Origin of the sequence: Chengkuizengella sediminis (genome assembly GCF_010078385.1) — a bacterium.
GTDB lineage: Bacteria > Bacillota > Bacilli > Paenibacillales > KCTC-33759 > Chengkuizengella > Chengkuizengella sediminis.
Genome location: NZ_SIJC01000001.1, coordinates 634,386 through 865,071, shown reverse-complemented (window position 1 = coordinate 865,071; position 230,686 = coordinate 634,386). Strand labels below are relative to the sequence as shown.

At 33.2% G+C, this 230,686-nt stretch carries 229 protein-coding genes, 5 pseudogenes and 1 other annotated feature (2 of these 235 only partly in view); of the genes and pseudogenes, 182 read left to right on the top strand and 52 right to left on the bottom strand.

Going from position 1 to position 230,686, the window contains the following annotated elements:
- Positions 1-20, top strand: the 3' end of a protein-coding gene (locus EPK97_RS04295; protein WP_162035338.1) for a tRNA threonylcarbamoyladenosine dehydratase. 748 nt of this gene lie to the left of the window's left edge; only the last 20 of its 768 coding nucleotides appear in the window; its start codon lies beyond the left edge, outside the window; it ends in the stop codon at positions 18-20.
- A gap of 58 nt (positions 21-78) precedes the next feature.
- On the opposite strand, the gene EPK97_RS04290 is transcribed toward EPK97_RS04295, so the two are convergent.
- From EPK97_RS04290 to EPK97_RS04280, 3 genes are all read right to left on the bottom strand, one after another.
- Positions 79-978 (bottom strand): SDR family oxidoreductase, encoded by a 900-nt coding sequence (locus tag EPK97_RS04290; protein WP_162035337.1) that lies wholly within the window; start codon positions 976-978, stop codon positions 79-81.
- A 69-nt stretch (positions 979-1,047) separates the two neighbouring features.
- Positions 1,048-1,947: an SDR family oxidoreductase gene (locus EPK97_RS04285; protein WP_162035336.1), complete on the bottom strand. Its 900-nt coding sequence runs from the start codon at positions 1,945-1,947 to the stop codon at positions 1,048-1,050.
- A gap of 117 nt (positions 1,948-2,064) precedes the next feature.
- Entirely contained in the window at positions 2,065-2,964 is a 900-nt protein-coding gene (locus tag EPK97_RS04280; protein ID WP_162035335.1) for an SDR family oxidoreductase, read from the bottom strand.
- Positions 2,965-3,586: 622 nt separating this feature from the next.
- Between EPK97_RS04280 and EPK97_RS04275 the strand changes: the two genes are divergently transcribed.
- The 6 genes from EPK97_RS04275 to EPK97_RS04250 all read left to right on the top strand — a co-directional run bounded on the left by EPK97_RS04275 (position 3,587) and on the right by EPK97_RS04250 (position 9,430).
- Positions 3,587-4,897, top strand: coding sequence for a replication-associated recombination protein A (locus EPK97_RS04275; protein WP_162035334.1), 1,311 nt, complete (start codon positions 3,587-3,589; stop codon positions 4,895-4,897).
- Positions 4,898-5,028: 131 nt separating this feature from the next.
- Positions 5,029-5,652 (top strand): bifunctional 4-hydroxy-2-oxoglutarate aldolase/2-dehydro-3-deoxy-phosphogluconate aldolase, encoded by a 624-nt coding sequence (locus EPK97_RS04270; protein WP_162035333.1) that lies wholly within the window; start codon positions 5,029-5,031, stop codon positions 5,650-5,652.
- A gap of 41 nt (positions 5,653-5,693) precedes the next feature.
- The gene (locus tag EPK97_RS04265; protein WP_162035332.1) at positions 5,694-6,254 is read left to right on the top strand and encodes a GNAT family N-acetyltransferase; all 561 of its coding nucleotides are present in this window, start codon (positions 5,694-5,696) and stop codon (positions 6,252-6,254) included.
- A 569-nt stretch (positions 6,255-6,823) separates the two neighbouring features.
- Complete coding sequence (locus EPK97_RS04260; protein ID WP_162035331.1) at positions 6,824-7,354, top strand: DUF6143 family protein; 531 nt, start codon at positions 6,824-6,826, stop codon at positions 7,352-7,354.
- 441 nt (positions 7,355-7,795) lie between these two features.
- Complete coding sequence (locus EPK97_RS04255; RefSeq protein ID WP_162035330.1) at positions 7,796-8,740, top strand: hypothetical protein; 945 nt, start codon at positions 7,796-7,798, stop codon at positions 8,738-8,740.
- A gap of 225 nt (positions 8,741-8,965) precedes the next feature.
- Positions 8,966-9,430 carry an NUDIX domain-containing protein gene (locus EPK97_RS04250; RefSeq protein WP_162035329.1) on the top strand — a complete coding sequence of 155 codons (465 nt, stop codon included), beginning with the start codon at positions 8,966-8,968 and terminating at the stop codon, positions 9,428-9,430.
- A gap of 203 nt (positions 9,431-9,633) precedes the next feature.
- Here EPK97_RS04250 and EPK97_RS04245 read toward each other — a convergent pair whose 3' ends face one another.
- The 5 genes and pseudogenes from EPK97_RS04245 to mnmA form a co-directional block, all read right to left on the bottom strand.
- Positions 9,634-10,596 carry an NAD(P)-dependent alcohol dehydrogenase gene (locus tag EPK97_RS04245; protein WP_162035328.1) on the bottom strand — a complete coding sequence of 321 codons (963 nt, stop codon included), beginning with the start codon at positions 10,594-10,596 and terminating at the stop codon, positions 9,634-9,636.
- A gap of 40 nt (positions 10,597-10,636) precedes the next feature.
- A complete protein-coding gene (locus EPK97_RS04240) occupies positions 10,637-10,879 on the bottom strand; it encodes a helix-turn-helix transcriptional regulator (protein WP_162035327.1) in 243 nt (80 codons plus the stop codon).
- 3 nt (positions 10,880-10,882) lie between these two features.
- Positions 10,883-11,329 carry a hypothetical protein gene (locus tag EPK97_RS04235; RefSeq protein WP_205690219.1) on the bottom strand — a complete coding sequence of 149 codons (447 nt, stop codon included), beginning with the start codon at positions 11,327-11,329 and terminating at the stop codon, positions 10,883-10,885.
- A 489-nt stretch (positions 11,330-11,818) separates the two neighbouring features.
- A pseudogene (locus tag EPK97_RS04230) lies at positions 11,819-13,015 on the bottom strand (IS110 family RNA-guided transposase).
- Positions 13,016-13,415: 400 nt separating this feature from the next.
- Positions 13,416-14,504, bottom strand: coding sequence for a tRNA 2-thiouridine(34) synthase MnmA (mnmA, locus tag EPK97_RS04225; RefSeq protein ID WP_162035326.1), 1,089 nt, complete (start codon positions 14,502-14,504; stop codon positions 13,416-13,418).
- Positions 14,505-14,849: 345 nt separating this feature from the next.
- Between mnmA and cymR the strand changes: the two genes are divergently transcribed.
- The 14 genes from cymR to EPK97_RS04155 all read left to right on the top strand — a co-directional run bounded on the left by cymR (position 14,850) and on the right by EPK97_RS04155 (position 27,203).
- Positions 14,850-15,272, top strand: a complete 423-nt coding sequence (cymR, locus tag EPK97_RS04220) for a cysteine metabolism transcriptional regulator CymR (RefSeq protein WP_162035325.1) — start codon at positions 14,850-14,852, stop codon at positions 15,270-15,272.
- 13 nt (positions 15,273-15,285) lie between these two features.
- Positions 15,286-16,434, top strand: coding sequence for a cysteine desulfurase family protein (locus EPK97_RS04215; RefSeq protein ID WP_162035324.1), 1,149 nt, complete (start codon positions 15,286-15,288; stop codon positions 16,432-16,434).
- A gap of 16 nt (positions 16,435-16,450) precedes the next feature.
- Positions 16,451-16,975: a PRC-barrel domain-containing protein gene (locus EPK97_RS04210; RefSeq protein WP_162035323.1), complete on the top strand. Its 525-nt coding sequence runs from the start codon at positions 16,451-16,453 to the stop codon at positions 16,973-16,975.
- A 10-nt stretch (positions 16,976-16,985) separates the two neighbouring features.
- Entirely contained in the window at positions 16,986-17,195 is a 210-nt protein-coding gene (locus EPK97_RS04205; RefSeq protein ID WP_162035454.1) for a hypothetical protein, read from the top strand.
- A 168-nt stretch (positions 17,196-17,363) separates the two neighbouring features.
- Positions 17,364-18,434, top strand: coding sequence for an AI-2E family transporter (locus EPK97_RS04200; RefSeq protein ID WP_162035322.1), 1,071 nt, complete (start codon positions 17,364-17,366; stop codon positions 18,432-18,434).
- Between the two features lie 101 nt (positions 18,435-18,535).
- Entirely contained in the window at positions 18,536-18,883 is a 348-nt protein-coding gene (locus EPK97_RS04195; protein WP_162035321.1) for a helix-turn-helix domain-containing protein, read from the top strand.
- A 221-nt stretch (positions 18,884-19,104) separates the two neighbouring features.
- Positions 19,105-21,738 carry an alanine--tRNA ligase gene (gene alaS, locus EPK97_RS04190; protein WP_162035320.1) on the top strand — a complete coding sequence of 878 codons (2,634 nt, stop codon included), beginning with the start codon at positions 19,105-19,107 and terminating at the stop codon, positions 21,736-21,738.
- A gap of 134 nt (positions 21,739-21,872) precedes the next feature.
- Positions 21,873-22,133, top strand: coding sequence for an IreB family regulatory phosphoprotein (locus EPK97_RS04185; protein WP_162035319.1), 261 nt, complete (start codon positions 21,873-21,875; stop codon positions 22,131-22,133).
- A 74-nt stretch (positions 22,134-22,207) separates the two neighbouring features.
- Positions 22,208-22,618, top strand: coding sequence for a Holliday junction resolvase RuvX (ruvX, locus tag EPK97_RS04180; RefSeq protein ID WP_162035318.1), 411 nt, complete (start codon positions 22,208-22,210; stop codon positions 22,616-22,618).
- A 22-nt stretch (positions 22,619-22,640) separates the two neighbouring features.
- Positions 22,641-22,958, top strand: coding sequence for a DUF1292 domain-containing protein (locus tag EPK97_RS04175; protein WP_162035317.1), 318 nt, complete (start codon positions 22,641-22,643; stop codon positions 22,956-22,958).
- 127 nt (positions 22,959-23,085) lie between these two features.
- Positions 23,086-24,198 carry an endolytic transglycosylase MltG gene (gene mltG / locus EPK97_RS04170; RefSeq protein WP_240903674.1) on the top strand — a complete coding sequence of 371 codons (1,113 nt, stop codon included), beginning with the start codon at positions 23,086-23,088 and terminating at the stop codon, positions 24,196-24,198.
- A gap of 20 nt (positions 24,199-24,218) precedes the next feature.
- Complete coding sequence (locus EPK97_RS04165; protein WP_162035315.1) at positions 24,219-24,884, top strand: O-methyltransferase; 666 nt, start codon at positions 24,219-24,221, stop codon at positions 24,882-24,884.
- Positions 24,885-24,996: 112 nt separating this feature from the next.
- Positions 24,997-25,926 carry a peptidase U32 family protein gene (locus EPK97_RS04160; protein ID WP_162035314.1) on the top strand — a complete coding sequence of 310 codons (930 nt, stop codon included), beginning with the start codon at positions 24,997-24,999 and terminating at the stop codon, positions 25,924-25,926.
- A 17-nt stretch (positions 25,927-25,943) separates the two neighbouring features.
- Positions 25,944-27,203, top strand: coding sequence for a peptidase U32 family protein (locus EPK97_RS04155; RefSeq protein ID WP_162035313.1), 1,260 nt, complete (start codon positions 25,944-25,946; stop codon positions 27,201-27,203).
- Between the two features lie 78 nt (positions 27,204-27,281).
- Here EPK97_RS04155 and EPK97_RS04150 read toward each other — a convergent pair whose 3' ends face one another.
- The gene (locus tag EPK97_RS04150) at positions 27,282-27,731 is read right to left on the bottom strand and encodes a MarR family winged helix-turn-helix transcriptional regulator (protein WP_162035312.1); all 450 of its coding nucleotides are present in this window, start codon (positions 27,729-27,731) and stop codon (positions 27,282-27,284) included.
- A 181-nt stretch (positions 27,732-27,912) separates the two neighbouring features.
- Entirely contained in the window at positions 27,913-28,674 is a 762-nt protein-coding gene (locus EPK97_RS04145) for a pirin family protein (protein ID WP_162035311.1), read from the bottom strand.
- A gap of 380 nt (positions 28,675-29,054) precedes the next feature.
- Between EPK97_RS04145 and EPK97_RS04140 the strand changes: the two genes are divergently transcribed.
- From EPK97_RS04140 to EPK97_RS04115, 6 genes are all read left to right on the top strand, one after another.
- On the top strand, positions 29,055-30,536 hold the full coding sequence (locus tag EPK97_RS04140; RefSeq protein ID WP_240903673.1) for a phospholipase D family protein: 1,482 nt from the start codon (positions 29,055-29,057) through the stop codon (positions 30,534-30,536).
- Between the two features lie 89 nt (positions 30,537-30,625).
- Positions 30,626-31,972 carry an ATP-binding protein gene (locus EPK97_RS04135; RefSeq protein WP_162035310.1) on the top strand — a complete coding sequence of 449 codons (1,347 nt, stop codon included), beginning with the start codon at positions 30,626-30,628 and terminating at the stop codon, positions 31,970-31,972.
- Between the two features lie 9 nt (positions 31,973-31,981).
- Positions 31,982-32,635: a response regulator transcription factor gene (locus EPK97_RS04130; protein ID WP_162035309.1), complete on the top strand. Its 654-nt coding sequence runs from the start codon at positions 31,982-31,984 to the stop codon at positions 32,633-32,635.
- Positions 32,636-32,784: 149 nt separating this feature from the next.
- Complete coding sequence (locus tag EPK97_RS04125) at positions 32,785-33,213, top strand: hypothetical protein (RefSeq protein WP_162035308.1); 429 nt, start codon at positions 32,785-32,787, stop codon at positions 33,211-33,213.
- Positions 33,214-33,235: 22 nt separating this feature from the next.
- Positions 33,236-34,426, top strand: a complete 1,191-nt coding sequence (locus EPK97_RS04120; RefSeq protein WP_162035307.1) for a DUF2157 domain-containing protein — start codon at positions 33,236-33,238, stop codon at positions 34,424-34,426.
- Position 34,427: 1 nt separating this feature from the next.
- The gene (locus tag EPK97_RS04115; RefSeq protein WP_162035306.1) at positions 34,428-34,946 is read left to right on the top strand and encodes a GDYXXLXY domain-containing protein; all 519 of its coding nucleotides are present in this window, start codon (positions 34,428-34,430) and stop codon (positions 34,944-34,946) included.
- Positions 34,947-35,373: 427 nt separating this feature from the next.
- Here EPK97_RS04115 and EPK97_RS04110 read toward each other — a convergent pair whose 3' ends face one another.
- Positions 35,374-35,688 (bottom strand): hypothetical protein, encoded by a 315-nt coding sequence (locus tag EPK97_RS04110; protein WP_162035305.1) that lies wholly within the window; start codon positions 35,686-35,688, stop codon positions 35,374-35,376.
- A 215-nt stretch (positions 35,689-35,903) separates the two neighbouring features.
- Between EPK97_RS04110 and EPK97_RS04105 the strand changes: the two genes are divergently transcribed.
- The 16 genes from EPK97_RS04105 (at position 35,904) to EPK97_RS04030 (ending at position 47,557) form a co-directional block, all read left to right on the top strand.
- A complete protein-coding gene (locus EPK97_RS04105) occupies positions 35,904-36,551 on the top strand; it encodes an HAD family hydrolase (protein WP_162035304.1) in 648 nt (215 codons plus the stop codon).
- A gap of 113 nt (positions 36,552-36,664) precedes the next feature.
- Positions 36,665-37,138: a DinB family protein gene (locus EPK97_RS04100; RefSeq protein ID WP_162035303.1), complete on the top strand. Its 474-nt coding sequence runs from the start codon at positions 36,665-36,667 to the stop codon at positions 37,136-37,138.
- The gene (locus EPK97_RS04095; RefSeq protein ID WP_162035302.1) at positions 37,128-37,652 is read left to right on the top strand and encodes a cysteine hydrolase family protein; all 525 of its coding nucleotides are present in this window, start codon (positions 37,128-37,130) and stop codon (positions 37,650-37,652) included. Before EPK97_RS04100 ends, EPK97_RS04095 begins: the two co-directional genes overlap by 11 nt.
- Positions 37,653-37,827: 175 nt before the next feature.
- On the top strand, positions 37,828-38,547 hold the full coding sequence (locus EPK97_RS04090; RefSeq protein ID WP_162035301.1) for a YebC/PmpR family DNA-binding transcriptional regulator: 720 nt from the start codon (positions 37,828-37,830) through the stop codon (positions 38,545-38,547).
- 168 nt (positions 38,548-38,715) lie between these two features.
- On the top strand, positions 38,716-39,387 hold the full coding sequence (rpiA, locus tag EPK97_RS04085; protein WP_162035300.1) for a ribose-5-phosphate isomerase RpiA: 672 nt from the start codon (positions 38,716-38,718) through the stop codon (positions 39,385-39,387).
- Between the two features lie 66 nt (positions 39,388-39,453).
- On the top strand, positions 39,454-39,876 hold the full coding sequence (locus tag EPK97_RS04080) for a VOC family protein (RefSeq protein ID WP_162035299.1): 423 nt from the start codon (positions 39,454-39,456) through the stop codon (positions 39,874-39,876).
- Positions 39,877-40,812: 936 nt separating this feature from the next.
- Positions 40,813-41,082, top strand: coding sequence for a LysM peptidoglycan-binding domain-containing protein (locus tag EPK97_RS04075; RefSeq protein WP_162035298.1), 270 nt, complete (start codon positions 40,813-40,815; stop codon positions 41,080-41,082).
- A 232-nt stretch (positions 41,083-41,314) separates the two neighbouring features.
- The gene (locus tag EPK97_RS04070; protein ID WP_162035297.1) at positions 41,315-41,545 is read left to right on the top strand and encodes a hypothetical protein; all 231 of its coding nucleotides are present in this window, start codon (positions 41,315-41,317) and stop codon (positions 41,543-41,545) included.
- 316 nt (positions 41,546-41,861) lie between these two features.
- Positions 41,862-42,548 (top strand): hypothetical protein, encoded by a 687-nt coding sequence (locus EPK97_RS04065; protein WP_162035296.1) that lies wholly within the window; start codon positions 41,862-41,864, stop codon positions 42,546-42,548.
- Positions 42,549-42,622: 74 nt separating this feature from the next.
- Positions 42,623-43,198, top strand: coding sequence for a hypothetical protein (locus EPK97_RS04060; protein ID WP_162035295.1), 576 nt, complete (start codon positions 42,623-42,625; stop codon positions 43,196-43,198).
- A gap of 90 nt (positions 43,199-43,288) precedes the next feature.
- Positions 43,289-43,720, top strand: a complete 432-nt coding sequence (locus tag EPK97_RS04055; RefSeq protein WP_338075647.1) for a VanZ family protein — start codon at positions 43,289-43,291, stop codon at positions 43,718-43,720.
- A gap of 18 nt (positions 43,721-43,738) precedes the next feature.
- Entirely contained in the window at positions 43,739-44,185 is a 447-nt protein-coding gene (locus EPK97_RS04050; RefSeq protein ID WP_162035294.1) for an NUDIX hydrolase, read from the top strand.
- Between the two features lie 89 nt (positions 44,186-44,274).
- The gene (locus EPK97_RS04045; protein WP_162035293.1) at positions 44,275-45,090 is read left to right on the top strand and encodes a DNA alkylation repair protein; all 816 of its coding nucleotides are present in this window, start codon (positions 44,275-44,277) and stop codon (positions 45,088-45,090) included.
- Between the two features lie 259 nt (positions 45,091-45,349).
- Positions 45,350-46,162: a ZIP family metal transporter gene (locus EPK97_RS04040; RefSeq protein WP_162035292.1), complete on the top strand. Its 813-nt coding sequence runs from the start codon at positions 45,350-45,352 to the stop codon at positions 46,160-46,162.
- Between the two features lie 35 nt (positions 46,163-46,197).
- On the top strand, positions 46,198-46,887 hold the full coding sequence (locus EPK97_RS04035) for an HAD family hydrolase (protein WP_162035291.1): 690 nt from the start codon (positions 46,198-46,200) through the stop codon (positions 46,885-46,887).
- A gap of 109 nt (positions 46,888-46,996) precedes the next feature.
- Positions 46,997-47,557, top strand: a complete 561-nt coding sequence (locus EPK97_RS04030; RefSeq protein ID WP_162035290.1) for an AAA family ATPase — start codon at positions 46,997-46,999, stop codon at positions 47,555-47,557.
- Positions 47,558-47,640: 83 nt separating this feature from the next.
- On the opposite strand, the gene EPK97_RS04025 is transcribed toward EPK97_RS04030, so the two are convergent.
- The gene (locus EPK97_RS04025) at positions 47,641-48,252 is read right to left on the bottom strand and encodes a TetR/AcrR family transcriptional regulator (RefSeq protein ID WP_162035289.1); all 612 of its coding nucleotides are present in this window, start codon (positions 48,250-48,252) and stop codon (positions 47,641-47,643) included.
- A gap of 170 nt (positions 48,253-48,422) precedes the next feature.
- Positions 48,423-49,856 carry a tryptophanase gene (locus tag EPK97_RS04020; RefSeq protein ID WP_162035288.1) on the bottom strand — a complete coding sequence of 478 codons (1,434 nt, stop codon included), beginning with the start codon at positions 49,854-49,856 and terminating at the stop codon, positions 48,423-48,425.
- Between the two features lie 228 nt (positions 49,857-50,084).
- Here EPK97_RS04020 and namA point away from each other — a divergent pair, with 228 nt between their 5' ends.
- The 14 genes and pseudogenes from namA (at position 50,085) to EPK97_RS03955 (ending at position 65,120) form a co-directional block, all read left to right on the top strand.
- A complete protein-coding gene (namA, locus tag EPK97_RS04015; protein ID WP_162035287.1) occupies positions 50,085-51,101 on the top strand; it encodes an NADPH dehydrogenase NamA in 1,017 nt (338 codons plus the stop codon).
- Between the two features lie 55 nt (positions 51,102-51,156).
- The gene (locus tag EPK97_RS04010) at positions 51,157-51,669 is read left to right on the top strand and encodes a GNAT family N-acetyltransferase (protein ID WP_162035286.1); all 513 of its coding nucleotides are present in this window, start codon (positions 51,157-51,159) and stop codon (positions 51,667-51,669) included.
- A gap of 168 nt (positions 51,670-51,837) precedes the next feature.
- On the top strand, positions 51,838-53,403 hold the full coding sequence (locus tag EPK97_RS04005; RefSeq protein WP_162035285.1) for a M1 family metallopeptidase: 1,566 nt from the start codon (positions 51,838-51,840) through the stop codon (positions 53,401-53,403).
- A gap of 80 nt (positions 53,404-53,483) precedes the next feature.
- Positions 53,484-53,960 carry a GNAT family N-acetyltransferase gene (locus tag EPK97_RS04000; RefSeq protein ID WP_162035284.1) on the top strand — a complete coding sequence of 159 codons (477 nt, stop codon included), beginning with the start codon at positions 53,484-53,486 and terminating at the stop codon, positions 53,958-53,960.
- Positions 53,961-54,030: 70 nt separating this feature from the next.
- On the top strand, positions 54,031-54,915 hold the full coding sequence (locus tag EPK97_RS03995; protein WP_162035283.1) for an alpha/beta fold hydrolase: 885 nt from the start codon (positions 54,031-54,033) through the stop codon (positions 54,913-54,915).
- A gap of 27 nt (positions 54,916-54,942) precedes the next feature.
- A pseudogene (locus EPK97_RS22515) lies at positions 54,943-55,367 on the top strand (NUDIX hydrolase); the annotation flags it as partial.
- Complete coding sequence (locus EPK97_RS22330) at positions 55,365-55,778, top strand: NUDIX hydrolase (RefSeq protein ID WP_420826773.1); 414 nt, start codon at positions 55,365-55,367, stop codon at positions 55,776-55,778. The pseudogene EPK97_RS22515 and the gene EPK97_RS22330, both read left to right, overlap by 3 nt.
- A gap of 33 nt (positions 55,779-55,811) precedes the next feature.
- Positions 55,812-56,627 carry a class I SAM-dependent methyltransferase gene (locus EPK97_RS03985; protein WP_162035282.1) on the top strand — a complete coding sequence of 272 codons (816 nt, stop codon included), beginning with the start codon at positions 55,812-55,814 and terminating at the stop codon, positions 56,625-56,627.
- Positions 56,628-56,694: 67 nt separating this feature from the next.
- Positions 56,695-57,459 carry a nucleotidyltransferase domain-containing protein gene (locus EPK97_RS03980; protein ID WP_162035281.1) on the top strand — a complete coding sequence of 255 codons (765 nt, stop codon included), beginning with the start codon at positions 56,695-56,697 and terminating at the stop codon, positions 57,457-57,459.
- Positions 57,460-58,263: 804 nt separating this feature from the next.
- The gene (locus EPK97_RS03975) at positions 58,264-59,445 is read left to right on the top strand and encodes an HBL/NHE enterotoxin family protein (protein ID WP_162035280.1); all 1,182 of its coding nucleotides are present in this window, start codon (positions 58,264-58,266) and stop codon (positions 59,443-59,445) included.
- A gap of 56 nt (positions 59,446-59,501) precedes the next feature.
- Positions 59,502-60,659, top strand: coding sequence for an HBL/NHE enterotoxin family protein (locus tag EPK97_RS03970; RefSeq protein ID WP_162035279.1), 1,158 nt, complete (start codon positions 59,502-59,504; stop codon positions 60,657-60,659).
- Positions 60,660-60,852: 193 nt separating this feature from the next.
- Positions 60,853-61,233: a hypothetical protein gene (locus tag EPK97_RS03965; protein ID WP_162035278.1), complete on the top strand. Its 381-nt coding sequence runs from the start codon at positions 60,853-60,855 to the stop codon at positions 61,231-61,233.
- Positions 61,234-61,318: 85 nt separating this feature from the next.
- Entirely contained in the window at positions 61,319-62,185 is an 867-nt protein-coding gene (locus EPK97_RS03960) for a peptidylprolyl isomerase (RefSeq protein ID WP_162035277.1), read from the top strand.
- 40 nt (positions 62,186-62,225) lie between these two features.
- Positions 62,226-65,120 carry an HBL/NHE enterotoxin family protein gene (locus tag EPK97_RS03955; protein ID WP_162035276.1) on the top strand — a complete coding sequence of 965 codons (2,895 nt, stop codon included), beginning with the start codon at positions 62,226-62,228 and terminating at the stop codon, positions 65,118-65,120.
- A gap of 263 nt (positions 65,121-65,383) precedes the next feature.
- On the opposite strand, the gene EPK97_RS03950 is transcribed toward EPK97_RS03955, so the two are convergent.
- Positions 65,384-66,979, bottom strand: coding sequence for a hypothetical protein (locus EPK97_RS03950; protein ID WP_162035275.1), 1,596 nt, complete (start codon positions 66,977-66,979; stop codon positions 65,384-65,386).
- A gap of 338 nt (positions 66,980-67,317) precedes the next feature.
- Here EPK97_RS03950 and EPK97_RS21655 point away from each other — a divergent pair, with 338 nt between their 5' ends.
- Both EPK97_RS21655 and EPK97_RS03945 read left to right on the top strand, forming a co-directional pair.
- A complete protein-coding gene (locus EPK97_RS21655) occupies positions 67,318-67,431 on the top strand; it encodes a DIP1984 family protein (RefSeq protein ID WP_240903672.1) in 114 nt (37 codons plus the stop codon).
- 12 nt (positions 67,432-67,443) lie between these two features.
- Positions 67,444-67,776: pseudogene (locus EPK97_RS03945) on the top strand (DIP1984 family protein); the annotation flags it as partial.
- A gap of 133 nt (positions 67,777-67,909) precedes the next feature.
- Here EPK97_RS03945 and EPK97_RS03940 read toward each other — a convergent pair.
- The 5 genes and pseudogenes from EPK97_RS03940 to EPK97_RS21650 all read right to left on the bottom strand — a co-directional run.
- Positions 67,910-68,146: pseudogene (locus EPK97_RS03940) on the bottom strand (DDE-type integrase/transposase/recombinase); the annotation flags it as partial.
- A 37-nt stretch (positions 68,147-68,183) separates the two neighbouring features.
- Positions 68,184-70,181: an NAD-dependent epimerase/dehydratase family protein gene (locus tag EPK97_RS03935; protein WP_162035274.1), complete on the bottom strand. Its 1,998-nt coding sequence runs from the start codon at positions 70,179-70,181 to the stop codon at positions 68,184-68,186.
- Positions 70,182-70,235: 54 nt separating this feature from the next.
- Complete coding sequence (locus EPK97_RS03930; RefSeq protein ID WP_338075643.1) at positions 70,236-71,387, bottom strand: DegT/DnrJ/EryC1/StrS family aminotransferase; 1,152 nt, start codon at positions 71,385-71,387, stop codon at positions 70,236-70,238.
- Between the two features lie 71 nt (positions 71,388-71,458).
- Positions 71,459-72,181, bottom strand: coding sequence for a glycosyltransferase family 2 protein (locus EPK97_RS03925; RefSeq protein WP_162035273.1), 723 nt, complete (start codon positions 72,179-72,181; stop codon positions 71,459-71,461).
- Between the two features lie 190 nt (positions 72,182-72,371).
- Positions 72,372-72,791: an adenylyl-sulfate kinase gene (locus EPK97_RS21650; RefSeq protein WP_240903671.1), complete on the bottom strand. Its 420-nt coding sequence runs from the start codon at positions 72,789-72,791 to the stop codon at positions 72,372-72,374.
- 302 nt (positions 72,792-73,093) lie between these two features.
- On the opposite strand from EPK97_RS21650, the gene EPK97_RS03915 reads away from it, so the two are divergent.
- The 18 genes from EPK97_RS03915 to EPK97_RS03830 all read left to right on the top strand — a co-directional run bounded on the left by EPK97_RS03915 (position 73,094) and on the right by EPK97_RS03830 (position 86,507).
- Positions 73,094-73,261 (top strand): hypothetical protein, encoded by a 168-nt coding sequence (locus EPK97_RS03915; RefSeq protein WP_162034556.1) that lies wholly within the window; start codon positions 73,094-73,096, stop codon positions 73,259-73,261.
- 418 nt (positions 73,262-73,679) lie between these two features.
- On the top strand, positions 73,680-74,588 hold the full coding sequence (locus tag EPK97_RS03910; protein WP_162035272.1) for an alpha/beta fold hydrolase: 909 nt from the start codon (positions 73,680-73,682) through the stop codon (positions 74,586-74,588).
- A 102-nt stretch (positions 74,589-74,690) separates the two neighbouring features.
- Positions 74,691-75,158 (top strand): UPF0158 family protein, encoded by a 468-nt coding sequence (locus EPK97_RS03905; protein WP_162035271.1) that lies wholly within the window; start codon positions 74,691-74,693, stop codon positions 75,156-75,158.
- Between the two features lie 128 nt (positions 75,159-75,286).
- On the top strand, positions 75,287-76,030 hold the full coding sequence (locus EPK97_RS03900) for an NUDIX hydrolase (RefSeq protein ID WP_162035270.1): 744 nt from the start codon (positions 75,287-75,289) through the stop codon (positions 76,028-76,030).
- 82 nt (positions 76,031-76,112) lie between these two features.
- Positions 76,113-76,586 (top strand): GNAT family N-acetyltransferase, encoded by a 474-nt coding sequence (locus tag EPK97_RS03895; RefSeq protein WP_162035269.1) that lies wholly within the window; start codon positions 76,113-76,115, stop codon positions 76,584-76,586.
- Between the two features lie 5 nt (positions 76,587-76,591).
- Positions 76,592-77,197 (top strand): DJ-1/PfpI family protein, encoded by a 606-nt coding sequence (locus EPK97_RS03890; protein ID WP_162035268.1) that lies wholly within the window; start codon positions 76,592-76,594, stop codon positions 77,195-77,197.
- Entirely contained in the window at positions 77,182-77,937 is a 756-nt protein-coding gene (locus EPK97_RS03885; protein ID WP_162035267.1) for a glycerophosphodiester phosphodiesterase, read from the top strand. The genes EPK97_RS03890 and EPK97_RS03885 overlap by 16 nt, the downstream gene beginning before the upstream one ends.
- Before the next feature lie 129 nt (positions 77,938-78,066).
- A complete protein-coding gene (locus tag EPK97_RS03880; protein WP_162035266.1) occupies positions 78,067-78,390 on the top strand; it encodes a hypothetical protein in 324 nt (107 codons plus the stop codon).
- A 375-nt stretch (positions 78,391-78,765) separates the two neighbouring features.
- Positions 78,766-79,200: a c-type cytochrome gene (locus EPK97_RS03875; RefSeq protein WP_162035265.1), complete on the top strand. Its 435-nt coding sequence runs from the start codon at positions 78,766-78,768 to the stop codon at positions 79,198-79,200.
- A 22-nt stretch (positions 79,201-79,222) separates the two neighbouring features.
- Complete coding sequence (gene nosZ, locus EPK97_RS03870; protein ID WP_162035264.1) at positions 79,223-81,094, top strand: Sec-dependent nitrous-oxide reductase; 1,872 nt, start codon at positions 79,223-79,225, stop codon at positions 81,092-81,094.
- Between the two features lie 66 nt (positions 81,095-81,160).
- Complete coding sequence (locus EPK97_RS03865; protein ID WP_170295438.1) at positions 81,161-81,724, top strand: hypothetical protein; 564 nt, start codon at positions 81,161-81,163, stop codon at positions 81,722-81,724.
- Positions 81,721-83,034: a nitrous oxide reductase family maturation protein NosD gene (nosD, locus tag EPK97_RS03860; RefSeq protein ID WP_162035263.1), complete on the top strand. Its 1,314-nt coding sequence runs from the start codon at positions 81,721-81,723 to the stop codon at positions 83,032-83,034. The genes EPK97_RS03865 and nosD overlap by 4 nt, the downstream gene beginning before the upstream one ends.
- Positions 83,031-83,828, top strand: a complete 798-nt coding sequence (locus EPK97_RS03855; protein ID WP_162035262.1) for a YhgE/Pip domain-containing protein — start codon at positions 83,031-83,033, stop codon at positions 83,826-83,828. The genes nosD and EPK97_RS03855 overlap by 4 nt, the downstream gene beginning before the upstream one ends.
- Positions 83,825-84,490, top strand: a complete 666-nt coding sequence (locus EPK97_RS03850; RefSeq protein ID WP_162035261.1) for an ABC transporter ATP-binding protein — start codon at positions 83,825-83,827, stop codon at positions 84,488-84,490. The genes EPK97_RS03855 and EPK97_RS03850 overlap by 4 nt, the downstream gene beginning before the upstream one ends.
- Positions 84,491-85,396, top strand: a complete 906-nt coding sequence (locus EPK97_RS03845) for a FixH family protein (protein WP_162035260.1) — start codon at positions 84,491-84,493, stop codon at positions 85,394-85,396. It abuts the gene before it with no gap.
- The gene (locus EPK97_RS03840; protein ID WP_338075656.1) at positions 85,392-85,586 is read left to right on the top strand and encodes an HAD family hydrolase; all 195 of its coding nucleotides are present in this window, start codon (positions 85,392-85,394) and stop codon (positions 85,584-85,586) included. The genes EPK97_RS03845 and EPK97_RS03840 overlap by 5 nt, the downstream gene beginning before the upstream one ends.
- 85 nt (positions 85,587-85,671) lie before the next feature.
- The gene (locus EPK97_RS03835; protein WP_170295437.1) at positions 85,672-86,124 is read left to right on the top strand and encodes a GNAT family N-acetyltransferase; all 453 of its coding nucleotides are present in this window, start codon (positions 85,672-85,674) and stop codon (positions 86,122-86,124) included.
- Positions 86,125-86,183: 59 nt separating this feature from the next.
- Positions 86,184-86,507, top strand: coding sequence for a YciI family protein (locus EPK97_RS03830; RefSeq protein ID WP_162035258.1), 324 nt, complete (start codon positions 86,184-86,186; stop codon positions 86,505-86,507).
- A 155-nt stretch (positions 86,508-86,662) separates the two neighbouring features.
- Here the strand turns inward: EPK97_RS03830 and EPK97_RS03825 are convergent, their stop codons facing one another.
- Entirely contained in the window at positions 86,663-87,232 is a 570-nt protein-coding gene (locus EPK97_RS03825; RefSeq protein ID WP_162035257.1) for a nucleotidyltransferase family protein, read from the bottom strand.
- A 228-nt stretch (positions 87,233-87,460) separates the two neighbouring features.
- Between EPK97_RS03825 and EPK97_RS03820 the strand changes: the two genes are divergently transcribed.
- Positions 87,461-88,504, top strand: a complete 1,044-nt coding sequence (locus EPK97_RS03820; RefSeq protein WP_162035256.1) for a S66 peptidase family protein — start codon at positions 87,461-87,463, stop codon at positions 88,502-88,504.
- 98 nt (positions 88,505-88,602) lie between these two features.
- On the opposite strand, the gene EPK97_RS03815 is transcribed toward EPK97_RS03820, so the two are convergent.
- Positions 88,603-89,598 carry a LacI family DNA-binding transcriptional regulator gene (locus EPK97_RS03815; protein WP_162035255.1) on the bottom strand — a complete coding sequence of 332 codons (996 nt, stop codon included), beginning with the start codon at positions 89,596-89,598 and terminating at the stop codon, positions 88,603-88,605.
- Between the two features lie 601 nt (positions 89,599-90,199).
- Between EPK97_RS03815 and EPK97_RS03810 the strand changes: the two genes are divergently transcribed.
- The 4 genes from EPK97_RS03810 (at position 90,200) to EPK97_RS03795 (ending at position 93,703) form a co-directional block, all read left to right on the top strand.
- Entirely contained in the window at positions 90,200-91,069 is an 870-nt protein-coding gene (locus EPK97_RS03810) for a DMT family transporter (RefSeq protein WP_162035254.1), read from the top strand.
- Positions 91,070-91,402: 333 nt separating this feature from the next.
- Positions 91,403-91,837: an Lrp/AsnC family transcriptional regulator gene (locus EPK97_RS03805; RefSeq protein ID WP_162035253.1), complete on the top strand. Its 435-nt coding sequence runs from the start codon at positions 91,403-91,405 to the stop codon at positions 91,835-91,837.
- A gap of 56 nt (positions 91,838-91,893) precedes the next feature.
- Positions 91,894-92,517, top strand: a complete 624-nt coding sequence (locus EPK97_RS03800; RefSeq protein WP_162035252.1) for a LysE family translocator — start codon at positions 91,894-91,896, stop codon at positions 92,515-92,517.
- A gap of 172 nt (positions 92,518-92,689) precedes the next feature.
- Positions 92,690-93,703 carry an NADP-dependent oxidoreductase gene (locus tag EPK97_RS03795; protein ID WP_162035251.1) on the top strand — a complete coding sequence of 338 codons (1,014 nt, stop codon included), beginning with the start codon at positions 92,690-92,692 and terminating at the stop codon, positions 93,701-93,703.
- Between the two features lie 76 nt (positions 93,704-93,779).
- On the opposite strand, the gene EPK97_RS03790 is transcribed toward EPK97_RS03795, so the two are convergent.
- A complete protein-coding gene (locus EPK97_RS03790; RefSeq protein ID WP_162035250.1) occupies positions 93,780-94,505 on the bottom strand; it encodes a YceI family protein in 726 nt (241 codons plus the stop codon).
- A gap of 305 nt (positions 94,506-94,810) precedes the next feature.
- Between EPK97_RS03790 and lepB the strand changes: the two genes are divergently transcribed.
- From lepB to EPK97_RS03685, 21 genes are all read left to right on the top strand, one after another.
- Positions 94,811-95,419: a signal peptidase I gene (lepB, locus tag EPK97_RS03785; protein WP_162035249.1), complete on the top strand. Its 609-nt coding sequence runs from the start codon at positions 94,811-94,813 to the stop codon at positions 95,417-95,419.
- Between the two features lie 27 nt (positions 95,420-95,446).
- Entirely contained in the window at positions 95,447-95,776 is a 330-nt protein-coding gene (locus EPK97_RS03780; RefSeq protein ID WP_162035248.1) for a tRNA-binding protein, read from the top strand.
- 76 nt (positions 95,777-95,852) lie between these two features.
- Positions 95,853-96,401 (top strand): GNAT family N-acetyltransferase, encoded by a 549-nt coding sequence (locus EPK97_RS03775; protein ID WP_162035247.1) that lies wholly within the window; start codon positions 95,853-95,855, stop codon positions 96,399-96,401.
- Positions 96,402-96,487: 86 nt separating this feature from the next.
- Positions 96,488-96,724: a hypothetical protein gene (locus EPK97_RS03770; RefSeq protein ID WP_162035246.1), complete on the top strand. Its 237-nt coding sequence runs from the start codon at positions 96,488-96,490 to the stop codon at positions 96,722-96,724.
- A gap of 39 nt (positions 96,725-96,763) precedes the next feature.
- Entirely contained in the window at positions 96,764-97,060 is a 297-nt protein-coding gene (locus tag EPK97_RS03765; RefSeq protein WP_162035245.1) for an antibiotic biosynthesis monooxygenase family protein, read from the top strand.
- Positions 97,061-97,564: 504 nt separating this feature from the next.
- Positions 97,565-98,335 (top strand): electron transfer flavoprotein subunit beta/FixA family protein, encoded by a 771-nt coding sequence (locus tag EPK97_RS03760; RefSeq protein WP_162035244.1) that lies wholly within the window; start codon positions 97,565-97,567, stop codon positions 98,333-98,335.
- The gene (locus tag EPK97_RS03755; protein WP_162035243.1) at positions 98,328-99,311 is read left to right on the top strand and encodes an electron transfer flavoprotein subunit alpha/FixB family protein; all 984 of its coding nucleotides are present in this window, start codon (positions 98,328-98,330) and stop codon (positions 99,309-99,311) included. The genes EPK97_RS03760 and EPK97_RS03755 overlap by 8 nt, the downstream gene beginning before the upstream one ends.
- A 23-nt stretch (positions 99,312-99,334) precedes the next feature.
- Positions 99,335-101,008: a long-chain-fatty-acid--CoA ligase gene (locus EPK97_RS03750; RefSeq protein WP_162035242.1), complete on the top strand. Its 1,674-nt coding sequence runs from the start codon at positions 99,335-99,337 to the stop codon at positions 101,006-101,008.
- Between the two features lie 16 nt (positions 101,009-101,024).
- Positions 101,025-103,385, top strand: coding sequence for a 3-hydroxyacyl-CoA dehydrogenase/enoyl-CoA hydratase family protein (locus EPK97_RS03745; RefSeq protein WP_162035241.1), 2,361 nt, complete (start codon positions 101,025-101,027; stop codon positions 103,383-103,385).
- A gap of 41 nt (positions 103,386-103,426) precedes the next feature.
- A complete protein-coding gene (locus tag EPK97_RS03740; protein ID WP_162035240.1) occupies positions 103,427-104,605 on the top strand; it encodes an acetyl-CoA C-acyltransferase in 1,179 nt (392 codons plus the stop codon).
- Positions 104,606-104,819: 214 nt separating this feature from the next.
- A complete protein-coding gene (locus EPK97_RS03735) occupies positions 104,820-106,598 on the top strand; it encodes an acyl-CoA dehydrogenase family protein (RefSeq protein ID WP_162035239.1) in 1,779 nt (592 codons plus the stop codon).
- An 8-nt stretch (positions 106,599-106,606) separates the two neighbouring features.
- Positions 106,607-107,035 (top strand): PaaI family thioesterase, encoded by a 429-nt coding sequence (locus tag EPK97_RS03730; protein ID WP_162035238.1) that lies wholly within the window; start codon positions 106,607-106,609, stop codon positions 107,033-107,035.
- A gap of 14 nt (positions 107,036-107,049) precedes the next feature.
- Positions 107,050-109,104, top strand: a complete 2,055-nt coding sequence (locus tag EPK97_RS03725) for a (Fe-S)-binding protein (RefSeq protein WP_162035237.1) — start codon at positions 107,050-107,052, stop codon at positions 109,102-109,104.
- Between the two features lie 175 nt (positions 109,105-109,279).
- Positions 109,280-110,143, top strand: coding sequence for an effector binding domain-containing protein (locus EPK97_RS03720; RefSeq protein ID WP_162035236.1), 864 nt, complete (start codon positions 109,280-109,282; stop codon positions 110,141-110,143).
- Between the two features lie 42 nt (positions 110,144-110,185).
- The gene (locus EPK97_RS03715; RefSeq protein WP_162035235.1) at positions 110,186-110,911 is read left to right on the top strand and encodes an MBL fold metallo-hydrolase; all 726 of its coding nucleotides are present in this window, start codon (positions 110,186-110,188) and stop codon (positions 110,909-110,911) included.
- A gap of 203 nt (positions 110,912-111,114) precedes the next feature.
- Complete coding sequence (locus tag EPK97_RS03710; protein ID WP_162035448.1) at positions 111,115-112,323, top strand: MFS transporter; 1,209 nt, start codon at positions 111,115-111,117, stop codon at positions 112,321-112,323.
- Positions 112,324-112,571: 248 nt separating this feature from the next.
- Positions 112,572-112,877 (top strand): DUF4359 domain-containing protein, encoded by a 306-nt coding sequence (locus EPK97_RS03705; protein ID WP_162035234.1) that lies wholly within the window; start codon positions 112,572-112,574, stop codon positions 112,875-112,877.
- Positions 112,878-112,922: 45 nt separating this feature from the next.
- Positions 112,923-113,159 carry a DUF3977 family protein gene (locus EPK97_RS03700; protein WP_162035233.1) on the top strand — a complete coding sequence of 79 codons (237 nt, stop codon included), beginning with the start codon at positions 112,923-112,925 and terminating at the stop codon, positions 113,157-113,159.
- 49 nt (positions 113,160-113,208) lie between these two features.
- Positions 113,209-113,916 carry an SDR family NAD(P)-dependent oxidoreductase gene (locus tag EPK97_RS03695; RefSeq protein ID WP_162035232.1) on the top strand — a complete coding sequence of 236 codons (708 nt, stop codon included), beginning with the start codon at positions 113,209-113,211 and terminating at the stop codon, positions 113,914-113,916.
- A gap of 87 nt (positions 113,917-114,003) precedes the next feature.
- Positions 114,004-114,498, top strand: a complete 495-nt coding sequence (locus EPK97_RS03690) for a GNAT family N-acetyltransferase (protein ID WP_162035231.1) — start codon at positions 114,004-114,006, stop codon at positions 114,496-114,498.
- Between the two features lie 66 nt (positions 114,499-114,564).
- Positions 114,565-115,116: a GNAT family N-acetyltransferase gene (locus tag EPK97_RS03685; RefSeq protein WP_162035230.1), complete on the top strand. Its 552-nt coding sequence runs from the start codon at positions 114,565-114,567 to the stop codon at positions 115,114-115,116.
- Here the strand turns inward: EPK97_RS03685 and merA are convergent.
- From merA to deoD, 4 genes are all read right to left on the bottom strand, one after another.
- Positions 115,113-116,528 carry a mercury(II) reductase gene (gene merA / locus EPK97_RS03680; protein ID WP_162035229.1) on the bottom strand — a complete coding sequence of 472 codons (1,416 nt, stop codon included), beginning with the start codon at positions 116,526-116,528 and terminating at the stop codon, positions 115,113-115,115. The genes EPK97_RS03685 and merA overlap by 4 nt on opposite strands.
- Positions 116,529-116,582: 54 nt before the next feature.
- Positions 116,583-116,777: a mercury resistance system transport protein MerF gene (gene merF, locus EPK97_RS03675; RefSeq protein WP_162035228.1), complete on the bottom strand. Its 195-nt coding sequence runs from the start codon at positions 116,775-116,777 to the stop codon at positions 116,583-116,585.
- Between the two features lie 20 nt (positions 116,778-116,797).
- A complete protein-coding gene (gene merR, locus EPK97_RS03670) occupies positions 116,798-117,199 on the bottom strand; it encodes an Hg(II)-responsive transcriptional regulator (RefSeq protein ID WP_162035227.1) in 402 nt (133 codons plus the stop codon).
- 105 nt (positions 117,200-117,304) lie between these two features.
- Complete coding sequence (deoD, locus tag EPK97_RS03665; protein WP_162035226.1) at positions 117,305-118,006, bottom strand: purine-nucleoside phosphorylase; 702 nt, start codon at positions 118,004-118,006, stop codon at positions 117,305-117,307.
- 195 nt (positions 118,007-118,201) lie between these two features.
- On the opposite strand from deoD, the gene nagA reads away from it, so the two are divergent.
- The 4 genes from nagA (at position 118,202) to EPK97_RS03645 (ending at position 120,770) form a co-directional block, all read left to right on the top strand.
- The gene (gene nagA / locus EPK97_RS03660; protein ID WP_162035225.1) at positions 118,202-119,383 is read left to right on the top strand and encodes an N-acetylglucosamine-6-phosphate deacetylase; all 1,182 of its coding nucleotides are present in this window, start codon (positions 118,202-118,204) and stop codon (positions 119,381-119,383) included.
- Positions 119,384-119,447: 64 nt separating this feature from the next.
- Positions 119,448-119,624, top strand: a complete 177-nt coding sequence (locus EPK97_RS03655) for a PLDc N-terminal domain-containing protein (RefSeq protein ID WP_162035224.1) — start codon at positions 119,448-119,450, stop codon at positions 119,622-119,624.
- Between the two features lie 171 nt (positions 119,625-119,795).
- Positions 119,796-120,401: an HAD family hydrolase gene (locus EPK97_RS03650; RefSeq protein ID WP_162035223.1), complete on the top strand. Its 606-nt coding sequence runs from the start codon at positions 119,796-119,798 to the stop codon at positions 120,399-120,401.
- A gap of 42 nt (positions 120,402-120,443) precedes the next feature.
- The gene (locus EPK97_RS03645; RefSeq protein ID WP_162035222.1) at positions 120,444-120,770 is read left to right on the top strand and encodes an MGMT family protein; all 327 of its coding nucleotides are present in this window, start codon (positions 120,444-120,446) and stop codon (positions 120,768-120,770) included.
- Here EPK97_RS03645 and EPK97_RS03640 read toward each other — a convergent pair.
- Positions 120,767-121,282 carry a GNAT family N-acetyltransferase gene (locus EPK97_RS03640; protein ID WP_162035221.1) on the bottom strand — a complete coding sequence of 172 codons (516 nt, stop codon included), beginning with the start codon at positions 121,280-121,282 and terminating at the stop codon, positions 120,767-120,769. The two genes, EPK97_RS03645 and EPK97_RS03640, sit on opposite strands and share 4 nt — an antisense overlap.
- A 175-nt stretch (positions 121,283-121,457) precedes the next feature.
- On the opposite strand from EPK97_RS03640, the gene EPK97_RS03635 reads away from it, so the two are divergent.
- The 3 genes from EPK97_RS03635 to EPK97_RS03625 all read left to right on the top strand — a co-directional run bounded on the left by EPK97_RS03635 (position 121,458) and on the right by EPK97_RS03625 (position 127,720).
- A complete protein-coding gene (locus tag EPK97_RS03635) occupies positions 121,458-122,024 on the top strand; it encodes a hypothetical protein (RefSeq protein ID WP_162035220.1) in 567 nt (188 codons plus the stop codon).
- A gap of 731 nt (positions 122,025-122,755) precedes the next feature.
- Entirely contained in the window at positions 122,756-125,716 is a 2,961-nt protein-coding gene (locus EPK97_RS03630) for a fibronectin type III domain-containing protein (protein WP_162035219.1), read from the top strand.
- A 219-nt stretch (positions 125,717-125,935) separates the two neighbouring features.
- Complete coding sequence (locus tag EPK97_RS03625; RefSeq protein WP_162035218.1) at positions 125,936-127,720, top strand: peptidoglycan D,D-transpeptidase FtsI family protein; 1,785 nt, start codon at positions 125,936-125,938, stop codon at positions 127,718-127,720.
- Between the two features lie 387 nt (positions 127,721-128,107).
- On the opposite strand, the gene EPK97_RS03620 is transcribed toward EPK97_RS03625, so the two are convergent.
- The gene (locus EPK97_RS03620; protein ID WP_240903694.1) at positions 128,108-129,484 is read right to left on the bottom strand and encodes a Vps62-related protein; all 1,377 of its coding nucleotides are present in this window, start codon (positions 129,482-129,484) and stop codon (positions 128,108-128,110) included.
- 563 nt (positions 129,485-130,047) lie between these two features.
- Here EPK97_RS03620 and EPK97_RS03615 point away from each other — a divergent pair.
- Positions 130,048-130,623, top strand: coding sequence for a hypothetical protein (locus EPK97_RS03615; RefSeq protein WP_162035216.1), 576 nt, complete (start codon positions 130,048-130,050; stop codon positions 130,621-130,623).
- Positions 130,624-130,694: 71 nt separating this feature from the next.
- A complete protein-coding gene (locus EPK97_RS03610) occupies positions 130,695-132,071 on the top strand; it encodes a beta-propeller fold lactonase family protein (RefSeq protein WP_162035215.1) in 1,377 nt (458 codons plus the stop codon).
- 779 nt (positions 132,072-132,850) lie between these two features.
- Here the strand turns inward: EPK97_RS03610 and EPK97_RS03605 are convergent.
- A complete protein-coding gene (locus tag EPK97_RS03605; protein WP_162035214.1) occupies positions 132,851-133,402 on the bottom strand; it encodes a hypothetical protein in 552 nt (183 codons plus the stop codon).
- Positions 133,403-133,630: 228 nt separating this feature from the next.
- On the opposite strand from EPK97_RS03605, the gene EPK97_RS03600 reads away from it, so the two are divergent.
- Positions 133,631-133,831: a hypothetical protein gene (locus tag EPK97_RS03600; protein ID WP_162035213.1), complete on the top strand. Its 201-nt coding sequence runs from the start codon at positions 133,631-133,633 to the stop codon at positions 133,829-133,831.
- A gap of 138 nt (positions 133,832-133,969) precedes the next feature.
- On the opposite strand, the gene EPK97_RS03595 is transcribed toward EPK97_RS03600, so the two are convergent.
- Positions 133,970-134,794, bottom strand: a complete 825-nt coding sequence (locus EPK97_RS03595) for an SDR family oxidoreductase (RefSeq protein ID WP_162035212.1) — start codon at positions 134,792-134,794, stop codon at positions 133,970-133,972.
- Positions 134,795-135,363: 569 nt separating this feature from the next.
- Positions 135,364-135,813: a rhodanese-like domain-containing protein gene (locus EPK97_RS03590; RefSeq protein ID WP_162035211.1), complete on the bottom strand. Its 450-nt coding sequence runs from the start codon at positions 135,811-135,813 to the stop codon at positions 135,364-135,366.
- Between the two features lie 122 nt (positions 135,814-135,935).
- Between EPK97_RS03590 and EPK97_RS03585 the strand changes: the two genes are divergently transcribed.
- The 5 genes from EPK97_RS03585 to EPK97_RS03565 all read left to right on the top strand — a co-directional run bounded on the left by EPK97_RS03585 (position 135,936) and on the right by EPK97_RS03565 (position 140,450).
- Complete coding sequence (locus EPK97_RS03585) at positions 135,936-136,817, top strand: LysR family transcriptional regulator (RefSeq protein WP_162035210.1); 882 nt, start codon at positions 135,936-135,938, stop codon at positions 136,815-136,817.
- Between the two features lie 160 nt (positions 136,818-136,977).
- Positions 136,978-137,811 carry a Cof-type HAD-IIB family hydrolase gene (locus EPK97_RS03580; RefSeq protein ID WP_162035209.1) on the top strand — a complete coding sequence of 278 codons (834 nt, stop codon included), beginning with the start codon at positions 136,978-136,980 and terminating at the stop codon, positions 137,809-137,811.
- Between the two features lie 99 nt (positions 137,812-137,910).
- Complete coding sequence (locus EPK97_RS03575; RefSeq protein WP_162035208.1) at positions 137,911-138,264, top strand: cupin domain-containing protein; 354 nt, start codon at positions 137,911-137,913, stop codon at positions 138,262-138,264.
- Between the two features lie 317 nt (positions 138,265-138,581).
- A complete protein-coding gene (locus EPK97_RS03570; RefSeq protein ID WP_420826768.1) occupies positions 138,582-139,625 on the top strand; it encodes an MFS transporter in 1,044 nt (347 codons plus the stop codon).
- A gap of 321 nt (positions 139,626-139,946) precedes the next feature.
- Positions 139,947-140,450, top strand: a complete 504-nt coding sequence (locus tag EPK97_RS03565; RefSeq protein ID WP_162035207.1) for a zinc ribbon domain-containing protein — start codon at positions 139,947-139,949, stop codon at positions 140,448-140,450.
- Positions 140,451-140,517: 67 nt separating this feature from the next.
- Here the strand turns inward: EPK97_RS03565 and EPK97_RS03560 are convergent, their stop codons facing one another.
- The 4 genes from EPK97_RS03560 to EPK97_RS03545 form a co-directional block, all read right to left on the bottom strand.
- Positions 140,518-141,240 carry an amino acid ABC transporter ATP-binding protein gene (locus EPK97_RS03560; RefSeq protein WP_162035206.1) on the bottom strand — a complete coding sequence of 241 codons (723 nt, stop codon included), beginning with the start codon at positions 141,238-141,240 and terminating at the stop codon, positions 140,518-140,520.
- On the bottom strand, positions 141,227-141,856 hold the full coding sequence (locus EPK97_RS03555) for an amino acid ABC transporter permease (RefSeq protein ID WP_240903693.1): 630 nt from the start codon (positions 141,854-141,856) through the stop codon (positions 141,227-141,229). The genes EPK97_RS03560 and EPK97_RS03555 overlap by 14 nt, the downstream gene beginning before the upstream one ends.
- Positions 141,857-142,133: 277 nt before the next feature.
- Positions 142,134-142,907 (bottom strand): basic amino acid ABC transporter substrate-binding protein, encoded by a 774-nt coding sequence (locus EPK97_RS03550; RefSeq protein WP_162035204.1) that lies wholly within the window; start codon positions 142,905-142,907, stop codon positions 142,134-142,136.
- 111 nt (positions 142,908-143,018) lie between these two features.
- Entirely contained in the window at positions 143,019-143,924 is a 906-nt protein-coding gene (locus EPK97_RS03545) for a diacylglycerol/lipid kinase family protein (protein ID WP_162035203.1), read from the bottom strand.
- Positions 143,925-144,607: 683 nt separating this feature from the next.
- Between EPK97_RS03545 and EPK97_RS03540 the strand changes: the two genes are divergently transcribed.
- From EPK97_RS03540 to EPK97_RS22325, 6 genes are all read left to right on the top strand, one after another.
- On the top strand, positions 144,608-145,621 hold the full coding sequence (locus tag EPK97_RS03540) for an ABC transporter ATP-binding protein (RefSeq protein WP_162035202.1): 1,014 nt from the start codon (positions 144,608-144,610) through the stop codon (positions 145,619-145,621).
- On the top strand, positions 145,596-146,579 hold the full coding sequence (locus EPK97_RS03535) for an ABC transporter ATP-binding protein (protein ID WP_162035201.1): 984 nt from the start codon (positions 145,596-145,598) through the stop codon (positions 146,577-146,579). Before EPK97_RS03540 ends, EPK97_RS03535 begins: the two co-directional genes overlap by 26 nt.
- Positions 146,580-146,611: 32 nt before the next feature.
- Positions 146,612-148,267 (top strand): ABC transporter substrate-binding protein, encoded by a 1,656-nt coding sequence (locus EPK97_RS03530; protein WP_162035200.1) that lies wholly within the window; start codon positions 146,612-146,614, stop codon positions 148,265-148,267.
- A 286-nt stretch (positions 148,268-148,553) separates the two neighbouring features.
- Positions 148,554-149,558 carry an ABC transporter permease subunit gene (locus EPK97_RS03525; RefSeq protein ID WP_162035199.1) on the top strand — a complete coding sequence of 335 codons (1,005 nt, stop codon included), beginning with the start codon at positions 148,554-148,556 and terminating at the stop codon, positions 149,556-149,558.
- 49 nt (positions 149,559-149,607) lie between these two features.
- The gene (gene nikC / locus EPK97_RS03520; protein WP_162035198.1) at positions 149,608-150,501 is read left to right on the top strand and encodes a nickel transporter permease; all 894 of its coding nucleotides are present in this window, start codon (positions 149,608-149,610) and stop codon (positions 150,499-150,501) included.
- Between the two features lie 104 nt (positions 150,502-150,605).
- On the top strand, positions 150,606-151,289 hold the full coding sequence (locus EPK97_RS22325; protein ID WP_162035197.1) for a phosphatase PAP2 family protein: 684 nt from the start codon (positions 150,606-150,608) through the stop codon (positions 151,287-151,289).
- Positions 151,290-151,374: 85 nt separating this feature from the next.
- Here the strand turns inward: EPK97_RS22325 and EPK97_RS03510 are convergent, their stop codons facing one another.
- The gene (locus EPK97_RS03510; protein WP_162035196.1) at positions 151,375-151,821 is read right to left on the bottom strand and encodes an Rrf2 family transcriptional regulator; all 447 of its coding nucleotides are present in this window, start codon (positions 151,819-151,821) and stop codon (positions 151,375-151,377) included.
- Between the two features lie 227 nt (positions 151,822-152,048).
- On the opposite strand from EPK97_RS03510, the gene hmpA reads away from it, so the two are divergent.
- Positions 152,049-153,266, top strand: a complete 1,218-nt coding sequence (gene hmpA, locus EPK97_RS03505) for an NO-inducible flavohemoprotein (RefSeq protein WP_162035195.1) — start codon at positions 152,049-152,051, stop codon at positions 153,264-153,266.
- Between the two features lie 126 nt (positions 153,267-153,392).
- On the opposite strand, the gene EPK97_RS03500 is transcribed toward hmpA, so the two are convergent.
- Positions 153,393-154,478 (bottom strand): LCP family protein, encoded by a 1,086-nt coding sequence (locus EPK97_RS03500; protein WP_162035194.1) that lies wholly within the window; start codon positions 154,476-154,478, stop codon positions 153,393-153,395.
- Positions 154,479-154,796: 318 nt separating this feature from the next.
- On the opposite strand from EPK97_RS03500, the gene EPK97_RS03495 reads away from it, so the two are divergent.
- The 13 genes from EPK97_RS03495 to EPK97_RS03435 all read left to right on the top strand — a co-directional run bounded on the left by EPK97_RS03495 (position 154,797) and on the right by EPK97_RS03435 (position 164,397).
- Positions 154,797-155,306, top strand: a complete 510-nt coding sequence (locus EPK97_RS03495; RefSeq protein ID WP_162035193.1) for a cytochrome c3 family protein — start codon at positions 154,797-154,799, stop codon at positions 155,304-155,306.
- 15 nt (positions 155,307-155,321) lie between these two features.
- The gene (locus EPK97_RS03490) at positions 155,322-156,740 is read left to right on the top strand and encodes an ammonia-forming cytochrome c nitrite reductase subunit c552 (protein ID WP_420826772.1); all 1,419 of its coding nucleotides are present in this window, start codon (positions 155,322-155,324) and stop codon (positions 156,738-156,740) included.
- A 237-nt stretch (positions 156,741-156,977) separates the two neighbouring features.
- Positions 156,978-157,403, top strand: a complete 426-nt coding sequence (locus EPK97_RS03485) for a cytochrome c maturation protein CcmE (protein WP_162035191.1) — start codon at positions 156,978-156,980, stop codon at positions 157,401-157,403.
- 44 nt (positions 157,404-157,447) lie between these two features.
- Positions 157,448-159,430, top strand: a complete 1,983-nt coding sequence (locus EPK97_RS03480) for a heme lyase CcmF/NrfE family subunit (RefSeq protein WP_162035190.1) — start codon at positions 157,448-157,450, stop codon at positions 159,428-159,430.
- A gap of 11 nt (positions 159,431-159,441) precedes the next feature.
- On the top strand, positions 159,442-159,912 hold the full coding sequence (locus EPK97_RS03475; protein ID WP_162035189.1) for a cytochrome c-type biogenesis protein CcmH: 471 nt from the start codon (positions 159,442-159,444) through the stop codon (positions 159,910-159,912).
- Between the two features lie 313 nt (positions 159,913-160,225).
- Positions 160,226-160,603 (top strand): hypothetical protein, encoded by a 378-nt coding sequence (locus EPK97_RS03470; protein WP_162035188.1) that lies wholly within the window; start codon positions 160,226-160,228, stop codon positions 160,601-160,603.
- Positions 160,604-160,653: 50 nt separating this feature from the next.
- The gene (locus tag EPK97_RS03465; protein ID WP_162035187.1) at positions 160,654-161,058 is read left to right on the top strand and encodes a hypothetical protein; all 405 of its coding nucleotides are present in this window, start codon (positions 160,654-160,656) and stop codon (positions 161,056-161,058) included.
- 18 nt (positions 161,059-161,076) lie between these two features.
- Positions 161,077-161,772: a heme ABC exporter ATP-binding protein CcmA gene (gene ccmA, locus EPK97_RS03460; RefSeq protein ID WP_162035186.1), complete on the top strand. Its 696-nt coding sequence runs from the start codon at positions 161,077-161,079 to the stop codon at positions 161,770-161,772.
- Between the two features lie 2 nt (positions 161,773-161,774).
- A complete protein-coding gene (locus tag EPK97_RS03455) occupies positions 161,775-162,458 on the top strand; it encodes a heme exporter protein CcmB (RefSeq protein ID WP_162035185.1) in 684 nt (227 codons plus the stop codon).
- Between the two features lie 3 nt (positions 162,459-162,461).
- Entirely contained in the window at positions 162,462-163,196 is a 735-nt protein-coding gene (locus tag EPK97_RS03450; protein WP_162035184.1) for a cytochrome c biogenesis protein, read from the top strand.
- 29 nt (positions 163,197-163,225) lie between these two features.
- Complete coding sequence (locus EPK97_RS03445; protein ID WP_162035183.1) at positions 163,226-163,357, top strand: CcmD family protein; 132 nt, start codon at positions 163,226-163,228, stop codon at positions 163,355-163,357.
- A gap of 164 nt (positions 163,358-163,521) precedes the next feature.
- Entirely contained in the window at positions 163,522-164,037 is a 516-nt protein-coding gene (locus EPK97_RS03440; RefSeq protein ID WP_162035182.1) for a TlpA family protein disulfide reductase, read from the top strand.
- Between the two features lie 18 nt (positions 164,038-164,055).
- Positions 164,056-164,397, top strand: coding sequence for an ASCH domain-containing protein (locus EPK97_RS03435; protein WP_162035181.1), 342 nt, complete (start codon positions 164,056-164,058; stop codon positions 164,395-164,397).
- A gap of 81 nt (positions 164,398-164,478) precedes the next feature.
- Here the strand turns inward: EPK97_RS03435 and recQ are convergent, their stop codons facing one another.
- Positions 164,479-166,266 (bottom strand): DNA helicase RecQ, encoded by a 1,788-nt coding sequence (gene recQ, locus EPK97_RS03430; RefSeq protein ID WP_162035180.1) that lies wholly within the window; start codon positions 166,264-166,266, stop codon positions 164,479-164,481.
- 303 nt (positions 166,267-166,569) lie between these two features.
- Between recQ and EPK97_RS03425 the strand changes: the two genes are divergently transcribed.
- From EPK97_RS03425 to EPK97_RS03415, 3 genes are all read left to right on the top strand, one after another.
- Positions 166,570-167,112, top strand: coding sequence for a cysteine hydrolase family protein (locus EPK97_RS03425; RefSeq protein WP_162035179.1), 543 nt, complete (start codon positions 166,570-166,572; stop codon positions 167,110-167,112).
- Positions 167,109-168,563, top strand: coding sequence for a nicotinate phosphoribosyltransferase (locus tag EPK97_RS03420; RefSeq protein ID WP_338075640.1), 1,455 nt, complete (start codon positions 167,109-167,111; stop codon positions 168,561-168,563). The genes EPK97_RS03425 and EPK97_RS03420 overlap by 4 nt, the downstream gene beginning before the upstream one ends.
- 184 nt (positions 168,564-168,747) lie before the next feature.
- A complete protein-coding gene (locus EPK97_RS03415; RefSeq protein ID WP_162035178.1) occupies positions 168,748-170,052 on the top strand; it encodes a hemolysin family protein in 1,305 nt (434 codons plus the stop codon).
- 157 nt (positions 170,053-170,209) lie between these two features.
- Here EPK97_RS03415 and EPK97_RS03410 read toward each other — a convergent pair whose 3' ends face one another.
- Positions 170,210-170,878 (bottom strand): NAD(P)H-dependent oxidoreductase, encoded by a 669-nt coding sequence (locus tag EPK97_RS03410; protein ID WP_162035177.1) that lies wholly within the window; start codon positions 170,876-170,878, stop codon positions 170,210-170,212.
- Positions 170,879-171,102: 224 nt separating this feature from the next.
- On the opposite strand from EPK97_RS03410, the gene EPK97_RS03405 reads away from it, so the two are divergent.
- From EPK97_RS03405 to EPK97_RS03360, 11 genes and pseudogenes are all read left to right on the top strand, one after another.
- Complete coding sequence (locus EPK97_RS03405; RefSeq protein ID WP_162035176.1) at positions 171,103-172,335, top strand: NADH:flavin oxidoreductase/NADH oxidase family protein; 1,233 nt, start codon at positions 171,103-171,105, stop codon at positions 172,333-172,335.
- A gap of 203 nt (positions 172,336-172,538) precedes the next feature.
- A complete protein-coding gene (gene cspD, locus EPK97_RS03400; protein ID WP_160646336.1) occupies positions 172,539-172,739 on the top strand; it encodes a cold-shock protein CspD in 201 nt (66 codons plus the stop codon).
- Between the two features lie 302 nt (positions 172,740-173,041).
- Positions 173,042-174,625 (top strand): annotated as a pseudogene (locus tag EPK97_RS21640) (lamin tail domain-containing protein); the annotation flags it as partial.
- Positions 174,611-175,153 (top strand): lamin tail domain-containing protein, encoded by a 543-nt coding sequence (locus tag EPK97_RS22510; RefSeq protein WP_420826771.1) that lies wholly within the window; start codon positions 174,611-174,613, stop codon positions 175,151-175,153. The pseudogene EPK97_RS21640 and the gene EPK97_RS22510, both read left to right, overlap by 15 nt.
- Positions 175,154-175,325: 172 nt before the next feature.
- A complete protein-coding gene (locus EPK97_RS03390) occupies positions 175,326-175,892 on the top strand; it encodes a DUF1102 domain-containing protein (RefSeq protein ID WP_162035174.1) in 567 nt (188 codons plus the stop codon).
- A 496-nt stretch (positions 175,893-176,388) separates the two neighbouring features.
- Positions 176,389-178,329, top strand: a complete 1,941-nt coding sequence (locus EPK97_RS03385; protein ID WP_162035173.1) for an endonuclease MutS2 — start codon at positions 176,389-176,391, stop codon at positions 178,327-178,329.
- A 97-nt stretch (positions 178,330-178,426) separates the two neighbouring features.
- Positions 178,427-179,131: an RNA polymerase sporulation sigma factor SigK gene (gene sigK, locus EPK97_RS03380; protein ID WP_160646333.1), complete on the top strand. Its 705-nt coding sequence runs from the start codon at positions 178,427-178,429 to the stop codon at positions 179,129-179,131.
- 336 nt (positions 179,132-179,467) lie between these two features.
- On the top strand, positions 179,468-179,698 hold the full coding sequence (locus EPK97_RS22505; protein ID WP_420826770.1) for an integrase core domain-containing protein: 231 nt from the start codon (positions 179,468-179,470) through the stop codon (positions 179,696-179,698).
- Between the two features lie 550 nt (positions 179,699-180,248).
- Positions 180,249-182,894 carry a DNRLRE domain-containing protein gene (locus EPK97_RS03370; RefSeq protein WP_162035171.1) on the top strand — a complete coding sequence of 882 codons (2,646 nt, stop codon included), beginning with the start codon at positions 180,249-180,251 and terminating at the stop codon, positions 182,892-182,894.
- Positions 182,895-182,959: 65 nt separating this feature from the next.
- Positions 182,960-188,791, top strand: a complete 5,832-nt coding sequence (locus EPK97_RS03365; RefSeq protein WP_162035170.1) for an RHS repeat-associated core domain-containing protein — start codon at positions 182,960-182,962, stop codon at positions 188,789-188,791.
- 3 nt (positions 188,792-188,794) lie between these two features.
- The gene (locus EPK97_RS03360) at positions 188,795-189,763 is read left to right on the top strand and encodes a hypothetical protein (protein ID WP_162035169.1); all 969 of its coding nucleotides are present in this window, start codon (positions 188,795-188,797) and stop codon (positions 189,761-189,763) included.
- 258 nt (positions 189,764-190,021) lie between these two features.
- Here EPK97_RS03360 and EPK97_RS22110 read toward each other — a convergent pair whose 3' ends face one another.
- The gene (locus tag EPK97_RS22110) at positions 190,022-190,144 is read right to left on the bottom strand and encodes a hypothetical protein (RefSeq protein ID WP_276609465.1); all 123 of its coding nucleotides are present in this window, start codon (positions 190,142-190,144) and stop codon (positions 190,022-190,024) included.
- 272 nt (positions 190,145-190,416) lie between these two features.
- Here EPK97_RS22110 and EPK97_RS03355 point away from each other — a divergent pair, with 272 nt between their 5' ends.
- A complete protein-coding gene (locus tag EPK97_RS03355; protein WP_162035168.1) occupies positions 190,417-192,915 on the top strand; it encodes a U32 family peptidase in 2,499 nt (832 codons plus the stop codon).
- An 83-nt stretch (positions 192,916-192,998) separates the two neighbouring features.
- Here the strand turns inward: EPK97_RS03355 and EPK97_RS03350 are convergent, their stop codons facing one another.
- Positions 192,999-193,286, bottom strand: coding sequence for a DUF3817 domain-containing protein (locus EPK97_RS03350; protein ID WP_162035167.1), 288 nt, complete (start codon positions 193,284-193,286; stop codon positions 192,999-193,001).
- A 190-nt stretch (positions 193,287-193,476) separates the two neighbouring features.
- Between EPK97_RS03350 and EPK97_RS03345 the strand changes: the two genes are divergently transcribed.
- Positions 193,477-194,472: a DUF4003 family protein gene (locus EPK97_RS03345; protein ID WP_162035166.1), complete on the top strand. Its 996-nt coding sequence runs from the start codon at positions 193,477-193,479 to the stop codon at positions 194,470-194,472.
- A 96-nt stretch (positions 194,473-194,568) separates the two neighbouring features.
- Here EPK97_RS03345 and ric read toward each other — a convergent pair whose 3' ends face one another.
- The gene (ric, locus tag EPK97_RS03340; protein WP_162035165.1) at positions 194,569-195,276 is read right to left on the bottom strand and encodes an iron-sulfur cluster repair di-iron protein; all 708 of its coding nucleotides are present in this window, start codon (positions 195,274-195,276) and stop codon (positions 194,569-194,571) included.
- A 173-nt stretch (positions 195,277-195,449) separates the two neighbouring features.
- Between ric and EPK97_RS03335 the strand changes: the two genes are divergently transcribed.
- Positions 195,450-197,054 carry an alkaline phosphatase family protein gene (locus EPK97_RS03335; RefSeq protein ID WP_162035164.1) on the top strand — a complete coding sequence of 535 codons (1,605 nt, stop codon included), beginning with the start codon at positions 195,450-195,452 and terminating at the stop codon, positions 197,052-197,054.
- Positions 197,055-197,083: 29 nt separating this feature from the next.
- Here the strand turns inward: EPK97_RS03335 and EPK97_RS03330 are convergent, their stop codons facing one another.
- Positions 197,084-198,283: an aminotransferase-like domain-containing protein gene (locus EPK97_RS03330; RefSeq protein ID WP_162035163.1), complete on the bottom strand. Its 1,200-nt coding sequence runs from the start codon at positions 198,281-198,283 to the stop codon at positions 197,084-197,086.
- A 187-nt stretch (positions 198,284-198,470) separates the two neighbouring features.
- Here EPK97_RS03330 and EPK97_RS03325 point away from each other — a divergent pair, with 187 nt between their 5' ends.
- Both EPK97_RS03325 and EPK97_RS03320 read left to right on the top strand, forming a co-directional pair.
- The gene (locus EPK97_RS03325; protein WP_162035162.1) at positions 198,471-199,412 is read left to right on the top strand and encodes an L-lactate dehydrogenase; all 942 of its coding nucleotides are present in this window, start codon (positions 198,471-198,473) and stop codon (positions 199,410-199,412) included.
- A 28-nt stretch (positions 199,413-199,440) separates the two neighbouring features.
- Entirely contained in the window at positions 199,441-199,938 is a 498-nt protein-coding gene (locus EPK97_RS03320; RefSeq protein ID WP_162035161.1) for a hypothetical protein, read from the top strand.
- An 88-nt stretch (positions 199,939-200,026) separates the two neighbouring features.
- On the opposite strand, the gene EPK97_RS03315 is transcribed toward EPK97_RS03320, so the two are convergent.
- Both EPK97_RS03315 and EPK97_RS03310 read right to left on the bottom strand, forming a co-directional pair.
- The gene (locus EPK97_RS03315; RefSeq protein ID WP_162035160.1) at positions 200,027-200,218 is read right to left on the bottom strand and encodes a hypothetical protein; all 192 of its coding nucleotides are present in this window, start codon (positions 200,216-200,218) and stop codon (positions 200,027-200,029) included.
- A 137-nt stretch (positions 200,219-200,355) separates the two neighbouring features.
- Positions 200,356-200,562, bottom strand: a complete 207-nt coding sequence (locus tag EPK97_RS03310) for a DUF1657 domain-containing protein (protein ID WP_160646325.1) — start codon at positions 200,560-200,562, stop codon at positions 200,356-200,358.
- Between the two features lie 183 nt (positions 200,563-200,745).
- Between EPK97_RS03310 and EPK97_RS03305 the strand changes: the two genes are divergently transcribed.
- The 4 genes from EPK97_RS03305 to spoVAE are packed head-to-tail and all read left to right on the top strand — an operon-like array spanning position 200,746 to position 203,465.
- A complete protein-coding gene (locus tag EPK97_RS03305) occupies positions 200,746-201,603 on the top strand; it encodes a DUF421 domain-containing protein (RefSeq protein ID WP_162035446.1) in 858 nt (285 codons plus the stop codon).
- 12 nt (positions 201,604-201,615) lie between these two features.
- The gene (gene spoVAC, locus EPK97_RS03300) at positions 201,616-202,092 is read left to right on the top strand and encodes a stage V sporulation protein AC (RefSeq protein WP_162035159.1); all 477 of its coding nucleotides are present in this window, start codon (positions 201,616-201,618) and stop codon (positions 202,090-202,092) included.
- Positions 202,093-202,094: 2 nt separating this feature from the next.
- Positions 202,095-203,102, top strand: coding sequence for a stage V sporulation protein AD (gene spoVAD, locus EPK97_RS03295; protein WP_162035158.1), 1,008 nt, complete (start codon positions 202,095-202,097; stop codon positions 203,100-203,102).
- A 12-nt stretch (positions 203,103-203,114) separates the two neighbouring features.
- Entirely contained in the window at positions 203,115-203,465 is a 351-nt protein-coding gene (spoVAE, locus tag EPK97_RS03290) for a stage V sporulation protein AE (RefSeq protein WP_162035445.1), read from the top strand.
- Between the two features lie 71 nt (positions 203,466-203,536).
- Here spoVAE and EPK97_RS03285 read toward each other — a convergent pair whose 3' ends face one another.
- The 5 genes from EPK97_RS03285 to EPK97_RS03265 form a co-directional block, all read right to left on the bottom strand.
- Positions 203,537-203,836: a metal-sulfur cluster assembly factor gene (locus EPK97_RS03285; protein ID WP_162035157.1), complete on the bottom strand. Its 300-nt coding sequence runs from the start codon at positions 203,834-203,836 to the stop codon at positions 203,537-203,539.
- A gap of 31 nt (positions 203,837-203,867) precedes the next feature.
- Positions 203,868-205,118: a hypothetical protein gene (locus tag EPK97_RS03280; RefSeq protein WP_162035156.1), complete on the bottom strand. Its 1,251-nt coding sequence runs from the start codon at positions 205,116-205,118 to the stop codon at positions 203,868-203,870.
- Positions 205,119-205,124: 6 nt separating this feature from the next.
- Positions 205,125-205,337 carry a DUF2249 domain-containing protein gene (locus EPK97_RS03275; RefSeq protein WP_162035155.1) on the bottom strand — a complete coding sequence of 71 codons (213 nt, stop codon included), beginning with the start codon at positions 205,335-205,337 and terminating at the stop codon, positions 205,125-205,127.
- Between the two features lie 2 nt (positions 205,338-205,339).
- The gene (locus EPK97_RS03270; RefSeq protein ID WP_240903669.1) at positions 205,340-205,597 is read right to left on the bottom strand and encodes a DUF2249 domain-containing protein; all 258 of its coding nucleotides are present in this window, start codon (positions 205,595-205,597) and stop codon (positions 205,340-205,342) included.
- A 181-nt stretch (positions 205,598-205,778) separates the two neighbouring features.
- Entirely contained in the window at positions 205,779-206,468 is a 690-nt protein-coding gene (locus EPK97_RS03265; protein WP_162035154.1) for a Crp/Fnr family transcriptional regulator, read from the bottom strand.
- A 248-nt stretch (positions 206,469-206,716) separates the two neighbouring features.
- Here EPK97_RS03265 and EPK97_RS03260 point away from each other — a divergent pair, with 248 nt between their 5' ends.
- From EPK97_RS03260 to leuS, 13 genes are all read left to right on the top strand, one after another.
- Positions 206,717-207,679 carry an AAA family ATPase gene (locus tag EPK97_RS03260; protein WP_162035153.1) on the top strand — a complete coding sequence of 321 codons (963 nt, stop codon included), beginning with the start codon at positions 206,717-206,719 and terminating at the stop codon, positions 207,677-207,679.
- Positions 207,680-207,684: 5 nt separating this feature from the next.
- Entirely contained in the window at positions 207,685-208,932 is a 1,248-nt protein-coding gene (locus EPK97_RS03255; RefSeq protein WP_162035152.1) for a DUF58 domain-containing protein, read from the top strand.
- Positions 208,933-208,934: 2 nt separating this feature from the next.
- Positions 208,935-211,139 carry a transglutaminase TgpA family protein gene (locus EPK97_RS03250; protein WP_162035151.1) on the top strand — a complete coding sequence of 735 codons (2,205 nt, stop codon included), beginning with the start codon at positions 208,935-208,937 and terminating at the stop codon, positions 211,137-211,139.
- A gap of 101 nt (positions 211,140-211,240) precedes the next feature.
- Entirely contained in the window at positions 211,241-211,759 is a 519-nt protein-coding gene (locus tag EPK97_RS03245; protein ID WP_170295434.1) for a YqeG family HAD IIIA-type phosphatase, read from the top strand.
- 12 nt (positions 211,760-211,771) lie between these two features.
- On the top strand, positions 211,772-212,881 hold the full coding sequence (gene yqeH / locus EPK97_RS03240) for a ribosome biogenesis GTPase YqeH (RefSeq protein WP_338075654.1): 1,110 nt from the start codon (positions 211,772-211,774) through the stop codon (positions 212,879-212,881).
- A gap of 122 nt (positions 212,882-213,003) precedes the next feature.
- Positions 213,004-213,867, top strand: a complete 864-nt coding sequence (aroE, locus tag EPK97_RS03235; protein ID WP_162035150.1) for a shikimate dehydrogenase — start codon at positions 213,004-213,006, stop codon at positions 213,865-213,867.
- Between the two features lie 58 nt (positions 213,868-213,925).
- Positions 213,926-214,216: a ribosome assembly RNA-binding protein YhbY gene (gene yhbY / locus EPK97_RS03230; RefSeq protein WP_162035149.1), complete on the top strand. Its 291-nt coding sequence runs from the start codon at positions 213,926-213,928 to the stop codon at positions 214,214-214,216.
- Positions 214,217-214,297: 81 nt separating this feature from the next.
- On the top strand, positions 214,298-214,888 hold the full coding sequence (locus EPK97_RS03225; RefSeq protein ID WP_162035148.1) for a nicotinate-nucleotide adenylyltransferase: 591 nt from the start codon (positions 214,298-214,300) through the stop codon (positions 214,886-214,888).
- A complete protein-coding gene (gene yqeK / locus EPK97_RS03220) occupies positions 214,875-215,453 on the top strand; it encodes a bis(5'-nucleosyl)-tetraphosphatase (symmetrical) YqeK (RefSeq protein WP_162035147.1) in 579 nt (192 codons plus the stop codon). The genes EPK97_RS03225 and yqeK overlap by 14 nt, the downstream gene beginning before the upstream one ends.
- A gap of 1 nt (position 215,454) precedes the next feature.
- Positions 215,455-215,802, top strand: a complete 348-nt coding sequence (rsfS, locus tag EPK97_RS03215; RefSeq protein WP_162035146.1) for a ribosome silencing factor — start codon at positions 215,455-215,457, stop codon at positions 215,800-215,802.
- Positions 215,799-216,692: a CvfB family protein gene (locus EPK97_RS03210; protein ID WP_162035145.1), complete on the top strand. Its 894-nt coding sequence runs from the start codon at positions 215,799-215,801 to the stop codon at positions 216,690-216,692. The genes rsfS and EPK97_RS03210 overlap by 4 nt, the downstream gene beginning before the upstream one ends.
- Positions 216,693-216,772: 80 nt before the next feature.
- Positions 216,773-217,540 carry a class I SAM-dependent DNA methyltransferase gene (locus EPK97_RS03205; protein ID WP_162035144.1) on the top strand — a complete coding sequence of 256 codons (768 nt, stop codon included), beginning with the start codon at positions 216,773-216,775 and terminating at the stop codon, positions 217,538-217,540.
- Positions 217,541-217,598: 58 nt separating this feature from the next.
- Positions 217,599-217,795: a binding site (T-box leader), on the top strand.
- Between the two features lie 146 nt (positions 217,796-217,941).
- Positions 217,942-220,380, top strand: coding sequence for a leucine--tRNA ligase (gene leuS / locus EPK97_RS03200; RefSeq protein ID WP_162035143.1), 2,439 nt, complete (start codon positions 217,942-217,944; stop codon positions 220,378-220,380).
- 6 nt (positions 220,381-220,386) lie between these two features.
- Here the strand turns inward: leuS and comER are convergent, their stop codons facing one another.
- Entirely contained in the window at positions 220,387-221,220 is an 834-nt protein-coding gene (gene comER / locus EPK97_RS03195; protein WP_162035142.1) for a late competence protein ComER, read from the bottom strand.
- Between the two features lie 325 nt (positions 221,221-221,545).
- On the opposite strand from comER, the gene EPK97_RS22320 reads away from it, so the two are divergent.
- The 7 genes from EPK97_RS22320 to holA all read left to right on the top strand — a co-directional run bounded on the left by EPK97_RS22320 (position 221,546) and on the right by holA (position 229,650).
- Positions 221,546-221,998, top strand: coding sequence for a helix-hairpin-helix domain-containing protein (locus EPK97_RS22320; protein ID WP_162035141.1), 453 nt, complete (start codon positions 221,546-221,548; stop codon positions 221,996-221,998).
- Between the two features lie 124 nt (positions 221,999-222,122).
- Complete coding sequence (locus tag EPK97_RS03185) at positions 222,123-223,415, top strand: homocysteine synthase (protein WP_162035140.1); 1,293 nt, start codon at positions 222,123-222,125, stop codon at positions 223,413-223,415.
- A gap of 142 nt (positions 223,416-223,557) precedes the next feature.
- Positions 223,558-224,076, top strand: a complete 519-nt coding sequence (locus EPK97_RS03180; protein WP_162035139.1) for a deoxycytidylate deaminase — start codon at positions 223,558-223,560, stop codon at positions 224,074-224,076.
- A 127-nt stretch (positions 224,077-224,203) separates the two neighbouring features.
- Positions 224,204-226,654 (top strand): DNA internalization-related competence protein ComEC/Rec2, encoded by a 2,451-nt coding sequence (locus tag EPK97_RS03175; RefSeq protein WP_162035138.1) that lies wholly within the window; start codon positions 224,204-224,206, stop codon positions 226,652-226,654.
- 191 nt (positions 226,655-226,845) lie between these two features.
- Positions 226,846-227,394: a sigma-70 family RNA polymerase sigma factor gene (locus EPK97_RS03170; protein WP_162035137.1), complete on the top strand. Its 549-nt coding sequence runs from the start codon at positions 226,846-226,848 to the stop codon at positions 227,392-227,394.
- Entirely contained in the window at positions 227,391-228,350 is a 960-nt protein-coding gene (locus EPK97_RS03165; RefSeq protein ID WP_162035136.1) for an anti-sigma factor family protein, read from the top strand. The genes EPK97_RS03170 and EPK97_RS03165 overlap by 4 nt, the downstream gene beginning before the upstream one ends.
- Before the next feature lie 280 nt (positions 228,351-228,630).
- On the top strand, positions 228,631-229,650 hold the full coding sequence (holA, locus tag EPK97_RS03160; protein WP_162035135.1) for a DNA polymerase III subunit delta: 1,020 nt from the start codon (positions 228,631-228,633) through the stop codon (positions 229,648-229,650).
- 107 nt (positions 229,651-229,757) lie between these two features.
- Here the strand turns inward: holA and rpsT are convergent, their stop codons facing one another.
- Positions 229,758-230,018 carry a 30S ribosomal protein S20 gene (rpsT, locus tag EPK97_RS03155; protein WP_162035134.1) on the bottom strand — a complete coding sequence of 87 codons (261 nt, stop codon included), beginning with the start codon at positions 230,016-230,018 and terminating at the stop codon, positions 229,758-229,760.
- Positions 230,019-230,212: 194 nt separating this feature from the next.
- Between rpsT and gpr the strand changes: the two genes are divergently transcribed.
- Positions 230,213-230,686: the beginning of a GPR endopeptidase gene (gene gpr / locus EPK97_RS03150; protein ID WP_162035133.1), read on the top strand. Its footprint extends 516 nt past the window's final position; the window shows 474 of its 990 coding nt (coding positions 1-474); its start codon is at positions 230,213-230,215; the stop codon falls past the right edge of the window.

Sequence of the window (230,686 nt, the reverse complement as noted above, 5' to 3'; positions counted from 1 at the left end):
AGGTACAGCGAAAATATTGAAAATTGATAGTTAAATATTAATGTAATTTAAAAAAGAGCTTAAGGCTCTTTTTTTCATTCAAGTATTTAATATGACTCCTCCGTTTACATGAATGGTTTGACCTGAAACATATCTGGAGTCATCTGATGCTAAATATACGTAAGCAGGTGCAAGCTCAAAAGGCTGAGCGGCGCGTTTCATTGGTGTATTCACACCATGTTCACTTGCTTGTTCAGCAGAATAGCTTGATGGAATTAATGGTGTCCAAACGGGTCCTGGCGCCACATTATTCACTCTTATTCCTTGTTGGATTAACGATAAGGAAAGTGAACGTGTAAATGTAACAATTGCCCCTTTTGAGGCAGCATAATCTATTGAGAATTCATATCCTTGAAAGTTTGCAATGGATGAGGTATTAATAATAGAACTGCCACTTTTCAAATAGGGGAGCGCTGCTTTTGTCATATGAAAAAAGGAAAAAATGTTCGTGCTGAATATTTCCTCAAGTTGTTCCGATGATATATCGAGAATGTTATGTGTTATATAACCAGTACCCACATTATTGACGAGAATATCCAATTTTCCAAACTTGTCGATTGTTTGTTTGATCACTTGTTGTGACGTATCTTCTTTGCGTAAATCCCCACTGATTGTTAAACATTGTCTTCCTAAGTTTTCGACTCTTTGTTTTGTTTCGGCTGCATCTCGGTGCTCATTCAAATATACAATGGCTATATTCGCACCTTCTTTTGCAAAAACAATGGCAGTGGCTCTTCCAATTCCGCTATCTCCACCGGTAATGATGGCGACTTTATTATATAATTTATCACCACTTTGGTAACTTGGGTTTTCAGATATGGGTCTCGGAACCATTATATATTCCAAGCCTGGACGGAAATTTTGATGCTGAGGTGGAAAACTAATGGGAACCCTTTTAACCTCTTCTTTATATCCGTAATAAGGATATTGTGGATACAAATTCATCCCCTCCAGTTAATAAATTTAATAGACGCTCGTTATTTTCTATTTCATATAAACATAGCCGTATCAAGTGTTTAATATGACTCCACCGTTTACATGAATGCTTTGACCTGTAACATATCTGGAGTCGTCTGATGCTAAATATACGTAAGCAGGTGCAAGCTCAAAAGGTTGTGCGGCACGTTTCATTGGTGTAAACAAGCCAAATTCTGTGACTTGTTCAGCAGAAAGGCTAGATGGAACAAACGGTGTCCAAACGGGCCCTGGCGCCACACTATTCACTCTAATTCCTTGTTGAACTAGGGATGAGGAAAGTGAACGTGTGAAAGCAACAACTGCCCCTTTTGAGGCAGAATAATCTAATAATAACTTTTCTCCTTGAAAAGCTACAATGGAAGCAGTATTAATAATAGAACTGCCATTTTTCAAATAGGGGAGGGCAGCTTTTGTCATATGAAAAATTGAAAAAACGTTCGTTCGAAATGTATTCTCAAGCTGCTCAGATGATATATCTAGGATGCTATTTTGTACAAATTGAACAGCGGCATTATTTATGAGAATGTCCAATTTTCCAAACGTGTTGATCGTTTTTTCGATCACTAGCTTTGATGTTTCTTCCTTACGTAAATCTGCACTAATAGATAAACATTTTCGTCCTAAACTTTCCACTCTTTGTTTTGTTTCAGATGCATCTCGGTGCTCATTCAAATAAACGTTTGTTATATCGGCACCTTCTTTTGCAAAAGCAATAGCTATAGCTCTTCCAATTCCACTATCTCCACCCGTAATGATGGCGACTTTATTTTGCAGCTTATAACTACTTCGGTAATTTGGATCTTCAGATATGGGTCTTGGCACCATTAAATATTCTAGACCTGGATGGACACTTTGATGCTGAGGTGGAAAAGCAATAGGAACCCTCTTGACTTCTTCTTTATATCCGTAATAAGGATATTGTGGGTACAAAATTATCGCCCCCTGACGTTTATATCATATGTATTCAAAAAGTTCCTGCTTATTATATTATCTTTCATCATGTGTTATATTAAGTTCTTGAATTGATATCCTTTTAATATCCGAGTATCAAGTATTTAATATGTTTCCACCATTTACATGAATGCTTTGACCTGTAACATATCTGGAGTCGTCTGATGCTAGGTATACATATGCAGGTGCAAGCTCAAAAGGCTGCCCGGCACGATTCATCGGTGAAGATAAACCATATTCAGTTACTTGTTCGGCAGAAAAGGCCGATGGAATAAGAGGTGTCCAGATTGGTCCTGGAGCCACACTATTCACTCTAATTCCTTGTTGGACTAAGGAAGAGGAAAGTGAACGTGTGAAAGCAACAACCGCTCCTTTTGAGGCAGAATAATCTATGGAGTTTTTTCCTCCTTGAAAAGCTACAATGGAAGCAGTATTAATAATAGAACTGCCATTTTTCAAATAGGGGAGGGCGGCTTTTGCCATATAAAACATTGAAAAAATGTTCGTTCTAAATGTATGCTCAAGTTGCTCAGATGAAATATCGAGAATGCTATTAGATGCATATACATCACCAGCATTATTAATAAGAATGTCCAGTTTTTCAAACGTGTCAATCGTTTGTTTAATCACTAGCTTTGATGTTTCTTCCTTACGTAAATCTGCACTGATAGCTAAACATTTACGTCCTAATTTTTCCACTCTATGTTTTGTTTCGGCAGCGTCTCGATGTTCATTCAAATAAACGATTGTTATATCCGCACCTTCTTTTGCAAAGGCGATGGCTATAGCTCTTCCAATCCCACTGTCACCACCCGTAATGATGGCAACTTTATTATGTAACTTATAACCACTTCTATAATTTGGATCTTCAGATATGGGTCTTGGTACCATTAAAAATTCTAAACCTGGGTGGACATTTTGATGCTGAGGTGGAAATGTAATGGGAACCCTTCTGATTTCTTTTTTATATCCGTAATAAGGATATTGTGGGTACAAATCAATACACCTCCTTTTAATAAATCATTGGCAGTTGTTTAAATCATATTGTTATTTGTTAAAAAATATCCTCATTCTGATTATATTTTAGAGGCGCGAAGTTAATGGTGTTCGTAAGTTTGAAAGATTATAGTATTACCAATAGATGTTATAAATTAATTATGAAATCATCAAATATTAATAAATTTTTGAATAGATTCTCTTGTAATTTGTTAATTTCTTTTATAGGGTGCATAACACCCTATATTGGTTAGTTATTAAAAATAATTAATAGATATTATAAGATAAAATTAATACCGTTTCTTTTTTCGTTTTCTCTTCTTTTTAATTTCGATTACCTTTGCAAATATTACAAATTTTCTCACTCTCTTTTTCCTTTTTTTTCTAGAATGTGGCATAATTATCACCTCCTATACTAACATTTATATGATTTTAACTTCGTAGTTGCTTGTGTGTTTATATCAGACAAAATGTACAAATTATAAAATTTCTGATTCACTTCATTTTGATTCGAAAAATTTGGATTCATGAGAGAGGTTTTGATATAGTAGTCTTAGTATTCAGGAATGTATATAAAATATAATCACTTTAGATAGATTGATTGGAAAAGGTAGTGAAAATCATGGATTTATTTTCATATAACGAATCAGAGCAACCTACACAACAATTATTAGCAGATCGAATGCGACCGCAAATTTTAGATGAGTATATCGGTCAAGAACATATCGTTGGTGAAGGAAAGTTGCTTCGAAGAGCGATTGAAGCAGATCAAATCACTTCAATTATTTTATACGGACCTCCGGGTGTAGGAAAAACAACACTCGCAAATATCATTTCAAATCAAACCAATGGGGATTTTGTTCAACTAAACGCTGTAGAGGCATCTGTTAAAGATGTGCGGGAAGTGATTGAAAACGCAAAAATGAGCAAACGAATGTATGACAAAAAAACGATTCTTTTTTTAGATGAAGTACATCGCTTTAATAAATCAAGGCAAGATGCTCTTTTACCAGCAGTGGAGCAAGGGATTATCATATTGATTGGAGCAACAACAGAAAACCCGTTTCATCATGTCAATGGTGCATTGCTTTCTAGATCCACTTTATTTGAATTACAAACATTAACATATGAACATTCGTTAGAAGCTATGAGACGAGCTTTGACCAATGAGGGGAAAGGCTTAGGAACTCTCCCTGTCCTAGTTGATGAGGATGCGCTACTGCATATTGCACATATGGCAAATGGCGATATACGAAGATCCTTAAATGCTTTAGAACTAGCAGTCATGACAACACATCCCAATCCAAATGGGAAAATACATGTAACACTTGAAGTAGCAGAGGAATCGATTCGGCGCCCGACGATCAAAGCTGATGAGTCCACACAATATGATGTTTTGTCCGCTTTTCATAAAAGTATTAGAGGTTCAAGTGATGCAGCATTGTTTTGGTTTGTATACGCAGTTGAAAAGTTAGGTATGGATCCGATGGTATTTATCCGTAGATTGATTGTAGCTAGTAGTGAGGATATCGGATTAGCAAACCCGCAAGCTATGGTACAATCTGTAACAGCTATGGAGGCTTATCAAAAGATAGGATGGCCTGAGTCAAGATATATCATTTCCCAGGCAATTTTATTTGCAGTAGAGAGTCCTAAATCGAATGCGATTCCGAATGCTCTTTCGAAAATAGCACATTTATTAGAAAATTTAAAATCAGCAGAAGTTCCTTTACATTTAAGAGACACACATTATAAAGGATCAGAAGAATTAGGGCATAAAGGATATCAGTATCCACATGATTACCCCGGACATTATGTGAAACAACAGTACTTACCTGATAAAATTAAAAATCAAACGCTCTATGAAGCTACAGAGCAGGGGATGGAAGAGAAAATCAAAGTAAATCAAAAAAATCGTAGAAGTAAACCGTAGCAGAAAAAAATGAACAGAAATGGTATATCAAAAAAAGTTTCTCAATGAATGAGAGACTTAATATGAGATCATAAAGTGATATGATTTTCGTTATACTAAATAATTTCAACAATACTAGAGGGAGATATAGAATGACTCTTTTTAACCTATTGAAGCAAGAAAAAATCATTGCCATCCTAAGAGGTTATTCCATTGAAGAAGCTACTCTGACAGTAGATGCATTAATTGAAGGTGGAATCCGTTTTTTAGAAGTAACGATGAATACAGAAGGTGCTTTGAAAATGGTACATCAATGGAGAAAAGCTTATGCTCATAGAGCATACATTGGTACGGGTACGGTATTAGATGAGAGTATGGCTAAAGAAGTCATTCAAGTAGGTGCACAATTTATTATTACACCTAGTTTAGATGAAAGAGTAGTCGAAGTAGCGCTAAAAAATGGAGTAGATATTTGGCCAGGAACCTTTACGCCTTCAGAAATTGTACGAGCTTCAAAGTTAGGGGTCGAAGCGGTCAAAATATTCCCATTAGCTAGTATTGGTATTTCTTATTTAAAAGAAATTCAGGGACCTCTAAGCCACATTCCAATGATTGCAACGGGTGGGGTTACACTAGAAAACATTCAAGAATATTTTAAAGCAGGGGCTACTGCTGTTGGGATTGGTAGCAGCCTTGTAAATAAAAAACTCATTCAAACAGGACAATTTCATGAATTAACGGAGCTAGCAAGAGAGTTTGTAAACAAAGTTAAATGAAACCGAATCAAAACAAAGAATCTAAAATATGAGGTGTTGTATTGATAAAATTTGATTATCTTTCAGAAACAAAAAGATTATTCATTAGACCTTTACAAGAAAGGGACTATAAGAATTGGCTAAATGAATTTAATAATAGACTTCCTTCTCAACACAAATACGATGTGGGAAGAATCGATATGAGTGAATGTACTAGAGAGTGGTTTACTAATTTGGTGGAAAATCATCAACAAATAGCAATAAATGATATAGCTCACGTATTTGCTGTCTTTCGGAAAGATGATGGAAAACATTTAGGTACTGTAGACTTTTCCACTTTGGCAAGAGGTGATTTTCAATGGGCTAGAATCGGTTACACCATTCATAATCAGTATTGGCAAAAAGGTTATGGTAAAGAGGCGGTAAGTGAAGCACTTCATATTGCCTTTAAAAAATTGAATTTTCATCGTGTTGAAGCACATATAAATTTGGATAATTCAGCTTCTATTCATTTAGCAAAAAGTGTAGGTATGGAGTTTGAATGTATAAGGAAAGGTTTTATTTTTGAACATGATGAGTGGACAGATCATCGGGTCTATTATATAAATTCAATGAAACAATAATTGTGTGATTTTAAAACAAAGTTGCACCGAAATATTATATTGAATACAGTTTGAAACTTATGAATTAGAATGTGATTCATAAGTTTTTTGACTTTCATATTAGACAAAAGGACCATATCGTATTATGAGGTTAGCCATTTATTTCTGGTTGACCTTATAATACGATATGGCGCGATTGTATAAGAAGAAAGACTATAAAGTGATCAAACTTTTTTATAAAAATTAAATAGTCTACCTCAAATCTAGAATCCATTTTGATCAATCTTTTTTTCAAAATAGATTCTTTTGTTTGCCATAGAATACGGGTTTTCATGAAATTTTTGATCAAACTTTATTTTAAACCAACACAACTAATGAAAATAGTACAATTAAAATCCTGAAAGATAGTCAAATTTCTAATAGACGATTTCACCATTTTCATTAGAATAGACCTTTGTATATATCAAAATCACTTCTTCCTTAATACTATAACTATATATTATGAATATGGTATATAGTTCAGTCTATACCGGAGCTTGAGACATATAAGTATGTTATGCAGCACCTACATTATATTGGGGATGAAACGTATGAATAAAAAAAATAAAATAAAACCAGTTGTTAATATCATAAATCCAGCCTTTCAATCTTCAAAAGGTAAAGCCTTTGCTGGAACAACTACACCGCTTAATTTTGGAGGAAACAGATCTGCCTGGGGACGTTTATTCAATCCACCAAACTCTAAAATAAATTTATTTCTCTCTTTTTTTTCCCTTAGTAACTTCTCAAAAACTCCTATCTCTGGTCAATTATATTTCTCTTCTACTCCTCCAGGTAGAATATTTAGCTCAAGAGATGTTAGGAATATAAATCTGAATTTTAATAATTCACCTAACGGGAAGATTCAATTTAATCCATCTGTAAGAGGAAAACCAATCGGCGGTAATAGAGTTGCATTTAGACGATTTCCACCTAATAGTACAACGCCAGGATTTAGAATAGATGGTAGAGCAGTTGTTGCTCCTGGAACATCAATTATTTTATTCTTAACAAGTAGTAAGCCAGTAAAAGCAACAATTGAATTTGAATGGTGGGAAAGTAAGAAGATTTTTAATAATTAAACCCCAAAAGGGTCTGGTTTTTGTTTTTATACTATTTTTTAATCTTTATTTGTTGTAATTATTGACTGAGTTCCGGATGATTGTTGCTTATGTAGGTTAGTCTAGTATCATATGTGGTTATCACCATTTTATGGATGAAACATAGGCTTTAGACACTACCGCTAGTAAAAAAACTGAGCTGACCTTCTCTAATTGTGACTTCCGAGATTTTATTTCTTTTTTCCTCAAGTATTTAACTTCGTTTGTTTCAGAATATCCTTTACATCCACATTTTATTTTAGCATAACTTCTTCAACAATCTGGCGCGATTAGTGAACAAATAAGATGAAAAAATATTAAATAGAATTGAACAACTCTGACAGGTATATGGCAGAGTTGTTTTGCTATTATATGAATACATTGGTCAAATATAGTTAAATAAACATTCAGGAGTGATAAAACATGTTGAAAAAAAGTTTTATAGAGAAGGAAAAGGAATATAGCAATCTTTGGTTCGCGGACCCTCCAAATAAAAAAGAAGCTTTGAAAATTGTAGAACAATGCGTAAAAGATTATCCTGAAAATCTAAACATTATTACTGAGGACTTAGCTAGTTTATATAGTCAATTAGATCAACATGATCAAGCCATCCAAATTTTAAATAAAGAACTAGATCGAGGTATTTGGTACCCAAAATATTTGTTTCGATCCGTGTGGAATTTAAAGGAATATGAACATACGGTTACAAGGTGGAATGAAGTAAGCGCAGCAGCAAAAGAAAATTCTAAGGCTGAATGGGAAATTATTTTACCACCAGAATATAACCCAAACAAAACGTACCCATTATTTATTGCACTTCATACCTCGGGTCATAATATTGCCAGGTTTAAAGAGTCTTGGACTACTTTAGACAAAATAAATCGTGAATACATCATAGTTTATATACAGTCTTCACAAATGGTAGGTTCTTTCCACTATTCTTGGGAGGACTATGAACTAGCTCACAAGGATATCCATGAAATGACAAAAGAAGTTTTTGCAAATTATTCAGTAAATCATGAGCAGATGATCGTCGGCGGGTTTTCTGAAAGTGGAACTTTATCGATGGATATTGCTTTAAATCATACATATTTACCAGTGAAAGGTTTTATTGCTTTAAGTCCTTACAAAAAACTAAATTTACATACTAAAGAAAATATTCTAAAAGCCAAACAACAAGGAATAAAGGGAAGCATCATCACAGGGGATCAAGACAAGTTTTATGATGAACAGAAGGAAATGCTAGCTGAATTTGATGAAATTGGGTTCAACTGTTATTTTTCTGTAAAAGACAACTTTGGTCATTGGTTTCCTGAAGACTTGGAAGAAAGAATAGATATTTCTATGAAATATATAGTAGAAAAATAAACTGCTCGGAGGAAATATTATTGGTTTATATAAAGGGACTTTTTTCGTAGCTGATACAGTTTAATTTTTTTATTAAACGATTCATAATAAAAAGAAATGATCTTCAACACTATGGCGCCAATCTTGAATAAAGTGGCGTTTTTTATATTTTAGGACCAGATCATTTAAAATAAATCCATGTGTGATTTTATAGTAAAATACAGAATAGATAGGGAGGGATACATAATGAGAATTAGAAATTCAGCAAAAGCTATTATAATTAGTGGAGATAAGGTTTTGTTAACAAAAAATCAAGATAATGAGGGGTATTTTTATCTTTTTCCTGGTGGTGGACAGGAACATGGTGAAACAATTCATAGCGCATTAATAAGAGAGTGTATTGAAGAAGTTGGAAAAGAAGTAGAAATAGGAGAACTACTTCATCTTCGTGAATATATAGGGAAAAACCACGAGTATTCTTCATTCGATTTTAATGTTCACCAAGTTGAATATTATTTTGTTTGCAACCTAGTAAATGAAATGAACAATTATAAAACACCTACCAATCCAGATACCGACCAAGTAGGAATAGAATGGATACATATTAATGATTTACTTGAATATAGAATATATCCCAAAGAACTAAGAAAATATATTATGAAGCATTTTAATAATGAAAAGTGTCCGGTTTATTTAGGAGATATTAATTAATACCATCTTCAACAAAATGGCGCATTTCTTGAAAAAAGAAAGCCTAATTTCTCGTTTCCTTCATTATTATAAAGGTTTTTTTGAATGTTTACTTAAGGGGGATAATATCAAAATAACAGAGAAACCAGGCTTTTTTATTTTTTAAAATCCTTAACGTTGTAAATTGATTTCCTGACGCTGCCCCTTTTTAAGGATATGTTGTGTTATAGAGTTATAACTACATTCCCCTTTTTGTGTCCTTGTTCAACATATTTGTGAGCCTCTGCAATTTGCTCCAACGGATAACTTCTATCAATTACAGATTTTAGTTTACTTGATTCAATAAGTTCTATTAAGAAATTTAAATCATTTTGCGTCCATGAAAAGCTTGTTGCTGCAAATACTGCTTTTTTACTGCTAAATTTTGAAGTCCATAACATTTGAAGCATAATTGACAATGTAGGGATCGTTAACAGATAGACTCCATTTTGCTTTAATGAGCTTTTACAACGAAAAAATGAACTCTTACCTACCGTGTCAAAAATATAGTCATAGGTCTGACTGCTTTTGGTAAAATCCTCTGTTGTGTAATCAATAACATGGTCGGCTCCCAAAGACTTCACTAAATCTAAATTCTTAGTGCTGCATATCCCAGTGACTTCTGCTCCAAAGTACTTGGCAAGCTGAACTGCAAAAGTACCTATTCCTCCGGCAGCACCAATGATAAGGATTTTTTGTCCCTTATGAATTTTTATTTTATCTCTAAGAAAAATCAATGCTGTTAATGCTCCATAAAGGACGGCGGCAGCTTCCCCATAAGTTATATTGGTTGGTTTTAACCCAATCACACCTTCTTCTGGAAGACATTTGTACTCAGCATGAGCCCCTAAACTGCTACCGGTAAATCCAAAAACTCGATCACCTTTTTTGAATAACTTCACATTTTTTCCGACTGCTTCAATTTCTCCGGAAGGGTAAGACCCAGGCATTGTATTATTTGGTTTTGTAAAACCATTAAATAATCTTATGATTAATGGGGTACCCTTTCGGTTGATGCAGTCCACAGACGTTACGATTGTCTCATAAATCCTTATTAGTACTTCATTGTCCTTGGGTGAAGGTTTAGTTACCTCTTTTAGCTGAAGTACATCCGGAGAACCATATTTTTCATAAACAATTGCTTTCATTTGTTGATCCTTCCTTTCTGTTATTATTTAAAGCTTCATTTCACTTTGGTGGGTTATTTTTGTTATCATCCACTAATGAGAATGAAAATACCTCTTCCAAAGGTGAGTTGAAAACATGAGCAATGCGAAAGGCTAATTCAAGAGAAGGGGAGTATTTTCCATTTTCGATGGCTACGATGGTTTGTCGTGTTACACCTACTTTTTCAGCTAATTGTTTTTGGGTTATTTCATCATGGAAAAAACGTAATCTACGAATATTGTTACTAATCAGACATTTACCCATTTTTTAAAATCCTCTCCGATAAAAATAAAACTTCGAAATATCTTCAATAATTGTAGCCGAAAATCCAAAGATAAAAAGTACAGAGAACATCACCGTTGGTGGCATATCCAAAACTAGCGATCCCATTGAAAGCCCAAAGCCAGTTATAAACACATAATAAGAAATCCTTGTAGCTTTTAATTCAATTAATTTATCTCTTTCATCCGTAATAGTAGGTATTTCTTCTTTAGTTGCTATTGTATTGATGATAGCGAATAAGATATGCAAGATGATATGGACTACAATGGACACAATGATTAAGAATAAGAAGAGAGATCCCCAAAAGCTGAAGACATTTGTGGAATTTACGCTCCCTTCCAGATATTTTTGAATTACATAAATACAAAAACCAATAGAGATCAGTAAGTTGTTGATTAAAGATACAATAATTCTTTTTTCTCGATAAAACATTTTTTCCTCCTTTAGTATGTTTATATTTACTTTATGTTAAATCTTATATACATATGGTAAAATAAAACAATCATAATGTCAAATATTTTTTACATTATAATGATAAATAATTCCATTTGATTATCATACTGTAGATATTTCAATTGCAAGAACGAGAAAAAAGATCGCTACTACTAGCTGAAAAGGCTAAGTAATATGCGATTTATTAAATGTCTAACTTCTGCACTTCATTATATTTTTATCTTTTATAATTATTATTCTTCGATCATAGGCTTCACCCAAAGCGTTGAAAAATCTACATACCCAAAATGTTTTGTTTTTTCATTGGAAAAAACGAGGTGCTGATCTTCAACAATACCAGCTAATAGGAAGTCAATAATAAACTCTAAAAATTTTTATTTAGATGTGTTAGGATAAAAATAAGCATAGCAAATAAGCCTCTCTAAGAATTTGGGAATTTTTTCTTTTAATTGATTATTTTGGTATAAACTATATTACAAATGTTTCTTTTCGTTTTAATAAGGTATAAATCCAGTGAATGAGCTTATTAGCACAAGCAATGACTGCGACTTTATGTGGCTTACCTTCCTCTCGTTTTCTATCATAGAATTCTTTTAGTCTAGGATTTCGAGTGTTTATCAAGCCACATTGTACGGCCGTATATAAAATTTGTCTAAGTCTACTAGAGCCTCTTTTTGTAATACGATTAATACTCGCTTTAAATTTGCCCGACTCATGAACACTAGGATCAATTCCGGCAAAGGCAACGAGTTTCTTGGGGTTATTAAATCGATCAATTTCACCAATCTCAGAGATGATTGTGGCTGCAATCTTACCTCCAATACCAGGGATTGATCGAATAATATGATATGCTTCAAACGCTTGAGCCATCGCATCTATCTCCGCCTCTAACTAGGATAGGTGTTTTTGGTACTGTAGAAGCATTTCAATATACATCTTTAAACTAATAAGATGACTGTAGTATAGCGTTTGTTTATATGGATTATTTCTTGCGGCAGATGTTAGTTCCTCCGCCTTTTTCACTGACCAGGACTTCGAACGACTCTTACATAGATGGTGAATTTCATGTGCAATTTCACTAAGACTCAGTTCTTCAACTTCTTTAGGTGTTGGAAAAGTGAGTAGGGTATGGAGGGAAACCTTTGAAAATAAGTCCCCAAATACTCCTTTATACTCAGGAAAGACCTGATCTAATATAGTATGAAATTGCAACTTGGTTTGTACATAGATTCCCGTCAGGGAATCATGTTGTCTACTGAGATTACGAAGATTTAGTGTTTGAATACTTTTCTTTTGAAATGCTTCTAGATCTTCCTTGTAATACAACTCACAGAGATGGTAGGCATCCATTGCATCCGTTTTAACTTTTCGTAGACTTACTTTTTTAGCCTCATAAGAGATCAGAGGATTGACTAAATAATAGGTTACAGCATGATTCTCTAAAAACTGTTAGACAGGCTTGTGATAGTGCCCTGTTGATTCAAATATAACTTCCGGAGGTTGTCCGCCTTTTTGCTCTACCTCCTGATAAAACAAATAAAAATCATGTAAGCCCATTCGATCGTGTTTAAACTTAAAACTCTTTTTGTAAGGACGTTTCTTTTCTAGAAACGCTTGAACTTGGCTTTCTCCTTTTGCAACATCCAGACCAATGACTGGATCCATGTTGTATCACTTCCCTTTAATAGATTTGCCGGCAACCCCTAACCAAACTTGTAGTTTCATAGCTTCGCTTGTTATACGGGATCTATGTCCCAACCAGCCTCAAACATGTTTCTACAAGTAGGGGGTGAACAGTATTGTGGACGGAATCGAATCCCTCTGGCGCAAACGTTCTACCCCGGCTACCTTAAGAATAATACCTATTACAAATAGGTCAACCAGAAATATTACTGGCTGACCTCATAATACGATATGGCGCAATTGTAGGAGAATATAGACAATAGAATAATCAAACTTTATTTTAAACCAACAAATTGACTATATTTGTTATGAATAAAAAGGACCTCCAAAAATGAAGGTCCTTTTATGTGAAATTTGAACTTTTAAATGCAAGATAAATGAGTTACTTCAAGACATGATCAATGGTTGCTCCACCTAAACATACTTCATCTTGATAAAATACAACTGCCTGTCCAGGAGTAACTGCTTTTTGGGGCTCATCAAATTGTATATGAACTTGACCATCTTTGATTGCAGTTACTGTAATCCCTTGATCCTGTTGTCTATAACGAAACTTAGCTGTACATTTTAGAGGAGTATCAGGGGCTACATCACTGATCCAAACTGCATCAGAGGCAATGAGTCCTTTGGAATATAAACTAGGATGCTGCTCTCCTTGTACTACATAAAGAACATTGTTTTTTAAATCTTTATCAGCTACAAACCAAGGTTCACCTGAACCTTTTCCTCCAATACCTAATCCTTTACGCTGACCTAACGTATAATACATCAATCCATCATGTCGCCCGACCACATCACCTTCAAATGTTTTCATATCACCTGGTTGAGCAGGAAGATATTCACTTAAAAACGCTTTGAAATTCCTTTCCCCTATAAAACAAACCCCAGTACTATCTTTTTTCTTGGCCGTTGCTAGCCCTGATTCTTCCGCAATTTTACGAACCTCTTGTTTTGGTAGATGTCCTATCGGAAACATCGCTTTTGAGAGCTGTTTTTGATTTAATTTACTCAAAAAATAACTTTGATCTTTATTATTATCAACACCACGTAATAGAGTATGTTGCCCATTTTCTCGTTCTAGACGGGCATAGTGACCTGTGGCAATATAATCTGCACCTAATTCAAGTGCTTTATTTAAAAAGTCTCCAAATTTAATCTCTCGATTACACATAACGTCAGGATTTGGAGTACGTCCTTTTTTGTATTCATCTAAGAAGTAAGAAAATACTTTATCACTATATTCTTTTTCAAAATTCACAGTGTAAAATGGAATATCAATTTGTGCACAAACTCTTCTTACATCCTCAGCATCTTCTTCTGCTGTACAATGTCCAAATTCATCAGTATCATCCCAATTTTTCATGAACACACCAATGACTTCGTAACCTTGTTGTTTTAATAATAATGCTGTGACTGAAGAATCAACGCCTCCTGACATACCCACTACGACGCGAGTTCCTTTGTTAGACATGGTAAAAACCTCACTTATTTTATCTAATACCTACAAAAGTGGGACCCTGGAAATATAACACAACTTGGGATTCTAATCACTTTTGTAGGTCTAATTTATTATTCTTATATTTCAATAGTAATGAGTTTAACATATTTTTAAAAAATTCAATAAAAATAGTCAAATTTTTTACTATTGCAAGCTCTTATATGATAACATATAATTAACTTTTCAATAACTAACTTTTTATAACTTACTTTTCCTTATATATATAAACTGAATTGAATTATACGGTAGTATAAATGATGGATTACTGTTTATAACTAATAAGAAACTAAACTAATATTTATTGTATGGGGTGTTACCTTGAAAATTTCTACTAAAGGTCGTTATGGACTTACAATCATGATGGAATTGGCTTCAAATTATGGAGAAGGACCAATCTCACTTAAAAGTATAGCTGAAAAGCATCGATTATCAGAGCATTATTTAGAGCAATTGGTGGCGCCATTAAGAAACTCTGGTTTAGTCAAGAGCATTCGTGGAGCATATGGAGGTTATCAGTGTTCTAAACCACCAGAAGATATAACAGCAGGGGATGTAATTCGTGTATTAGAAGGACCCATTAGTCCGGTTGACTTTACAGAAGAAGATGATCCTGCAAAAAGAGATCTTTGGATCAATATTCGAGACAGTATTGCAAAGGTATTAGATTCAACTACTTTGGCAAATCTAATCCATTATCAAGATCAAGGAGATGAACATGAGAGTAACATGTTCTATATTTAACAGGTGATTAACAATGCATAATATTTATTTAGACCATGCTGCAGCGACTCCGCTGCACCCTGAAGTTTTTGATGTCATGGTACCGTTTATGAAAGAGCATTATGGAAATCCTTCGAGTCTTCATTCTTATGGCAGGAGTGCCAAAATTGCTTTGGATTCATCTCGTGACTCCATAGCATCTCATTTAAATTGCAGTCCAAATGAGATTATTTTTACAAGTGGTGGAACAGAAAGTGTTAATTTAGCAATTATGGGTATTATAGCAGCAAGTAAACAAAAACCTGTACATGTGATAACAACTCAGATTGAGCATCGAGCTGTATTAAGTACTTGCCAACAACTTGAAGATCTAGGACATGCCGTCACTTACCTTCCCATTGACAAGACTGGTTTAGTTTCAATTGAGGATTTGAATAAAGCAATCAAACCTGAAACAGTGTTAATTAGTATCAACTATGGAAACAACGAAGTTGGAACACTACAACCGATTGAGGAAATCGGTGGTTTGGCGCGTGAAAAAGGAATTTATTTTCATGTAGATGCTGTACAAACATTGGGTAAAATAATGATTAACCTTTTAGATCTTCCTGTTGATCTTATGAGTTTTTCTGGACATAAAATTAATGGACCAAAAGGTATTGGTTTATTGTATGTAAATAAAAAAGTCCATATACTTCCTAATATATATGGTGGAAACCAAGAACGTAAACGTCGTGGAGGCACGGAAAATCTTGCAGCCATTGTAGGTTTTTCTAAGGCGATTGAGCTTTCCGTTCATAATGTAAATAAAAATCAGAAAATTCTAAATGATTTAAGATCACTGTTGATTGAAGAGTTAAGTAAAGAATTAGGACATGAAGGATTTGTTATTAATGGTCATCCTATCAAAAGATTGCCGCATATTTTAAATGTAAGTTTTCAACAAATGAACAAGGAAACGTTGTTGATGAATTTTGATATTGAAGGAGTTGCAGCTTCTAGTGGGTCTGCTTGCACATCTGGTTCTATAAAGGACTCGCATGTATTAGATGCGATGGATATTTCTCCCGAATTGAAAAAAGGAGCTATTCGTTTTAGCTTGGGTATAAATAATACAAAAAAAGAAATGATAACAGCTGCAAAAAAAATTGGAACCATTGTAAATCGTTTACGTAGTAAGTAGAAGGGAGAGTTATATTTTGCATAAAGCCAAAGATATAATTGGACTACCCGTCATTGAGATTGAGAAGGGTGAGCAAACAGGCTCTGTAAAAGATTTTCTACTTAACAATAATTGGGAAATTCAAGCAATCATTTTAGAAGGAAAACATTGGTTTTCTTCAACTAGAATTGTGGAATGGGAAAATATAATTTCCATTGGTAAAGATGCTGTAACCATACAAAATGAAGAGGTTATTCAGCAGCTAGATGATGTATCTAATCAGTTTCATCCTTTATACGATGGAGAGAAAAAAATACTGGGTCTTCCAATTTTAACGGTGAATGGTCATGAATTAGGAATGGTTGATGATGTTTATTTTGGTGGGAAATTGGGAAGAAAAATAATAGGATATGAATTAACAGATGGTTTAATCTCAGATATACAGGATGGAAGAAAGTGGCTGCCTGCTCCTATACAAATAACCGTAGGAAAAGACGCAATAATCGTTCCTGTTCAGAGTGAACAAGATCTGGTGGATTCATGGATTAATTCGAAGGGATAGGGTGAATAAGGTGTTACGTTGTCCAAATTGTAATTCTAAAGATATTGGAAAAATAGGATCACATCAATTTTACTGTTGGGGTTGTTTCATAGAACTAACAGTTAATGGAGAAAAAATGTCAGTATTTCAAGTAGAAGAAGATGGTTCCCTTAGTTCTCTAGATGATTTATTTTTTGAAGAAGAAATGTCAGAAGAGGTACAAGAGATACACGCAACTTAAAAATACTAAGAATTAACATAACAAACATAACACTTAGAGAAATTTTAATCTTCTCTAGGTGTTTTTTTTGTGGAAGTAGGGTGAATTAGTGGTTATTTTCTACTTTTAGTACATATACTTTAAAATACAATGACTTGTACTAGAAATTCAAAGTGTTGGGGAGAAATTATGGAACGTTTTCTAAACAATCGGTTTTTTATCATATTAATTTATATTTTGTTAATCATGGTTGCTTTGTTTATGCTGTTGCAAATCAAACCAATGATTATTGGCATATATAATTTTGTTAGTGCTGTTTTAGCACCATTTATTATCGCAATGATTATTTCGTATGTATTGAATCCAATAGTTAATTTACTTAGCGTGCGTAAAGTCCCAAGAACATTAGCTGTTTTACTTATTTACGCAGTATTTGTTACTTCAATTACCGTAATATTAATGAATTTAATCCCGATGTTTATGAAACAATTGAAAGAACTGAATGAACATTTACCCGAATTAACTGCCACGGTACAAAAATGGCTAGATTATGTATATGAAAATCGCTTTTTTCCTGAATCTGTTCGTCTTGGTGTAACAAATTCACTTATGAATTTTGAAAATAATATTGGTAAAGAAGTTTCTCAACTTATTAGTGATATAGGAAGTTATATTAATATGATGTTTCTTGCCTTCATCGTTCCGTTCTTAGCTTTTTATATGTTAAAAGACTTTAAGTTAATTGAAAAAGGTTCTTTAGCCATCATTCCAAGTAAACACCGAAAGCAAACAGTTCGTTTATTAATCAATATTGATGAGGCATTAGGAAATTACATACGAGGGCAGTTTTTAGTTTGTGTCGTAGTAGGTATATTAGCGTATATTGGATATTGGGTTATTGGTATGCCTTATGCTCTACTATTAGCAAGTGTTGTTGCTATTTTTAACATCATTCCTTATTTAGGGCCATTTTTTGGTGCGGCACCTGCGATCGTAATGGCAGCCACTATTTCTTTTAAAATGGTTTTATTCGTTGCCATTGTAAATATTATTGTTCAAATATTAGAGGGAAATGTAATATCACCTCAGATCGTAGGCAGGACTTTACATTTACATCCAATGTCTATTATTTTTGCTTTGCTAGTAGGGGGGGAATTGGCAGGTGTCGTAGGATTGATCTTAGCAGTTCCTGTTTTTGCTGTTATTAAGGTAATTGTACACCATGTTTTTGACTATTATGTTCAGCGAAAAAAAACATAAAAAATAACAATATGTCTACAAAAGAAATAAACAATATTATATAATTACCTTGAGTTTCCTAAACCATCTTAATCTTTAAGCCCAAAGGAGTTATATAAACATTGGATAAAAAAATACTTTATGCTATTGTGTATCTTGGCATTTGTATGATGATTAGTGCTTGGCTTATTTCTAATGCAATGCATACAAATAACCAACCTGAAAAACAACTATTAACTAAAATAGAATTAGGAAAATACCTAGGATTAGAAAAAGAAGCTCTTGATAAAATCGTACCTGAAATTAATCCAAATGAAGTGCACACTTTACTTGATATTCCATCTATAAGAATAAATAATCTATATTATTTTCCTAAGAAAGCAATAGATGAGTGGTTACTTACAGGAGAAAGAAGTTTTTATGAAAATTATGATTTTGATGATTTCTTTGATCCTATGTCTAATAAATGATTTTATTATTTAACGTTATAATATATTGTTTGTATTCACTTGCCGTTTAGCCCCTATAGTTTGACAATAAAGATGGATAAGTTTATAATTTTTGAATGAATTAATATAGGGAAATTCATTGAAATACATAGAAAAAATACTATTTATTCGTCCCTGTAAAGGGACTTTTTTAATGAAGTAATTTATTTAATATACACACGGTTCTTGAGGAGGTAACAAGAATGAAGTCAGGAGAAATACGTCAAAAGTGGTTAGACTTTTTTGAAACAAAAGGGCATAAGATAGAAGAAAGCGCCTCATTAGTTCCACATAACGATCCATCATTATTATGGATTAATGCAGGGATGGCACCGTTAAAACGTTATTTTGATGGTACAGTGAAACCGGACAACCCTCGTATTGCAAATGCTCAAAAATGTATTCGTACCAATGATATTGAAAATGTAGGTAAAACAAAACGTCATCATACACTCTTTGAAATGTTAGGCAACTTTTCCATAGGTGATTATTTTAAAGAAGAAACAATTACTTGGGCATGGGAGTTTTTAACGGATAAAAAGTGGATAGGCTTTGATCCAGACCGATTATCTGTCACAGTGTATCATGAAGATGATGAAGCTTATAAAATATGGAAAGAAAAAATAGGTATTCCTGAAGAAAGAATATATAAATTAGATGAAGATAATTTTTGGGATATCGGTGAAGGTCCTTGTGGTCCTTGTACAGAGATTTTTTATGATCGTGGAGATGCTTATGGGGATTTATCTGATCCAGAGGTTAATCCAGCGGGTGAGAATGAACGGTTTTTAGAAGTATGGAATCTTGTGTTCTCTCAATTCAATCATAATAAAGATGGATCGTATGCACCGTTACCTAATAAAAATATAGATACAGGGGCTGGGTTAGAACGATTCACAACAATATTACAAGATGTAGATTCTACTTTTGATACAGATTTGTTTCTTCCGACTATTGAAGAAACATGCTCCATTGCGAACGTAAAGTATAAAGAAAATACTGAAATTGACGTTGCACTTAAAGTTATTGCGGATCATATTCGGACAGTTGCATTTGCAATAGGTGATGGTGTGCTACCTTCTAATGAAGGGCGCGGATATGTGATTAGACGTTTGCTTCGCAGAGCAGTTAGATATGGGAAAGTACTTGGCGTAAATGAACCGTTTTTATATCGTTTAGTTCCAATCGTTGCCTCTGTTATGGGTGGATATTATAAAGAAATTGTAGAAAAACAACAGTTCATTGAAAAAATTATTCGTGTTGAAGAAGAACGTTTCCATGAAACTTTATCAGATGGTTTAAATATATTAGCTGAAATGATTCAAGAGGCCAACAAACAAGGAAAATCTGAAATTACTGGAGATCAATCTTTTAAATTATATGATACTTATGGATTCCCTTTAGATTTAACAGAAGATTTTGCACAGGAGAATGGTTTCACAGTAGATCATGATGGATTTGAAAAAGCCATGCAGGAACAGCGTGAGAGAGCCAGAGCAGCAAGACAAGAAGTGGATAGTATGAAGGTTCAGGGAGGTCCACTAACTGACTTAGAGGTTAAAAGTGAATATGTTGGATATAATAACTTGGAGGTTCGTGCAAAAGTTGAAGCCATCATTTTTAATGATCAACTTGTAGATATTGTGAGTGAAAGTAATACTTGCCTAGTTGTATTAGATCAAACACCATTTTATGCTGAAAGTGGTGGACAAGTAAGTGATCATGGAAAACTTGAGAATACATCTTTTAAAGGAAATGTACAAGATGTTTTTAAAGCACCAAATGGTCAGCATGTTCACACATTAAAGATTGAATCTGGCACTATTAAAGTAGGCGATGAAGTAAGTGCCTCTGTTGCAAAAGAAATGAGAGAAGATATTGTTAAAAATCATACCGCAACTCATCTATTACATAAAGCTTTGAAGGAAGTATTAGGTGATCATGTCAATCAAGCCGGTTCATTAGTTGCACCAGAAAGATTAAGATTTGATTTTTCTCATTTTGGGAGTATAAGTGAAGAAGAATTAACACAAATAGAGCAAAAAGTGAACGCACAAATTTGGAAAAATACAGCATTGAAAATTGAGCAAAAGTCTTTAAATGAAGCAAAAGCAATGGGAGCTATGGCGTTATTTGGTGAAAAATATGGCGACACTGTTAGAGTAGTTCAAGTTGGGGATTACAGCATTGAATTATGTGGAGGTTGTCATGTAAATCAAACTTCACAAATTGGATTGTTTAAAATTTTAAGTGAAAATGGAATAGGCTCTGGTATTCGACGTATTGAAGCTGTTACTGGAAAACATGCTTATCAATTTTTATCAAATCAACTAGAACTTTTAGATCAAGGATCTCAACTGCTTAAAACAAAAATTGATGAAGTACCGAAAAGAATAGAAATGTTATTATCACAAAATAAAGAGCTTGTAAGAGAAAATGAATCATTACGTGGGAAATTAAACACGATTGAAGCAGGGTCATTATCTGATCAGGTGAAACAGGTTGGAAATGTACCCGTTTTAGTTGCACAATTGAAACAAGTAAATGCGGATACAATGCGTTCCATGATTGATGAACTTAAAGAAAAGTTAAAATCAGTTGTAATCGTATTTGGTACTGTGAATGAAGGAAAGGTACAGCTGGCTTCTGCAGTTACATCTGACTTAGTAAAACAAGGTTACCATGCAGGTAAAATTATTAAAGAAGTAGCTGCCATTTGTGGAGGTGGCGGAGGTGGTCGCCCAGATATGGCACAAGCTGGAGGTAAGGATCCATCTAAATTGCAACAAGCACTTGATAGTGTTGAAACTTTTATTAAACAAAATCAAGAGAAATAAACAGAATTAACATCTATTCAATTCTATTTTATGATATGATGAAGCTAATATACTCTATTGTAATAGATGTATGCCTTATAAGTGATCTATAGAGTTATTTTGTATAGTGGTATACAAATCGGGAGGTGCTGGTGATGAACAACAACATGGATAGAACAATGCATTTTAAAATGAACAAAGATGGTGAGGCAACATCTCAGGATATTTTATTAACCGTATATGACGCTTTAAAGGAAAAGGGATATAATCCAATCAATCAGATTGTTGGATATTTGTTGTCTGGAGATCCTGCATATATTCCCCGACATAATAATGCTAGAACGATGATTGGGAAACAAGAACGTGACGAGCTCATTGAAGAATTAGTGCGTTCATACTTAAGTCAGCATCGTTAGAATTCAAAGGCCGATGGTTCTCCATCGGGCTTTTTACAACTTGGAGATGTATCAGGGGTTAAGGAGATTTTTGCATGCGAAAAATGGGTTTAGATTACGGGGATAAAACAATTGGTATTGCTGTTAGTGATGAGTTAGGCTGGACAGCACAAGGTGTAGAAGTTATTAGAAGAAAGAGCAAAAAAGAAGATATATCCAGGTTGCGAGAAATCATAAAAGAATATGACATATCTGAAATTGTTCTTGGATTACCTAAAAATATGGATGGGAGCATCGGAGAGCGTGGTCAGCTATGCATTCAATATGGTGAAACTCTTGAAGCAAAGTTGGAGTTGCCCATTCATATGTGGGATGAAAGGTTAACAACTGTTTCAGCTGAACGCACTTTAATAGAGGCTAATATGAGCCGAAAAAAAAGAAAACAAGTGATTGATAAAATGGCAGCAGTATTTATTTTGCAAAGTTACTTAGATGCAAAAAAATAGTTAAATATAGGAGGTTTTAATGATGGGTGAAGAAAATAATAACGAAACAATACTAGAAGATGATTTAGGATCAATATTTATTAAAAATGATGAGGGTGAAGATGAACCTTTCGAGATTATTATGCAATTTGAAGTTCATGAAACAGGTGCAAAATACATGATGGTTGTACCTGAAAATGCGAATGCTAATGAAGATGAAGAAGTTGATGAAGTGTATCCATTCCGTTATGAAGAGGATGGGGATGACCTGAAACTTTTCACCATTGATGATGATGAGGAATGGAATCTTGTTGAAGAAACTTTTAATACGTTACTAACCGAATCTGACTTACAAGAATAAAAATATGCTATAATGAATGAGAATTGAGCGGCCTAGCCCGCTTTTTTCTACGTATGAGAGTAAATTTTGTGCTGAAAATGGAGCTTTTAATCTTTTATTAAAGTTGTTTATAAGGAGGAATTTCGCCTTGGAAAATCAAGAAGAGTTTGTTGAAGAAAATCAACCCCGTAAGAGATGGAAAAAAGTAAAAATCGTATTGTCCATTATATCTTTTATTATTTTTTTAATTGTAGGGGTCGTAGCAGGTGGCGCTTTTTATGGGTATAGCTCTTTACAGCCAGTTGAAGCACAAGATGAAAATATACGTTTCATTGTTGATGCAGGCATGAATTCAAAACAAATTGCAAAACGCTTAGAAAATGAAGGACTTATTCGAAATCAAACATCCTTTACTTATTATTTAAAGTTCAAGGGTGAAGGGCAACGTTTCCAAGCAGGAGAATATGAAATGAAGCCAGGGATCACGATTGATGAAATTATTCAAAAATTTAATAATGGTGAAACTGTAGTTGATACCATTCAATTCACAATTCCTGAAGGTTATACTGTATCTCAAATTGCGGACAAGCTGAGTCAAGAGCAATTAGTTAACATAGATGTTTTACATGAATTGCTGTTGCAACCCGAGTTGTTTTTAAGCGAATCCATCAAAAATATACCAGAAGATGAAAATTTAAAACATGTGTTAGAAGGTTATCTTTTTCCTGAAACGTATGAAATGAAAGCTGATAGCAGTGAACAGGATATCGTTGAAAGGATGCTTTTAGAGTTGGATAGGAAATTACAGACTTTACCAGAAAACTGGCAAGATCAGCTTGAAACACAAGGTATCTCTTTTCATGAAATGATGACGATTGCTTCACTTATTGAAAGAGAAGTAGTTGTGAATGAAGAAAGAAAAACTGTAGCTGGTGTAATTTATAATAGAATAAGGGATAATAGCATAAAACTTGAAATTGATGCTACTGTACAATATGCGTTAGAAGAACCAAAGGAACGTTTATTGTATGAGGACTTAGAGATAGAAAGTCCTTATAATACGTATTATGTTGAGGGATTACCACCTGGGCCCATTGCAAGTCCAAGTATTTTATCAATAGAAGCGGCTCTTTATCCAGAAGAAACAAGTTATTATTACTATGTAACAAAAAAAGATGGAAGTCAGGAGCATTTATTTGCTGAAACTTATGCAGGGCATTTGCAAAATATTGAAAAAAGTAAACAAATGGCTCAAAATTAAGAGAATTAAAGGTGATAAATATGATAGATCCACAAATAAATGAGTATATTTTGAAACTGACTCCAGATCGAAATGACGTTCTGCAAAGGCTAGAAAAGGAAGCAAAAAAAGAAGGTATACCTAACATACAGCTTCAGAGTATCCAGTTTATTAAGGTATTACTGCAAAGTATTCAACCTAAACATATACTTGAGATTGGGTCTGCAATCGGTTATTCTGGAATTCATATGGCAGAAGCTACACCTAAGGCACAAATTACAACATTAGAAATGGATGAAAAACGAGCAACACGAGCAGCACAGAATTTTCAAGAAGCAGGGGTGTCGGATAGAGTGAAACTCATCCTTGGTGATGCAGCTGACACGATACCTACTTTGCAAGAGAGTTTTGATTTTGTTTTTATAGATGCGGCTAAAGGGCAATATACAAAGTTTTTAGAGTTGTCTTTACAACATTGTACCCAGGGAGCTGTGATTGTTTCAGATAATGTATTTTTTCAAGGTTTTGTTACAAAAGAACGAGATGAACTAGAGCCAAGATTTCGCAATATGATTGATAAGCTGAATAAATATAATGAATTGTTGGCCAATCATCCACAACTAGAAACTAGCTTTGTTTCCATTGGAGACGGATTGGCTATGTCAATATATACCCAAAAAAGTGATCAGACAGAAATAACAGCATGAATAAACAGCACTTGAAGTGCTGCTCCTACGTAAACAGTATATGATACTGATACCAGAGAATTAGCTTGTGGTAAGTAGGGAATGCTTGAACATTCTTTTACGAGGTGAAAAAATGAGAACAAAACCAGAGCTGTTAGCTACAGCTGGCTCCTTAGAAGAGTTAGTGCGATTGATCCAAGCAGGAGCAGATGCAGTGAATATTGGGCATAATGAGTACGGAGTAAGATTGCCTGGTAATTTTAGTTTAGAAGAAATCGAAAAAGCAATTCAAATTGCCCATGCAAAAGGGGTTAAGATTTATGTAGCTGTAAACAACATCTTTAATAATGCGCAGATGGAAACATTACCATCTTATTTAAGAGCTCTACATGATTATCAAGTGGATGCCATCGTATTTGGTGATCCTGCGATTATTTCAGTCTTAAAACAGCTAAATATTAAAATGAATTTACATTGGAATACGGAAATGACATCTACAAATTATGTAACAGCTAATTATTGGGGAACAAAAGGTGCTACTCGTATGACATTAGCTAGAGAGTTAAACTTAGAGGAAATTCAAGAAATTAGCGATAAATTAAAGCTAGAAACTCAAATTCAAATTCACGGGATTACAAACATTTACCATTCCAAGCGTGAATTAGTGAAAAGTTATATGGGTCATATCAATAATGAAGTCACAGATAAATTCGATAAAGATCGAAACTTGTATTTAGTAGAATATGAGAGACAGGATTTAAAACTGCCTATTTATGAGGATGAAAATGGTACACACATTATGAGTGCTGATGATATTTGTACAATTGATGTGTTAGATGAAGTGTTGGGAGAGCCTGTTGATAGTGTTAAAATTGAAGGATTGTTAAAATCGATTGAATACAATGAAACCGTTGTACGTTGTTATCGTGAAGCGATAGATTTATACTTTGAAAACCCTGAATCCTACGAGTTTAATCCTGAATGGTTAGAAAAGATCAAACAAGTACAAGATCCAGATCGTGAATTGTCTTACGGTTTCTTTTTTAAAGAGCAAGTATACTGAGTAGGAGGTGTTGAGCGATGACGGTACTTACTAAAAAGTCACCGGGTTCAACAAGAAGAAAATTAGAAAAACCCGAGCTGTTAGCACCTGCGGGAAATTTAGAAAAATTAAAATTTGCAATCCATTACGGAGCGGATGCGGTATATATAGGCGGACAAAGATTTGGGTTACGTTCTAATGCAGATAATTTCAGTATAGAGGAAATGAGGCAAGGTGTAGAATTTGCCAAGAAGTACGGGGCTAAGGTTTTCGTGGCCACAAATATTTATGCACATAATGAGGATTTTGATGGGTTAGAGGAGTATTTAAAACAATTGGAAGAAGTGGGTATTTCTGCTATTATTGCAGCTGATCCAGCTATCGTAAATACAGCATTGAAAGTCGCTCCGAAATTAGAGGTTCATTTGAGCACTCAGCAATCAACGATGAATTGGCAAGCGGTGCAATTTTGGAAAGATGAAGGACTACCAAGGGTTGTATTAGCACGTGAAGCGAACATGGAAGAAATAATTGAAATTAAAGATAAGGTAGATATTGAAATTGAAGCCTTTATCCATGGTGCGATGTGTTCTTCTTATTCTGGACGTTGCGTGTTGTCTAACCATTTTACGGATCGTGATTCAAATCGTGGTGGATGTTCTCAGTCTTGTCGTTGGTATTATGATTTATATGAAGGTGATGAAAAACATCCAATGTTTACAGTCGATGAAGATGATCCGTTTACAATGGGATCTAAGGATTTAGGTATGATTGAGCATATCCCAGAGCTTATTGAATCTGGTATAGATAGCTTTAAGATCGAAGGACGTATGAAAAGTATTCATTATGTAGCGACAGTAGTGAATGCATATCGTCAAGCCATCGATGCTTATATGGAAAACCCTGAGAACTATGAATTAAAACAAGAATGGTTTGATGAAATTCATAAAGCTGCGAACCGTCCATTAAATGCTGGATTCTTTTATAAAACACCAGGTGCGGGGGAGCATATTTATGAAGCTGAAGATAAATTAGTTAATTTTGATTTTGCGGGGTTAGTTCTAGATTATGACGAGGAGTCAGGAATGGCAACGATTCAGCAACGGAATCATTTTAAAGTTGGACAGGAAATTGAATTTTTCGGTCCAAATGGAACGTTTTTCAAACAAACCGTTGAAAAAATCTGGGACGACAAAGGAACTGAAATCGCTGTTGCAAGACATCCTTTGATGACTTTAAGAATGAAGGTAGATCAACCTGTTCATGCTTTAGATATGATGAGAAAAAAGAATGTTTAATCTTATTTCATAATTAAATTAAAAAAACCTTTAACTTATATGTTGAAGGTTTTCTTAAATATACAAATCGTATATGCACTATTTTAGTCCTGCAGAACCCATTCCAATCTTTTTTAACAAATCGATTAAAGTTTCCTTTTCCTCATTGCTGATAAAAGATAAATTACTTGAAATCGTCTCAACATGTTTTGGAAATATTTTGTTGAATAACAACTCCCCTTTTTCAGTAAGTACAACATTTGAAGCTCTTCGATCAGTAGGACAAGCTTGTCTTTTAACAAACTCTTTTTGTTCCAATTTATCAACCACATAAGTTATACTTCCACTTGGAATAGAAAAAATTTCACTAATGCGTTGAATAGGATGAGGACCTTTATTATATAAAAGCTCGAGTATCATAAAATGATCTGGGGCGACACCACTTTCTTTGATGTCCTTACTAACATTGTCAGAAACAGATTTGTTCGCTTTCATCCATATTCTAAAAAGTCTTAAATCAAGCTCACTTTGTTCATCTCCACGGTACATATTTCAGCCTCCTTCGACTGGTTAATCGAGAAAATATATAAATTCATTGTAATTTAAATAATAAAATTAAACATTATATTAAATGCAACAATATTGTATCATATACAAACTAACATGCATACGTCATACAATATGATAGTGAAAGACTCCCTCAATGATAAGGGAGTCTATACAAATTAGTTTAATGACGTTTACTATACAATGGATAGTCAACCTTAATAGGTACCTCTATGAAAATGATTCGAACTTCTCCGTTATCAGAATGGAATGTTACTTCTCCTTCTTCTGAAGAATGAACGTTTACAAAATCTTTATGTTTAAATTCAATCGCATTTTTACTTGTGATTGAGCCATCACCTTTTATGATTAGTCCAGCTAATGTACGATTAGAAGCAAGCGTATGTTGATAAGAGGATCCACTTGATATAGTCACATCATACATTTGAGCATCAGTTATTATATCTATAGGGGAATTTTCACCAATAATCGTTTTGATTTTTACACCATCTTTGTCAGTCGTTACGAATTCATCATGAATATAATTTGTATAAGTTGGCTCACGATGAATAGCCTCTTTTAAGTAGGGCTCAAACCAGATTTGCAGCATTTCAGTAGGTTCACGATGGGATTCTGCATGTGAGAGTCCAGATCCAGCTTTCATTAACTGAGCACCACCAGCACTTACAACACTTTCTGTGTTCAGTGTATCTCGATGATAGCTATTTCCTTTAAGCACATAGGATAATATCTCAAATCCTTGGTGTGGATGTAATCCGATACCACCTTCACCTTCTGTTTTTCCCCATGAAAAATAAAATAGAGGTCCAAGTCGATTAATTACTGATCCTTCCCCGGGAAAACCGATTGGTTTCTGTAGTTTTATTTTCCCTCCATCAAACTCACCTTTCCCTTGATCTGCTGGCTTAAATATTCGAATATCCATGTAAATCATTCTCCTTTTTTTATATAAATAGTTCTCATTAAAATATGATCGTTTCATTTATCCTAAAATTATATATATTTAAAATAGGATAAATATATCCTAACATTAGGATATATGATTGTCAATCCCTGATTTTGATGACATCATTGTAAATGGTGAAAATATATAGCGACAAAACTCTATGAGTCTCAAACCAGATAAATTTTACAGAGTGGTGAAGAATCTTAGGGTACTAGAAAATGATAGTACTATATATTTAGGAACATCATGATTAAACTATTGGTAAGATTAAAAATAAATTTATCCTTTAGTTTTGAAGCAAAATAGAATTCCAAATGACGGTTTGAATTTAATATATAGTAAGGAGTGAAAATACGATAATGAAAGAAAGATACCCTCTTGTGTATACTATGAAGATATTTAAGGTTGTATTTTCAATTGTTCTTGTGATATATATGTGTATTTCTATATATGGTGTTTATAAACCGTTACCTGAAGGAATATCTGTGAATGGTGATAATCATAATGTATCAAATGTAGAATTTTTAAACGATTTAACTTATCAAAAAGATGGAAGAATCGTGCATGAGCAAGAAATATTTGATCGTATTTACAATATGATTGATGAAGCAGAAGAATTTATTTTAGTGGATGCTTTTTTGTTTAATGATGAATATGTAAGACAAAAGGCACAAATTGTTTCTGATGAAATGTCAACTAATGCTGAATCAGGCACTTATCCAAATATCTCTGAACAACTAACAAATCACTTGATATTAAAGAAACAACAGCAACCAGATATTGAGATCGTTTTTATCACAGATGAAATCAATACATTATATGGCTCTTATTCATCACGTTTTATCGAAGAACTAATAGAAAATGATGTAAAAGTGGTATATACAGATATGACGAAATTACGCGACTCTAATCCTATTTATTCAGGTTTTTGGAGATCTTTTGTACAGTGGTTTGGAACATCTGATCAAGGGTGGATAACGAATCCTTTTAGTTTGGATTCACCTGATGTCTCACTACGATCCTATTTAGAATTAGTCAACTTTAAGGCAAATCATAGAAAGGTAGTTCTTACTGAAAAGGAAGCAATTGTTAGCTCGGCAAACCCTCATGATCCAAGCGGATATCACTCGAATATTGCATTTGTAGTGAAAGGTGGAATTTTACAAGATATTTATGAAGCTGAACGTGCAGTAGCAAAATTATCAGGATTAGAGTTAGCAAATAGAAAATTTACAGATATTGAAAAAGGGGATATAAAGGCTAAGTTAATAACAGAAGGGGAGATTGGAAAAGAAATCTTACAAAACATACTTGATACCTCTACTGGGGATGAGATAAAATTGGGAGTATTTTATTTATCTGATCGAAAAATCATTGAGTCTTTAGCAGAAGCTGCTGAAAAAGGTGTAAAGATACAAATGATTTTAGATCCTAATAAAGACGCTTTTGGAAGGAAAAAGAACGGTATCCCAAATCGTCAGGTTGCTAGTGAACTATTAAATAAAGGGAAGGGTAATATAGAGGTGAGATGGTATGATACTCAAGGAGAACAATATCATTCTAAATTTTTAATTATTAACAAAAAACATGAAACAATAGTAACAGGTGGATCAGCTAATTTCACAAGAAGAAATATTCGCGACTATAATCTGGAAATGAATATTCAATTCATCATTCCACATGGGCAGGCACTTGAAATTGAGATGAATTCATATTTCTCAAAAATATGGAACAACGAAGAGGGACAATATACTGTTGAATATAAAAAATATCAAGATGATTCAAAGTGGAAGAAAGTACTTTATCGAGTTCAAGAATTTACTGGGTTATCTACTTTTTAAATAAGTGGTGGATTTGTGGTATTTATTGGTTGAATATTGTAAAATCATCAAAAAGGAATAGAAACTGTACTGAGGAAGTGGAAATTTGTATGTTATTTGTTTTGATTGCTTTATGGGGCATTGCCCTTATACTATTAAGATTTGATCCAAAAAATATTTCGATCCGCTGGTTAAGTGTACTTTTATTTTGTGGTGGATGTGGGGCCATTGCGATTCTAATTGGAGAGCAGCTTCTTCCTTTTGTAAGAGAGCAAACTGATACTGTCGTACTGCAATCTATATTATATAGAATTCAAGTTACTTGCTCTGGATTTTCTTATTATGGGATTCCTTACAGCTATATCCTGTTTTCTTTATATTATCAACCTATATTTGTAAACAAGCGTTGGTTTAAATTTATTCCGTATATATTATCATTACCGATTGTACTTATGTTGATATTTACTCCTGTTTATCCTGTTACAGATGTAGAGTTGTATCCATTATTAGCATCTTGGTCTGTTTTGTATGTTTTATTTGGAAGTATTTTAATTTTATCAAAACGTGAGGAGCTCCCAGATTTAAAAAGGAATCATATACTTACAAGTTTATCCATCATACCTACAGTGCTGTTTGTATTAATAATGAATTATGTTTTGCCTAGTTTTGAAATTTATCGAATGTGGAAATATAATACTTGGATTGTCATTTACGGTACGATTGTATTTATTTTGGCTATCTTCAATTATGGATTTTTAGGAATGCAAATATTAATAGAACGAAAAAAATTAGATATTACACTTCAAGCGATCACATCAGGAACTGCAATTTTAAATCATGCCATTAAAAATGATGTAGGTAAAATGAGATTGTTCGGACATAAAATAAAAGCGTATGCTCAAAATACGGAACAAAAAGAACTTGAAGAAGATATTGATGTAATTTTAAAAGCAACAACACATATTCAACAAATGATTCAAAAAGTGCAGCATCAAACACACGATATTCTTTTAAAAAAGGGTAGTTATAACCTTAAAGACATGATTGATGAAACCTTGGAAAATACACGTCCTTACTTTAATCAAATCAAAGTCATATGTTCAGTAGATGAAAATATAAATTTATTCTGTGATAAAACACATGTAATGGAAACTCTCCATAATATTGTAATGAATGCGATTGAAGCGATGCCAGAAGGTGGAGAGATAGAGATGATTGGTTATGAAACGAAACAGATTCACGTATTAGAAATAAAAGACACTGGTTTTGGTATAAACAAAAATCATTTAAAAAAAGTGATGGATCCATTTTTCACGACAAAAACAAAGGATACGATGAACTTTGGATTAGGATTGGCTTACGTGTATAACGTGATGAATAAACATGGAGGTTCACTGGATATCAAAAGTACAAGAGATGAAGGTACTACGGTAATTTTAAAATTCCCTAAAAGTTAAGGAGAGCATATGGATAAAATAAAAATTTTAATCGTAGAGGATGATAAAGATTGGAGAAGGGGCTTATCTTCTTTTCTATCAGCTGAATCTGACTTAGAAGTTGTGTCACAGGCGGAAAATAGGGAAGAAGCGATGTTAGCTATAAGAACAGTGGAAATCGATGTTGTATTGATGGATATTTTGTTAGCGAATAGCATAGAGGGTATTGAAATCACAGCAGAAATGAGCCAACAATATGGAGCCAGAATTATTATGCTAACGTCTCTTGAAGAAAAAGAAATGATGTTTAGTGCTTTTCGTGCTGGGGCACTGGATTATATCATAAAATCAGACTTTGAAAAAATTCCTGATTCCATTCGTTCTGCCTATCAAAACCAATCCCCCATAAATGCACAAGCTGCGGAACAGATTCGAGAGGAATTTAAACGATTAAAGAAATTAGAACAAGAATATAAAGTGAAAGAAATGCGAGCATTGATCACACCTGCTGAGTTAGAAATATTAAACTTGATTTATCAAGGGAAGACACAAACTCAAATATCAGAATCTTTAGTTGTATCTATACGGACAGTAAAAAATCATGTAAGTAATATACTACGAAAATTGGAGTTAACCAGTAGTAAAGAAGCAGCTGAGAAGGCAAAAGAGATGGGGTTGTTTTAAAAAAATTAATGACTTAGAAATTTGTGAAAAAATGGTACTAGAAAAAGATAGTACTATTTTTTTTACTGATTTTTTTTATAATAAAAGAAAAATACAATTAAAGCATATAGATATGGGTAAACACCCCTTATTAAAAAGGAGGAGTAAAGTTGACTAAGAGTGAATCATGGATACGTTTGGGTTTTGATTTTTTAAAAAGAAAAATAATTGTAAGTGCAATCAGTATCATTGTCATTTTGGCTATAGAGTTCGCCATCTATACACTTTATTATGGTGAAAGTACTCATGCATTAAAGGAAAACTTATCTTTGATAACGGCGTTTCAAATGGTTTTTATGGTTGTTCCATTGATCGTCATTGCTATACCTATTTCAATTTTATCAGATGTTGTAACTGATCAAATATATAAAGATAGTCGCAAATTTATCGCTTTTTTCCTACATGTTATGTTATTTACAGTCATCAGTTTACTATTTGCGAATGGATTTCCTATAGTTATGTTAGTTGTCGGTTTAACTGGAGTTTTATATTGGATGATAGATGAATTTATTAGAGTTTATTTATTTAAAATGGGTTGAAATTTTATAAGGTGGTGTAATCATGAGAAAATTATTACAAAAAGAAGGTTTAGGATGGGTTGAAAAACAAATTATTTCAAACGAGCAATATAATCAAATACTTGATTTGTATCAAGAAGAACAGGATAAACGTTCTTTTAAAATTATACCCATATTAGCTAGTTTATTAATTGGATTAGGGATACTAACTTTTATTGCTTCTAATTGGTCATTAATCTCAAATCCTATAAAATTATTAATCATTGTAATTGTGATGTTAGGATTTTACGAATTTGGAGAACGAATGATTGGTAAAGGATCTTTAGTTATGGGTCATTGCTTTATATCATTAGGGGTTGTTACCTTTGGTGCAGGAATCTTTTTAACCGGACAGATGTTCCATTTAAGTGCAGATGATGTTACGTCATTTATAATATGGGGATTTGCAGGGTTAGCAATGACCTTTTTATATCGAAGTTCATTACTGTTTTATTTAACACTTGTGATTTTAAATTTATCGCAAGGAATTAGTTTGATTACGTATGAACAATTTAGTAATGTTACATTTATTTTGTTAGTGATAGGTCTCGGGTTATTTGCATTTAAGTATAGACATCATATTGTAATTTTATTGTTGTCTACTTCTGTTTTTATTCAATCATTGTTTTTGTTTTCAAATTATGATATTTCTTGGATTTGGATGCTTGTCCCAGTTTATTTATTTTATATGTTGGCGGATATTTTCCCTAAAGATGATTTCTTTTCAATATATAGGAAATTAAGTTTATTATTCGTTTTTATGTTTGCATTATTCATGGTTTTATATCGAAGTTCTGAATCTTTTTCAGTCTTTCATTTTATAACATTTTTGGTTATTGCTTTGATTTCAATTGCATTTAAGTGGAAGAATAATCGATTATTTACGGGGTATGAATGGGTCATAATGATTCCAGTTTTTTATTTGATTCCATTAACAGATGTTATCTATATATTTATGATGTATTTCTTCTCAATGTATTTATTATGGCATGGTTTTAAGCTAAGAAATAGAACGATTGTTAACTTGGGAAGTTTCTCGTTTTTATTCAGTACACTTGTAGCATATCTCAATTTGACTTGGGATTTTATGCCGAAATCAATCTCATTCATACTCGGTGGCGGATTGCTGTTTGGAATTTACTTCATATTGCAAAAACAAAAGAAAAAATGGCTAATTGATAGCGGAGGTGATTGAATTGAGATCTTCTAAAAGAGGTTGGTTTATTGTAGTTCTCCTATTCCAAGTTTGTTTTTTAATATCTATTTCTCTTAGTAATTATTCTGTGGAATGGTTTGGGAAGGAACTACGTTTGAAAACAGTACCTGTTGATCCTAGAGATTTATTTTACGGTGATTATGTCGTTTTAAATTATGAGATAAATGACATACCTAAAACGTTATGGCAAGAAGTTAAATCTCCTGTTAAAGGGGAGAAAATCACAGTTAGATTAATCGAAGAGAAGGGTTATTATACAATCGAATCTATTGGTCAAGGTAAACCAGAGGGTGCAGTGGAAGATCACATTTATCTTGAGGCAGTGGTTTCACATATTAGAGGGGACTCCATCTTTGTGGAATATGGCATAGAAAAGTATTATGTTCCTGAAGGAGAAGGTAAAGAGCTTGAAGAACAAAGAGGAGAGTTTGATGTAATTGTGAAAAAAGCGTCTTGGGGGAATTTGAAAATTTCTCGGATTGAATTCATAGAAAGTTGAATTCGAGCAAGTTATAATGATATAGAATCGTTCATTATTATTAAATAGCTTATATATTCTAATTGTGATTTTCTCAATCATTATAGGAATAAATCGATTCAAATAATAGAAGTTAAATTTAAGATAATTCATAAGATAAACATTGATCAATTTACTCGATATGTGAAAAAAATGATGAAATAGATGAAAATAACGATGGCAGTCTTCCTTAAGAAGATACCATCGTTATTTAAATTTATATAAAAAATGATTACACCTTACATTTCAACTGAACCCAAGCTATAGAATATGTGATGACTGATTTTTAATGTATAAATTCTAATTTATTCCATATGTTTTTGTGTGGAGCTAGTATAACTATTTAGGTGTGAAATGTAAGTCACATCATTTTTTGTTTTATATAAATTTGATCAGCTTTTTATTTCAATTATTCAGCAGACTCTTCAGTTGTTTCTTCATCAGTAGCTTCGTCTTCTTCAGATGGATCTGCATCAACAGCTTCTTCCTCTGTACCTTCTTCTTCAGTAGTTGCATCTTCTTCAGTAGTTGCATCTTCTTCAGTTGCATCTGCATCAGCAGCTTCTTCCTCTGTACCTTCTTCTTCAGTATTCATTTCTTCATTTTGTTGACCTTCTTCTTGCTGCTGATCCTGTTGATCTACATCTGTTTCCTCTGGTGTACAAGCTGCTGCAAAAATAGTGATAGCTCCTAGAATCGCAAAAATTTGTAATGCTTTTTTCATTTTTTGTTTCCCCCTGATTTTTTTTTGATACAACACTTATTTTAGTTTCTTAACCTTAAAATTACATTAAATTTGCATTAAAATGATATAAAGAATGAATATAGAAAATCTTGAGGAATCTTTAAAAGCTTATTAATGAATAGTTCCAAATTAGCATTGTAATCTATTGTTAGGAACAATATACTAACATGAGACTATGAAAAGCAGGTGCTAAGATGAACTATAACATAATACTATTTGACCTAGATGGAACATTAACAGATCCCAAAATTGGTATAACAAAATCAATACAATATGCTTTGGCTAAATTTGATATTGATGTGAAAGATTTAAATAAACTTGAACCTTTTATAGGTCCTCCGTTGCATGAATCTTTTATGGAATACTACTCATTTGATAAAATACGGGCAAAGGAAGCAGTAGCTTATTATAGAGAGTATTTTTCTGAGAAGGGTTTGTATGAGAATAAAGTATATGATGGAATGATTCATTTGTTGGAGGAGTTAACAAAGCAGAATAAACAATTGTATGTAGCGACTTCAAAACCGACTTTTTTCGCTGAGAAAGTTCTAGAACATTTTGATATTAAAAAATACTTTCAATTCACCGGTGGAAGTAACTTAGACGGAACGAGATCGGACAAAACTGAAATCATCCAATATTTAATAGAAAAAGAAAACTTGAATATCAGTGATATTGTCATGATTGGTGATCGAAAATATGATTTAATCGGAGCACAGAAAAACGAAATTGCATCCATTGGTGTTGGATATGGTTATGGAAGCAAACAAGAATTATTAGATAACAATCCTACTTATTATGTAGAAACAATCAAAGAACTGTTGGATGTTTTGGTAAGATAAGAACTTTATTTCATATCAAGAAGTAACGTTTAAAGGATGAAATAGAACACATGTTTGATTTATATCACTTCCCATGATAAAATATTCATATTAAGTAAGGGGAGATTTGATTTATGAATTATTATGAAATCATAAAACAATATAATGATTTTACAAACTTTGTTACATCTTTAAATAAGTTACCTGATCAACTATGGTTAGATCCAATTGCACAAGGGAAAGTATCTATTGGTGAGATCATTGGGCATTTATTAAATTGGGATACATATATAATTGATCATACAATTCCTGCTGTAAAAAGTGGAGAAAATATGGAATTTCCCGAATTTGATTCTTTTAATCAGATTGGATATGAGCTCGCTAGTAAGAAATTCTCTAAAGTTGATTTAATCAATGAATTTGTAGATACGAGAAAAAAATGTTGTGAATTGTTAATGAATATGCCCTTTGAGGATTTAACTAGGAAATTAAACCCTAACTCGTTACTCTACCTTATTGAAGAATTAAACGAACATGATGAACTCCATTTAAGTCAAATTATGAATAAATTAAATCAAGAGCGAAGGAATCTGGATCATGCAAAATAATACTGCCTTATTGATTATAGATGTACAAGTCATCATGTTTACATATGATGGAGGAAGTTTACATAACAGTGATAAAATTTTAAATAATATTCATGTATTATTGACGAAAGCTCGTTCTTCTAAAATACCAGTCTTTTATATTCAACATACGGAAGCACCTAACCTAATTGAGAGTGAAGAAGGATGGCCAATTCATCCAAAAATAAAACCGCATGAACATGAGATGGTTATTCAGAAAAGTACATGCGATTCATTCTACAAAACAGACTTACATGAACAGTTACAAGGAAAAGGAATAGAAAACCTAATTATTGTTGGAATGCAAACAGATTTTTGTGTTGATACCACCTGTCGACGTGCCTTTAGTATGGGATATAATAATATATTAATAGAGGATGGACACTCCACATTTGACACAAAAATATTAAAAGCAATACAAATTATAGAACATCACAACAGTATTTTAGGTGGAAGGTTTGCTGAATTAAAAGCTGCCAATGAAATTGAGTTCTAAATTAAATCAACGATGAGTAGAGTTTATGGATAAACAATTTGCTTGCATATTTAATAAATGAACAAATTGAAATAAGGTGAAACAGTTGATTTTAGTTAGCAATATTCATTTTAATAAATCACCCAATTAAGGTATAATATATTTGATTTAAAGAATGAAAGAGAGTGAATCATTTATGGGTCGTAAATGGAATAATATTAAAGAAAAAAAAGCATCAAAAGATGCAAAAACAAGTCAAATATATGCAAAGTTCGGTCGTGAGATTTATGTCGTAGCAAAACAAGGTGAACCTGATCCAGAGTCAAATCAAGCTTTAAAATTCGTACTCGAGCGTGCTAAAACATACAATGTTCCAAGAGCGATAATAGATCGTGCGATTGAAAAAGCAAAAGGTGGTTCGGACGAGAACTTTGATAAACTTCGTTATGAAGGTTTTGGACCAAATGGCTCCATGATTATAGTAGATGCATTAACGAATAACGTAAATCGTACTGCACCAGACGTACGCTCTGCATTTAATAAAAACGGAGGAAACATGGGTGTCAGTGGCTCAGTGGCTTATATGTTTGATGAAACGGCTGTCATTGGTGTTGAAGGAAAATCAGCAGATGAAGTGTTAGAAATATTAATGGAAGCAGATGTAGACGTGCGAGATATACTAGAAGAAGATAATGCAGTAATTGTTTATGCAGACCCTGATCAATTTCATGCTGTTCAAGAAGCCCTCAGAAGTGTCGGGGTCTCTGAATTTACTGTAGCTGAAATAACAATGATTGCACAAAACGATATAAGTCTTTCAGAAGAAGTACAAGTACAATTTGAAAAGATGATTGATGCATTAGAGGATTTAGAAGATGTTCAGCAAGTGTATCATAATGTAGAGTTCGAGGAATAATAGATGATGAAAGCAGACCTTTAATATGAATTTAAAGGTCTGCTTTTTTGTATCTCAAAAGATATCATTATGGAAACCATATTACATCACAATAAATAAAGTAATGAATTATACTATCAGAACAAATAAATTATGAGGGAATTTATTTAGGGCAGGAGGTAATCACGCATGAATGTAAAAAAATTAGCAGGAGAAAAGGCAGTTGAGTTTGTGAAAGAAGGAATGATCATTGGATTAGGCACTGGTTCTACAGCCTATTGGACAGTACAAAAGCTTGGTGAACTAGTAAAGAATGGTTTAAATATTAAGGGGATTCCCACCTCAAAAAGTACAGAAAAATTAGCACTTGAAATGAATATACCTCTCGTTTCATTTTCTGATGTAAATCACATAGATATTACCATTGATGGGGCGGATGAAATAAACCCTACATTAGATTTAATAAAAGGAGGAGGAGGCGCACTACTAAGAGAAAAAATCGTGGCTTTTGCTTCCAAAAAACTTGTTGTTGTTGCAGATGAATCAAAGTGTGTGAAAAAGCTCGGTTCGTTTCCCTTACCTGTAGAAATTACCCCGTTCGGGTATGAAGTAACGAAAAGAGAAATACAAAAATTAAAATGTCATACAAAATTAAGAAAAATAAATAAGAATGAAGCTTTCATCACAGATAATCGAAACTATATTTTGGATTGTTACTTTGAATCAATTATAGATCCATTGCATTTACATACTAAACTAAATCTGATTCCGGGAGTAGTTGAAAATGGCTTATTTGTAAATATGACTGATCAAGTCATCATTGGATATAATGATGGAAAAGTAAAAGTGTTGGATAAATAAGAATAAATAAAAAGATATAGAATAAACAGATCAATGAACTATCCAATTTGAAGGAGTGGTTAAACCATGAAACAATCAATAGTACATATTGCTTTAGTTGTTAGAGATTATGATGAGGCTATAGACTTTTATACGAAGAAGCTTAATTTTACATTAATAGAAGATAGTTATCAAGAAGAACAAGATAAGCGTTGGGTTGTTGTTTCTCCTCCTGGTTCCGTTGGAACAACAATATTATTAGCTAGAGCATCAAAACCTGAACAAGAACAATTCATAGGTAATCAGACAGGTGGGAGAGTATTTTTATTTTTAAATACCGATGATTTCTGGAGAGACTACAAGGAAATGATGGCTAAGGGTATAGAGTTTGTTAGAGAACCTAAAGAGGAATCTTATGGTAAGGTGGCTGTATTCAAAGACCTATATGGTAACTTGTGGGACCTTATTGAGCTGAATGAAGACCATTCAATTTCAAAACGCATAAAATAATTTAAATAGACTAACACCTCAAAAGACCAAATAATAATCATTAGTTGTTCTTCAAGGCCATATATGGATAGTGTTCGGGTTGATTTCAATTCGTCTATTGCTTGGGATATTTAACTAAAGAAGAACAATAACAATAAAATTGGGAGTCACTAATCTTATCTTTCACAATCTGGCACACTTCTTGAAGAAGGTGTGCCTGTTTTCAAATCAAGGGGTACGGCAGCGATTTCTTCCTTTTTGGGTCATTCGTGAAATTGTTTAATAGAATTCGTGAAAGAGAACGGTTGCTCTCTAATTGGCAGGTTTAAATGAGTTCAGCAAACTAAATGGTATGATTTTCGAATGAATAATTTAACAAAATACATATTCTGTAAAAATATTGCGGGTGGTCCGAAAAAGTGCAAAAAGTTGCCATACCCCATATACACTATTTATTTTAATTTCCCCGGCCAGTTGTTGGTTGCACCCATGATTATACCCCAAGTAGTTTATAAACGGACCAGAAACTGAACGACGAAGTGAAAGTTTTATTATCAGAAAAGATGCCCAAATCTATCTAAAAAGCTCCTTCCGCTAAATTCAGTGAAAGAAGCTTTTATATTTTAAAGAAGGTAAGCAAAGGTGCCTTTTTGATCAAATCATTGGTGACTTCTTACTTTCATCTTATTACATTACATTCCCTGTTGATACAGACAAATGTGGAGTTTTATATAACCTTAGACATAAGTCCACTCATGGATGACATCCCATTCATACGATATCAAATAAAATAACGAACTGAGCTGATCCCTATGGGAGAAGGTATTATTAAGGGGAGGCAATCACCGACTGAAATAGATTTAATCTCAGCTATGCAGTAACAAGATTTTTACCACAATAAAATTTCAATTGAAAAACATATTCATACATTAATATTGGGTACTAGGAGGTGAAATAATGATTACTCATATTGTCAGAGGAGGTGAGAATTTGTTGAGCATATCACAAAGATATAGAGTATCTGTTAGATCCATTGTGGATCAAAACAATATTACAAATGCAGAAACTTATGAAGGAGACATATTGCTTATTCCAGTATCTACTGATTCAGAATCATATCAACAAACTAGAGAACTTGCAGATGCCAATGAACTCACAACTCCCAAACCTAAACCGAGAAAACCGTCTCCTTTCGCTGGAAAAAGAAAACGGTTTTTTTGGTCTTAATTAACCCTGTCATGTACCCGCTATACACTTGTTTTGGAAATCCCGAAGGAGACACTTGCGGGATTTCTTTATTATTATGGTCTAAAAGTCTACTATCTTTATCAAAATTATGATTAAATAGAAAAAGTCATTGAAGGTTCCCAACAAACCACTTAATTAATATTTGGAACCATTATTATTTAAATCAATTGTTAGGTAACAATATTTGTATGTAGGGAGAAAGGGTGATCATTTGAACAGTATATTGTCGATTCAAGGTGGTATGGCTGGAGGAAAAACCACTTTAGCTAAAAAGTTAGAAAATCAACTTAGCGATGTTTATGTTACATATGAAAATCCATATCCCATTATTAAATTAAGGGAGTTAAAGCATTTAGATATAAGCACTAAGGTAGGATTTATTGAAAATCAACGATTATTTATTGAAGCAGAAATTAAGGGGTCTTCTGCCAGGAATAGATAAAAACTAAATAGTTAATCTTAAAAAAGTAGAATCCATTTTGATTAATTTTTTCCAAAGTGGATTCTTTTTGTTTGTGTTTGCATATTATACTCTCGTTAATCGGCAAGTTCTCTTTGTGAAAAAGTATAGCTTTATTTCTATTTGTGGAATTGTGTGTTAGATACTTTACATTGACAATTCATTTTAAAAGGAAATAAAACTTTTTAAATGAACAGCAGTATATACATATATATAAAATTTCCAACTTATTTCAAGTTTTCACAAAAGATACAGAAGGATTAGTTTAGATCAAATGATGCTAAGGGGATAAATAAATATGAAGAGATACAAAATTGTTTATTATATATTTCTAGTTCTATTAAGCATTGTATTAATGGGAAATACGAATAATAATTCGACTCCTTTCAGTGAGAGAATGTTTCCACCCATACATACAGAATTTACTACTTTTCATTATTCAGGTTTCATCATCTTATTCCTGATGTATTATGGTTTTAAAGGACTTTTATCATTAAAAAAACATATAACAAATATTAGAATAAAGGCAATTATTTTAGCAGTTTTAATCCCTCTTTTAATGACTCAATTATGGGAAGATGGGATAAAAATTTATAAAAGTAGCTATCATAATTTAAACGCAATTTACAGTTATTATGAGGAGAATAGTATTTCGTATAGATCTGAAGATAATGGAGCTTATATTACAGGTACAATTCATTTAGAAAACCTTAGTGACGAGAAGCAAGATTTTTTTATAAAAATAACTTTGCCTTCATATTGGGATGATAGTATAGTTGATAAGGAACTTTTTGCTTTAGAGGAGGATTTAGAGAGCAAAAAATCTTTTACTCTATATCCTAAGCAAGAAAAGGTGATAGAATTCGTATTAAATGGAAGTTTATTAATTGAAAATACCAGTGTTAGTGGCTCTACACATCTATTTGAATACACACTAATTCACGGAAAAGAAGAAGTTAATTTTGTAGGTGATCGATCATTCTAATCTTTAAGAAAAAATTAAGTGATCGAGAAGAAACAACAAATTAATATTATTGGATTTATAAAAAGGAGACATCTATGAAAATACCATGGTACATTGGAATTATTGCTGCTATCATTGTACTTATCTTGGGCATTGTAATCACTGTTTTGAACGTTAGTTATTTGTTTAAAATAGACAGTTTTCCCACTGTAATCGTTCCGGGCGAAAATGAAGTGGAGCTAGAACAACCCGGTGATTATACTATTTTTTATGAATATGAAATTAATCAAATAGATATTGGTTTTTTTGAGATGAAAAGTACACATAAATACAATTATGTTATAGATAAGATTAAAGTATCCGTAATAGATTTGGAAACACGGAATGAAGTGAAGTTAAGACCTCAGCAAAATTCAACATACAGTTTAAATGATGTTGAAGCCAGTTCATTGTATGATTTTACAATAGAGAGTAGTGGCAGTTTTAGAATTATTACCAGCACAGAAAATTTACCGCATAATGTGATTAAATTGACAGTTGTTCATAATTTCTTAGGTAGCATTTTAAGTGTTTTTGTTTCCATAGGAATAACGTTTTTGGTTACAACAATATTGGTAGCAATATCTATTTTTATAAGATTGAGATCAAAAAAAGGACAAATTAGTAAGTAAGGAATCACTCTTTATTAGGTTTTGAAATGTTATGATTATAAGGTCTGGAATGATCACAAAAAATTCTACTTTCATATAGGAGATGCACAGGTGAAAACTTTACTACGAGGAATCATAGCTATATTAATGATATATTATTTGTTCATTTTAATTTACTGGATGTTTGTAGGGTTTGGAAGAACTCAAATTAATAATGGTTTTAGCTACAACTTAACGCCTTTCAGTACGATAAAGCAATATTTTTATTATTATGATCATTTCGATCCTAAAATCTGGATTATTAATATAGTAGGTAATATAGGAGTATTTATTCCTTTTGGAATATTTGGACCTTATGTACTTAGACTTAATGTTATTAAATTTATTTTTACTTTTATCTTAGGTATTACATGTTTGGAATTTTTACAGTTAGTGTTGAAAAGAGGTAGTTTTGACGTTGATGATATTATATTAAACACAATTGGAGCATTGATAGGTTTTATTATATATAAAAGTGTGCAAAGATCATTGGCAAAAAAATGATAGGATGAAGGTGACAACATGAACCAGCCAATATTTTACGGTTCTGTACATGTATTGTTTTATCAAAATGAAAATGAAGTCTTACTTTTAAAAAGGCAGAATACAGGTTTTGAAGATGGTAAGTGGGGTACAGTTGCAGGGAAAATAGATGGTAAAGAGGAAGTTGTTTCAGCTGCAATTAGAGAAGCCAATGAAGAAGCAGGGGTTATTATTGATTCAACTGAGGTTCATGTAGTCGGAGTGATGCATCGGAATAATATAAAAAATGAATGGATAGATTTTTACGTTAAAGTTGACTTATGGCAGGGTGAGATAGTGAATGCAGAACCAGATAAATGTGAAGAACTTAAGTGGTTTAAATTGGACAAGTTGCCTGATAACATGATTCCTTGTATTAGAAAAGCCATTGAAAAAAATCATAAACAAATGTGGTTTGATAGTTTTGGATGGGAAAATAGCAAGTAGATTTAAATCCAGAAGAAATAAATTTTTGAATGGTATTATATATTAAATTTGAAAGAAAATAGAGAATGAAGTTGAGGAAGTGATTATAGGTGGAGCTTGAACAATCCATTCTTAGTAAAGATGTACAGTGCATGCTAAACAATCTCAAATCACAAGCTACTAATCATGCTGAGACACCTAAACAAGTTGTGAAAAACAAGACTTTAAAAATGATTAAAAAATTATTAGTAACTAAAGAGTCCATATATGACTTTGGTATGTTATTAGCAAACTCAAATGATATTACAGGTGAAGAATTGGGTTCAATATTAATAGCGGAGCAATTTGAAATAAATCCAAAAGAAGTAAATAATACACTACTCAGATTAGCTGAGAGTGATCATTGGGAAGTTAGAGAATGGGTGGCTAGTGCTTGTTCCATTATCTTAGTCAATCACTTTCATGAATATTATCAAATCTTCTATGAGTGGACAAATAATGAATCACCTAATGTTAGAAGAGCTGTCACTGTTGCAGTTAAATATGTAAGTAAATTAAAGAATCAGGAGATGGCTAATCAACTTATTGATTTGATAGAACCACTTCTAAGCGATCAAAATCCTTATGTGAAAAAGAACCTAGGTGCATTTGCCATTGGTGACGGTTTGTTAAAATACTATCCGAATCAAGTAATGGAGAGAATGAACGATTGGATAAAAATAGACGATGAAATTGTAAGGTGGAATATAGCTAAAATATTTTCTTCCGCAGAAGGAATGAAATATATTGAAGATTCGATTGAATTATTTAAAGTACTAACAAGTGATTCAAGACCGACAGTAAAAAGAGCAGTGAAGAGCACAATCAATGGGTTAAAGAAACGGAATTTAGAGATATATAGTAAATACTTTGAACAAGGAAACTAGACTTTTTAGATTAGTTTTTTACTTTATTTTAAGATCAAATTGTAGTCTTACTTACTAAACTACGTGTTTCATATACATTCCTCTATATCACTCTTACCTTTATTTTTAAACAAAACATTAAAGCACAACATGAAATATAAAAGCGAACCTCTGTGATACTTTTTACTGTCCAATACAAGTTGAATCTGTTATAATCCATCTAATTAGTTAACAATAGTATATTAATCATTAAAATGCAGGGTGAAAGGATGTTCATTTCATGTTTGTATGGTTCAGTGAATTAAATCCTACAGTGCAGGCACTAATAGGTGGGCTTTTTACATGGGGGCTAACCGCATTAGGTGCTGCAACTGTATTTTTCTTTAAAAGAATAGATAAACATGTATTAAATATGATGTTAGGATTTGCGGCTGGCGTGATGATTGCTGCTTCGTTTTGGTCATTATTAGCGCCTTCAATTGAGTTTAGTGAACAGAATGGACAGATTCCTTGGTTAGCTCCAGCAATAGGTTTTTTACTTGGCGGTTTATTTATTCGGTTGTTAGACTTTGTAGTACCACATCTTCATTTAAATGAAAAACATGAAAAAGCTGAGGGACCTGAAACGCAGTTCCAAAAATCAACACTGTTGTTTTTAGCGATTACTTTACATAACATTCCTGAAGGATTAGCCATTGGAGTTGCGTTTGGAGCAGCTTCTCTAGGGTTAGGAGAAGCATCATTAATAGGTGCCGTAGGTCTTGCCATTGGTATTGGTATTCAAAACATGCCAGAAGGTGCAGCATTATCTGTTCCTTTACGTGGAGAAGGGATGTCTAGAACGAGAGCTTTCCATTATGGACAACTATCTGCGATTGTAGAACCATTGGCTGCAGTGATTGGAGCAGGAGCTGTTTTACTTATCCAACCTATTCTTCCATATGCACTTGCATTTGCGGCTGGCGCAATGATTTTTGTAGTGGTTGAAGAGCTTATACCTGAATCTCAATCCTCTGGAAGTACTGATCTTGCAACACTAGGACTTATGGTTGGTTTTGTTGTAATGATGATTTTAGACGTAGCTTTAGGTTAATGAAACTACATAACATATGAGGGGGAGAATGAAGTTTGCATAAGGGGATTATTTTTGATCTTGATGATACGTTGCTAGATAGAAGTGAATCATTCGGTAAATTTTTAGAATTATTTATGGAGCAATATTTTAATTCATTGCCTCCTTCAAAAAAGAATCAATATATTGAAATTATAAAAAAGATCGATAATTATGGATACACAAAAAAAGAAGAAACTTTTAACCAATTACGTGAAACATTTACTTGGGAAGTTAAACCAGAGCTTGATGAATTGATGGAATTTTATTTTATTAACTATGTTCAATGTGCAATATTAATGGAGCATACCATTGAATTGTTAGAGTTTTGTAAACAAAATAACTATAAACTAGGTTTAGTGACAAATGGAAGAAATCAAATTCAATATGGAAAGATTGATCTTTTGAAAATTAGAGATTATTTTGATGCCATTGTCGTGTCTGAGGAGGCAGGAGTTAAAAAACCAAGTCAGCAAATTTTCCAATTGGCGTTGGCACGATTAGAATTAAAACCACATGAAGCAATCTTTGTTGGAGATCATCCTAAAAATGATATATTAGGTGCTTCTCAGGTTGGTATGAAAACGATCTGGGTTGATAAAAATCAAAAATGGGATGAATCATTGAATGTGATACCTGTAAAAACAGTAAAGAAATTAAACGAACTAATAGTGATTATAAAGGATGAGATGTATGATGGAAGGTGAAACCTACCAATAAATATCATTTGAAGATTAAAACGTGAATTCATATTTGTAAATTAACTATTTAAGGGACAGAAACTAGAGAAACGAATATACTCAAGAGGTGGAATACATGAAACTAGTATTGCTATTTGGTCCTCAAGCTGTGGGGAAAATGACCATAGGACATGAATTAGAAAAAATAACAGATCTTAAGTTGTTTCATAACCATATGACGATTGATCTTGTTCAACCGTTTTTTGACTTTGGGACGGAATCCTTTCGAAAATTAGTAAACCTGTTCAGAAATGAAATGTTTATAGAATTTACAAAAAGTGATCACTATGGAATGATATTTACGTATGTTTGGGCGTTTGATTCACAATCAGACTGGGATTTTGTCAACTATGTTTGTTCTATCTTCGAATCAAACGGAGGAGAGATCTATTTTGTTGAGTTAGAAGCAGAAATTGAAGAACGACTTGTTCGAAATACGACACCACATAGATTAGAACAAAAACCAACTAAAAGAAATATTGAACAGTCTGAGCATAATTTAAGAGTTACGCTGGAGAAGCACAGATTAAATTCTATCGAAGGTGAAATTACAAGAAAAAATTATATTCGAATTAACAATACGGATTTAAGTGCTGAAGAGGTAAGTCAAATCATTAAAGAAAAGTATGATTTGTAAACTTAAATATATAGGGGAATCAAAAAGAGGTACATAAACTTTTCGATCCCTTTCTTTTACATTTTCAATAAATTTGAGTATTATCACTTGTACAGTCCTTCAGTATAAATGGAAGCAATGTTATGCACGATTTCTTTAATTGGTGGGGTTTTATGGTCAGTTACAATTTCCCATAAATACATTTCATTAGCGTGAAACCAAGCACGGGCAACGATTGTACAATCGACATCACTTCTAGCAAGTTGGTTTTTTTGAGCGTAGGCGATGTCCTCTCCAATACGGTTTATAAACTGTTCACGAATATCCGTCCATTTCGATCTTACGTTATCTGAAAAGCGAATTGCTTCTTCAATGACCTGCATCATCAGTTTTTCCTTGTTAGCCATATCTAAAAATAATATACTTTGTGATTCAATTAATGCAAAGGCTTCTTCTTTTGATATTGGCTCATAAGTTCGATTGGCAATTTCATAAAATCTTTCCATTACATCTTCCATTAGTTCTATTAAAATATCATCCTTATTTTTAAAATATACATAAGCTGTTCCATATCCTGTTTCAGCTTTCTTAATGATTTGCGATATGGTCGTTTTTTGAAAGCCAAATTCAATAAATATGTCCTGTCCTGCATGTAATAATTTTTCTCTAGTTTGAACAGATTGCATTTTTCTTTTGGATATTTTTTTAGTTTCCATTTCGTTTCAATCCTTTAAAGTGATATATAAGACATATTAATGAAAAGGATAACACAGTTTATATATTTATTGAACTATGAAGTGAGATATTTATACTTTTAGATGCATTAAAAAGAGCAGAATTCCAAATGAAACTCTACTCTAATATTTTTATAAACTTTCTATTTTTTTTATACTTCAGACTGTATAACTGGGGTTTCTTTATCCTTTAGTACAGATGGATTGTCTGCAAGTGAAAATCGTGATGTGAAATGTCTTAAGATTTTTGGCTCGAAAGTAAAACTAACTCCCTGAACTTCAGTTCTTTTTTTATACAAAGCTTTAATTCCATCTGCAATGTAACGAATGTGATTATCTGTGTATACTCTTCTTGGAATCGTTAATCTTAACAATTCTAATGGAGATAAACCATCCTCTCCTGTTTTAATATCTCTACCAAATAACAATGACCCAATTTCAACACCTCGAATCCCACTTTCTAGATATAATGCAACAGCAAGTGCGTGAGCAGGGAATTGAGTTTTTGAAATGTGTGGCAAAAATTTTTGAGCATCAATAAATACAGCATGACCACCTATCGGTTCTTGAACAGGGATTCCATCATTTTTTAATAAATCACCTAATAATTGAACTTGACGTATGCGGTGTTCCAAATAATCTAACTCCACTACTTCCTGTAATCCGATTGCCAAAGCTTCCATATCTCTTCCAGCTAAACCTCCATAGGTAGGGAATCCTTCCATAGGGACAATATATGAACGACACTGCTCAAATAATTCTTTATGGTTACGAATAGCAAGAATCCCGCCAATGTTCACTAGGCCATCCTTCTTCGCACTCATGGTTAAACCATCTCCATAGGAGAACATTTCAAGAATAATATTACGTATAGATTTATTTTCATATCCATCTTCTCTTTTTTTAATAAAGTAGGCATTCTCTGCAAAGCGAGCTGCATCAAAAAAAACAGGAATATGATTTGATTTACCAATCTGGGATACTTCTTTTATATTTTGCATTGAAACGGGTTGCCCGCCTGCACTGTTACAAGTAACGGTAATTAAAATAAAGGCGATATTTTCTTTTCCTTGAGCTTTAATATAGGAATTTAATTTGTTGATATCAAAATTACCTTTGAATGGATGATCATTGGAAGTATCATATGCTTCATCAATTACCAGATTAATTGCTTTTGCCTGGTTTAATTCGATATGAGCTTTTGTGGTATCAAAGTGCATATTGCCTAATACCGCTTGACCTTGATTTTGAATTAATTGTGGAAAAAGGACTTGTTCTGCTCCCCGTCCTTGATGAGTAGGAATGACATATTGATAACCCGTAAGTTCTTGCACAGTTTGTTCGAGATGGTAAAAGTTCCTGCTACCTGCGTAGGATTCATCCCCCATCATCAAACCAGCCCATTGACGATCACTCATTGCTCCTGTTCCACTGTCTGTTAAAAGGTCAATATATACATCTTCACCTTTTAGTAAAAATGGATTATAACCTGCTTGTTCAATTTTTCTTTTTCGTTCCTCTTTAGGAATAAGGTGAATCGGCTCCACCATTTTTATTTTATAAGGTTCAGGATGATAAGTACTCATAGTATAAATCCCTCCTAATACAACTGATAATTAATGACTTCCATTAAATGATATTATGTCAATGACATTATGTCAATTTAATTTATATAAGGTTATGTTATGAAAATATATTCATGATTGTGAAAATCAAAAGATGAAGTAGGTTATAGAAAATGGTAAAATATTGAGATAATATCTAATTATGATTAGAATTCAATTAATGAAAATCAAATATAGGAGTTGTGAAACATGGCAAAGAAATTATTTTCTAATTACACATTTAAAAATATAACTTTAAAAAATCGTATCGTAATGTCACCCATGTGTATGTATTCTTGTGTTAAAGAAGATGGAAAAGTGATGGATTGGCATCTTACTCACTATACAAGTAGAGCGGTAGGGCAGGTTGGTTTAATTTTTGTAGAAGCTACAGCTGTAGATCCTCAAGGGCGGATCTCGCCGTATGATCTGGGAATATGGAATGATGAACAATTTGAAGGTTTAAAACAATTAACTGAAATGGCTCATCAACATGGCAGTAAGATTGGAATACAATTAGCTCACGCAGGTCGTAAAGCAGAAGTAGAGGGCAACATTTTTGCACCCTCGGCTATCCCTTTTAACGATGAAATGAGAACTCCTAAAGAAATGTCCATTAAACAAATAAATGAAACGATTCAAGCCTTTAAAGATGGTGCTCGAAGAGCCAAGATCGCAGGATTTGATGTCATAGAAATCCATGGTGCTCACGGGTATTTAGTAAGTGAGTTTTTATCGCCGTTAACGAATCATAGAACAGATGAATATGGGGGTAATGCTCAAAATCGATATCGTTTTTTATCCGAAGTGATAGAAGCTGTGAAAGAAGAATGGGAAGGACCGCTTTTTGTACGTATATCTGCTAATGATTATGCATCAGGTGGCAATACACCCAATGATTTCATTTATTATGCTAAAAGAATGAAAGAGCAGGGAATAGACTTAATTGATTGCAGTTCAGGAGGCGTTGTCCCTGCTTCCATTGATGCTTATCCTGGTTATCAGGTGAAGTTTGCTGATCAAATTCGAAATGAAGGAAACATTGCTACCGGTGCAGTAGGTTTGATAGTGAATGGATTACAAGCTGAGGAAATTCTTAAGAATGAAAGAGCAGATCTTATTTTTATAGGTCGAGAATTATTAAGAGATCCTTATTGGGCTAGAACAGCCGCTAAGCAATTGCGTATTGAAATCGAAAGTCCTGTTCAATATAACAGAGCTTGGTAAGAAAGTAAATAAACAAATGAGCTCATCCAGTTATAGGCTAAAGGAGAATAGTTTTATGAATCAAATATATGAAAAAACAGATAGAATCATTTTGAGGAATACAGAAGAGAAAGATTTGGACTTTGTTATAGATACTGAACATCATAAAGAAAACTCTCCATACATAAGAGCTTGGAAAAAAAGTGATCATTTAAACATAATGTCTAATCAAGAAAGATTACATCTAATAGTTGAGAATGTGTTGAATCAAGAACTTGTTGGATATGTAATTATTTCAGGTCACAAAAACCAAGATCATAATATTGAATTTAGAAGACTTGTTATTGCAGAAAAAGGTAAAGGGTACGGGAAAGAAACTGTAAACCTAGTAAAAAAACTAGCATTTGAAAAACTAAAAGCACATCGACTTTGGTTAGATGTAAAGGAACACAATCATCGTGCGTTTCATTTGTATAAATCATTGGGATTCAAAGAAGAAGGTCTGTTGAGAGAATGTTTTTTATATGAAGGTAACTATGAATCATTGATCATAATGTCAATTCTGGAAAATGAATATTGTATTAAATGAAATGAATATATAATGTAAACTATGATATGCACATCTCCACGTTATACCAAGATATAAAGATGAACCTTTAGCCTATAAAGGCATCAGAAACCAATTAAAACAAAAGAAGAATAATATGCACGTAAGAAAGTAAATTGTTTGAATTGATTTGGAAAGGGAGAGTTAACAATGGGAACTAACGAAAACCAACATAGTTCTTTAAAACTCATCGTTCTGATTCTGGTTTTTATGATTTTTTTGGGAGTCATATTTTTCATTACTAACGAATCTACAAATCTACCAAATAATCAAACAAATGAAGAACGTGTTTCAGATACTAAAAACAATCCAACTGAACAAGATGAAACCAAACAATTTATATCCGAACAAGATCAAAGTGTAGTCACTAATTCACTGGTTTCTTTTAAAGATTTCAAACCAAATCCTGTTCCTGTTGGAAGCAAAGGGAGTTATGACCTTTCCTTTGAAATGAATGAAGATGGAAAGTTTTTTGTGGAAGCAGAAATACAGGTTGAAAATTTATCAACAGATGATTGGTCTGAAATTGTTTTTTATTTCATTCCAAATGTGTTTACAGCAGGAAATGAAAAACATCAGGAATTGTTACAAGTTTACGAATATAGTATCGATGCTAGTGCTGATGCTAAAATAAACAATATTTATATAAACAATCAACTTGTAGATTATGTATTAGATTATGATACTTTAAAAGTGGAATTAAAAGAACCCATGATACCTAAAGAGAAGAAAATAGTCAGTATATCTTATGAATTTCATGTTCCAAAGTATGGAATGCGTTTTAAACAAGATGAAGGAAACTATCATTTAGCTCAGTGGTATCCAATGTTGGCAAATTATGCTTTAGGGTGGGATAAAAATGATTATTTTCCAGTTCCTGAATCCTATCATACGAACTTCTCTGATTTTCATGTTTCTTATGACATTCCACAAGGATTCACAATTTTAAGTTCTTCAGAAAATGACCCACCATCAAACTTAACAACGGGAGAATTTAATGCTTACAATGTAAAAGAAATGTTTGTTGCTATACTAAAGAGTGATATGTATATACAGACGGATGATATACAGGATATAGAAGTTAGAGTAACTTCATTTGAAGAACAATCTCAAGATGTAGATGAAGTCATGGAAACTGCTAAAGATGCAATTTCTTATTTTCACAATGAAGTAGGCAAGTATCCTCATAAACAATTCGATATTATCTTGGGAGAAAACTTACCGAGCATGGAATACCCTGGAATTGTAACGATTTCATCCTTAGACTCACTTGTTCATGAAATTGCTCATCAATGGTTTTATGGCATGATTAGTAATGATCCATTTGATGAAAGCTGGTTAGATGAGGGTTTTACAACTTTTGCAACATCGTACTATTTTTTTGATTACTGGAACTATTCCGAACAAGACTCATTTGATTTTCCTAATCGTCATCTAAACTATATATTGCAAGAAGGAATTTCAGAGCCTGCCAATGTGACTGTTTTTGAAAATATGAATTATAGAATTTTTGGATTATTTTATGGTCTTGCTCCTATAAAAATATGGGAGCTGCTGAAGGAAAATGGAATGAAGGATAATGCAACTATATTTTTAAAAGCTTATTATGATACCTATGCTTATAAACAAGTAAGTACTGAAGAATTTGTAAGGTTTTCACAATCCTATTTCCAAATGGAGGATACTATCTTTTTTGAGGATTGGTTAGATTTTTAAGTATAAAGCATGTCTATGTTTCTAGTTTGAATTTTTAAAGTGCAATTATCAGAAAATGTTCATAAAGGAGGATTTAATTCATGTTTGATATGTTAGTTAAACTGTATGACCTTTCAGATGAAATAATTAATCTTGATGAATTAAAAAATGAAGGCATTTCCATAAAAAGAGCATTGGTTCCTGATAAATATACCATAATTAATTATGCAAAAAATGAGTTTTATGAACAGTGGGCGGGTGAATGTGATGTCGCTTTTTCTAATCATCCAGTCTCCTGTTTTATAGCAGTGAAGGATAAACAAGTTATAGGTTTCGCTTGTTATGATGTGACTGCAAAAGGTTATTTTGGACCAACAGGTGTTTCTAAAAGGTATAGAGGATTAGGGGTTGGAAAAGTACTTTTACTAAAATGTTTATTGTCTATGAGAGAAGAAGGTTACGGTTATGCAATTATTGGATCCGTTGCTGAAGCTGCTGGGTTTTATGAAAAAACAGTGAATGCAATTACTATTGAAAACTCTTCACCAGGAGTATATGAAAGATTAATTGATAACTAAATATATTAAAATTTTACGTTATTAGATTTAAAGTATTTTATAAAAGTAGCATAAATAGGAGTGACATAAAGTGAAACAGTCCTATATCCAATTTGGAGGAAATATAGCTAGAATTCATGAGTGGGGAGATAAAAATAATCCACAAATCATCTGCTTTCACGGTTTAGGAGGTACTAGTTTAAGTTTTATAGAGATAGCTGAATCGTTAAAACATAAATATCATATATTATCATTTGATTTGCCTGGACATGGAAAGTCAAGTGCGTTTAAAACTGATGAAGAATATGGAGCGGATTATTTAGTAAATTGGGTCATAGATGTAATAGAGAGGATTGGAAATGATTCCTTTCATATTTTAGCCCACTCTTGGGGAGCAAGTGTAGCATTGCATTATGCTGCTGAATACCCGGAAAAAGTGGATAAAATGTTGCTTTTAGATGGGGGGTATCACGATTTTGAAATGGAGTATGTATATTTTACAGAGTTAGTGAAGTCAAAAAAAATAGGATACAAGCCAATGTGTTCGTTAGAGGAAATGATCACATGGTATGAAAAAGATTTTGACGAATTTATTTTTGATGACAAATCTAGTTTTTTAGAGGCTGAAAAAGCAAACCATAGAAGAACGTCACAATTGAGGGAAGTGGCTATATATGATTTGATGAGGGAAGAAGGTAGTAAAATTCATTTTCATGCAACGGGTGATACCGCAAGAGGTGTTATTAAATTTCAGTACCATTCACAACAAACATTGAAATTCTCTCAACTTAAAAGTGATATATTACTTATATATGTTGACCTTCCTGATCATTATTTTGATATAAGGAAGGTAATGGTTAAAACATTTGAACAGAAAGTAAAAGTAACTACAAAAGCGTATAGAGATACGACACATATGGTTCACTGGGATCGGCCTCATGAAACAATAGAAGACATTAAGAATTGGTTTAAATAAAAACAACATGTGATGGAGGAGCTAAGATTGAACTACGTAAGCGAACTAAGAAAAGAGATCGGAAATAAACCACTCATTTTAACTGGAGCTGCCACTTTTATCATTAATAACGACAACCATATTTTATTACAACAACGTAGTAATGGATATTGGGGGCTTCCTGGAGGATTAGATGAACTTGGTGAATCACACTTGAGGAAACAGCAATACGTGAGGCATATGAAGAAACAGGGCTGACTATTACTCAGTTGAAATTTTTAAATATATTTTCAGGGAAAAGTTATTACCTTAAATTAAAAAATGGAGATGAGTTTTACTCAACGACTGCCGTTTATTTAACTAGAAACTTTACTGGTACTTTGAGAAGTGATGGTGTTGAAACGATGGGTTTGCAGTTTTTTCCACTTGATCAGCTTCCAAAAAAATTAAGTCCAAACTATCGTCATTTTATTGAAATTTGTAAAAGAGAGATTACAACCTCTTATAAAGCACCGGTATCATGTAAGGGTATTATTATAAATGAAGATAAAGTACTGCTCGTGAAAAATGAAAGAAATGTTTGGGAGCTACCTGGTGGAAGAATGGAACTCGGGGAAGTACCGGAAGAAGCGGTAATAAGAGAAATAAACGAGGAGCTAGGGTTAAATTGTAAAGTTGAAAAAATCGTTGATGCTTATAATTTTGAGGTCATAAAAGATAAACATGTTTTTATAGTAACCTATCATTGTAAAGTTCAAGATGATTTGAATATACAACTAAGTGATGAACATATAGAATATAGCTGGTTTTCTAAAAAGGATTTAGAAGTGTTAGATTTAGCTAAAGGATATAAAAACTCAATTTTACAAGTGTTTAGTGTCTAGTTATATCAGATAAAAAGATAGAGGTGGGTATATATGATAGAAAATAAAAAGTTGCTATTTCCAGATCCATCAAAACATCCAGAATGGATACCTGCACATAGTCCAGATTGGTATGCAGGGTTAAATCGAAATGTTGAGAAATATAAATATCCTTGGAAATCTGAATTTGATGAACCCACAGCAGAGACAATTTTTGCAGACCTTATATCTGAACAATTAAACGATACCTCAAAAATATTAGATGTAGGATGTGGACATGGTGAGTTTACCCATCAGTTTGTTACAAAAACCAAAGACATTGTGGGTATTGATATAGAACCAAATTTTATAAGAACTGCAAAGGGTTCAAACAAGGATAAAGCGATACAGTTTGAATTGGTTGATGCAAATAAGAAACTGCCTTTTCAAGACAATGATTTTGACTTGATCTATACGAAAAAGGGACCTTGGTTATATGAAGAAGCCAGTCGGTTATTGAAACCAGGTGGAGTAATCCTCGGACTTTTTCATAGTGGTACAGATGGTGGATTAAGAGATTTGTTCCAAGGGCTGTATGCTCCGTTGCTACTAGATCCTTATGATATTGAGAAATTTGAGCATAAATATAATTTAAATGAGAGTTATGATTTAACGGACTTTGAACTTCGAGTGATAGAAGAAGTTGAATACCTTTCAAGACCAGAAGATGTGCTTCAAAAAAAGTGCTTTGGTCAAAACGATAAATTGAAACAATATGTTTGGCAACAATGTCTAAAGGGTGTAACAAAAATATTTAATCAAAACGCAACTTCTAAAGGATTGAAAGTAATTAATTATCATCATGTTGTACGTGCTAAAGTAGCGAAATAACTTCGGTTAAAGTTGAATATGCAGTTTAAACAACTTACAAGATGATGTACGATTGGAGAGCAATTAAATGGAAAAATGGGAAACGGCTTTAAATTCTTTTTTAATTGAATGGAAACAACGTCCTGAAGTGACTGCAGTAATGGTATGTGGCAGTTATGTTACAGGCAATCCATCTCCCCGTTCAGATATAGATATTCATATATTATTAGATGATAAAGTTGAATGGAGAGAAAGAGGAAATAAGGTTGTTGATGGATTTGTCATAGAATACTTTGCAAATCCTCCAAAACAAATTATAAAATATTTTGAAGAAGACTTTAATAATAAGAGAACGATGTCTATGGTTCAATTTTTAACTGGGAATGTTCTATTTGATCACACAGGCATAGTAGAACATTTAAAAACAGAAGCAGCTAGATGGAAAAATAAAATATATGAGAGATATGATGAAACTCTTATAGAGGTAAAAAAATACTCTATTTGGGATTCCTATGACAACCTCTTAGATTGTTTTGAACAACACAGACCTGATTTTCAACTAGTTTACAACAATGCATTAAGTCATTTATTCAATGACTATAGCAGCTTTCTTGGTTATCAACAAATACCTTACTATCAACTTTATACATTTTTAACAAATCCGATATACCATAAAAAATACTTAACTAACCCATTTCCTGATAGTCAATTTAGTCAACTGTTTATTCAAGCTGTTGAGGAGAATTCCATAGAACTCATGATGGAAAGTTTCAAGAATTTAACTGATTATGTTTTAGAAAAAATGGGTGGTTTCCATATCGACGGTTGGAAGATCAAAAGCAGCGTGGAATAGTTTTCCTCTCAATTTAATACTTATTTAAGGAATTAGTCACTTATTATTAATATTTTTTAGTTATTATTTTAAAAAAATAGTATAATAGGGATAAAATAACATGGGAACATTAACTAAGTAAACTTGGTTATGTAGCAGGTGCTTCTGATGTGGCTCTGTTATTTAGACCTTATTTTGGAAAAAATATTTTATTTTTCTATTGTATGAAATTTCAGGATGATGTATAATAATTAATGATAGATTCAACTATCTATTTTGGATAGGTTTTATGATTATCTTGTAAAAATACCCCATAAAAGGGTGTGTATGTTTAAAAGTAATAATAAACTATTAACTTAAAGATACTTACTGATCACAAACTAATGCAATTAATAAATTAATCCTAATCTATTAAACTAATATCATTAGTTTGAAAAGCTTTTCAAAATAAAAAATGTTAACTATCTATCTTTTTGAGAGGGGGTGATATCTAACAAAACATGAAGAATAAAAAACAATGGGAAAGGAGAGAAGTACCCATAAAGAAAAACAAATACCTTTGAGGGAGGGGGTATCATGATCAGATTTATTTCTACTAGCAATAAAACATAAGAAATGAGAAATAATAAAGTTTTTAAAAACATTAATTGTAATCGCTTACACTTTCATCATTAGCTTTATCGATACTGATGCCAAATCATTATATTAAAGTAGGACATTGGCAACTATCTATCTTTTGTTAGGCGTAAAGAATAAAAGAAATGGATAGTTAAATCAATAAATGGTGAAGTGATAAGGAGTCTCTAGATAATTGGAGGTAGTGAGATGAGAACAAAGCGAATTTTAATTACAGGTTTGATTTCCATTATGATCGCTAATATTTTCTTTATCCCAAATGATGCTCAAGCATCTGATAATCTAGTCAATGTTCAAAGCAATTTAATTCAATCTATTCAAAATTTACAAACCGATTTACAGGAACTGGGACAACAACAACTACTAATTAATCAAAGTGCCCTTGAACTATTAACTCAACCGGAACTATCTATTGAGAATTATGAGGAATTAACAGTCTTCCAAGATTCTTTTAAAGACAATGCTAGATTATGGTTGGATGATATTAAAACACAAAATGCTCAATTCATTCAGAATATTATATCTTTCAACAATGTAGTAAATTCATTTTATGAACCACTTGTGGAGTTATCCCAAAACGTTAATAATGACCCCGAAAGTAAGAATCAACTTATTGTAGGATTAACCTATATACTTGATCAAGTGGAACTCATACAAGGTCAGACAGATAATAATCTATTAGATACAGGAAATTTAAACTCTACTATTAATAGAGAACATGAGGAGTTTTCTGTTGCAATTTCTTTAGCAAGAGATGATCTTACAAACGAAGAAAGTAGGTTAGAAGAGTTAAAAACTGAACTTGATGAATTAAAAGGAGAAAGAGAACAAATAGTCGCATTTATAGTAGGTTCTAGTATTGGATTCACAGGTTCTACTCTTGGGTTAATTGCAGCAATTGGTGCAATAACAATAGCAACAGGACCAACTACTTGGTTGATAGTAGGTTTAGTAGGATCAGTGTTTGCCTTATCAGGATCAACAGCAATTTTAATAACGCAGAGTAAAAGATTACATAATATAAATCATGATATTGCAGAAATATCAAGGGAAATTGCTGAGATCAATCTTGATGTGTCTATTATGAATATCAATGAAATTTCAATGGATCAGTTTGCAAACAGAGTAGATGATATCCCCATTGAAAATGTAAATAACACCTTAAATTTAATTAAGGATGAGTTAGAAAATACAATTTTTCAGATTCAATTTTCTGCATCTATTGATAACAACTTCTTGGTAAATTTATTTACAGAACTTAGAGATTCTATGAATCAAGTTTCAGATCAGGCAGAGATTATTCAATCCTTTAGTCAATTGCCTTTATTAGAGTTAGATCTAGATGAAGAACTATACGAACAAATAGATTAAAAAATGATTTAAATATGTATCCAATATTTTAGTAACTTGAGAGGAGAATGTTGTTTATGAATAAGTATATAACTAAGGTGCTTTGTATTGTATTAACTATCACATTAGGTTTTAGTATGATTAGTCCTAGTTTTAAGGTGTATGCTAATGAAGAAATATCTTCAGAGGAAGTCATAAGCCTTGAGGGATTATTTGATGGTTTAGAGGAGGCGTCCACGGCGTTTGCTATAACAGAGGCCTATGCTATGACTGCTACAACACAAACGAGAATCGTGTTTGATAAAATTGAAGAAATTTCTCGGAATGTAAATTTAGTTCAGCCCTTAGAAACTCACCTCAATGATATTAATGGGGCTGCAACAACATGGCTAGATGAGATAAAACCCCAAATGTTACAAGTAAATCAAGATATTATTAGTTGGACTAACACGCAGGCTGCTTTTGCTGCTCCGTTGAGACAAGCCTATGAAAATAACGATAAAGATAATTTTATACTTGGACTCAGTCTTTTACAAGCTGAGGCAGAAGGCTATCAGATGGTTGTAGGTGAATTAGAAGAACAATTAAACTCTTACAGAGATGAACTTGCAGATATCGTAGCAAATCTAGCTACAGATTTTAATACTATTAAAAATGCAGTAGAGGGGGAAGATGGTCAATTAGCAGTATTAAGAAGTGAATTAGATACTTTAAATTTGGAACTTGAAAGTTTAAATAAACAAATTACTGGTCTTGCCTTTGGAGCAGGCGGAGCAATAGTTTTAGGTCTAATAGGAGCTGCTGTCTCTACTGCATTTCCTTTAGTTGGTGGAGTGATGATGTTTACAGGTTTTGTTGCATTTTGGGCTCAAACAGGAGTTTTGATAGCTTTAGCAGAAAAAAGGGAAGACATATTGAGAGAAATCGCCGCTAAAACTGAAGATTTAAACCAAACAGAATTTGAATATGGGGTTTTAGCACACATTATGGATGACACAGATATCCTACGAAGCAATACTCAACTGGCATTTGAAGCTACTGAAGGATTAAAAAGCCAATGGGTTATTATGGGAACAAAAATAGAAAATCTTAAAAATAAGTTGGAACTTGATTGGGAAAATAGTTTCTTTTTACCATATCAAATAGATATTTTAGAAACAGAAGCAAATCAACTTAACGAGTTCGCACGTGGTCTGCAGTTAGAATATGATTTTACAATTGAAGACCTAAACTAAGATAAAAAAGAAAAACCATGTTAGTCAAACCTTCTTGATCGATCATGATAAATGATTGTTTCAAGAGGTTTGGCTAGATTTACAAGTTAAGTGATCATCGATGTTATACAAATATGAATAAGGGGGAAGGTGCATTCTTTAATCATTTGATTATGAATTAAGGTATACTGCACCAGCTGTGATGTATTCCTATATGAAAAATTTAATTATTGTCGTCTTCAGTCTGTTTCTATTAAGTGCATGTTCAACGAATGATCCCATTAACATTTTTGAAATGATGTCAGCACTAGAAGAAAATGATGTCCCTTTAAAATTTAAAGAAAAACTAGAACTCTCTATTGGGGAATCGTATAAATATCGAATTGACGGTGAAAAAAGTGAAATCATTATCTATGTTTTTGATAGTGAAAAGGAAAGGATGAAAGCAATAGATGAAATTCCTTGGATCTATTCAAATGATAGCGTAAGCTTGGGCAACATCTATATCACATACACTCCTTATGGTGAAGTTGAAAAGATAACGCTATCTGAAAATCTGAATCGTACCATAAACGAGTTAAGGACTGCGGATTGAATCATATAAACAGCGATATGTAATATCAAATAGTGATTTAACTTTTTATCACAATATACATAAAAGTCTAAAGGAGATATAAAAAATGAGAAAATTAATTCTATTATTATTCTTGAGTGTACTACTTTTAAGTTCTTGTACAAACACAAGTTCAGATGATTCAGAAGTGATAGCGGAGACGAAATTTGGAAATGTAACCAAATCAGAAATGTATGACCTCATGAAAGAGCATTATGGGGAAAAAATATTATCCGATGTGCTATACGATAAAATTCTCTCGCAAGATTATACAGTCACGCAACAAGAAATAGAGAAAGCCCTTGATGATTTAAAAGAACAACTAGGATTATCTTATTTACTAGTGTTGAAACAATTGGGTTTACATACTGATGAACAGATCAAGGAGATGTTAAGAATACAAATACTACAGCAAAAGGCTGTATTAGAAAATATAGAAGTTAAAGAAAATGAGATTAGGGAGCACTATGACAATCTTGTCCCTGAGGTTAAGTTAAGTCAAATAGTGGTGAAAGATGAAGAGACAGTGAAGGAAATGGAACAAAAACTAGATGAAGGTGCTAGTTTTGAAGAATTAGCAAAGGAGTATTCTACAGATGCTGATTCGGCAACTAAAGGTGGAAATATCGGATGGCATGCCCTTGAATTAGGAACTGATTTAGAAAAAAATCTTTCTTCACTTGATATAGAAGAGGTAAGTTCTCCTATAAAAGAAGGAGAGGAGTATTTCATTATAAAAATTACAGATCGACAAGCGATGAAGTCTTTTGATGAAATGAGGAATGAAATAGAAGATGAACTAAAGCTTTCTAAAGTGAAACCAGAAGATATTGTTACAGCTTTACAAGATAAAATTGATCAAGCGGATATTAAAATTAAAGATGATGATCTTAAAGATGTTTTTTCAGATTTAGAAAATACGGTTATACAGTAATGAACAAATCAAATCTATTAACATAAGGAGAAAATAAAAAATGAACATGAAGAAAAGAGTTTTATTTAAATTATGCCAATTTTTAATGTTTGCAATGGTTTTCACTTTGCTTCTACCAGAAGGTGCTTTGAAAGTAAACGCTCAGGAACAAGGGATTTACCTTTATGAACATTCAAATTACGGTGGAAGAGAGCTTTATTTTGGTCCTGGGAGGTACAATTTAGATGAAGATTATGGATTTGATGATAGATTAAGTTCGTTAAGAGTCGTAGGTAATTTTGGAATGACCCTTTATCAAGATGATTGGTCAGATACATCAGAAACATTTTATAGCAACGACTCTACTTTAACAAATAATAAAGTAGGTAATGATAAAGTATCAACGATTACTGTTTTTGAAGTGCCTGGTGGAGGAGAAGGAGTTTATCTTTATGAACATGCAAACTATGGAGGAAGAGTTCTTCATTTTGGTCCTGGGAGGTACAATTTAGATGAAGATTTTGGTTTTGATGATAAATTAAGTTCGTTAAAAATTGTTGGAAATTATAGTGTGACTCTTTATCAAGATGACTGGTCAGATACAGATGAGACATTTTATAGTAACGATGCTAGTTTAACAAATAATAGAGTAGGTAATGATAAAGTATCCACGATTATTGTAAACGAACTGCCAAAAGCTGGAGAAGAAGGTGTTTATCTTTACGAAGATTCAAATTATGGGGGAAGAGTTCTTCATTTTGGTGCTGGAAGATACAATTTAGATGAAGATTATGGTTTTGATGATAAACTAAGCTCGTTAAAAATCACCGGAGATTATAGTGTGACCCTATATCAAGATGATTGGTCAGATACGGATGAAACCTTTTATAGTAACGATAGTTGGTTAGGAGATAATAGAGTAGGCAATGATAAAGTATCCACGATCATTGTTACTAAACTCCCTGCTGCTGGAGAAGAAGGAGTATATCTCTACGAAAATTCAGATTACGGAGGAAGAGAGCTTCATTTTGGTGCTGGAAGGTACAATCTAGATGAAGATTATGGTTTTGATGATAAATTAAGTTCTGTAAAAATTATCGGAGATTATAGTGTGACCCTTTATCAAGATGACTGGGATTCTGGAGAATCCATTTTTAACCAAAACAAAATTGAAACCTTTTATAACAACGACTCTAATTTAACAAATAATAGTGTAGGTAATGATAAAGTATCTACGATCACTGTAACCAAACTACCAGAACTACCCTCTAATGCACAAGAAGGAGTTTATCTATACGAACATGAAGGTTACGGAGGAAGAGTTCTTCACTTTGATTCAGGAAGTTACGATTTAGATAAAGATTATGGCTTTGGTGATTTATTAAGTTCCTTGAGAGTTGTAGGAGATTATGTAGTGATTCTATATGAACATAAATGGTCAGGTACTGCTGAAATCTTTGATAACGACGATCCTAGATTGGCTTATAATTTAATCGGTAATGATACGGTAACTTCGATAAAGGTTTTTAACATCGCTGATTTAGAAGAAGATTCGTATACTTTTCAAGATTACTTGGATGTAATGACAACGATAAGCTCTAGTACTGAGACCCAGTCATATTTGCCTAATGCTGCTCAACATCTAAATACCGCTCAAAATCGTGCGATATCTTGGATAGATGATATTCAACCACTTGCTCTTCCAGTCATTCATGATTTAATTCAATATAATGAGGAATTTAATGAAACTTACAACCGTTTAGTGGATCTATCTGATGAGATTTTTAATTCACAACAAGCAAAAGATGAATTTATTCAACTATTAATGGAATTACAAGAAAGGATTGAGGAAGAAGAGGCTAATGTTGAGAATGTAGATAACACGATTAATAGTTTTAAAATAAATCTACGTGATGTAGACAGAGTGAATTTTCAAATGGATTACAACGAAGCTAGTCAAAAGATAATTAGTTTAGAAAGTGAAATCAATAGCTGGGAAAGAAGTATAGGGGATGAAGACAAACCAACACCAAACAGTGATATTCAAAACAAAAGAATTGAGTTATTTTATGTAAACCAAATTAGTGATCAATTAGAGGACATCCTGAATGTGATTGATGGAGCGTATTATTATTTAGATAGTGGTTTAAGTGGGTTACAGAATCAATGGAGTACATTATCTTTAAAGTTTGATAGGCTGTTAGAAATTATTAGAGACGAAATGGATATTGATTCTTTCTTTTTGATTGCATATTTAAATGATGCTATGTTGAATTGGGATGATATCTTAGAGCTAGCTTTAGCTATTCAAGATAAAATGCAATTTGGAACAACAGCCAAAAATTTAAATGCACAGATCGTTGAAGGCGGAATTCAATTAACTTGGGATCATGCAGATATTATGGAGCAGTATTTTGCAGGACAATTTTTTAACTATCAAATCTACCGAGATGGAAAATATGTGACTCAAACAGCATACAAATCTTTTACACATGAACTTGATCCTTCTGAGATGGCTGAACCTCATGACTATACTGTACGACTGTTTGTTTACGAGTACTATGATACTTCTCCTCCAACATTACTAATTGGAGAATTCAGTGATCCGGTTACTGTAGATGTTGTTGGAACAACGGCCAAAAATTTAAATGCCCAGGTCGTTGAAGGCGGAATTCAATTAACTTGGGATCATGCAGAGATTATGGATGAATACTATGCAGGACAATTTTTTAACTACCAAATCTACAGAGATGGGAAATATTTGACTCAAACAGCTTACAAATCTTTTACACATGAACTTGATCCTTCTGAAATGATACAACCTCATGACTATACTGTACGATTGTTGGTTTACGAGTACTATGATATTTCTCCTCCGACATTACTAGTTGGAGAATTCAGTGATCCGGTTACTGTAGGTGTTGTTGGAACAACACCAAGGAATATAAATACCTAGTTCGTTGAAGGAGGAATTCAATCCGGAATTCAATTAATGTGGGATAATCCTGAACAGATTATAGAGAAATATTGATTTCCATTGTATTAGTTTCAAAAAAACTACAAGTTATATGCTCAATTAACTTGTAGTTTGTGTTCATTTATAAAGCTGGAAATTTTTCATTCATATATTGATTTGGAACTTCAATTTTTCCTCTGCAGATGAATTTAATAATCTGTTTAATTTTTTAAGTTCTTTATCAATAATAATAGTCAAATTCGTTAAATCTTATTACCCTTGACAGACATCTGTTTTAGATTGTTCCAACGACTTGATTTTTGTGCGGTCACCTCTGTGGAGAAAACAAAAGAGTTCCATTTCATCTCTTCTATTCCACTTATTTTACAACTGGAAAATACAAATATTAAATCTGGATTTTGCCCAATCACTATTCCTTCTCCTACCTTCTCAATAATAAATGTAAGATTAAAAAAAGTTACTTCTTTGCCTATTAATGCATTAGCGACATTAGTAGTAGGATCCTCACAACATACACATTCCCCTTTTGTATTTTTTTGAATCGGTTTTACATCTGGAATCTTTTTTTCCGAAATTGGCAAAAATTGAACTATATTGCAAATGGGTATATGAATTGGATTGCCTGAACCAACAGGAGATTTATCTATTCCGGAAACAATAAAGTTTTTGACTTCCGTAATTTGAATATTAAAACCTCCAAACTCTGAACGTATTACAATTTCTTCTCCTCTAAATTGTTCTAGAGCAAATTGCATTGGGCAGACGCAACAATCGCAAATTGATTTTTCAAAGTTAACAAACCTCTCCTTTAAATTTGGAGGAGACAAAGGTTCATTTGTCATTTCTTCTATTCCAGGTATCTTACAACTGGATAAAATTATTGTTGAGCCGAAAGGTGGTTCAATTGAGGTTATATTTCCAAATACTATTCCTTCACCTACCTTTTCAATAATAAATTCAATAATCAATGATGATAAAGTTAATTCGATTCTAATAGATACTTCTTTGCCTATTAATGCATTAGCAACATTGGTAATAGGATCCTCACAACATACACATTCCCCTTTTGTATTTTTTTGAATCGGTTTTACATCTGGAATCCTTGTGGTTGAAATTGGCGAAACAAAAAGGATATTGCAAATTGGAATATGAATGGGGTTTCCTTGACTTGGTTCTCCCACTACTATTCCAGACACAATAAAGTTATTTACTTCTATAATTTGAATTGTAGAAGTTAAAGTTTCTGAAAGTATAAAAACTTCTTCTCCTTTAAACTGTTCTAAGGCAAACTGCATCGGACAGACGCAACAATCGCAAATTGATTTTTCAATGTTGAAAGACATCTCCTTTGGAATTGGAAGAGATAAAGCACCATTTGTCATTTCTTCTATTCCACTTATTTTACAACTGGAAAAAACAACTATTTCATTGGGATTCTGCCCAATCACTATTCCTTCACCTACCTTTTCAATAATAAATAACCCTTCTAAAATAGATACTTCTTTACCGTTTAATGCATTAGCAACATTGGTAATGGGATCCTCACAACATACACATTCCCCTTTCGTATTTTTTTGAATCGGTTTTACATCAGGAATCGTTGGAGGAATAACAAAAAATATATTGCAAATCGGTATATGAATTGGATTATCTGAACCAACAGGAGATTTATCTATCCCCGACACAATAAAGTTTTTGACTTCAGTAATTTGAATATTAAAATTAATAATATCCCCTCCTAATTCTAGAGAAAATATATCAACTTCTTCTCCTCTGAACTGTTCTAAAACAAACTGCATCGGACAGACGCAACAATCGCAAATTGATTTTTCAAACATGTTTTTTTCACCTCTTTTTTTGAGTTTCAGGGCGAATATTTTTCTATCCTTCTATTTTATGAAAAATCCAATTTTTTGTGTGGACTCCTGTCTATCCTTTTTAAGACAGTAAACTTGATGTAAATGGTGATTCTACTGATCAATTCTTAACAGAACAACAAATAGAATCTCGATAAATTGGTGATTTTAAAATAGATTTTCATCTTTCTTACATAAAAAATGGATATCATCAATTTAACCATAATTTTACTTTAGATAGTTTATAAATCTTTAAAAGAAATTTTTTCAACTATAGAAAGTATAAGTGGTCTAGAAACCCACTAAGTAGGAGGGTGAACATGAAACTTGCAGAAGCATTAATATTAAGAGCAGATTTACAAAGAAAGATATCTGAATTAAGACAACGACTAGATAGAGTGGTTAAAGTTCAAGAAGATGAAGAGACTGTATAAGATCCAAAGGAACTATTTGCAGAAATACAATGTTCAATTAATGAATTTACTAGTCTAGTAAAAAAGACCAATAAAACAAATTCTTTATCAAAATTTGATTCCTCACAAAGTATTGCTGACGTATTAGCTAAACGAGATGGTTTTATGCAAAGAAAAAAAGTATTGGATGGAATGTTCGAACATTCAGCAATAATACAAGATCGATATAGTAGATCAGAGATTAGATATCAAAGAACAATTGATGTCCGTGAAATTCAAAAAGAAATAGATAACGTTTCTAAAAAATATAGAGAATTAGATTTTAAAATACAAGAGAAGAATTGGAATATAGATTTAATAGAATAGCTTAATTTGTGAGTGTAGGTCCATACTCAATAAAGTTTATAAATAGCCCAATCTTTCCTATTCCAATTTTTCTTAATTATACAAAAATGTACACTACAGGTAGACTTTTTTTAAGTGTCTACTCTATAGGGTACACTTTAGAGAAGGAGCCAAAGCTTTTTTGAAAAAGTTTGGCTGCTTGTTTATCTCTGGATTCACTTAAATTAAAATCAATCGTTTTTCTTTCTGAGTCAACTGCACGATATAAATACATCCATTCCCCTTATACTTTCACATACGTTTCATCCAATCTCCAAGAATCGTTGCTTGTCTTCCAATGACATCGTACTTTTTCGTCTAATTCAGGTCCGTATTCTTGGACCCATCGCATACCCACTTTAGGATAAGGATAGATTCGGTGATCTATATCAAGGTTTAAGGTGTTCAAATAATGACTCAATGATGTCCTCTAAAGAATATTGAGGTTTCCACCCAGTTAGCTCGAAAAATTGGGATGAGTCCATACCAAAAGATGATTTTCTACTTTCGGGGTTTATTTTAAAATCAACCTTTAAGCCATATTTTGATTCAGCTACATTCGCTACCATATTTACAATTTCTAATATTGAGTGTGAATGACCCGTTCCTAAGTTATAAACAGATTTCCAATTTCTAGAGTCTGTTTTTATCAAGGCGGTTATTGCATCAGCTGCATCCCTTACATCTAATCTCTCAATTTTCTGCTCTCCACCCAATATTTCTACTGTTTCATTATTGAGCACTTGATTAATAAGCTTTGTAATCATCTCAACAGGTACTAATCCTTTTAAACCGCCAGATAATGCTGATAATCTTAATGAAGTCCCGAATGTATGTTTATTGATTAAATGTACGTTTTTCACCATTAACTCAGTTGCATACTTGGCTTGAGCGTATACAGTCTCAGGTATTACAGATGTATTTTCTGACCATTTTGGCAACTGTTTTGTTCCATACACACTTTGTGAAGAGATGTTGATAACAGCAGGAATTTGATGTTCAATTGCTGATCTAATAAGTTTATTAGTGAAATATAAACTGTTTGCAATTTGCTCATTTGTAAAGTGTGGGCGCGCAAAACCACAATGAATCAAATAATCTATCTGCCCTAATTGTAAGTTTCCATTAAGAAGATCATTATTATCATAACAAGAAACATTGTCATTCTCTCTATAAAATGATTTAATTTTATCCTTTTTTCTACTAAATGCTAAAATATTATAGTTTTCAGATGATAATCGTTTAATTAAGGCTTGTGCTAGAAAGCCATTTGCTCCTGTTATTAAAATACTCTTCTTTAGATTAAGTGATTGTTCATGTATCTGTTTTGATAATTGCTTAATTTTTAGATTGTTTTCTAATGAAATTGCTTTATCTGTCGTTTGCCTAACCCCAAATTTACTATAATTTAATTTTAGTGAATCAATGGGTGATTGAATTTCCAACCAATCTTTAATACAACTTTCGACCTCATTAAACCCCAACATAGCCCTTAGACCTGAATTTCCAGAAAATCGTGGATTCATTTCGAATATTTTTAGACCATGGTCAGTCAATCTTGCTTGAATATTTAAAGGTCCCCTATGCCCTAAATCTCGAAGAGTTGGGAGTAACTTATTTATTTCAGACCATATATAGTCATCATCGTAAGGAAGTATTTCGATTGGCACACCATTTTTTAATTTATTATATGATGCCATTTTACCTATCATTTTTCCTTCTTTATTTGTAACTACCTGAATAGAGATTTCGGAATGTTGAGAATTAATTCGTTTGGAAATTTGATTTAAATATGTTTCACGAAATGGATCGCCTTGTTTTGGAATTGCTAATTCCTGAATGATATGATGATCAGACAGTCTATTTAAGTCTTCTGTATTCAATAATATCTCAATCCCATTTGAACCAGAGCCACCTCGCGGTTTAGCAATCAATGGGAATTTAACTTGATCAATCCATGAATCTATATCGAATAGATTATAACTTTTCACAAAAATATCAGCGATAGGAGTTAGTCGCTCACACATTTTGACCTTATCTCTTGTCAATTCAATTAACTCTTTTCTTGACACTATTACTTTTATTCCTTCTTCAGTTAATTTTTCTATATTTTGAGATAAGATTAAAGCATCATCATCTAAGCCTGGAATGATGATATCAACAGCATATTTTTTACATTTATTGATTAACTCATGAATATAATCGTTTGAATATATAGTAGGGACGTAATCCATTTCATCACATTCATAACCACCAAAAGCAAAAGGATTTATCCCTAATCCAATTGTTTTAATAGACAGTTTTGATAAGTTGCAGGAAGTAATGACTGATTGCCCAACACCACTTCCTACACACATGATAGCAATACAATACATACCATTTCTCAACATATTACCCCATTTCAATTTAAGTTAATAACCTATTCATGGTTCGATAATAATTCATTCAGATGATGTATTACTGGCGCTTGTTTGAATAAACTCGATGATATCACAAATTTGTTTCACTTCCTGATTCGTTACCCCCCCATAAAACGGCAAAGATAAGACTTTTTCAACTTTTTCATGAGCTATAGGTAGATTTTTTTGCTGAGCTGATGGAAGATCTTGATACCATGAGAAATTACTGCATAATGGATAAAAATACTTTCGAGTGAAAACATTGTAATCTTTCAACATTTCATGTAATTGATTACGATTCATGCCAAATTCTCTCTTATCTATCTCAATAACAAAAAACTGATAGCTACTTTCCTGTTTTTTATGTTTTGTTAATATTCTAATCCCAGGAATTGACTTTAAATTTGTTTCATATAGTTGTTTTATATGATGACGTTTTTTTCGCTCCTCTGGCACTAATTTAAGTACTTCTAATCCAACTGCCGCTTGAATTTCATTTAGTTTAGCGTTTATACCAGGTAATTCTACTGTTTCTGGGCCGCTAATTCCAAAATTTTTAATTAACTGGAGTTTTTTACTTAAAGTTTTATCTTTAAATGTAACTGCACCTCCTTCAATAGTGTTAAATAATTTGGTGGCGTGAAAGCTGAATATCGTCATATCCCCAAACTTCCCTATTGAATTGCCATTAAGCTTTACTCCAAAAGCATGAGCACCGTCATAAATCACTTTTAAATGATAATTATCAGCAACTTTTTGAATTTTATCTACTTCACAAGGGTTACCAAAAACGTGCACACCTAGAATTGCACTGGTTCGCTCAGTGATTAGAGATTCAATCTTATTGGCATCTATATTTAAAGTTACATGGTCAATATCGCAAAAAACAGGAGTTAATCCATTCCATTCAAGTGCTGCAACTGTGGCTGGAAATGTAAAAGGTGTTGTAATCACTTCTCCAGATAACTCCAAAGATTTAATACCTAACAAAAGACCAAGTGTTCCATTGCTAAACAATGATAAATCATCTACAGTTAAATAATCTTTTAATGCTTCTATCAATTCTTTATTTTTAGGACCATTATTTGTAACCCATTTACTTTCCCATATTTCTTTCAACTGATTATTAAAATTATCTAAACTTGGTAATAATGATCTAGTAATCATAATTGGTTCATTAAATTTATTAATCACAGTTGATCTCCTTTAACTTAACCATTATTTTGATAACTCGGCTCAAACAGATGCCCTAGTTGAGGTGTCAACTATAAAACTTTAACAGCTCTTTTTTTAACATTTTCAAATACTTGGAGTTTTTTTCTTTCATCCCATAAATAATGATCTCCCCATTGCTTAGCTATATCGGTTTTTCGAAGCCCTGTTTTTAATTCTGACAATCGGCTGTTAAAATAATCAAAACCTAAAAATTTATAATGTAAAAGCTTGACTTCTTTTTTGATTGTTTTTTTAACATTTCCTACAGGATTAGCCTCATGCCTACCAACAGAAAAGTTTATATTTTTAATCTCATTCGGATTAAAAATCATAGTTTTATCATAAACTTGAGTTCTAACACCAAACTTTATACTTTCATACAAAGGTTTGTCACTATTGGGGAATGAATCTGAAACCATGTCATAACCTTCGGATTCAATAACTGTGATCCCACTGAAAGTACAGTCTTGTAGATAACCTCTAAGATTAGGATTATATACATGTTCATCTATGTTACAGGTGATAACCCAGTCGGCTTTGCTTTGTTTCCAAAAATGGTTGTATAGATTGTTTGCTGACAGTATCATAGAATCACCTTGTATTTTAAATCTGTCCACAATTACTTTGGGATGCGAACGTAGAATTGATAATGAATTATCTGTTGAATCATTGTCATAAATATAATACTGGTCAACTATGTTGTTATAATGCTTGAAAAAATATGGTAGCATTTTTTCTTCGTTCCAGCATAGGGCATATAAATGAATGATCACGTGAATCACTCCTCATATAGGTTTAAGTTAAGTGGAAATATTAATGTTAATTCATCATATGATATTCCTTTCAACAGTCAGAAATTACTTTTAAAATAAACTTAAGATTATCAAGGTCATTTGAAATTAAGCCTTCATATATTGGTCAACTACCCAGAGCTAAAGCAGTGGGCTTATAAGTAGCACTTTATCAATCATCACTCCTACGTTTGACTAGCTGACGAAAGCTCTTCTCTTTAATATTAAGAGAAGCATTGTAGTCGGCATAGGCAACGTATCCACACTTTGTACAATTGAATTCAAATTCAGATATTCGATTTTCATTATCTGTATGACCGCTGCTTCCTAATTCAAGATGTCTTATTTTCCCAAGGGAAATTGCGATAAGGAGATTAACAAAGATTTCAATGTATTCCTCACCAATAATTTCTCTAGCATTTTTACGGTCACTATCATAAGGTGAAATAAGCGCTATCAATGTAATAATTCCTGCATTATTCTTAAGCTTTGAAACTTCATCAATACGACGAATATTTTCCACACGGTTACTTTCTTTAATACCCAAGTTTTTATTCAACCCATGCCGTACATTATCGTCATCAAGTAACATCGTGTGGTATCTCATGGATACTAAACGGTTTTCGACTTCATTCGCAAGTGTTGTATTTTCCTGAACCTGAAAGACCAGTGAACCATAACGTTAACGCTTTCTGTCCTTTTTGTTGCGCACGAATCTCTCTCGTAATATCAGTCTCTTGCCATAAACCGTTTATAGATCTACGAAGTGTATGATCAATTATCCCACACATTGATATCATATTTGTTAAATGATCGACTAATATTAATCCATCCAATGGATCGGGTTTATATAGAAAAACATTATTATTATTAATTATTCTTAGTGTTATTTTGATGTATGTATTATTTGCACTTGGGTACGTAGGAATATTTATTGGTGGTGCAATAGTTTTTGCCATTTTATTTAGAGGTCTGTACCTATTGAATGAAATTCATAAAAACACGATCAAAATAAGAGAAATCACTGTAAAAAATGAACTTAAAAATGAATCAAATAGTTAGACGGATTGGAATGAGATATGATCATTTTTTTAATAACTGCTTAATTTAAGAGCAGTTATTTTTTGTTTTTCACCCCATTGTGATTATCATTTATAATTGAATTTGGGGAAAATGAACATTTCGTGATCAGTTGATGAACGAATTGTTAAAGCTGTGCATTTGGGTTCACTTAATTCCTTAAAATGTATATACTTTTTCAAAAAAATTAAATAGAATAATTCATAATAACATAGTATTTTTTAATACTTATATTTCTCAAATCCCCTCATTGTAAGTCAAGATCTAAGATTTTCTAACCCATTTAAGAACATAAACAGTTCGAAAAAAATATCCTTTATGGAAAACGGTTTCAAGAAAAAGCTAATCTATATGTCTTATTGTTCAGCACATAAATCTTGTCAATATAGGAGGTTTTATAATGCCAAAAAAAGTATTTAAAAGCGAGGAAGGCAAAAAGCTGTTATATGAATCCTATGATATATTATTGAAGATGTGGGATGTGGAAGTTGAAGAACATGATATTGCAACAACCTATGGGAGAACACATATCATTGAAGCCGGTGATATAACCAAACCTGCCTTAGTATTGTTTCATGGTACTGGTGATAATTCATCACTGATGTGGGTTCATAATATTCAAGAATTTACAAAACATTTTTATGTAGTTGCAGTAGACACCTTGGGAGCGGCAGGGAAAAGCGAACCAAATGAGTTGTTTTTTAAAAGTTTCGATGAAGCAAAATGGATTAATGAAATCATGAATACTCTTAATATTAAAAACGCTCATATGATAGGAGTTTCCTTCGGAGTAATTTTAATGTTGAATTATGCGATTCATTATCCTGATCGAGTAAATAAATTGGTAGGAATGGCAGGACATCTTCCTATCAAAGTAAACGGATTTAAAAAATCCTTATATACTCTTAGAACGATCAAAGTGTTCATGCCAGAAATATTAAATCCGAATAAAAAAAATGCTGTAAAATTATTTAAGAAGCTAAGTGGTCCAAATATTGTATTGGATGATGAAAATGATGAGGTATTCAAACATTTCTATTATATTTTCAAACACAGTATTCCCTTAGTTCGTAATATTGCATCACATGACATCCAAACATTTTCACAGTTCAAAGATAATGCCTTATTTTTAATTGGTGATTACGACAAACTTGTTTATAAACCAGATATAAAACAAGCATATGCAGAACTTGGATTGAATTTAAAAATTATTAAAGATGCCGGTCATAGTATAAATGGAGAACAACCAGAATTAATTAATAAAAAAATAATTGATTTTTTAGTCGACAAGGAAGCTTTGATTATCTAATTTCTATTATGTTGCTTGAGAATTAATTGTTGTTCAAATAGAATTAAAATAAAAGAGCTAAGATACAGCTCTTTTTATTTTAAACAGGAGATGGCAACATATATGAAAAAACAAGTGAAACTTAATGAAATTATTGATGTGATGGAGACGCAATTTGAAGGAACAAGTACATATTTGAATCTGAAAACTTACGAAGTAGTTTCAGTATCTGGTGATGATATGAGAATTGCTGAGGACGAAGAGTCGTTTGACCATCTCCCTGAGTGGCAACAAAAAGATATACAAATCGCTATAGATGTATTAGAAAACTTTGAAGATTACTTAGAAATCCCAACAAAATTTGAAATCAGTGAGTATAATATGATGGAGCAATTTATTGATAACTTGAATGACCAAAAGAAAAAAAGTGAGTTATTTAATTCAATACAAGGCAAAGGTGCCTTCAGAAGATTTAAAGATAAACTATATGATCTAGAAATTCATGATGAGTGGTATACATACAGAGCTGAAGGTTTTAAGCAAATAGCGTTAGAATGGTGCAATGACAACGATATACAATGTATTGAATAGAATAAGAAAAAAATAAGCATCTATTCTGTGGTCTTATTTAACATTTAGGGGGATGAATAAAATGGAATCCATGTTTAACCTAAAGTATCTACTAAGCAATATAACACGATTTTATAAAAGTATCCTCTTTGATTGTCGGAACATATGAGTTGAATGATGGTAAAGTGTATACCCAAAAACCTCATACAGAAGATGAGCTTTATTATATAATTAAAGGTGAATCACATATGTTCGTAGATGAGAATCATTTTTCGGTGAAGGGTGAGAACATGTTGGAATTACTGCATATTTTTGATGAAGATATGAATTTGATAGGTAAACAACCTAGAGATAAAGTACATAAAAAAGGATACTGGCACGAAACTTTTCATTGTTGGATCACAGTGAGAGAGGAAGAAGATACATTTTTATTATTTCAAAAAAGAGCTTCGTGTAAAGCGGATTATCCTAATTTTTTGGATATTACTTCAGCAGGTCATTTACTTGCAAGTGAAACTATTAAAGATGGTGTAAGAGAAGTAGAAGAAGAATTGGGATTGAAAGTGAAATTTGAGGAATTAATTTCAATTGGCATCATTAAAGAAGAAATAAGAACAGAAGCCATCATTGATAGAGAGTTTTGTCATGTATATTTATATGAAGCAGATATAATTCCAAAATTTAAACTCCAGCAAGAGGAAGTTGCTAGCATTTTTAAAATAAAACTAGATGAAGTGATCGAACTATTTGAAGGTCATTTAAGTGAGATAAAAGCAATAGAAATAAATAACAAAAACGAATGCAAGGAAAGAGTAGTTTATAAAAAACATATTTTAAATGATAGTGGAGGTTATTATCAACAAATATTTGATTTTATTAAAAAACGAAATTAAGGACGATGCTTTTTGAAACATTTTGATAAAAGATATTAGATGATAATATAAATAATAATTTTCCAATTAGGAGTGAAATTTAATGGAACAAATCAAAGTAGAAATTGTTGAACCAAATCATCCCGATTTACAACTATTAATTTCAAAATTAGATTCAGAACTATCAAAGAAATATCCACCTGAAGCAATCTTTACAATTGATTTTGAAAAACCTAATATATCTGAAACGATTTTTTCAATCGCATATTATGATCATATCCCTGTTGGGTGTGGTGCTATTCGCCCCCTTGAAAAGAAAGTTTTAGAGCTAAAACGCTTTTACGTAGATCCATCATATCGCAATAAAGGAATTGCCTCAAAATTATTAAATTTTTTAGAAGGCAAAGCGAAAGAACTTCAATATGAAGTTATCAAATTAGAAACAGGAGTTAAACAGTCAGAAGCTATTAGTTTGTATAAAAGGCATGGTTACAATGAGATCGAAGCTTTTGGAGAATATATATACAGTAAGTCAAGTTTATGTTTTGAAAAAAAGTTAAAAAAAACGGGGGATTAAAATAAATGAACATCCAAATAGTTTTGTTTGAGGGATTTGGCGAAATGGTTGCTTTGGCTCCATATGAAGTTTTAAATAGAGCTAAGGAAAATGGAGCACCGTTTCATGTTCAGTTAGTAGGCAGTGGTCGTAGTTTACAATTAAAAGCGTCTTATGGTGTGCAAGTTTTTGTAGAAGAGCATTTACGAATTAGTAATAGGCCGGATTTGTTGATCGTTCCCGGAGGTGGTTGGAATCATCAATCTATTCATGGTGTAAGAAACGAAGTAGAAAAAGGGTACTTACCTAAAATGTTTTCAGAAATGTCTAGTTTAGGAACAATCATTGCTGGAGTATGTACTGGAGGAATGTTGTTAGGTGCATCAGGAATTTTAAAGGGAAAAAAAGCAACCATGCATCACTTAGCAACTGAAGAACTAAAAACGTATGGTGCTGAACTATTAAATTATAGAATTGTGGACGACGGAGATGTGATCACTGCACGTGGTGTTACTTCTGGAATTGACTTAGCCCTGTGGATTACTGAAAGGTTTGCTGGTTCTCAAATTGCAGCTTCTGTAGAAAATAGAATGGAGTATGAACGTAGAGGTGTGGTATGGCAAAGAAAATAAGCGGTTCTCAAATTGAAACACTCATTTTTGCACATCGGGGTTCAAGCGGCACTCACCCAGAAAATACAATGGTTTCATTCCAAGAAGCTCTTCATGTTGGTGCAAACGGCATTGAGCTTGATGTTCATTTAACAAAAGATGGAGAAGTTGTCGTTATACATGATGAAAGGGTGGATCGAACTACAAATGGAACAGGTTTTGTACATGAAAAAACACTAAAAGAGTTGAAACAATTAGATGCTGGTAGTTGGTATTCTTATCACCATAAAGGAGAAACAATCCCAACTCTAAATGAAGTTTTAGAATGGATAAGTAATAAAAATTTGTTGCTAAATATTGAACTTAAAAATGACATTATACAATATGAAGGATTAGAAGAGAAGGTGATTCAATTAGTTCATAAATATGATGTATCTGAGTCTGTGATTATATCATCTTTTAACCACTATAGTTTAGTTAAGGTAAAGCAGCTTGATAAAGAAATAGAGACAGCTGTTCTTATTTCTGATATTTTATATCAACCATGGCATTATGTGAAAAGTTTAGGAGCATCAGCATTACACTGTTCAAAATCATTTGCTTTTTCAAAGATGATCACTCAAGCACAACAACAAATACCTATTAGAGTATTTACGATCAATGATGAACTGGAAATGAAACATATACTGTTAAATTGTTTATCTGCGTTGATGACAGATTTCCCAAGTGAAGCTGTGCAATTAAAATCTATTCTAAAATAAACAACGACGATTAAATAATAACAACGTTAGGGATTTATTTTTTATTCATCTACATATTATTCTTTTATTAGTGTAAAATGAATGGGTATAACCGACAGTTAGATATTCCCTATAAGGAGGTGTTAAGATATGAAAAAGGTAGAATTTAAAAAATTCACACCTAAAAGTGTGTTTAAAACAATAATGTACTTCATGATTATACCGTCAAGTTTATGTATAATCGGAGGATTAATTGCGTTGTTGGTTGGTGTAGCAACCGGAGATTCAGCAACGATAGGTTTTGCTGTAGTTATTATGCTTCTTTACCCACTAATGTTTATAGGATTGTACGGATTATTTGGAATGTTATATGCTGTAGTTTATAATGCATTAGCACAAAGATTCGGTGGATTAGAAGTAATGATTGAAGAAGAAGATGATACTATTGAAATTGAAAACGCTTTTAATCAATAAACATTCCATAAACATAAATATAATTTATGTTTAACTAGCAGAAGAATAAGAGTTCTAATACATAAAAAAGGAGTGGGTTTTTACTCCTTTTTCTATTCCTCTGTCTTCGCTTATGAGGCTTGTAAATTGAAAATAACAACTCTCCTCTAAAATCTTTTAAATTCCCAGACCCCTCCTTCTTTCCAAATAAATAATGGCCATCATGATGTGTTTTTTTATTTTTTATAAGTTTAATTTCAGTATCTTGTGATTTCACAGAATCTACAAGTTTTTTTTTGTGTTTTTTCACAGGATATACAAATTTTGTGTGATATAAAACACACTCAATTTTTTCTCTTAAAACTAGAATGATAATGAGAAAGGATGTGGGAAAATTTGAAAAATGGAATTATCATATTCTTAGTGAGCGTACTAGTTGGTCTAGGTTCGGGGTATTTATTTTATCAAAGTAATGACACTGGTGATCAAACGGCCACGCCACCTAATAATGAAGAACAAATAGCAACTGAAACAGAAAACAATGAAGAAAATGTTGAAACAGTAAGTAACTTACCTGGAGAAGAATTGTTTGTGGCAAATAGCTGCCTAAATTGCCATTCAATCTCCAAACTGGGAATTGAGGGTGGAGTCACAGGACCAGATTTATCTGATGCTTATAAAAACGTGGAAGATAAACATGGCAAAAAATTAGAGGATTTTCTTAAAGAACCAACCTCAGCAGTCATGTCAGGTGTCATTAGTGGAAATCCACTAACAGATGATGACCGACTAAAGATCGTAGAAATGTTGAAAAAAGCATCTGATAAATAAGAAATTATTGGAGGTGTAGAGGATGAAAAAGATTGTTACAGCGATTTCAGGAGTCGTTATTGGTTTTTTATTAGCAACGGTGTTTTTTGCGGACTTTACGGATATTGGACCAAAAAGTGTAGCAGATTCAAATGAAAAGAGTAATTCAGAAAAAGTTTATGTTCCTTTCGGAGAGAAAGATGAATACTACTTGTTTGCATCTGGAGGACATTCAGGGCAAATGTTCATCTACGGTGTTCCTTCGATGAGGCATATTCGAACAGTTCCAGTGTTTTCACAGGATTCTGCAACTGGTTATGGATGGGATAAAGAAACAAAAGAGATGCTCGGTGGGTATACTTGGGGTGACCTACATCATCCAGCTTTCTCAGAAACAGATGGTGATTATGATGGCAAATATATGTTTGCAACAGATGTAGGTAATAGCCGAGCAGCAGTGATGAACTTGGAAACGTTTACAGTTAAAGATATCATTAGTATTCCTAATACAAGTGGACCTCACTGTGCAATGTTTGTAACTGAAAATACGGAGTATATGTTCTTACCTACTCGGTTTGCTGTACCGATTGGTCACAAATATGAACCTCTAGACGATTATAGCGAAAAGTATCGAGGTGTTATGTCAGCAGTCACCTTTGATGAAAAGAATGAAAAATTAGGTATTGCTTATCAAATCGCACTCCCACCATGGTCTTATGACTTATCTGACGCAGGTAAAAAGATGTCAAAGGATTGGGCAGTAATTACAACTTATAATACAGAAGAAGCAACTACCAATTTGGAAATTAATGCATCACAAGCGGATCGCGACTTTATTCTTTTGTTTAACTGGAAAGAGATAGAGAAGATGGTCGAGAATGGTCAGTATGATGAAGTAGAAGGACAAAAAATGATTTTCCCTGAAAAACATAAAGGTGCGATGTACTTAATTCCAGTTGCAAAATCTCCACATGGCGTCGATGTAACACCAGATGGAACGAGATTTATCGCTTCAGGAAAACTAGCACCGGCAATGACTGTATTTTCATTTGAAAAAGCATTTAAAGCTATAGAAAATAAAGAATTTGCAGGGGAACGTAACGGAATCCCTATTCTTAATTATGAATCTGTTATGGAAAGGGAAGCGAATCCTGAGAATGCATTAGGACCATTACATACTCAATTTGATGATGAGGGAATGGCTTATACAACGATGTTCATTTCTTCTGAAATCGTAAAATGGGACCCTAATACAGGGGAAACACTTGACCGCGTTCCTGTCCAATATTCACCGGGGCACTCTGTTGCAGCTGAGGGAGATACAGTATCACCTGATGGAAAATACATTGTTGCTTTAAACAAAATTGCGAAAGATAGCTTTTTATCTGTAGGACCTTCACATCCTGAGTCCATGCAGCTTATTGATCTAAGTCAAGAAAAAATGGAAGTTATTCAAACGGCGCCTGTTAACCCGGAGCCGCATTATGCTCAGATGATAAAAGCAGATAAAATTAATACCATTACCGTTTATCCTAAAGACGAAGCAAATCCAAACGCAGTTTATAGTCTAGAAGATACAAGAATTGAACGAAAAGGTAACGAGGTTCATGCTTACGGTATTGCAATGAGATCAAAATTTGTATTTGATGTTAATACAGAACGTCCAGATGTCATTGAAGTTAATGAGGGTGACAAAGTGACTATTCATTTAACAAATATTGATTTAGATCAAGATATTACTCATGGTTTTGCAATAAACGGTTATGACCTGAATATAGAAATCCAGCCTGGTCAAACGAATACAGTAGAGTTTGTTGCTGACAAAGCAGGAACATTCCCAGTATATTGTACAAATTTCTGTTCAGCGTTGCACCAAGAAATGACAGGATATTTATTGGTTAAACCCAAAAATTAATTTGTACGGATTTCTAGGGGTATCTTATTGATACCCCTATCAAATATTTAAAGGGTGTGAATCATCATGTCTAGAAAATTAACTAAACAATCAACTATTTTGTTAGTTATTTCAGGGATATTACTTTCAAGCTCTATATTTTTCCCTTGGTGGGGCATGAAATTTATAGCACCACAATATCCTGAAGGTTTGAACATCATTGTTTATCCATACAAAATGCAAGGAGAAATTGAGATTATTAACGGTTTGAATCATTACATTGGGATGAAACCGTTTAGTGAGGAAAGTTTTCCTGAGCTTAAGTATTTACCTTATATAATTGGGGGAATGTCCTTATTGATCTTTCTAACTGCCATCTTAAGGAGCAAAAAGCTATTATTAATTTTAATCCTATTGTTTACAGTAGGTGGCTTACTTGGTTTATACGATATTCATCGTTGGTTAGTAGATTTTGGGACTGATCTGGATCCTAGTGCACCGATTGAACTTGATCCATTTGTACCTCCTATTTTAGGAGAAAATCGTATCGCAAATTTTATTACACATAGTTATTTTTCCTACGGTTCTTTTCTGATTGGTATAACATTTGTTCTGATGGTGTTTTCGCTATGGAGGGTTAGAAAAAAATGAGAATGCTGTACATCTTTTTTATAGGTGTTCTTTTCATAATATTGATTCCTAATAATGTAGTATTTGCGGATATCACTTTACAAGAGATGATTGAACAAACACCAAATGGTAAGGTATTGCAATTAGAAAAAAAAACGTATGAGGGAAATATTGTCATTGATCGTTCCATTGCCATTCAAGGTGTAGAAGGAACAGTGATTAGAGGAAATGGAAAAGGTAATGTAGTTGCGATCAAGGCACCATTTGTTCAACTTGAAAACTTAACGGTTACAAATAGTGGAACTGATCGAAATTCTGAAGAAGAATTTGCCGCAATAAAAATTCATTCAAATCAAAACAAGATTCAACATATAACGATTACAGACTCGTTTCATGGGATTTACTTAAGTCAAGCACACAATAATCTAATTAGCGATGTCAATATTGTTGGTTTAAATAATGGTGAAATAGCTGGGCAAGGGAATGGTATTCAAGTCTATTATTCAAATGACAATCAATTAATAGATAATGAAATTAGTGGAACCAGGGATGGCATGTTTTTTGATTATTCTAATCGAAATGAAGTCATTCGGAATACAGTTTCTCATACGAGGTATGGGCTTCATTATATGTACTCAGACGATAATACATTTTTAGGTAATCATTTCAACTTTAATACCGGTGGAGCTGCAATTATGCATTCTCGACAAATAATGTTGGAAAATAACACATTTACCTTAAATCAAGGAACAAGATCTTTTGGATTATTATTACAATCTAGTGATCGTATTACGATTAGTGATAATACTTTTGCTCAAAATCAACGTGGACTTGCTATTGATCAATCAACTCAAAGTGTGATAGAAAACAATCACTTTTATCAAAATCAAGTTGGGGTGGAAGTTTGGGCAAGTTCTGATCATCTACAATTTACAAAGAATAAATTTAGAAATAATGTGGCCTCAGTATTAACACTAGGTGGTCAATCTGACCATGTTTGGAGCATAGGAAAACAAGGGAACGATTGGGGGAAGGTAATCCCTCTTTTAGATTTAAACAAAGATGGGGTCGGGGACACTTCTGTTCATTATAAATCTTCTTTATACCAATTAGTAGAATCTAATGAGTTGGCCTATTTATTTTTGAAATCCCCAGCTATTAAAATGTATGAAAAAATTAACTCAATTGTCAATAAAGAAGATGTTATGGTCATTGACGAATATCCATTGGTTCAACAAAATTCAGGAAGAGTACTTTTTTTTTCAATGTTATTGGGTTTACTAATCATCGGGTTTGGTAGCTTGTACTTTATAAGGAGTTGTAAGAGATGACCTACATTTGGAAAGAGTGGAAAGAACAATACCGAGGAAAGGGACTATGGTTATCACTATGTATGATAATTATTGTTTCTATTGTCATCTTCTTACAAACAAAAGGACAGGCAATAGAACAGGGATTTGAGATTTTCCTACTGTCCATTTATGACATGAATGTTTATATACTCCCTTTGTTATGTTTGTTTTTATCTTCTTTTGCTATCATGCAAGAAAAAGAATTAAAAACACTAATGATGTTAATAACAAAAAAAGAATCTTATCGAAGTTTTTTATTAAAAAAATCAATTGCTGTTCAATTTATAACAATATCGGTATTAATAGTATGGTATTTTTCACTTGCTATTCCAATGAAAATTTTCTTTGTTTTTCAAATTAGCCAATTCATTTATTTTTTATTAACCGTCATTTTCTTAATGGTTATTTTTAATCAAATTGGTTTATTTTTAGGCAGTATTTGTAATACGAGAATGCAGCTAGTTGGGGCGAATATTTTTACTTGGTTTTTATGTGTATTTTTGGTTGACTTAATATTTATATATATTTTACCAAGTGTATCCTATCAAAATGTAAAAATATTTTCATTCTTTTACTTTATTGATCCTCTTCACTCGATTCGATTTTTCTTTGAAACATCAATTGGGTTGATTTCTCTCAATCATATGTCAAAACTACTTGAAAAGTTTTTATGGCTTTCACCTTTTACTTTTCTAATTATGGACTTATTTATTTGGGTAGTTTTGATATTTGAATTGACAATTTGGTTGCGAAAAAAGGAGAGTCAAATATGATTAAAATAGAGAAGTTAACTCAATCTTATGGAGAAAAAGTGATTTTAGATAATGTAAATCTATTAATCGAAAAAAACGAGCTTTGTGCTCTTGTTGGCAGGAATGGTGCAGGTAAATCAACCTTCATCCACTCCATCCTTGGAGTCATTCCAGTTAAAAAAGGAACAATCGAGCTTAATCATATTTCAGTTAAGAAACAATCATGGAAAAGATATGTATCCTATTTACCTGAAAAATTCCAATTATATCCTCATTTAACTGGTAAAGAGAATATACTTTTTTTTGCCTCTTTGAAATCAGATAGTGTGAATGAAAAACATATTAATGAATGCCTAAAACTAGTTAATCTATTTGAAGAAAGAAATATGCAACTTAAATGGTATTCTAAAGGAATGCTTCAAAGATTGGGACTTGCACTAATGATTTATTTTGATACAGAAGTGCTTATTTTGGATGAACCGACCAGTGGTTTAGACCCAATCGGAAGAGCTGAAATATTATCGATCTTAAAATCCTTTTCAAATAAAACAATATTATTTTCTTCTCATCACATGGATGAAATTAAAGAAATTTGCACACATGTTGCCTATTTAGAACATGGTGAAATTCAAAAATATACGGTTGCAGATTTTATGAATCAAGTTGTTAATGGAGGGCTTTAAATGAAAAAACAATTTATTATCCTTGTATTTGGAACATTTATTTTATTGAGTGGATGCAGCAACAATGTAGAGTGGCAAATTGAAATAACAAAAGTACCTTTTTATAAAGAAAATGTCAGTGCACCCATTGAATTAAAAGTAATGGAGAATGAAAAACTGGTAAGTAATCTTGAAATTACTGTAGTATTTGAAATGGCAAAAATGGATCATGGTCAAGTTGAAGCAATACTTACGGAAAACGAAGATGGATTTTATGAAGGAACAATCCTGTTGCCGATGGAAGGTGAATGGGAAGGATTTCTGACAATTAAAAATGGTAATAAAACTGTAGAAGATGTTATTAAGTTCACTGTATCAAAAGAAGTAGCTATTGCTAAGATTAATGGGGAGGGTGTATATCAAGCTGATTTAGATTTTTATGAGTTTATTAATCTCCTTCACATTGAAATAAATAGGGAAGCTGATAAAGTTAAGTACTCTGGAGATGAACTAGATGAAGCGATAAACTATTGGAATTCACAGGTGAGATCGATTAAAAACAAAAACACACTCCTGACTCAGATTATCAGATTGAGATCTGTTGCCCTATTAGCTAAAGAAAAAGGCTATTCAGCAACGGAAGAAGAAGTAATTCATGAGGTAGAAAAGATTAAAGAAAAGTACAGAGAAAGTCCAATTGCTCTAGAGATGATTAAACAATATGGAGAAAAGAAATTTTGGGATAAGGAAAAAAGTCAATATAAGTTAATTGTATTAGCAAATAAAGTACAGCAGGATTTAATTGAAAAAGTGAGAGAAGAAAACCCAGATGCTGGGCAGGATGAGTTGAATATGTTAACACAAAGAAAATATGAAGAGTTATTAGTATCTCAGGTTAATACGCTCGACATAGAAATAATTAATTAGTATATTTTTATCAGATGTTAAAGATGACACAAATGATATAGAAATGTTTAAAGTTTGTGGGCATCGTGTTGCCATGATGAATGCAATTGATGAATTGAAAGAAATATCGGATGAGGTGACAGCATCAAATGATGATGATGGGGTGGGATTAGTAATTGAAAGAATAGTAGATTCGAAGAATAAAATTTGAAACTAATTCGTATAGATGATTGTGGAGGTACATAAAAAGAATATATTTTATACAAGATATCAACAAAAGAGGAGGAAATAAAAAAATGAATCAAATCAAAATTACCCAAGCAACAATTCATGAACTTGAAGAAGTGGCTCAACTCTTTGACCAGTACAGAATTTTCTATGAACAACCATCAGATATTGAAGGTGCTAGAAAATTTCTATATGAAAGATTTGAACATCAACAATCTATTATATTTATAGCGAAAGATGAGGTCAAAGAAGTTGCTGTTGGATTTACTCAGTTGTTTCCTATTTTTTCTTCCGTTTCAATGAAAAGAACTTGGTTATTAAATGATTTATATGTAAATGAAAAGTTTAGAGGAAGAGGAATTGCACAGGGTTTACTTGAGTCAGCAAAAACCTATGCTAAGCAGACAAATGCAAAAGGAGTAGAATTAGCTACAGCAAAAGATAACTTAACAGCTCAGAGAATTTATGAAGCATTAGGTTATGAAAAAGATGATTTTTTCCATTACTTTTTGTCCGTATAATATGAATAAGTCAAATGAATAACAACTTTTTAAATAAAGAAGAAATAGGAGGATTAAAAATGTCTGAAACAACAAGCCAGTATATATATGTGCTAAAATTAATTCCAAAATTACTTGATGAATCCCAATGGACAGATAAAGAAAAAGATATCGTAGGAAGACATTTTAAAGCTCTACAACAGTTACAAAGTGAAGGACAACTCATATTAGCTGGTCGAACACAAAATATGGATGAGACGACATTTGGGATTGTTATATTCAAAGCAGAAAGTGAGAATGAGGCCAACTTCATTATGGAAAATGATCCGGCTGTAAAAGAGGGGATAATGACTGCTAAATTACATCCATATCAAGTGGCTTTAATATCTGAGAGCAATGTATAGAGCTAGAGCAGTTCTTTGATTGAATTATATATAGAAAGTATCTAGGAAGTGATTGAATATCACATCAAAACTTTTTAGTGATAATGAATCAAAAAAAGTGCTTAGTTAATTAAGCTTTTTTTTTGATTCAACTATTTATAATTTTATGATTCTATTTAAGGGTAAATTATTTTTATTTTATTCCAAATGGACTTCCAATTTTTTTGAGTGATTCTTTTTCTGTAAATAGATAAAAGTTCCTTATTACTTAAGAAATGTGGAGTTGGTTTTACTTCTAGATTGATTACATCTTGAATTCCGCATGGGGCAGCTAAGATCAGATTGTTGTTTTTATCTAATTTTAATCCTAAAGCTGTAACTGTTTCAGGGAATTTTGAAATAGCATCAACTGAGGATGAGTAGGGAGAAAGGTCATTCATTACATGCATTCTTGCCTCATTTTTAACCTCCCAAGGGATTTTTGGCATGGTCTTTTTTAGTTTCTCTTCTAGTTTCTTTTCATGTTTTTCATCAATAAGTGAATGATCAAAATAAATCACATCAATATCTGACAAAACGGTTCTTTCACTAAAATGATGTAATGTATCCCATATCTTATTTCGGACAAATCCTGCACATATCCACCAATCTGGTAATTCTAGTGCTTTAGCAGCTAATAAGATATCCATCATCCAATGGTCTTCTTGTACTAGTTTTATAACGTCTCTTTCATTTTTTATAATCATGATCCAACTCCTTCTAAATTACAAACATGTATTCTATTTTATATAATCTTATTAAACAATGCTACTATTTTTCAAATAAATCTCAGCAATTGGTGATTTATTGAAAAAAAAGTTGTATAAATGAATCATTATACTGTATAATGATTTGAAATTTATATATAGAAACCTAGCCTTAACTAAAAAAACAGTACTAAGTATTTAGTTGAATTCTGCTAAGGATGTGTAAAAATGATAAAACCTAAAAGACTAAAACCAGGCTCAAGAATAGCGATTATATCTCCTTCAAATGGTTTGCCCTTCTTGTTTCCCGACAACTACGAATTAGGTTTGCAAATGTTACGGGAAGTATTAGAGTTTGAAATCGTTGAAATGCCGACAGCAAGAATGTCTCCTGCTGATTTATATCAAAATCCAAAAAAGCGTGCAGATGATATTAATCGATGTTTTGGAGATGACAGCATTGATGGAATGATTACATCCATAGGTGGTTATGAATCCGTTAGAATTTTACCCTATCTTAATATAAAGTCCATACTTAATAATCCTAAAATGATTATGGGAACTTCAGACCCAACAACTTTCCTTACCTATTTTAACCATTTAGGATTAGTTACTTTTTATGGTCCAACGGTTATGGCTGGTTTTGCTCAGACGAAACATCTACCTGATGAATATATAAAACATTTAAAATCTATCTTTTTTGAAGATCAATATCCTTATCAATACCAACCATATCCAAGATGGACCAATGGATATAAAGATTGGAGTATAAAGGAAACTTTAGGGGAGTGTACACCATTTTTTGAAAATGAAAATGGATGGACCTTTTTACAAGGGGTTTCAATATCAGAAGGACATTTGTGGGGTGGCTGCATTGAAGTCTTAGAATTTTTGAAATCCACCAAATATTGGCCTGACTCTCAATTTTGGCAAGGAAAAGTACTTTTTTTTGAAACTTCTGAAGAAAAACCATTACCACATCAAGTTGGATATATGCTTCGCAATTATGGAACACAAGGTATTTTTGAACAAATTAATGGTGTTATTTTTGGGAGAGCTAAAGACTATTCCCCACAAGAGAAAGAAGAGTTAAATGAAACGATTCTTCGTATTATCAAAGACGAGTTTGGGGTTAAGGACATTCCGATTGTAGTAGATATGGACTTTGGCCATACAGACCCTAGACTTATTTTGCCATTAGGATGTAAAGTTCAGCTGAATCCTGTAAATAAGGACATCATATTAATGGAAAGCCCTTTTGAAGGAAGTTAAAAAAAATTATTTGTTATAGAAAAATAAGAGCTAGTCCTATTTTAAATCAATAATCAGGAATAAAAAGAATAATGGTGTGGGAATCGTTTAGAATTTGTTCAAACTGTTCCTCTTACTACTAATCCTGGTTCGATTTGAATAGGACTCAAACTCTTGTCATTCATAATATCCATTAACATCTGTGCAGCTAGCTTCCCTATTTTTTCATGATCTTGTAAAACAGTAGTTAGAGGAGGGGTAAGGTGTTTTCCTGCATCAACATCATCACAGCCAATAATCGCTATATCTTCAGGTATGTTGATATTGTATTCTTTTAGTGCATTCATAGCACCAATCGCAAAAATATCATGCCATGCAAAAATGGCTTTGGGTAGTTGGTCACATTGAAGCATATGTTTCATCGCTTCATATCCACTGTGTGAATCAAAGTTTTCCCCATGAGCAAACCATTCTTCACGTATATTTAAACCAAAACTAGATAATGCTTTTTTGAACCCTTCTTCTCTTAACTTAGCAACCTGCCATTTTTTATTTATTCCAATATATCCGATATCTTTATATCCATGAAGATAGAAATGTTCTACCGCTTTTTTTGCGATTTGATCATTATCCGTCATGATGTAACTTGATTTAGCTCCACTTAATTCAGCATCTATCCCTACGCATGGTATATCACTTGAATCTAGTTCGATAATAGCATTTCCCATTCCTTTTTCTGCTAAAATTAAACATCCATCTACTTGGTATTCCCGGGAGGATAATAAATAGTTTTTTGTTTTTTCATCAGATTGAAGTTGATTAGAGAAAAAAACAAAATCAAATCCTTCTTTATATACAACTTCTTTAAAAGCATCGATGACTTTTGAAAAATAAGGATGGTTGAAGGGGATATCTTTTCCTAAAATAACCCCTATACATTTTGTGTTGGAAGTATTCTGATTTCGATAGTGTACCTTATATCCAAGCTCAGACATGATTGCATTTACTTTTTGTTTTGTTTCTTGAGATACGCCTGCATAATGATGAATAACTTTAGAAACAGTTGAGATAGATACGCCTGCTCTTTCAGCGATTTCTTTAATCTTAATTTTCATAATATTCACCCTATTTTTCTTTTTATTTTACCACAAAAAAATTTCTGAAGTTATGTATTAAAATATATAAAATTTTCGATAAATGATGTATAATATAGATATATAATCCTTTAATATTCATTCATAATACCTTCTATTTATCCTACCTCACATCATAAAATCTAAATATATATTACTTCATCTATATTGTTAAAATCAAAAATAAATAGAAAATTTTCCGAAAAATCATCCATTTTCGTTGTTTTTATTACTATAAACAAGAATTGTAAAATTTGATAGCGTTTCATTCTAATGCTCTCAAACCAAAGAAGGTGGATATTTTATGAGTTATGAGAAGAAAATATTTTTTTATTTATGGTTTTTGCTCTTATTTTACCCTTATTACCTTCACAAATGTTGCAAGTGAAAGTGAATGCAAATGATCTAGGGAAATTTGAACATTAAATTGTTGTTAGGAAATCATAGCTAATTTGCATTTGTGAATAATATGATTATGATTTTGAAATGATGGGGGGATACTCTTGTCATTTCTTTTTTTTGATATAATTAGATCTACATAAATGATAAGACGATCATTCTAAAAGCAATGAGGGTAAAATAGATGAGTAACTTAATAGATTATTGGTTTGTATTAATATTAGTAGCTGCTTTTTCACATGCAATATGGAATTTGTTACTTAAAAGCAGTGAACAAAAAGAAATATTTTTGTGGTCATTAAGGGTATGGTCATTCATCATCTTCTTACCTATCAGCATTTATTTTTGGCCAGAACAGCCTGTATCCATTATAGATTGGATAGTGTGGGGTTTAGGAAGTGCGATTTTACATAGTATTTATGCTCTTATTCTATCCAAAGCTTATGAAAAAAATGATTTTACTTTAGTCTATCCCATAGCACGTGGGACAGGACCTTTAATTGTTGTTATAGTAGGCATATTTATATTAAAAGAAGAAGTAGGGTTAATTACTTTACTAGGTGTTAGCATCATTATGTTTGGCATTTATGTACTATATTCTGGATTCAACTTAAAATTAGGTTTACAAACTTTAAAGATGATTCTACAAAGTCCTTGGCCTCTATTTGTTGGCGTAGCTATTGCTAGTTATACTATTTTCGATAAGATGGCTGTTGCTTTTGTACCTCCAATTATATTGAATTTAATTGATAACTTAGGACAAATAGTTATACTTGGGAATAAGGTAAGGCTTAGAGGACGAAAGGCAATATTTGAGCAATGGAAAAAACACTGGATCAAAATGGCAGTAGCTGGTGGTTTAGCTGGTTTAGCTTATATATTAGTTTTAATTGTCATGACAGAAGTTCCAGTTAGTTATGTTTCACCATTAAGAGAAACGAGTATCGTAATAGGTTCAATATTAGGATTTTTGTTTTTAAAAGAAAATTTTGGTGTTAATAAATTATTAGGTTCAATCATTATTTTTGCTGGAGTTGTAATAATTGTATGGTAAAATAATGGAGTGGTTAATCTACAGATTATTGCTATAAGTGTTAAATGATTTTGTTGTTAAAAGTATGTATCTGTTAAAAAAACTACTTCATGAATGAGTTTTTTGATTAAAAAAAAGACGCATATATTGCGTCTTTTTTTTGTGTTTTAAGTCATTAATGTGAATGTATAGTTGGAACTAGTTGCGGATGAATTTTTTTTATTTCAATTCATCATTACTTAAATAATTTATGATTATTAACAAAATACTTAAATTATTATTGAAATTAATAAAAGTATATAAAACTTTAAACTATTTTATTATAATGAACTAATAATATAAGGAGTTGGAATCATGGATGCAATCGATAAACAAATCATTCAACTATTAAAACATCACGGCAGGATGACAAATTCAGAAATAAGCAAACAAACTCATTTATCTATACCCGCAATTTCAGAACGCATTAAAAAACTTGAAAGCAAAGGGATTATAGATCGTTTTACAGTGAAGTTAAATCGAGAGAGTGTGGGTCAAACTTTACTAGCATTTGTTTCTGTCATTATAGATACAACAGAAAATATAAATTCTTTTAGAGAGACGATAGTGAAATCAGATCATGTCTTAGAATGTCATCATTTAGCGGGTGAATATGATTATTTGTTAAAAGTAGCAGTTGAAGGTACAAAAGGACTCGAGGATTTTATATCAAACACATTAAAAGAAATAAATGGTGTTCTGAAAACAAGTACGACCATTGCTTTATCAACTTTAAAAGAAGAAATGTAGTTTTAAGGTATTAGGAGTTTTTCTAATTTTCACATAAATAAGTGAGGTAGTTCTCTATGGAAAACGAGTTATTGTTTTTTCTAAAAGGGTTAATCATAGGTTTTACAATCGCGGCCCCTGTAGGTCCAATTGGAATACTCTGTATTCATCGTACGTTATATCAAGGTAGAGTTTATGGTTTTTTAACGGGTTTAGGTGCTGCTACTGCAGATATGATGTATGGTTTTATCGCTGGTTTTGGACTTACTTTTATTTCAAACTTTTTAATGGACCAGAAGATCATATTGCAAATTGCTGGTGGAGGTTTTCTAGTTTATATAGGATTGAAAATATTTAGTTCCAAACCACAGGACAGTGCTTCAAGTTCCAACAAAAAAGGGTTGTTATCCTCTTATCTCATAACATTCTTTCTTACAATCACTAATCCCATTACAATACTCTCATTTATTGGCATATTTGCAGGATTAGGCGTAGGTAGTATGGAAAATCCAAACTACTTTCTATCTTTTTTGTTAGTCATTGGTGTATTTCTTGGATCAGCTTGTTGGTGGATCATTCTTACAGGATTAGCAGGTATTTTTAGGGAACGTATAAATCCTACATTTTTAAAGTGGATAAATAGATTATCAGGTATATTTATTTTGTGTTTTGGTTTATTAGTCATTTTTAGCTTCATGTGATGTATTTTCTTTAATAATATAGTTTAATTTTTTTGAATATAATAATGTAATTCTTCAGTACATATTATTTTGACAAATCTCTTAAAAAATGTTATTTTTTAATTGTCTAAAATTAAATTGTACACAATTTATTATGAAGAGTAATACTTTACTTATGAAAGGTGATTATCCAATGCAAAATGAAGAAATTCAGTTAGCCTCAAGACCTGTAGGTCTACCAGATGAAAAAACATTTCGATTTATTACAACAGAGATGCCAACACCTAGTGAAGATGAAATTTTAGTAAAAACACTATATCTTTCAGTTGACCCATATATGCGTGGGCGTATGAGAGAGGGTAAATCTTATATCGCACCTTTTGCTATTGATCAGGTCATCTCTGGTGGCGTTGTTGGGGAGGTAGTAGAATCTAAATCTCCTAATTTCCAAAAAGGCGATATTGTAACGGGGATGTTAAATTGGGCTCGTTTTCAAACTGTTAAAGAAACATCCGTACAAAAAGTGAATCCATCTTTAGCACCAATTTCAACAAATCTTGGTGTATTAGGTATGCCAGGGGCAACAGCATATTTCGGATTAATGGATATTGGTCAGCCAAAAGAAGGTGAAACGGTTGTTGTATCTGGTGCAGCAGGTGCTGTAGGTATGATTGTTGGACAAATTGCAAAAATCCAAGGGGCTCGTGTGGTTGGTATCGCAGGTTCTCAAGAAAAAAACGATTATTTAGTTAATGAACTAAATTTCGATGCTGCCATTAATTATAAAGACCCTGATTTTAAAACGAAGTTAGCAGAAGCCTGTTCTAACGGAGTAGATGTGTATTTTGAAAATGTTGGTGGAGATATTTCTGACGAAGTGTTTAAACATTTAAATGTAAATGCTCGTATTCCTGTTTGTGGAGCGATCTCATCTTATAATAATAAAGAAATAGATTTAGGTCCACGAATTCAGACGCTTCTAATCCAAAATCGTGCATTAATGAAAGGTTTTCTAGTTTCTGATTATTCAAACCGTTTTCCGGAAGGCATTAAACAATTAGCTGGGTGGATTATGGAAGGAAAGTTAAAATATGAGGAGACGATCATTGAAGGATTTGAAAAAACACCTGAGGCTTTTGAAGGTTTGTTCAAAGGGACTAATTTAGGTAAATTATTAGTTAAGGTAGCTGATCCGAGCCTATCGTAAGATTGTTTTTATAAACTTTTAGGGAAAATAATGGCCATTTTAATAACACCATTATTTTCCCTATTTTATTTTTTTCTTACTTTTTAATTAATACAAGTTGTAGTGTAATCAATACATCATTTTCCGTATCTAACAAAACAGTATGTGGATTTTTCATTCCAAAATCATCAAATGTGACTGAAGTATCTGCTTTTAATTTCAATATCTCATTTTCTGGTAAAACCTCCGTTTCAAAAGTTACAGATTTAGTAATATCTTTAATGGTAAGATCACCGGTTAATAAAATTGAATTTGTTTGTCCAGACTGCCATTCAGTAGACCAATTTTCGATGGAGTGTAATTGAAAGGTAGCCTCAGGAAATTGTTCAGCTTTTAAAAATCTATCTCCCTTTACATGAGAGTCACGTTGACCATTCCCAGAATCAATAGAGTTGATGCCTACAATTGCATTGGCTTCTGTTAAATTAAGCTCAGCTTGATTGATCTCCCAACGTCCACTTACCTCACTAAATCGGATATTAACTTCTTCCTTTGATGTTTTAATACTTAAATATACAGATGAGTCTTCTGAGATCTCCCAGTCCCCATTTAAATCAAAAGGTTCTAAAGAAAGGTCTTCGTTAGATTGAACAGTAGATTGATCTTCAGCAACTTGATCTTCAGCAACTTGATCATCTGACGCATTCTCTTTAAACACATCATCGATTTCAATATGGTTTCCAGTATAGTAATCAAATATATAGTATCCTCCGATGAGAATTAGTAAAATAGGGACGAAAAATATTAGTTTTCTTTTATTCATTTTGAATATCTCCTCCATTAACACAATATTCTTACATTTTCAAATGTTCTATAAATCATTTCTGTAAGCATAAGTTATTAAATTTTTGAATAATTCAGTTGTAACTATAAACCCTTTAAATATTATTTATAAAACATACAATACTTTTGTGTCAGAATGATGTCCAGATTCATTTTTTGAATCCATTGATTTATTTTGATAAAATGGAGCTAAATATTGCAAATCAAGTCTTGACTTTTCTATTAAACAAACGAAACTTCATCGTATTTTTTACGTTTAATAAAACATAAGGAGATGAACCATATATGAAGCAAACAACGAAATCAATAAAAAAAGAAATCGTAAATTGGATAATCACATTTTTAGTCGCATTTGGTGTAGCCTTTTTTATTCAAAGTGAAGTATTAGCGGTTACTGAAGTGAAACAATCTTCCATGGAAAATACTTTATTTGAAAATGAAAGATTAATCATTGATAAGATTTCAGACACATTCGATGATTTTGATCGAGGAGACATTGTCATTTTTACAGAAGAGGTACAAACAAGTGGGTTTTGGAGCAGTAATATTGGAATTCAATTGAATGATTATGTGGATAAAGTAACGGATGGTGAACCAAGAAAAAGACTAGTGAAAAGAATTATTGCCATTCCAGGTGACACGATTGATATCAAAGATGGTCAAGTATACATTAATGGAGACTTAATAGATGAGTCTTATATAAAAAGCGATAAAACATTTACGAGAAATGTTGAACTACCTATTGAAGTTCCTGAAGGGGAAGTTTTTGTAATGGGTGATAATAGGACGGTTAGTAGAGATAGTAGAGATTTTGGGCTTGTAGATATAACCAACATTGAAGGGAAAGCTATTTTCAAAATGTGGCCGATAAATGAAATAGGTTTGATAGATTAACTGTTGAAAAAGGAGTTTGAGTTAGATATGGCAACTTTTGAAGATTTTAAGAAATTAGATATATGTGTTGGTGAAGTGATAAAAGCGGAGGTTTTTGAAGAGGCTCGTAAACCAGCATACAAATTATGGATAGATTTTGGGGAAGAAATAGGAGTGAAAAAATCAAGTGCTCAAATAACAGAATGTTATCAGGTTGATGAATTAGTTGGAAAACAAGTTATGGGTGTGGTGAATTTCCCTTCCATGCAGATTGCATCTTTTATGTCGGAAGCTTTAGTACTGGGAACTTATTCGGAACAAGGGGTTGTACTGATACAACCAGAGCAAAAAGTGAAGAATGGAGATAAATTAGGTTAACACGAAATTCCAGAAAGCTGCTTTTCCTTGAGGGAGCAGCTTTTTTAATGACTTAGCAAAAGGGGGGAGTAATGTAATGATTTTTAAATCTAATGAATTAATAGTTCGAGAATTAGAGCAAAAAGATGGGAATCTACTTGTGAAATGGTTATCTGATCCATTAGTTTTAAAATATTATGAAGGCAGAGATAATCCTCACGATATTCACATGGTAAAAAAACATTTTTATCATTATGAGCAGAACGTTACAAGATGTATTGTTGAATTTGAACATGTAGAAATTGGATATATTCAATTTTATTTATTGGATGAAAAAGAAAAGAAAGAGTATGGATACTTTGATGACAGCAGACTGATTTATGGAATGGATCAGTTTATAGGAGAAACATCATATTGGGATAGGGGGATAGGAAAATCTTTAGTAACTTCAATGATTCATTTTTTAATTAATAAAAAAAATGCTGATGTTATAGTGATGGATCCTCAAACATGGAATGTTAGAGCGATATCTTGTTATGAAAAATGCGGTTTTAAAAAAGAGAAATTGTTACCTGCTCATGAATGGCATGAAGGTAAAAAAAGAGATTGTTGGTTAATGGTTTTTACGAAATCCGAGATTAATTAACCTAGTTTATATGATATTGTTTGAAAATATATTTAATCTAAATAATATATTGAATCATTTTACTATAAAAGAGGGGTCAGTAGCTCATGGCACAACTATTACTGTTTATTTTGATAGGCATTCTTGTTGGAATCTGTTTAATATGGATGCAGATCGTTGGTTTTATTCTTATGTTTGCTATTATCTTTGGCATGTTATTAAAAATAATTGTTCAATTATCAAGAATTCCAGAACCTTTAGATCCACTAACTACAAAACCACAACGTAGAATCTCAAGATTATCTGAAGCAGAATATAAAAAATATTTCAAAGATAAGGAATAGACAGCAAATCCACTTTACTTATAAAAGGAGTTGTATAATTTGATTTTAGAAGCAGTTATGTTAAACGTTATTTCTGATCAAACGGAACAATTTGAAATGTCTTTTAAAGAAGCATCTAATATTATATCAAAAATGAAAGGATACATTTCTCATGACCTTCACTGTTGTATAGAAGTAGATAATAAATATTTATTACTTGTAAAATGGCAGACACTTGAAGATCATACTGTTGGGTTTAGAGAGTCTGAAGAATATTTAGAGTGGAAAAAAATCCTCCATCATTATTACGATCCGTTTCCAGTTGTTGAGCACTTTGAAAAAATAAATTTAAAGTAAAAACATTAAAATAAAGTCTTCATCATATTTTTTTTAAGTATAAGATTAATGGTGTTAGCACCTTCAGGGACATTAATATTTATCGTTTTAACAAAATTTATTCCAATCAAAGTGATTTCTGGCGGTAAATTCTTTATATATAGATTTTCCAGTTTCCATCTTCTTTATCCATCTACATAATATGTTCTTCAAAAAAATATCCGACAAAAATAGTGTCAAACTGTTTCTAAATGAGTCACATGTGATTCATTGAGATTCCCAAATTTTATTGTAATTTCCAATATTTAAAGCTCTGGATGATTAAAAAAGTTGTTTAAAAGGGTATCTGCATTTAAAAAAAACAATTAAAATTATTTATATAGGTATAAAATGTTTCAATTTTGGGAAACTGACTATTTACACGAAATGACCAAATCGGTATAATAGTATAGAAAGGTATACAACATATGTACTACATCCATAAATTTTTTTAAAATTAAAGCACAAAAACAGGAGGGGAGAGTATTGAATCTTTTAGTATGTCTTAAACAAACCTTTGATACTGAAGAGAAAGTACACATCGAAAACGGGAAGGTTAGTGAAGACGGGGCAAAGTTCGTCATTAACCCTTATGATGAATATGCTTTAGAAGAAGCGATTCGTTTAAAAGAACAATTTGGCGGTGAAGTGACTGCAGTTACAATTGGAACTTCTCAGGCTGAAACTGCATTGAGAACAGCTCTTGCGATGGGGGCTGATCATGTTGTTTTAATTAACGATGAGCGTTTAATGGGAGACGAATTCACAACTTCAAAGGTATTAGCTGCGTTTATGAAAGATAAAGATTATGACTTAATCTTAAGCGGTTACATGTCTGTAGACAATGGCGGAAGTCAAAGTGGAATACGTCTAGCAGAAGAATTAAATATCGCTCATGTGAATGCAATCACCAAATTAGAGGTACAAGGTAATCAGGTAGTAGTGGAACGAGATGTAGAAGGAGACGTTGAAATCATTGAAGCTGGGCTCCCGATATTAATCACAGCTCAACAAGGATTAAATGAGCCTCGATATCCTTCACTGCCAGGTATTATGAAAGCGAAAAGGAAACCGATTCAAGAGCTTAAAGCTGAGGATTTATCGATTGATCTAGATCAGATTCAAGCAAAAACCAAAATCATAGATCAGTTACTTCCACCAAAAAGGCAAGAAGGAAGAATATTACAAGGTGAAATGGATGAACAAGTGAATGAACTCGTAAGCTTATTACAAGGTGAGGTGAACATCAATGGGTAGAGAAGTAATCGTATTTGCAGAGATTAAAAATGGAAGTTTACGTAATGTTTCTTTTGAAGTCTTAAATGCAGCAAAACGTATACATGATGGTGGGAAAATTACTGCAGTGATTTTCGGTGAACAACCAGATTCATTTGCTGAACTACTTACTTCACACGGAGCAGATGAAATTTTAGTTGTAAACAATGAGGAACTAGCAAATTACACTACAGATGCTTACACTCAAGCTTTCATTTCAATTATAGATGAAAAAAATCCAGATGTAATTTTGATGCCTCATACTGCATCTTGTAAAGACTTTGCACCTCGTTTAGCATCCCATTTAAGCTGTGGACTTATTACTGATTGTACAGACGTAAATATTGAAAACGGAAACATTGTGTTTACTCGTCCAATTTATGCAGGTAAAGCATTTCAAAAGAGGGAAGTCATCGATGGAAAGATTTTTGCTACGATAAGACCAAACAATATTCCGAGTGGTACAGAGGACAGCAGTCGTACAGTGAACAAAGGAACTATGAATGTCAACATTGAAAACATTCGTACGGTTGTAAAAGAAGTTGTTCAAAAAGCAACGGAAGGTGTAGATTTGTCTGAGGCAAAAATCATTGTATCTGGAGGTAGAGGAGTAAAAAGTACTGAAGGATTTGAGCCAATTAAAGAATTAGCAGATGTTCTTGGAGCAGCTGTTGGAGCTTCAAGAGGTGCATGTGATGCTGAATATTGCGATTATTCTTTACAGATTGGACAGACGGGTAAAGTTGTTACACCAGATTTGTATATTGCCTGTGGGATCTCAGGAGCAATTCAACATTTAGCAGGAATGTCAAATTCAAAGATCATCGTTGCTATTAATAAGGACCCTGAAGCGCCAATATTTGATATTGCTGATTTTGGAATTGTTGGGGATTTATTTGAAGTAGTTCCGATGTTAACAGAGCACTTTAAAAAGGTGATAAACAAACAAGCTTCATAACAATATGATGAGGTGGTTTTTTGATGTCTAAGGATCCATGGACAAAAAATTATCCAGAAGGAATTGAACCACATCTTGAATATCCTTCACAATTAGTATCAGATTTTTTGAAAAATTCAACTGAGCAGTTTCCCAATCATAATGCAATTTATTACTTTGGAACAAAAATCACCTATAGTGAACTGATCAAACAAGCTTATAAATTCGCGAACCTATTGAAAGAAAAAGGTGTTAAACCCGGAGATCGTGTAGCAATAATGCTTCCCAATATACCTCAGTATATTTATTGTTATTATGGCGTGTTATTTATGGGAGGCATTGTTGTTCAAACGAATCCTTTGTATGTAGAAAGAGAACTGGAACATCATCTAAAGGATTCGGGAGCAAAAACTATCGTTGCACTTGATTTAGTATACTCCCGAGTGAAAGCGGTTAAAGAAAAGGTCAACTTGGATAATGTATTTATCACTGGTATACAAGATCATCTTCCATTGATAAAAAAGTTATTATATCCTTTAGTGCAAAAGTTTAATAAAGGACCTTACACACGTTTAAATTTAGAAAAAGAGCAAGTTTTATCGTTAAAGAAAGAATTACAACAAGCTTCAGACAACCCAGTTGATAGTCCAAGTAAACCTGATGAAGTAGCAGTCTTACAATACACTGGTGGTACTACGGGTGTATCTAAGGGAGTGATGCTGACCCACATAAACCTTGTGTCAAACACGATTCAATGTCAAACATGGGTCAAAGTAAAAAAAGGTAGAGGTAGTGTATTGGCGGTTGTTCCTTTATTTCACGTTTATGGTATGACAACTTGTATGAACTTTAGTGTTGCATCAGGGGCAGTGGTGAATTTAATTCCTAAATTTGAGGTAGATTCATTATTAAAATTAATAGAATCACAGAAACCGACTATTTTCCCAGGTGCGCCAACATTATATCAAGGCATTATTAACCACCCTAAAGTCCATCAAACGGATCTTTCTTCTATTGAATGTTGTATTAGTGGTTCAGCTCCATTACCAGTTTCAACTCAACAAAAATTTGAAGAGTTGACTAAGGGCAAGTTGGTAGAAGGATATGGACTATCTGAAGCTTCGCCTGTTGTTATTGCGAATCCAGTTTGGGGACATCGAATCGAAGGAAGTATTGGTATTCCTTGGCCTAACACTGACAGTAAGGTCGTTAATGAACTAGGTGAGGAAGTCCCTCCTCATGAAATTGGTGAAATCATTGTAAAAGGACCGCAAGTCATGAAGGGATACTGGAATCAACCAGAGGAAACAGCAGCAGTATTAAGGGACGGTTGGTTGTATACAGGGGATATGGGTTATATGGATAACAAAGGATACTTTTATATTGTGGATCGTAAAAAAGATATGATTATCGCAAGCGGTTACAATGTATATCCTAGAGAGATTGAAGAGGTTTTATATAATCATCCAGCAGTGAAGGAAGCTATTGTTCTCGGTGTGCCCGACAAATATCGTGGTGAAACCGTAAAAGCATATATTGTCCGAAAAAAAGATTCAAATGTAACGGATGAAGCGTTGAATCAGTATTGTCGCTCTAATTTAGCTTCATATAAAGTACCGAGAATATATGAATTTCGTGATGAGCTTCCTAAATCAATGGTTGGAAAAATATTACGTAGAGTATTGGCAGAAGAACATGCTGCCACACTCGAAGAATAAAACCAGGAGGTAAAGTATGGAAAAACAAATTAGAAAAGCAGCCGTGTTAGGGTCTGGTGTGATGGGTGCATCCATTGCTGCTCATTTAGCAAATGTAGGTATTGAAACTTTCCTTTTAGACAGAGTGATAGAAGGGGAAAAAGACCCAAATGTACTAGCACAGACTGCGAAAAAAAATCTTTTAAAAGCAAAACCGAGTCCAATATATTCCAAACAATCTTTAGAACTTATTAAAGTAGGTAATTTTGAAGATGATCTTCACCGTGTTTCTGAGGTCGATTGGGTCATTGAGGTTGTTATAGAAAATCTAGATATTAAAAAACAACTGCTTAACAAAGTAGAACAACATTGGAAACCGGGCACGATTGTAAGTTCTAATACTTCAGGAATTTCTATTCAACAAATATCTGAAGATTTATCAGATTCATTGAAAAAGAACTTTTTAGGTACTCATTTCTTTAATCCTCCAAGATATATGAAGTTACTAGAATTGATACCAACAGAGGCAACAGATCCAAACATTGTACAAATGATGGCAAAGTTTTGTGAAAGAAAGTTAGGTAAAGGAATTGTTATAGCTAAAGATACGCCTAATTTTATTGCAAACAGAATTGGGACATATGGATTAATGGTCGTTTTACATGAAATGAAGAAGTTTGGATTGTCCGTTGCTGATGTGGATCAGTTAACTGGACCACTTACAGGTAGACCTAAAAGTGCTACTTTTAGAACATTGGATTTAGTTGGTTTGGACACATTTGTATTTGTTGCAAACAACGTATATGAAAATGTAGGAGATGGACCTGAGAAAGAAATTTTTAAAGTTCCTGAGCTTCTTACTGAAATGGTGAAAAATGGTCAGTTAGGTGAAAAAACAAAAAAAGGTTTCTATCAGAAAAAACGAACTGAAGCAGGAAAAGAAATTTTACAATTTGATATTCAAAGTAAAAGTTATGCTCCTAAAACAAAAACGAAATTTGCTTCTGTTGAAAACGCAAAAAATGCAAAAGGTTTAAAAGGAAAATTAAAAGCCTTGATCTCTTCCGATGATGCAGCAGGAAAATTTGTTTGGGAAATTATGAAAAAAAGCTGGTTGTATTCTGCTAGTAAAGTGCCAGAGATTGCTGATGATATTTCAGCTATTGATGATGCAATGAGATGGGGATTTAATTGGGAACTTGGTCCTTTTGAAGCATGGGATGCTGTAGGTTTAGAATCTACTGTTGCTCGAATGAAAGAAGAGGGAGAAGAGATCCCAGCATGGATTGAAAAAATGCTTTCCGATGGTAAAACATCATTTTACCAGAAGGAAGAAGATAAAACTTTTTACGTAAAAATAGATGGTGGTTTAAACGAAAAAGAGATACCAAAAGAATTCATCAACTTAGAGTTAATAAAAGAGAAAAATGGTGTTATTAAAAAGAATACAGGTGCAAGTTTAATTGATATTGGGGATGATATTGCTTGTTTGCAATTCCATTCACCAAACAGTACCGTAGGCCCTGATGTATTACAAATGTTCCTACATTCTTTTGAGGAAGTAAGAAAAAATTATCGTGGTCTTGTGATTGGACATCAAGAAAAACACTTTTGTGTTGGTGCAAATTTAATGATGATGTTAATGGAAGCTCAGGATGAAAACTGGTTCGAAATTGATCAGATGATTACTACTTATCATCAAGTTGCGATGAATATGAAATATTTTGAAAAGCCAATCGTATCTGCTCCATTTAACATGTGTTTAGGCGGAGGGGTAGAGCTTGTTATTCCTGCTCCACATGTGCAAGCATCAGCTGAAACATATATGGGATTAGTAGAAGTAGGTGTTGGTTTAATTCCAGCAGGTGGCGGTACGAAGGAAATGTTATATCGTAATACGGTACCTATGGATATAAACAAAACGATTGATTTACAGCCGTTTGTTAACCGAGTATTTGAGAACATTGGTCAGGCAAAGGTATCAACTAGTGCAGCAGAAGCTAGGGATCTTGGATATCTAAGTGATACGGATCGAATTACAGTTAATTCAGATTATTTACTTCATGATGCAAAACAAGCCGTATTAGGAATGTCCATTGCAGGGTATGAAGCACCTCAAGCGAAAAAAATCCGAGTTGTAGGAGAACCTGGTCTTGCTACATTAAAATTGGGCTTATATCACATGAAGTCTTCAGGTTATATCAGTGACCACGATGAATTAATCGGGACTAGACTTGCTAACATTTTAACAGGTGGTAATATCCCAGCAAATACATTAGTTGATGAGCAATACATTTTAGATTTGGAAAAAGAAGCATTTTTGAGTCTTTTAGGTGAACCGAAAAGCCAAGCTAGAATGCAACATATGTTATTAAAAAGAAGACCTTTGAGAAATTAAAGTGATTTTTATAAAAGTCTTACTTTGAGAGGAGTAATAATATGAAGGAAGCTGTTATTGTTTCAGCAGTGAGAACACCAATGGGTAAAGCCCATAAAGGTTCTCTTGCAAATACACGTGCAGAAGATTTAGGAGGTCTTGTTGTTGAGGAGGTTGTTAAACGCACCCCTGGATTATCTGCGGAAGAAATTGAGGATGTCATTATTGGTTGTGCCATGCCTGAAGGTGAACAAGGATTAAATATGGGACGTATCGTAGCTTTAAGAGCAGGATTACCGGATACAGTGCCTGGTTTAACGATTAATCGTTTTTGCTCTTCTGGTTTACAGTCCATTGCTTTTGCAGCAGAACGAATTATGAGTGGATTCTCAGATGTGATTGTTGCAGGTGGGGTAGAAAGCATGAGTCATGTACCTATGTCAGGATTTAAACCTCAACCAAATCCTTATTTGGTAGATCATCGTCCAGAGGTATACATCTCTATGGGGAATACAGCGGAGAATGTAGCAAGTGAGTATGAAGTATCTCGTGAAAAACAAGATGCTTTTGCTGTAAGTAGTCATCAAAAAGCAGCGGCAGCAATTGAATCTGGAAAATTCAAAGAAGAAATTGTTCCTGTTCCAGTTAAACAGATGATTATAAATGATGCAGGTAAAAAAGAAGAAGTATCCTTTATGTTTGATACAGACGAAGGTGTTCGTGCGAGTACAAGTGTAGAAGTGTTGTCTAAATTAAGACCTGCATTTTTACTAGGAGGTTCCGTAACAGCAGGAAACGCTTCTCAAATGAATGATGGAGCTTCAGCAGTTGTAGTTATGTCTAGAGAAAAAGCAGATCAATTAGGGTTAAAACCACTGGCTATTTTCCGCAGCTTTGCTGTTGGAGGGGTAGGTCCAGAAGTTATGGGAATTGGTCCTGTAGTTGCGATTCCAAAAGCATTAGAGCTTGCAGGATTAACGTTAGACCAAATTGATTTGTTTGAAATCAATGAAGCTTTTGCAGCTCAAGCTCTTGCTGTAATGGAAACATTAAAAATTGATCCAGCTAAGGTAAATGTAAATGGAGGAGCGATTGCATTAGGTCATCCACTTGGATGTACTGGTTCAAAACTTACTACAACATTGATACATGAAGCAAAACGTAGAAATAGTAAATATGGTGTGGTTAGTATGTGTATTGGCGGTGGTATGGGCGCTGCAGGAGTATTTGAATTTGTTTAAAATAAAATCAAATAAAAAGCATTTTTTACTTTTACTTTTTTAGTACTATGATCTCTAAAAAAGTAATAACAATTACCATAAAAGTTTAATCAGAAAATTTCAGACCCGAAATGTATTCGATCCAGCCTTTGCGCTGGGTCGGTTATAAATTGCCACTTTTATGTGTGGTACAAACAACTATTATGTGTGTTATAATTTTGAGGAGGAATTTACGATGATCAAAGATGTTGCTAAAGGTGGAAGTTATTTATTAGGTGATGTGGATGCTTCTTCGGTTTTTACACCTGAGGATTTTTCAGAAGAACATAAAATGATAGCAGGAATGACAGCTGACTTTGTAGAAAATGAAATAGCACCAGTAGACGAAAGAATTGAAACACAGGACTTTGATTTACTAGTTAATTTATTACAAAAAGCTGGAGAATTAGGTTTATTGGGGGCTTCAATTCCTGAAAATTATGGAGGAACCAATTTAGATAAAATTAGTTCTACCTTAATTGGTGAGAAACTAGTTCGTGGTAGTTCATTTGCTTTAAGTGTGGGTGCACATGTAGGGATTGGAACTCAACCCATTGCACTTTTTGGAAATGAGGATCAAAAATCTAGATATTTACCTTCACTTGTAACCGGTGAAAAACTAGCTGCATACTGTTTAACTGAACCATCCTCAGGTTCAGATGCATTAGGAGCAAAAGCAACAGCAGTTTTAAGTGAAGATGGTAAACATTATATCCTAAATGGAACAAAACAATTTATTACTAATGCAGCATTTGCTGATGTATTTATCGTATATGCAAAAGTGGACGGTGAAAAATTTACAGCATTTATCGTGGAAAAATCATTTGAAGGAGTATCTACTGGTCCAGAAGAAAAGAAAATGGGAATTAAAGGTTCCTCAACACGTCCTCTAATATTAGAAGATGTGAAAGTTCCTGTAGAGAACTTATTAGGTGATATTGGTAAAGGGCATGTAATCGCATTCAACATTTTAAACTTGGGACGTTATACTTTAGGAGCAGGTTGCGTAGGTACTTCTAAATGGGCGATAGATTTAGCTGTAGAGTATGCACAACAAAGAAAACAATTTGGTAAAGCCTTAGTTGAATTTCCGCTTATTCAGAAAAAGATTGCAGATATGGCTGTTTATACTTATGCAGCTGAAAGTGTCGTATATCGTACAGGTGGATTAATGGATGATGCTTTAAAAACATTAGATGTAAATGATGAAAACTATCAGAAAGATGTAGTGAAAAAAGTTGCAGATTATGCTTTAGAATGTTCTGTTAACAAAGTGTTTGCATCAGAGTGTTTGGATTTTGTTTCAGATGAAGCAGTTCAAATTCATGGTGGTTATGGATTTACACAAGAGTATAAAGTAGAGAGAATTTATAGAGACTCTAGAATTAACAGAATTTTTGAAGGAACTAATGAAATTAACCGATTATTAATTCCAGATATGTTATTCCGTAAAGCAATGAAAGGCGAATTGCCTATGATGGAAGTAGCAGCTAATTTAGAGCAAGAGCTAGTAGCCTACATGCCACCTATGATTGACGAAGATACACCATTAGAAAAGGAAAAAGCAATGCTGGCATCTGCTAAAAAGATCTTTTTAATGGTTGGTGGAACTGCTGTTAAGAAATATAAACAAGCTTTACAAGAAGAGCAAGAAATTTTAGAAATCATATCTAATTTAGCGATACAAATTTATGCATTAGAATCTGTGATATTAAGAACAGAAAAAGCGATTGCTAAAGATGGAGTAGAGAAAGCAAAACAAAAATTAAATCTCACTACTACATTTGCGCATGAAACTTTCACTAAAATCGAATTAATGGCTAAAGATGGAATTGTTTCAATGGATGATGGTGATTCAGCATTAATGGTTCTTTCTATCCTAAAGAAATTAGTTCGTTTTAAACCTAAAAATTTATTAAACATTAAAAGAGAAATAGCTGATAAGATCATTCAATCTGATCAATATTCAGTTTAGGTGGCAGTATGAATGGCAGCATGAACCAAAAAGAATGGGAAGCCTTTCAAAATATGTTAGCGGAAAAAGTGAAGGGCACTTTTATGGAACTCTTAAATAGTGAAGTCACAGAAATAAAAGACAATCAAATTTTTGGTTCCTTTAAAGTAGAACCCATACATCTTAATCCAAATGGTATCATACACGGAGGCGTTCACGCTTCCGTGTTGGATAGTATCATGGGGCTGGCTGTGGTTGTAGCTCGCCCTAATGATAACTTAGTGACTACCACGTTAAACATCCATTATTTAACTGCTTTAAAAGATGGAATGTTAAAAGTAAGTGCAAAAGTTATACATCAAACAAATAATACCCTTACAACTGAGGGAGAAATTAGAAGTGATGATGGGCAGCTTGTTGCGAAAGCAACAGGCTCATATCGAGTGATTAATAAATAAAGGTGGGTGATTCTATGGGTCCATTAACTATAATTCAGCTTTGTGCATTTTTATTGCTCACTGGATATGTTTTCTATTTGTTTTATCACATCATGTATAGTCGATATTCATTTATTAAATTAGGAAAACAAGAGTCATTAGAGCCTGAATATAAACAAAGGTTCAAACAGATTGCAGTAAATATGTTTGGTCATAAAACGTTATTAAAGGATAAAAAAAGTGGTTTGATGCATTTGGTTATGTTTTACGGATTTATCCTGATACAATTTGGTGCAATTGATTTGGTTGGTAAAGGATTAGTACCAGGCTGGCATTTGCCATTAGGCTCATTTTATCCAATCTTTGTATTTATTCAGGAAATTACAGTTCTACTTGTATTATTAGCTACTGGTTACGCTTTTTACCGTCGATATGTTGAAAAGTTAGCTCGTTTAAAACGAGGCTGGAAAGCAGGTATCGTAATCTTATTGCTTTCAAGTTTAATGCTTTCTATCATATTGGCAGGAGGCTTGGAAATGATATGGAAAGGGCATGAAGCGAGTGCTCTTCAACCCATTAGTTCCCTATTTTTATTGGCATTTTCTTGGATGGGAAGCAGTATTGCTGGGGTATTGTTTTATGTTTTTTGGTGGATTCATTTATTGATTTTATACACATTTTTAATTTATGTACCGCAGTCTAAACATGCTCATTTGTTTTTTGCACCTATTAATGTCTTTATTAGAAAACTAGGTGTACCAGGCAAATTGAAAAAAATTGATTTAGAAGATGAAAATGCAGAATCTTTTGGTGCTGGAAAAATCGAAGATTTCACGCAAAATCAACTTGTAGACTTGTATGCGTGTGTAGAATGTGGTCGTTGTACAAGTGTTTGTCCAGCTGCGTCAACCGGAAAGATGTTATCTCCGATGCATTTAATTACTAATATGAGAGATCATCTAACCAACAAGGGGGCAGCAATTACATCCCGTACACCTTGGATGCCTGCTTTTGCATTTGGAGGAACAACAGCCAATGAGCTAGCAGCTTCTACTGAAACTGAACTAGATACACCTTTAGTAGGTGAAGTTGTTACGGAACAAGAGCTTTGGGCTTGTACTTCTTGCCGAAATTGTGAGGAAGTATGTCCTGTTGCCAATGAACATGTAGATAAAATTATGGATATGCGTCGTTATTTAGTATTAACGGAAGGAAGCCTGCCTGCGGAAGCGGCTCGTGCATTAAACAATATCGAAAGACAGGGGAATCCTTGGGGACTTAACCGTTTAGATCGTAAAAATTGGATAGATCAATTGGATGATCAAAATAACGTGTTAGAAGTACAAGAAACTGAGTCTTTTGAATATTTATTTTATGTAGGTTCAATGGGTTCATACGATAAACGTTGTCAAAAAATTTCTGAAGCCTTTGTTAATATTATGAATAAAGCAGGCATCACCTTTGCAGTTCTTGGAAATGAAGAGAAGAACTCGGGAGATACTGCTAGACGTTTAGGAAATGAATATTTATATCAAATGCTTGTAGAAGAAAACGTAGAATTATTTAAAAATCATAACGTCAAAAAAATAGTCACAATTGATCCCCATGCGTTCCATACGTTTAAAAACGAGTATCAAGATTTTGGTTTACCTGAGGATGTTGAAGTATATCATCATTCACAACTCATTTCAAAATGGATAGAAGAAGGTAGAATTCAACCTAATAAGTCCATGATGGATAAAATCACTTATCATGACCCTTGTTATTTAGGACGTCATAACAATGAATATGAGGCTCCACGTCAAGCTTTATCCTCTATACCTGGAGTAGAACTTGTAGAAATGGAACGTTCAGGAAGCAACAGCATGTGTTGTGGTGCTGGTGGTGGAATGATGTGGATGGAAGAAACAGAAGGAACAAGGGTGAATAATGAAAGGACAGAACAGGCATTACAAACAAAACCTGATCTGATTGCAACAGGTTGCCCGTATTGTCTTACCATGGTTGACGATGGATTAAAAGCGAAAGATGAAGAGAGAGTCCAAGCGAAGGATATCGCTGAGATTATCTCTGAGAGCTTAGTGGGTTAAAAAGATTTTGAAATTATGATATAAGAGTTACTGTAATAATAAAACCTGTGGATGGCAGATTGCATTCACAGGTTTTTATTTTTCTGCTTTTTTTATGTCAATAAGGAGCACAAAATGACAGGTTTAAACTGAAATTCACTGTTAAACTTAATATTGACGTTGAGGGGGTAAATTTATGAATATGCTTCAAAGTATGAATGAATGTATTGATTATATTGAAAAGAACATGAATCAAAAAATAGAACTATCTGTATTAGCAAGTAAGTCACTCAGTTCTAAGTTTCACTTTCAAAGAATGTTTCATATGTTAACAGGTTATACAGTAGCTGAATATATACGAAAACGGAGGCTGACATTAGCCGCCCAAGAACTGACAGATACGAAAACTAAAGTGATCAATGTTGCTTTAAAGTATGGGTATGAAACACCAGAGTCATTCTCAAAAGCTTTCCGGAGAGTGCATGGCATTTCCCCTTCACAAGTAAGGGAATCAGACGTTTCATTAGTCGCCTTTCCACGAATCACATTTCATATTTCTTTAAAAGGAGAAAAGGAAATGAATTATAAAATTATGAAGAAAGACAGTATTAAAGTCATAGGAAAAGGAATAAAAGTGCCAATGGTGAAAGAGAAGTCTAGAGAACATATTTTAAAATTTAGAGAGGAGATGCGACAAGAAAGTGTAGATAAACATATTCTTTCTATTACAGGACAAATGGATCTACTAGGTGTAATTATGGACATAGATCATGAAAAAGAAGAATTCACTTACTTTATTGGTGCAATGATCTGTGATAAAGAGGATTTGGAAAATTATGAACAAAAAGAGATTTCTTCTGCTTCATGGGCTGTTTTTGAATCCATTGGTGCGATGCCAGATGCAGTTTCAAAAGTATGGGATCGCGTCTATTCAGAGTGGTTTCCTTCAACTGGATATGAGCAACTCGCAGGAGTACCTGAAATCGAGTTGATTCCTCCAGGTGATGATACAAACCCAAATTATCGATGTGAAATTTGGATTCCAATAAAAAAGAAATAAATTATATAGATATGAATTAAAAACTGATTATGGAGGAATAAGATGAAGGTAACTACAGGAATTGAAATGTTCGAGATCGAAAGAAAAGACTTTTTGGGGCAGGATGTGATAATACATCCTACAGTGATTAGGGATAAAGAAATGGCTGTATTGATAGACACTGGTTTCCCAGGTCAAAAAGATATTTTTCTTGAAGAATTTGAAAAAGCATCTGTACCTTTTGACCTTCTAAAAAAGATCATCATTACTCATCATCATTTCGACCATACAGGAAGTTTACCTAGTATTTTAGAGGTGTCGCATCATAATATTCAAGTTTTATCAAATGAATTAGAAAAACCATATATTCAGGGAGAAAAAGATCTGTTAACAGATGAATTGCTGGCTCAAATGGAATCTTGGCCAGAACAATGGCGTAATGACTTTAAATCAGAATTATCCAATCCACCAAAAACTAATGTTCACAAAATAGTGACAGATGGTGAAGAGTTACCTTATTGTGGAGGAATCATTGTCATCAATACACCAGGTCATAGCATAGGACATATTAGCTTGTATCATAAACAAAGTAAGACTCTTATTGCTGCAGATGCAATGGTTATTCAAGATGGTGTGTTAGAACTAAACCAGCAATCTATGGATATTGAATTATCTCAAAAATCATTGAGCAAGTTCACACAATATGATATTGAAACTGTTATTTGTTATCACGGTGGTTTAATTAATGACAATGTAAATGAACGTATCGCTAAATTGGTCCTTTCTTAATACACTATACTTGATTTTGTTGGATGATGTCCATAATTTGGAACATAATCTCGGCCTAAAGTTGTATTTAAAACTAATCCTTCTGAAGGTGGTTAATAGGGCTTTTAATAACTATGATGATTATATAACCCCTCAGGGAGAGTTTATATATAGATGCGAAACAAGGTGGGAGATTATTGGAGAATAAAAACGCATATACAAAAATGCTTAAAAACAATAAAGAATATAAAAAACTATTTTATGCTCAAACGACGAGTACAATTGGTGATTGGTTTAGTACCATAGCTTTATTAACTTTTGTTTATGGGATTACAGAGTCACCCTTAATGGTAAGTTTAACACTCATTAGCAAAGGGGTTCCTCAATTATTGTTTAGTCCGTTTGCTGGTGTTTACGTTGATAGAAGTAATCGAAAAAAGATTTTAATCATTACGGATTTGATTAGAGCTATCATTGTATTAGGCCTTCTTTTTGCTGAAAGTTTTATATATTTGGTTTTTATTGTGAATGCTTTAATGGCGATATGTTCTACATTATTTAATCCAGCAAGACAAAGTATAATCCCCAGGATGGTTAGTAAAGAAGAATTGCCTGTAGCCAATTCATTGTCAAGTTCTATGCAGGCAATCTCTGCTATTCTTGGTTCTAGCGTAGGAGGAATTGTATTAGGTTTTCTAAGTCCTAATATCGCTTTTGTATTAAATAGCATGACTTTTATTATTTCAGCTGTATTTATACAATTTACTGAAATCCCTCAAGCAGAGAAAAAACAAAAAACAACTAAAACTAGCTTCCTTAAAGATATGATAGTTGGTTATAAATTTATCATTCAGACTCCTATTATTTTAGGTTTGATTTTAGTAGGTATGTCTTGGGGGATTGTAGGTGGAGTTTATCAAATTCTGCTCACAATTTATGGTTCTGATGTATATCAATTAGGTGATAATGGAATCGGTATCTTATATGCAATACAAGGATTAGGGGTGTTAATTGGGAGTGTTTTTGTAGCTAAGTATATATCATCAGATACAGAGAAGATGAAAAAATATTTTGGATGGTCTTATTTATTACAAGGCATATTTTTTATTTTGTTTGTTCTTTCTGTAAATATTTTTATTGGACTTATATTTCTTTTATTGATGCGAGTAGCAGGAGGGATTATAATCCCATTAGACTCAACTCTAATTCAGAATTATTCACCTGATGAACAGATAGGGAAAGTTTTTACATTGCATTATGCGGTTTATGGATCATTATTTCAATTATCTATGTTTTTAACAGGGATTTTACTAGACTATTATTCTCCCCAAGTCATAGGTGTAGCTTTTGGGATGATTTGTGTACTTACAAGTAGTATTTGGCTTGTTCTTTTATATCGTAATAAGCTAGGTGTTTCTGTTGTTGAAAGTTGAAGCATATTGGTTAGTAAAGGACTTACTTGGTATGACATATAACTTCATTTAAGAGGTATTAATGACCACCATGAAAAATTTAATGAAAATTTCTATTAATATTTTGGAATGAGTTATATAATATGAGTTAAACATTTGAGTTAGTTAATATAATGAGTAAACGCGATTTCATGGATTGATTTTACATTTATTTAATAAATGCAAAGTTATGATCAAATGATTATGAGTGTAAAAAGTGGGTGAGAAACATGAAGAAGATATTTATGTTTATCTTAGTTGTTGTAATGATGAACGTATTATTAATTATAACTAATCCAAATTTAGAAGATTATAAAGAATATATGGCTCAAGAAGATGAAAGGCTCGGAATAACGACCCCAGACACTCCTAAAATCATAATTGAACATATTAATTTCTATCTATTTTCTACCTATACCCCTTTTATTGAAGTAATTGATGAAAATGGAGTAACTCATCTAGGGATTTTGGGCAAATTCTTTAAAGTGTCAGATGGACAATTTGATTATCCATGGTGGTTAGAACCATTTAACTGAAATAGAAACAAATAAATTCACTTTAATTGGGAGCGTACTTTAAAATTGAAATACATTGAATTTGGAATAGGTAATACTTGGTTAATAAGAACTGAAACAGAATTAAACAATGGTACAGAATTTGAAGAAAAAGGAATTGTTGATCCTGTAAAGTTTCACTCCGTATACTTACGTATTTGGGTTGGAAAAACGGTATATATTTTAGATTTAAAAAGAGGTTTTCAAAAAGGAACGAAGGATCGTAATAAATTCAAGTTTATTTTTGGAGTTACAAGTAGGTAATATGGCTAATTTAACTGTTCATTAAAACCAATATATAGGATGTGATTGTATGAAAGAGAGAGTTTTAATCACTGGTGCAGGTAGGGGGCTTGGATATGAACTAACTAAGTCCTTTTTTAATACTCATTATGAGGTATACACAATTGTTCGAAATATTGAACATGCAGTAAATCTACAAAAAGAATTCCCAACTTGCAAACCGATTATCACAGATATCACAGAGGATCAATCCATTAATTTCATTCATTCACAGTTGAAAAAACATACTGATGTAATAGATATTGTAATAAACAATGCAGGTATATCTGGTAAAGAGTATAAGTTTGAAAAGGTAACAGCATCCGAAATAAATGAAGCGATTCAAGTACATTGTGTTGGGGTGATTAGAGTTGTACAGGCCACATTACCTTTATTGAAAAAGGCTTCAAATCCTAGAGTGATAAATGTTTCTTCACGTTTAGGCTCTTTAGCGAAAATGGCATCTGGTGAGTTTAAAAAAAGAAAGTTTTCTTATTCTTATCGCGTAACCAAAGCAGCGCAAAATATGCTCTCCATATGTATGAGCAATGAATTAGAAGAGTACGGAATTAGTGTGAATTCTATTCACCCAGGTAAAATTAAAACAAGAACTGCAGCTTCAGATGCAAATCTTGAACCGTATGAAGCAGCACAAAATATTTTCAAATGGATAAAAGACCTAAAGAAGAATGAATCAGGTTTATATGTAGAGCCTGGTATTGGAAAGTTACCTTGGTAGGTCACATTTAATGTTTAATAGTATATCATTAATCAAAATAAGTGTTTATTGCAATTTTAACAATTTTGAATGTAATAGGAGGAGTTTATGAATATCAAAAGATTAGATTCAATACATGCTGAAATATATAAAAAACTTAGATTAAAAGGTTTAAAAAACCATCCTTCTGCATTTGGTTCAAGTTATGAAGAGGAAAAAGAATTTACTGTAGAAGTATATAAAAGTAGATTACAATCGGAATCTATAACTCTTGGTGCATTTAAAAGTGAACAACTAATTGGAATAGTGACTTTGGTTAAAGAAAAGAAAAATAAATTAAAACATAGAGCAAATATCTATGCTATGTATGTTGATTCTGATTATCATGGTATGGGGATTGGGAAAAGTTTAATGATAGAAGTAATAAAAAAAGCAAAAGAATTAGATGAAGTTGAACAAATTTATTTGAGTGTAAATAAAGAGAACGAAGCAGCAAGAAAACTGTATAATTCTATGGGGTTTGAAACATTTGGAGAAGATAAAAGAGCTTTAAAAATAGGAGATACGTATTATGATGAAGAACATATGATGTTGTTTTTATAATAAATCATTTTGTTTTCACTAATGTTATTTATAAGTGTAGATTACATACTAGAAAAGAGGGTATATATGAAATTAAGTCAATTGTTTGAAGGGGAGAAGTTAAAATTAACATCCATTAGAGAAACAGATATTCCTCATATGTTGAAATGGTATGAAGATGCTGATTTTTTGAATTTATTTACTGCAGAAGCGGCATTCCCAAAGCAAGCTTCTGAAATAAAAAAGTGGATTGAATCCACTAATTCCAATGAATACCGCTTTGCTGTAAGGTTAAGAGATTCAGATCAAATCATAGGGATAATAGAAATAGATGGAATACTGTGGAATCACCGTACGGCATGGATATCCATGGCCATTGGAGATAAACAAAATTGGTCAAAAGGTTTTGGCACAGAAATGTTAACACTTGCACTTCATTATGCATTTAGTGAACTTAATTTATATCGCTTACAATTAACCGTATTTAGTTATAACGAACGAGCAGTTACTCTATATGAAAAACTTGGATTTAAAAAAGAGGGAGTTTACCGTGAGTTTCTTGAACGTAATGGTAAACGTTATGATATGTATTTATATGGATTATTAAAAGATGAACATAATCTTGAATCGTGTATTTAATTCCCTGCACAACAAGATAGATTTTTTGGATCTTTATCAAATGCAAGAGAGGTTAATTTAAGCCCTTCAGCCATTGTAAGATATGGGGCAAAGGTTTCATTGATGTTATCTATTGTTAATCCAAATTGTACAGCTAGTGTAGCTGCATAAATCATTTCACCAGCGTTTTCTGCAACAACCTGTACACCTAGTATTTTATTCGTATTTTTTTCAGCTACTATTTTAATTAACCCTTCTGTATTCAAATTAATGATTGCTCTAGGTACATTTTCCATTGATAAAATAGATGTTTTTATAGGGATATCGTTTTCTCTTGCTGTTTGTTCAGTAATACCAACTGATGCAATCGAAGGATTAGTAAAAATCACAGATGGAATCACACTCGAATTATTTTTTCGTTTTGTGGTTCCAAATGCATGATCTGCAACAATACTTCCTTGATGTGCAGCGGTGTACACAAATTGTGCACTAAGAAGTACATCTCCAGCGGCATAAATGTTTTCTACATTAGTTTGCATGTATTCGTTAACTAGAAGTTCTCCTGACTCACCCAAAAAATGTACTTTTGTATTTTTCAGATTAAGGTTACTTGTATTTGGAGATCTCCCTGCAGCCACAAGTATCTCATCTGCTTCAATGATTTGATCCTCACCTTGAATTGTAATGTGAATCCTCTTCATGGTTCCTTTTTGTTCTATTTTTTTATATGTTACGCCAGTTAATAGTTTTAAATGTTCCCCTTTAAAAAAACTAGAAACTCTTTTCGATATTTCTGAATCATAAGAAGGTAATAAACGATCATTACGTTTAAGAAGAGTAACCTTAGAGCCTAAATTATGAAACATTTGCCCAAGCTCAAGACCGATATAACCTGCTCCAATGACAACCATTCGATTAGGGATTTTTTCTAGATTCATAGCAGAAGTACTTGTTAAGTATTTTACATCTTTTAGTCCCGTAATGTCTGGAATAAATGGGGATGCCCCTGTAGCAATTAAAATAATATTTGAGGTAATCCTTTTGTCATTTACTTCAATCGTATGTGAACTTATAAATTTAGCCTCACCTCGAATGAACTCAAATCCGTATTGATCAATTAGATTCTCATATTTTTGCTGTCTAAGTGAAAAAACAAGTTCATCCTTTTGAGATATTATACTTTTAAAATCAATATGTTTTGTTTCACTTCGCAGACCTTGGACGAGATGATGTTGAATTGTATGATTAATGTTCCCAGCCTGTATTAACGTTTTAGATGGTATACATCCTATATTCACACATGTTCCACCAATAGTACCTTTTTCAATCATCACTATTTTTGTATTGTATTGAGAAGCTTGAATTGCAGCTGAAAATGCAGCAGCTCCAGAACCAATAATGGCAAAATCAAAATCAAATTTATCCTCTTTCAATATACTCACCCTTCCTATAGTATTCTTAAAATCAATCTTTTGAATTTTTTATGACTATGATTTCTTATATGAAAAGTATGTTAATCCGATAAAAAATACGATTAATGGAATAAGGAAATAATCAATGAACCCAATCCATGTACTGAGACCTATTGCTCCTAATGTGATAACAAGTAAGGGGGTAAAGCAACAAACAAGAGTGATGAATGTTCCTACTAAACCAAAAATAAATGTTTTTTTGTTGTTCACTATTGCACCACCTTTTTCTGTTAACTCTCTTCTAAAAGTGAATCTACGATGGGACATTCAAACATTTCTTTTTCATCTGGACAACGTTGTTTCAATTCTTCTAACAAATTTTTAGCCTTCGTTAGTTCTTTCATTTTTTGTTCAATATCACTTATTTTTTGAGATGTGAATTCATACATGTCTCGACATTTTAAATTGTCCTTATCAATAATACCGAGCATTTTATCTATTTCTTTGATGCTAAAATCTAATCCTTGTAATCTTTTAATGAATTGTATTCTTTGAATTGTACTTTCTGGATACAATCGATACCCCGATTGGGAACGTGGAGGTTCAGGGATGAGGCCAACACGTTCATAATAACGGAGTGTTTCTTTGTTAATAAAACAAGCCTTTGCTATTTCACCTGCTTGATAACTCATGTTCGTTCACCTCATAAAAAAGTATAAACCCTGTACCTAGGTACAGGGTCAATAGTTAATTAAGTATTTTTTAAACTTTTCTTTCGTATTAGTAATGGTTGTTTATTATTTTATTGCAGCATCTAATGCAACTTCAATCATATCACTAAAAGTTGATTGTCTTTCTTGAGAAGTTGTTTCTTCCCCTGTTAAAATGTGATCACTTACAGTTAAAACAGAGAGTGCATTAACATCAAATTTTGCAGCTAAAGTATATAGAGCAGTTGTTTCCATCTCAACTGCAAGTACGCCGAAACGAGCTAACTTTTCAAATTGTGCATTATCATTATAAAATTGATCTGCAGTAAATACGTTACCCACTTTTAAATTTAATCCTTTTTCAACGCCAGTGTCATAAGCTCTTTTTAAAAGGTCAAAGTTCGCTGTTGGCGCATAATCAATAGCTCCAAATTCAATGCGATTCATTTGAGAATCTGTGGTGGAGGTCATGGCAAGAATGACATCACGTACTTTTACATCTTTCTGAATTGCTCCACATGTACCTACTCTGATTAAATTTTTCACACCATAACTTTGAATCAATTCATTTACATAAATAGAAATAGAAGGAACACCCATTCCAGTTCCCTGTACAGAAATACGTTCATTTTTATATGTACCTGTAAACCCTAACATGCCGCGAACATTGTTATAACAAGAAATATCTTCTAAGAAGGTTTCTGCGATATATTTTGCGCGTAATGGATCACCTGGTAACAGTATCGTTTCCGCGATTTCATTTTCTTTTGCCTCAATATGTATGCTCATTTTTAACAATCCTTTCTCGTTTTCAATAGGTAGTTATCATAACCTTGCTTAATCAATGTATCATAATCGTTATACTGATTCAAATAAGACATAAAATGAACAAAATTTCCCCCTGTTTTTAAATGTAGATCTGTTTTATAGTTTAAATTAGAAGAATGAATAAGTACGACTTTGATAAAATATTTGAGGTGAAAAATGTTGTTTATATATAACGCAAATATTGTTAGCATAACAGGAGTAATTGAAAGAGGGGCAGTTTTCATACATGAGGGAAAAATAGAACAAGTTGTTGAAAATCATGATGTGGATTCTTTTTTGGTGGATAAACCAAATGTGAAACGTGTGAATGCTGAAGGAGCTTGGTTACTTCCAGGTTTTATAGATGTTCATGTACATGGTGGTAATGGTTTTGACTTTATGGATGCTAGTCTGGAATCTCTACAAGGAATAAGTGAATTTCATGCTCAATATGGGACAACGACAATGCTTGCTACAACCGTTACCTCCTCCAAAGAAAATATTGAGAAGGTGTTGCAATCAGTTGAGAGCTCACAGGAAAAAGGACTACCTTTTGCACAAATCATTGGCGTACATTTGGAAGGTCCTTTTATAAATCCCAATAAACTAGGAGCCCAAAACCCAAATTACGTTGTTCCACCTCAGATAGATTGGCTAAAAGAATGGATTGATAAATTCCCAGGGGTGATCAAAATATTAACCCTTGCTCCAGAGAGAGAAAAAGCTGTTGAGATGATTCAATATGGGGTAGAACAAGGTATTGTGATGGCGTGTGGACACTCCGATGCAGTTCATGAGGAAATGGAAACTGCATACGAAGCGGGATTAACTCACTCCGTACATATGTTTAACGCAATGAGTGGAATTCATCATAGAGAACCAGGCGTAGTTGGAAGTATTTTAATGAATGAAGGGGTAAGCACAGAAATTATAGCAGATGGAGAACATGTTCACCCAATTTGTATTGATTTATTAAGCAAATTAAAAAATAAAGATAATCTATTACTCATTACGGATGCGATGTCAGCAGCTGGCTTAGGGGACGGGATCTATAATTTGGGAGGATTAAATGTTGTAGTGAAAGATAACGTAGCAAGATTAAAAGAAGGAGGGAATCTTGCAGGTAGCAGTTTAACGATGATAGAAGCTTTTAAATATATGGTTAATAAAGTTGGTCTGACTGTCCCTGAGGTTAGTAAATTAGCTAGTTATAATCCTGCAAAACGGCTAGGAATGGAAGATCAAATTGGAAGTATAGATGAAGGTTTGCAAGCAGATTTGTTATTGGTATCAAAAGATCTGCATATTGAGAAGGTATGGAAAAAAGGGGGATTATTGAAATTTTTGTTTAATAAATGAAAAATCTAAATATATAAGTTATAATGTTTAGATCAGCATTAAACACAAAAGGTGGGTTATGATTATGGCTGGACCAATAGGGTTTACTTTGGCATTCGTTATATGGATTATTTCTATTTTTATGATTACTAAAATCTCCAAACGAAAAGAAACGAATATACATATGTTATGGAAGGTCATTGTGTCTTTGTTTGGACCTTTCGGTGTAATCGTATATTATTTTAAAGTTAGAAAAGTTTGATGCTTTACAAAAGACTTCTCCATTCTGTTCATTTGAATCTGAACATGATGGAGTTTTTTTTGTTTTAAGATTTCATTTTGTTTTTAAGAAAAGAATAAATTACTATCGCGGTTTACATATTGAGAAAAAATAATAGAAAATACGTTACAATGGGTGTAGAAGAACAAAAAGTTGCACCCGATAGCTATTGGATTTCTACTCTTTAACCAAAGGAGATTTCACTATGAAAAGAAGAATCTATCAGATAAAGAGATCATACAATTATTTGGTCCAACAGATGATGAAATTATTCGAGGTTTTATTCAAAACAAAAAACTTACAAATGAAGCAGTTGAAAGGTATTACTCTTCATATCAAAAAGCACATAGAGACATCATGCTTAGTTCTAGTGAAATTATTAAAATGTTAAAAGATTTACTTGGCATGAGATTAAGAATGGGAATTATTACTGGAAAAAGCAGAAGAGGTTTGGATATTTCATTAGATCAACTGAGTATGACCTCTTTGTTTGAGACAACGATTGCTGGAGATGAGGTTCAACAACCAAAACCAAATCCTGAGGGTATATTAAAAACAATGGAAATGATGAATTTGAAAAAGGATGAAGTTATTTTTGTTGGTGATAGTATCGCAGATATTAGAGCAGGTAAAGCTGCAAATCTATTAACAGTAGGAGTACATTGGCTTTCAACAGTACAAACAACTCATTTTGAAGAAGAGCCAGATTACTATTTTACAAACACAGTAGATTTTATTAAGTTTATTAAGAGTTTATAATTAATAAAGAAAATTTGGAATTGTGACTACGTAATAAAGGAGATGTGCATTTTGGAGAGCTTTACAGAACAGGTTCTTAAAATCATCAAACAAATCCCATCAGGAAAAGTTATGACTTATGGACAAATAGCTCAGTTAGCTGGAAGTCCAAGGGGAGCTAGACAAGTTGTTAGAATCCTTCATTCCATGAGTCAAAAACATAAACTCCCTTGGCATCGAGTGATCAACGCCAAAGGTGAAATAGGCATTGCTGATGAAGAATTATTTTTCATTCAAAAAATGTCACTTGAAAGTGAAGGAATTAAGTTTAATACTCATCGAACTTTAAACCTTGCGACATATCAATATCATCCTGAAGAAACTTATTAAAGCTCGATCCAAAATCTATTCACAATATTTCCACTTTCCTCAACATAATCCGTATCAGGCACGCCTCCATTATTAAAAATGGTTTTTTTAGAAGCCAAATTATTATAATCACAAGTAACAAGCACTTTTTGGATTCCTAATTCTCTGGCTTTTTCCAATGATAGAGCCAACATTTTAGTAGCATAACCTTTACGCCTTTCCGAAGAACAGATACCGTAACCAATATGTCCACCTATGTTCAATAACTTTTCATTTAGTTGATGTCGAATATTTACCGCACCTAATATTGATTTATCCTCATCTCTTACTAGCCAATATGTTGTATGAGGCACAAATTGCGCTGGAATATTTAATCCTTGAGCTGAATCAAGTAAAAATTGAATCAAGGTATTTGGGTCTTGCCGAATAACAAAAGGAACATACTTCTCACCACTATTTACCCAATCTTGATAAAAAGATAAATATTCTTGTTCTAATTCTACAGTGGGTTTACTTAAATAAACTTGATTCATGGTTATCCTCTCCTAAAATGATTTTCCAAATATTCTAACATAATAAGTTGCTACAAAGTAAAAAAAGTTTCTTTTAAAAGGATTTTTATGTATAAGTACATTATTATCCAATTTTTTGTAAAAAATAAATGAAATGAATCACCATTAAAAAGTATAAAAAATTGGGGGATTTCCTTTGAAAAAAACGATCATCATACAAAGTATTATATTGTATATCATCTCTATATTTTGGGTACCATCTTCAGCAATTGCATGTTTTTGCATTGAACCATCCTTTGAAGAAGCGGTCTCGCATTCTGATATTATTTTTAAGGGAAAAGTATTAGAGATACAAGCTCAAAACAAAGGTGAAAATATGTCTGCAACTCCCGTATTGTTTGAAGTAGCTCAATCGTATAAAGGAATAGAGCAATCTCAAGTAATTATAAATGTAGACATGGGCACAAGTTGTAATTATCCTTATCCCATTGTAGTTAGTGAGGAGCATCTTATTTATACAAATTTAGATGATCAAGGCAACTACTATTTGCATCTCTGTGTACGAGGTTTTCCTTTAAATGAATTTCAAGCAGTTGAGGATTTATCAAAATTAGGTGAAGGTAAAAAACCTACTGATATGATTGATTTATCTAATCAAAATGAAAATACAGGATTGGATATTCGTTACATTTTATTTTTTAGTATTATTGGGATTATTATTTTCTTTCTTATCAGAAGAATCGGTAAAAGTAATAGAGATTAATATTGTTATCATAGTACTTATATAGAAAATTTTCTTTTTAAAAAGCCACTCTTATCTTTTGTTTTTTTAGAAATATAAGCAAAGGATAGGAGTTTATAGTATATTATAGGATTTCTTTGTTATTTTAATAAATTGGATTATTTTTCCTAGAATAAGTCATTGTTAGCATTTAATTATTATGATACTTTTACATATATAAACATCTTTGGTGTTCTATCTTACGAAAATTTTAAGTACTTATAGATGAGTACTTGAAAATTTTTCGATAATATCAAGTTTATTATTTGGAGGTGAACATTCAGTTTTATTGTACCACTATATGTATATGAGATTAGGTATTTTGCTTTATAGAGTAAATTCATAGAGTTTTTTACCTTATGTTAACTTCTAATAATCAAATCATAAATCCTTAAGAATACCCTTTATTATTTCCTTCTATATGCCACTCACCACATCTAAGTATCTAATCACTTGGATTTCATTTAATTATTCTATTATTTAATGCACATTATGCAATTGTATTTTAAAAAAGATAATGAAAATCTATGGATTTTATTTCAAAAGTTAGATGATACATACCTATTGTCTCAATTGGGGACATGAATCAACCTAACAAGATTTTCCCTCTTTCTTCAATATATAAATTGGTCATCTTTATGATCCTCTAATAAAGCTAACTTTTGCTTTTCATATAGTGGAAAATAATATGATAGTAAGGGAGAAGATATTTTATGTTTAAAAAGTCTGTAAAACGAATTAATATGATAACTATTCTTAGCTTGCTTTTTTCAATTATATCGTTATATAGTGTTGTCGTATCAGCGCCCGTAGATACCACGGGTGATGGTTTATTTGCAGAGTATTTTCCAAATCAGAATTTATCAGGTACACCGAGTTTTACACAAATTGATTCTAGCATTAATTTCAACTGGGGGCAAAGTGGTCCAGGTAGTGTAGGAAGTGAGAACTTTTCCATACGTTGGTCTGGAATGGTGGAACCTAGATACTCTGAAATTTATACCTTTTATGGTACAACAGATGATGGGGTTCGTGTATGGGTAGATGGTCAGTTAGTGATTGATCGATGGGCTATTCAACCTGCTACTGAAATAAAAGGTAGAGTAGAGTTGGTTGGAGGGCAAAAAGCGTATATTACGGTTGAATATTTTGAAAATGATGGAGAAGCTTCGGCTCAATTAGCTTGGTCAAGTGATAGTCAGACAAAAGAAGTCATTCCACAAGAATTACTATATTCTGAGGGAGATGGATCTCCTGTTCCACCTCCAAGAGATCCACCGCCATTTCCTGAACCAGACTACTATTATACAGGAAAATATTCACCTCCAGATGGAAAAGCACTTTTAATTATTGGTCAAGATTTAGCAGCAGTGGAAGGTTATGTGGCAGATCCTGATTTACCTGTTCCAGCAGGAACTACGACGTATTGTGATATTTCTGAAGGAAATCAAGAATATCTTTTATATGGTTGTAGTTTGGATGAAAGAATTGATTATGGTTCTGGTCCTATAAATATGTTTGATAACTTAAGAGATTATCCAAATTCTGTGTTACAAATGGGATTGTATATTGTAGACAATACAGGAGCGAACTTAACACATATTGTTGATGGTACTCATGATCAATATATTGATCAATTGGGGAATTCTTTTAAGGAAGATGGTCGTCCAGTTTTTCTAAGAATTGGATATGAATTTGATGGCCCATGGAATCACTATAATCCAAAGCAATTTGTGGATGCATGGAGATATATTGTAGATCGCTTTGAATTTCTAGGTGTAGATAACGTATCTTATGTATGGCAAGCTTCCACTTGGCAAGTTACAACACCAATTGAGAGTTGGTATCCTGGTGATGAGTATGTAGATTGGATGGGGGTTTCGTTCTTCCAATATGTTCCTGCGCCATATGATCAGATGCTTGATTTTGCAAGAGAGCATGATAAACCGATAATGATTGCGGAATCAACACCACAAGGATATCATTTAGATACGAATTGGAATTTTTGGAATGGTGATGTGACTGATGAGCAGATCTGGAGCTGGTATCAGTTAATTTTTTCTTGGATTGAAGAGAATCGAGATGTTGTTCGGGCACTTTCCTACATTAATAATGATTGGGCAAATCAAGAGATGTGGGGAGATTTATGGGGAGATACGAGAATAGAAACTAATGATTACATTAAAACAAAATGGTTAGAAAAAATAAATAATGGAATGTGGATGAATGCTTCACCAGATTTATTTGAAATATTAGAAACAGGAGTACCAGTAGATGATACTGAAGCACCTACAGTTCCAGGTAATCTAACTTCTGATGTAGTAACAGATATTTCTGTAACTCTATCTTGGTCGCCTTCAACAGATAATTATGGGGTGTCCGGCTATGATATTTATAGAGATGGAAATTTAGTAGGATCATCTAACAGCACTGATTTTACCGTTACTGGTTTATCTCCTGATACGACTTATACTTTTACTATCACAGCGAAGGATATATCAGGAAATGTTTCAGGTGAAAGCAGCCCACTATTAGTGACTACAGCAGGGCCAGACATACAACCACCAACAGTCCCGACTAATTTAATTACAACTGAAGTAACACAATCCACTGTTAACCTTTCATGGAATGCATCGACAGATAATCTTGGGGTTTCTGAGTATGATGTATATATGGATTCAAACTTCATTGGTTCAACATCAGATATATTTTATGAGGTGAATGGTCTTAATGCAGATACAAATTATGTATTTACAGTTTCAGCAAAAGATGCTGCTGGTAATGAGTCTGGAGAAAGTGAACCTTTAAGTGTAACTACAGAATCACCAGATACAGAACCACCAACTGTTCCATCTAATTTGAATGCAAGTGAAGTTACTCAGTCAACTGTCAATCTTAACTGGACAGCATCAACAGATAATGTGGGTGTCGTTGAATATGATGTATACATGGATTCAAGTTTAGTAGGTTCTACAAGTGAATTATCATATGATATAACTGGTTTAAATGCTAGTACAACTTATTCATTTACAATCATTGCTAGAGATGCAGCAGGCAATAGCTCCATAGAGAGTATTGCCCTTAATGTAACAACGGATGAAGCACCAGCGGGAGATTTCTCACAAGGTGTAAACACATTAAGTAATTCACAAGTACAGATTTGGTTTGTTCCAAATGGGTATACACCAAACTTTGTGACATTACACTACAGAATAGATAATGGTACACAACAGAATTATTTCTTACAATATAATGGAAGCAGTGATCGATGGGAGTATACGATTAATAATGTTCCAGTAGGTTCTTCAATTAGTTATTATTTCACTTATGAGATGAATGGCCCTCAATATGAATCTCAGTCCTATATATTTGAACACGTGGGCGATGGGACACCGAATATTGATTTCACTTCTAATGTAGAAGCTATAAGTGATTCACAAGCTCTTATTTCATTCGAACCTAACGGCTATACTCCAAATTTTGTAGTGGTGCACTATAGGGTGAACAATGGAGATGAACAAAACTACTTTTTAAATGATGTAAGTGGTGGTGATCGTTGGGAATATACGATTTCTAATTTATCACAAGGGGATGTAGTGGATTATTATTTCACATTTGAAAAAAATGGCCCTCAATATGACTCGGAGCATGATGATTATATACATTCAAGTTAACAACTCATTTGTTTAATTAAAATAGTTATCCAAAAACTCCTGTGCAATCAGATAAAATCTGTGGCATAGGAGTTTTTATTGTGCAAAAAAATATAGTATGTTTAAACACTTTTGTTTGTTCTAATTTAAATTTGTAAATAATAAAAACGACCTAGAGTTTTTAAGTTCTCCTCATTAAATCTAAGATTACAAAAAAGTCAGAAATTAGGAGCAGGCAAATTGGATAAAAGAAGGATCTTAATCACATTATTATGTTTTACATTGATTATTGGGTTGTTAGGTTCAAGATTGTTCTGGATTCAAGTGGTTGAAACGAGAAGTTATTCAAATATGGATATTAATCTTATCGAACGTTCTGTTAATCAAAGAGAATCTGGTGTTATATTATCATCAGGTAGAGGACATTTTTATGATAGAAATGGTGATTCACTAACGGGAAGATTGGTTCATGTTCTAGCTGTTTTTCCGAATCAAAGCCATTTCCTGGGAAATGAACAAAAAATAAAAAAATTAGTAAGTATTTTAGACATTTCAGAAGAAGAGTGGATTGAATTCTTTAATAGTATTAATGAACCTGTCATTTGGAAAGTGGATTCAACCGCAGCAATTCCTTATTTATTAACATCCGATGAGGTAGCAGACATCAATGAACTCCATTTACCTGGTATTCAGGCTATTCAATATGAACTAAGATACCCTGATCCTTATATCGCAAGCCATTTAATTGGTTTTGTAGGTGAAAATCCAAGTCGAATAAAAATGTTATACCCAACGAAAATAGATAGTGGAGCAATGTCCTTAAGTACATTAATTGGTGCTAGTGGATTAGAAAAAACACTGGACTTTCTTATTCAAAGTGTAGAAGATACATCTCTTTCCTTTTTTACAGATGGGAAACATCGAGCAATTCCTGGATTAGATTTGAGACTCATTCAGTCTACCAATCCATTTTATCCTTTGAAAATTAAAACTACGATTGATAAAAATATTCAACAGAACGTGGAAATGATACAAGCCACTTATACAAATCATAATAGCGCTGTAGTTATTTTAGATACTCATAATGCTGATGTGCTTGCAATGGCGAGCCTTCCCGGTTATGACCCTTATCGTGTAACAATGACTGTAAACGATTGGAGTAATCAAGCTTTAAAAGCTCATATACCTGGTTCTATATTTAAAATTATTGTTGCAGCAGCAGCATTAGAAAATGACTTAGTAGATCTAAAAGAAGAATTTGAATGCAACGGTCATTTAGGAAAATATGGATTTACATGTTGGAGAAAGGAAGGGCATGGTACGATTTCATTCGAAGAAGCCTTTGCTCAATCCTGCAATATTACGTTTGCTAAAGTGATGGAACGAATGAGTTCTGACATGTTAGAGCAAACATTTAAAAAATTAGGTGGTTCACAGAAAAATGGATGGTTTCAAAGTCAAGGAGACTCTGTGTTTTATCAGTTTGATCATGAGGAGGTAGGGCAAATTTTTTCAGCAAATACAGATAGAGATGATGAAGGTGTAAAAGCTCAAACCTCAATTGGTCAAAGGGATGTAATGATGACTCCCCTGCAAGCTGTAAACCTTGTTGTCACCTTGATTAATCAAGGTGAAGTAAAGCAACCAAGGGTAGTAAAGGAAATCCGTTACCAGAATGACTCTTTTAAGCAAGCTTTTGATGATAAGACTCTAAGTACAGGTGAAAATAGTATTTCATTGCGAACTTCAAATCATTTGTTGCATTGGATGGAGGAGGTAGTACAAGATGGGACAGGTAAAAGTTTGAAAAGTCACCCTTGGGAATTAGCAGGAAAATCTGGGACAGCGGAAGTGATTGTTGATGGAAAAAAGGGAGAAAATCAGTGGTTTATTGGCTATGGTCCCTCTAAAGATCCTAGATATGCGATAGCTGTATTTGTTCAAAATCCTTACGAAGGAGGGCAACATATAGCTACGAAAATTTTTGGTGAGATTATGGGGTGGTTGGCTGAGAACGGATATTAGAGAAGATTGACTGATCTAGTTCCTTCAACATTTTTAATGAAAAATAAAAATGTTTCAAGTTATACTAAATATATGCATGCCAAATAACACTCCAAATACTATGTTTGGAAAGTTTTGTTTTATAAAAGTGCATATATCCAATGTTTTCTGTAGTATCATAACTTCGCTTGTTTACGAGATCCTAGTCCCAACCAGACATTCCTTAAACCCTGATAATTTGTTTCCCTAATACTGTCACAATCGATGATTCCTGAAGTTTTAAAAGAATGAATCTAGAAGGTAACAAAACTTAATTTGTATTTACTAGTACGGATAATCAACAGACCTGACAGATAGCATGTAAAAATCCCTCACTTTAATGAAGTGAGAGGATTTATATTCCTTCAATCAATGCAGTTCGACGATAAACTTCTCCCATGAACCGATCTTAGATCGATTCGCATGTGCTTCGCCATCGTTTTCTCCAACAACATACTTGCCATGTGCACTTTTTAAAGAAATTTGGTCGCCATCAACTAAACATCCCGTACTATCGGTATGGTTGATGAACGTAAACTCTTCCCATGAGTTGGGTTCAGACGCTTTGGCATCAAGGTCACCATCGTCTGTCGCTCTTAGATAATAGCCTGCTCCTGTTTCAATATTTACAATGTCATTGTCAAGAATACAACTACTTCCATCTGGGCTATCGACAACTTTAATATTGAATTTCTCCCATGAATTTACGTTTTCGCGATTTGCATTAACATCGTTGTTTCCATCTCTTTCTGCTACTAAATATTTATCATGTGCAGATAGGAAGGCAACATTGAATAAGGAAGTTGCGGGGTCACCAAATGCGTTCGTCCAATCGCTGTCTTCATTAGGTCCAGAGGGTCCATTATTTAAGACGCACAAATCAAAAATATTACAATCTTGTTTTAGATTTCCCCAACGGTGAACACCACCGGCTAGAGGGTCAGAAGGATCTTTTCCGGATTCAGTCCACGTATTGTCAGAACTTAACCACGCTGGCCACGATGTATTTGACAATCCTTCTTGTAAGTCAAAATCATAGGCTTCTACAGCATTCCATGTGTCCCATGCGGTACCTTGGCTAGTCTCATCCACTAATTCATCAATATATAGGTCATAGTACACATGGTCACCTAGATCTTTCCAAGTTCCATGCGAGCCGTTTGCCGAATAAGTTATGATGTGTGTACCGTCTATAGTTTCGAAATCAGTCCAGTTGTACTGTTTGTTTGATGAATGATAGTTTAGTTGTACTTGCATAGGTTCTCCTTTTACGAGTCGAATTTGCATGCCTTCCCAGTCACCAACATGATGACCGTATTTTGAGATCAGGGAGTCTAGGAGCCAATCAATATTGGAGGGTAGTTTCCCGCGATTGTACGGATACCAGATATAGTATTTGATATCGATCGTATTGGGGCCTGCTTCACGCCATCCAGCATAGATACGGGCAGAATCAAGATCACCACCAAAGAAGTCGAGCACGCCCTCAGCATCATTCAGTTTTTCGATTGTTTGTAAGGAGTACTCATTACTTCCAGATGGCTGATAGCGCTCCATATATTTCGTTGACCACTCTATTGAAGAGGGGAAATATTCTTCATCATCATCGAACCAGACACGAGGTGCATACTTCGTAATCAGCGCAAGTTTCTCTTCGGCCGAATACGTTTCTGTACTTTGTTCGATTGCACCTGCATCATTGGGAAGGCCAAATCCCAGTACAAATCCACATAAAACAAAAAGCAATATCTTCTTCAATACATCAACTCCTTTTGAATATTTAGAATAATGATATCTAATTAATCATCTGTTACGTTGATAAATTAGATTAATACTTTCATTATATCATTAAATGTAATTTATGGGCTGTATTTCCAATTTGATACTATTAATAGATGATAGATTTGAAATTATTGTATTTACACATATGATTAACAACGGTGCTCCGATAGAGGTAATACAAAGCTTATTAGGTCATGAGAAGAGTGAACCTACCAATTAAGTGGTAGGTTAAGACATCAATTATATAGCCAATATTTTTAAGGACAAATGGAATGTCCTCTTTTTTAGTTCATACTTTTGTCCCTAAAAGGTATTTTTTTATGTGCCTGGCACAGGTGCAATCTATAGAGTGAAAGCCCAAGCTGGTTTTAAAAGTAACAATATCAGTGTAAAAATATACTAATTGATTGGTTCATTAACACAAGCACACTCTCTCAATCATCCATAGTATATTAATGAGTAATCATTTCTAATATGGACTTGTCCTGTCTGATTTTATTACCGAGAACTATAATAGGAGGATTATTATGGAAAAAAAAGAGAAAAAAACAAACGAATATAAATTGTTTTACAATAGTGAGGGGGAAAAAGTAGATCCGTTTGAGATAGAAATTAGAGAAGATGAGTGTCAAAATTTTATTGATTTTTGCTGTATCGCTAATGTCCCAGATGGATTTTTTAAACCTGATTTCACGGATCCAACTTTAGAAGATTTTTGCATAGATATTAGCGAGTTAAAATGTTGTTTAGAAACACAAAAGGTGGAAGCCACAGTAAATAATCCATGCAATGGAGAACTAACTTGTTTAACTGAAATTCAAGCTGTACGATTAGTAGGGTGTGTGAGGATTACGGCAAACACTGGACCCATTCTTCCAATCCAATCTCCCTTTGCAGTAGATAGTTGTACAGTGAACTGTAGTACAACTGTTTGTGTTGATCAAATTCTAGATTTCACCTGTAACCAAACTCCTCCGTGCATACCATGTTATGAAATTGAAGCAGCAGGAGCAATTTTTGCTCCACTAACAGATGCTTGTGGTAGAGAAGTTGTTAGAGTGCAAGGTCGAATTTTTCTGAAGTTTGTTGGATGTGGAGAATAATAAACAAAAAAATTTGTGGACTAATTAATCTTTGTATTTTAGTTTTCTTCTAATAGAAGGAGGTGAAATATATGCCTAAACACCATTCAAAAAAATGCTGTGATCCAACCATTACGTTAGAAGTCCCTAGTGAAATAAATTGTCAAGGTTGCATTACTGGAAAGGTCACTTCTGATGGAGTGTGTCCAGTAGAGGGAGCAGAAGTCTTTTTCTCGAGTTCTTTACCTAATAGCGTCAGTTTTGACCCAAATCCCGCAATTACGAATAATAATGGAGAATATTCGTCAATGGTGACGGTAGCCCCACCTCTTTTGGGTACGGTTATTACAATTATAGCTAGTACAGAAGTAGATAATACCCCAATATCTGATACAGAGTTTACGATTGTAAGTTGCGAACGTGTTGCTGACACAGTGTATGTCACTAATGAATTTTCAAATAATGTTACAGCTATTGATGGACAAAACAATACACCAATCACAACTTTACCAGCTCAAAATGCACCCTTTCGAGTGGCAATTACACCAGATAGACGTTTCGCTTACGTGGCAAATTTGAATAGTGCGTCTGTCTCTGTAATACGTGTATCTGATAATACTATCGTAGGAGGTCCCATAAGTACAGGGGGGGGTTCTCAAAATTTAGTAATATCACCTGATAGTGCGTTTGTTTATGTGTATAATATTGATGCATCGACGGTTTCCGTGATAAGAGTAAGTGATAATATGGTTATACAATGCATTGAGGTTGGTAAAGGGTCAAGAGGAAACACTTTTAGAAATATTGCCATTACGACTGATGGTCAGCTTGTTTATGTGGCTAATACGCAAGATAGTACCATTTCTGTCATCCAAACTTCTAATAATGTTGTTATTAAAACGATTTCTGTACCCAATGTTCCTCTATCTATCGCCAGCACACCTGATAGTAAATTTGTCTATGTTGTAAGTTCAAATGGTTCAATAACCGTTATCGAAACTTCTAATCAAACAATATTTGATACTATATCTACTCCAGCTCCAAACCCTCAGAATTTATCAATTACTCCTAGTGGTGAATTTCTCTATGTGATTGGTAATTCTCAATTTGTAGAAGCTTTTCGAATATCTGATAACACGAGGATAGCAACTATAGAATTATCTCGTGCTAACTTTGGACTTGATATTGTCATCTCTCCATCTTCAGATTTCGTATATGTAATTTCTAATCAAGTCTTTCTTGCATTTGGAAGTTTCAATGTCATTGATGTAGCAAGTAATACAGTAATTAAGCAGGTGCAGCTTGGAGTTGCGCCAAGACAAATGGCTATTAATACGGATGGGAGTCGAGTATATGTAGCTAACGCTAACCCTGATAATGTAGAAGTCATTCAAACTTCTAATAATGAATTGATAGCAACTATACCAGCAGAAGGAAATGGAGCGCAAGGTATAGCCGTTACTCCTTAATAACTCCTTTAAAATAATCTTACTCAAAAAACAACCTCTTGATACCTCGTTGGTATCTAGAGGTTGCTTAATCTTTATAATATTTTCTACCAAACCTTTTATATTGATAAAAAGGATATAGTTTTTATCCTAAAACAAGAATCGATCTACTTGTAACATGCGATTAATACGAAATGGCGCGATTATAGAGAGCGCTTTTCTTTATGATTTGGACCAGACTGCAGAATAGTGAAATTTTGAAAAAGCTTCCACATATCAAGTGGAAGCTAGAGTAAATGTTATATTTTTAACCCTCTTTATTTATGACTTTCATCTATTAAGGAGAGTAGAAAAGAAGCCAATAGAACATTATTTTATCTTGCATACAGCTTATATTCTTATTAGCTTAAATATTTACCAAATTTTTTCTTCAAATCCAATTTTCAAGTTTTCTCCTATTTGTTTGTCGAAAAAAAACCTTAACAATGTATATCACCCTTATATTTACAAGATTATCAATAGTTTTTTTTAGACTTTCAATCAACTTTATTTCTTTTCTAACAATATAAGTAGATTACTAATCAAATCTACTTTTTATAAATAGAATTGTTTATTTTTTTAGAACTTGTCCACGATATTACTAAAAAGGTAGTTTCATTCTAGGAAAAGGATTATGGAGTTGAAAGATTTAGGATAAAAATACCAAGTGATATTAGTAATGCTATCTGTTTTCAAATTATTATCCTATAATTTTCTATACTATGAAAATTATAGGATAAGAAAAAATGATGCAGTTGTGATCACCCAATTCGAAGGCCAGTCATATTAGTATTTGGAATAGAAGCTGTAAATTCAGATCTTACGCCTTGATTATTAGCCCCAACAAAAAGAAGTGCAACTCTAATACTATAAACAAATTTTCCAGCAGGTGGACAATCAGTAAACGTGAAATCAGGATTAAAGTTATTTCCACCTAGAAGAATAGAAGCTGCATTAGCATATGATACAAGAACCTCATCTAACTGACCATCAAGACCCAAATCATTCCGAACTAAGAAAAAACCATAGTTAAAACTTAAACCATTAACACCGAAATTACTAACATTTTCAGAGAATACATTACTTTGTGTAACCAAAAGTGATATAGAAGCATCTATTTTTACTTTTTGACCAGGTTTACATATTACTATAGGGGGTAATTCGTTAACAAGTGCTGTATTCGCATCATTAAGCGGATTACCATCAGCAATAACAGGAAGGTCTTCAAGATTTTGTATTTCACCCACGCTATTATCAAAAACTAAACAAACATCTTTTAATGTTTTGCCACAGCAATCAGATTTATTTGCCATGTGTAATTCACTCCCTCTATAAAGTTAAATTATCTCTTGAATACTCACGTATTCTTACTATTTCACAAACGCCTATAGCTTACACACCTCATTTATGAATCTGCTTTGCAGGGTCATATATTTGATTGGAATAAATAAGCTCCAACTTTGCACTGTAGGTGTTTGTTTTGAGATCTTAAAATATAATATGAGTTACAATATTCATTTGATTGGACGTTTTATACTTTCTTGACAAATTCCGCTAATGTAACAACTAGGGGAAAAAATAAGAAAAGAATATCTTATCTACAAATAGGAAATAAACCAAATGCAAAGGTATTGAAAGAACTTGAAATTGAAGAAGTCCCATTTCAATTAAGGTATACTAAGGGTATGACTGCTACCTTTGATTTACCAAATCCGAAGTACAAAAGTCCAATTGATTTTTAGCTCTGACCATCCTTATATCAACTTAGTTAAATACCCTCGTTTAATTAAGAGATAATATCAAATAGACCGTCTTATGGAAAACGGTCTATTTGAATCGTATAAGACTAAGTGAATTTTAACTATCTGTTGGTATTCAAATCACATCTTTAGTACTTTCAACATTATTTTTTCCCACATGTTCCATGGTAGCAGGTTTTTCATAAATATTTGTGATTTTATTCCTTTTCCAATGGGATATCTTAACTTTGGTTTATCCATTTGAGAGATAACTGCTACCAATTTTGCTACATCAATAGGGTCTCCTTGATTGAAATTACTAAGTGAATTCTGAACGTTTTTATTAAATTGTGAATAAGGAGAGGATTGTTCTACATTCTGATAATCTGGGATCATACTCGTTGCATATGAACCAGGTTCAATTAAAACTGAATGAATGCCAAACGGTTTTAATTCTAATCTTAAGGATTCTATAAAACCTTCTACAGCATGTTTTGAGGCAGCATACGGTGACATAGATGGAAACCCCATTAAGCCCATTCCGCTGCTAATATTAATGATTTTACCTTGTTTTTGTTTTCTCATAAATGGGATAACAGCTTTAGTTACAGCGATTAATCCAAATACATTTGTTTCAAACTGTTTACGATATTGTTCAATAGAGACTTCTTCAACAAAACCACCCACAACAAATCCAGCATTATTCACAAGTATGTCTATAGAATTATAGTTATGTATTTTATCTGTAAATGATTGGATGGAATTTGTTTCTGTTAATTCTAATAATTCAATAGTAACTTGTTGACCATCAATATTTTTCTTATTAAGATCTTCTTTTAATTGATTTGCTTTTTCTTGACTCCTTACTGTTGCAATGACATGAAAACCTAATTTAACGAGTTCTATTACAGTGTAATATCCAAAACCACTTGATGTCCCTGTCACTATAGCTGTTTTTTTATTCATCTGTATTCCACCTTAGTTAGAATATTTATGTATTGATTATAACTTAATGTGAAGGGAGAGTGTAAAATATCTACCACTTACATGTGGTTATTATATAAAATAATCGTATGTATCTGCAGTTTGTTTAATAAAATTCTATCCTAATAAACCAATCGAAACTCATTTTATAGCTGTAAGGTGAATATATTCTTCTATATCTTTTATAATGTGCATGATAGATTGTTGCCAAAAGCTTGGATTCCTAAGATCAATTTGAAAGTATTGTTGTAACAATTCTTCAACTGGTCTTTTTCCAGTTTCACTTAAGAATCTTTTGAATTTTACACTAGGCGGGACTAAAGGAAATCTCCATCATCTTATACGAGTTCATATGTCTAGTCACAATCAATTTTATTTGACCACACGAAAAGCATTTGTTTCTGAATTGAATGAGAAATTGAAGGACTTCATTTAAATCAAATTGATTTTGAGTAGATATTACAGCTGATTTTAAACTCTTAAATTTGGAAGGGTACTATTTAGAAAAAGAAAATGCCGATGACCTTATCGTACAGGAAATCGGCTTTTCATTAATGTTTCATTTTCCAGTATAAAGGAGCTTCTAATCCTAAGGTGCCCTCAACTTCCCCTCCTTCTTTACGCCAATATTCCATACCGCCGAGTAATTCTTTCACTTTAAAACCAAGTTCTGCAAATTTAGCAGCAGCTTTCGTTGCTCCATTACAAGCAAGTCCCCAGCAATAAATGATCATTACTTTATCCTTAGGGAAACATTCTGCTGTATCCACATTTATCCGATTAGTAGGTAACGATATAGCTCCAGGGATATGACATTCTTCATAAGAACTAGGATCTCGAACATCAATGATAATAAATTGATCACATCCTTTTTTTAAATCAATTATGAGATCGGCTACATCAGTCTCAAATGCAAGTTTTGCCATGAAGTGTTGATACGCATTCTTCGGATCAGCTACCTCCGTTTGTAACACCAGTGAAAATTTAGGTTTCATGTTCATTTTCTTTCTCCTTTCGCATCAAAGAAATATTTCTTCCTAATTGTACTTTATTTGATGTATCATAGTTATAGATATATATTGATATGAAGTATCAGTATGAATGATAAGGTGGTGGGGATTCGATGGAATTATTATATTTAAAAACATTTTGTGAGGTCATAAAATGGGGCAGTTATACCAGAACTGCATTAGAACTAGATTATGCTCAATCTAGTGTAACTAATCATATTCAGAAACTTGAAGAATCATATGGAAGTGTGAAACTTTTAGAGAGAAAAGGAAATCATATGGTCCCCACAATCACAGGTGAAGTACTTTATGATTATGCAAGAAAGATCCTATCATTACATCAAGAAGCAAAAGATAAAATCATAAAACAAGACACTGGAATCATTACAGTTGGGACAGTAGAAACATTAGCAATATATCATCTACCAGAAATCTTAGAGAAATTTAAACAGAGTTATCCAGAAGTTAGGATTCGTATAAGACCTGATACTGAAACTAATATTATTCATAAAGTAAAGGATAAAGAAATTGATTTTGGGCTTATATTAGATGTTCCATACTCTTCAAAAGAGACAAACACCATTTCTATACAGAAGCAAAATATGATCATCTTGATGGATGAAAATCATCCTCTGTCTACTAATTCAGAACTTACAATAAAGGATATAGCTGATGAGAAGTTAATTTTGACAGAGGAAGGTTGCACATATCGTGCATTCCTATTGAATGAAATGAATAGACATTTTATTACTTCTAATATTTCACTTGAACTAAGTAGCGTAGAGGCGATAAAAAAGGCTGTAGAGCATCGCTGGGGAATTGCTTTTTTACCCCATTTTGCAATTGAGGAAAATATAGAAGAGAGAAGGCTGAAAATGATTCCTTTTATTAACCATGATCTAAATTTTTATAGTCAATTGATTTATAGGAAAGATAAATGGATTTCAAAGGCTTCGCAAAAATTTATAGATCTGCAGAAGGTTTCTTCGGATTGATAGGGAATTACTTAGTTTACATTTCTAAGATGTTTTATCCTTAGTAAAAGGGATTCCTTAGCAACGTGGGAGAATGTGATCTCCTATAGAACACGAATTAGAATTTCAATTTGTTTTATGAGCTTTTAAATACAAATTATGCAAACAATAGGAGTTATATATGAAAAAAAGGTATATATTAACCGATTTAGATGGAACATTACTTAGATCAGATCAAAGTATATCTAAATATTCTGTAAGAGTACTTACAGAGGCATTAGATAAAGGTCATGTCATTAGTTATGCCACCGCTAGAAGTTATATAAGTTCTATGAAAATACTATCAACAGTTCCGTGGAAATTCCCTTTAGTATTATACAATGGTGCTTTATTATATGATCCTGTTTGTCAAAAGTTGATAGATGGCAACTTTCTCGATACACAAATATCAAATGAAATTATTGGGATAGGGGAACAAAACGGCATATCCCCCTTCTTATTTTTACTTGATGCAGATGATAAGGAAAGAGTCTATCATAGAAAATTAAATAGATCCTGTGATTTTCAATTTTTCGATAGCAGACCGAATGATTCTAGATTCAAAAAGGTGACACCTCTTTTATTTCCGGAAGATTCTAAAACTATTATTGTAGCGTTTATCGGTACATACGAAGAAGTTAGTCCGATCTATCAAAGCGTCAAAAATAAATTTGAAGACCAGATCCATATTCACTTTATGGAGGATAGTTATATTACCAATAACTACTTTCTAGAGTTTAGTCACCCTTTGGCTAATAAAAAAAGAGGGCTTGAACTTTGGTGTGAGCATGTGGAATGTAACACAGAGGATGTATTGGTTTTTGGAGATAACTTAAATGATATAGGAATGTTTGAAGAAGCGGGCTCTAAAATAGCCGTTCAAAATGCACATGAACAATTAAAAAAATTAGCCTGTGAAGTGATCGATCATCACGATAAAGATACTGTGGCTAAATACATAAGTAGAATTGTTTAAGAACACGACTTATTCAGAAGATGTGGAGGCAATTCCATAGAGATTTTAGGCAACTCAATTTGGATGATAATATAGTATTTTTCTTATGGAGGAATGTTTATGAAAATGTTAAGGTTTGATCAAGAAGTTGGCAAGGAAATTACCGCTTTTGATAGTAAGAATCTAATCATGTCTCGAATTATTAAGGAGTCAGATTCATTACATATCAGTTGCATGTTCATTGGTCCTGATGGTGTTGTAGGTCATCATCAAGCATTAGGTTCGCAATTATTTTTAGTAGTAAGTGGTGAAGGATTTGTTCGAGGTAAAGAGGACATTAAAACACCAATTAAAGAAGGTCAAGCTGCTTTTTGGGAGCCAGGTGAATGGCATGAAACAACTACTGAAAAGGGAATGACAGCGATTGTAATTGAAGGAGAAAATATCGATGTATCTGCTTTATTTTTAATATAGTTTATAGATGGAATGATATACTTTTTTTAGTTTATTATAGGGAGGAATTATAATGCGTAACGTAATCAAGACATTTTTCAATAAGAAGGAGGGGTGTAGTCTTAATTAAATAAAAGAACACTCCTGCTTCTCAATCTATTAAAAGAAAAGACATAAAACAATAGAAAGAGTAGGAGAATAATGAAAACAAATACGATTGCTTCACACAATATAAATATCTTATTTTGGGTACAATTTTTCGGTGCGATAAGTTTTCTTCAACCTGTTTTAAGTTTATTTTATTTAGAACGAAGATTACATCTCATATTTTTATTATCATGTTTTTTTGGAGTTTTTCTGTTTTAATCGGTGAAGTTCCAACAGGTGTTTTTGCAGATCGTTTTGGGGCTAAGGTTTCTTTCCTCACTGGTTCTGTTATTAAGTTTTTCAGTATTTCAATTTTACTATTTGCTGATGAACCATGGATGTTTTTTTTATACGCGGCTTTAAACGGATTTTCAGTTACATTTTTTTCAGGTGCTGATGAAGCTCTGATTTATGAATCGTTAAAGGAAAGTGATGAGCAACATTTAATGGATCAGGCGATGGGAAAAATTCAATCGGCTGGTTTTATATCAATGATCATTGCGGTTATTTTTGGATCCGTATTGGCGAAAGATCTTAAAGATGAGCAATTTATTTTATTAATTCTGTTAGGTCTCATTTTCCAATTGATTGTGTTTTTGCTCTTATTTTACGTAAAAAACCCAAAACATCAAACATCTTATAGAGACAATCCGTTAAAACAAGTTAATGCAGGAGTAGAAGCTATCCGAAGAAGTCCGTTGCTTCTCATCTTGTTTTTAAATGTATCATTAGTATTTATTCCTGCCGGGGCAGTATATGAAAAGTTTGATCCTATCATTTTAACAAATGCAGGTCTACCTGTTATATTTATAGGGGTAGTTTATTCGATAGTAGCCATCATCAGTTTTTTTGTTTCAAGATCTATCGGTGTATTTACAAAAAGGTTTTCGAGAATATTTTTAATGAATATAACTGGTCTCTTAGCAGTCGGAGGACTTTTACTTTCGGCAATTTTCGGAGAAATATTATGGGTTATATTAGCTTCATTTTTTATATTGAGATTTGTACGTGCAATTAGATACCCCATATATTCTCAGCTAAGTAATGACATTATTCCTTCTGATGTTCGAGCAACAACAATTTCTTTGTTATCGATTATTGATTCGTTATTTGATTTAATCATTTTTGCTTCATTAGCCAGTATAGCCTTATATGGATTGAATAAAATACTGCTAGCTTGTTCCTTAATTGCTTTCATTGGAACGTTGCTTCCTATCAAGAGAAAAGTTAAATAATAAAAATGTACAATGTTTTAAAACCTTGTAAGAAGTGATAACAAGCTTTTTACGAGGTTTCTTATTAGTGACTTTTTTTAGTCCATTTTCAAATTCAATTATAGGTATATTTTGAATCTGTCTTTGAAACTTTATCAACTAATACACGTATAATCCATAGAAAGTTAATAGATGATATAGTAGTTTAATAGATCGTTAAATGAAATCGAGTCGAAATATTATGAGGTTAATGATTAACCATTGTATGTTTTTGATCATAATATAGTTGTAAATGTATTGGTCTAAAAATTAGGAAATCGATCATTGAAGGAGCGCAGGATGATGAGTATGTTAGATAAATTGAAGAAAGGGTTTTCTGAAGCAGGGAATAAAGCAAAAGAAGTGATTGAAATCAATCAATTAAAATTTAAAATTTCTGTGAAACAGAAAGAAATAGATAATAAGTTTATGTATATTGGAGAAAAAATATATAATCAATATCAAAATCAAGATCTAATTGAATTGGATCAGGATATGGAAATGATGTGTAATGATATTGAACAGTTAAAAAATGAAATTAAGCAAATTGATTTACAAGTGAAAGAATTATCAAATCAAAAAGAATGCAGCTGCGGTCATTTAGTGGATATTAATGACAATTATTGCCAAGTTTGCGGACATAAATTTGAAGTAAAAGTTGTACAGAACGTATATGGTGCAGACTATGAATATACAAATATCAAGTCAAGAAATGAGGATCGATTTACTTGTTCCTTCTGCGATGAAGAGTTAGAGCACTCGGTTGACGTTTGCCCGCAATGTGGTCATTCAACAATGAATTTATAACTAAAAAATAAACCAGCAGTTATTATGCTGGTTTATTTGATCAGTTTTTTTATCATTAAGTGTGGTATTAGAGTACTTTGCTTAAAAATGATTTTGTTCGTTCGTGAGATGGGTAATCAAATAATTTTTCAGGTACATTTTCTTCAACGATATAACCTTCATCCATGAAAATTACTCGATCTCCTACCTCACGTGCAAACCCCATCTCATGTGTGACTACAACCATTGTCATACCTTCTTTAGCTAACTGCTTCATAACATCTAATACTTCTCCTACCATTTCAGGATCAAGTGCAGAAGTAGGTTCGTCAAACAGCATGATTTTAGGTTCCATCGCCAAAGCTCTTGCAATGGCAACACGTTGTTTTTGTCCACCGGATAAGGAATTAGGGTATGCATTAGCTTTTTCGGATAAATTTACTTTTTCCAGGAGATCTAATGCCACTTTTTCTGCTTTTTCCCTAGACCATTTCCTAACTTTAATGGGTGCAAGAGTAATGTTTTCAAGCACAGATTTATGTGGAAACAAATTAAACTGCTGAAATACCATACCTACCTCTGTACGAATCTCATTTATATTTGTATTTTTGTCTGTAAGATTCACACCCTCGATTTGGACCTCACCAGCTGTAATGGACTCTAACAAATTCATACAACGTAAGCAGGTTGATTTTCCTGACCCAGAAGGTCCTATGATAACAACGACCTCTTGAGGTTCAATTTGAAGATTAATATCTTTTAAGACTTCGTTATCTCCAAAGGATTTTTTTAGATTCTTAACGGTTATCATCGATATTCCACCTCTTTTCGATGTAATTTAATAAGTAAGTTAGAGATAAAGTGATAACAAGGTATATTAAAGAAATCAATATAAATGGTTCCCAAGTAATAAAAAATCTTGTATTTACTGCTCGTGCCCAATAAAGTATTTCTGGAGCTGCAATAGCAGAAGCTAATGAAGAATCTTTAACTAAAGTAATAAACTCGTTACCAAATGGAGGAATCATTCTTTTAATGGATTGGGGTAAAACAATATACCTCATCGTTTGAATTTTATTCATACCTAAGGAGCGTCCTGCTTCAACTTGTCCACTATCTATGGATTGAATACCAGCTCTATAAATTTCTGCCAAATAAGCTGCTGAATTTAATGAAAGTGCAATGATCGCAGATATAACAGCTTTAGTAGAGCCAACACCACTAATGAATAGTGGAGCAACTCCTAGGTAAATGATAAAAATTTGAACTAATAAAGGTGTACCTCTGAAAAAAGTAATATACCAAACGAAAGGTAATCTGATAATTGAAAAAGGTGACAACCGTCCTAGTGCAATAAATAAACCCAATACACACCCAATAAGAATAGCTGATAAAGAGATGCCTAATGTGTATAATGTTCCTTTCATAAACAATGGGAAATAATCCACAATTACATCTATTCTAATTCCTAGATCATTTAATAACCAATCATATACGTATCCCCAAATCAAACTGAAAAAATCACTAATAACTCCCCAAATCACAATGAAAATATCACTAATATATCCCCAAACATTACCAAAAAAATCTTTAATGCCTTGCATAAACTCACTCCATTTTATTCATTTAAAACACATTATTATTATCAAAAAAGAAAGCGTACCGCTTGTTCGCGCTACGCTTGAATATAATGTCTCATTCAAACTATTGTTGATTTAGTAATGTTTCAACATCAGGTGATGTACCAAACCATTTCTCATAAATCTCAGCATATTTTCCGTCTTCAATGACCGTTGTTAATGCTTTATCCAACGTTTCTTTTAATTCACTACCATCTGCAATCATTAATCCATAATATTCTGCTTCAAAATTTTCAGCATCTGATACTAGTTGAACATTATCGTCAGGGTTGTTCTTAACAAATTCTGCAGCTACAGCAATATCAGTAACTACAGCTTCAATGTTTCCTTGTTTTAAAGCAGCTAGTGCAAGTGCTGTTGTTTCAAATAATTGTAAGTCAGGGTTTAATTCACCAACTATTGATTCAGCAGCAAACTGTCCAGTTGTACCTGTTTGAACTCCAATGACTTTTCCTTCTAAATCAGTAGCAGTTTTAATATCTGTTCCTTCGTAAAAAGCAATCATATGAGTGGATTCAAAATATGGTCTCGTGAAATCATATTCCTCATTACGTTCATCTGTAATTGTAATTCCAGATATTGCAATATCAATACTTCCATTTTTCAATGAAGGGAATATTGGATCCCATCCAATATTGTTTAATTCATAATCAAGACCTGCTTCTTCCATAACTGCAGCTAATAAATCCACATCAAACCCAACAATCTCTTCCCCATCCAATGATTCAAATGGAGCAAATGCAGCATCAGTACCCACAATGACTTTATCTCCACCGCCACAAGCAGCTAAAATCGCGACCATACTAATCAACAATACAATTAATAAATTCTTTTTCATTTTTATTCCCCTTTTTGTATAAATTATATATATTTATTTTATAGTATAACGTATTAATAGAATTTCTCAACCGTTGTTTTATGTTTAGTATTTTTTCTACAAAATTCGAGTTTATTTGACAACTGTGATATGGCTGGACAAAACTTCAATTTTATATTTATTCACTTTTATAGTTTCTCCATCTGCTTGAGTGGTAAGGTAATGGTTTGGTGCATATTCTATCTTTTTCCCAGAAAAGAAACTCACTGCTTTATGTCTAGCATGTTTTCCAAAATATACAAGAGGAAATAGTGTTAGAAGTTCTAATCGATTGATATTGCTAATAATACAAATCTCCGCTTTTTTATCATTTGGGCTCGCATCTGGATTAATGATCATCCCGCCCCCATAGTATGGAAGGTTAGAAACAGTGATGAACCATACATTCTTAAGTTGTTTTAGTTCTCCATCAATATTTAAAGTGATGTCACTGGTACGAAAAGAAAATAATACTCTAAATAATGAGATCACATAAGCTAAACCTCCAAGACGAAGACCATTAAACCATTTTTTATACTTAGCGTCGTTCGTGATTTGAGCTATTTTTCCATCTAAACCAGCACCAATAGAACATACTGCGACTTCATTATCAATTTTTAATAGATCTAATGTTTTACGTTGATTTGAGTGTAAGATTATTTCAAGTGCTTTCAAGTGATGTTTTGGCAAGTTTACTCCCCTAGCATAATCGTTTCCAGAACCAGAAGGAATATACCCAAAATGGACTTTGTTGTTAACGTCAGCTTGATAGATCCCATTGATAACTTCGTGCACGGTTCCATCACCTCCAACTGCTACAATGATATTAGGTTTATATTTATTAATTAAATGTAGTGTACATGTTGTTCCAGAACCTACTTTATTAGTAAAACTTTCAACATATTTTATGTCTTTTTCATTTAATATATGTCTAATTTCATGCCAAACTTTAAGACCCCTTCCATTCCCAGAAACGGGGTTCACAACAAAACCTATCATATTTATCCAACTTTCTTCTAAGGGTGCTATTTGTATCTAAAATCTATTCATACATATTAACTTACTAGATTCATTTCCACAATAAAAAAATGTCATATTATAGAGTGGTCAAACAGTGAAAAATTCTTGATATTACCAGTAAATTTCATAATGATCAATATTAAATTATAAATAAACAATCCCTTATATAATCATGGTAAATATAAACTTCAGTGAAATTATTTTATATTTAATATAGAAAAAAGAATAGGAATATGATAATATTTCAATAAATATAAAACCTTACATCTGTGAGTAAAAGTGTGGATAAATATTCAACATTTAACTTATTCACCTTCAACTTTTATGTATACTCCTGTCGATATTTGACCTCTTTAGAGCATTTAAAGATTTAAAGTAAGCTATCAAGTCAACTTCAGAGATTTTTAACTTCACTATTTTCGTTTATACAAATAGAACTTCAAACTAAATTAATTTCAAAATGTTGAATTATCCTGGTTACTAATTGATTTTCATATCTATGAAGGCTACTACTTACACCAATATTACGAGAAAGGAATGAAGCGCTTTCATTGGATGGAACTGTTATAATAAATCGAAAAATCATATGACTTTAATGCTTTTGATGATGGTTTTATCGGTACTTATCTAATTTAAATTGTTTATATCTTGGGGGTAATGAAATGAGTGAAACTTCTGTATTACAGGTAAATGGACTAAAAACCTCTTTTTTTATGGATAAATCCGAAGTGCCAGCTGTTGACGATATAGATTTCAACTTAAAACAAGGGGAGATTATTGCGATAGTAGGAGAATCCGGATGTGGCAAAAGTGTTACTTCCCTTTCAATAATGGGACTAGTACCTCACCCCCCAGGTAAAGTTGTGGGCGGAGAGATTATTTTTAACGATGAAAATATTTTAAAAGCTTCTGAATCAAAAATGAGGGATATACGTGGAAATGAGATAGCTATGATATTTCAGGAACCTATGACTTCTTTGAATCCGCTTTTTACCATTGGTAATCAAATCATGGAAGCGATCTTAATTCATCGTAAATGGAATAAAAAGCAAGCAGAAATGAAAGCGATAGAATATTTAAAGTTAGTCGGTCTACCTCGTGCAGAGGAATTGATGAATGAATATCCTCATCAGTTATCTGGAGGAATGAGACAGAGGGTTATGATTGCAATGGCAATGGTTTGTGAACCGAAAGTATTAATCGCTGATGAACCAACTACAGCTTTAGATGTTACAATTCAGTCACAAATCTTGGCTTTGATGAAGAGATTAAATAAACAGCTAAATACATCTATTATACTTATCACACATGATCTTGGCGTTGTATCAGAAATATGTGAAAGAGTCATTGTCATGTATGCAGGGAAAATAGTTGAGGAAACGGATGTTAAAACGATATTTGAGAGTCCGCAGCACCCATATACTAAAGGTTTAATTCAATCTGTACCTGATATTCGTGATAAAAAGAGTCGTTTATACTCAATTCCAGGAAATGTACCGATTCCTGGGTCTATTAAACAGGGGTGTAGATTTGCTGATCGGTGTGATTTTGTCATGGATAAATGTAAAGTAGAAACACCAGAATTAGTTACAATTGAAACTAACCATAAGGTTCGTTGCTTTTTACATGAGGAAAGTGAGGAAAATACGTATGACAAAAACACTATTAGAAGTTGAAAAAATGAAGAAGTATTTTCCGATTAATGGTGGAATTCTAGGGCGGAAAATAGGGGATGTAAAGGCGGTAGACGATGTGTCGTTCTCTGTATTTGAAGGAGAGACCTTCGGCCTAGTGGGGGAGAGTGGTTGTGGAAAATCTACAACTGGAAGAACACTTCTTCGCTTACAAGAACCTACTGATGGAAAGGTCAAATTTAACGAAAAGGAATTAACAAGTCTAAGTTCAAATGAATTGCGTACGGTTAGAAGAGATGTTCAGATGATCTTTCAAGATCCATTCGCTTCTCTTAACCCTAGGCATACAGTTGAGAAAATATTAGAAGAACCTTTAATCGTTCATAAAATAGGTACCCCTAAAGAACGCAAACAAATGGTTATCGAAATGCTGGAAACAGTAGGTTTGAGCAGCTATCATGCAAAACGGTATCCCCATCAATTCAGCGGTGGGCAGCGACAGCGTATTGGTATAGCACGTGCTCTAATGACGAAACCAAAACTCATCATAGCGGATGAACCTGTTTCTGCATTGGACGTCTCAATTCAATCACAAATATTAAATTTACTAGATGATCTGCAAAAGGCATTTTCATTAACCTATATATTTATAGCACATGATTTAGGGGTTGTTAGACATATTTGTAATCGTGTAGCCGTTATGTATTTAGGTAAAATAGTAGAATTATCCAGCAGTGAAAAGCTTTATAACAAACCACTGCATCCATATACTGAGGCTCTTCTAAGTTCAGTGCCTATTCCTGATCCTACATTTGAGAGGGAACATATTGAGTTAACAGGGGAAATGCCAAGTCCTTCAAATCCACCACAGGGATGTTCATTTCACACAAGATGTCCACAATGTATGGAGATTTGTAAGACAGTTCAGCCAGAGTTTGAAGAAATTGAGCAAGATCATTATGTTGCTTGTCATTTGTACAACAAGAACGAGCAGCTTTAGTGATAGATAAAAAATAGGAGGGTTAAAAAGAAATGAAAAAAAAGAGTATTTTTCTTGCACTAGTGTTTATTTTTGTTCTGGGAATTGCTTTAGTTGGTTGTGGCTCTGAAGCTCCAACTGAAGAAACACAAGGGGAGACAAATGAAAACAATGAGGAGACTAATGATGATCAGAACCAACAATCAGAGGAGAGTTCTACAGAAAGCACTCTAGTGTTTGGGCGTGGCGCTGATTCAGTTGATTTAGACCCTGCTTTAGTCACAGATGGTGAGTCCATTAAAGTAACTTTAAACATTTATGATACTTTAGTGAAGTATGGTGATGTAGATACTTCTATTGAACCGAGTTTGGCAACTGATTGGACAACAAGTGATGATGGATTAACATACACTTTTAATCTTCGCGAGGGAGTAAAGTTCCACGATGGTACAGACTTTAATGCAGATGCAATTGTTTATAACTTTGAGCGTTGGGCAAATGGTGAAAAATCTTCATTCTATTATTATGGATCTATGTTTGGAGGATTTAAAGGGGATGAAGGTCATGTCATTCAAGAAGTAAAAGCGGTTGATGAGCTTACGGTTGAATTTACACTAAGTCGACCACAAGCACCGTTTCTACAAAATGTAGCAATGCCTCCGTTTGCGATTGCTAGTCCTGCAGCTTTAGAAGAACATGGGGAGAGTTTTACAGAAAATCCAGTCGGGACTGGCCCGTTTGTATTTCAAGAATGGAAAAGAAATGATCGCGTTGTTTTAGTAAAAAATGAAAATTATTGGATGAAGGATTATCCAAAACTAGAAAAAGTTATATTTGTTTCTATTCCAGATAACGCAACAAGATTAAATGAATTAATTGCGGGAGAGATAGATATTGCGGATGGAGTAAGTCCAAACGACAGTACAAGAATTGAAGGGGAAGGCGACTTGCAATTGTTCGTTCGACCTTCTATGAATGTTGGTTATTTAGGTTTAACGAATACAAGACCACCATTCAATGAAAAACTTGTTCGTCAAGCCTTAAACCATGCCGTTGATAAAGAAGGTATTATTGCAGCTTTTTATGCAGGACAAGCAGTACCGGCTAAAAACCCATTACCACCTGTTATTGCTGGATATAATGATGACATCGATCCATATCCATATGATTTAGAAAAAGCGAAAGAATTATTAGCACAAGCAGGATATCCTGATGGTTTTGAAATGGAACTGTGGGCTATGCCAGTACCACGTCCTTATATGCCTGACGGTCAAAAAGTAGCAGAAGTTATTCAAAGTAGCTTTGCACAAATTGGTGTAAAGGCTAAAATCGTATCTTATGAATGGGCTACTTATTTAGAAAAAGCAAGAAATGGTGAAGCAGATGCATTCCTATTAGGTTGGACTGGGGATAATGGAGATGCTGATAACTTTATGTATGTCTTGTTAGATCAAGATAACATTGGAAGTAACAACTACGCTTATTACAGTAATCCTGAATTACATGACATCTTAATTGAAGCACAATCAAACCCTGATCAAGCAGCACGTGAGGAGCTTTATAAGGAAGCACAGGCGATTATTCATGAAGATGCACCGTGGATTCCTTTAGTGCATTCAACTCCAATTCTTGGTGGAAAGAACAATGTTAATGACTTTTTCGCTCATCCAACAGGTTCTCAAGCTTTAACAAAAGTTTATTTTGACTAAGTTAGAATAAAAAAAAGGGGAGCTAAAACCTCCCCTTTTTTAAAGGAAAGAAACAAGTTTTGACTTCGGTACCTGCTAATGTATTGGGGATAAATGTCGAAGCATCAACTCACATATGTGATTTTATTAGTGGCTCAGAGCCCTCTTAAAGTATTGGTAATCATCGGGCTCCCGAAGGAAGAAACCTTCATTTTAATCCGGGGTCCCTGAAAAGTACTCGGCAATCACATCCGTGTGCATACTTCACTTTTTGGGGTAAATATGGGTATATGAAGAGGTGATATTAGTGTTCAGTTATACCATTAGACGACTTTTAATGTTGATACCCGTTTTGTTTGGAATGACATTTATCGTATTTTTTATGATTCGAGCGATTCCAGGTGATCCTGCTCAAGTGATTTTAGGTCAGCTTGCTACGGAGGATGCCATTAACAGTTTAAGGGCAGAACTAGGGCTTGACCAACCATGGTTTACTCAGTATTTTGAATATTTAAAACAGTTATTCACGTTGGATTTAGGTGAATCACTTAGAACGAAGGCAGAGGTAAGTGGAGAGATATGGCCTTATTTGGCGGCTACCTTTGAGCTCTCGTTCGTAGCTTTGCTTATTGCTGTAGTTGTTGGTGTGAATGCCGGGATTATCAGCGCATGGTTTCAAAAATCTTGGTTTGATTATACAGCAATGGTAGTTGCACTCGTAGGGGTTTCCATGCCAATATTTTGGCTAGGTTTGATGGAACAGTGGATTTTTTCTGTTCAACTTGATTGGTTACCTCCTTCAAAGCGAGAAAATGTTAAAAATCCTGTTGAAACCATTACTCATTTCTATTTAATTGATACGATATTACAAGGTAGAATGGATCAGTTTATAGATGTGTTAAAGCACTTGATTATGCCTGGTATAGCACTTGCAACTATACCAATGGCTATTATTGCAAGAATTACTCGCTCCAGTATGTTAGAAGTTATGCGTTCTGATTATATTAGAACAGCTAGAGCAAAGGGGCAGAAGATGTTTTGGGTTGTGTATAAACATTCTTTAAAAAATGCAGTCATTCCAGTATTAACTGTAACCGGTTTGCAAACAGGACTATTGTTAGGCGGAGCAATATTAACAGAAACTATTTTTTCATGGCCTGGGATTGGGCGATATATTTATAATGCAATTGAATTTCGGGATTATCCTGTCATTCAGTCTGGAATATTAATCGTAGCAACTATTTTTGTATTGATTAACCTTATTGTTGATTTATTATATGCATTTATCGATCCTAGAATTAAATACAATTAACATTCTAATAAAAATCTGAAAAACTCCTAAACAAAGGGGAGGATTACTTATGGCAGAACTAGCTCCAAATAAAGCTCCACAGCAATCCGTAAGAGGAAGTCGTTTTCTTTTGTGGTTAGATGCTTGGAAAAGTTTTAAAAAAAATAAATTAGCCGTTGTAGGTTTAATTATCGTTACCATTTTTATAAGTTTAGCAATTTTTGCTCCGTATATAACACCTGAAGGCATTAATGAGCAAAAACTAGCGGATCGATTATTGCCGCCTTCAAGTGAACACTTGTTAGGAACAGATGATTTCGGAAGAGATATTTTATCACGTGTAATTCACGGAGCTCGAATATCACTGTGGGTTGGATTCGTTTCAGTTATAGGATCTATTGTGGTTGGTTGTTTACTGGGAATCTTAGCTGGTTATTACGGGAGATGGGTGGATACTCTCATTTCTAGATTTTTTGATATTATGCTTGCCTTTCCTAGTATGTTACTAGCCATTGCGATTGTTTCAGTATTAGGTCCTTCATTAAGAAATGCACTGATAGCGATAGCTATTATTAATGTGCCTAATTTTGGCCGCTTAATTAGATCAAAAGTTTTAAGCATCAAACAAGAAGAATATATTACAGCGGCTAAAGCAATTGGGATGCGAGATCGTAGAATTTTATTTCGTCATATTTTACCAAACAGTATGGCTCCAATTATTGTTCAAGGTACATTAGCTATAGCAACTGCTATTATTGAAGCTGCTGCTTTAGGTTTTCTGGGGTTAGGAGCAGAACCTCCAAATCCAGAGTGGGGAAAAATGTTAGCAGATTCAAAGGAGTATTTAGTACAAGCACCTTGGACGATGTTCTTCCCAGGGATTGCAATCATGTTAACTGTACTTGGCTTTAATTTAATGGGTGATGGATTAAGAGATGCTTTGGATCCAAGAATGAAAAACTAAATGTAGCTTTAAAAAATGTAATGTTACTATTGTTGGTGTTTGATATATTATGTTAAGATAACAAAAAAGCATCACCATTAACGATTGTGGAGGTATTAATTGGCGTGGCTCAAATATCCAGGCAAGACAGTGGAGTAACATTACAATCAAAATCGAAATTATTTATTTTAGCTTTATCTATATTATCACTTGCTATTTTTGTATCTTTGGTATATTCAGTAAATATAAATAAACCTTCAATTCTTGATATACAGGTTTTAGAATGGGTGGAACAACATGCCCCCAGTTTTTTATCAAGCTTTCTAACTCTTTTAACTGAAGCAGTGACCTATTGGTCAATTCCGATCGTAGTGTTGCTAGCAATGATCTGGTTAGGATGGAGGAAGCGAGATTTAATAGGTGTAATAATTTTACCTCTTGCTGTTGCAATAAGTGAGATTTTAAAAGGATCAATTAAAGATTTTTTTCAAAGACCTAGACCTGAAATAAACGCAGCAGTTGATGGAACAGGTTTTAGTTTTCCTAGTGGACATGCACTTGTGGGACTGGTGTGTTATGGTTTAATAGCTTATTTTTTAGTGAAGTATACAAAAAGAACAATAAATAAATGGATTATTTCTATCATATTTGTTCTGTTGATAGGTTTGTTAGGTTTTAATCGGATTTATTTCTCTGTACATTATTTTACTGATATTATGGCGGGATATTTCTTGGGAATTACAATTGTATGTGCATCTATTTTTATTTATGAAAGTGTAAGTGAGTTGAAATTTAGGAAAAAGAATTAACTAAATACGGCTAACAATACCGCCTCTGGCGGTTTTTTGTTTTACTTTAAGAATATCACGTGCAATTCCTTAGTTGACACTCAATTTACTTATGTGAGTGATTTATTAATATTTTTTTTAATTCAGGTTCATTACTTAATAGATCATTTAGTGTATAGTGATCTAATATTTCCAGAAATGCATCAAGTGCCTCGTTTAATACATTCTTTAGTTTACAGACTGGACTTATTATACAAGAGTTATTTTCCTTATCAAAACATTCTACTATGTTAACTCTATTCTCAGTTTGTCTAACGACCCAACCAATATTGATATCTTTTGGAGCAGAAGCAAGTTTAATCCCACCACCTCTTCCTCTAATGGTATGGATCAATTTTAACAATCCTAATTCATATACTACTTTCATTAAATGATTATTAGAGATTCCGTAAGTTTCTGAGATCTCCTTTATATTACTTATTTTGTCTTCAGGTTGAGTCGCTAAGTAGAGGAGAACCCTTAGGGTATAATCTGTATAGTTTGTTAATCGCATCTTTCCATCACTCCAATGAACTTTGTTATTCTATTATACCTTTAATTGTCATTAGAGTTCTAGGGGCAAAGAAGTTGAGCAACTGATAAATGCTCAACTTCTTTGCTTTAGTAAAAAATAATATGAAAGTGTTCAAAAAATTGTAACTTAAAGATGTATTCTATATACATGTTTTAGATTATGCTTAAAGGAGTAAAAAAATACATCTTTTAACAGGGGGAACCGTTATGAATCAAGACACAATAAATATTATTAAATCAACAGTGCCAGTATTGCAGGAACATGGAGAGGAAATTACAAGTCATTTCTATAAGATTATGTTTAGTAATCATCCTGAGTTATTAAACATTTTCAATCATGCCAATCAAAAACAAGGAAGACAACAAAAAGCCTTGGCTGGGTCCGTATTAGCCGCAGCTGCCAATATAGATAATTTAGAGGCTATTCTCCCTATCGTGAAAACAATAGGACATAAACATCGAAGTTTAGGAATTAAACCCGAGCAATATCCGATTGTTGGTAAACACTTGTTATTAGCTATAAAAGAAGTATTAGGAGATGCTGCTACTGATGAAATTATGAGTGCATGGGAAGAGGCTTATGGGGTCATAGCTGATGTCTTTATTTCAATTGAACATCAAATGTACGAGGATGCAAATCAACTTAATGGAGGTTGGAAAGATTTTAGAAAGTTTGTGGTTTACAAAAAAGTTGAAGAGAGTAAGGTGATCACTTCTTTTTATTTACGATCAGAGGATGGTAAATCCATTTCAAGCTTTCAACCTGGTCAATATATTAGTGTAAAAATGAATATAGAAGGGAAGAAAAATACGCATATCAGACAATACAGTTTATCTGATTCCTCAGATAAAAATTATTACAGAATCAGTGTGAAAAGAGAATTAGGGGTTGAAAATAAACCTGATGGTTTAGTGTCAAATTATTTGCATGATCATGTGAATGAAGGAGATATTGTGCAAATAAGTGCACCAGCAGGAGATTTTGTATTAAATTCAGAACATGATTTTCCAATTGTTCTCATTAGTGGTGGAGTTGGTCTTACTCCTATGATTAGTATGTTAAATACGTTAATTGAAAAAGAGCCAGAACGCCCAGTTTATTTTATTCATGCAGCAATTAATAGTGAGTTTCATGCTTTTAGAGATCATGTTCAGCAGCTTGCAGCAAAACATAATCAGTTAAAATCATTAGTTTGTTATCAAGCTCCTACTGAACAAGATAAACAAGCAAATGGTTTTGAAAAAGAAGGTTTTATTGAAATGGCATGGTTGAAGAGCATCCTGCCTTCACATCAAGCTGATTATTATTTCTGTGGTCCAGTACCCTTTATGAAGGTCATATATGAAGGATTAAATAAGTGGGGAGTAGATTTACAACATATACATTATGAATTCTTTGGACCAAAAGCAGAAATTGAGAAATAATTAATTTTAAAAAGAATTTCATATAAAAGCCTTGGGTTAAGTATATATTACAAACCTAAGGCTTTTAACACTTTAAGAATTTAAAAATATTTTGAAAAAAGTTCTTTAGAAAAAAGAAGGAAAATGTTATTTAAAGTATTCAATTAATTCATCTTCTGAGGTATCTAAATTTAGCCAAACGTCAATCATTGTTTTTACTTTGGTATATTCTGTTTCACTAACATGGTCGTACCAAATTTTTTGAGGGTTATCATTAGAAGCAATACCTTTCAACGAGTATGTGTGAATTTGCGGATTTTCAGATTTTAAATATAGGTTAGTTAATTCTTTTATCATGTTAGGTTTCATATCTGTTTTTAAGTTTTCACCTACAATTCCGATGACATCAAATACTTTCGTTATATTTGTTAGTTTTTTTGCTTCATCTAATATAGCGATAATAACTTCTTGATGGCGTTCCGTTCTTCCAAAATCACCTTGTGAATCTGAACGAAATCTTGCATATTTTAATGCTTCTTCTCCAGTGTAACTTTCTTTACCTCCAACAACGATAATTTCAGCTCCTGAATCTGTATATTTTATTAAATCTTTTTCTACTTTCAGGCTTATACCACCTAATGCATCTACAAGCTGAGTAAAGCCATAAAAATTTATTTTTGCGTAATTTTGAATGGAGATATCAAAGTAATGTTCAACTGTATCTTTTGCAAGTTTCACTCCTCCAAAAGCGAATGCATGATTAATTTTATCTTTTCCTCTTCGACCTGGTATCTCCACGTAAGTATCTCTAGGTATAGATAGTAGTAACACTTTAAGGTCAGATGGTCTTACGATGGATAGAATCATACTATCTGATCGACCTTGCTCTTCTCCCCTTGCATCTTCTCCTAAAAGTAGTATCGCAAAAGGTTTAGTGTTTCCAATTGTCACCTCATTTTCTCCTTCATTTTTCTCCTTTAATTGTACTTGTCTTGGAAACAGCTGAAAGCTAATAAATCCGGGATTATTTATTTGATTCGTTTGAACATTTTCATCTAACTCTAAAATATTTTCTTTTTCTGTCAAAGGTTCATATGATTGTTCTAATATGTCCTCAAGATGCTGTGCAAAAAACCAATTAAATGCCATTAGTTTAATTGTGTTTTTTAGAAAAAAACTGGAGGTGATAATTAACAACACAGCAACTACTATATAAATGTACTTCTTTTTCATGGAAAAACTCCTAAAAATCGATTTCGTATTCTTTATGTTTTCCGTTTATCAGAAAAATATAAAGTAAGTTTACACGAATTGTTTTCAGAAGTTTGTCAAAGCTTGTGCTATTCAAAAAAAAATTTAAGTAGAAGATATGCCATTTTTGTCGAATTGGCCAATTTTGAAATTTATGTGAATTATTTCACAAATATAAAAGGATTCAAATAAAGCAGACAAATAAATTCCATATTTTGTTCATTCGATTGGTACATTATTCTTTATTTCCAAATGTTACATTGAAGCTAAGGAAATATTTCTTACAAGAGGGGTGAGGGGATGTTAAAAAAAATGAAGGCGCTTGATAAAAGATTAATTTTATTTATAGGTATCATGTTGGGTCTTATATTTACGATAGCAAGTGCAGAAACATTGCATTATACTGATTCTGCCGAGTTTTGTTCAACATGTCACCCTATGGATACAGCTTATAGCAGTTTTTCAGATTCAACACATGCGAATTTAGATTGTAATACATGTCATGCACCAACTGATAACTTTGGAGAGAAGATATTGTTTAAATCAAAGGCAGGATTACATGATATTTATATGAATACGCTAAATGTTGATGAAATTCCAGATGTCATTCATGCAAAAGCTGCAACTGTTGAAGTCGTTCAAGAAAACTGTGTATCATGTCACGAAAATTCTATCAATAATGTAAGTCATGATGTCAAAGGTACATGTGTTGATTGTCATCGTCAAGTGCCTCATGGAAAAAAAGATAAAAATAAATCTGAGCAATTATATGAACCAGGAACGTATAACATTAAAGGTTTAAAGGACTAGGAGGGAATGAAAATGATGGTTAATTTGAAACGTTTGTTTCTTTTTTGTACTATTTTGATTTTGACAGTTTTAGTGTCGGCTTGTCAATTAAATACAGAAGGAACATCTGAAGTAGCTCTAACAGGTCTTTCTCCTGATGAAATTAGTAATGAAGCTTTTGAGAATCTTTTTCCTCTTCATTATGCTAGTTATCAAAGAAACTTAGAGATGGAAGATACAAGGTTTGGAGGTTCCGTTCTTGCATCTAAGTTTGATCATAATAAAGAGCCATATGCCCCTATATTATTTAATGGTTACGGATTTGCTAAGGAATATAATGAAGACCGTGGTCACATTTATGCAGTAGAAGATAACATTTCAATTGCAAGAATTAATGATAAATCAATAGGTTCTTGTTTTACTTGTAAAAGTACTGCCGTTCCAAGTATGATAGATCAATTTGGTGATGAGTATTGGACTAAAAATTTCCGAAATGAAATTATCCCATTAGCAGAAGAAATGGGACATTCACCGATAGGATGTTCAGATTGTCATGATCCTGAAACGATGGAACTTCAAGTGACTCGCCCTATGTTTGCTACAGCAATGTTAGAAAAGGGCGAGGATATATCTAATCCAACATTAAATGAAATGCGTACTTATGTTTGTGCGCAATGTCATGTAGAATATTATTTTGAACCGGAAAATAAAGCTGTTACGTTCCCTTGGTCAGAAGGTTATCAACCTGAGGAAATGTTTGAATACTATGAAACCATTGCAATGGAATCTGGGTTCTCCCAAGATTGGATACACAATGTCTCAGGTGCACCAATGTTAAAATCACAACATCCTGAGTATGAGACCTGGGCTGAAGGTACACACGGAAAAGCAGAAGTGACCTGTTCTGACTGTCATATGCCATATACTCGTGAAGATGATAGAAAAAAAATTACGAGTCATTTCTGGACCTCACCTCTAAAAACAGTTGAACAATCTTGTCGTACTTGTCATTCTGATCAAACAGAAGAGGAGTTAAAGGGCAAAGTTGAATCGATTCAGGAAATGAGTAAAGATGCATTGGATAAAGCAGGAGATATTTCGATAACCTCACATTATTATGTGAACAAAATGATTACATCAGGTGTATCAGAAGATAAAATCAAACAAGCGCAGGATTTAGTAAGAAAGGGACAATGGTTCTGGGATATAGTTTCTGCTGAAAACTCAACTGGTTTCCACAATCCTCAAGGTTCAATGGATGCATTAAAAACATCCGTAGAAGCTTCGAGTGAAGCGATTATTTTAGCAACTGAGGAGCTTGTGAAATTGGACGTAAACATAAATGAATTAAAAAAAGAAATCGAAAAAGTTAAAAAAGCTGTTTATGACGAACCTGATAATTTCAAGAAAAATGAACATGCAACCAACGATTATTTCCCTCCTCAAAAAAAATAGAGAAGGACACAGATTAAAAAAGCATTTTACTTTTATTTCATAGTAGAATGCTTTTTCCACACTAATTGTAGATCAATGTATAACGAATATGTCTGTGAAATTTATCACATCTATTTCAACTGATTTAGTAAAATATGTATGTTTTTTTACAATGACTCCAATTGTATATCCATACTAATTTTTATCGAATACAATTTATATAAGGAGAATTGAAAAGTTATCAAAGAGGTGAAGTTTATGAAAAAGAATAAAAAGATGCTCATAGGTTTTAGTACAGTTTTTGTTGCAATTCTTATTTTATTAATTGGAGCTACAACAAAAACTAGTGGGTCTGAGCTTACTTTACAGGAGATTATACAAGAGCCTCATAAATTTCAAGAACGTTTTATTATGACACAGGGTGACTTAATAGAAAAGTCTATTCAATGGAATGCTGACCTAATTGAACTGAGTTTCCAAATAGAAGATGAATTCGGGAATGTGTTATCCGTTGTCCATCAGGGTGTTAAACCAGATAATTTCAGTGAAGATGTGATTGTGATTGTTGAAGGTTTTGTTCATGATGATGGTACCTTCAATGCAGAGAAGGTTCAGACGAAATGTCCTTCAAAATATGAAGGAGAAGAATACGATCCTGAGTTACATGAAAAAGAGATGGAATAGACAGTGATTCACAAACAGTAGTGTTCATGAAATGAGGGTATATTATGCATAATATCGGAGATCTGACAATCTATTTGGGTTTAGCTATTTCTATTTATTCATTCATTGCATTCATTGTTGGAGTGATAAAACAAGATCAAAAATGGGTGAATAGTGGCAAAAATGGAGTCTTGACATTATTTCTTCTTACAAGTATAACAGTAATTCTTCTATTATATGCCCTAGCAACCAGTCAATTTCAATTTAAATATGTATCCATGTATACAAGTAGTGATTTACCAATCGTATATAAACTTTCAGCTTTATGGGCAGGTAATGCGGGATCACTATTACTGTGGACATTTTTATTAACGATGTACACTGCAATGGTTGCATTTTCTAATAAAATGAAAGGAAATCCGATGGTTCCTTATGTTTCTACAATTATGTTAGGGAATGCAATCTTTTTTTATTTTATTTTAGCAACGACTACAAAACCATTTGAACTTAACGACTTGATTCCTTCTGAAGGTAACGGATTAAATCCAATGCTACAGGATCCAGGTATGATTATTCACCCCATTACTCTCTATTTAGGTTATGTAGGTTTAGCTGTTCCATTTGCTTTTGCGATAGCTGCGTTGATTTTAAAAAACGTAGATTCCTTTTGGATACGTATGACAAGACGGTGGACTTTATTAGCATGGTTGTTTTTAACTCTTGGGAATTTATTGGGAGGATATTGGGCTTATTTGGAGTTAGGCTGGGGTGGATATTGGGCATGGGATCCAGTAGAGAACGCATCATTTATGCCCTGGTTAACGGTGACAGCATTTCTACATTCCGTCATGATACAAGAGCGAAAAGGAATGTTAAAGGTTTGGAATTTGTCTTTAATTATATTGTCTTATGCCCTAACGTTGTTCGGTACATTTTTAGTACGAAGTGGTGTCTTAACTTCTGTACATGCTTTTGGAGATACAAATTTAGGAACTTACTTTCTAATTTTTATGGGCATAGCTGTTATTTTTGCAATGTATGTCATGATGAGTAGGTATCATTTACTAAAAAAAGATAGCGATTATTTTGAATCTTTTCTTTCAAAAGAAAGCAGCTTTTTAATTAACAATTTAATTTTAGTAGGTGCAGCATTTGCCGTATTTTGGGGCACGATATTCCCACTAATTTCTGAGGCAGTAAGAGGTACTAAAGTAACAGTTGGCGTACCGTTTTTTAACACTGTAATGTCTCCGATATTGTTGGCATTGTTGTTTATCATGGCCATTTGTCCACTAATTGCTTGGCAAAAATCAACAATAAAAAACTTACAGAAGAATTTTTTAATTCCAGCATTGTTAACTTTCATTGTTGCGGTCCTTTTATTTACTTTGGGGATAAGAACTACATATCCTATCATCGGATTTACTATTGTTGCATTTATGTTGTTCACACATATTTCTGAAATATACCGTGGGGTTAAAGCAAGACGTTCTGTTACTCTAGAAAGTTATCCAATAGCACTCATTCGCTTAATCTCAAAAAATCGTCGGCGTTACGGAGGTTATACCGTACATTTTGGAATTGCATTGATTGCCATAGGTATTATAGGTTCACAGAATTTTAGTGTGGAGTCTATGAAAACTGTTGCTATCGGTGAAAAGATAAACATAGCAGACTTTGAGATTACATATGAAAATTTAGCTCAAAAAAGTGAAGGCCTCAACGATATCATATTTGCTGACTTAAAAGTTCAAAAGAATGGAAAACAGTTGGGTTATATTCAACCAGAAAAAATCTTTTATGGTAATTGGCAACAACCTTCAACTGAAGTTGGGATGATAAGCAGTTGGCAAGAAGATCTATATATTGTGATAAGTGCATGGGAAAGAGACTTACGTGCAACTTTTGTGGTTCGTGTTAATCCGTTAGTAAAATGGATTTGGACTGGTGGAGTTGTAGTAGTCATTGGTACATTATTTGCTATTTGGGGGGGCAGACAAAATCAAGTCATTCCAAGATATCGTGGAACTCAAAGAAAAGTTACTTGAGGAGGAAGATGATGAAAAAATTCGTTTTTTTGCTCATTTTCTTATTACTATTATCAGTTAACGTGATTTTTGCAGAAGAAGATTTTGATTATAGTTCTAAAGAATTTCAATCCATTGTGAGTATGTTGTCTATGGAAGGTCATAGCGGTGATGATTTAGCAACTTGTCCTGTCAAACAAACTTATTACAATGAAGTTGCAGAATTAATGGCACAGGGGAAAACCAAAGATGAAATTTTAAATGATTACGTTGATCAGTTAGGGGAAGAAGCTTTAGCAGCCCCAATTAAAACGGGTTTTAGTCTCACCGCATGGATCACCCCATTTTTTTTATTGTTTGTAGCAACATTTCTAGTTTATTTCTTAATTAAAAAATGGGTAAGGCCAAATCAAACTAGTGACTTAAATCGAGAATTTATAGATGAAACAGAAAATGAAATCTTATTATCTGTTATTGAGAAAGAACGGAAAAAGTATTTTTAATGCATGTTCAAAAAGTTCAGTTTTTAGCACCGAGAAGGTGGCTTAAGCCAATGTTTTCGGGGTCCCCGAAAAGTATTAGGACTATACTCCAAAGCATTTCTTCACTTTTTGGGGTAAAGCAAGTGTAGTGATTGGTTACATGAGCACCGGACTTCAAAGTTGAAAGTCAGATTCGAAGTCGAGCAGACCTCCTGGTGATACTTCGTGATCACTACTGAAAATCAGCCACTTCCATGTGACTAATGTAGTACCAGCACGTCCTGTGCTGGCAAAAGGGGACTTTTTGAACAACCTCTATTAGGATGTGAGAAGGATGGAGTTTATAGTAATGCTAACAAGTGCTCTCATGATCATTGGATGTTTATATATGGTTTTATCTCCTTTTTTTCATCAAAAGATATTAACAAATGTAGATTTAAAAAAATCTTCCGATAACGAAGTGATAAAAAAGGAATTTTATGCAACTTTAAATGAGATTGAGATGGATTATAAAATGAATAAATTGTCAGAATATGATTACAAACAATTGAAGAAAGAGGTTGAATTATTTTTTATAGAACTATTAAGAGATGAAGATCAATTATCAGAGCTACCCAAGGAAAAAGAAAATAAACAAATCTTAGAAGAGATCCAATCAGAAATTGAGATTGAACTAGAGTTATTAAGAAAAGAAAGAGGATTAAAGGGATAAATATATGAAAGGAAGGTGAAAACCACTTTGATTTACTTCAGTGGGAAAACATGCAGAATTTCTATATTTTAACAGAATCAAATGTGACTAGAAGCTCCCCGAATTTTCACAATGAAGGTCATATTCGAATGTGGTACGATTCACCATTAAGAGAGTTTAATCCACACATTGTATTGATTGTTTTCGCAGCTATTCTTTTTGCCTTTGTAGCTTATTATATCTTTTTTAAAGTGAAAAAAATAGAAGTGCTAGATCATGGGACAGTGGTCACGCGAAATGAAAAACAGTTACAGGACTTACTAGAAAAACGTTCTATCATACTAGATAAAATGGTTGATTTAGAGCAGTTACATCAATTGAGAGAAATGAATCAATATGAATTCACAAAAAAATATGAGAGTTATAAACAGCAATTAATTCAAGTGAAAATGAAATTAAAAAAGTTTACTGAATAAGTAAAGGGGGTTTTTACAGTGATTAAGACGGTAGCTCTAAACAAAACAATTGGAGAAAAAACAATTTTAAAGGATATTAATATCACTGTAAATCAAGGCGAAACGATTGGGATATTAGGTCCTAATGGTGCGGGGAAAAGCACTATTCTTAAAATTATCGGGGGATTAATGAAACCATCTTTTGGTCATGTAATGATCGACAATGTCTCAATAAAAGAAAATAATTTAGAAATTAAAAATAAGATTGGTTTTTTAGCACATAACAGCTATTTATATGAACATCTTTCTCCTGTAGAAAACTTGACTTTTTTCGGTAAATTATATCAAGTTAACCAGCTTGAAAATAAAGTGAAAGAATTGATTCGCGAAGTAGGATTACAGTTTTTTATGGATGAGCCAGTTCGTTCTTTTTCTAGAGGAATGATTCAACGTTTGGCCATTGTTAGGGCGATTGTTCATGATCCATCGATATTAATTTTAGATGAACCACATACGGGACTTGACCAACAAGCCATTGGTATTTTAAATGAAGTCATTTTAAAAAAGAAAGAACAGAGAACAACTATTTTAATGGTTACACATGATTTAGCTCAAGCGATTGAAACATGTGACCGATTTCTTTTAATGAAAAAAGGTGTAATCATCGATGATTTTGTATTAAAGGACAAAAATGTACATCAATTAAAAGAAATCTATTTACGACAGGTGGGCTAAATATGAGAGCTTTAATAAAAGCAGCTTTGGCTATCACCTGGAAGGATTTATATGCGGAGTGGAAAACTAAACAAGTTTTCAGTACAATGTTAATCTTTTCAGGACTTGTAATTGTTACTTTCAGTTTTGCTTTTGATCCTACGAATAACACTGTAAGAGCAGTTATTCCAGGTATGATATGGGTAATTACAATATTTGCTGGAATTTTAGGTTTGAACCGGTCATTTATATCAGAGCAATATAATGATAGTTTACACGGATTAATTGTTTCCCCAATAGATCCATCTAGTATATATTTAGGGAAATTTCTCTCAAATTTTATTATTGTTTTGTTTGTGCAAATGATTACGATTCCACTTTTATTTATTTTGTTTGATTATAAAATGAATGGAAATTTATTATTATTTCTAATTGTTTTATTTTTAGGTAGTGTTGGTTTCATTTGTGTTGGTACTTTTTTAGCAGCACTTTCTGCAAACTCACGAAGCAGTGAAATGTTGCTGCCGATCATTTTGTTTCCTGTGATTAGTCCAATTGTGATTGCAGCTGTCCAATCTACTCGAATCATATTAATACAAGTCGAAGAAATTGAAAGTTTGTTCTCTTGGATTAGTTTAATGGCAGGATACGATTTATTATTTTTTGTGTTTTGTTTCTTTTTATTTGAATTTATTTTGGAGGTGTAATAAATGAAGGAAAAGGAAATTGGACTTTTATTACCTAAACAATCAACAATGCATCGATTCTTGGTTTGGATTCTTATTATTTTAATGAGTGTTGCACTTTATTTAGTGTTTATCTGGTCACCAATAGAAAAAGTAATGGGGAATGTACAAAAAATCTTTTATTTTCATGTTGGATCAGCTTGGGTTGCATTTCTTGCATTTGGAGTTGTATTTGTATACAGTATTCTGTTTTTAATGAAGAGAAAACGGTCTTATGATATGATCGCTGGTACCTCTGCAGAAATAGGCGTTTTGTTTACGGCGATTGTGTTAACTACGGGTCCTATCTGGGGGAGAAGTGCTTGGAATACATGGTGGACATGGGAACCACGTTTAACAACCACATTAATTTTGTTTTTCCTTTATTTAGCGTATATTTTTATTCGACGTATGGATGGAGCATGGGAGAAAAAGGCAAGATTGGCTGCTGTTTTTGGAATTATTAGTTTTATTGATGTACCTATTGTCTTTATGGCGATTAGGTGGTGGAATTCTAAACTTCATCCAATTGTATTTGGTGACTCTCCAAACCAATCTGGAGGTGGGATTGAAGGAGAAATGTTAGTTACTTTACTGTTTTGTCTTGGTGTGATCACATTGCTTTATATCGTACTTTTACAAAAAGGAATTTACATCGAAAAAACAAAACTAGCAGTTGAAAATTATAAAAAACATATACAAGAAAAGTTAATGAAATAATAAATGATTTTATGCTGGGAGGGTTAAAAATGAGCTATTTATTTGCTGCTTATATGGTGATCTGGATTTTATTAGCAGGTTATTTGATGATTTTAGGTAAACGTCAGCAAAAGATAAATAAAGAAATTGAATTTATTCGAGAGCTTGAAAATACTCAGTGAACTCGTTTAAGCAATTCTTAAACATCGGGAAATCAGATGGAGACTCTACTCCACCTGATTAGAAGACACCACCTATAGAGGTGGGGGGCTTAAACCCTTTAATCATTTTACGATAATGATTTTAGGCAAATGGATTTAATGTTTTACTGAAGGAAGGGGTTTACTTGAATAAAAATGGAATATGGTGGGTCATTATCATTTTTGTTGTTGGTGTATTGTTTATCCTAGCAAATGGGCTTAGAGGTGTTGAGGTGCCAGATATAGGTGAAGCTGCTTATGATTTTGAGTTGAGCTCTATAGATGACGAAATATATAGGTTATCTGATTTTAAAGGTCAGTACGTTGTTTTAAACTTTTTTGCAACATGGTGTTACCCCTGCCAAGAAGAGGAACCAGAATTAGAAAAATTCCATCAAAAATATGGGGAGGAATATCCTCTCCTTATAATTGATCGAAGTGAGCCGAAGAGTAGAATTTTAGAATTTAAAGAGGAGTATGATTCTACAACAACCTACTTAATGGATAAAGATGATAAGGTTTCGCAATATTATGGTGTTAGGGGACAACCAGAAACATTTATTATTAGTCCAGAAGGGATCTTACTAGAAAAAATAATTGGACCTACAACGTCTGAGGATTTAACTAACAAAATTTATTTAGCTATGTTAAATAACAAATAATAATATGAGGTGATAGAGTTGAAAGGACATAAATCGGAAATGCAGCTTACAATTGATCATTTGGTCACAGTACAAGAAGAGATTGATAAAATAGTGACAGGTAAAAAAACGACAGTTCGAAGGCATGGTAAATATGCTGAAGTTGGAGAGATATTAACATTAGAAGGTCAAAATTATCGAATAAAAGATGTATTTCAGCAAGCTAATAAAGATATGGTAGATGAAGATGCGATAAAAGAAGGTTATCAGAATCTAGAGGAGTATCGTATAAGTATACAAAAACACCATAATATCACTACTTTAAAATTCAACCCTGAAAAGTATTTTTGGGTTCATGTGTTAGAAAAAGTTAAAGTTTAATAAATCATAGTGTCCCGCAAAAGCCTTTGAAGAAATTTTATGGATGGATTTCATTTTTAATTTACTTTTGCGGGTTATTTTTTACCCAGTTATTGAATTTTGAAATTCAGTTAAACACTTAATAAACCTCTCCCCATATTTTTGAAACTTTGCTTGTCCTACACCTTTTATTGCTAAAAATGCAACTTCATTATTAGGGCGTACCTCACACATTTCTACTAATGATGCATCATGGAAAATTGTGAATGGTGGAAGATTTTCCTCATCCGCAATTTGTTTTCTTAAATTTCGCAGTACTTCGAATAATTCTTTGTCGTAATTGAAGGACTTTTCTTTTTTTGTAATGATCTGCACTTTTTGAAATACTTTTTCTTCACCTTTCAGCACCTGGATGGATTTATTGTTTAACCTGACAATTGGAAATTTACTTTCTGTCAGTTCTAAAAACCCGTCTGCGAGGAGCAATTGGATGAGTTGGATGATTTCTTTTTCCTTTTTTTCTTTCATTAAACCGTATGTGGATAATTGATCAAACTTAAATTGCTTTACTTTACTGTCAGCTGAACCTTTTAATACTTTAGCTGTCAAAGTGACTCCAAATCTTTCCCTCATTCTTTTAACACAAGAAATCACCTTTAAAGCTTCGTTTGTGATGTCCGTTACCTCTCGATCATCTTTACAGTTGCTGCATTTATGACAGATATCATAGGACTGATCTCCAAAATAACGAACGATATATTGTTGTAAACAGCTACTTGTATGGCAATAATCGATCATTTGCTGTAGCTGACTATACTCCTTTGCTTTATAGTTGTCATCCTTTTCAGATTGTTCGATCAAATATTTTTGTGTAATGATATCTTGAGGTGAAAATAATAAAATACATTCCCCAGGTTCCCCATCTCTACCTGCTCGTCCAGCTTCTTGATAATAAGACTCAATATTTTTTGGTAAATTTAAATGAATGACAAAACGAACATTTGATTTGTCAATTCCCATACCAAAGGCGTTTGTAGCTACTATGATTTTAATGTCATCAAACAAAAAACGATCTTGGTTTGTTTTTCGCTCTTTTTCGGTTAAACCAGCGTGATATTTTTCTACACTAAAACCCATTTTCTTTAGATTTTCATAACATTGGTCTACTTCTTTACGAGTAGAAGCGTAAATCACCCCGGATTCCTCTGTTCGATCCCTCAAATAAGTTTGTAAAAAGTCTTGCTTATGAACCCCTTTTAGAACGGAAAAAGAAAGATTATTTCTTGCATAACCTGTTTTTGTAATGTGCGGTTTCTGTAGTTTTAAGTTACGTATGATATCTGTCTCAACTTTGCTTGTAGCTGTAGCCGTAAATGCTGCGAGTACTGGTTTCTGGGGTAATTTGAGAATCATTTGATAAATGTTCATATAACTTGGTCTAAAATCATGCCCCCACTGTGAAATACAATGCGCCTCATCAATAGCAATCAAAGGAATTTGTATGTTTTGAAGTCGCTCTACAAATGCTTCTGAATCTAACCTCTCAGGTGCAATATATACGAGTTTATATTTTTTTTGTGAAATATTCATCAGTCGCTTGTTCATTTCTTTCCCTGAAACAGAGCTATTAATATATGTACTAGAGACTCCCATATTGTTTAGAGTATCTACTTGATCCTTCATTAATGAGATTAAGGGAGAGATGACAAAGGTTGTTCCCTCAAAAATTAAAGCTGGCAGCTGATAACATAATGATTTACCACCTCCTGTTGGCATAATAGCTACAGAGTCAGTTTTTTGTAAAATACTTTCCACCACTTCTTGCTGCCCTTGTTTAAATGAAGTATATCCATATACATCTTTTAGTTTTTCGTAAATCAAACGTTCCATAATAAACTTCCTTTCATTGAACCTGTAAATCATTCATAATTATCAATTAACAAAATTTTTTCATAATTTCATAAAGTTTAACCTTTTTAATCATGCTAAAATATGGAATAATTAAATTATTACACTTAATATAGCAATTTTATCACTTACTTGGCTCCACCACATCCTCTAAAAGTCTCCAATAAGTGATTTTTTCTTATATAATTTCTTCATAATCTGTTGGTTTATTGTTTGAGCTCTATAAAATGATTAATTATGATATTTTTCTATTTTTATTTAAAAATGAGAAAAGGAGGGTTTATGATGAAAAATGAAGCATTACTAATAGTGGACATGAGTAATGATTTTGTGCATGAGAATGGAACATTAACGGCGGGTGAATCTGCGCAAAAAATTGTTGCTTATATTATGGAAACAGCCCAAACTTTTTTAGATCAAGAAGGTTTAGTTGTTGTCACCATGGATGCCCATCAAGAGAATGATGAACACTTTAAATTATGGCCAGCTCATAACGTTGTAGGCAGTTGGGGACAGAAGCTTTATGGAGACTTAGAAAATTGGTACGAACATAACAAAAATAACAAAAGAATGTTTTACGTACCAAAGGAAAATTACAATGCATTCCATGGCACAGATTTAAAGGTGATATTAAATGGTTGGAATGTGGAAAAGGTTCATATTGTAGGTGTATGTACTGATATTTGTGATTTCTTAACGATAGCAGGGGCGGATGCAAATGGATTTAAAACTGCCATTCATAACAGAGGAACAGCAACGTTTACAAAACATCATGAATTGTTTTTAGAACATGCGAAGTTATGCTTCCATACGGAGATTATCAAGTGAAAAAAGGTGATGGCATGAATACTAATTTGAGTACGTTTGCTGATTTATATCAATTTACGATGATGTACGGATATTACAAAACAGGAAAAATGGATGATGAGGTCGCTTTTGATTTGTTTTTTAGAAAAAATCCATTTCATAATGGATATACCATTGCTGCTGGTTTAGAGACAGTGATACAGTACATTCAAAATTTGAGCTTTACCGAGTCAGATATTGAGTATTTAAAATCAACTGAATTATTCCATGATGAATGTTTTTTTGATTACTTAAAAAATTTAAAATTTACGGGTGACTTTTATGCAGTTCCAGAAGGTACAATCGTATTTCCGAATGAGCCAATCATAAAAGTGAAAACTAGATTATTTGAAGCCCAATTTATTGAAACAGCATTACTTACACAGATCGGACATCAAAGCTTAATCACTACAAAAGCCAATCGAATGGTTCGTGTTGCCAAGGGGAAGCCAATATTAGAGTTTGGTGCCCGGAGAGCTCAAGGGGTGGAAAGTGCAGTATTAGGATCTAGAGCTGCGATTATAGGGGGATGCAGTTCGACTTCTAATGTGAAGGCCGGGAAAGATTATGATTTAATGATATCTGGTACCCACGCTCATAGCTGGATCATGAGTTTTGAAAGTGAACTTGAAGCTTTTCAAAGTTATGCAGAGGCATTCCCTGATCAACTCATATTGCTTGTAGATACATACGATACGTTAAAATCAGGATTACCCAATGCGATAAAAGTGTTTAGAGAGACAAGAAAAAAATATGGTGAATTGAGAAAGTATGGGATTCGTTTAGATAGTGGCGATTTAGCTTACTTAAGTAAAAAGGCAAGAGAGATGTTGGATGAAGCAGGTTTTCAGGATGCAATGATTGTTGCTTCGAATGATTTAGATGAATATACGATTCGAGAGCTGGAATCACAAGAAGCAAAAATTGATGCATACGGTGTTGGCACTAAATTGATTACTGCTTTTGATCAACCTGCACTTGGTTGTGTTTATAAATTAGCAGCTGAAAAAATAAACGATGAGTGGATTCCAAAAATTAAACGATCTGAAAATCCGGAGAAAATTACGAATCCTGGTTTGAAAAAAGTAGTACGATTTATCGATGAAAAAAATGGTGAAGCTTTAGTTGATTTAATTATGTTAGAAAATGAAAAGGTTCCTGATCAGCCATTTGAAGTGTTTGATCCTATTCATACTTGGAAAAGAAAGAAGGTTCAGCATTGCATTTCGATTGAATTGCTGCATCCTATTTTTAAGAAAGGTGAATTGGTATATGAATCCCCTAGCATCAAAGAAATCGTTGACAGTGTTAAAAGGAACTTAAATTGTTTTTCAAAGGAGCATAAACGATTTTCAAAACCCCATGTTTATCATGTTGATTTATCTCAAAATCTTTGGGACATGAAAATGAAATTGCTGGATGAATTAGATTAACCTTTAATGAATCTCTTTCTTATAGGAAAGAGAATTTTAATTTTGATGAGAATGAGAATGTGCATGTAAATGATTTTTTTGTTAAAATGAAGAAGCTACAAGTACAAGTTTAACCATTCAAATGGTCATAAACACAACTATATCAGGAGGTGAAGCCTTACCCGATTAGGTGTAAGGTACTTTTTTGGATTATTTTAATTTATTGATCGTAGCACTACTTATATTTTTTACAGCTTTTTTTGTTGCAGTAGAATTTGCAATAGTCAAAGTAAGAAGTACAAGAATTGATGCTTTAGTAAGAGAAGGGAATAAAAATGCGAAAGCAGTAAGAAAGGTAATCGACAACCTTGATGGTTATTTGTCTGGGGCGCAGCTTGGGATTACAATTACTTCTCTAGGTTTAGGTTGGATTGGTGAACCTACAGTAGAACATTTGTTACTCCCTGTGTTTGAGTATTTTGCTCTATCAGAGACAGTCACTACAACCTTATCCTTCATTATTGCTTTTAGTATCATTACTTTTTTACATGTCGTACTTGGTGAGCTTGCACCAAAGACCGTTGCTATTCAAAAAGCAGAAAGAGTTAGCTTGATGTTAGCAAGACCTTTGATATTATTTAATGCTGTGATGTATCCCTTTATTTGGGTTTTAAATGGCTCAGCTAGAGTATTGATAAGATTATTTGGTATTAAACCAGCATCTGAGCATGAACTAGCTCACACTGAAGAGGAACTGCGTCTTATTTTATCTGAAAGTTACAAAAGTGGTGAAATTAATCAATCTGAGCTGCAATATGTGAACAATATTTTTGAATTTGATGATCGACTTGCAAAAGAAATTATGATCCCAAGAACTGAAATTAGCGTTATTTTTAAAAATAATGATGTAAAAGAAAACTTAGAGATTATAAATAGAGAAAAATATACAAGATATCCTGTTGCCATAAAGGATAAAGATCAAATCGTCGGTATGGTAAATGTGAAAGAGATCTTTGGAGATTATATAAATGGTAAACAAGAGCCACTTGGGCATTATATCCGTCCAATTATCCAAGTTATTGAGACGATCCCGATAAAGGATTTATTAGCAAAATTACAAAAAGAACGAATGCATATGGCAATCCTTGTAGATGAATACGGCGGTACAGCTGGCCTGGTCACTGTTGAAGATATATTAGAGGAGATTGTAGGGGAAATTCGTGACGAGTTTGATGAAAATGAACAACCAAATATTAATAAAATTAATGAAACAAGTGCAATATTAGATGGGAAAGTTTTAATAGAAGATGTAAATGAATTATATAATTTAAATATAAGAAATACAGATTTAGATACCATTGGTGGTTGGGTTTTATCTGAAGCTGATGAAATTGAAGATGGAATTGTTATAAAAAAAGGCAACTATGATTTTAAAATCATCGAACATGATGGGCATCAAGTGAAGAAAGTTGAAATAAGCAAAAGTTCTTCAGGCAAAGAAGAGAAATAACTATTTATTTGAAATCCAAAAAAAGTCAGCTTCGAGTTATGTGGAAGCTGACTTTTCTTCTGAAGAATTTATTAATTTCAAATTCTAAGTTTTAAAGAATCTAGGATGATTAACCGAGTCCTTAAATCTATACTAAATAAGGTTGTTTGGTTTTTTATTATGAAAAAATACGTTTTAATAATCCTTTTTTGTCTAAGCTAATTGCTAATTGCTGTGCTTCTTTAATTGCAGTTTGTTTGCTTTCTTCAGCTTTCTCGGGTCCCATTGCAACTCCTTCAGCAAAGATGCTTGTGACATCTGTAACCCCAACAAAACCTAAAACGGCTTTTAAGTGACTATCGGCAAAGTTCATTCCTACAGCAGGTCCTTCAGAGTATATACCTCCTGTAGCTTGAATATGAACAGCCTTTTTCCCTTCTAATAAACCAACAGGTCCAGTTTCAGTATATTTAAATGTTTTTCCTGCGATTGCAAATGTATCAATATATGCCTTTAATGTTGGAGGATAACTAAAATTCCACAATGGTGTTACAAATACATAACGATCTGCTTCAACAAATTGATCTGTTAACTCGTTGATGCGGCCTAATTTAGCTTGTTGTTCTTTTGTTAATGATTCAAAACTCTCTCCTGCACCTAACTTACCCCAAGCACTAAGAACATCAGCATCAAGTAAAGGAATGTTTTCATTATAAAGGTCTAGTTTAACGATTTCTACATCTGGATTTTTCTTTTCGTATGTTGCTAAAAACTCTTTACCTATTTGCTGACTCACTGAACTCTCTTCAGATAATGGATGTGCAGTAATATATAATAATTTTCCCACTGATAATCTCCCTCTCATTTTCATGTTATTGATTACTTTATGTAAGTAATTTTAAAATATTAATTTAGTTTTGTCAAGTAATTAAATGACATTTGATCGTTAAATTTCTTATGGGATATTTATGATTTATAATCCATTGTTAAAGGGACAAGAAACGTTTAAAATGGAAGAAAATCTAAGATTTTGGTAAGTATAAACATGGGTTTAAGGATGGGGAGTAGTATATGAAATCTAAACTATTTGACAATTTCACTTTTAAAAATGGGGTTACTGTAAAAAATAGAATCATAAAAAGTGCTATGAGCGAAGCGCTGGGAAATCTTCATTATGAACCAACAGAAGGGTTATTCCGGTTATATGAAAAATGGGCCGATGGTGGGACTGGGACTTTGATTACTGGAAATGTAATGATTGATCGTAAGGCATTAGGTGAACCAAGGAATGTTGTTGCTGATCATGATTCAATTTTACCATTTCTTGAAAAATGGGCTGAACATGGATCGAAAAATAATACGCAGCTTTGGATGCAATTAAATCATCCTGGGAAACAAGCTTTTAAAAGTGCTGTTAAAGAAGCAGTGGCACCATCAGCAATACCTTTTGAAGGGAAAATTGGACGCTTTTTTCATCATCCTAGAGAAATAGAGAAAGAAGAAATTGTTGAGGTAATCAAGCGATTTGGATATAGTGCCTCACTAGCAAAAAAAGCTGGATTCACAGGAGTTCAAATTCATGGGGCTCATGGATATTTAATTAGTCAATTTTTATCTCCAAGGCATAATCAAAGAAAGGATGAATGGGGTGGAGACGTAAAGGGTAGAATGAAATTTCTTGTAGAAATTTATAGAGAAATCAGAATTCAGACAAGTGAAGATTTTTTGATTAGCGTAAAATTAAATTCTGCAGATTTTATGAAAGCAGGGTTTACTGAAGAGGAGTCCATTTATGTGTCAAAGGAATTAGAAGAAGAAGGTATTGATTTGTTGGAGATATCTGGTGGAACATATGAAAGTTCACCGATGTCAAAAGCTCAACAGAAAAACAGTACCAGAATTAGGGAAGCCTATTTTATGGATTATGCAGAAAAACTGAGTAAAGCTGTGCATGTTCCTGTATGTGTTACAGGGGGATTTAGATCTAGGAATGGTATGGAAAATGCATTGGATTCAAATGCAATGGACTTTGTAGGACTTGCAAGACCATTAGCGATATATCCTGATTTACCCATCCTTATTGAAAAGCAAGTAATGAATGAGATAAAATTAGATCAAAGAAAAACAGGCATTAAAAAAATAGATGATCTTGGCATGCTTGAAATTACCTGGTACGGACAGCAATTAAGAAGGTTAGCAAAAGGGAAAATTACAAAGCCTAATTACCCAGTGATATTGTCATTTTTACAATCACTAGCGAAAAATGGAAAGGAGATATTACAAAAACAACGCTCAAATTCATAAAAAAGAAGTTTGCTTTTAAATTCATTAAGTGGTATAGTTAGTTTAAATCATTTACGAATATAATACAGATTTAATTTAGCTGTAACTTTTAAGGAGATAGCAGAGTTGAATCTTCTTAAAAGTTGCAGCTTTTTAAATGTTTTATATAGGTGAGATGATTAATTATGAATATGTACTTAAGGTATATTTAGGAGGATTTTTTAATGCAAAACGGTACTGTAAAATGGTTTAATGCTGACAAAGGTTTCGGTTTTATCGAAGTTGAAGGTGGAGATGATGTATTCGTACATTTCTCAGCAATCACTGGTGAAGGTTTCAAAACTTTAGAAGAAGGTCAAGCAGTTTCTTTCGACGTAGAAGAAGGTAACCGTGGACCACAAGCTGTTAACGTAGTAAAAAAATAAAGATATAAAGCGAATGATCGCTTTTAAGCATATTTATTTCAAATCTAACGTTTACAACAATTAAATGAAAGTCCCTGCTAGTTTTAACTAGCAGGGATTTTTTTGTGCTTAAAGGGGGTTCGCCATCGGTGAGTTTTGTTTTATCATCTGAATTTCAACATAAGCAGTTGTTTATCTTAAAAAGTTTTTTTGAAATTGGAAAAATTATATAAGCATTTCTAAATGATTTTTGATACATTCAATATAGAAGGTCAGAGATTATTTATGTTCTGATCAAAATATAATATATGGGAGAGTGTTCTATGTTTTTTCAAACAAAAGAAAAAAAGTGGTACTCAGTAATCATCATTTATATTTTATTGTTTTCTCTATTATTTGCAAACGTACAAAGTTTTGCAGAAGGACCTGATGATCCAGCCCCAGAAATTCAAGCAAGAGGACAAGTAAATGGTAAGTCTGTTTTATTTGATAATACCCATGGTCAAACGGCTGGTGCAGCAGATTGGGTAATTGATGGTGCATTTTCTGATTTTGCTAACGCAATTGCTGATCAAGGTTATTATGTTAAGGAACTTAGAACATCATCACCTATTACATATGCTGATTTAAGTGCTTATGATGTATTTGTCATCCCTGAGGCAAATATACCTTACAAAGATGCTGAACAAAATGCAATGATCCAATATGTTCAAAATGGAGGAAGTATCTTCTTTATATCTGATCATTACAACGCAGATCGAAATAAAAATAGATGGGATGCTTCGGAAATTTTTAATGGTTATCGTCGTGGTGCATGGGAGGATCCAACGAAAGGGATGAACGCTCAGGAAACTAACTCGATTGCAATGGAAAATGTGGTAAGCTCTGACTGGCTTGCTGAACAATTTGGCGTTCGCTTTCGTTACAATGCTATTGGTGATGTAACTGCAAATCATATCGTTAGTCCTGAACAATCTTTTGGAATTACAGAAGGTGTTCAGAATGTAGCGATGCATGCAGGATCAACATTAGCTATTTTAGATCCAACAAAAGCTAAAGGTATAGTTTACCTTCCACAAACCAATGCTGCATGGAACTATGCAGTAGATCAAGGTGTTTATAATAATGGTGGTATCGAGGAAGGTCCATACGCAGCGATTTCAAAATTAGGTTTAGGAAAAGCAGCATTTATTGGGGATTCCTCACCAGTTGAGGATATTACTCCTAAATATGTTAGAGAAGAAAATGGTCAACCAAAAACAACTTACAATGGTTTTTTAGAACAAGATGATGCTACACTCCTTATGAACATCATTAATTGGTTATCAGTACAAGAAAATTATTCTAGTTTAGATACAGTTGCAGGTTTGGAGTTAGATCAACCAACTGCTTTGTTAAATATGGAAATACCTCAAAATTCGACTGAACCTGAATCTGAGCCTTGGTCACAGCCAGATGCTGGATACAATTGGTGGGATGCTTCAAGTTTCGCACAGGGGTCATATGGTTACAGTAATGCTTCAAATCCAACTGATCCTTCAATAGAAGGAATCTATTTCTCCGAATATATTGAAGGGAGTAGTTATAATAAAGCATTGGAAATTTATAATGGATCAGGTGAGGATATCAATCTTTCCAGTTTTAAGATTGAGCTTTCTAATGTATCAACACCCATCTCATTAACTGGAACATTGCAAAACGGAGATGTATTTGTCATATCTCATTCAAGCGCAGACCAAACACTTTTGAACGTAGCAGATCTGACAACATCCAACCTTTCTTTTAATGGAGACGATTCTATTACATTAAAACAAAATGATGAAATAGTTGATGTAATAGGAGTGACAGGCACACAATTTGCAAAGGATACCACGTTAGTGAGAAATGAAGACATAACTTCAGGAACTACAAGCTATAATAGTAATGAATGGGCATCACATCCTAATAATACGTTTGATTATATCGGAACACATACTTCAATAGGAGGAGGTTCCAATACTACTGAAAGCTTATTCTTTTCAGAATACATAGAAGGTAGTAGTTTCAATAAATCTCTTGAAATTTATAATGGAACAGGGCAGGATATTAATTTATCTGGATATTCTATTGAATTGTCAAATACTTCAGCTTCTATAAATTTAAGTGGGATATTACAAAACGGAGATGTTTTTATAATATCTCATTCAAGCGCAGATCAAACGTTATTAAATGAATCAGATATGACGACGTCGAATCTTGCCTTTAATGGAGATGATTCCATTACATTAAATCAAAACAATGATATCGTAGATATAATTGGAATTACGGGCACACAATTTGCAAAAGATATCACATTGGTACGAAATGAGGACATTATTTCAGGGACAGCAAGTTATAATAACAGTGAATGGACATCACATCCCATTAATACGTTTGATTATATCGGATTTCATTAAAATAAGTAATTCATTTATAATTTTGGAAGATCTTAGCGAATTGCTAAGGTCTTTTTCTTGTTTATTCTACAAAAGTATACCATGGTCCTCCCCCTTGAGAGTGATGTGGTAAACATGAATAATTCCTAAAATATAAAGTGTATAGTAAATTAAATTGTAGGAGTTGATAAACATGAAAAAACCCATATTATTATTACTTTCACTACTTACTGTATCATCTGTTATGGCAGCCTTTGCATTCACTGGAGCTACTGTATCTAACAGCGCAAGTTTATCAGTAACAAGTTCTGATGAATCCTTAATAGCACTTATTCCTTATTCTGAAGAAGATGATGTTGCAGGTGTGAAGGACAGCTTTGTTTATATTGATGGTGGAAAATTAAAAATTGATCTCGCAAAAGGTCTTGGGGGAGAAAGTTTTGGTGTTCAGCCAAATAGTACATATGAATGGGAACATTTATTTAAAGTTAAAAATAACTCTGAAGAAACGATTGAATTTAACATCACTAAAGATGGTTGGGGTTTTGACACTAAAGCCAATATTTATCTTGGAGGTCAAAATATTAATGTTGGTAATTCTGAAATAAAAGAGTTTTATAACAGAAGTAATACAAAAAACGGGAAAGTTACATTGGCCCCTGGAGAGGAAGCAAACATTTACTTAAGTATTGAAACAGAAGGTGGAGCGAAATTAGTTGAAAGAGAAGCTACACTAACAGTTAATGCAACTGTAAAATAATTGAGAATAAATTATGGAAATAGGGTTATCTAAAGTCTATATTGGACAGCCCTATATAATACCAAAATCAAATTTAGTACGCATGATGAGCATTTTTAGAAATGAATAACTATTTAGTGACAAAATGAAACAAAAGAAGTATAATGATAGAGATAAATAATAAGGAGCTATATTTTATGAGTGGAGTCGTTCTTAACTAACCAAAGTAAATAATGGATCATAATAAGTAATTGTTCTTATTTTCTTAGATAAGATACGTTTATTTAGTGTATTTATTTGATCCTGTACTTTCAGTTAAGAACATTGGTATAGTTCGTTATTTATATACGTACGACACAACTCTGTGCCAATAGCACAGTTTTTTTGTGCTTTTATGAGTATATGTTTGATATTTCATCAAACAAACAGAGCCTCGTACATTTTATGAAAGACGACAATGAATCTTTGTTCATTGTCGTCTTTTTTTGATTTTATTATTAAAACGGAGGGAAAAACATTGAATAAACATACGGTTGAAAGTTTAGAATTTGCAAAAGTGCAAGAAGAAGTAATGAAGTATTCTTTATCAGAAGAGGGTAAACAAAAATTAAAGACTCTAAAACCATCATATCAGTTAAATGCGATTCAAAGTGCTTTAACAGAAACGACAGAGGCAAAAATAATTCTAAAGAGAAGTACAAGTGTACCTGTCCATAGCTTAAATGGGATGGAGCAATTAATGGGAAGGTTAAACAAAGGAATGATATTACGTCCAGATCAACTTAATAAATTCACTGAATTTTTAGACAGTGTAAGGAAAATGGATCGATTTATGAAAGACAAGGAAAGTATAGCTCCAAGAGTAAGCTCATATATTTATTCGATTTCAGATTTTTCTAACCTAATGGAAGAAATAAATCGATGTATTCGGAATGGAAAAGTAGATGATAGAGCAAGCAAGCCATTAAGCAAAATACGAAAAAATATTTTAATACTTGAGGCAGAAATGAAAGAGAGAATTGAAAAAGTATTAAAGTCAAAAAAATATGCTAAATATATTCAAGAAAAGATCGTGAGTATAAGAGATGGACATTACGTCATCCCAGTGCGAAAAGAGTATCGAAAAAGTATAAGCGGAGTCGTATATGATACTTCTGCTTCAGGGTCAACTGTATTTATTGAACCAGAAGATGTAAGTAGATGTCATCAAGAACTACAGTTATTGAAAATTGATGAGCAGCTTGAAGAGGAAAAAATCTGCTCCATGCTGACCAATTTAGTTGAAGAATCAGAACCTGAATTAAATATTGCAATTGAAATGATGATTCATTATGATGTTTTGTTTGCTAAAGCAAAATACAGTCAAGAAATAAATGGTTCAGCCGTTTCAATGAATGATGAACAATTCATAAACCTGAAAAATGCGAGACATCCGTTATTAGGAAGGAATGCTGTTCCTTTAAATGTAAAGATGGGTGAATCATTTAATGCTCTTGTAATTACTGGACCAAATACTGGCGGGAAAACGGTAACGATTAAAACAGTCGGATTATTAACTTTCATGGCACAATGTGGTTTACACGTTCCAGTGGGTGAAGGAAGTGAGTTGAGCCTATTTGATCAGATTTTAGTAGATATTGGAGATGGTCAAAACATTGAACAGTCATTAAGTACATTTTCTTCAAGAATAAAAAATATTATTGAGATATTGTCTAGTACTACTGATAAAACCCTTGTTCTTATTGATGAATTGGGTTCCGGAACAGATCCAGGAGAAGGAATGGGATTAGCTGTTGCTATATTAGAAGAATTATATGAAAAAGGAGCGGTCATATTTGCCACAACTCACTATAGTGAGATCAAGGAGTTTGCATCAAAACATGAGGGATTTGAAAATGCATCCATGGAATTTGACCCAGAAACATTACAACCTAAATATAAATTGGTGATAGGTAAAGGTGGCGACAGTCAAGCTTTTCATATTGCTTTAAGTTTAGGTATGCATCCAAAACTAATACAAAAAGCCCATTTAATCACATATAAAGAAAAGAAGTTTTATGAATCGAATGCAGCTGGGACAAGAGAATGGAGAAATCAGGAAAAACAATTAGCTCCAAAAAAACGTTTTAAAAAGATAAAAAAAGAGCAAAAAAGTAAAAGTGAAGAATTGCCTCAATTCCATATTGGAGACAATGTATTCATTCCGTCTCTAAAACAATATGGCATTGTATATAAACCTACAAATGAAGTTGGAGAAGTCGTGTTAATGATCAAAGGTGAGAAAAAGGTTTTGAATCATAAACGAATTAAACTGCATATTAAGGCGGAGGAATTGTATCCTGAAAATTACGATTTTGATATCATATTTGAATCAAAAGAGAATCGAAAGAAACGGAATCAACTAAGCCGAAAACATGTTGAGGGATTGAGCATTGAATATGATAAGGATGAGGTGTAGATACCGGAAGAAAATTAAATTTCTTCGGTACTTGCACAGATAGGTCATCGCCCACATAAGATATAACATTCTCTTTTAATGTGGGGGTGTTAAGCACATGCCTGGTTTCTTTGCAGCTTTAGCGTTGTTTGCCAAGGAGTTAGTTTTTTTTGTATCCTATGTAAAAAACAATGCTTTTCCCCAACCTTTAGCTGAAAAAGATGAAGCCAAACATTTACGTTTAATGGCAGAAGGTCATCAGGAATCAAGGAACATTCTCATCGAGCATAATCTGCGTTTAGTTGCTCACATTGTAAAGAAATTTGATAATACTGGTGAAGACATTGAAGATTTAATTTCCATTGGAACGATTGGTTTAATCAAAGCGATTGAAAGTTATAAAGCGAATAAAGGGACGAAGTTAGCTACATTTTCAGCCAGATGTATCGAAAATGAAATTTTGATGCACCTTCGTTCCTTAAAGAAAACAAGAAAGGATGTATCTCTCCAAGATCCTATAGGAACAGACAAAGAAGGAAATGAAATCACACTGATTGATATTTTAGGAACAGAATCGGATGAAGTAGTAGACAAAGTACAACTAAAAATAGAAAAAAGTAAAATATATAGCAATCTTCATATTTTAGATGATCGAGAGCGGGAAGTAATCAAGGGGAGGTTCGGATTAATTCAAGGCGGAGAAGAACTTACGCAAAGAGAAATTGCAAAAGATTTAGGCATTTCGAGATCCTATGTATCTAGAATTGAAAAGAGAGCTTTAATGAAGTTATTCCATGAATTCTATAGAGTGAAAAAGTTGTAATGATGTCCCCTCCAGTAAACAACTGGTGGGGATTTATCCTAGAAGAATCATTAATTTGTTGTTGGTTAACTGGGAGTAATTCTTGTTATTGCACAAGTAGTATAAATCTCAGTGAAAGACATATCATGTGGAAATCTACCTATGACAATCTCTTCACCTACATTTGTTATTTCATCTAGAAAAGTGCTGGAACCAGGGGTCAAAAAATGAACATTAATTATCCTCTTATAGTAGACAGTAAAAAGCAAGGTGCTGTACTATTTATTATTGAGTTTTTTTTTATGGGAAAATTAGAAAAACTTATACTTTAGAATTTAAACTTAAAGCGATAAATTTATATTTCGAAGAAGGGATGATATCAAGATAAGCATGTCTAGAAAAGGAAATTGTTTAGATAATGCATGTATAGAAAGTTTTTTTAGTCATTTTAAATCAGAATGCTTTTATCGATATAGTTTTATGCAACGGAAACAAGTAGAACATGCGGTGAAACGTTATATATGGTACTACAATAATAAGAGATTCCAAAAGAAACTAAATAACCTTAGCCCCTTTAGAATGGACTAAGGCTGCTTAAAATACACCTTTTTAAATTCTGTCTACTTGACAGGTGTAAGTCCAACTTAAAGAGGTCACCGATTTGTAAGGTATGCTGGCGATCAGCGCTTCTTCTGCTCTTGCAGAAGAAGCGCTGATCGTTTACGTTGGAAAATATCTTCCCCATTATTGAAAAGAAATTATTCCTTAAAGTTAATAGGGGGAAGACCGTGGTTGAGTATGTAGGTCTTCCAGATTTCTTTACTCACATAATCATCCAATGTATTTGGGAATAAATTAAATTGATTTCTATCTTCTCCTTCTATAAACGCCTTAGTATCATCTCCCTCCCTTTAGTACTTATTCGACTTAGAGAGCCAATATCTTTTGGATCAGAGTAAAAATCGTATAAATTCACACACTGTGATGTGGAGGTCTGCAACTCAACTTATGGGTAGCCTCCAACCCGATTGTAATCAATGAGTGAATTACCAAAATTTCATAAGTGAAGTTTATAATACTTCCGTGATATAATTGTCCGGTTACAACAATAAAATACAAATTGGGAAGGAAGTTGTTCATGTCAACATCAAGAAAAAAACCTCGTTTTAGCACTATCTTTTTAGCCATTATTATTTTTAGTTTAATAGGTTCACAGTTTGCTTTTATAGCAAATGGAGAACCTCAATCAGTGGAACCAAAAGAAATAATGGAGTTAACACAAGAAAGAACTGAGTTCTCTACACGTTATCTGAATCCTGATGGAAGTTATACAGAAGAAATTTATTTAGAACCCCAATTCTATCAAGATACTACGGATAAAAAGTGGAAGAAAATTAATAACAATTTGAAAAAAAATAATAAAAATGCTAAACATGAAACTACAGCGAATGCTTTTAAAGCTTCCTTTGCAGATGAAATGAATGAAAATGAGCTGGTTACAGTAGAAAAAGGTGGAAAAAGCATTTCTCTTATTCCTTTAAATGCAAAAAAGGTTAAAGGGAAGGTTGAAAATAATGAAATTACATACACAGGGATGTATGACGATGTAGATATTCGTTACCAAGTGAAGGGGAGTGCAGTAAAAGAAGATATTATACTTCATCGTCTTCCTTCAAGTAATATTTTTACGTTTGAAATGAAATTAAAAGGTTTAACAGCAACTACGAATTCAGATGGGATCATTGTATTTGAAGATAACAAAGGATCACAGCAATTCTATTTTCAAAAACCATACATGTTTGATGCAAATGGAACATATTCTGATGCAGTAACTCTTTCCTTAAGAGAAGAAAAAGGGAAAACGTATGTTGATGTTATTGCTGATTCAGCGTTTTTAGAAGATCCTTCTACACAGTATCCAGTTACAATTGATCCTACTGTAGATAATTGGGATGTTAGTAGAGATATGTTCGTTTCAAGTATTGCTTCAACTACATCGTTTTCAAGTGAGTCAAATTTTAAAACAGGACTTAATAATACTTTTGGGACAACACGCTCATTTGTAAGTTTCTTTATACCTACGATTCCTACGGATAGCACGATCACCTATGCTTCGTTCCATGCCTATCAATTAAAAGATGACCCTACCATGGTATCCATTGATTTATATAGAGTGACTAGTCCATGGGAGGAACCAACTACAACATTTAACAACCAGCCGACTGTTGGAGCAAGTCCAGAATCCACGACAACAAATAATATTGTCAATGATTATTGGGAATGGGATATTACAGAACTAGCAAGAGATTGGTATAGTGGGACTCAAGCCAATTATGGATTTATGTTGAAACAACAAAATGAATCAACTTCTCCGAGCCGTGAGTTTAGATCTGTAACGGGTGGTAATTTCACACCTAGAATTACAATCCACTATACATTAGATCCAATTGAGCCAGAAGTTATCCAGTTGAATACTCCATTAAATGTGTCCGTTCAAAGTGGAGAATCTAATATATATGAATTTATTCCAAATGAAGATGGGTTATATAAAATTCATACGTATTCTAATGGTGTTGATAGTGACACTTACTTACATCTATTTAGTGACATGGAACTTACAAACGAACTTACATTCAATGATGATGCTAATGATGTTTACTCTGAAATCCAATATGAATTACAAGCAGGAGTTTCCTATTATATTAAATATAGAGGCTACTCTGATGAAGCTGCTAGCTCTTGGTTAGAAATAAATAAAATAGTATTAGTGCCCGATTCACCAATCGGATTTACTGCAACACAAGGGAATGGAGAAGTACAATTGAATTGGGATGTAAATACAGGTGTAGATAGTTATAACATTAAGCGATCAGAAGTAAGTGGAGGTCCTTACTCAATCATTTCTAGTGGAGTGACCACATCAAGCTACACGGATACGAATGTAAATAACGGAACAACATACTACTATGTGGTGAGTGCTGTCAATGGTTCTGGTGAAAGTGCAAATTCAAATGAAGTTGTTGCAACCCCTGAAGCTGTTATCACTGTTCCTGAAGCACCAACAAATTTGAATGGAATTACTGGTGATTCATTCGTAGATTTAAGCTGGAATGCTGCAAATAATGCGGATAGCTATATAGTTAAACGTGCTACAACATCAAGTGGTCCATATTCTACAGTTGCTTCAAATGTAAGTGGAACAACTTATTCTGATTCAAGTGTAACAAATGGAACGACATATTATTATGTAGTTAGTGCAGTGAATATTGCAGGTGAAAGTGGAAATTCAAATGAAATCAGTGTTACTCCTGAGGGGGCTCCTTCAAACGTCACAGATTCTTTTGAACCAAATGATAGTATAGAAACTGCTCATGCGATGAACGTTGGTCAATTCCTTGATTCCTACGTGAGTTCAAGTGCAGATAAAGATTTCTATCAATTTACTGCAACAGATTCAGGAATTTATCATGTCGACCTTAATGTACCAGCAGGTGTAAGATACGGAATGTATGTTTATGATGAAAATCAAGCTATAGTTGGTGAAGGAAATTGGACAAACGACGTCTACTTTTTAGCTGAGAGTGGGAAAAACTATTCTATTTCTATCTTCAGTGCAGATGGAAGTTTTTCAGAAACACCATATAACTTATTAGTAGATTTATTTGGAACGAATGAACCAACTGATCCAACTGAACCTCCAGTGAATGGAGTACTAAATTATGAGTATGAATATGATGCGAACGGAAATTTGATTAATGTACGAGTGACTAGTGTTGAACAATAGATTTAAAAATTAGAAGCAATATTTCATCCAATTTTTAACTAAAATATAAAAGGAGAATTATCTAAATGAAAAAGTCATACGTATCTATCATACTCATATTTATGATGCTATTTACTACGTTCGTCCCTACACAAGTAGGGGCGGTTGGCAATCAGTTATCGTCTGAAGAAGATCAGGATAAGATTTTTGGAAATGATAATATAATTGAAAATGATCAAGATTCATCTAAACCGGAAAAAATAAATAAACAACAATTATTAAAGGATATATTAGACCGTTTTTCTGTCAGCGAATCTTACGTGGAGCAGCAGCAAGAAGCTGGTTATACTTTAAATGAAATCTATTCAATTTTATTTTACATGGAAACGCAGCAACTAAGTTATGAAGAAGTATTGAAGATCCTATTTCCTTCGCCTATCAATGTAGCCCATAGTGAAACGGGGCCTGTGAATGAGGAAGTGTTACAAGAACAAGAGATCCTTCCAAGTATAGTGGCTGTAGGTGTAGTCGATAGTGACACAGATAATGTAAGCGGTTCTGGAAAGTTTTTTAAATCATCTAATTTAGAAGAACCGATAGAATTGGAAGAACCGCCAGTCTATGATTCTAGCACAATAAATCAGGCACCGTATTCAATTGGAATCGAAAATGAATCCATCTCAACCTTAACTGGCGGACTTTCGTTACAATACTCAGATATGAACTTGCCGGGGCGAAATGGATTATCTTTTTCCTTGAATCGAATCTATGATACCGCCTCCTCTCAATTTGACGATATAGATTATTATAAGAGCACATCAACTGTGAATGCATATTATGTTACATTTGATGCTATAAAAACAACAAAAGATGAAGTTTATACCTTAACATTTGATGCAGATAAGCATGTACAAGAAGATAGAGGAAATTGTTCTCTTTATTATATTGGTGGTCCTCATCCTCCTTCTTATGATCTGCTATATGGTATTTATGATGATTCTGAAGTAGCTAAAGCAAAGATGGATAATCCCTCTTTTACTAAACCAGGATGTGAAAAAACAGCAACTTCATCTCTTACCAAAAGCACCAACAGTTTCCCATCAACTATGTCATATAGTTCGGGAGGTTATAGAGGAACTTTAACTAAATCAGGTTCCTCCTACGTATCTTCAGGTTCTTTTACTCCAGCAGATTCTAGGACTGAAACGGATTCTTGTGAGCATACGATCGTAGGACATTATGATTCCACGGGGAATTGGAAAGCAGATGCTGGTGGAGATTCTGGTGATTGCCCTCCCTCTATTCCGTACAATATTGGGGGGTATACAGGTACGCTCTCCCGCACATCGACGACAACCAATAAACCGTGTCTTTCTCCCAACACCCCGGGTTACAAATGCACGAAATCGTGGACAGCAAATTATTCGGGTACTGTAACAAGACCTGAATCCGATACACGTAAATGGAAACAGGAATATTCGGGTACTGTCTCAACATCAACTACAACCTCTAGTACGATGGCATATGGTGATTGGGATACTAGTGGACGGTACCCTTGGAGATATGTTTATGAATTAAAAGGTTCTCTGAGAATGGAAACTGAGACTGTGTATGAACCGACAGGTGAAATTGTTACATTAGAAACGCAGAGATTTGCTACTCGATCGGCTGCAGAAGAAATGCAACAACAAATAGAGAGTAGTATTGGAGCTCTCGTAAATTATAAAGATGAGGAATACTTGATAGCTAATTCACCAAGCACTTCCGTTGAGTCGGATCCAATATCAGTGGATAAATACTATAATAAGACAGTGATGTCTTTCGATGAAAGATTATATCCGATTGGAAAAGGGTGGAGCTGGGAACTACCTTCTATTGAAAGTAAAGATGGTAAAAAATATATGCATATGGCAGGTGGAGGGAGTTATGAAATTAATGGCTCTTCGCTTAAAAATTATCCATGGGAAGGTTTTACTTTTTCTACGGATACATCAGTTACGGTAGGTGAAGAACATTCACAATATAAGCTCACTTCAACAGATGGATTGACCAAGCAATACTTTACGAGTGATGGACGCGTGATCCAAATTTCGGATGCGTATGATAATACGATTCAATTTTTCTATGACCACCATGCGGTCTATGATCGAAAATTATTAAGTCAGGTTCAAGATGCAATAGGTAATACGATAGATATTACGTATACGGAAACCGAAGTCACCCTTACCAAAGGGGAGGAAAAAGTTACTTATCATAAACGGATGGAAGAGGGGAAAGAATTACTCGATTCCGTTGTGGATGCGGAAAATAGGAGAACGGAATATAAATATTCGATCGGAACGGCGACATCAAATTTAATTGCTTCGAAATCAAGTCGTGCGATTTCTAATGATTATGCATTACTCACTGAAATCCATCATCCTACGGGTGCTGTGACCTCCTATGAATATGAACCATCACCTGTTAAGCGATATATCGGTTCAAGTTCAATCAACTATGTGTACCGTATAGCTTCACGTGAAGATCAAATTTGGTACGATAATGGCACCCAAGATTTATATAACCGTCAATATTTTAACTATAACGGAACTGACTATGGACAATCTTACAGCAGCGACTTTACATTCTCAACGACGATCAATGATTTAATTGAAACGAAATATACCTACAGTAAAGATTATGTAAGCAGTAGTGTAGGATCGAAATATTACTTAGATCAAGTCCAGTCTACAGCAGAAGGCTCGGAAAAAACTACAGCATATGAATACAGCAAAAAGGTAGGTAGTAATACGTATCCAGTAGAGGTGGCGACCTCTACAACACGTACAAATAATCAAACCTCTGATCAATTGATCACGAGTACAACGTATGATGATTACGGGAATGTGACACATACCACAGCTGAAACGGGTGCAACCACCACCTATACGTATGATCGTAATCATTTACTCGAAACCGTATTACAGCAGGTAGATCAAACTAGAAGTATCTATAAAAACTATGCTCGGAATGAACAAGGAAGTATTACGCAAATCGAAGTGAGGGAGAATGGACCTACGGGTAAGTTACTGCAAAAAATAAACTATAGTAACTTCGACCCTTATGGAAATATAAGGACAGTCACGGTGCAAAATACGGATTCTACGACTGAATCTGCAATAGAATATAGTAGTGTGTATCAAAGTGCTTTCCCAACAATGCAGAACGTTCAGGTCACCGATGTTGATGGTGTTAACTCTACCATTACCACCACCGCTGAATATGATATATTAACGGGACGTTTAACGAGTTGGAAAGATGGAAGACAGAATACGGTGGGGGACCCCAATGAAGGAAAAGAGACGGGGTATCAATATGATCATTTAGGTCGGATTGAAAAAGTAGTTTATCCAGATGCAACAACGTTCACCGTAGCGTATGATGATCTGAATAATACCACAACGTCCACCAATGCAGAAGCGAATCAGACGCAAACGATTTTTAATTCGTTAGGATGGAAAGTCGAAGAAGGATGGTTTGATGAGGTAGGGTATAAGAAGAAGGCAGACTATCACTATGATCTTTATGGAAGACTGGATTATCGTATCGATGAATCCTTGAATACAACGCAGTATACGTATGACAACTGGGGTCGTCAAACGGGGATTACACATGGCAATGATGCTATAACTACCATACAGTATAATGATGCACAGCGCACGGTTACAACCACTGATCCTGAACAAAACGGAGTTATTGAAAGTTATGATCTCTATGGCAATGTACAACAAATAGAAGAAAAGAATTTCATTACGGGAGTAACGACAAAGGTAGCTAGTTATGAGCATGAACCCATTAGTAGGCAAACGTTGAAGCAAATGGATGGTAAGGATAACAGTACTCAATTTACCTATGACGTAACAGGTCAACTGCAAAGTGTTACGAACGATTTACTAGAAACCACTACTTATGAATATGACATGATGGGCAACTTAACGAAATTAATCTATCCTGATGGCAATTTTATAGAGAAAAAATATGATGAAAAAGGTCGTCTGATTCAAACCATCGATGCTATGAACCAGACTGAAAAGATGTATTACGATTCCAATAGTAATGTAATACGAAACATAGATCGTAATGGGGTAAACTTTCACTATGAATATACCAGCTTAAATCAATTAGAAAAACAAATCAGTCCAGATGAAACAATTTCTTACTTGTATGATCAAGCGGGTAGAAGAATATCCATGACGGATATAACGGGCAACACATTTTACGACTATAATGATTATACGGGAGAACTTGATGCTGTTACTTATCCAGATGGATTAAATATCGTTTACGAATATGAAAATGGACTACTTAAGAGTATGACTGATCCCTTTGGTCTGACAACCTATTACACCTACAATAGTTTAAATGGATTAGCAACCATAGGAACCAACAACCCGGATTTAGGGTCCGATTTGGAAGTGGATGTGGAGTATTCTTATTACGATAATGGGCAATTACAAAATACACATTTAAATAATGTACCCGGAATTGATAGTGAATATATTTACAAAGGAACACAATTAGATACTTTAACCCATCAAGTAGGAACCAATGAGACGAATCGTTTTAAGTATGGATATGATAACAATAAAAACATCGTTACCCGAACAGAAAATGACGTAACGGAATTATTTACTTATGATGATTTAAATCGAATTGAAACCTCGGCAGAGTTTGACGAAGTCTACTCTTACGATAATCGAGGCAATCGTTTAACGATGCAATCCACGCAATTCCCAAGTAAACGTCCGAAGGAACTTGGGTATGATGACCGCGATCGATTAACGGATGTGACGATCGAAGGGAAGCGTGTAGAGTATAAATATAACGGGGATGGATATCTTGTAGAGCGTAGCGAACAGGGAGAGACAACGCGCTATTATTATGATGGTGAAGTCATTATAGCCGAAGCTACCATAGTGAATGGAACACCGAGGCTCAAAGCACATTATATACGTGGTAATCAATTAGAAATCATTGAGTATGCAGACGCCTCAAGAGCCTATGTGTTAACTAACGGTCATGGGGATGTGGTGGAACTTAGAGACGAGAATGGAAATGTTCTGAACGCGTATACTTATGATATATGGGGTAATCCCATCATCGAACAAGAACAAATACACAATCCATTTCGCTACGCAGGAGAACTATGGGATGACGCAACCCAGTTGCAGTACCTTAGAGCAAGATGGTATGATCCAAGTATTGGAAGGTTTATTAATGAGGATACGTATGAAGGGGAGATTAATAACCCACTTAGTTTGAATTTGTATACGTATGTTAAGAATAATCCATTGAGGTATAGTGATCCTTCAGGTAACAAAGAAGAAGAAGCTGGGAACATACATGTTAGAAATGATATCTATGTTGAAGACCCCTGGGTCACACTATATATTAATAAAGTAGCAACTTATAGAGGTAAAGGTAGTCGGAAGGGCAAACAGGAGCTTGTTAAAATTATTGCAAAAGAATTTGTAGATGCAAGTAATCTCACTGGACAAATTTGGCGATTCGATCCATTTACACGTGGAGAGATTTTTGAAGAGGTTCTTGCTCAAACAGAATATGAATTCGATGATTGGTATAATATAGGACAAGAACAAAATGGTTTTTTTCCAGTACTTGATTTTGTGAACTCTCGAAAAGCGGTTAGTGTAAAATCAATAGACCCAAGATCTTATAAGGATGATTTGGCAACATACAAGGCCCTTGATTACATTAATGCTTTAACGGAAAGAAAAATATATATTGGTGGAGATTTAGTTGAAAACGAAGATAGAATACTGCACATAGTTATACCAAAAGGAACGAAAGATTATTTTGACCATGTAAGAATTAATAAGGCTAGTAAAGGTATTGAAATTATTTGGGAGGAGTTCTAATGAATGGATGAAAATATAATTTTTGAAATAGTTTTGAATAATCAGGAGGTTTCATCAATTAATTTAAAAAAATGGTTTAGCACTCTTGTTTATTTTAGCCCTAAGAAAATGAAGGTACCAAATATTGGTGGTGGAAAAGTGAAAGAATATGCTTCTGAAGTTTTTTTTGAGGCATTAGATAAGGTAACTAGCAAGGATATATTTACCATAATGTTAGATGGAGACCGTAATTTTTTCACTTTTACAAAAGGACCATTTTTTTGTTCAATAACATTCAGATTAAACGGTGGAATTTATATCAAAGACCAAAACAAAATATTAAAGAATTTAGATGATTTATTTAAAAATCATCAAAGTGTAGTTGCATATATGTGCACTTCTGAAGATGATTTTTTGCAAAATAATATAGACATAGATCTTTATAAATCAAAGGGAAAATCTCTTGAAAATGTTAGATTAAAACAACACGATGTATTAAAAAGGAGGCAGATAATCGATATTGAATATAATCCTGGCCATTCCCATCTTGTTAGAGATGTATGGTTTGGATCATGTTGGAAAATGTGGTTTGGTGAACAATACTTTCAGTATATTCCGAAAGAAGTATTACTTAATTTTAATAGTGGATATGAGACAATAGAGTTAGAGGACGGTTTAGTTAGAATAACATTGTACGAAAATATGTGGGAGTATGAAAAAGCAGAAAATAGAGAAATTCAGTGGAAGTTTCGTAAACAAGTGGGTATGGATGAAGTAGCGCATCAATTAAAGAATAAGCATATTAAAAAGGAAAATCCAAATCCAGCTATTCAAATTTTAACAGAGAATTTAAAACATGGTGGTGTTAGAAGTGTTATTTACTACTTCAACGATAATAAAGAAGTAGTACCAAAGTCAGAGGCAACAAATATTTATTCATATGAAGTTGATGAAAATGGAAAAGTCATTTGGTCAGAATATAAAAATCTTTAAAATGAAGATACCTTATACGATTGGGAATTGACACTTACTTTTTTACTAAGGGAATAAATAGTCTAATCAACAAAGACGACTTTAATATTCAGTAACTGAATTTAATAGGTTAACTTAAATAGATTTTACTTGGAGTGGCGGGCATGATTGGTTGAATCAAAAAACAGTGATACAATTTATTGAAAAAGTATCCAACTATTGTATTATCGTCTTGCCCGCAGAGGCTCCATGTCAAAATCTTCGTTTGTTAAACTATGTTCATTCTTCAGCTCTAAAGCAAGCACTAACTATATCTTCTTCAGAAGTTTTTTCATTACAAGCAGTAAGGGTCAATATAGTGATCATACTAATGAATATCAAGATATATTTAAATCTCGACATTAATCTCACTCTCCTTTTCAAACTAACTTTATGATTGAAATTTCTACTATACTTCTTCTCTTTATAGAAATGTAAATATTTAAAATATGTTGCAATAGATCCCACACTTTGACCTAAACGACCTGAACATATACAATAATGTAAGATCATTTAGCTCTCCTAAAAAGAAAGCTTAATTATAACTAACTTTTCAAATGCTTTTTAGGAAATCTCGTTATCGAATAATCAATCAACATAAATCTTTGTGTGTGAAAAATAAGTGGAGGACTATAATGAAACGTCAAATAGAAGATATAGAGTTGCTAGCACCTGCGGGTGATTGGGATTGTATGAAAGCAGCGGTAGCCAATGGAGCGGATGCTGTTTATTTTGGAGTAGATAAGTTTAATGCTCGTGTAAGAGCTAAGAACTTTACAATAGAAGATTTGCCAGAGGTCGTGTCTTTTTTACACACTTATGGCGTAAAAGGGTTCGTTACGTTTAACATACTAGTGTTTGAAGATGAATTAGAAGCGGCAAAAAAATTGGTTGAAGCCTGTATGGATGCAGGAGTAGATGCTTTGATCGTACAAGATTTAGGTTTAGTGAAAATGATTCGCGAAATCTCGCCAGACTTTCCGATTCATGGTTCGACTCAAATGACCATTACTTCTCCTGAAGCGGCTGAATTTACAAAACCTTATGAGATGGAAAGAATTGTGTTAGGAAGAGAAAATAATTTAAAACATATTCAACGAATTGGAGAAGAAGCGAAACTGCCGATGGAGGTTTTTGTTCACGGGGCTCTTTGTGTCTCCTACTCAGGTCAATGTTTAACTTCAGAAATGTGGGGAGGACGTTCAGCGAACCGAGGTGAGTGCGCTCAAGCTTGTAGATTGCCTTATGACATGCTGGTTGACGGTGAACATCAGCCAATGGGAGATGTCACTTATCTTTTGTCTCCAAAGGATTTAGCTGCGATTGAAATTGTACCAGAACTGATTGAAGCAGGGGTGACTTCATTTAAAATAGAAGGTCGCCTTAAAAGTCCTGAATATGTAGCGAATGTTGTGAGTAAATACAGAAAAGCGATAGATCGGTATTTTGAAGGTAAAAATGCAAAACCGAATAAGTATGAAATGCGTGAATTACAGCAAAGTTTTTCTCGTGGTTTTACTTACGGGTTTTTAAAAGGGACGAACAATAAACAATTAGTAGAGGGGACATTTCCTAAAAGCAGAGGCGTCTTTTTAGGAGATGTGAAACAAGTAACCAAACGAGGTGTTGTTTGTAAGTTAGAAGCTCCTTTAAAACGTGGTGATGGGATCGTTTATGATGCTGGTGATCCAACTAAAGATGAAGAAGGCGGACGTATTTATGATTTAATAGTTGATGGTATTAAGTTTGAAGGTGAAGCAAAAGAAGGGCAATTGATTGAAATTGTTTTAGGTCGTAACGATATTAATTTACAAAGAGTTCACATAGGAGATCGTATATGGAAAACAAATGATCCTAAATTAGATAAAATCCTGCGTGAAACTTTTGAAACTGAAAAACCATATCACATTTTTCCATTAGAAGTGATGGTAACTGGTAAAGAGGGTGAACCGCTGACTGCAAAGTTTACAGATATAAAAACTAAACATCAAGTTACAGTTCAGACGGAAAAAATATTAGAGAAAGCCATAAAAAGACCTTTAGAGGATGGAATTTTACAGGATCAATTGGGAAGAATGGGTGGCACGATTTTTTATTTAGAAAATGTGATCAATCAATTAGAAGGACAAGTCATTGTTCCTATCAAAGAATTAAATAAAGTTCGTCGTGAAGCGGTTGAACAGTTAGTAGAAAAAAGACAAGAACCAATTTCATATACAAAACGAGAAGTGGATGTATACGGTGATGCTGTTACAAATCAATCTCAAGCAGGTGATCCTAATTTAGTTGTACTATGTAGAAACCTAGAACAAGTACAAGCTGTATCTGAAACTCATGTTGAGTGGATTTATGCAGATTTTGAATTTATTAAACAATACCCTGCCGCGGTAGATTGTGCTCGTAAAGCTGGGAAGAAAATTACTTTAACAACTCCACGTATTCATATGCCAGGAGAAACAGGTTATTTCAGTCATATTTTAAAGCTGAAACCTGATGCAGTTTTGCTTAGAAATACAGGTGCTGTCCATGAGTTTATAAAAAGAAAAGAGGAAAATCCGACTGAAGAATTCCCATTGATGTTCGGTGATTTTTCCTTAAACATGGCAAATCATAAAACCATTGAACTTTTTCAAAACTCAGGTTTGGATCGCTGTACCCCTTCATATGATCTAAATATTCAGCAAATGATGGATTTATTAGATAAAACAGATACGTCCAAGCTGGAAGTTGTGATACATCAACACTTGCCTATGTATCATACTGAGCATTGTGTTTATTGCACTTTTTTAAGTGAAGGAACAGATTATACGAATTGTGGAAGACCTTGTGAGGAGCATCGTGTTTCTTTAAGAGATCGTATAGGTATGTCACATCCAGTTCGTGTAGATGAGGGCTGTCGGAATACCGTTTATAATGCAATTGAACAGTCTGGGGCAGAGTATTTAAAACATTTCATAAAATCAGGTGTATCACATTTTCGTATTGAATTTTTAGAAGAATCTCCGGAAAAAGTAAAAGAAGTGATAAGCTTATACGAGAAAGCGATTAAAGGTGAAATTAGTGGTACTCAAGTGTGGAGAACATTAAAAGCAACGAATCAACTAGGAGTCACAAGAGGTCAACTTACAAAATAAATATTAAAATATATTTCTCGGGAAATAGACTGCTAAAAAAAGGACGCATGAAAATCCGTCCTTTTTTGTCTATCTTAATAAAACTAACTTTTTCGTAAAATACGTGCATCAAATAAAAACGGTCCGAATGGAACAATTGAAGCTATTCCTGCAAGTAAAGTTCTTTTTAATGGCCATTTATGTTCTGTTGCAACATAAAAAACAGTAAGAATATAAAGAATAAATAAACCTCCATGGATAGCTCCAACAACTGAAACTGCTGAAGGCATTTCAAAAAAATACTTTAAAGGCATCGCAATTAAAAGCAGGATAAGGAAAGATAATCCTTCTGCAAACCCAACATAACGAAAAAACTGAATTGATTTACTCAACTAAAATCTGCTCCTTTTTCTAAATTAAAATCATTATATCAAAAATTGATAGAGTTAAAAGGAGTAAAATGAATATTTTTCGTGACAAATGACGGAGTATTCGTAAATTGAAACTTTTTCCTAATATCTCCGTATGATTATATAGAAAGTTAGCATATATAATAAGAATTCGATTATAGGAGGGGCATGCATGGAACAACCACTAAAAACAAAAGTGGATGAAATGTTAGAACTTTATTTAACAATGGAAAAAGACTTTAGGTGGGAAAACAATCTATCTCTTCACTTTGCTGCACTTACCTATACTCAGAAGAACAATAAATATGTAAAAAGTAGTATTAAAAGTACTAGTGAATACATAAAAAATCAAACTAGACTGTTTTCAAGCTTTAGAGGTAATATGTTTATGATTTCCATGTTGTTGTGCAGTGAATTTGACGATCCAGAAGCACAATTTCTAAAATTGTTAAGTTATGAAAAATGGTTTAAAGAAGCAGGTTTTAAAAATAGTGAGTATATGCCCATTACTTGTTATGCATTATTGTTAACTTGTGAAGAAAACATGCTGCAAGAACGGATAAGGAAATCATTTGAGGTATTTACAGAAATGAAAAAGAATAATCCGTGGATCACAAGTGGAGATGACTATCCATTATGCGTGATGTTAGCTAATTCTGATTCGTCTGTTGAAACAAGTATACAAAATATTGTTGAAGTTTATAGAGCTTTAAATAGACAGGGATTTAGAAAAGGGAATGGTCTACAGCTACTTTCTCACATCTTGTCATTTAGCGATGAGAATATACAAATAAAATCTGAAAGATGTAAAAGTATATTTGATCAATTGAGGAAAAACAAATTGAAGATTGATTCACAGTATTATGCAGCACTTGGATTAATCACCTTATTAGATGATGATCAGCATGAAGTCGTTTCAAATTTAATTGAAGTGACTAACTATTTAAAAGGACTTAAAAAATATAAATGGTTAGGAAGAGGTATGAATGTACTTTTAGCTTCAGTAATCGTGAGTAAGCAATATATTGAAAATAAAAAAGAACAGAACAAATTGATTGATACAACATTAAGTATATCGATCGAAGCATTAATCGCAGCACAGACGGCTGCTGCAGTATCAGCGATTGTCGCAACATCAGTAGCAGCATCAACTATAAATTCACAGTAAAGATATTAGAAGAACACAATAAATAAGGATATACAAGATAAAAGGATCATTGACCAATGTTCATGGTGAATGATCCTATTTGTATTTATCTTTCTTTTACTTATGTGTTAAAACACGTGGAAACAAAATATTGTTTTCTAAATGAACGTGTTGAAAGATATCTGATTCTAATTCTTCTAAACGTTGATATACAAGTCTGTAGGTCCCACAAGCACCACTTGGGGGAGTGAAATCATTCGTAATTTCTCTCAATTCTTTTATACAATCCCCTGCATCGTCATGGTCATCTTCTAATTCTATAATTGCTTTTTTTAATAATTGTAAATCCTCATCAGAATGGGTGTCTTCATATGAAATGATTATTGGAAAAACTTCATTTTCTTCTTTCATTGTATGCTGTTCCAATTCAGTTTTTAGTTGGTGGAACAAAGAATGGACTTTTGCTAAATGTTTCTGTTTAGCTCCATGGACTCTGAAAACCTTTGTAACATATGGACTTAATTGGGGTAATTCTTCATTTAAAAAACGATGATGTGTGTTGATGATATGATTGATTAAAACAGTATTAGAAAATGAATTCCATTCTTTGATTTTTTCTTTAGATCTTATCATATCCTCATAGGATTCGTTTAAAGTTTTTAAAAGGTCAGCCAGTAATATTTCCTTACCCTCAATAGCACTTTTTAATGGTTTGTCTCCCCCACAACAGAAATCAATTTTATATTGTTTAAACAGGTCAGCAGATCTGGGAAACTTCGTAACAATTTCTCCAACAATAGATTGCTCATGAAATGTAGCCTCCATTTGTCTTACCTCCTAAAAAAAGATTAGTACTTTCATACTAAAGATAACGAATAAAAAGACCTCGTGTTGTGATTCGAATCACACCTGAGAAAATCGAATGATCAAACTGAAATTTGCACACAATAAAGTAATGATAATTTAAAATCTATGATCATTAAAGGATTGAATATATGTTGAATAAATGGATCTCAATTACAGTAACTTCAATTGTATTTATCATGTTGATTCTAATTGCGGGTTTGGATCAAAATCCTTCTGAATTAAATAAAACTGAATTTAATCTGAAACCTTTTGACTATAGTTCCACGTCTACAAAACCTGTAGTATTGATTATTGTAGACTCAATAATGGATGAACCATTGCAAAATGCCATTCAAAGTGGTGAAGCTGAGGCTATAAAATATTTGATAGAAAAAGGAAAGTATTATCCTAAAGTAGTCAGTAGTTATCCAACGATGTCTGTTACAATAGATAGTTCAATATTAACAGGGAAATATGCGGATCAACATCAAGTTCCAGGGTTAGTCTGGTATAACGATAAAGAAAAACGTGTCATTACTTATGGAAGTGGAATGAAGGAAATATGGAAGCATGGTATATACCATATGATATTAGATAGTCTAAAATATTTAAACGATAAACATTTAAATCCAAACGTAAAAACAATTTATGAGACTCTCTCAACAAAAGAAATCGATTCAGCGTCAATCAATGGTTTAATTTATAGAGGTATTAAAACTCAAACACTCTTTCTACCGAATACCTTTTCACAATTTAGTAAATTGCCAGACAAAATCAATGTGAAAGCTCCTACTTTTTTTTCATTTGGCAGCATGTCACAAATGAATCCAAATAATCAAAACCATCATGTTTGGCAAAAGTTTGGTTTAAATGATCAATATTCTACGAATGAACTATTATTTTTAATGAACAATGATATCCTACCTCCTTTTTCAATGGTTTATTTCCCAAACAATGATCAAGTTGTACATAAAAAAGGAGTGGATGAAACTGAAGGAATTAAAAAAGTAGATGAGCAGCTACAAAGGATTTTAAATTCGTATCCAACCTGGGACGATGCTATAAAAAAAGTAAATTGGATCATATTAGGGGATAGTGGCCAATCCAAGATAGGTAAAGATAAAGATAAAAATTTAATAAGACTAAAATCATTGTTAAACAAATACCAAATATATGAGTTAGGTTCAGAAGTTAAGGAGCATGATCAGATATTATTAAGTGTAAATGAACGGATGGCTTATATTTATGTATTAGATGACAATATTTCTTTACAGAAAATTGCTGAGCAAATTAAGGAAGATAGTCGAATTGATTTTGTAGCGTGGAAAGACGAAAAATCAGTACACGTACTTTCCCCAGATCATCAGGGAAGTTTAAGTTTTGAATCTAATAATATGATTCAGGATATGTATGCGCAATTCTGGTCAGTAGAAGGGAACTTGGAAATACTTGACCTTGTTCTTAGAGATAATCAGTTACAATATCAAACTTACCCTGATGCGCTTGCCAGATTGTATGGAGCTTTACATTCACATCAAGGTAGGTTTTTAGTAGCAGATGCAAAAATAGAATATGAATTTACAGATGAATACTCTCCTATACATCTAGGAGGAGCAGGTCATGGTTCATTACATGCAGATGATTCGTTCGTGCCGATGATTATAACAGGTACTAACTCATTTCCTAAATATACACGAATAATAGATATTAAGGATTGGATCTTGCAATTGATGGGTATAGAAACTTCCAATAAATAAATGGAGAGTTTAGCTTTATGGAAGTGGCTTCAATATTGAGGGTTACTTGTTGAACTGAATACATGCTGCAGTCGTTGGATTCCTACTTCCATTTGTTCAACACCTGTATATGTGAAATTTAATCTCATTGTATTTTTTTCAGCTTCACCTGTATAAAATACAGTACCTGGGACAAAAGCAACTCCATTTTGGACGGCTCTTTTTAATAACTCTGCTGAGTTTATTGTAGAATCTTCCATAGTCAACCAGAGGAACATCCCACCTTGAGGTTCAATACATTTGGCTGGAATTTCATATTGATGTAATAGATGTGTCATTTTTTCTTTTCGAAGTTTATATTCATTACAGATACTAATAATATGCTGATCAAGATCAAAGTCTTTTAATAAAAAATATAAAGCTTGTTGATCAATCATGCTTGAATGAATATCCGCCGTTTGTTTTGCTTTAGTAATTTGTTGAATAATACGTTGATCACCAATAACCCAACCTGTTCGTAGTGCAGGTGCAACTATTTTAGAAAATGTACTTGTATAAAGAACAGGATTAAAATCATTGGTTGAATGTAAAGAATAGATAGAAGAATAGTCTGCTGCTTTATTAAACTGAATTTCTCCATATGGATCATCTTCAATTAAAATGGTTTCAAACTCTTTACAAATTTGTAGTATTCCTTGTTTTCTTTCACTACTCCATACACGTCCAGTTGGATTTGCAAAGGTAGGGGTAACATAAATGAACTTAGGTTGAAAATGGTTTATTTTTTGTGTTAAATCATTTAGGTCCATTCCGTCATCATCACTGCTAACTTCTACAACATTTGCTCCATAACCCTGAAATACTTGTAGTGCAGCTAAATAAGTTGGATTTTCAATTAGTATAGTGTCGCCAGGATTTATGAAAACTTTTGAGATGAGATCAATTGCTTGTTGAGAACCAGTAGTGATTTGAATTTGATCCAAGTTGGCTTGAATACCCTTTAATAACATCCTTTTGCAGATTTCTTCTCTTAATGGGGTATGACCTTCTGTAATTCCGTATTGAAGTGAATTCTTACCTTGTTCAAAGACTTTAGTAAAAGCCTCTTGAATGGCTTTCTCAGGGAAAAAATCCTCTGCTGGTAATCCCCCTGCGAATGAAATGATATCATTACCCTGAGTTAATTTTAATATTTCACGAGTGGCTAACGTTTTTAATTGTTGAATTGACTCTGAAAAATGGAGTTTCATTCACATTCCCCCTACATGTAATGTTTATATTGATTTTTGCACACAATAACAGAATTTGGCAAGAACATTTTATTTATTGGAACTAAATAATTCCATTGAAATCGATTTTGTTTCATCCATGAAGTAAGTTATAATATTAAAAATTATAGATGAAATAAGCACCACCTAGAAAGGATGTAATATAGATATGGAACAAAAAGATAAAAAAACACGTGTTGTTGTCATAGGAGTGGGTGCAGTTGGATCTACTACAGCGTATACATTGTTACTACGTGAACGTATGACAGAACTTGTATTAATTGATTATAATAAACAAAAAGCTGTGGGTGATGCCCTAGATATGAATCATGGTTTGCCTTTTACTGGTAAAACAAAGGTGTGGGCTGGAGATTACGAGGATTGTGCTGAAGCGGACATAGTGATTATTGCTGCTGGAGCTGCGCAAAAACAAGGAGAAACAAGACTTGATTTATTGAAAAAGAATGTAATGATATTTGATAGCATCATCGAAAATGTAACAAAGTATAATCAACATGGTATTTTATTAATCGCATCAAACCCCGTGGACATTATGTCTTATTTCTCATGGAAAAAGTCTGGATTTCCTAAAAATAGAATTATTGGATCGGGAACACTATTGGATAGTTCAAGATTTAAATATCTTATTGGTGAAAAAATGAATGTTGATCCGCGAAGTATTCATGCAAAAATTATTGGTGAGCATGGTGATTCAGAGGTTCCAGTATGGAGTTTATCTAACTTTGCTGGCATGCCCTTAACGCTTTCTGATGAAGATAAAAAGGAAATTTTTGAAAATACTAGGGATGCAGCATATCAAATCATTCAAGCTAAAGGTTCTACGTATTATGCAATAGCATTAGCTTTGGATAGAATTTGTACAGCTATTTTACGTGATGAAAGTGCAGTCCTTAATGTTTCTACATATATAGAAGATTATCAAGGAGTTTCAGATGTGTATATTGGTGTTCCTTGTATAGTAGATCAATCAGGTATAAGAGAAGTTGTTCCTATAACATTAACAGATGAAGAACAACAAAAATTTCAACAATCAGCTCATAAAATGAAAGAACAAATTGAAAAAATTAATTCAGAGTTAGAGCAAAAATAAACATTTAAAGGAACAAGGAGATTATAAAATGAAGAAAATGTTTATTTTTAGTTTGATCTTTTTGTTAACAGCTTGTAACGGAACGGATGCGCTTGAAAAATTAAAAGACGAATATCCTGAAACTGTAAAAAAAGTTATTGAAGAACTACCTAAAGATATTCAAGATGAAATTGCTGTTCCAACTGAATTTCCATTTGAAGTGAAAAATATTTTTGTCTATCCTCAAAAAGATACATTGACAGAAAATTCTCCTATTTTTTCTACAGAAGTGATATTTGTTGGTGATGAAGTAAATTTACATGTATATTCTGATCATCTGGCAGTTGAAGACTCACCTTCTGATAAAGAACAGATAATAAATTTAAAAGACGGTACATTGGCTTATATTGGTGATATTAGTGAAACATACAAAACAATTCATTGGAATAAAAATGGACAAAAAATCACAATGTTATTTGTCTTCAAACAAGAAAAGAAATTTTCTATGGAGGATTTAATAAAGATCGCAAATTCAATGGAATATTAAGTTGTCATTGATCAGCAACGTATTTAATTACAAAAAACACCCTTAGTGGGTGTTTTTTGTTGCCTTATGGATAAAAAGACCATGGTTCTTAACTCATATTACCAGAACCATAGTCAGTTCCGTTGATGTACGCTGAATTTTTGAAATTTTCTTCACTATCATGTTCTCCAGTATTTACATGTGGTTGGTTGGCTTTTTTTCTATCTTCTTTTAAAGAAATAACAATAGCTGTAATGAAGAAAGAAAAAAGTACTATAAAGATGAATATCCAAAGTAACATTTGAATCACTCCAAATCTTTTATTCAGATTTTTCTATTTTATACCATTTTATAACTGATTTAACATATGTGCAATACTCAAATATCAAGATAATGAAGAATAAAGAAGGGAAACAAATTTACTTTTTAGGTAAAAAGTTATAGTCCTTTATACTGTGGTTCTTCATTTTCTAATTGTTGAACTCTTGTTCCTATTTGATCTACGACTTGTTGTGTGGTTTGAGCGCAATTTTCAAATAAAGTTTTTGCGGCTTGATTTTGAGTGCTTAGTGCAAATTGTTCCAGGCTTGCTTGAGCACTTTTCAATGAAGCTAAACATGTTTTTACATCTGATGCTACAGTCATATTTATACACCTCGTAATTTTAATTTTGTGTAGGATAACGTTATCTATTTTTCATATCAATTTCACACTCATTTTATTTTACCCTATGAGTGACTTTTCTATTTGGAAAAATATTACGATTCATAACATAAGGCAACATTGCAGATAATGAATATTAATCAAGGGAAGGAGTGAATCATTTTGCTGCCTGAATGGATTCAAATTGTTTGGAAGTCTTTAGCGGCGATTATCGTTATGTTTTTGCTAACTCGTTTATTACTTGGCAACAGACAAATTTCAGAATTGAATTATTTTCAATATATTGTGGGTATTACCATTGGGAGCTTGGCTGGATTTAGTTCCATAGATTTCTTGAATTGGGGTACTGGATTAATAGCATTAACTGTTTGGGTTGTAGTTGCATTTTTTATTGAGAAATTGTTATTAAAAAGTAAAAAAATTCGGGATTGGATGGAAGGAAAAGGAACTACATTAATCAAGGATGGCAAAATATTAGAAGATAATATGGAAAAGGTTAAATATAATACGGATGATTTGTTGTCTCAATTGAGAAAGAAAAACGCTTTTAATGTAGCAGATGTAGAATTTGCAGTATTGGAAACTTCGGGAGACCTATCTGTTTTATTAAAGAATGAAAATCAACCTATCACACCTCGACATCTTGGGTTGAAATTACCTAATGAACAAGAATCTCAAACAGTCATCATGGATGGAAATGTGATCAATGAACCATTAGCAACCATCGGATTAAATCGTGAATGGTTACATACGGAATTAGAAAAACTAGGAGTTACTATAGAAAATGTGTTTTTAGCTCAAGTAGATAATTATGGTGAACTCTATGTTGATTTATATGATGATCAGCTTCAAGTTCCACAACCTCAACAAAAGGCTATTCTATTGTCAACATTGAAAAAATGTGCAGCTGATATTGAATTGTTTGGTTTATCTACTGAAAATGAAGATGCAAAAAAAATGTATGAAACTAATTTAATGAAGTTAAACAAAATGATTTCTAGATTAACACCACTTTTAAAATAAGGGGATGTTTTTATGGCGAATAAAAAGAAAAAAACGTTAACTCCTGTACAACAGCAATATCAATCATTTGCAAAGGAGAGGGAACCTCAAAGACCTGTAATTAAAAATTCGATACGTGCATTTTTCGCTGGAGGTATCATTTGTTTGATTGGACAAGGTATTCAAGACGCAATGGTACATTGGTTTCATTTTGAAGAAGACAAAGCTGGGGACCCAACGGTTGCAATATTAATACTTATTTCCATCCTTTTAACCAGCCTAGGTGTATATGATAAATTTGCACAATGGGCAGGAGCAGGATCTGCAGTACCTGTTACAGGATTTGCGAATTCCATGTGTTCTGCAGCTTTAGAACACCGTAGTGAAGGTTATGTGCTTGGCGTCGGTGGTAATATGTTTAAACTTGCTGGTTCTGTTATTGTATTTGGTGTTGTTGCAGCCTTTATTATTGGGATTATTCATATCTTTATAGGAACCGGAGGAGCTTAATTATGTTGCAAGGCCATCAAAGCTGGAAGTTTGAAAATAAACCCGTTATTATCTCAACAGCCACAATAGTAGGTCCTGAAGAAGGAAAGGGACCTCTTGTGAATGATTTTGATATTATTCATGAGGATAATTGGATAGGTCAAGACAGCTGGGAACAAGCAGAGCAAAAATTTATGGAAGAGACTGTGAAATTGGCAATTAAAAAAGCAAATCTTACTACAGATGGGATCGACTTCTATTTAGGAGGGGATCTTATGAATCAGATCATTAGTAACAGCTTTACAGCTAGAACTTTAGCCGTACCTTATTTGGGAGTATTTGGTGCATGTTCAACATCAATGGTAAGTTTATCGTTATCTTCCTTATTGGTTAATTCTGGAGCTGCGAATCATATTGCTTGTGGTGCTTGCAGCCATAACAGTTCTGTGGAAAAACAGTTTAGATATCCTACAGAATACGGTTCACAAAAACCTCCAACAGCACAATATACAGTTACTGGTGCTGGAGCTTCTATCATTGCTAAAGAAGGGAATGGACCTAGAGTCACTGGTGCCACGATTGGAAAAGTGGTGGATATGGGAATTACAGACCCGTTTAATATGGGAGTAGCTATGGCACCAGCGGCAGTGGATACGATTGAGGCTCACTTAAGAGATTTTCAAATTACACCTGATCATTATGATTTAATTGTGACAGGAGACTTAGCAAAAGTGGGGCATCAAATTGCTGCAGATTTGTTTCACAAACATAAAATTCCGATAGATCAAACGGAATTTAAAGATTGTGGATTAATGATTTACGAACTTGATTCTTATTTAATTATTGCAGGTGGAAGTGGATGTGGATGTTCTGCAGTAGTTACATATGGTCATTTAATGAAAAAATTACGTAATGGAGAACTGAATCGAATACTCGTTGTTGCAACAGGGGCATTACACTCCCCTATATCATATCAGCAAGGTGAGAGTATTCCTTGCATTGCACATGCAGTAAGTATAGAAAGTGAATGAGGTGATGAATTGATACAATATTTTTGGGCATTTGTAGTTGGAGGCGGAGTCTGTGTGATTGGACAATTTCTATTGGATGTAGGAAGAATGACCCCAGCACACACGATGAGTACACTTGTCGTAGCAGGCGCAGTACTTGATGGTATTGGCTGGTATGAACCTTTTGAGGATTTTGCAGGAGCAGGTGCTACTGTACCGATTACAAGCTTTGGGAATGCACTTGTACACGGGGCATTAGCTGAGTTAGAAAGAGATGGTTATATAGGTGTCATAACAGGGATTTTTGAGGTAACAAGTGCTGGTGTCTCAGCAGCTATTATATTCTCTTTTCTTGCTGCACTGGTGTTTAAACCTAAAGGATAACTTCATAATTGATAAAACAGAACCTGCTTCCTATTTTTAACTTTACAAAAAAAGGAAGCAGGTTAAATCCGTTATGATTGCAATTTTTTCATAGCTTCAGCACTCATTTTCTCTGGATTCCATGGCGGATCCCAAACAAGATCAACATCAACTTTATTTATATCTTCTAAGCTTGCAACAGCAGCCTCTACGCCACTTGTAATACTATCGTGAAGGGGGCAACCAGGTGTTGTAAGTGTCATTTTGATATATACATTATTATGTTTGTTGATTTCTACTTCATAAATCAAACCTAAATCAACTACATTAATATTTAGTTCTGGATCAATGACAGATTTTAACTTTTCGTAAATCTTATCTTTTAAACTCATTTATAAAACCTCCATTTTCATAATTAAAATTTTACTTTCTTAGCACATTAATAATGGCAGCACTATAGGTAATTGAAAGGAACACTAAAATTCCTTGAAAAAAATAAAATCCTAATAGCCAGGAAAACAGAATAGCAAAACCTACACCCAAAACAGTTATAATAAATGAGAAAAATAGAAAGGCTCCTAATTTTTCATTAGCTATATTTTTTAAAATGGGTACATCTGTTTTACCTACTTGTTCACTATATCGATGTGTCCACCACAGAAATGGAACAATTTTGTATAAATACCCCATAATACTAAATATGATCCACCCAAAAATATAAAGGTAGATGAGTATGCCAATAATTGAGATGGAAATTTCAAAGAACAAAACATAAAACATTGCTATAAGATGAAGGATCCAGCCAAATAAAATTCCAATCAGTGAAAATACAAAAGCTCGATCAAGATTTTTCTTTAGACGTTTTTTTAAGATGTTTTTCATGTGTAAGATAAATATACTGAACCCAATCAAAAGTAAAATAAAACCAAATTTTAATATTATTTTACTATCCAGTGAAAAAGATAAAACAGATATCAATAAACCTGAAACGTAAGTGCAGTATACATACATACTCAATTTCATGGAATAGCCGTGTGATAATGAAAACATGGGGATCATTTTATAAGAAAATCCAAAAATTAAAAGTGTAAACCAACCAGCCAACCCTAACAAAATATGTGTTTTTAACACAGTAAAATGATTGATAAGGTCGATATTTAAACCTAAATTCACTGTTAATAATATTCCTAAGCAGATTGTTAACAACAAACAAATTAAAGCGGTGCCTACAAATACTGTTAAGATGTTCTTATTTGATTGTTTTTTAATTGTTTTCCACATTTGAAATAAAAACATAAGAATTCCAAGCAGGGTTAATCCGCCAGAATACATGGCATATTCAAGGTAATAAGCAAGGGAGACTGAAAAACTTAGAATACCCATAGCGGAGATGAAAAATTGCAAAAAGCCAAACTTTTCACTCCAGATTGGGGTTAGAAAAACGACAGGAACTAGTTGATACATAGCCCCCATTGCAACCATCATTACAAAACCAAGCAATAATAAATGAGCTGTCATCCATATTTCTGGTGTACGATAAATTCCCTGTATGATCATTTCCCCATTAAGGAACAAAACGAATTGCGAAATAATCAATGCCATTAAGCTATATAAAATAAAAGATAACGGAAGTACAATATTTGTTTTTGTTCCAGTAGTTAAAGAAGGGTTCATTCGAATTCACCCTTTCTTTTGAATAATAATTTTATAACTTCCATCATCTTGTTGTGTGGTTTTATGAACAAATCCTCTTTCTTCTAGTTCAGCATATAAAAACATAGGCTGCCGATCATTGATGGCAATAATCTCCTCATTAATATTTTGTTTTTCAAGCGCTTCAAGGATTCTCATCATCGGCTGAGGAGGTTCTAATCCACGATTATCTAATATCATATTCATTCACCAGCTTTCGAAAAAATGATTTTCCAATGTTTATCTTCTATTTGTTCTACTTGATGTATAAAACCTTTCCCTTTCATCACCTTAAGTAAAGGAACAGGTTTAAAAGTAGCATGCAGAATAAATAAATCACCTGAACCTACACTTTTAATGGCCTCCATGATTTTTTTGAAAGGGTCTAATTTATTATTTAAGTCGACTCTAACATCAAGTTCAATAATATTCTTACCTTCTTGATTCATGTTTTCACTCATTACAAATCATCCTCCTTGAATCATAAAAAATGGTTATATCCTAATGATAATCATTTTTATTACATGAAAAAGTGATCTGAATCACAGCTAATTCACCTCAATACAAAATAAAGAAAACTCGCCGATTGGCGAGCCTCCAAGACGATATTTTAAAAATCCAACAGAATTCATTTGGTTATTTTTAAAATAGCTCCTCTTTAAGTTTTTCAACATGAATCAAGAAACCTTGTTCGTTTTCCTTTAACATGTTGTTTTTTTTGAATTGGTTTAAAGTTCTATTGATGGTTTCTCTAGTAGAACCGATCATGTTAGCCAATTCACGATTTGTAAATTGAGTTGTGAGTTGTACGAAACCACCTTCAGCGATTACTCCGTGTTTTTTTCCTAATCGTATGAGTAACAAAATGATTTGTTCATATGTATTATGTAAAATCTTTTCTTCCAACTGATTTTGCAAGTCAATGATTTTTTCTCCCATAACCCTAAATAGCTTTATGCTTACATCAGGGTATTGAAGTAGCATTTTTTCAAAATCTTTAATGGATATGACAAATAAATTTGCATCTTCAATTATTTCTGCATGTGCAGGAAAAGTACCTTGCCTAAAAAAACCTACATGAGGAAACATTTCTCCATTTTGAAGTATGGATACGATTTGTTCTTTTCCATTTAGATCGGTTTTATAAATCTTTAACTTTCCACTATGAATAAAAAATACTCGATCAAGTGGATCTCCTTGCATGAATACTAACATTCGCTGTCTATATTTTCTAAGTTGTGTAATGTTTACAATGGCATCGAGCTCTTCATCAGAGAGTTCTCTAAATAATGGTATTTGATGCAAAAAAGATTTGATTACCTCTACATTCATTTAATAATTGCTCCTTACTTCATTTCATAAATCTTATTCCTTTAATATAAAGCAATGATTTTTCTAAGTAAAATAAATTTCTGATGTTAACTGTAAAATCAAGTAGTTTGATAAATTTTTGAATAATGTACCTGATTTTTTGGCTTACATGAGAAATATACAAATTAATTCTGAAAAATACACTGTACAAAAAATCGGAATATTCATGTAAAATAAAATAATATATACAAGTGGGGGAGGAAATAGGAATGGAAGCGTTTACGAATGAAGAGTTTTCTGTTACAAAATCGTTGAAGGGAAATTTGGAAAGTTGTATTTTGGGCAAATCAGAGGAAATTGAACTATTACTCACTGTGTTATTAGCTGAAGGACATGTGTTGCTTGAGGATGTCCCCGGTACAGGGAAAACGGTATTAATTAAATCATTAGCTAAATCAATTGATGGACAGTTCCATCGAATTCAGTGTAACCCAGATTTATTACCAACAGATATTACTGGCGTTTCCATTTATCACCCAAAAGACGATTCATTTGTTTTTCGACCAGGTCCTGTAATAACAAATATTTTACTCATTGATGAAATTAATAGAGCGACTACGAAAACACAAGCCGCATTATTAGAAGCAATGGAGGAAAAAAGTGTTACTGTAGATGGTGTTAGCCATGAATTGCCGAAACCCTTTATGATGCTAGCCACACAAAACCCAATAGATTTTGCAGGTACATATCTGCTGCCTGAAGCGCAGTTAGATCGTTTTATGATGAAGTTTAGTTTGGGGTATCCAGATGAAGTAACTGAATTAAACATGGTAAATGCATATAGTCAAAATAATCCATTGTTAGATTTAAAGCCAGTCACTGATATGGAAATGATTTTAAACATTCAAGAGAAGGTAAAACATGTTCATATTGATCAGGCAGTGTCTCAATATGCCATTGCAATTGTAAGAAATACTCGTCAACACAAATCAATCTTATTAGGGGCAAGTCCAAGAGCTACACTAGCTTTGATTCATGCAGCAAAATCGTTAGCTTTTCTAAAAGAAAGAGATTATGTAATACCAGATGATATTAAACAATTAACGCCATATGTATTAAACCATAGAATGATACTACAATCGGATGTACGTATGGAAGGAAATACGGTTGAATCTGTACTGGAAACTATTATGGAACAAGTTACCGTACCCGTTAAATTACGAATGGAGTAATCAATATGGCAAATTATTCGTCTAAGTATGCAGCTATATCTCCTAATCAAAAGTTAAGATATTGGATCATTTACACGATCATGTTTAGTAGTTTATTATTTGTGATATTTCAAGGCGGTAAATTAGCCTATATGATTTTTATTATTGTTGTTATTTTAGGAGCCTATATACTTTCAGGAAAATGGAGCGGCATAGAATATGTGAAGGGTAATAGAGATTTAATGAATCAAAAAGGAGGTAATATACCTGGAGGTAGTTCAATCCATGTTCAATTAAATTTTGATTTTCCTGGCTTTTGGCCCATTCCTTATGTCATTATTAGAGATCAATTAGTTAGAAAAAATGGAGAAAGCTCTGTTTATGAATCTACAATTATCCCAGATTGGAAGAGAAAGGGGGAATTACAATATGTCATCCCTTCATTAAAAAGAGGTTTCTATCAATTTTCTAGCACAACATGTTCAACAGAGGATATTTTTGGAATTATAGAACATCAAGGTCAAATTAAAATGAGCCATTTCTTTAAAGTACTTCCCAGAATCATTGACTTGCCTCGTTGGCAATTCATTGACGATGTCATGAAAGGTACTCAAAATTCCTCCATGATTACTTTATCATCTAGAGGAACTTCCCAAATTAATGGAGTGAGAGAATATGTATACGGGGATCGAATTTCAAGAATACATTGGAATGCTACTGCTAAAACAGGGGCTTTAAAATCGAAAGATTTTGAACGTGAATCACTTCCACGAATAATGATTATTCTAGACTGTGATCAAGGGGTTTATGATGATTCGAAACATTTTGAAACCGCAGTATCCGTTGCGGCATCTTTCCTGAAATATGGAAATAAAAATCATAAAATTGCACAAGGATATATTTCTTTTGGGAGCAAACCAACCTACTTTGAACCAGCACAAGGAGAAGCCCATTACGAAAATATATTAAACCATTTAATAGAAGTAGAACGAGAAGGGCATTACAGTTTACTGGAAATGATGAAAAAACATAAACGGTTTTTCTCAGAAGGTACATTGTGTCTTATTATAAGCCCGCGTAAGAATAATGACATCATTGAGACATTAAATTGGATAAAACATTCAGATATGAACAGCTGTCATATCTGTGTCACTGATCCATTTTATTCTGAGTCAAGTTTCCCTTGGTTTAAGACAATCCAATCTAAAGGTTTTTATGGTATAGAAATAAAACATTTAGAGGATCTTCCAAGTAAACTAGGGGGTGAGACTTAATTATGAAATTCTTAAAACATCCTCAACTTTTTAAAAAATTAAATTTAATTTTATGGGGCATTTTTCTTTTTCAATATATTGAGTGGATTTCAGTATATTGGTGGGAGGAAACGAGCACCGTTGTTTCTTACTCCTTTTTGATAGTCATAGTTATTGAGGTATTGATGAATAAGTTGTTATATAAGCGATTACTACAAGTTGCTGGGGTCTTATCTATTCATTATTTCGTTCTTGGTATTCAAACCATAGAACATACAGAGGGGATAGTGGTATCGTTATTTCAATTTTTATTTGTAAATATCCTCAACCTCCATCCATATATTTGGTTTAGTTTTGTTGTAGGTTTCATATATTTCATATTAATTTTATGGGCAACCAATTTGAAGAGAATCGGTTTGTTGATCATGATCACGATCATTGTGTTTTGTTCATTAGATTCATTCACAGTTCATACTTTGTGGGATCAAGTAGCTTTTATCATTTTTAGTGGATTATTACTATTAATTATTAATCATTATAATCACTTTAAATCAAAACACCCTAAAAGCTGGTCTGAAATTATGGATTATCCTGAATCATTTGTGACTCCAATTATTGTATTTGTTTCGGTGACGATTATAATGGGTACGATGGCACCTAGCTTTGGTCCTTTACTAACAGACCCCTATACTGCATGGAAAAATGCTAGACAAGCTGCTGCCATGGGTGAAGGGGAAGGACTCATTTTAGAGGATATTACTGATTCAACTTCAGGTTATGCTCGTAATAATGAAAGATTAGGATTCGGATTTGAATTCGACTACTCTTCTGTCATGGAAGTTGAAAGCGCGCAAAGAAGTTATTGGAGAGGTGAGACAAGATCTTTTTATAACGGATTGGGATGGGAATCCAATGAATTAGAAAATGCGACTAAAAGATTAGTAGGTAGTTCAGATCATTATTTATCAGGTTCAGATGAATTTAATACTTCTAAATTAAAAACGAAAGAAGTAGAACAAAGTATTAAGATGTTAAACAAAGAAATTTATCCTGTTTTGTTTGGTGCAGTATCTATCAATAAACTCTTGTCCGTTAACAAAGAGCAAATTGAAAACATATCTGATGCTGTTATGTGGGATTCTAATCAACAATCCTTATATTGGAATAGGATTGAATATCCGAACAGTTATACGATTGTTTCTGATGTCCCTGTGATTGAACCGAATAAATTAAAAGAAGCCTCTACAATGATTAAATCAGAAGTCGTAATGAATGCGTACCTTCAGTTACCAGGTACATTACCAGAAAGAGTGAAGGATATAGCATTACAAATTACCGCTAATGAAGATAATGATTATGATAAAGTAAAACAAATTGAGACCTATCTCTCTGAAACGTTCCCATACAACAACAAGCCAGATTTAACAAAAGGGCAAAGTGAAGATTTTGTAGATCGTTTTCTTTTTGAAATACAAGAGGGTTATTGTGATTATTATTCAACTGCAATGGTTGTCATGACACGTTCACTTGGTATACCTGCACGTTGGGTGAAAGGATATACTCCAGGTGAAGAAAATTCCGAGGAATTTGATTCTTTTATCATGGAACAGTTGAGACAACGAGATAATTTAGATGAATTTAAGTTAGGTTATACTGTTCGTAATTCTAATGCGCATTCTTGGGTTGAAGTGTATTTTGATGGTTATGGGTGGATACCTTTCGAACCAACTGCAGGCTTTATAATCCCAGAGGTTTATATATCTGATGGAAACTCAATAACAAAATCTAATGTAGATATTATTTCAGAAGATAACCAAGTTTCAGATTCAGGATTTAAGGTAAGCGAATTAGGGATATATACTATAGGTATGATTGCGTCTTCCATTATTCTGCTCTTTATAATAGTGAACAAATTCAAAGTGATTCTACTTTACTTTAAAAAAGTGATTAACAGGACATTTAGAAGAAAAACGAATGATAAAGTGATTATTGAGTTTGAGAGATTTTTAAAGTTTGCATACAAAAAAGGCTTTGGTAAGAAAGAGCATGAAACCATTAGAGAATTGATAAATAGATGGAAATCCAATTATTATTGGTTAGAAAAAGATTTTAATGAATTAATTCTTATTTTTGAACGTGCAAAATATAGTTCACTCATCATAGATGCAGATGAAGCGAACAGGGCTTCAAAAATTATACGTCGATTAAGGAAAGGGTTTTTTAAATAATAGTTGAAGGGCGCTTACTCAAGTGCCCTTCAGCTTTTTTTTGCAACAAAAAGGACATATATGGTATAGTTTCCGTATGAAATTAATTGAGGTGACAGGATTTGATCAAAAAATTTGTACCCTATTTACATGTGAATTCAATTTATGAGATTGATATAGATGCTTTAAAAAAAGCAGGTATTAAAGGAATTATTACTGATTTAGACAATACGCTTGTTGGCGCAAAAGTACCACTAGCCACACCTGAATTAATTCGATGGTTAAAGCAGTTGGAAGAAATTGGTTTTAAAGTAGTTATAGTTTCCAATAATAATCATGCAAGGGTATCTAAATTTGCTGATCCTTTAAATATACCTTTTTTACCAAACGCCAGAAAACCAGCTAATTTAGCTTTTAAAAAAGCACTTCAATTAATGAGCTTAAAGGCATCTGAAACTGTGGTTATTGGTGATCAGTTACTGACTGATGTGTATGGGGGGAATCGATTTGGTTTGAATACTATTTTAGTGAAGCCAGTTTCAATTGGTGAGGATTCTTTTTTTACAAGAATTAACCGAAGAATAGAACGAATCATTCTTTCCAAGTTAAAAAAGAAAGGTCTAATGCCTTGGGAGGATTAAATTGTGGATAAAATAAACATAGATACAGATCAGCTCGAATATTGTTCAGGTTGCGGTGTTAAATTGCAAACGAATGATTCGAACAAAATTGGATATGTTCCAAAAGAAAATGCAACGATATGTCAACGTTGTTATAAAATCAAACATTACAATGAGATTTCCTCTATTGCTCTAGAGGAAGATGATTTTTTAAAGATTCTAAGCCATGTAGGACAAACAAAGAGTTTAGTTTTAAATATTGTTGATGTATTTGATTTTGAAGGAAGTTTAATTACTGGATTGAAACGTTTTGTTGGTTCAAATCCTACGGTTATGGTAGTCAATAAAGTAGATTTACTACCTAGAAATATGAATTTGAATAAAGTGATGAATTGGGTAAAAAAACAAGCGAAAGAATATGGTTTAAACGTTGTTGATGTCGTCTTGTGCAGCGCTAAAAAAAATATAGGTTTTCAAGATGTATTAGATGTTTTAAGTAAGTATAGAAAAGGCAGAGACATTTATGTTGTAGGAGCAACAAATGTTGGAAAATCCACTCTGATAAATCGACTCATCAGTGATTTTAGTGATTTAGATGAAGAATTAACGACATCCAGATATCCAGGTACTACTTTAGATTTAGTAAAGATTCCTTTGGAAGATGGAAAAAATATTGTTGATACACCGGGGATTGTTTATACTTCACGAATGACTGAAATTATTTCAAAACACGATTTACAAAAAATAACACCAGAACAATCTTTAAAACCAAGAGTATATCAATTAAATGAAAGACAAACATTATTTTTTGGAGCACTTGCAAGGTTTGATTTTGTTCAAGGTGAACGTCAATCTTTTACATGTTTTATTTCAAATTCTGTGTATGTCCATCGAACGAAGTTGGATAAAGCAGATGAAGTATATGAAAATCAAAAAGGTGAAATGTTATCTCCACCTGGAATTAAAGAGCTAAAATCTCTTCCTTCCTTTACAAAACATGCATTTCGTATTCCAAAGAACAAGAGATTGGATGTATTGATATCTGGGTTAGGATGGATCAAATGCAACGGAGAAACTGGTGCAGAAGTGGTGATACATTCCCCTAAGGGTGTGAAAGTCGTTTTACGTGAATCCATGTTATAAGTACTAGATTTTTATTCGGTTCCAAGCATACGATATTATAGAAGGTATCAATAACAGGGTTTAAACTGACTATTATTTTTGGAACCCTGTTTTAGTCTTTTATCTATGGGGGAGGTAATAAGATGCAATTTCATTCAAAAATAAATACAAACACAAAAGTGTATGGTGTCATTGGAGATCCAATTAAACATTCCAAGTCTCCTACTATGTTGAATCGTGCTTTTCAGGAGATGAATATAAATGCTATTTATGGAGCATTCCATGTAGAAGTGGGAATGTTAAAAGAAGCGATAGAAGGATTTAGAGCTTTTAAGCTTGGAGGACTTAGCGTTACTATTCCACATAAAGTAGAAGTAATGTCTTACCTTGATGAGATTGATGAAGGTGCCAAAGTGATTGGGGCTGTTAATACAGTCGTGAATGATCATGGCAAGTTGAAAGGATATAATACTGATGGAATTGGATATGTAAGATCTTTGAAAGAAGAAACACAGCTCGACCTAAAGGGAAAAAGGATTCTAATTTTAGGTGCAGGTGGTGCAGCTAGGGGAGTTGCTTATGCATTAGCTGGGGAAAATCCAGATCATATTTGGATTGCCAATCGTACTGAGGAAAAAGCAACAGAACTTGCGGAATCAATGCAATCATTCGTGAAGGCAACAGGTATGGCTCTCTCAGACATTGCAAAAATAAATAAAGAGGTTGATTTAGTCATCAACACGACCTCCGTAGGGATGCATCCACAGATTGAATATAGTCCGATTCCTTCATTATTTATTAATGAAAACATGGTTTTTAGTGACTTGATTTATAACCCAAGAAAAACCAAACTTCTTTCCTTAGCAGAAGAAAAGGGCTGTCTAATTCACAGTGGTTTAGGTATGTTTATATATCAAGGAGCGTATGCTTTTGAATATTGGACAGGTAAACCTGCACCGATTGAAGCCATGAAACAAGCAGTTGAATATTACCCAAAAACATTTTAATATATAACAAAAAACAAAAACAAAAATTAAATACTATCCATTGAATAGAGGTTAAACAATGTTAACAGGAAAACAGAAAAGATATCTTCGATCATTAGCACATAATCTAACACCTATTTTTCAAGTTGGAAAAGGTGGAGTCAATGATCACTTAATACGACATATCAATGAAGCAATAGAAGGTAGAGAACTAATGAAAATAAGTGTATTGAGTAATAACTTAGATGATCGAAAAGAAATTGGAGAGAAAATTGCCAAATCTTCCAAATCCGAATTGGTACAAGTGATTGGGAATGTGATTGTGTTGTATAAGGAATCAGAGGACAACAAAACCATAGAGCTTCCATAACAATACCCAAAAAAGTGAAGTAAAGTGATGTAGCTTAGTCCTATAGAAATGATTTAAGAAGACATTTGATGGAGGATTAGAATGAAAGTAGGGATTTTGGGAGGTACTTTTGATCCCATTCATATTGGCCATATGATAGTTGCTGAGAGGGCTAGAATTGAAATGGATCTGCAAGAGGTTTGGTTTTTACCTTCTTCTATCCCTCCTCACAAAAATAATACTCCTATTGCAACTCCTAAACAAAGATGGGAAATGGTATGTGAGGCAGTTCAAACAAACAAATTTTTTTTGGGGAAAGATCTGGAGTTAACAAGAGAAGGCGTGTCATATACGATAGATACGGTAAAAATTTTAAAAAAGAAATATCCTCAACATGAATTTTTCTTCATTATAGGAGGAGATATGATACAGTATTTACCGAAGTGGTTTCAAATTGATGAGTTGATCCAACTTATTTCTTTTATAGGGCTCCAAAGACCTGGAACTGAAATAAAATGGGAGCTAATAAATGAACAAATGAAGCAAAAGATCAATATGGTAACAATGCCTTTGATAGACATTTCATCTAGTAATATAAGGGATCTTTCCGCTCAAAACAAATCAATACGATATCTCGTTCATGATAAAGTATATGATTTTATTAAGGAGCATAAATTATATGAAACGAGATAAACTTATTCAAGCTGTACAACAGCAGATGCCTGAAAGGCGCTGGCTTCATACATTAGGTGTGATGGAAACCTCTGTTGCTTTGGCAAACGAATATGGGGCTGATCCTGTTAAAGCAGATTTGGCAGCTTTGTTGCATGATTATTGTAAGTATTGGTCAATAGAACGACAAAAAGAATGGGTTATAAAGGAACATCTGCCGGTTGAATTATTACAATATGATAAACAGTTATGGCATGGTCCTGTTGCTGCGGAATTAGTACAACAAGAGTTTTCGATTAATGATGAAGATGTGATCAATGCTATTCGTTACCACACTTCTGGCAGAACGAACATGTCAATGCTTGAAAAGATAGTATGTTTAGCAGACTACATGGAGCCAGGGAGAGATTTTCCTGGGGTGGATCAAATTCGAGAATTATCTAAGCAAAGTTTAGAAAAAGCTCTTATCGCAGGGTTTGACTCTACAATCCGTTTTTTAATATCCAAAGGAAAAAAGATTTTTCCTTTAACCATTGAATCACGCAACTTTTTAATTGATGAAATGAAAAATATGAAGGAGGAATAGAATGAGTTTAAATTCAGAAGAAATTTTAACTATCGTTAATAATGCAATTGAGGAAAAGAAGGGGCATAACATCACATCTTTAGATATAAAGGAAATTTCATTGATCGCAGATTATTTTGTTATTTGTCATGGAAATTCCGAGCCACAAGTTAAAGCTATTGCTGAAGAAGTGAAAAAAAACGTTGAAAAAAGCAACGGAAGTATTAAAAGAATAGAAGGTTATGATACCGCTAGGTGGGTGCTCATAGATATAGGAGATGTGATTGTACATGTTTTTCATCGTGAAGATCGTGAGTACTATAACATTGAACGTTTATGGTCTGATGCAAAAGTGGTAGAGAATGTATGAAATTAGAAGCGGGCACGTATGTGCAATTAGAAGTCGAAAAAGAAGTTGAACCAAACGGATATTATTTAACAAATGGTTCTGAAAATGTACTGCTGCATTACAGCGAAGTTGAAGGTCAAATTCAAATTGGTGATTACATAGAAGTGTTTTTATTCCATGATACTCATGACCGTTTAGCTTCTACGATGAAACGTCCTTTAATCAGTTTGGGTGAATTAGCATTATTAGAAGTGGCAGATATTCATCCGCGTATGGGATGTTTTTTGGAGATGGGATTAGGCAGGCAATTATTGCTGCCGATAAGGGAATTACCAGAGGAACAAGAACTAAGACCTGTTGTTGGTGATCGTGTATTTGTTGTTTTAGAGCAAGATAAACAGGGCAGAATGCTTGCTAAACTTGCTGGTGAAAGAGAATTTGAGACATATGTTTTTGCAGCTCCCTCTACGTGGAAAAATCAATGGTTTGATGCGAGAGTATATAAAACTTTAAAAATGGGAACTTTTGTACTTGTGGATGGTGGTGTATTAGGGTTTGGAGCCATCGGGATGATACACTCTACAGAAAGAACAAAAAAACTTAGAGTTGGTGAAGAAGTGAAAGTAAGAGTAACTTTTGTCCGTGAAGATGGACGAGTTAATCTTTCACTAAGGTTAAGTAAGGAAAAAGGCAGAGATGAGGATGCAACGATCCTGCTTCATTTTTTAAAGGACCGTCCAAACGCTGCAATGCCTTATTCAGATAAAACCCCGCCAGATATTATATTACAAAAGTTTAATATGAGTAAAGCAGCATTTAAACGGGCAATAGGAAAACTAATGAAAGAAGATTTAATCAGACAAGATGAAAATTGGACCTATTTAAAAGAAAAACAAACGAAAGATGAATAGTATTTTTACTGAAAACAAATACATGTAATGTGTTTTTTTAAATGTTATCTCTTTCTGTTTTCTGTTTGAGGAGAGTTTATATGTCTTATGAAGGATTTGCTAATTATTATGATGCATTAATGGAGGACATGCCTTATCCTCAGTGGATTGATTTTGCCGAGAATTGTTGGGGTAAAGAAGAGAAACCAAAAACAATTGTAGATTTAGGCTGTGGTACGGGTAACATTTCTATCCCTTTAGCAGAAAAAGGATTTCAAGTATATGGAATAGATCGTTCTTCAGAAATGCTTACGATTGCTACTCAAAAGGAAGTAAACCATTCGCATGTTATAAAACAAAACGGGGGTTCTATAACTTGGCTCGAACAGGATATGAAAGACCTGGAATTACCGTCATCTGTAGATTGCATCATTTCTTTTTGCGACTGTTACAATTATATCACTGACGAGGCTCATATTGTTCAGTCTTTTAAAAAGGTATATGAATATCTTAAGTCTAAGGGTTTGTTTATTTTTGATATGTTAACAGAATTTCAATTTCAATTTTATTCAGATGAACAGCCTTTTACTTATAATGAAGAAAATCTATCGTATATTTGGACATGCGCTTATGATAACGAGCATCATGAAATTGAACATGATTTAACGATTTTTGCACAACAAAGTGATTCAAACTATTTGAAAATCAATGAAATCCATACTCAACGTGCTTATCCTATAGAATGGATTAAAAGTCAATTAAGTCATGTAGGGTTTATAAATATTAGCACTTTTGGGGATTTTGAATTTGAATCACCTAATGATGTAACAAACCGTGTTTTTTTCGTTGCACAGAAGTCCTCAGAGTAAAGTTAAAGAACTTGACATGGGTAGGATAAATTTATATAATCGAAGAAAATTTGCGAAATCATTGGCATAGATTAGGAGTAGTAGTTTTTGTTCCATTTTTCAGAGAGTCGGTGTTGGGTGTGAGCCGATAGATGGTAAAAAACGAACTTACCTATGAGCTAGATCGTTTCCCGCGTTAAGGGTTGAAGTGAGCAGAAAACGGAAGTGGACTGCTAATTAGGGTGGTACCACGGGAATTAACCTCTCGTCCCTAGCATTAGCTAAGGATGGAGGTTTTTTTAAATGGAAGAATCGTTTAACTTTCCATTTATATTGGTTAAGGGCCCCGCAAAAGTAATAGGACTTCACTACAGGCTTCACTTCACTTTTGTGGGTTGTTTATCGTAAAGGAGGATTTTAAAATGTCACAATCATCAAATGAACAAGGATATAACCCTCAAGCTTTTGAGCCAAAATGGCAAAAATATTGGGAAGAGAATAAGACATTTAGTGTAGAAAATAATGATGCAAAAGAGAAATTTTTTGCTTTAGATATGTTCCCCTATCCCTCTGGAGCTGGTTTACATGTAGGACATCCAGAAGGAATGACAGCAACGGACATCATATCTCGTTACAAAAGAATGAAAGGCTTTGATGTGCTTCATCCAATGGGTTGGGATGCTTTTGGACTTCCCGCGGAACAGCATGCAATAAATACAGGTGAACATCCAAAAGAATTTACGGTTAAAAACATTAACAATTTCCGTAGACAAATTAAATCATTAGGATTTTCATATGATTGGGATCGTGAGATTAGTACAACGGATGAGGATTATTATAAATGGACACAATGGATTTTCCTTCAGTTATATAAAAAAGGTTTAGCATATGTTGATGAAATTTCGGTTAACTGGTGCCCAGCTTTAGGCACGGTACTTGCTAATGAAGAAGTAATTGATGGATTAAGCGAGCGAGGAAATCATCCTGTCATTCGTAAACCGATGCGTCAATGGGTGTTGAAGATCACCGAGTATGCGGAAAGACTATTAGAAGACTTAGAAGACTTAGATTGGTCAGAAAGTATCAAAGATATGCAGCGCAATTGGATTGGAAAATCTGTTGGAGCTGAAGTTTATTTTGATATTCATGGTTTTGAAGAAGAAAAGTTAACGGTATTCACTACGAGACCAGATACATTGTTTGGTGCTACCTATTGTGTGCTTTCTCCTGAGCATCCTTTTGTAGATAAAATTACCACCCCTGATCAGAAAGTAAGCGTAAAACAATATCAAGATATGGCAGCGCGTAAAAGTGATTTAGAAAGAACGGATTTGGCTAAAGAAAAAACAGGTGTATTTACAGGTGCTTATGCTTTGAATCCAGTAAATGGAGCAAAAGTTCCGATTTGGATTTCTGATTATGTATTAATTAGTTATGGAACAGGGGCCATTATGGCGGTGCCAGGACATGATCAGCGTGATTGGGAATTTGCTAAACAATTTGACATTGAGATCGTAGAAGTCATTCAAGGTGGAGAGTTGTCAAAAGAAGCTTATACAGGTGATGGGGAACATGTAAATTCCGATTTCTTAAATGGTTTAAAAAATACGGAAGCTATTTCAAGTATGATAGATTGGCTATCTGAACATGATAAAGGTCAAAGTAAAACCACGTATCGTTTAAGAGATTGGTTATTTAGTCGTCAACGTTACTGGGGAGAGCCAATTCCAATTCTACATTTAGAAGATGGAACGATGAAAGCAGTTCCTGAGGATCAGTTACCGTTGTTATTACCTGATGTAGAACAGATTCAACCATCAGGAACTGGCGAGTCTCCTTTGGCAACTGTGGAAGAATGGGTGAATACGATTGATCCTGAAACAGGTCAAAAAGCTCGAAGAGAAACGAACACTATGCCACAATGGGCAGGAAGTTGTTGGTATTATTTACGGTATATAGATCCAAACAATGAAAATGAGTTATGTTCTAAGCATTTACAAGAAAAATGGCTTCCTGTAGATCTTTATATTGGTGGAGCAGAACATGCTGTCCTTCACTTGTTGTATGCTAGATTCTGGCATAAAGTATTGTATGATATCGGAGTAGTATCTACAAAAGAACCATTCCATAAATTAGTGAATCAAGGTATGATTTTAGGACCTAACAATGAAAAAATGAGTAAATCTAGAGGTAACGTTATTAACCCGGATGAAATTGTGAATGAATATGGAGCAGATACATTAAGAATGTATGAAATGTTCATGGGTCCATTAGAAGCTACAAAACCTTGGAATACAAACGGAGTAGACGGAATTTATAAATTTTTAAATCGAGTCTGGCGTTTATTTATAGCAGATAATGGGGTGTTGAACGACAAGATCGTGGAGGGTTCTGGAGCTGACTCTTTTAAAAAGGTTTGGCATAGAACCGTTAAAAAAGTTACTGAGGATTACGAAGGTCTTCGTTTTAACACTGCGATTAGTCAAATGATGATTTTTGTAAATGAAGCATATAAAACGGATGAACTTCCAAAAGAAGCGATGACTCATTTTGTTCAAATGTTAGCCCCTATCGCACCTCATATTTCTGAAGAGTTGTGGCAGCGTTTAGGAAATGAAGATACGATTACGTTTGTAACTTGGCCTTCTTATGATGAAAAATGGATTGTTGATGATGAAGTAGAAATTGTAGTACAAATTAAAGGGAAAATTATTGATCGTATCCATGTACCTAAAGATTTAGATAAAAACTCTTTAGAGAAAATAGTTTTAGAACTTGATAAAGTAAAAACAGCAACAACCGGTAAAACAATAAGAAAGGTTATTGCTGTTCCAGGGAAATTAGTGAATATTGTTGTTTAAAACAAATTAATTTTTGCTTGAATCATAAAACATGGACTCTATTTTGCTGAGATCCTCATCATATTTTGCATGTGTTGTTTTGATAAGTTGATTAAAAACTCCATTTAACTCACTTGACATCATCTTTAAGCCCTCAGCGGTAATTCCTCCGGGAACACTAACACGTTCTATTAATGTTTCTGGAGTGAACCCCCCTGTGGTTAATAACTTTCCAGTTCCCAATACCATTTCACTCGCTAACCGTGTTGCTTCTTCTTTTGGAATTCCAGTTTCCTCCACTGCAGCTTCTACAAAATTTTGAATGAAAAAGGCTAAAAAGGCTGGACCACAGCTTGAGATATCAGATGTAACCCTTGTAAATTGTTCAGATATTTGTAGTGGTTCACTAATTGTTTTTAATAATCTTTCCAGTGTTTGTTTATCTTCTTCTGTTATTTTATTTCCATACATACACAAAGAGGCTCCACTGTGCTCATGATTTGTAATGCTTGGAATAATTTTTGCAATTTTGCAAGGGAGCTGATCTTCAAGATGTTTTATTAAAATTGGACTAGTAATAGAAACAATGATTTGAGAAGGTAATAATACATTTTTAATTTCATCTATTACATTTTTAAATTCTAAAGGTTTTACACAAATAAATATAATATCACTTTCTAAAGCTACCTCAATATTTGATGGATAAATACGGAGCTCAGGGTATTTTTCTTTAAGTTTCTTCGTTTTGTCCTTTGTTCGATTGCTTGCTGAAATTTGCTCTGATTTTAAGGCTTCGGATTGGATGAAAGCCTCTATTAATATACTTCCCATACTGCCAGTTCCAATGAATCCTAAATTCATCACGAAACCCTCCTAAATATGATTCAATTCAATTACACAAATAGCCAAATTAATATGCTACCATTATGTATATGTTCGTGCATCAATAAACATGAGGGTTTTTTGCTTTAAAGTAAAAGAGTATTGAAAAGTGAGTACATTTAGCTTTTGATGGTATAACGATTTACCAACTATCTTAGGCATCATCACTTTCACAATCGACATTATTTTTCAAAATATTGAAAAAAGTTACAAAAAAATATAGACTGTACATTACTGATATGGTATATTTTTCAAAATGAAAAATAAATTCTAGTAATTTGAATTGTATTGGTAGGTGATACTTATGAGTTTAAGGAAATTAAAAGAAATTCGTTCTATATTATGGATCATACTTATATTATGTATTGTCTTCTTTCTTTTACTTGAGAAGTTTATATTACAAGTTGATCAGGTTAATGAATTAGAAAACGTTACTGATCAGGTGGAAGATGTACTATTACTAAATGATGATAGTACTAATCAAGGAACAAATGAAATAAAAGATCGAATGGAAAATGTTGTAGAAAAACCACTAGACCCAAATAAAGAACCAATCGGTTCCCCCACAAAAATCAATGTTAACCAAGCCAGTGTTCAACAACTAATGATCCTTCCAAATATAGGGGAAGTAAAAGCTCAAGCCATTGTTGATTATCGAGAAGAGCATGGGAGGTTTCTCACTAGAAATGAACTGATGAATGTGAAAGGAATTGGAGAGAAAACGCTTGAAAAACTGAATGGGTTAATCACATTCTAGTTGTTTTATATCTTTCACATTAAACTACCATTTATTGCAACTTACTCTGCCCACATTTTTATTAATGTATATTAACTCATTGTGATTGAGAATATAATTTTGGAAAATGAGGAGGAGCAATATAATGTCTGAAGAACGTAAGTTAGGTTTAGAAACGTTATCCGTACATGCAGGTCAAGAGGTTGATCCAACAACGATGTCACGCGCACTTCCAATTTATCAAACGACTTCGTATGGATTTAAAGACACAGAACATGCTGCGGATTTGTTTGCTTTAAAGGAATTCGGGAATGTATACACTCGATTAATGAATCCAACTTCAGATTCGTTTGAGAAAAGAGTAGCGGCTTTAGAAGGTGCACCTGCGGCTTTGGCAACGGCTTCTGGATCATCAGCTATAACGTATTCCATTTTAAATATTGCTGGTGCTGGGGATGAGATTGTGTCTGCATCAAGTTTATATGGTGGTACTTTTAATTTGTTTTCTGTAAGTTTACCTAGAATTGGTATTCATGTGAAATTTGTAGACCCGAACGATCCTGAGAATTTTCGTAAAGCAATTACTAGTAAAACAAAGGCTTTGTTTGCAGAATCTATAGGGAATCCTAAAGGCGATGTATTAGATATCGAAGCTGTAGCTAAAATAGCACACGAAAACAGCATTCCTCTCATTGTTGACAATACTATACCGAGCCCTTATTTGTTACGTCCAATCGAGCATGGTGCAGATATTGTTGTACATTCAGCGACGAAATTTATTGGAGGTCATGGTACTTCAATTGGGGGAGTTATTGTAGACGGAGGCACATTTGATTGGATAGGAAGTGGGAAATTCCCTGAATTAACTGAACCAGATCCAAGTTATAATGGGGTGGTATATACAGAGGCTGTAGGACCAATTGCATATATCATTAAAGCTCGTGTTCAATTGTTGCGTGATATGGGAGCTGCTATTTCACCATTCAATTCCTTTTTACTTATGCAAGGTTTAGAAACGCTTCATTTGAGAATGGAAAAACACAGTGAAAACGCACTTAAAATGGCTCAATATTTAGAGGGCCATGAATTTGTTGATAGTGTTAGTTACGCAGGGCTGGAAAGTCATCCTTCATATCAATTAGCAAAGAAGTATTTACCGAACGGACAGGGAGCAGTGATGACTTTTGAAGTAAAAGGCGGATTGGATGCAGGGAAAAAAGTCATCAATTCTGTGGACATATTTTCACATCTAGCTAATATTGGAGATAGTAAATCACTCATTATCCATCCTGCTAGTACAACACATGCTCAATTACAAGGGGATGATTTATTATCTGCAGGAGTAACATCTGGAATGATTCGTTTATCTATAGGAACAGAATCCATAGATGATCTGATTTATGATTTGGATCAAGCGTTAAAAGCAAACCAGCAATAAGTAAAAACACCGTATGAACAGGATATGATTGGAAAAATTAACTATGTATTTGTTTTTGTATTTGCTATAATATCTTATATCAATTGGATAAAATTACGAGCAGGTATAGAAAGAATGATTCGCATAACAAAGGAGCATCTACATGAATAAAAACAAACGCAAAGATTGGGACACCTACTTTTTAGACATTGCTTATATGGCTGCTACAAGATCACAATGCCCACGAAGAAGAGTAGGGGCTGTTCTTGTACAAGGGAAGAAACTGCTAGGTTCAGCATATAATGGTGCACCTATGGGAGTTCCAGACTGTTTAGAAGCAGGTTGTATGATCGCTGAAGAATATGAACTGCAAAATGTAGATGGAAAAAATGAGATGGTAAAAAAACAAAGATGTATTCGTACGATTCATGCTGAGCAAAATTTATTACTATTTACAGACCGCAAGGACCGCGAAGGGTCAACGGTTTATGTAACAGACCAACCATGTTGGACTTGTGCTAATATGCTTGCGAATTCAGGGGTTTCTGAAATTGTTTATCATCGTCCGTATATAAAAGATTCAGATAAAGTGAATGATCTTATGAATGATAGAGGAATTGTGTTTAGAACAATTGAGCAATATCAGCCTCCTGAAGGTGTTATTGATGAAATAAAAGAATAATACCATTTTTTATAGTTAAATAATATTTATTACGAGGAAGAACCTCTTCGAAAATTTCGAAGGGGTTTTTTGTTTGAAAAATAAAATTATTTTTTCATTATCTTTTTACATAAGGTAGGTTATGTCAATGAAAAACCCCATATTATGTTTTGTGATTACATGGATTATAGGAGCAACAATCGTATTTTCGAACCAATCAAAATCTATGTTGTTTTGTATACTAGTACTTTGCGTAGTATTCATTTTTTTCCTATGGAAAGTAGGGCGAACATATAAATTATTTTCAATTTGTACGTTGATACTTCTTTGCTCAATTATTTATCATCATTGGTACGATACAAAGAATGATTCAAGCATAGATCCGAATTGGGCAGAATCAGAGGTGAAGGTTCATGGCACGATTCATTCCACAATAAAAATCGATGGTGACCAAGTCAGCTTTGATATCAAAACGGACCAGCTAAATGAAAAGTTGAAAGTATTTATCAAACTGAACACAATTGATGAAAAAAATACTGTGAAAATGTGGGGGAGAGGAGATTCTATTGTTTTGATCGGGGTACTTAAAGAACCTTCTGTAGCAAGAAACTTTGGTGCATTTGATTATAGGAAGTACTTATATTATCAACACATTCATTGGATTTTGTCAGCTAAAGGTTTGGATAATGTTCAGGTGACTCCAGTTTCGTTTCAATTCACTTTAAGTTACTTTTTGAGTTGGACTGATAAAATAAGAGATTTTTTAGCCAATCAAAGTACATTGATATTTTCAGAATCACATCAGGGATTTATGTTAAGTTTGTTATTAGGATTACGGAATGAATTTGACCCAGTTGAATTTGAACAGTTTTCTCAGATTGGATTAACGCATATATTAGCGATTTCTGGTCTTCATGTAGCTGTTTTTTTGACTTGCTGTATGTACGTGTTAAAACTATTAGGGTTTACAAAAGAAAAACAAATTTATTGTTGTATGTGTATTATTCCATTTTATATCCTTATTACAGGAGCAGCACCATCGGTAGTTAGAGCTGGTCTTATGGCCATGTTTGGGTTGTATGCACTTAAAAAAGGACGTAGTAAAGATGTTTTGAATTTTGTTGGATTTGCTGTACTCATCATGTTGATATGGAATCCTTATTATTTGGTCAATGTGAGCTTTCAACTTTCAGTGATCGTAACATTATTACTAATTTTACTTGTCCCAATGATTAGTAAATTAATCCCCATTTCTTCAACTCTTTTAAATGGAACATTGTCAGTGACTATCACTGCGCAGCTTGCCTCATTTCCGTTAACGATTTTTTATTTTAATCAATTTTCTCTTCTATCTTGGTTAGCAAATCTCCTTTTAGTACCTATCGTTAGTATTATCATTTTACCTCTCGGATTAGCAGCTTTAATTTTAAGTTTAATTTATACAAAAATAGGTTTATTGATCACTTATGTAATTGAAATATGTATTGATATTTTATTTTGGTTTGTTCACAGTATGAATACGTATTCAAAATTCAATACCATCTGGGCTTCCCCAACAATTGAATTTATCTTTTTATACTACATTGTGTTATGGATGAGTGTTTGGACATTGCATATAACTATTCGAAAAGATAAATTCCTTCCTGAAGTAGTTCAAGATCGTTGGACAGTTTTTATTAAGAAATATAAAATAGCTATTTATTTTAATATCATGTTCCTTCTCCTCGGTTTATTTTTTTATTTTCCAAATTTTTATGACAAAACTGGTTTAGTGCGATTTATTGATGTAGGTCAAGGTGACAGTATTGTAATTCAGACTCCAAATAAAAAGGTGATCTTAGTTGATGGAGGCGGTACATTTTCATTTACTAAGTCTGACAATGAATGGAGAATTCGTAAAGATCCGTATGAAGTTGGTAAGGATGTTGTGGTTCCGATATTAAAAAAACAAGGGGTACATGAAATTGATTATTTAATCATGTCTCATTTAGATATTGATCATATAGGTGGGTTAATTGCTACTATTGAAAAAATACCTGTGAATCATATCATTTTTAACGGTACATTAAAAAATAATGAAACTGTTCAACAAATTTTTAATCTAGCTTATGAAAAAAGAATACCTCTTTATAAAGTAGAAGCTGGAGAATTTTTAAAGTTGGATAAATATACGACCATTCATTTTTTACATCCTCCTGAAGTAGAGGAAGTTTATCTTGAAAAGGAACAAAACGAACAATCTATCGTTTTTCTGTTGAAAATATATCAAACAAAACTTTTATTTACTGGGGACATAGATCAGGTTACAGAAAGAGCAATTTTAAACCGTATGAATCCGTACCAAACAGAAGTAGATATTTTAAAAGTGGCACACCATGGGAGTAAATCGTCATCATCAACAGAATGGCTGAATTATTGGCAGCCAAAAGCTGCGATGATTTCGGTAGGAAATAATAATTTGTATGGGCATCCACATCATGATGTATTGATGAATCTAGAAAATTACAACCTTGATATTTATCGTACAGATAAGCAGGGTGAAATCCAGATCGAAATTGATGATAGAGGTTGGGATGTGACCACAAAGTTGAAATATTGAGCGTTTTATAAAAATGTAAATAAACAATACTATACTCAACATGATTCTGATATATTTGTAATAGGATTACTATAGAAAATAGAATGTTTATACTTTGCATTGACCGTTGGTAATAAAATGTATAAAATATTTCACTGCAACATATTTGATCTTTTTATCGTCAATATAGTTGTAAGAGAGGGGGCCCATTTGTGGTAGAGCCAGAAATAATTAAAAATGCTCAAAATGGGGATCGGGAAGCTTTAATACAAGTATTAAGAGAAATTGAAACCCACATATATCGCACCGCTTTTTATATATTAGGCAATGAACATGATGCGATGGATGCAGCGCAAGAATCACTTATTAAAATTTATTCTAAAATTCATTTATACGAAGAAAAAGCATTATTTAAAACTTGGATACAAAGAATCGTTACAAATGTTTGTATTGATAAGTTTCGCAAGAAAAAAACGAATGTCTCTATTGAAGAGCACGAAATAGTGATTAAAGGTGATGATAATGTGGAGAAAGAAATTTTATCTGCATATGTGGCAAAAGATATTGAAGAAGCGATTGCTAAATTACCTGAACATCATCGTATGGTTGTTGTTTTAAGGTATTTGCAGGATTTTTCTTACAACGAGATCTCTATCTCACTTGATTTACCTTTGAACACTGTGAAATCGTATTTATTTAGAGCTAGGCAACAACTGCAGAAATTACTCCATGAATATCAGAAAGGTGGTGTACAAGGATGAAATGTCAAGAGGTGATACAACTTATGCAAAGAGACCTTGATGGTGATTTAAATAAAGAAGAACATCAGCAAATGATCGACCATATCAGCGATTGTCATTCTTGTACAGAGATGTTTGAACGATTAAAAAATGTTTCGATTGAATTAGAACAGTTACCGCAAGTAACACCACCAGTAAGTATAGTAGATCAAATATTACCTCAATTAGAGGAAATTGATCAGGCAAATATAATTGAAACACAAGTACATGATACGGGTGAAACAGAAGAAACATTAACTACGAATATCAAAAAAACGACATTTACAACTTTGTTCAAAAAAGCAAAACCTATTGCTTTTCTTGGAGCTTCTGCTGCGGCTGTAATATTGATCGTTTTTACAGCTTTAAACTCAGGAGATAACCTTATAATGAACGACATGGCGGTAGAACAATCTGCTCCGGAAAGCATCGCAGAAAACAGAGCACTTTCTGAAGAATCTACAATTTTAGATGAGGATAGGTTTGATGCTGATGCAGCTGAAATACCAATACCAAAAATGGATTATGATGATCAAGCAGCACTGAAAATTGAGAGTGAAGAACCTAATGAAAGTACTGAATCACGATCAGGAGAAGTAGGGGAATCAGGATCTGAAGAAGAAGTGAAAATTCCAGTACTTGAAGAAGATACGACGTTATCAATGACATTTTCAGAAGACTTAATTGCTGAAGGAACGGTATCACCAGATGGTCAGTACGTTATAAACACTCGAGTTATAGAGGAAGGAGGAAGTGAGCTTATTGTACAGAAAGTAGATAATCAAGAAATATTATTTACTTTAAAGATTGAGGATAACTTATCCATTACAAAAATAGAGTGGTTAGAGGATAGTCAGTTTATCCTGTTAGAGACTTTCGACGGTGAAAAGAAATATTCTGAACAAATCGATATTTTTAATCCAATGCAACCTTCTTAGTATTGAAAACATAACTTTTTGAACACTTATCCAAAATTTTTAAGAATGTATTCACACTTTTTGCGTAAAATGTATATAGTATATTATTCATTAGTCAACAACGCGAAATTAACCGCGTTGCTGACCACTCCGGTAATACGTTTCTAGGGCTTATTACCGAGTGTTTATATAGATTTTTTGAGGAAGAGATCACTTTAAAATCCATTGGTTTTGAAGTGATCTCTTTGTTATACTATTCTTGGCAGATTAGTTGATTAACAAAGAGTAGATGAGGGATATTATGGAATATAAGGAAGCAGTAAAACAAATAAAACAAAAAAAAATTTTACCTATATATTTATGTTATGGTACAGAAAAATTTTTAATGAACGAATTTATTCAATTTTTAACGAATGAATTTATTGATCCTGTACATAAGGATTTCGCATTAATTCACTTTGATTTAACTGAAACAAGTATTGACCAAGTTGTTGAAGATGTTGAAACCCTTCCGTTTATGGTACCTAATAAATTAGTCATTGCTAAAAACGCAAGTTTTTTGACAGGAACAAGGGATAAATCTAAGATCGAACATCAGATTGAGAAGTTAGAAAAATACATTAACTCACCAGTAGATTATTCTGTATTAGTTCTTTATGTCAATGCTGAGAAATTAGACGAAAGAAAAAAAATAGTGAAGTTATTAAAAAAACAAAATTACATTATTTCATTCCCTTCTTTAAAGCCAAATGAATTATCAAAATGGGTACAAAATAGAGTGAAAAAAAATGGGAGCTACATTTCACAGCAGGCTATTGAAACTTTTATTTTATATGCGGGTACGAATTTACAAACTTTGGATGGAGAGATTGAAAAGTGTTGTTTATTCGCAGGAGTGGATCAAGAAATTACCAGTGAGATGATTCAACAGTTAGTTGTACGCAGTACTGAACAAAACATTTTTATATTAGTTGATGAAATTGTAAAGAAAAAACTTGATAAGGCTCTAACTATTTTTTATACTCTTTTAAAACAAAAAGAAGAGCCGATTAAAATTGTTTCACTTATTGCTAGGCAATTTCGCATTATTTTACAGGTGAAGGAATTATCCAGTAAAGGTTATTCACAATACCAAGTCTCATCGCAATTAAGTATCCATCCCTACGCTGTTAAAATTGCTGATGGGCAAGGTAAACTATATCAAGAAGAGCATCTTGTAGACATATTAGACAAGCTAGCTGAATTAGATTTTCAGATGAAAAGTGGACAAGTTGATAAAGTGTTAGGTGTTGAGAAGTTTTTATTTCAGGTTAATATGTAAGATATCCTCATACTAAAAAACCCGTCATGGAATGGCGGGTTTTATTTTCATAATTTAACCACAAGAGGTACTCGAATCAAATAATTGAACCTTTCACTCTATGAGGATTAAAGAGCATTAACTTTTTTAGTTAAGCGAGATTTTTTTCTAGAAGCAGCATTTTTATGGATTAATCCTTTGGAAGCCGCTTTATCAAGCTTTTTAATAGCGTCAGTTAGTGCTGCTTTTGCACTTTCTGCATTTTGATCATCAATTGCTGTATCAACAGTTTTGATCGCAGTACGTAGTGCAGATTTTCTAGAAGCATTAATTAAACGACGTTTTTCACTAGTTTTTACTCTCTTAATAGCAGATTTGATATTAGGCATGTAGTTCACCTCCTAAAGACCTTGGTGTTACATAAGAAACCGTTCAAAGGTATTCCTAATGACAACTTTAAATATTCTATCATGCAGGTTATAAAATTGCAATACTTGTCATGATGTATAACGAAACAAAATCAATGACAAAATAAGATGGACGTTTTTTTGTACTTCAAAACAGTTTTGGAAGGAGTTAAGTTATGGATACATATTCAGAACGTATTGACCTTGCACTAGAAGCTACCGAATTAGCATCCAATCGTATGGGGGGGCAAATTCCAGGTGTACATACAGAAACTAGATCAGATGAGGGGGTTACTATCACCAAAATTAAAGTTTTAGATGAGGAAGGTTCTAGAGCTATTGGAAAAATGAAAGGTCATTATATTACGATTGAAGTTCCTGGTTTAAGAAAAAAGGATTCTGAACTGCAAAACCAAGTGGCAACAAAACTTGCTAAAGAGTTTGAACAGCTGTTAAAGGACATTAAAATAGAACCAAATGCAAAAATATTAGTTGTAGGTTTAGGGAATTGGAATGTAACTCCAGATGCTCTAGGTCCTATTGTTGTTGAAAATGTGATGGTGACAAGACATTTTTTTGAATTAATGCCGAATCAAGTTCAGGAAGGATATCGAGAAGTAAGTGCAGTAGCACCAGGTGTATTAGGTATA

Coding starts and splice junctions, on each gene's coding strand:
- EPK97_RS03780 (WP_162035248.1), top strand. CDS start 95,447: ATGGCAACTTTTGAAGATTTTAAGAAATTAGATATATGTGTTGGTGAA.
- EPK97_RS03475 (WP_162035189.1), top strand. CDS start 159,442: ATGAAAAAATTCGTTTTTTTGCTCATTTTCTTATTACTATTATCAGTT.
- EPK97_RS04255 (WP_162035330.1), top strand. CDS start 7,796: ATGTTGAAAAAAAGTTTTATAGAGAAGGAAAAGGAATATAGCAATCTT.
- EPK97_RS03880 (WP_162035266.1), top strand. CDS start 78,067: ATGAAAAAGGTAGAATTTAAAAAATTCACACCTAAAAGTGTGTTTAAA.
- recQ (WP_162035180.1), bottom strand. CDS start 166,266: ATGGAACGTTTGATTTACGAAAAACTAAAAGATGTATATGGATATACT.
- hmpA (WP_162035195.1), top strand. CDS start 152,049: ATGAATCAAGACACAATAAATATTATTAAATCAACAGTGCCAGTATTG.
- EPK97_RS03345 (WP_162035166.1), top strand. CDS start 193,477: ATGGAACAACCACTAAAAACAAAAGTGGATGAAATGTTAGAACTTTAT.
- EPK97_RS04105 (WP_162035304.1), top strand. CDS start 35,904: ATGAACTATAACATAATACTATTTGACCTAGATGGAACATTAACAGAT.
- EPK97_RS03280 (WP_162035156.1), bottom strand. CDS start 205,118: ATGAACCCTTCTTTAACTACTGGAACAAAAACAAATATTGTACTTCCG.
- EPK97_RS03905 (WP_162035271.1), top strand. CDS start 74,691: ATGAAAAAACAAGTGAAACTTAATGAAATTATTGATGTGATGGAGACG.
- EPK97_RS03655 (WP_162035224.1), top strand. CDS start 119,448: ATGGCTGGACCAATAGGGTTTACTTTGGCATTCGTTATATGGATTATT.
- EPK97_RS03815 (WP_162035255.1), bottom strand. CDS start 89,598: ATGAAAATTAAGATTAAAGAAATCGCTGAAAGAGCAGGCGTATCTATC.
- EPK97_RS03710 (WP_162035448.1), top strand. CDS start 111,115: ATGCTTAAAAACAATAAAGAATATAAAAAACTATTTTATGCTCAAACG.
- EPK97_RS03390 (WP_162035174.1), top strand. CDS start 175,326: ATGAAAAAACCCATATTATTATTACTTTCACTACTTACTGTATCATCT.
- EPK97_RS04165 (WP_162035315.1), top strand. CDS start 24,219: ATGATAGATCCACAAATAAATGAGTATATTTTGAAACTGACTCCAGAT.
- EPK97_RS03585 (WP_162035210.1), top strand. CDS start 135,936: ATGGAATTATTATATTTAAAAACATTTTGTGAGGTCATAAAATGGGGC.
- EPK97_RS03360 (WP_162035169.1), top strand. CDS start 188,795: ATGGATGAAAATATAATTTTTGAAATAGTTTTGAATAATCAGGAGGTT.
- EPK97_RS03355 (WP_162035168.1), top strand. CDS start 190,417: ATGAAACGTCAAATAGAAGATATAGAGTTGCTAGCACCTGCGGGTGAT.
- lepB (WP_162035249.1), top strand. CDS start 94,811: ATGAAGCAAACAACGAAATCAATAAAAAAAGAAATCGTAAATTGGATA.
- rpsT (WP_162035134.1), bottom strand. CDS start 230,018: ATGCCTAATATCAAATCTGCTATTAAGAGAGTAAAAACTAGTGAAAAA.
- EPK97_RS03755 (WP_162035243.1), top strand. CDS start 98,328: ATGGGTAGAGAAGTAATCGTATTTGCAGAGATTAAAAATGGAAGTTTA.
- EPK97_RS03960 (WP_162035277.1), top strand. CDS start 61,319: ATGAGAAAATTAATTCTATTATTATTCTTGAGTGTACTACTTTTAAGT.
- EPK97_RS03805 (WP_162035253.1), top strand. CDS start 91,403: ATGGATGCAATCGATAAACAAATCATTCAACTATTAAAACATCACGGC.
- EPK97_RS03490 (WP_420826772.1), top strand. CDS start 155,322: ATGGTTAATTTGAAACGTTTGTTTCTTTTTTGTACTATTTTGATTTTG.
- EPK97_RS03810 (WP_162035254.1), top strand. CDS start 90,200: ATGAGTAACTTAATAGATTATTGGTTTGTATTAATATTAGTAGCTGCT.
- EPK97_RS04130 (WP_162035309.1), top strand. CDS start 31,982: ATGGATAAAATAAAAATTTTAATCGTAGAGGATGATAAAGATTGGAGA.
- EPK97_RS03330 (WP_162035163.1), bottom strand. CDS start 198,283: ATGAAACTCCATTTTTCAGAGTCAATTCAACAATTAAAAACGTTAGCC.
- EPK97_RS03845 (WP_162035260.1), top strand. CDS start 84,491: ATGAAAAAACAATTTATTATCCTTGTATTTGGAACATTTATTTTATTG.
- EPK97_RS04240 (WP_162035327.1), bottom strand. CDS start 10,879: ATGGGTAAATGTCTGATTAGTAACAATATTCGTAGATTACGTTTTTTC.
- EPK97_RS03800 (WP_162035252.1), top strand. CDS start 91,894: ATGGAAAACGAGTTATTGTTTTTTCTAAAAGGGTTAATCATAGGTTTT.
- EPK97_RS04110 (WP_162035305.1), bottom strand. CDS start 35,688: ATGAAAAAAGCATTACAAATTTTTGCGATTCTAGGAGCTATCACTATT.
- EPK97_RS03735 (WP_162035239.1), top strand. CDS start 104,820: ATGATCAAAGATGTTGCTAAAGGTGGAAGTTATTTATTAGGTGATGTG.
- EPK97_RS04090 (WP_162035301.1), top strand. CDS start 37,828: ATGGGTCGTAAATGGAATAATATTAAAGAAAAAAAAGCATCAAAAGAT.
- EPK97_RS03465 (WP_162035187.1), top strand. CDS start 160,654: ATGCAGAATTTCTATATTTTAACAGAATCAAATGTGACTAGAAGCTCC.
- EPK97_RS03165 (WP_162035136.1), top strand. CDS start 227,391: ATGAAATGTCAAGAGGTGATACAACTTATGCAAAGAGACCTTGATGGT.
- EPK97_RS22320 (WP_162035141.1), top strand. CDS start 221,546: ATGAGTTTAAGGAAATTAAAAGAAATTCGTTCTATATTATGGATCATA.
- EPK97_RS03705 (WP_162035234.1), top strand. CDS start 112,572: ATGAAGAAGATATTTATGTTTATCTTAGTTGTTGTAATGATGAACGTA.
- EPK97_RS04100 (WP_162035303.1), top strand. CDS start 36,665: ATGAATTATTATGAAATCATAAAACAATATAATGATTTTACAAACTTT.
- EPK97_RS04215 (WP_162035324.1), top strand. CDS start 15,286: ATGCATAATATTTATTTAGACCATGCTGCAGCGACTCCGCTGCACCCT.
- EPK97_RS03750 (WP_162035242.1), top strand. CDS start 99,335: ATGTCTAAGGATCCATGGACAAAAAATTATCCAGAAGGAATTGAACCA.
- namA (WP_162035287.1), top strand. CDS start 50,085: ATGGCAAAGAAATTATTTTCTAATTACACATTTAAAAATATAACTTTA.
- EPK97_RS03260 (WP_162035153.1), top strand. CDS start 206,717: ATGGAAGCGTTTACGAATGAAGAGTTTTCTGTTACAAAATCGTTGAAG.
- EPK97_RS03910 (WP_162035272.1), top strand. CDS start 73,680: ATGCCAAAAAAAGTATTTAAAAGCGAGGAAGGCAAAAAGCTGTTATAT.
- EPK97_RS03605 (WP_162035214.1), bottom strand. CDS start 133,402: ATGGCAAATAAATCTGATTGCTGTGGCAAAACATTAAAAGATGTTTGT.
- EPK97_RS03565 (WP_162035207.1), top strand. CDS start 139,947: ATGAGTATGTTAGATAAATTGAAGAAAGGGTTTTCTGAAGCAGGGAAT.
- EPK97_RS04185 (WP_162035319.1), top strand. CDS start 21,873: ATGAACAACAACATGGATAGAACAATGCATTTTAAAATGAACAAAGAT.
- EPK97_RS03570 (WP_420826768.1), top strand. CDS start 138,582: ATGTTTTTTTGGAGTTTTTCTGTTTTAATCGGTGAAGTTCCAACAGGT.
- EPK97_RS04050 (WP_162035294.1), top strand. CDS start 43,739: ATGAACCAGCCAATATTTTACGGTTCTGTACATGTATTGTTTTATCAA.
- EPK97_RS03770 (WP_162035246.1), top strand. CDS start 96,488: ATGGCACAACTATTACTGTTTATTTTGATAGGCATTCTTGTTGGAATC.
- EPK97_RS03855 (WP_162035262.1), top strand. CDS start 83,031: ATGACCTACATTTGGAAAGAGTGGAAAGAACAATACCGAGGAAAGGGA.
- EPK97_RS03720 (WP_162035236.1), top strand. CDS start 109,280: ATGAATATGCTTCAAAGTATGAATGAATGTATTGATTATATTGAAAAG.
- EPK97_RS03950 (WP_162035275.1), bottom strand. CDS start 66,979: ATGTTTGAAAAATCAATTTGCGATTGTTGCGTCTGTCCGATGCAGTTT.
- EPK97_RS03575 (WP_162035208.1), top strand. CDS start 137,911: ATGAAAATGTTAAGGTTTGATCAAGAAGTTGGCAAGGAAATTACCGCT.
- EPK97_RS04080 (WP_162035299.1), top strand. CDS start 39,454: ATGAAACAATCAATAGTACATATTGCTTTAGTTGTTAGAGATTATGAT.
- EPK97_RS04060 (WP_162035295.1), top strand. CDS start 42,623: ATGAAAATACCATGGTACATTGGAATTATTGCTGCTATCATTGTACTT.
- EPK97_RS03850 (WP_162035261.1), top strand. CDS start 83,825: ATGATTAAAATAGAGAAGTTAACTCAATCTTATGGAGAAAAAGTGATT.
- EPK97_RS03225 (WP_162035148.1), top strand. CDS start 214,298: ATGAAAGTAGGGATTTTGGGAGGTACTTTTGATCCCATTCATATTGGC.
- EPK97_RS03500 (WP_162035194.1), bottom strand. CDS start 154,478: ATGAAAAAGAAGTACATTTATATAGTAGTTGCTGTGTTGTTAATTATC.
- EPK97_RS03835 (WP_170295437.1), top strand. CDS start 85,672: ATGAATCAAATCAAAATTACCCAAGCAACAATTCATGAACTTGAAGAA.
- alaS (WP_162035320.1), top strand. CDS start 19,105: ATGAAGTCAGGAGAAATACGTCAAAAGTGGTTAGACTTTTTTGAAACA.
- EPK97_RS03495 (WP_162035193.1), top strand. CDS start 154,797: ATGTTAAAAAAAATGAAGGCGCTTGATAAAAGATTAATTTTATTTATA.
- cspD (WP_160646336.1), top strand. CDS start 172,539: ATGCAAAACGGTACTGTAAAATGGTTTAATGCTGACAAAGGTTTCGGT.
- EPK97_RS04030 (WP_162035290.1), top strand. CDS start 46,997: ATGAAACTAGTATTGCTATTTGGTCCTCAAGCTGTGGGGAAAATGACC.
- EPK97_RS04270 (WP_162035333.1), top strand. CDS start 5,029: ATGACTCTTTTTAACCTATTGAAGCAAGAAAAAATCATTGCCATCCTA.
- EPK97_RS03405 (WP_162035176.1), top strand. CDS start 171,103: ATGAAATCTAAACTATTTGACAATTTCACTTTTAAAAATGGGGTTACT.
- EPK97_RS03325 (WP_162035162.1), top strand. CDS start 198,471: ATGGAACAAAAAGATAAAAAAACACGTGTTGTTGTCATAGGAGTGGGT.
- comER (WP_162035142.1), bottom strand. CDS start 221,220: ATGAATTTAGGATTCATTGGAACTGGCAGTATGGGAAGTATATTAATA.
- EPK97_RS03425 (WP_162035179.1), top strand. CDS start 166,570: ATGAAAAATGAAGCATTACTAATAGTGGACATGAGTAATGATTTTGTG.
- EPK97_RS03615 (WP_162035216.1), top strand. CDS start 130,048: ATGGAAAAAAAAGAGAAAAAAACAAACGAATATAAATTGTTTTACAAT.
- EPK97_RS03535 (WP_162035201.1), top strand. CDS start 145,596: ATGACAAAAACACTATTAGAAGTTGAAAAAATGAAGAAGTATTTTCCG.
- sigK (WP_160646333.1), top strand. CDS start 178,427: ATGCCTGGTTTCTTTGCAGCTTTAGCGTTGTTTGCCAAGGAGTTAGTT.
- EPK97_RS04010 (WP_162035286.1), top strand. CDS start 51,157: ATGAATCAAATATATGAAAAAACAGATAGAATCATTTTGAGGAATACA.
- ric (WP_162035165.1), bottom strand. CDS start 195,276: ATGGAGGCTACATTTCATGAGCAATCTATTGTTGGAGAAATTGTTACG.
- EPK97_RS03685 (WP_162035230.1), top strand. CDS start 114,565: ATGAAATTAAGTCAATTGTTTGAAGGGGAGAAGTTAAAATTAACATCC.
- merR (WP_162035227.1), bottom strand. CDS start 117,199: ATGAGTTATCAAGCAGGTGAAATAGCAAAGGCTTGTTTTATTAACAAA.
- nosD (WP_162035263.1), top strand. CDS start 81,721: ATGAGAATGCTGTACATCTTTTTTATAGGTGTTCTTTTCATAATATTG.
- EPK97_RS03485 (WP_162035191.1), top strand. CDS start 156,978: ATGAAAAAGAATAAAAAGATGCTCATAGGTTTTAGTACAGTTTTTGTT.
- leuS (WP_162035143.1), top strand. CDS start 217,942: ATGTCACAATCATCAAATGAACAAGGATATAACCCTCAAGCTTTTGAG.
- EPK97_RS03865 (WP_170295438.1), top strand. CDS start 81,161: ATGTCTAGAAAATTAACTAAACAATCAACTATTTTGTTAGTTATTTCA.
- EPK97_RS03885 (WP_162035267.1), top strand. CDS start 77,182: ATGGCAAAGAAAATAAGCGGTTCTCAAATTGAAACACTCATTTTTGCA.
- EPK97_RS03640 (WP_162035221.1), bottom strand. CDS start 121,282: ATGAATCAAGTTTATTTAAGTAAACCCACTGTAGAATTAGAACAAGAA.
- EPK97_RS03895 (WP_162035269.1), top strand. CDS start 76,113: ATGGAACAAATCAAAGTAGAAATTGTTGAACCAAATCATCCCGATTTA.
- EPK97_RS03560 (WP_162035206.1), bottom strand. CDS start 141,240: ATGATAACCGTTAAGAATCTAAAAAAATCCTTTGGAGATAACGAAGTC.
- EPK97_RS04075 (WP_162035298.1), top strand. CDS start 40,813: ATGATTACTCATATTGTCAGAGGAGGTGAGAATTTGTTGAGCATATCA.
- EPK97_RS03470 (WP_162035188.1), top strand. CDS start 160,226: ATGGAGTTTATAGTAATGCTAACAAGTGCTCTCATGATCATTGGATGT.
- EPK97_RS04200 (WP_162035322.1), top strand. CDS start 17,364: ATGGAACGTTTTCTAAACAATCGGTTTTTTATCATATTAATTTATATT.
- EPK97_RS03545 (WP_162035203.1), bottom strand. CDS start 143,924: ATGATAGGTTTTGTTGTGAACCCCGTTTCTGGGAATGGAAGGGGTCTT.
- EPK97_RS03745 (WP_162035241.1), top strand. CDS start 101,025: ATGGAAAAACAAATTAGAAAAGCAGCCGTGTTAGGGTCTGGTGTGATG.
- EPK97_RS03690 (WP_162035231.1), top strand. CDS start 114,004: ATGAATATCAAAAGATTAGATTCAATACATGCTGAAATATATAAAAAA.
- EPK97_RS03555 (WP_240903693.1), bottom strand. CDS start 141,856: ATGAAAGGAACATTATACACATTAGGCATCTCTTTATCAGCTATTCTT.
- EPK97_RS03180 (WP_162035139.1), top strand. CDS start 223,558: ATGAATAAAAACAAACGCAAAGATTGGGACACCTACTTTTTAGACATT.
- EPK97_RS03795 (WP_162035251.1), top strand. CDS start 92,690: ATGCAAAATGAAGAAATTCAGTTAGCCTCAAGACCTGTAGGTCTACCA.
- EPK97_RS03965 (WP_162035278.1), top strand. CDS start 60,853: ATGAAAAATTTAATTATTGTCGTCTTCAGTCTGTTTCTATTAAGTGCA.
- EPK97_RS03210 (WP_162035145.1), top strand. CDS start 215,799: ATGAAATTAGAAGCGGGCACGTATGTGCAATTAGAAGTCGAAAAAGAA.
- EPK97_RS03740 (WP_162035240.1), top strand. CDS start 103,427: ATGAAGGAAGCTGTTATTGTTTCAGCAGTGAGAACACCAATGGGTAAA.
- EPK97_RS03270 (WP_240903669.1), bottom strand. CDS start 205,597: ATGAGTGAAAACATGAATCAAGAAGGTAAGAATATTATTGAACTTGAT.
- EPK97_RS03645 (WP_162035222.1), top strand. CDS start 120,444: ATGTGCATTTTGGAGAGCTTTACAGAACAGGTTCTTAAAATCATCAAA.
- EPK97_RS03955 (WP_162035276.1), top strand. CDS start 62,226: ATGAACATGAAGAAAAGAGTTTTATTTAAATTATGCCAATTTTTAATG.
- EPK97_RS03510 (WP_162035196.1), bottom strand. CDS start 151,821: ATGCGATTAACAAACTATACAGATTATACCCTAAGGGTTCTCCTCTAC.
- EPK97_RS03975 (WP_162035280.1), top strand. CDS start 58,264: ATGAGAACAAAGCGAATTTTAATTACAGGTTTGATTTCCATTATGATC.
- EPK97_RS21655 (WP_240903672.1), top strand. CDS start 67,318: ATGAAACTTGCAGAAGCATTAATATTAAGAGCAGATTTACAAAGAAAG.
- EPK97_RS04145 (WP_162035311.1), bottom strand. CDS start 28,674: ATGGATATTCGAATATTTAAGCCAGCAGATCAAGGGAAAGGTGAGTTT.
- EPK97_RS03175 (WP_162035138.1), top strand. CDS start 224,204: ATGAAAAACCCCATATTATGTTTTGTGATTACATGGATTATAGGAGCA.
- EPK97_RS03890 (WP_162035268.1), top strand. CDS start 76,592: ATGAACATCCAAATAGTTTTGTTTGAGGGATTTGGCGAAATGGTTGCT.
- EPK97_RS04155 (WP_162035313.1), top strand. CDS start 25,944: ATGACGGTACTTACTAAAAAGTCACCGGGTTCAACAAGAAGAAAATTA.
- EPK97_RS03255 (WP_162035152.1), top strand. CDS start 207,685: ATGGCAAATTATTCGTCTAAGTATGCAGCTATATCTCCTAATCAAAAG.
- EPK97_RS03590 (WP_162035211.1), bottom strand. CDS start 135,813: ATGAACATGAAACCTAAATTTTCACTGGTGTTACAAACGGAGGTAGCT.
- EPK97_RS03610 (WP_162035215.1), top strand. CDS start 130,695: ATGCCTAAACACCATTCAAAAAAATGCTGTGATCCAACCATTACGTTA.
- spoVAC (WP_162035159.1), top strand. CDS start 201,616: ATGGCGAATAAAAAGAAAAAAACGTTAACTCCTGTACAACAGCAATAT.
- EPK97_RS04005 (WP_162035285.1), top strand. CDS start 51,838: ATGGGAACTAACGAAAACCAACATAGTTCTTTAAAACTCATCGTTCTG.
- deoD (WP_162035226.1), bottom strand. CDS start 118,006: ATGAGCATACATATTGAGGCAAAAGAAAATGAAATCGCGGAAACGATA.
- EPK97_RS04135 (WP_162035310.1), top strand. CDS start 30,626: ATGTTATTTGTTTTGATTGCTTTATGGGGCATTGCCCTTATACTATTA.
- EPK97_RS03725 (WP_162035237.1), top strand. CDS start 107,050: ATGGGTCCATTAACTATAATTCAGCTTTGTGCATTTTTATTGCTCACT.
- EPK97_RS03205 (WP_162035144.1), top strand. CDS start 216,773: ATGTCTTATGAAGGATTTGCTAATTATTATGATGCATTAATGGAGGAC.
- EPK97_RS03320 (WP_162035161.1), top strand. CDS start 199,441: ATGAAGAAAATGTTTATTTTTAGTTTGATCTTTTTGTTAACAGCTTGT.
- EPK97_RS04025 (WP_162035289.1), bottom strand. CDS start 48,252: ATGGAAACTAAAAAAATATCCAAAAGAAAAATGCAATCTGTTCAAACT.
- EPK97_RS03450 (WP_162035184.1), top strand. CDS start 162,462: ATGAAGGAAAAGGAAATTGGACTTTTATTACCTAAACAATCAACAATG.
- EPK97_RS03315 (WP_162035160.1), bottom strand. CDS start 200,218: ATGTTACTTTGGATATTCATCTTTATAGTACTTTTTTCTTTCTTCATT.
- spoVAD (WP_162035158.1), top strand. CDS start 202,095: ATGTTGCAAGGCCATCAAAGCTGGAAGTTTGAAAATAAACCCGTTATT.
- ruvX (WP_162035318.1), top strand. CDS start 22,208: ATGCGAAAAATGGGTTTAGATTACGGGGATAAAACAATTGGTATTGCT.
- EPK97_RS03825 (WP_162035257.1), bottom strand. CDS start 87,232: ATGATTATAAAAAATGAAAGAGACGTTATAAAACTAGTACAAGAAGAC.
- EPK97_RS04250 (WP_162035329.1), top strand. CDS start 8,966: ATGAGAATTAGAAATTCAGCAAAAGCTATTATAATTAGTGGAGATAAG.
- holA (WP_162035135.1), top strand. CDS start 228,631: ATGGAATATAAGGAAGCAGTAAAACAAATAAAACAAAAAAAAATTTTA.
- EPK97_RS04150 (WP_162035312.1), bottom strand. CDS start 27,731: ATGTACCGTGGAGATGAACAAAGTGAGCTTGATTTAAGACTTTTTAGA.
- EPK97_RS03830 (WP_162035258.1), top strand. CDS start 86,184: ATGTCTGAAACAACAAGCCAGTATATATATGTGCTAAAATTAATTCCA.
- EPK97_RS03580 (WP_162035209.1), top strand. CDS start 136,978: ATGAAAAAAAGGTATATATTAACCGATTTAGATGGAACATTACTTAGA.
- EPK97_RS04095 (WP_162035302.1), top strand. CDS start 37,128: ATGCAAAATAATACTGCCTTATTGATTATAGATGTACAAGTCATCATG.
- EPK97_RS03820 (WP_162035256.1), top strand. CDS start 87,461: ATGATAAAACCTAAAAGACTAAAACCAGGCTCAAGAATAGCGATTATA.
- EPK97_RS21650 (WP_240903671.1), bottom strand. CDS start 72,791: ATGTTACTTGATGACGATAATGTACGGCATGGGTTGAATAAAAACTTG.
- nagA (WP_162035225.1), top strand. CDS start 118,202: ATGTTGTTTATATATAACGCAAATATTGTTAGCATAACAGGAGTAATT.
- EPK97_RS04040 (WP_162035292.1), top strand. CDS start 45,350: ATGTTTGTATGGTTCAGTGAATTAAATCCTACAGTGCAGGCACTAATA.
- EPK97_RS04000 (WP_162035284.1), top strand. CDS start 53,484: ATGTTTGATATGTTAGTTAAACTGTATGACCTTTCAGATGAAATAATT.
- EPK97_RS04175 (WP_162035317.1), top strand. CDS start 22,641: ATGGGTGAAGAAAATAATAACGAAACAATACTAGAAGATGATTTAGGA.
- EPK97_RS04235 (WP_205690219.1), bottom strand. CDS start 11,329: ATGTTTTATCGAGAAAAAAGAATTATTGTATCTTTAATCAACAACTTA.
- EPK97_RS03980 (WP_162035281.1), top strand. CDS start 56,695: ATGGAAAAATGGGAAACGGCTTTAAATTCTTTTTTAATTGAATGGAAA.
- EPK97_RS04245 (WP_162035328.1), bottom strand. CDS start 10,596: ATGAAAGCAATTGTTTATGAAAAATATGGTTCTCCGGATGTACTTCAG.
- EPK97_RS04160 (WP_162035314.1), top strand. CDS start 24,997: ATGAGAACAAAACCAGAGCTGTTAGCTACAGCTGGCTCCTTAGAAGAG.
- yhbY (WP_162035149.1), top strand. CDS start 213,926: ATGTTAACAGGAAAACAGAAAAGATATCTTCGATCATTAGCACATAAT.
- EPK97_RS04065 (WP_162035296.1), top strand. CDS start 41,862: ATGAAGAGATACAAAATTGTTTATTATATATTTCTAGTTCTATTAAGC.
- EPK97_RS03250 (WP_162035151.1), top strand. CDS start 208,935: ATGAAATTCTTAAAACATCCTCAACTTTTTAAAAAATTAAATTTAATT.
- EPK97_RS04275 (WP_162035334.1), top strand. CDS start 3,587: ATGGATTTATTTTCATATAACGAATCAGAGCAACCTACACAACAATTA.
- rpiA (WP_162035300.1), top strand. CDS start 38,716: ATGAATGTAAAAAAATTAGCAGGAGAAAAGGCAGTTGAGTTTGTGAAA.
- EPK97_RS03540 (WP_162035202.1), top strand. CDS start 144,608: ATGAGTGAAACTTCTGTATTACAGGTAAATGGACTAAAAACCTCTTTT.
- EPK97_RS03265 (WP_162035154.1), bottom strand. CDS start 206,468: ATGAATGTAGAGGTAATCAAATCTTTTTTGCATCAAATACCATTATTT.
- EPK97_RS03695 (WP_162035232.1), top strand. CDS start 113,209: ATGAAAGAGAGAGTTTTAATCACTGGTGCAGGTAGGGGGCTTGGATAT.
- EPK97_RS03285 (WP_162035157.1), bottom strand. CDS start 203,836: ATGAGTTTAAAAGATAAGATTTACGAAAAGTTAAAATCTGTCATTGAT.
- EPK97_RS04260 (WP_162035331.1), top strand. CDS start 6,824: ATGAATAAAAAAAATAAAATAAAACCAGTTGTTAATATCATAAATCCA.
- EPK97_RS03480 (WP_162035190.1), top strand. CDS start 157,448: ATGCATAATATCGGAGATCTGACAATCTATTTGGGTTTAGCTATTTCT.
- EPK97_RS03595 (WP_162035212.1), bottom strand. CDS start 134,794: ATGAATAAAAAAACAGCTATAGTGACAGGGACATCAAGTGGTTTTGGA.
- aroE (WP_162035150.1), top strand. CDS start 213,004: ATGCAATTTCATTCAAAAATAAATACAAACACAAAAGTGTATGGTGTC.
- EPK97_RS22110 (WP_276609465.1), bottom strand. CDS start 190,144: ATGTCGAGATTTAAATATATCTTGATATTCATTAGTATGATCACTATA.
- EPK97_RS04120 (WP_162035307.1), top strand. CDS start 33,236: ATGAGAAAATTATTACAAAAAGAAGGTTTAGGATGGGTTGAAAAACAA.
- EPK97_RS03775 (WP_162035247.1), top strand. CDS start 95,853: ATGATTTTTAAATCTAATGAATTAATAGTTCGAGAATTAGAGCAAAAA.
- nikC (WP_162035198.1), top strand. CDS start 149,608: ATGGCAGAACTAGCTCCAAATAAAGCTCCACAGCAATCCGTAAGAGGA.
- EPK97_RS03630 (WP_162035219.1), top strand. CDS start 122,756: ATGTTTAAAAAGTCTGTAAAACGAATTAATATGATAACTATTCTTAGC.
- EPK97_RS03730 (WP_162035238.1), top strand. CDS start 106,607: ATGAATGGCAGCATGAACCAAAAAGAATGGGAAGCCTTTCAAAATATG.
- EPK97_RS03790 (WP_162035250.1), bottom strand. CDS start 94,505: ATGAATAAAAGAAAACTAATATTTTTCGTCCCTATTTTACTAATTCTC.
- EPK97_RS03445 (WP_162035183.1), top strand. CDS start 163,226: ATGAGCTATTTATTTGCTGCTTATATGGTGATCTGGATTTTATTAGCA.
- EPK97_RS03365 (WP_162035170.1), top strand. CDS start 182,960: ATGAAAAAGTCATACGTATCTATCATACTCATATTTATGATGCTATTT.
- EPK97_RS03310 (WP_160646325.1), bottom strand. CDS start 200,562: ATGACTGTAGCATCAGATGTAAAAACATGTTTAGCTTCATTGAAAAGT.
- yqeK (WP_162035147.1), top strand. CDS start 214,875: ATGAAACGAGATAAACTTATTCAAGCTGTACAACAGCAGATGCCTGAA.
- EPK97_RS03185 (WP_162035140.1), top strand. CDS start 222,123: ATGTCTGAAGAACGTAAGTTAGGTTTAGAAACGTTATCCGTACATGCA.
- EPK97_RS03530 (WP_162035200.1), top strand. CDS start 146,612: ATGAAAAAAAAGAGTATTTTTCTTGCACTAGTGTTTATTTTTGTTCTG.
- EPK97_RS03915 (WP_162034556.1), top strand. CDS start 73,094: ATGTATGTATTATTTGCACTTGGGTACGTAGGAATATTTATTGGTGGT.
- rsfS (WP_162035146.1), top strand. CDS start 215,455: ATGAGTTTAAATTCAGAAGAAATTTTAACTATCGTTAATAATGCAATT.
- EPK97_RS03370 (WP_162035171.1), top strand. CDS start 180,249: ATGTCAACATCAAGAAAAAAACCTCGTTTTAGCACTATCTTTTTAGCC.
- EPK97_RS03715 (WP_162035235.1), top strand. CDS start 110,186: ATGAAGGTAACTACAGGAATTGAAATGTTCGAGATCGAAAGAAAAGAC.
- EPK97_RS04020 (WP_162035288.1), bottom strand. CDS start 49,856: ATGAGTACTTATCATCCTGAACCTTATAAAATAAAAATGGTGGAGCCG.
- EPK97_RS03550 (WP_162035204.1), bottom strand. CDS start 142,907: ATGAAAAAGAATTTATTAATTGTATTGTTGATTAGTATGGTCGCGATT.
- EPK97_RS03970 (WP_162035279.1), top strand. CDS start 59,502: ATGAATAAGTATATAACTAAGGTGCTTTGTATTGTATTAACTATCACA.
- EPK97_RS03985 (WP_162035282.1), top strand. CDS start 55,812: ATGATAGAAAATAAAAAGTTGCTATTTCCAGATCCATCAAAACATCCA.
- EPK97_RS04140 (WP_240903673.1), top strand. CDS start 29,055: ATGAAAGAAAGATACCCTCTTGTGTATACTATGAAGATATTTAAGGTT.
- mnmA (WP_162035326.1), bottom strand. CDS start 14,504: ATGTCTAACAAAGGAACTCGCGTCGTAGTGGGTATGTCAGGAGGCGTT.
- nosZ (WP_162035264.1), top strand. CDS start 79,223: ATGAAAAAGATTGTTACAGCGATTTCAGGAGTCGTTATTGGTTTTTTA.
- EPK97_RS03455 (WP_162035185.1), top strand. CDS start 161,775: ATGAGAGCTTTAATAAAAGCAGCTTTGGCTATCACCTGGAAGGATTTA.
- EPK97_RS03275 (WP_162035155.1), bottom strand. CDS start 205,337: ATGATATTAGATAATCGTGGATTAGAACCTCCTCAGCCGATGATGAGA.